The following is a 230,686-nucleotide window of genomic DNA, read 5'->3' on the forward strand; positions in this document are numbered from 1 at the left end:
GGCCTGCATGGGCGGCTGGGGATCGATCTTCATGACCGTGGCCCCCGACGGCGCGGTGCTGCCGTGCCACAGTGCCCGGCTCCTGCCGATGGCCTTCCCCAACGTGCGCGAGCAGCCGCTGCGCGAGATCTGGTACGACAGCGCCGCCTTCAACCGCTACCGCGGCGAGGCCTGGATGGTCGAGCCGTGCCGCAGCTGCGACGAGCGCCACCGGGACCACGGCGGCTGCCGCTGCCAGGCCTACCTGCTGACCGGCGATCCCGCCGCCGCCGACCCGGTGTGCGACCTGTCGCCGGAGCACCACCGGATCGAGGCCGCGCGTGCCGAGGCCGCCGACGACAGCCGCCCGCTGACAGCGCTGACGCCGCGCAACGCGCGCGAGTCGCGGGTGTTCTGTCGCGGCTGACCGCGCCGGGGTGAACGCAGCAATGTTGCTGGACGGCAACGCACTTGTGTCGCTGCGACACAATCCCCCCCTTGTGGCTCACCTAGACTGACATCACCGCCAGCATGATCGTGACGACACCCGACAACGGATAGTCACAACAACACCCCGGGGGGAGTCCATATGAAATCACGCGCCGCCGTCGCCCTGGCCGCGGGCCAGCCGCTGGAGCTGACCGAGATCGACGTCGAGGGGCCCAAGGCCGGCGAGGTGCTGGTGCGCATCGCGGCCACCAGCGTCTGCCACACCGACGCCTTCACCCTCTCCGGGGCCGACCCGGAGGGCAACTTCCCGGCGGTGCTGGGCCACGAGGGGGCCGGCATCGTCGAGGAGGTGGGGCCCGGCGTCACCAGCCTGCGCCCCGGCGACCACGTCATCCCGCTGTATACCGCCGAGTGCGGCCAGTGCAAGTTCTGCCTCTCCGGCAAGACCAACCTCTGCGGCAGCGTGCGCGCCACCCAGGGCAAGGGGGTGATGCCCGACGGCACTTCGCGCTTCTCGCTCGACGGCCAGATGCTGCACCACTACATGGGCACCTCCACCTTCTCGGAGTACACCGTGCTGCCCGAGGTGTCGCTGGCGGTGGTCTCGAAGGAGGCGCCGCTGGACAAGATCTGCCTGCTCGGCTGCGGGGTGACCACCGGCATCGGCGCGGTGATGAACACCGCCAAGGTCGAGCCGGGCTCGACCGTCGCCGTGTTCGGCCTGGGCGCCATCGGGCTGGCGGTGATCCAGGGGGCGGTGATGGCCAAGGCCTCGCGGATCATCGCCATCGACGTCAACCCCGACAAGTTCGCACTGGCCAAGCAGTTCGGCGCCACCGAGTTCGTCAATCCCAAGGACCATGGCGACCCGATCCAGCAGGTGATCGTCGACCTGACCGACGGCGGGGTCGACTACTCCTTCGAGTGCATCGGCAACGTCAACGTGATGCGCTCGGCGCTGGAGTGCTGCCACAAGGGCTGGGGCGAGTCGGTGATCATCGGCGTGGCCGGGGCCGGCGAGGAGATCTGCACGCGGCCGTTCCAGCTGGTGACGGGGCGGGTGTGGAAGGGGTCGGCGTTCGGCGGGGTCAAGGGCCGCACCGAGCTGCCGGGCTACGTGGAGCGCTACATGAACGGCGAGATCAACATCGACGACTTCATCACCCACGACCTGCCCTTCGAGCAGATCAACGAGGCCTTCGAGCTGCTGCACGCGGGCAAGAGTATCCGGACGGTGCTTCACTACTGAGGGCTGCATGACTGACTGATACCGCCTGATCACAACGACGCAGGTGATCACCATGCTGACAAGACTACAAGAGGAGCGGAAGCCCATGAGCCTGATGGATACCCTGAAGCGCTGGTTCGGCGGCCAGGGGGCGACACCCTCCACCACTCATCAGCAGAGCCGTGACCGGCCGGCGAATCCCCCACCGGCATCTTCCGCAGCAGCCACCCCCCAGGGAGCAACGACCATGAGCGACATCAGGATCCATCCCGCCGTGGACAACGGCGTGCGTGCCGGTAGCGACAGCTTCAATGGCGGCACCCTGCGCTGCCATTGCCCCGACAACAAGGTCGAAGTGACCGTCGACGCCCAGTGCGCCCACAACCATGTCTGTGGTTGCACCAAGTGCTGGAAACCCGAGGGTGCCTTGTTCTCGATGGTCGCCGTGGTGCCGCGCGACAAGCTCAGAGTGACCGCCAACGAGGACAAGCTCGAGGTCGTCGACCCCTCCGCCGCCATCCAGCGCCACGCCTGCAAGGGCTGCGGGGTTCACATGTTCGGCCGCATCGAGAACACCGACCACCCCTTCCACGGCCTGGACTTCATCCACACCGAGCTCTCGGACGACAGCGGCTGGGCGGCACCGGAGTTCGCCGCCTTCGTCTCCTCGATCATCGAATCCGGCGCCAACCCCGACAACATGGACAAGGTCCGCGGCCGGCTCAAGGAGCTGGGGCTGGAGCCCTACGACTGCCTCTCACCGCCGCTGATGGACGCCATCGCCACCCATACCGCCAAGGCCAAGGGGGTGCTCTGAGCGAGCGAGACGCCACGAGATGCCCGGGCCCGCCGAGGTGCGGGCCCGGGCGTGTCACGTCCGGTGCCAGCCACCAGCCCATCCCGGCCTCAACACGCCAGGTAGGCCAGGGCACCGGTGGCCATGGCCTCGATGCCGGTGCGCAGGGTCACCTCGTTGCCCGGGAAATAATAGGGGGAGTGCGGCATCTCCAGGTGGCGCATCTTCTGTACCACGTCGGCACCCGGGGTCTCGGCCCAGCGTGTCTCCGGTGTCGCACCGATGAACCAGTAGACATAGGGAATATCCTCGCCGCCGAAACCGCCTGCCTCGGCATTGCCGAAGAAGGGGAAGTCCTCGCTGCCGTTGAGCCGCGGCATGGCGTAGAGGCTGGCCTCACCGAAGTGCGCGGCATGGGCGCGACGCACATGCTCGACCGCCACGGGATCGTTGTGCAGGGCGATGGTCTCGTTGAGCACCCGGAACACCGGGGGCTTCGGTGAGCGCCCGGCCTCGCACTCGGCGCGGATGATGCGCTCGATGGAGGCCACCACCTGGCGGTGCAGGGCGTTGTCGAAGCTGCGGATATTGATCTCCAACTCGGCGGTGTGGGGAATGATGTTGGCCTGGGTGCCGGCGTGCAGCTTGCCGACGGTGACCACCACGGTCTCCTCCGGCGGCACCTCACGGGAGACGATGGCCTGCAGGCGGGTCACCACATGGGCGGCGATCACCACCGGGTCCACCGTCTGGGCGGGCATGGAGCCGTGCCCGCCCGCCCCGTGAAGGGTCACCGCCAGGTTGGTGCAGGCGGCCATGGCGCGGCCGGCGATATGCCCGACGGTGCCCGCCAGCGCCGGCATGTTGTGCTGGCCGAGCACAACGTCGGGCCGGACGAAGCGTTCGTAGAGACCATCGTCGAGCATCGCCTTCGCCCCGCCGAAGACCTCCTCGGCCGGCTGGCAGACCAGCATCAGGGTGCCGCTCCAGCGTTCCCGGAGCGCCGCCATCACGCCGGCGGCGCCGACCACGCAGCTGCTGTGCAAGTCATGGCCACAGGCGTGCATCAGCGGCACCTCGTTCCCCTCTTCCGTCGTCGCGGTTTCCCGGCTGGCGAACGCGAGCCCGGTCTCCTCCTCGATGGGCAGCGCATCCATGTCGCCACGCAGCATCACGGTGGGCCCCTCGCCGTTGCGCAGCAGCGCCACCACGCCGGTGCCGCCCACGCCACGGGTCACCTCATAGCCCAACGCCTCGAGGGCCTCGGCGAGTCGCGCACTGGTCCGGTGCTCCTGGAAGGGCAGCTCGGGAGTCCGGTGGAGCTGGCGATAGAGCGCCTGGACCTCCTCGAGGGTCGCCTCCACCCGGGCGCGAATCGCGCCCTTGATATCCAGTGTGGGAGATTGCGTTGTCATCATGGCCTCCATGGCGGCTTAGTGACTTGGGGTGCTGGACACAGGGTGGCCATTGCGCGAGGCGTGGCCGAGCCACTGCCAGGCCGCCACGACGCCGACATTGAGCAGCATGGCCCAGACGCCGGCGTGCCAGCCGAGTGGAGAACTCCAGACGAAATCCATCAGCAGGTAGGCCACGCTTCCCGCCAGGGCGCCGGCCATCACGCTGGCGCGACGCAGCCGCGGCATGAACAGCGCGCCGATGACCATCGGGAAGAGCTGGACGATCAGCCCGTAGGCGCCGAGCAGCAGCAGCACCAGCGATGAGGGATTGGCCAGGGCGAACAGGTAGGCGATCAGCGACAGGCCGAGCACGCTCCAGCGCGTCGCGCTCACCGTGGTCCTCTCGCTGGCGCGCTTCATCAGGGTGGGCCCCATCACATCGCGCACCAGCACGATGGCCGCGGTATGCGCGAGGTTGGCGCCGGTGGACATGGCCGCGGCCAGCGCACCGGAGAGCATCAGGCCGATGACCCAGGGGGAGAAGTCGGCCACGTCCATGACCATGCGCAGCAGCACGGTGTCCGAGCGCACCAGGGGGTCGTCGGCAAACACCAGGATGCCGGCGAAGCCGATGAACAGCAGCGGCACCAGCAGGTAGGCGTAGAGCGGATAGAAGACGCTGACCTTGCGCAGGGTCTTGCCGCTGTCGGCGGAGTAGAACTTCATGAACAGGTGCGGCCACATGGCGCCGCCGAAGGCGCTCACCAGCACCGCGGTGCTGAAGTAGCCCCAGTTCATGCCGGTGGCCCCGGGCATGGTCAGGTACTCGGGCATGGTCAGCTGGATCTGGCTGAACATCTCGCCCACCCCGCCGTAGAGGCGCTCGGAGATCGACAGGCCGAGGAACCAGGCGATGGCGATCATCATGATGCCCTGGATCAGGTTGGTCCAGCCGATGCCGTTCAGGCCGCTGCAGAAGACGTAGGCGGCGACCACCATGAAGGCCAGCAGGGCGCCGAGCCAGAAGGGAATCAGGCCGTCGGTGGCGGCCTGGAACAGCAGGCCGGCCCCGGCGATCTGGATGGTCAGGTAGGGCACCAGCGCCAGCACCCCGATCACCCCGGCGAGGATGCCCAGCGGCCGGCTCTGGTAGTGGTCGGCGATCATGTCGCCTTGGGTCAGGTAGCCCTTCTGGCGCCCCAGCGCCGCGACCCGGGGACCCATGGCCCAGATGGTGATCGGCACCAGCGACAGGTAGGCGAGGATGTAGAAGGCCGGTGCCCCATGCTGGTAGGCCCAGCCCGGCGCTCCCAGGAAGGCGAAGGCGGAGAAGATCTCGGCGCCGAGGATGAAGAAGAGGATCACCACGCCCACATGGCGGCCGCCGGCCACGTAGCCCTCCAGGCTGGCGCTCTGCTGGCCGCGGGCGCGCAGGCCCACCCAGAGCACCAGGGCGAGGTAGGTCAGGGTGATGCCGACAACGATCAGGGAATCATTCATGGCGGTCACCCCCGTGACGAACCACGAAGGCCACCCACATGCCGGCGAACAGCACCAGCATCCACAGGGCGTACCAGAAGAACAGAAAGGGAAGCCCGAGCACGGTGGGCTCGATGCGATTGGCGATCAGGGCGCCGGGCCAGATCATGGCCAGGGTGCACACCGCGAAGTGCAGCCCCGTCAGGAGATGGTAGGTCTTGGTCATGGGTCGTCCAGCTCGCCGCAGCGAGTCTTGTTATGGGTTGTGCCTTGACTATGGCCCAGGCCAAGGGATAGAAAAAATATCCATTTTGAATCCCATCCATATCAGTTTGATATGGACAAAGCCGGAGCCCGTCCATGGAATTTCGTCAGCTCCACTACTTCGTCGCCGTGGTGGAAGAAGGTTCGATCTCGGCGGCGAGCCGCCGGGTGCATGTGGCCCAGCCCGCCCTCACCCGCCAGATCCGCCTGCTGGAGGAGGATCTCGAGACGCGGCTGTTCGACCGTCATGCCCGGGGCATGCGGCTCACGGTGGCGGGCCAGGCCCTCTACGAGGAGGCCCAGGAGCTGCTCGACCGGCGCACTCGGCTCAAGGCGCGCCTCTCGGCGCTGGGTCAGGGGGTGATCGGCAAGGTCAGCCTGGGAGTGACGGTGACCCACCTCTGGGTCCCGGAAGTGGCAGGGCTACTGAGGCGTTATCGCGACCGCTATCCCCGGGTCGCCTTCGAGGTCTTCCCGCTGCTGTCGGGGCCCCAGCTGGAGCGGCTGCGGGACGGCAGCCTGGACGCCGGCATCCTCTACCTCGACGATGGCGGCCACCCCGGGCTCGAGGCGCGCCCGCTGCGGCCGGACCACCTGCTGCTCGCCGTGCCGGAGGCCTCCCCCTGGGCCAGCGCCCCGCCGACGACCCTCACCGAACTGGCCGACGCCGACTTCGTCTGGGGCTTCCGCAGCGCCTCGCCGGTCTACTACGACCGCGTGCAGGCCCACTTCCAGCGCCTCGACTTCCACCCCCGGGTGGTGCAGTACGGCGCCGATAACATCGCCATCCTCAGCATGGTAGCCGCGGGCCTGGGCATCGCCATCCTGCCCGCCGCCAGCAGCTGCCACCCCATGCCGGGGATCCGCTTCCTGCGCCTGCCGGAGCTGGACGAGTGCGACATGCCGCTGTGGTTCGCCTGGCGCCCGGACAACGACTCGCCGGCGCTGCGCAACCTGATCGCGCTGGTGGGGTTGCGCGCCTAGCGCTCGGGCACCCCCAGGACGGCGAACAGCGCCGCGAGGTTCGGGTCCTCCCGCCTGGCCCGCAGGAGCGTGGCATCCTCCACCGAGAAGCGGCCTGCGGTAGCTCGCAGGTACACCTGTCCGGTCGCCTCGTCGACGAAGCGCACCTCCGGCACTTTCGCGATGCAGCGCTTGAGAAACGCGCAGTTCCTGCTGACCGCCAGGGTGTCGTCGCCGGGATAGACCTCCGCCGGGCATGTCGCCGCGGTGTTGATCCTCTTGTAGCGGTCGACGTTGACCAGGCCCAGGGGATCCAGAATGTGAAGCGCTTCGCGGCTGCCGTAGGCGATGGCCGTCGGTGGGGTGTGCTTGGGGACGCTGTTGTCCAGGAACACATACTTGAACCGGGGATAGGGGCTACCCAGCCACTTGAAGAACAGCTTGGGTATGCCGTCGTAGGCCTCCACGCAGTGTCCCAGGAAGTCCGACACCGCCTTGTAGCGTCCCCGCTCCAGTCCCCGCTGCCAGCCCCGCTCCACCGTGGCCTCCGGCGGGGTGACGATGAAGTAGATGTGCATGGTGGAGACATATTTCGCATAGGTGTCATCCAGGAGCCGCGACACGGTTTCCGAGGAGAAACTGTCGAAACGAAACCGATCGATCAGCAGGTTCGGAATGGTGCGGTCCCGCTGCGCCTTGTCGCGGATGTAGCGGTCCAGCTTGGCATCGATCAGCTTGACCTCCTTGCTGGCCAGGCGGCCCGCATACTTGTAGGCCTCGCCCAGGGCGTCATAGTCGAGCAGTAGGCGGCGCCAGATGTCGGGAGTAATGGTGCCGTACTGCTCCGGCTGGATGCCCAGGTCCCGCAGGCTGTCTTTCAAAATGTGCCGCAGGGAACTCTTGCCCGCCGCCGAGGCCCCCTTGAGGCTGATCAGGATCGGCTCCCTGGCGCAGGGGATCCGGCCGTACCCCTCGTGTTGCATGGCCCGTTCGACATGGGGCGCCACCAGGCGGCCGATCAGGCGACTGCCGAAGTCGTTACAGGCATGCCGGGTGATCAACCTCGCCAACACCCCTCGGTCCACCCCGATATGGCCCTGAACGCCAGCGATCGAATTCAGGACACGGTAAGCGCTCTTGTAGATGGCCTGCTCCCGTTCGTCCTGGGCCGCCAACCCCTGCTGCTTGATGTCCTGGATCGCATCATGATGCCGTTCCTGGAGGGAGCGGCGATCCGTCTGCTGTCGCGGGGCAGGACGGTTGCCGAACCATCGGGCCAGGAAGGAGACGGGCTCGGGATCGGCCGCCACCGGTTCGGGGGCGAAGGCCGCGGCGAGGATGTCGCCCACCTTGCCGTGTATCGCCTCAGACAGTCGGTCATACTCCTCCTGGAACGCCGGCAGATGGGGAGTCAGGTAGTCGGTCAGGATCTTGAGCGTGATGCGGCGAAAGTCCTGTCCCAGGGCCTCTTCCTCTTCGCCCTCGGATACCATGATATCGGCCGTCACCTGCACGATCAGCTCGTGCAGCATCAAGCGCTCCGGGCGGAACGCGACCAGCTCCTCCTCCTCGAGCCCGGTGAGGGCTCTCAGCTCAGGCATGTCGGCGAGGCAGGAATAGACGTTGGCCGCGTGATGAATGGTCTCCAGGGCGTGGTAGCGCCTGGGCAGGTCGGCCTCCAGGCCGGGGTTCCACGCCGAAAACTCGGCACCATCTCGATCGGGCATAGCGGGAGCCAGGTGCGTGTTGTGGAGTGGGGCATGAAGGCCCGCGGTCATGGAACGACATTGACCGACTTTGCCTCGTGGAGCAATCCCCGCAGGAGCTTGACCGCCGGCACAGTGGCCCTCGTGAGTCACCACGATCGCCGGTCAGTGCCAGAGACGGGTACAGGGTAGTCGCCCCTGAGACCTGGCACCCCGCAGGCGGGACAACGGACGAGAATAAAAAAACAGTGTTTTGCAACTTCCGTGCGGGCCGGTTATGCTCCAGGGGTCAACCTCGAACAGGGATCCCTCGATGAACGGAAGCCATATGCGAATGCTGTCTATCGGTCTGCTGGCCAGCTTGCTGGCCCTGGGACTCACCGGCTGCGGCACCACCACCGGAGAACGCGCGCTGAGTGGCGCCGGCGTGGGAGCGGCCATCGGCGGCGGCGCCGCGGCCATGACCGGCGGCAGCATCACACGGGGAGCGGTGATCGGCGGTGGCCTGGGCGCCGCCGCCGGGGCGGCCACCGACCGTGACGACATCGACCTGAGCCGTCGTCATCGTTACTGACCTCGCCTTCCCTGCCGACGATGCCAGGCCCAATCGGGCCTGGCATCGTCGTTTCCGGTCCGTATCCAGCCATCCACTCGCCAGTCTTACATCGCCACTTCCACCGGTTTCACGAGCCGGTCGAACACACTGTAGGCGAGCTGCATGACCTCACGGTGGCTGCCGGCATTGAAGGAGATGAGATCGGCCGCGGCCAGGTGTGGCGAGACGAACACCTCCAGCTCGAAGAGGTTGCCGAAGGGCGGCATCGCGCCTGGCTCGCATTCGGGGAAACGGTCCTCGAAGTCCGCCTCCTTGGCCAGCTCGACGGACTGGGCACCGACGGACCGAGCCAGCCGCTGAAGGTCGACGCGATCGGTGGCCGGCAGAACCGCCAGGGCGAGACGGCCATCGATCTCGACCATGACGCACTTGGCGAAATGGCGACCGGGCACATGGGCCGCCTCGGCGACCTCCTGGGCGGTATAGGCCGGAGAGTGCTGCTGGATGACGTACTTCACGCCGTTGTCATCGAGAAAACGTGTGACGCGCTCCATGGACATGGCAATCCCCCTCCCGAGGGGCATTCAAGGGGCCTATCGATAGCCTAGTCAGCCTCGCCGATGATTGGGAGGGCGACGTTATCCAGCTGCCCGGCAACGGGGGGGGGGGGGGGTGACCCAGGCACCCTGCCCTGGCATTACACTACCTGCGGCCGCCACACCGCCACCGGGCAGGGCGCCTCGTGGACCACCTCATGGGTGACGCTGCCGGCCACCACCTGGGAGAGGCCGCTGCGCCCGTGGGTGGTCATGGCCAGCAGGGTGTTCTCGCCGTCATGGAGGTAGCTGACGATGGCGTCCGCCGGATCGCCGTGCAGTACCTCCCAGTCCGCCTGGATGCCGTGATCCCGAGCCAGGCGCCGCGCCAGACCGTGCAGGTAGCTGGACTCCATGACGTCGCCATGCTGGCTCCCCTCGGGGAGATCGCCGATCGCCTCGATCACCTGCAGCAGCTGCAGGCGCGCCGCGAAGCGCTCGGCCAGGGCCACCGCATGGGGCAGGATCGCCTCGGAGAGGGCGGAGCCGTCGACACACACCATGAGCGTCTCCACCCGGGTATGACGCTCGGGGGCGTAGCGCGGCCCACACAGGAAGACCGGCCGGTTCGCGCGCCGCACGACGCCAGCGGTGACGCTGCCGATCAGCATCTCCGGTACTGGACGGCGGCCGTGGGCCATCATGCACAGCCCCACGTCGTCGCGGCCGGCCAGCTGGCCCAGGTAGGCCTTGGCGCTCTCGTGGACCGCCACCTCGATAGTGACATCCCCCGCCTGCTGGTCCGCCAGGCGCGACTGCAGGGCCGCGCGCCGGGCCTCGGCCCGCTCCTCGCCGGCCACCACGGAGGTCACGCAGAGCGGCACCGCCAGCTGCCGGGCCAGGTGCTGGCCGAGCGCCATGGCCCGCAGCGAGGCGTCGCTCTCATCCATCGCCACATGCATCTTGTCCATCGTCGGACTCCTCTGGATCGCGTTGTTGTTGAAATGTCGGTCGTGGAGGTCAGGATGACCTGCGGGCCGGTTCCCGCCCGGCCCGGCGCCCCAGTCCGGGCAGTGGCCTGTGCAGCAGGGCATAGGCCAGCGCGCCGACCACCACTCCCCAGAAGGCCGACCCCAGCCCCAGGAAGCTGATGCCCGATGCCGTGGCGATGAAGGTGATCACCGAGGCCTCCAGGTGGTCCTTGTGGGCGGCGAAGGCGCTGACGTTGCTGGTGATGGCGCCGATCAGCGCCAGCCCGGCGAGGATCGCCACGAACTCGCCGGGCAGCGAGGTAAAAAGCAGCACGATGGTGCCGGCGAAGGTGCCCCCGATCAGGTAGAAGACGCCGTTGGCCACCCCGGCCACGTAGCGCTTGCCGGGGTCCTCGTGGGCCTCCTTGCTGGTGCAGATGGCGGCGGTGATGGCCGCCACCACCGTGGTGATGCCGCCGAAGAAGGCGGTCACGAAGGAGGTCAGGCTGGTCACGGTGACGATCGGCCTGGCCGGGGTGTTGTAGCCCGAGGTACGCAGGATCGCCATGCCGGGCAGGAACTGCCCGGTCAGGCTGACCAGCACCAGCGGGATGGCCAGGCTCAGGGTGGCGTTCCAGGTCCACTCGGGACGGATGAACGCCGGCTCGGCCAACTGGAGCGAGACGCCGCGCAGGCTCGCCCCCTCCAGCACCACCGCCAGCACCACGCCGACGATCAGCAGCAGGATCAGGCTGTAGCGCGGGTTGAGGCGCTTGAAGGCCAGGTAGGCGAGGATCATGCCGATGGCCAGCGCCGGCACCGACTCCAGGGAGACGAAGACCCCGACCCCGAACTGGAAGAGGATGCCGGCCATCATGGCGCTGGCGATGCCGGGCGGGATGGCCTGGACGATGCGGTCGAAGGAGCCGGTCACGCCTACCACGAAGAGCAGCGCCGCCGCCGTGAGGTAGGCCCCTACCGCCTCGTTGAGCGACAGCCCCGGAAAGAGGGTGACCAGCAGCGCCGTACCCGGCGCCGACCAGGCGGTGACCACCGGGACCTTGAGCCACAGGCTGAGCAGGATGCCCGAGACGGCGGCACCGATGGAGATCGCCCACACCCAGGAGGTCATCATGGCCGCCGAGATCTCGGCGCTCTGGGCCGCCTGGAAGAAGATCGCCAGGGGGCCGGAGTAGGAGACCAGCACCGCCACGAAGCCGGCGGTGATCGCGGGTATCGACCAATCCTTGTGAAGTCGCATGCAACGTCTCTCCGTCACACCTCAGGCGACGCCGAGGTGGGTGTCGAGGATGGTGGGATCGGCCTTCAGGCCCTGAGAGTCACCGCTGTAGACCACCTCACCCTTGACCAGCAGGATGTGCTTCTCGGCCACCTCCAGCAGGTTGTCGATGTTCTTGTCGACGATGATGGTGGCGATGCCGGAGGCCTTGATCTCGTGGATGATCTTCCAGATCTCGTCGCGGATCAGCGGCGCCAGTCCCTCGGTGGCCTCGTCGAGGATCATCAGGTCGGGGTTGAGGGTCAGCGCCCGCCCGATGGAGAGCATCTGCTGCTCGCCCCCGGAGAGGAAGGAGCCGTCGTGGTTGATGCGCTGGCCGAGCCTCGGGAAGGTGTCCAGCACGCGCTCCAGCGTCCAGGGCGACTCACCCCGCTCGTTGGGCCGGGCGGCCATGATCAAGTGCTCGCGCACGCTGATGCCCGGGAAGATACCGCGCCCTTCGGGCACGTAGCCGATGCCCTGGCGGATCAGCTGCCAGGGGCGTCGCTTCGACGCCGGGACGCCCTTGATGCGCACCTCGCCGCGGCGCGGCGGCACGAAGCCCAGGATCGACTTCAGCGTGGTGGACTTGCCCATGCCGTTGCGCCCCAGCAGGCTCAGCGTCTCGCCGGGCATCAGGGTGAGGTCGACTCCGTGCAGGATGTGGCTCTCGCCATAGTAGGTATGCAGCCCGCGGGCATCGATCAGCGGGGTGATCTGCTGTTGTGCCGTCATGCCGTAGCCTCCTCGTGGTGGCGCCCGAGATAGACGTCGCGCACCTTCTCGCTGGCGCGGATCTGCTCGGTGGGCCCGCTCTCCAGCACGCAGCCGTCCACCATCACGGTGATGCGGTCGGCTAGGCGGAAGACGCTGTCCATGTCGTGCTCGATCAGCACCAGGGTGTAGCGGTCGGTGAGGCTCTCGAGCAGTTCCGTGACCTGCACGGTCTCCTCGCGGCCCATGCCGGCCATGGGTTCATCGAGCAGCATCAGGGTGGGGGCCGTGGCCAGCACCATGGCGATCTGCAGCTGGCGCTGCTCGCCATAGCTCATGTCAGCGGCCGGGGTATAGGCGCGATGGACCAGATGGCAGGTCTCGAGCACCTCGAGGGCCCGTTCGCTGACCTGGCGTGCCCGCTGGCGGGAACGCCAGCTGCCGAACACGCCGCCCAGGTGGATGCGGGCGGCCAGTTCGCAGTTCTGCAGGCAGTTGAGGCGCGGGAAGATGTTGGTCTTCTGGTGGCTGCGGCCGATGCCCATGCGGGCGATCTGGCGCACGCTCCTGCCCTGGATCGGCTTGCCGTGGAAGAGCACCTCGCCCGCCGAGGGCGGGATCTCCCCCGACAGCAGGTTGATCAGGGTGCTCTTGCCGGCGCCGTTGGGCCCGAGGATGGCGTGGATCTCGCCTGGCCTGACGTCGAAGTCGACGCCGTTGACCGCCACTAGGCCGCCGAAGCGGCGGGTCAGGCCATGGGTGGCCAGGATCGGTTCTTGGCGCATGGCTTATCCCTCCTTCTGCGGGATGCTGGTGGGCTGGAGGAGCGGGACGGCGGCCTCTTCCTCGACGACCGGTGCCTTCCTGCGCCTCCAGGGCGGCGCGATGATCAGCCCGGCGATGCCCCGCGGCAGCACCAGCACGGCGGCGATGATGGTCAAGCCCATCAGGATCGGCCAGTGCACCGTCAGGTGCTCGTAAATATAGAGCAGGATCTCGTAGGCGAAGGCGCCGAGGATCGGGCCGAAGATGGTGCCCATGCCGCCGAGGATCAGCATCATCAGCACCTCGCCGGAGGTGTGCCAGCCGAGCTGTGCCGGGTTGGCGAAGCCGTACTGCATGGCGGCCAGCATGCCGGCGATGGCGGCGAGGACCCCGGCGATGACGAAGGCGACCAGCTTGTAGCCGCCGGTGGCATAGCCCAGCGCCTGCATGCGGTGCTCGTTGTCGTGGATGCCGTCGAGCACCTGGCCGAAGTAGGAGCGGGTCAGCCAGCGCAGGAACAGGAAGCCGACGACCAGCACCCCCAGGCAGAAGTAGAAGAAGGTCAGCGGATTATCCAGGTTCAGCAGCACCGTATCGCCGACCTCCACGCTGGGCCGGAACATGATGAAGACCCCGTCGGTGCCGCCGGCGAACGGCGCGGTACTGATCAGGTAGAAGAGCATCTGACCGAAGGCCAGGGTGGTCATGATGAAGAAGATGCCCTTGGTGCGGATCACCAGCAGGCCCACCACCAGGGCGGCGACGGCGGCCACCAGCATGACCAGCGGCAGCATCCACCACAGCGAGGCCGCATCGAAGTCGGGGCTGGCCAGCGCCAGGGTATAGGCGCCGAGGCCGAAGAACAGCGCGTGGCCCAGGCTGACCAGGCCGACGATGCCCACCAGCAGATCCAGGCTCATGGCGAACAGCGCCAGGATCACCATCAGGGTCAGCTTCTCCAGGATGAAGTCCGACTGGCTGCCGAACAGCGCCGGCCCCCAGAGCGGGAAGGTCGCGACGATGGCCAGCAGGGCCAGCATGATGACGGCGACGCGCTTGGGATATCTATGCAACATGTCTCGTCCTCCTCAAGCGAACAGGCCACGGGGCTTGACCAGCAGCACGGCAGCCATGATCAGGTAGATCACCATGCTGGCGATGCTGGGAATCAGCACCGAGCCGAAGGTCTCGGCCATGCCGATCAGGATGGCACCCCAGAAGGCGCCCTTGATCGAGCCGATCCCGCCGATGACCACGACGACGAAACAGGTGATCAGGATGCTGTCGCCCATGCCCGGGGTGATGGAAGTCAGCGGGGCGGCGATCATGCCGGCGAAGGCGGTCAGCGCCACGCCGACGCTGAAGATCAGCGTGAAGAGGGTGCGCACGTTGATGCCCAGGCCCTCCACCATGTCACGGTTCACGGCCCCCGCGCGGATGATGATACCCAGCCGGGTATGGCGGATCACCCAGTAGATGACCCCGGCCAGGGCCAGGCAGACGCCCATCACGAACAGCCGGTAGACCGAGTACTGCAGGTTGTCGGTGAGTTGCAGGCGCCCGTCGAACGGCGCCGGGATCGCCACGCTGTGGACGTCGCCGCCCCAGATGATGCGCTGCGCCTCGTTGATCACCAGGATCAGGCCGAAGGTCAGCAGCACCTGGTAGAGATGGTCGCGCTTGTAGAGCGTATCCAGGAACAGCCGCTCGATGATCAGGCCCAGGGCGACGGCGATGGGAATGGCGATGATGATCGCCAGCCAGAAGTTGCCCAGCCGCAGGGTCAGGTCCCAGACCAGATAGGCCCCGATCATGTACATGGCCCCGTGGGCCAGGTTGATGATGCCCATGATGCCGAAGATCAGGGTCAGGCCGCTGGCGATCAGGAACAGCAGCAGCCCGTACTGCAGCCCGTTGAGGAGCTGCACACCAAAGAATGCGAGATCCATGACGATCTCCTCCGCGATGGAAGGGGCGAGCCAGGCTCGCCCCGGGAAGTCAGACGTTCACCGGTTCACATCTGGCAGGCGTCGTCCGGCACCTCGAGCTGTTCGAAGGCGACGTCGACGACCTCGTGCTTGCCATCGCGAATCTCGCGCAGGTAGACGTTCTGGATCGGGTGGTGGGAGTCGGAGAAGCTCATCAGGCCCCGCGGGCTCTCGAGCTCCACCTTGGACAGGGCCTCGATCAGGGCATCACGGTCCTCGGTGTTGCCGCCGACCGCGTCGAGCGCCTGGACCAGCATGGCGCCGGAGTCATAGCCCTGCACCGAGTAGGTGTCCGGGGTCACGCCGTAGGCGTCCTCGTAGGCCGACATGAAGGCGCGGTTCGCCTCGCTGTCCAGGGTCTCGGCATAGTGCATGGTGGTCAGCACGCCTTCGCCGGCACCATCGAGTGCGGCGATGTTGCCCTCGGTGAGGAAGCCCGAGCCCATCAGCGGGATGCTCTCCTTGAGGCCGGCGGCGGCATAGTCGCGCACGAAGCTGACCCCGCCGCCGCCGGCGAAGAAGGTGTAGACGGCATCCGGGGCGATGCTGGCGATCTGGGTGAGGTAGCTCTGGAACTCGGTGCTCGGGAAGGGGACGAAGATCTCCTCGACGATCTCGCCGCCCTCCGCCTCGAAGGCCTCCTTGAAGCCGGCCACGTCCTCCTTGCCACCGGCGTAGTCCCAGGTGATGGTCACCACCTCGCGGTGCCCCCGATCATGGGCGACCTTGCCCATCGGGAAGCTGTTCTGCCACATGCTGAACGAGGTGCGGAAGACATTGGGCATGCACAGCTGGTTGGTGGCGGCCTCCAGGCCGGCATTGGGGATGATGGTGATGGCGCCGCTCTGCTTGGCCACCCGCAACATGCCCATGGCCACGCCGGAGTGGACCGGGCCGATGACGACGTCGACGTTATCGCCCTTGACCAGCCGGCTCATGTTCTGGGGCGCCTTGGAGGGATTGGCCTCGGAGTCGAGCTGCACATACTCGACATCACGGCCACCGAGCTGGCCGCCGTTCTGCTCGATGGCGAGCTTGAGGCCGTTGGTGATGGCCTCGCCCAGGGCCGTGTAGGTGCCGGAGTAGGGCAGCATCAGGCCGAGCTTGACCGGGTGGTTGTCGGCCATGGCGGCGGATGCAGACATGAGGGTAACGGTGCCCAGCACGGTGGCGAGGGCGGTCTTCTTGAGATTCTTCATGGTGATTCCCAGGGGTCAGTTGTTGTTGGAGCTCGGTGCTCTGCTGGGGACGTCCCTGTCCCGCTCATGCTGATACGTCGTCGTCAGACGTGATAGACGTCGATGACCTGATGGATGTAGTCGTTGTTCAGCACCACCTTCTTGTTGGCGATCAGTGGCGTCTCGCCCGACACGTCCAGGGTGTAGAAGGACGTACCGAAGAACGCGCTGGTCTCCTTGTAGCGGTGGCTCAGCGTCTGCCAGTTGAAGCGCAGCTCCACTGTGTCGCCCGCCTCCTTGAGCACCTCGAGGTTGGTGATCTGGTGGGTGGTGCGCGGCTCCGGCGTGCTCGCCCCGCTGCGCTCGGTCTTGATCCGGTAGACCCGGTCCTCGAGCCCCTCGCGGTTCGGGTAGTAGATCAGCGAGATCTCGGCCTCGGGGTCGCGGGTCAGCTGGTCGTCGTCGTCCCAGGCCGGCATCCAGAACTCGGCGTCCTGGCGGTAGCACGCCAGCCACTCGTCCCACTGGCGGTCGTCGAGCAGGCGTGCCTCGCGGTACAGGAAGGCCTGGATGTCGTGGTAGCTAAGGCTCATGTCATGTCCTCCTTCAGGCCGATTCGGTGGCGATAAACTGGCGGCGTTCCTTGTCGATGGCGCGCAGCATCTCCTCGACCCAGTGCTTGTGGTGCAGCACGTAGAGGCCCTCGTCCTCGGGGGCGGCCCCGCTGAGCAGCGGCTTCATGTCGATCGCCTGGGCGTTCTCGTCGGCCCCCTCGATCCACTGCTTGGCCCCGCGCGACAGGTCGCTCCACTCGGCCAGGGCGCCGTTGTAGCCGTCCTGGCAGGCGCGGAACTCCTCGAGATCGTCCGGCGTGCCCATGCCCGAGACGTTGAAGAAGTCCTCGTACTGGCGGATGCGCACCCGGCGGTTCTCCGCGGACTCGCCCTTGGGCGCGAAGCAGTAGATGGTGACCTCGGTCTTGTCCACGGCCAGCGGACGCAGCACGCGGATCTGCGTGGAGAACTGGTCCATCAGGTAGACGTTGGGGTAGAGGCAGAGGTTGCGGGTCTGGTTGACGATGGAGTCGGCCCGCGCCGCGCCGAGCTGGGCCTCGATCTCGTCCTTGCGGGTGTAGACCGGGCGCACCTCGGGGTTGAGCAGCCGGGTCCACAGCATCATGTGGCCGTTCTCGTAGGAGTAGAAACCGCCCTGACTCTTCGACCAGCCGTCGGCGTCCACCGCCTGGGTACCGCCGGCGTCGTAGTTGCGACGCTGCATGGTCGAGGCGTAGTTCCAGTGCACCGAGCTGACGTGGTAGCCGTCGGCGCCGTTCTCGGCCTGCAGCTTCCAGTTGCCGTGGTAGGTGTACGACGAGGTGCCACGCAGGATCTCCAGGCCCTCCGGCGCCTGGTCGACGATGTTGTCGATGACCTTCATCGTCTCGCCCAGGTACGCCTCGAGCGGGGCGACGTCATCGCTCAGGCTACCGAACAGGAAGCCCTTGTAGTTGGCGAAGCGCGGCAGGTGCTTGAGGTCGTGGGAACCCTCCTGCTTGAAGCCGTCCGGGTAGGCGCCGGTCTTCTCGTTCTTGGCCTTGAGCAGCGTGCCGTCGTTCTTGAAGGTCCAGCCGTGGAAGGGGCAGGTGAAGGTGCCCTTGTTGCCCTGCTTGCGGCGGCACAGGGTGGCGCCCCGGTGGGCACAGGCGTTGATCAGGCCGTGCAGCTCGCCCTGCTTGTCGCGGGTGATGACCACCGGCTGGCGGCCCATGGTCACGGTGAAGTAGTCGCCCGGCTCGGCGATCTGGCTCTCGTGGGCCAGAAACAGCCAGTTGCCCTCGAAGATGTGCTTCATCTCCAGGTCGAAGAAGGCCGGGTCGGTGAACATGCTGCGGTGGCAGCGGAAGATGCCGGCCTCGGCGTCGTCGACGACGGCGCCGCTGACACGTTCCTCGAGTTGGTCAAGCTTGTTGGTCATGATCCAGATCCTCGGTGTCTTGTCGTGATCGCTCGGAGCGGAGCCGGCGGCAGGCCTGCTTCCTCATTCGACCTGCCCCCGGCGCTCCTCGCTGGAGGTCAATGGCAGGGGTCGATCAGACCTTGGCGGTGCCGGCCAGCTGGCTGTGCTGGTCCTGCTCGTCTTCCTTGGCCCGCGGGCGGGCGTGGCGCACCTGCAGCTCGGGGGCGTCGGTCTTCGCCAGCTCGATGTCGAACACCACCTCGGTGAAGGGGCCGTCCAGCGCGCGCTTCTCGGCCTCGGCCGGATCCTCGATGCGCTTGCCTTCCACCACCAGCTCCTCGCGGGTGGCGAAGGCGAAGTCGTCGAAGGTGTAGGGGTCGCCGGCCAGGTTGATCTGGGTGGTCAGGTGCTTGTGGCCCGGGGCGGAGATGAAGTAGTGGATATGCGCCGGGCGCTGGCCGTGACGGCCGAGCAGGTCGAGCACCTGCTGGGTCGGGCTGTCCGGCGGGCAGCCGTAGCCGGAGGGGATGATGCTGCGCGCGGTGTAGCGGCCGTCGCTGTCGGTGAGGATGCTGCGGCGCAGGTTATACTCGGACTGGGTCGGGTCGAAGAAGGAGTAGCCGCCCTTGGAGTTGGCGTGCCAGATCTCGACCTTGGCGCCGGCGACGGGGTGGCCGTCGGTGTCGCGCACCTGGCCGGTCAGCCACATGGTCTCGCCATCCTGGTCGGTGCCGTCGTCCATGCGCGCGAAGCCCTCGGCCTCGGGGGCGCCGGCCACGTAGAGCGGGCCCTCGATGGTGCGCGGGGTGCCACCCAGCAGGCCGCGCTCGGCGTCGGCGGCGTCCATGCGCATGTCCAGGTAGTGGTCGAAGCCCAGGCCCGGTGCCAGCAGGCCGAACTGGGTGCCGTTGCCCAGCGCGTTGAGCACGCTGACGGCGGACCAGAACTCCTCGGCGCTGACGTCATAGTCGTCCATCAGCCGGTAGAGGTCGGAGAGCAGGCGGTGCATGATCTGCTTGGCGCGCTCGTTGCCGCCGGCCTGGTCGAAGCCGCTGACGGCCTTCAGGAAGTCCTGCACGTCGGGAGTATCGAAAATCTTCACGGTCATGGTCATGCTCTCGTCGTTGTCGTTGTGCCCTGCGGTCTCGTCAGGGATGCAAGGCCAGTGGTCGGGGGCCTCCGGTGCCTGACAGGCCACATCTCGACGGAGGCGTTCTTGTTGTGGTGAGTGGATTCTGGCCAGGCAGCGGGGGTGTCACCAATATCGTTTGAGTTCCCTCCCATACCCCAGGGGTATCGCCGAAAGTGCTTTCTTGAGCTCTTCTCCTCTCGCAAAAAGACAATCTCATCCCCATGGAATCAACAAGTTGAGAAATCCCCTCTGATCCGGACAGCAATTCCCAGTCATTTCGTCTGCAATGCCTTCGACCTCCCTACTGGGCCAGGGGCCCTGCCGACCCTCTTCGGTCGGCCCGGCAGGCATCAGGGTGGGACCATGGACGCGAATTCAACCCTCGGGGCGGTGCAGATTGCGACAAAAGGATAAGAGGCCGACACGGCGGGCTCGGAAAGCCGCCATGAAAAAAGGCCCGCGCTGCTATCGCAGCCACGGGCCAAGGAGGATCTCGGTGTCCCAGGCCGCCATCCGGCGGCCTGGGATCAGTGGGAAGCCTGTTCCTCGCCGATCTGCTTGATGAACTCGAAGTCCTTGGTCTCGAAGATCAGCGAGATGAAGACCCCCAGCACCAGCGCCCAGAAGGAGGAGCCGATGCCCAGGATCTGCAGGCCGGAAGCGGCAATCAGGAAGGAGAACAGCCCGCCCATCTCGTGCTTGCCCGAGAATGCCATGTGCATCGCCGAGGTGATCACCCGCAGCAGGGCCAGACCGGCGATGATGGCGATGAAGTAGCCCGGCATGGCCTCGATCAGGCTGACCACGAAGCCATAGAAGGGGGCGGCCACCACGAAGATGGCCCCGGCGATCACCGCCGCGACCCAGCGCTTGTCCGACTTGCCGGCCTCCGGCGAGGAACAGATGCCGGTCATGGGGGCGGCGATGCAGGTGCTGTGCAGGTTGAAGAAGGCCGAGATCATGGTGCCGACGCCGCCCACGGCGGTAATGGCGTTGGCCGGCACCTGCTTGTAGCCCATGCCCTTGACCAGGCCCACCCCGGCCGGCGTCTCCATCCCCACCAGGATAAGGGCCAGCGGCAGGCCGTAGGCCAGGAAGGCCCCCAGGGTGAACTCGGGCACGATGAACTCGGGGAAGGTCACCGAGAACGCCACGCCGGAGAAGTCGACGCCGGAGTAAGCCATGTAGGCGACACCGGCCAGCATGGCGACGATCAGCGGCGGTATCTTGCGCAGCAGGCGCGCCGAGAGGAAGAAGGCCAGGATCATGATGGCCGCCGGCAGCATGGCATTCTCCAGCGGCGCCACCATGTTGAGGCCGAACTTGAGCAGGATGCCGCCGACCATGCCCATCACGATCGGCATCGGGATCAGCTTCATCACGATGCCCATCACCCCGGCCAGGCCGGCCACCAGGGAGATGGCGCCGGCGATCAGGGTCGCGCCCAGGGCCGCCTCGAGCCCCACCACGGGGATGATGGCCGCGAACAGCAGCGCGCCGGGAATGGAGTTGGCCATCGGCAACGGCAGCCGGTAGTAGGCGGGCATGAGGAGGCCGAAGAGGCCATTGATCATCAAGTAGCTGATGACCCAGATCATGATGAAGTGGGAATCGAGCCCCGCAGCGGTCCCGGCACTGATATGGATGATGCCGGCGCTGAGGCCGAAGATGCCTGCGACGAGACCCGCGCTGACATTATCGACGTTGAGGTCTCGAATGAAATCGCGGGGCGCGTGCCTGAGGCTCACGCCCTTTTCGATGTGTTTCACGGTGTGCTCCAGGGGATTGTTGTATTGATAGGTGGGGCTGCCAACACTCTCTTAATGCCGTGTGATACAGACCAGAGCCATCGAAGCTTAGCCGAGGTCCCCTCCGGCCACCGGCACGATGGTGCCGGTAATGTAGTTGGCATCCTCGGAGGCCAAGAACAGGATCGGGCCGGCCTGCTCGTCCAGGGTGCCGTAGCGGCCCATGAAGCTGGTGGCCTTGGTCTGGTTGATCAGGGTCTGGTACCAGACTTTCTCCTGCTCGCTCTGCTCGGCGGTGTTGCGCGGGACCTTGCGCGGCGGCGCCTCGGTGCCCCCAGGCGCCGTGGCGTTCACGCGAATGCCATGCTCGGCGTACTCGAAGGCCAGGGCCACGGTCATGGCATTCACGCCACCCTTGGCCGCCGCATAGGGCACCCGCATCAGGCCACGCGTGGCCACCGAAGAGACGTTGACGATATTGCCCTTCGATTCCAGCAGGTACGGCAGCGCCGCCCGACAGCACCACAGGGTCGGGAACAGCGAGCGACGCACCTCGGCCTCGATTTGCTCAGGCTGATAGTACTCGTAGGGCTGGGCCCAGATGGTCCCGCCGACATTGTTGATCAGGATATCGAGACGGCCGAAATGCTCGTGGGTCTTGGCCATCACGCTCTCGGCCCCTTCCCAGGTCTCCAGATCGGCCTGCAGGGCGATGGCTTCCACGCCCTGCGCCTTGAGCTCGGCGGCCACATCCTGGACATAGTCGGCGCGATCCACCAAGGCCAGGCGCGCGCCTTCCGCGGCGGCGCGCTCGGCGACCCGCTGCCCGATGCCCTGGGCGGCACCGGTTACCACCATCACCCGGTCCTGGAAACGAGAGTTGCTGAAGCGTGCTAGGCTCATGCGGCTTCTCCCGGTGCCTTGTTGGGGGTGAACTTCTCGTAGTGGAAGCTCTGCGGCACGATGCCCTCGTTATCGAAGTGCTTGAGCACGGCGTCGACCATGGGGGGCGGCCCGCACAGGTAGACGTCGATGTCGCCGTCGTGCATCACCTCGGCATCCATGTGATGGGTCACATAGCCCTTGCGCGGATGCTCGCTGGTCTCATCCACCACCACGGTGGAGTAGGTGAAGGTCGGCAGCTCCGCGGCGAAATGCTCCAGGGCATCGACCTTGACCAGGTGGTCGTCCTTGTTGACGCCGTAGATCAGATGCATCGGCTGCTCGATCGTCTTTCCTTCCGCCCGCTTCTGGACCAGCAGTTCGAGCATGGAAAGGAAGGGGGCGAGGCCAGTGCCACCGGCCAGCATCAGCACCGGGCGCGTGATCTCGCGCAGGTAGAAGCTACCCATGGGCCCGGTCAGGGCCAGCCGGTCGCCGACCTTGGCCCGCTCAGTCAGGTAGCCGCTCATCACCCCGTTCGGGATGTTGCGGATCAGGAAGGTGGCGCGTCGATCGCCAGGCTTCGAGCTGAAGGAGTAGGAGCGGTGCTCCTCGGTGCCCGGCACGTCGATGTGGATGTACTGGCCCGGCAGGAAGGCGAGCGCAGCCTCGTCGTCCAGGTCCACGCCCAGTTCGATGCTGTCCTCGGAGAGTTGCTCGACCACGGCCACTGTGCCCTCTAGCTTGCCTACCTGGGTCTTGCACAGGGTGGACGCCACCGGGACCTGGATAACGCAGTCCGAGGACGGCACCATCTGGCAGGTCAGTACCTGGCCCTCGGCGGCCTCCTCATCGGAGAGGGCCTCTTCCAGGTACTCGTCACCCATGTCGAACTCGCCCTGTTCGCAGTGGCCCTTGCAGGTGCCGCAGACGCCATCGGAGCAGTCCATCGGCAGGTTGACCTTCTGCCGATAGGCAGCGTCGAGGACCGTTTCCCCTTCCTTGCAGCCGATGAAGCGGGTAACGCCATCCTCGAAATTGAGGGCAATGGTGTAGCTCATGGTTGAATCTCCTCCCGCACCGGGTCAGATGTGATAGACGTCGATGACCTGATGGATGTAGTCGTTGTTCAGCACCACCTTCTTGTTGGCGATCAGCGGCGTCTCGCCCGACACGTCCAAGGTGTAGAAGGAGCTGCCAAAGAACACCTGGGTCTCCTTGTAGCGATGGCTCAGCGTCTGCCAGTTGAAGCGCAGCGCCACCTCGTCGCCCGCCTCCTTGAGCACCTCGAGGTTCGTGATCTGGTGGGTGGTCCGCGGCTCCGGCGTGCTCGCCCCGCTGCGCTCGGTCTTGATCCGGTAGACCCGGTCCTCGAGCCCCTCGCGGTTCGGGTAGTAGATCAGCGAGATCTCGGCCTCGGGGTCGCGGGTCAGCTGGTCGTCGTCGTCCCAGGCCGGCATCCAGAAAACCGCGTCCTGGCGGTAGCATTCCAGCCACTCGTCCCACTGGCGGTCGTCGAGCAGGCGCGCCTCGCGGTACAGGAAGGCCTGGATGTCGTGGTAGCTGATGCTCATGGTCTCTCTCCCCTTCTCGGTTCGGGCGCGCTTACGCACTTTCGGTCGCACGTTCGGTGGCGATGAACTGGCGGCGTTCCTTGTCGATGGCGCGCAGCATCTCCTCGACCCAGTGCTTGTGGTGCAGCACGTAGAGGCCCTCGTCCTCGGGGGCGGCCCCGCTGAGCAGCGGCTTCATGTCGATCGCCTGGGCATTCTCGTCGGCCCCCTCGATCCACTGCTTGGCCCCGCGCGACAGGTCGCTCCACTCGGCCAGGGCGCCGTTGTAGCCGTCCTGGCAGGCGCGGAACTCCTCGAGGTCGTCCGGCGTGCCCATGCCCGAGACGTTGAAGAAGTCCTCGTACTGGCGGATGCGCACCCGGCGGTTCTCCGCGGACTCGCCCTTGGGCGCGAAGCAGTAGATGGTGACCTCGGTCTTGTCCACGGCCAGCGGACGCAGCACGCGGATCTGCGTGGAGAACTGGTCCATCAGGTAGACGTTGGGGTAGAGGCAGAGGTTGCGGGTCTGGTTGACGATGGAGTCGGCCCGCGCCGCGCCGAGCTGCTCCTCGATCTCGTCCTTGCGGGTGTAGACCGGGCGCACCTCGGGGTTGAGCAGCCGGGTCCACAGCATCATGTGGCCGTTCTCGTAGGAGTAGAAACCGCCCTGACTCTTCGACCAGCCGTCGGCGTCCACCGCCTGGGTACCGCCGGCATCGTAGTTGCGACGCTGCATGGTCGAGGCGTAGTTCCAGTGCACCGAGCTCACGTGGTAGCCGTCGGCGCCGTTCTCGGCCTGCAGCTTCCAGTTGCCGTGGTAGGTGTACGACGAGGTGCCGCGCAGGATCTCCAGGCCCTCCGGCGCCTGGTCGACGATGTTGTCGATGATCTTGGTGGTCTCGCCCAGGTACGCCTCGAGCGGCTGGACGTCATCGCTCAGGCTGCCGAACAGGAAGCCCTTGTAGTTGGCGAAGCGCGGCAGGCGCTTGAGGTCGTGGGAGCCCTCCTGCTTGAAGCCGTCCGGGTAGGCGCCGGTCTTCTCGTTCTTGGCCTTGAGCAGCGTGCCGTCGTTCTTGAAGGTCCAGCCGTGGAAGGGGCAGGTGAAGGTGCCCTTGTTGCCCTGCTTGCGGCGGCACAGGGTGGCGCCGCGGTGGGCACAGGCGTTGATCAGGCCGTGCAGCTCGCCCTGCTTGTCGCGGGTGATGACCACCGGCTGGCGCCCCAGGGTCACGGTGAAGTAGTCGCCCGGCTCACTGATCTGGCTCTCGTGGGCCAAAAACAGCCAGTTGCCCTCGAAGATGTGCTTCATCTCCAGGTCGAAGAAGGCCGGGTCGGTGAACATGCTGCGGTGGCAGCGGAAGATGCCGGCCTCGGCGTCGTCGACGACGGCGCCGCGGACACGCTGTTCGAGTTGGTCAAGCTGAGTGGTCATGATCCAGATCCTCGGTATCTTGTCGTGATGGCTCGGAGCTGATCCGGCGGCAGGCCTGCTTCCTCATTCGGCCTGCCCCCGGCGCTCCTGGCTGGAGGTCAGCGGCAGCTGCCGATCAGACCTTGGCGCTACCGGCCAGCTGGCTGTGCTTGTCCTGCTCGTCTTCCTTGGCCCGCGGGCGGGCGTGGCGCACCTGCAGCTCGGGGGCGTCGGTCTTCGCCAGCTCGATGTCGAACACCACCTCGGTGAAGGGGCCGTCCAGCGCGCGCTTCTCGGCCTCGGCCGGATCCTCGATGCGCTTGCCTTCCACCACCAGCTCCTCGCGGGTGGCGAAGGCGAAGTCGTCGAAGGTGTAGGGGTCGCCGGCCAGGTTGATCTGGGTGGTCAGGTGCTTGTGGCCCGGGGCGGAGATGAAGTAGTGGATATGCGCCGGGCGCTGGCCGTGGCGGCCGAGCAGGTCGAGCACCTGCTGGGTCGGGCTGTCCGGCGGGCAGCCGTAGCCGGAGGGGATGATGCTGCGCGCGGTGTAGCGGCCTTCGCTGTCGGTGAGGATGCTGCGGCGCAGGTTGTACTCGGACTGGGTCGGATCGAAGAAGGAGTAGCCGCCCTTGGAGTTGGCGTGCCAGATCTCGACCTTGGCGCCGGCGACGGGGTGGCCGTCGACGTCACGCACCTGGCCGGTCAGCCACATGGTCTCGCCGTCCTGGTCGGTGCCGTCATCCAGGCGCGCGAAGCCCTCGGCCTCCGGAGCGCCGGCCACGTAAAGCGGGCCCTCGATGGTGCGCGGGGTGCCGCCCAGCAGGCCGCGCTCGGCGTCGGCGGCGTCCATGCGCATGTCCAGGTAGTGGTCGAAGCCCAGCCCCGGTGCCAGCAGGCCGAACTGGGTGCCGTTGCCCAGCGCGTTGAGTACGCTGACGGCGGACCAGAACTCCTCGGCGCTGACGTCGTAGTCGTCCATCAGGCGGTAGAGGTCGGAGAGCAGGCGGTGCATGATCTGCTTGGCGCGCTCGTTGCCACCGGCCTGGTCGAAGCCGCTGACGGCCTTCAGGAAGTCCTGCACTTCGGGAGTATCGAAAATCTTCACGGTCATGGTCATCTATCCTCGGTAATGTTCTGCGCGTTCTTGTGATCGACTCAGGAGTCGTCCTCGCGGATGGAAGACGGGTGGCGACACAGCGGCTTGACGCTGATCGCCATGTACGGAAACAGCGGCAGGTTCGAGACGATCTCCTGCAGCTCGGCGTTGTCCTCGACGTCGAAGATGCTGACGTTCGAGTAGCTGCCGGCGACCCGCCACAGGTGGCGCCACTTGCCGGTGCGCTGCAGCTCCTGGGAGTACGCCTTCTCGGTCGCCTTGATCTCGGCGGCCCGCTCGGCCGGCATGTCCGGCGGCAGCTTGACGGTCATTTCCACTTGAAACAGCATGACGCTCTCCTCCAATTGTCGTATCGATTCTTGTGGCCTGCCCGCTCATGGGCGGGCGTTGGCTTGCACGGCACTCACTGGCGGGCCATTACGTGCGCGACTCTTAGTGACGGGCGTAGTGCGCCAGCTTGTCTTCATCCAGGGTGATGCCGAGACCCGGCCCCTTGGGCAGGTCGACACCGAACGTGTGGTAGCTGAGGGGCGTCTCGACGATGTCGTCCTTGAGTAGCAGCGGGCCGAACATCTCGGTGCCCCAAGCCAACTCGTCCAGCGTCGCCCAGGCGTGCAGCGACGCCGCGGTGCCGATGGTGCCCTCGAGCAGGGTGCCGCCGTAGAGGCCGATGCCGGCGGCCTGGGCCACATGGGCCAGCTCCAGCGCCCCGTAGAGCCCCCCGGACTTGGCGATCTTCAGGGCGTAGGCGCCGCTGAAGCCGCCGGCCGCCAGGTCGAGGCCGTCGCGGGCGTCGGCCACCGCCTCGTCGGCGAGCATCGGCACGCGGAAGCGGTTGGCCAGGCGGATCAGGCCGGCGTGCTCGCGGGCGGGAATGGCCTGCTCGATCAGCTCGATCCCGGCGTCCTGCAGGGCCTGGATGCCGCGCACCGCGGTGGACTCGTTCCACGCCTGGTTGACGTCGACGCGCACGCTGGCCCGCTCGCCCAGGGCCTCCTTGATGGCGGCCACGTGGCGTACGTCCTGGTCCACGGGGTTGGCGCCGATCTTCAGCTTGAAGTCGCAGTGGCGGCGGTCTTCGAGGCGCTGGAAGGCCTCATCGATGTCCTTGCGGGTATCGCCGCTGGCCAGGGTCCAGAGCACCGGCAGGTGATCGTGGCGGGCGCCACCGAGCAGTTCGGCCACGGAGAGGCCCAGCCGCTTGCCCTGGGCATCTAGCAGCGCGGTCTCGAGCGCCGACTTGGCGATGCTGTTGCCGCGGGCATGGCGGTTCAGGCGGGCGCGCAGGGCATTGACGTTGCCGGAGGGCTGACCAACCAGCAGCGGCGCCAGGTAGGTGTCGATGTTGCGCTTGATGCTCTCGGGACTCTCGGGGCCGTAGGCCAGGCCACCGATGGTGGTGCCCTCGCCCAGGCCCTCGATACCGTCACTGTGGCGCATGCGCACGATGACCAGGGTCTGGCAGGCCATGGTGGTCATGGAGAGCTTGTGGGGGCGGATGGTCGGCAGGTCGACCAGCAGCGTCTCGATGGTGTCGATCACGGATGTCATAAGGGCTCCGAAGTCCGGCAATCTGGTAATTGCGTGGCAGTTTGATTGCAGCGTGAAGATCGAACCAATATTGTTTGGGTGCCCTGCCATACCCAGGAGGTATCATGGAACTGCGCCATCTCAGGTACTTCTGCGTGGTCGCCGAGGAGCTGAACCTGACCTGCGCCGCCGAACGGCTGCACATGTCACAGCCGCCGTTATCCAGACAGATCAAGCAGTTGGAGCATGAAGTCGGGGCCGAGCTGTTCGAGCGCGGGCCGCGCGGACTGCGCCTGACCACCACAGGGCAGTTCTTCCGTCAGCACGCCATCCAGATCCTCGAAAAGGTCGATGCCACCCTGGAGGCGACGCGGCGCATGGCCCGCAGCAAGCGCGTGATGTTCGGCATCGGCTTCGTGCCGTCGGTGTTCTATGGACAGTTGCCGCTGCTGGTACGCGGGTTACGACAAAAGGATAATGTCGAGCTGACCCTGGCGGAGCTGACCACGGTGCAGCAGATCCAGGCCCTCAAGGCCGGGCGCATCGACATCGGGTTCGGCCGCCTCAAGATCGACGACCCGGACGTGGAGCAGGAGGTGCTGTTCGACGAGCCGCTGATGGCCGCCCTGCCCGAGGGCCATCCCCTGGCAGGCACCACCCCCAGCCTGGCGGAACTGGCCCGCTATCCCTTGATCCTCTTCCCTGCCAAGCCACGCCCCAGCCTGGCCGATACGGTCCTCGGCCTGTTTCGCCGTCATGGCCTCAAGGTGGAGGTGGTGCAGGAGGCCAACGAACTGCAGACCGCGCTGGGCCTGGTGGCCTCGGAGATCGGCATCACCCTGGTCCCCGAACAGGTCAAGCGGGTACGCCGGGATGACATCGTCTTCGCCTACCTGGCCGACAAGAGCCTCACCTCGCCGGTACTGTGCAGCCGCCGGCGCGGCGAGAAGCCCTCGCCGGTCATGCAAGAGGCCAACGCCATTCTCGAGGTGCTGGTGGAGAACCGGCGCAGCGGGCGCTATCCCTGAGCCCCCGAAGGCCACGCTCGACAATCACGCCACGATTGCCAGAGGGATGAACCCACCTTAAGTCGTACCCCACAGACATGGCATTCGACTGCCTCCTCCCTTAGCCTCCTAATGATCAATAACCACATCGCTCGGGAGACGCCATGAAGGCCATGAAGGTGCCGCCGCCCGGCGTCCTGGTGGTGCTGGCCGGCATCACCGCCGCCCTGCACGTCGGCAAGCTGCCACCCGCCATCCCGGTCCTGCAGGACGCCCTGGCGATCAGCCTGGTCCAGGCCGGCTTCCTGGTCTCGCTGGTGCAGCTGGCCGGCATGTCGCTGGGGCTGGTGATCGGCCTCTCCGCCGATGCCCTGGGGCTGCGCCGCAGCATGGTCACCGGCCTCGGCCTGCTGATGCTGGCCAGCCTGCTGGGCGGGCTGGCCGAGACGGCCACCTCCCTGCTGCTGTGTCGCGCCCTGGAGGGCCTGGGCTTCCTGCTGACGGTGCTGCCTGCCCCGGGGCTGCTGCGCCAGCTGGTGCCGGTCGAACGGCTGAACCGCGCGCTGGGCCTGTGGAGCTGCTACATGGGCATCGGCATCGGCCTCTCCCTGCTGATCGGCCCCTGGGTCATCGAGGGGCTGGGCTGGCAGGGCTGGTGGTGGTGCCTGGCCCTGTGGACCGCCCTGATGCTGCCGTGCCTGCTGAGCGGTATCCCCGCCGACCACCAGCGCCAGGCCGCCCGGGCCCTGGCCCCCGCCCTCGGCGAAGGCTGGGGCCAGCGGCTGCGCGTGACGCTGCGCGCCCCCGGCCCCTGGCTGGTCGCCATCTGCTTCGGGCTCTACTCCAGCCAGTGGCTGTCGGTGATCGGTTTCCTGCCGTCGATCTATCACCAGGCCGGTTTCAGTGGCGGCCAGGTCGGCGCCCTGACCGCCCTGGTGGCCGCCATCAACGTGATCGGCAACCTCGGGTCCGGCCAGCTCATGCATCGCGGCATCGCCCCCAGGCGGCTGCTCCAGGTGGGCTTCCTGGCCACCGGGCTCTTCACCTTCCTCGCCTACAGCGTCCTGACCGAGGCCCTGCCGCTGCTACGCTTCGCCGCCGTGCTGCTGTTCTCGGCAGTGGGCGGCTTGATCCCCGGCGCCCTCTTCGCCCTGGCGGTGCAGCTGGCGCCCAGCGAACGCACCATCTCCACCACCGTGGGCTGGATGCAGCAGTGGTCGGCCTTCGGCCAATTCGCCGGCCCACCCGGGGTGGCGCTGATGGCCTCCCTGGCGGGGGGCTGGCACTGGACCTGGAGCCTCACCGGCGCCTGCTCCCTGCTCGGCGTCCTGCTCGCCCTGCGGATCGCCCGCCTGCCCGGCCAGGCCGCGGTCAGGCCCCCAGCCGGCGCACCAGCCGATCGAGCGGCCCCATCGTCGGCAGACGGCTGACGAAGGCGGCCGCCAATGACAAAAAGTCCCGCACCCCCACAAGGCCCGGGACAAGGAGGAAATCGTGTTGGGCTCCGGGCTACGAGCCGCTCGAAGCCCGAAGCCGAGCAGGCTATTCCAGGGACTCGTAGGGCAGGCCCACGTAATTCTCGGCGATGGTTTTCAGGCCCGCTTCGGATGAGGTGAGGTAGTCGAGCTCCGCCTGCTGCATGCGGGTCTCGAAGTCGGCTTCGTCGGAGAACTTGTGCAGCAGGGAAGTCATCCACCAGGAGAAGCGCTCAGCCTTCCAGATCCGCTTGAGACAGGTCTCGGAGTAGCGCGGGATCAGGTCGGTGCGGCCCTCCTGGTACACCTTGACCATCAGCCGGTAGAGGGTGTTGACGTCGCTGGCGGCCAGGTTGAGCCCCTTGGCCCCGGTCGGCGGCACGATATGGGCGGCGTCGCCCACCAGGAAGAGGCGACCGTACTGCATCGGCTCCACCACGAAGCTGCGCAGCGGCGCGATGCTCTTCTCCAGCGACGGCCCGGTGACCAGCTGCCTGGCGGTCTCTTCCGGCAGGCGGCGCTTGAGCTCCTCCCAGAAGCGCTCGTCGGACCAGTCTTCGACCTTCTCGTCCAGGGGCACCTGGAGGTAGTAGCGGCTGCGGGTCTCGGAGCGCATGCTGCACAGCGCGAAGCCGCGCTCGTGGCGGGCGTAGATCAGCTCGTCGGCGACCGGTGGGGTGTCGGCGAGCAGCCCCAGCCAGCCGAAGGGATAGACCTTCTCGAAGGTCTTGATGCGCCCCTCGGGAATCGACCGGCGCGACACGCCGTGGAAGCCGTCGCAGCCGGCCACGTAGTCGCAGTCGAGACGCACCGTCTCGCCATCCTTCTCGAAGGTCACCCAGGGCGCCTCGCTCTCCAGGTCGTGGAGCTGGACATTGTCGGCCTCGTAGAGGGTCTTGCCGCCGATGGTCGCACGAGCTTCCATCAGGTCGCGGGTCACCTCGGTCTGGCCGTAGACCATCACCTTGCTGCCGCCGGTCAAACCGGCGAGGTCGACGCGCACCCGGCGGTTGTCGAAGGCCAGCTCGACGCCGTCGTGGGGCAGGCCCTCGGCGTCCATACGCTCATCGACCCCGGCCTCGCGCAGCAGGTCGACCATGCCCTGCTCCAGGACCCCGGCGCGGATGCGGCTCAGCACGTACTCGCCGCTCTTGCGCTCGAGGATGACGTTGTCGATGCCCTGGCGGCTCAGCAGCTGGCCGAGCAGCAGGCCGGAGGGCCCGGCACCGATGATGGCGACTTGAGTTCTCATGGGGATGCCCCTATCGAATTCGTTGATGATGCGGTGACTTGTATTTTTCAATGAATCCAACGCAAAAATAAGGCATCATCGGCATCAATACTTGGACATTACGTGGATATCGCATCGACTTTGGTCGAACCCCAGGAGGTGTCATGCCCACCGCTCCTGCCCCCCAGGTGCCGGTCTTCAAGCTCTACGGCGAGACTCGCCACTGGCCGACACCGGACCTGCTGCACTGCGAGTCGATTCCCGAACGCAGCCAATTGCACGACTGGCACATCCGCCCCCACCGCCATGCCGACCTGGTGCACGTGCTGCACGTGGCCAGCGGCAGCGTGGCCCTGGAGCTGGAGGGCACCCCCCATCGCCTGACGGGCCCGCTGGTCATCGTGGTACCCGCCATGGCCATCCACGGCTTCCGCTTCTCCGAGGATATCGAGGGGCATATCGTCACCCTGGCCCAGCCCCTGGCCGAGCACCTCGCCCACAGCCTGGCCGAACAGGGCAAGGCACTCGGTCGCGCCGACTTCCACCGTCTCGACCAGCCGCGGGAGGCACGGCGCATCGCCACCCTGATCGCGCAGATCGACGAGGAGTACCGCCGGCCGGCACCGGGGCGCACCAGCCTGCTGGAGGCACTGACCCAGGCCCTGGTGGTGGAGCTGTCGCGGCTCGACACCTCGCGAGACGAGCGCACACCACGTACTGGCCGACAGCAGCGACACAAGGGCTACGAGCACCTGGCCAGCCTCCAGGCGTTGATCGAGGCCCAGTACCGCCAGCAGCCCAGCGTCGAGTCGCTGGCCAGTCAGCTCGGCATGACCAGCGCCCACCTCAACACCCTGTGCCGCCGCCTGGCCGGCCGCAGCGCCCTGCAGCTGCTCCACGAGCGCCTGCTGCTGGAGGCCAAGCGCCAGCTCACCTACACCAACATGACCATCGGTCAGGTGGCCGACGCCCTGGGCTTCTCGGAACCGGCCTACTTCACCCGCTTCTTCAAGCGCCATACCGGCCACTCGCCGCGGGATTTCCGGCTGCGTCAGCATGCCAGCGAGGCCCAGAAACGCGACGCCCCCGGCCAGGCGAGCTGAACCGGGGGCGTCGTGGATGGGGCAGAGCCCGTCAGAGTATCCACAGGGTCAGGATGGGGAAGGCGATCAGCAGCACCAGGCGCAGCAGGTCGGCGACGATGAAGGGCGCCACGCCTCGGTAGATCTCGCCCAGCGTCACGTGGGGCGCCATGGCCTTGATCACGAAGACGTTCATGCCCACCGGTGGCGTCACCAGCCCCAGCTCCACGGTCAAGACGGTGAGGATGCCGAACCACACCGGATCGATGCCCAGCATGGTGATGATCGGGAACACCACCGGCACCGTGATCACCAGCATGGCGATGGAGTCCATGAACATGCCGAGCACGAAGTAGAGCAGCAGGATCAGCAGCAGCACCACGATGCTCGGCACGTCCAGGCCACCGAGGAAGGTGCTGATGGTGAAGGAGATCCGCGACACCGAGATGAAGTAGCCCAGGGTCTCGGCCCCCACCAGCATGAAGAACACCACCGCCGAGAGCGCCAGGGTCTCCCGCACGCTGTGCCACAGCCCGGCCAGGCGCATGCCCTTGTAGAAGGCATACAGCAGGGTGGCGAAGGCACCGACGCTGGCGCCCTCGGTGGGGGTGAACATGCCCCGGTAGATGCCGGCGATGATGATCACGAAGACCGTGAAGAAGGGCAGCAGCCCCGCCAGGGAGCCCACCTTCTCGGCCAGGCTGGTCGGCTCGCCGGGTACCGCCATGTCCGGCCACAGGCGCATCACCACGCTTACCGTCAGGGCGTAGAAGACGAGCCCCATCAGGCCGGGGAGGATCCCCGCGGCGAACATGTCGCCCACCGACTGCTCGGTGATCACCGCATAGATCAACAGGGCGATGCTGGGCGGGATCATGATCCCCAGGGTGCCGCCAGCCGCCAGGGTTCCGGTGGCCAGCGAACGCTTGTAGCCATGTTTCTCCATCTCCGGCAGGGCCACCCGGGTCATGGTGCTGGCGGTGGCCAGCGAGGAACCGGAGATCGCCGAGAAGACCCCGCAGGAGCCCACGGTGGCGATCGCCATGCCACCCTTCCAGCCACCGCAGATGGTGCGGGTGGAGTTGAACAGCATGCCGGCCATGCCCGAGTGGGCCGCCAGCACCCCCATCAGGATGAACATGGGAATGGCGCTGAAGTTGTAGTTGGAGAGCACGTCCACCGGCACCGACTTGACCATGGAGAGCGCCGCCGGCCAGGAGATCACCTGGGCGAAGCCCACCACCCCGACGGTCAGCATGGTCAGGGCCACCGGCACACGCAGCACCAGCAGCAGCAACAGCCCGATCAAGCCGATGCCGCCGATCATCTCGCTACTCATGGTGCACCCCTCCCCCTTCGGTGGCGAACAGCAGGCCCAGCAAGGCGTGGATCAGGCTGCGCAGCGCCAGCAGGGCACAGAGCAGCGCACCGAACTGGTAGATGGGGCCCATGGGCAGGCGCAGGTCCTGGGTCACCTGGCCGCGCAGGCTGGCGACCTGCGCCTCCTGCCAGAGGCCGATCGCCATCACCGTGCCCAGCACCACGAAGCCGGCCAGGAACAGCCCCCCCAGGCGCTCCTTGAGGGTCGGGGAGAGGCCATGACTGAAGGCCTCCACCACGACCTGGGAGCGCTCGACGCTGGCCGCCATGGCGGCCAGCAGAGAGAACATCAGCAGGTAGCTCACCAGCTCGACGCTGCCCACCACGCTCCAGTTGAGGGCCCCACCGGAGAGGCGGAACACCAGACGCAGCAGCACATCGACGATGGTCACCCCCATCAGGCCGAGCAGCGCCAGGCCGGCCACCAGCAGGCTCAGGCGTGCCAGCTGGCGACTCACGAACGACAAGGCTTGCATGGAATGCCCCCCGCTCAGCTCTGCTCGACCGGGCAGGCATCCCGTGCGGCCACGGCCGCCTCATAGACCTCGCGGGCGTTGTCCAGGCCGCGGCCTTCCAGCTCGCTCAGGTAGTTCTCGATGCCTGCCTCGAGCGGGCCGGCCCAGTCGTCATGCTCGAGCGGGTTGTCGATGACGCGGATGGTGTGGCCTGCCTCCTCGGCCTCCTGCTTGCCGGCCTCGTCCAGGCCGTCGAAGACCCGGCCCGCTACCTCGCTCCATTGCATGCCGCTGTTGTCCTCGATGACCGCCTGCTGCTCGGGGCTCAGGCGATCGAAGCTGCGCTGGTTCATGGTGGCGACGAAGATCAGCGAGTAGAACGGCACCTGGGTGTGGTAGTTGGCCAACTCATTGAGACGGAACACCTTCATGCCCTCCCAGGGAAAGCTCAGGCCGTCGATCACGCCGCGCTGCAGGGAGGTGTAGATGTCCGGGGCCGGCATGCCCACCGGCTGGGCGCCGAGACGCTCGAGCATCTCGCCGGCCACCGCGGTGGGACGGCGGATGCGCAGGCCAGAGAGATCGGCCGGCGACTGGATGTCGTCATCCACGGTGTGCAGGTAGCCGGGGCCGGTGGTGAACATGAACAGCACCTTGGTGTCGTCGTACTCACCGGCGATATGGCCGTCGTCGTAGAGGCTCTGCAGGATGCAGGCGCCCTGGCTGGCGGTGTCGGAGACCCCCGGCAGCTCGACGATCTGCGACAGCGGGAAGCGACCGGCGGTGTAGCCCTGGGCGGTGATGGCGATGTCGGAGATGCCGTTGACCACGCCCTGGTAGGACTGGTCGGCCCGGGTCAGGGTCTGGGAGGGGTAGTTCTCGACGCGCAGCTCGCCGCCGGACTGCTCCTCGAGAGCATCGGCCCAGGCCTGGAAGATCTCCTGGTTGATACCGGAGCCGTCGGGCCAGAAGTGGGACATGCGCAGGGTGGTGGAGGCCTGGGCGGTGGACGCCGCAGTGAGAGTAGCGATGGAAGCCGCCAACAGGCAGCGGGTCAGGACACGGTTCATCAGGGCATTCCTCATCGGCGCCCTCATCGGGGCGCTTTGGCTGTCATTATGGATCCAGTTTACGTTCGCATTGCGAACCTCTGTTCGCTTCCCTGCTCAACTTACACCAAGCACCAAAGCCGCGTTATCTCGACCTTGGTAGGAGGGCAAGCCGCAGGGCGGATGACCGCCTGCGTCTTGGCATGACATGACATTTTCCCAGAGCCAGCACGACGAATAAGGCATTATCAGCACTATCATTTGGACTTTTCCAAGATACCCGGGCGACTTTAGTCGTATCACCCTTCACGGACGGGGCCAGGCTCGAGGCCCAGCAGCTCGGCGTAGCGCAGCCCGATGAAGGCGTGCTCGCGCATCAGCATCTCGGCCCTCGCCCCCTCGCCGTGGCGCAGCGCCTGGACCACCAGCTCGTGCTGCATCTGCGCCAGCTGCAGCTTGCGGTACTCCCGGTCCAGGGCCTCGCTGTCGATGACGATGGAGTCGGCAGCGGCGAAGGGCAGATGGTTATTGCGGGCGATGGCGTCGCCGATCACCGGGCTGCCGGCCGAGCCGACGATGGTCTCGTGGAAGTGGCGGTTGAGCTCACTCCAGGCGTCGATATCACGCTCCTCCAGATAGCCCTTGGCCAGCAGCTCACGCCCTCTCTGGATCCAAACCTGCAACTCATCGTCCAGGCTCGCCGACACCCCCTGCTCGGCCAGGCGACGCGCCGCCAATCCCTCCAGCACCCCGCGCACCTCCACGGCGCAGAGCACATCGGCCTCGGTGAACTCCCGCACCATGAAGCCGCGCTTGCCGGCCCGCTGCAGCAGTCCCTCCTGCTCCAGGGTGCGGAAGGCCAGGCGCACCGGGGTGCGCGAGACCCCCAACTGCTCCGCCACCGCCACCTCGCCGAGGCGCTCGCCCGGCCGGTAGGCCCCCTCGCCGATCAGCTTTCGCAGTCGGCTCACCACACTCTTGTCGCTGTTACTCACCGGATTGTCCTGTTGTCCTTGCCTGTTGTGCTTTCGATCTCTAATGGATCCAACTAAAGCATAAATTGACCTCCCGCGCGACCATGGGCTCTACTTTGGATCCAAACATAACATCCCCGACCGATGACAGCAGCGCTGGCGAATATGCCCGGCACCACCGAGGAGAGAGCCGTGACACTCCAAGCCCCCTATTCCAATGCCCCCTATCCCAAGAATACCTGGTACGTCGCCTGCACCCCGGACGAGCTCGAGGACAAGCCGCTGGGGCGCACCATCTGCAACGAGCCGATCGTCTTCTTCCGCGGCGACGAGGGCCGCGTGGCCGCCGTGGAGGACTACTGCCCCCATCGCGGCGCCCCGCTCTCGCTGGGCTTCGTGCGCGACGGCAAGCTGGTCTGCGGCTACCACGGCCTGGAGATGGGCTGCAACGGCAAGTGCGCCAGCATGCCGGGCCAGCGGGTCCGCGGCTTCCCGAGCATCCGCGCCTACCCGGTGGAGGAGCGCCACGGTTTCGTGTGGATCTGGCCCGGCGACCCGGACCAGGCCGACCCGAGCCTGATCCCCGAGCTGCACTGGGCCAATAACCCGGACTGGGCCTATGGCGGTGGCCTCTACCACGTCAAGTGCGAGTACCGGCTGATGATCGACAACCTCATGGACCTGACCCATGAGACCTATGTGCACGCCTCCAGCATCGGCCAGCCGGAGATCGAGGAGGCCGCCCCCGAGACCACCGTCAACGGCGACGAGGTGATCACCAGCCGGCACATGGAGAGCATTCCGGCGCCGCCCTTCTGGCAGGCGGCCCTGCGCGGCTGCGGCCTGGCCGACGACGTGCCGGTGGACCGCTGGCAGGTCTGCCGCTTCACTCCGCCAAGCCACGTGCTGATCGAGGTGGGCGTGGCCCATGCCGGCCACGGCGGCTACGAGGCCCCGGCGGAAGTCAAGGCTTCGAGCATCGTGGTGGACTTCATCACCCCCGAGACCGACACCTCGATCTGGTACTTCTGGGGCATGGCGCGCAACTTCAAGCCCGAGGACGGCGAGCTCACCGAACGGATCCGCGAGGGCCAGGGGCAGATCTTCGCCGAGGACCTGGAGATGCTCGAGGCCCAGCAGCGCAACCTGCTGCGCTACCCCGACCGCCAGCTGCTCAAGCTCAACATCGACGGCGGCGGCGTCCAGGCGCGGCGCATCATCGACCGGATCCTGGCGGAGGAAGCCGACGCGCAGACGGCATCACAGGAGGCTGCAAAATGAGCGTTCCCAGCTCCCTCTCGTTGATCGTTGAGGTCCAGCATAAGCGCCAGGAGGCTGACGATATCGTCACCTTCGAGCTGGCCGATCCCCACGGCCGGCCGCTGCCGGCGTTCAGCGCCGGTGCGCATATCGATGTGCAGGTCAAGCAAGGGGTCGTTCGGCAGTATTCGCTGTGCAATCACCCCGAGGAGCGCGACCGCTACCTGATCGGGGTGCTGCGCGACCCGGCCTCCCGGGGTGGCTCGGTGGCCATGCACGACGAGATCCGCGAGGGCGACCTGCTCCAGATCAGCGCCCCCAAGAACCACTTCCCGCTGGAGCACGCCAAGCGCACCCTGCTGCTGGCCGGCGGCATCGGCGTGACGCCGCTGCTGTGCATGGCCGAGCGCCTGGCCCACACCGATGCCGACTTCGAGATGCACTACTGCACCCGCTCCCCGGAACGCACCGCCTTTCGCCGGCGCATCGCTGACTCCGGCTTCGCCGAGCGCGTGCACTTCCACTTCGATGACGGCGAGCCCGAGCAGAAGCTCGACCTGGAGCCGCTGGTCGGCACCCCCGACCCCGGGACCCGGGTCTATATCTGCGGCCCGAAGGGCTTTATCGATTTCGTGCTGTCGACCTGCAAGGCCCATGGCTGGGACAGCCACCAGCTGCACACCGAATACTTCGCCGGCGCCGCGGCCGACACCCGCGACGACGACAGCTTCGAGGTGAAGATCGCCAGCAGCGGCGCCAGCTTCACCGTGCCCGCCGACAAGACGGTGCACCAGGTCCTCGCCGAGAACGGCATCGAGATCATGGTCTCCTGCGAGCAGGGTGTGTGCGGTACCTGTTTGACCCGGGTGCTGGAGGGCGAACCGGAGCATCGCGACCTCTACCTGGACGACGCCGAGCACGCCGCCAACGACCAGTTCACCCCCTGCTGCTCGCGCGCCAAGAGCCGGGTCCTGGTACTGGATCTCTAAGCATCGCCTCGACACAACGACAAGAGGAATCCCCATGACACCCCACAAGATCGTGACCGCTTTCACCTCGAAGAGCGCCCTCGGCAGCGCCCTGGCCGCCGTCCTCCTGGCCTCACCGGCCCTGGCCGAGGCCACCACCCTGCGCATCGCCCATGTCTGGCCCGGCGGTTCGCTGATCGACCGCGAGCTCTTCCAGGCCTGGGCGGAGAGCGTCGAGGAGGCCTCCGAGGGCCGCCTGCAGGTGCAGGTCTTCCCCGGTGCCACCCTGACCGGCGCCGACAACGCCTACCAGGGCGTGGTCAACGGCATCGCCGATATCGGCGCCACCGCCCAGGGTTACAACGCCGGGCGCTTCCCCCTGACCCAGGTGGTCGAGCTACCCGGCGTCTCGGCCAGCAGCCGCCAGGGCTCCTGCATCCTGCAGTCCCTCTACGAAGAGGGGCATTTCGATGCCGAGTATTCCGATACCCGCCCGCTGTTCATGTTCACCACCGGCCCCGGCTACCTGCACACCAAGGAGCGTCTGATCGAGACGCCCCGGGACCTGGAGGGGCTGCGCCTGCGTCGCCCCACGCCGCTGGTCGGCGACATGTTCACCCGCCTCGGCGCCCAGGCCGTGGGCATGCCGGCACCGGATGTCTTCACCGCCATGCAGCGCGGCGTGGTGGATGGCCTGAGCTTCAACTGGGAGGCCATGAAGACCTTCCGCCTCAACGAGCTGGCCGGCTACCATACCGAGGTGCCCCTCTACGACCTGTCGCTGTTTGCCACCATGAACCAGCGCACCTATGAAAGCCTGCCCGAGGACCTGCAGCGGGTCATCGACGACCACAGCGGCATGGAGTGGTCGCTGCGCGCCGCCGCCGTCTATGACGAGCTGATCCGCCAGGGCCGCCAGGACGCCGAGGAGGCCGGCCACGAGTTCCTGGTCATCGAGGACGCCCTCGACCACCCGGACTGGGGCCCCGTGCTGCAGGAGACCATCGACCGCTACCTGGAGGAGACCGGCGACGAGGCCGGCGAGATCTACGAGGCCGCCCTGCGGCTCCAGGAGGGCTGCGAGGCCTGAGGACGGGAATCCAGCAAGCAAGGCAACCAGCAGACGACGGCGGGCCCAGTGGCCCGCCATCGGCGTTATCGGCGAAGCCTCAGCCTGCCTTCTTGCTCAATGACGGCTTGCGGGTCACCGGCCGGGCCGTGGCGAACTCGAAATCCCTGGCCTCGAAGATCAGCGACACCAGCACGCCCAGCACCAGGGCCCAGAAGGAGGAGCCGATACCCAGGATCTGCAGGCCGGAGGCGGCGATCAGGAAGGCGAACAGCCCCCCCATCTCGTGCTTGCCCGAGAAGGTCATCTGCATCGCCGAGGTGATCACGCGAACCAGGGCCAGGCCGGCGATGATGGCGATGAAATAGCCCGGCATGGACTGGATCAGGCTGACCACGAAACCGTAGAAGGGGGCGCCCAGCATGAAGATGGCACCGGTGATCACCGCGGCCACCCAGCGTTTGTCGCGATCGCCGGCCTCCGGCGAGGCGCAGATACCCGTTGCCGGGGCGGCGATACAGGTGCTGTGCAGGTTGAAGAAGGCCGAGATCATGGTGCCGACGCCGCCCACGGCGGTGATGGCGTTGGCCGGCACCTCCTTGTAGCCCATGCCCTTGACCAGGCCCACCCCGGCCGGGGTCTCCATGCCCACCAGGATCAGCGCCAGCGGCAGGCCGTAAGCCAGGAAGGCCCCCAGGGTGAACTCGGGCACGATGAACTCGGGGAAGGTCACCGAGAACGCCACGCCGGAGAAGTCGACGCCGCTATAGGCCATGTAGGCGATACCGGCCAGCATGGCGACGATCAGCGGCGGTATCTTGCGTAGCAGGCGCGCCGAGAGGAAGAAGGCCAGGATCATGATGGCCGCCGGCAGCATGGCGTTCTCCAGCGGGGCCACCATGTTGAGACCGAACTTGAGCAGGATGCCGGCGACCATGCCCATCACGATCGGCATCGGGATCAGCTTCATCACGAGGCCCATCACCCCGGCCAGGCCAGCCACCAGGGAGATGGCCCCGGCGATCAGGGTGGCGCCCAGGGCCGCCTCGAGCCCGACCACGGGAATGATGGCCGCGAACAGCAGCGCGCCGGGAATGGAGTTGGCCATGGGCAGGGGCAGCCGGTAGTAGGCCGGCACGAACAGCCCGAACAGGCCGTTGATCAACAGGTAGCTGACGACCCAGATCATGATGAAGTGGGAATCGAGCCCCGCGGCGGTGCCGGCACTGATATGGATGATGCCGGCACTGAGGCCGAAGATGCCGGCGACGATGCCCGCGCTGAGGTTATCGCCGTTGAGGTCGCGGAGGAAGTCGCGGGGCGCGGATCGGAGGCCGACGCCCTTCTCGATATGTTTCATGTGTGCTCCAGGGGTTGTTGTCATTGGTATCAGGGGCTCGTCCCGGAGGCATTCGTCGCCGGCCGGGTAGATCCCGGTGGCCGCTTTGAGGCGGCCCAGCGCCGGGACGAGTCTCAGGCAGTTTCGAGGGACGGAATCGATTCCCAGCCCAGACGCTCCCTGGCGGCGAGCACGTCGTCCCGGGGATCGTGGGTCCAGAGCCAGTCGAAACGCGTCTCCAGCTCGGAAGAGATCTTCGCTTCGTCATCGCCGATCCCTGGGGCGCTGTACTCGTAGAGGTCCCCCGCTTCATGGGAGGTGCGCTGCACCTGGCAGGTGCGCCCGTGGCGTACCGCCTCGAAGGCCGCCAGGGCTTGCTGGGCGTTGTGCTGATCGCAGGCCGGGTCGGTGAGCAGGCTGGCCAGCACATAGGCATCCTCCAGCGCCTGGCCGGCCCCGGCGCCCTGGTGAGGCACCATGGCATGGGCCGCATCCCCCACGATCAGCACCCGATCGCGGTGATAGAAGCGCAGCTCCGGCAGCTCATGCAGGGCCCAGCGCGTCGGCTCGGGAATGCAGGCCAGGATGGCCTGGGATGCCACGCCCCAGCCCTCGAACACGCTGAGCATCTCCTCCTGGCTCACGGCAGTGACCCAGGCTTCGCCCTCGGGCAGCCGGGGATTGGGAGTGGAGCGGTCGGTGATGAAGGCCACCACGTTGATCAGTTCGGACTGCTTGACCGGGAAGGTCAGGATGTGGCGATCGGGGCCGAGGTACATCTGCGGCACCAGCGCCAGCCGCCTGTCGGCACCCCTGGCTTCCATGGCCGCCTCCAGCTGCGTGGTGGGAATCATCCCGCGATAGGCATGGGTGCCGCTCCAGAACGGGCCGAGGTCGCCGTACTGGGCCGGCGGCAGCACATGCTCACGCACCGCCGACTTGATGCCGTCGTAGCCGATCAGGATATCGGCAGTGAAGGAGGTACCGTCGTCAAAGCGTGCGGTGGCACCCTCACCGTTCTGCTGCACCTCGACACAGCGCTTGCCGAAATGGGCGATCCCCTCGGGCAGGTTGGCGACGATGGCGTCCAGGAAGTCGGCCCGATGCACCGAGGACTGGCCGCAGCCGGGTGCCAGGGAAGCGGTCAGGTAGGCGTCGTCGCGGCCGCGCCGCCACTCGAACCAGACGTCCTCATAGGGCGCCGGGGAGGCGTCGGCGATGCGACGATAGGAGGCTTCCAGGCCGAGCAGCTGGATGGCCCGCACGGCGTTGGGGCCGAAGGAGACACCGGCGCCGATCTCGGAGAACTGCGGTGCGGCCTCGAAGAGCTGGACGTCGAGGCCGGGATCCCGCGAGAGGGCCACGGCGAAGGCCACGCCGCCGATGCCGCCGCCGATGATGCCGATGGAAAGGCGTTTTGGTTGGGGGTTGGATACCATGGTCGTATCTCCTGTCAGGGGTTGTTGTCGTCCTCACCACGCTATTCCCCAGCCCCGACAGCAGCCACACAGCCCCCTGCATTCACCGCATAAGCACGACTAATAAGCCGATGAAACAATGACCTGGATCATTTTTCGCCCGCCCGAACTCGACCTTTGTCCAATGCCACCGCCCAGGCGAAAATCGCCCCTGACGACGAGTACGCCATGATCAAACTGTCGGAGATCGACGTGAACCTGCTGGTGGTGTTCGACCTCCTCTACCAGGAGCAGAACACCCAGCGCGTGGCCCTGCGCCTCGGTCTCACCCAGCCCGCGGTCAGCCACGCCCTGAAGCGGCTGCGCACCCTGCTCGGCGACGAGCTCTTCGAGCGCACCTCCAAGGGCCTGATGCCGACACCACTGGCCACCCGCCTGCATCCACCGATCGCCCAGGCCCTGGCCCAGCTGCAGGAGACCCTCAACCGGCCGGAGGACTTCGACCCGGCGGTGAGCGAGCGTACCTTCAACATCGCCATGACCGATATCGGCGAGATCGTCTTCCTGCCTCGCCTGCTCGAACGCCTGACCCGGGAGGCGCCGGGCATCGCCCTGAGCACGGTGCGCAGCCAGCACGAGGACCTGAAGCGGGAGATGGAGGAGGGACGGATCGACCTGGCCATCGGCCTGATTCCCCAGCTCGGCGCCGGCTTCTACCAGCAGGGGCTCTTCGTGCAGCGCTATGTCTGCCTGATGCGGGCCGACCACCCCCTGGCCGCGGGCGAATTCGACCTGGACGCCTTCGTCGCCGCCCAGCATGCCGTGGTGGTGGCCCGCGGCACCGGCCATGGCATCGTGGAGGAACAGCTGGCCCGGTCGGGGGTCAGCCGGCCGGTCAGGCTCGAGCTACCCCACTTCGCGGCGGTGCCCTATATCGTCAGCAGCACCGACCTGGTGGTGACCGTCACCGACAAGCTGGCCGAGGTGACCCGGGAGCGCTTCCGGCTGGCGATGCGCGAGCATCCCGTGCCCTTCCCCGAGATCCCGATCAACCTCTTCTGGCACCGGCGCTTCCACCAGGATGCCGGCAACCGCTGGCTGCGCGGGCTGATCTTCGAGATGTTCGCCGAATGACCATGAACACTTACCTTACCCCTCTCTACCAGCTTTATGTATAATTTTACGCATACCTGGGTAAAGAGGCGTATTCCATGGTTCCCGGATCCTTTGTCTTCCATCGTCCAGCGCTGACCGAATCGATCGTGGCCGGCCTCGCTGGCGAGAGCCTGGTCGACTACAGCGGCGGGTTGTTCCTCGCCGCGCCACGCCGTACCGGCAAGAGCACCTTCCTGCGCCAGGATCTGATGCCTGCCTGCGAGCATCGGGGCTGGGAGGTGGTCTACGTTGATCTCTGGACGAACCGGCATCTTGACCCCGGTTTACTGATCGAGCGCGCCATCATGGCCAAGCTGCAGTCCTATGCGCCGGGCATCAAGAGGCTGTTGAGCGCGGCGGGTGTCGATTCCGTCAGTCTGCATCGGACGCTGACCTGGGACCTCTCACAGCCGGCGCTGCCCGACGAAGCCACGCTGACTGAGGCCCTCCAGGCGCTGCATGAGGCATCGGGGCGCTTGGTGATCCTGTTCGTCGACGAGGCGCAGCATGCACTGAACAGCGAGCTGGGCATGAACACCATGTTCGCGCTCAAGGCTGCCCGAGATGCGCTGACCCTGGGCACCAAGCAACCAGGCCTGCGACTGGTCTTCACCGGAAGCAGCCGGGACAAGCTGGCGCAGCTCGTGCTGAGCCGGGACCAACCCTTCTTCGGCAACACCGTCACCCCCTTTCCACTGCTGAGCAGCGACTTCGTCGAGGCGTTCACCCAGCACGTCAACGCGAAGCTTGCGCCGGGTAACACCTTCCAGGTGGCCGATGTCGCGCAGGCCTTCGAGCGCATGGGGCATCGACCCGAGCTGCTTTGGGAAGTCGTCAAGCGAGTCGCGTTGGAGCTTGGGCGTGCTTCTGATCTGGGCACGCTGTTGCAGCAGGGAGCCGAAGCGGTCCAGGCGGACTACTTGGCTATTTTCCAGTCCGATTTCGACCAGCTGACGGGGCTTCAGCAGGCGATCCTGTTCGTTCTGTCCCGGGCATCAGCCGAAAAACGCCCCTTTACGCCATTCACCCGGAGCACGCTGCAAGAGATCCAAGCCCGCGCTGGGCGCAAGACCCGACCGGCACCGTCAACGATCCAGCGCGGATTGGAGTCACTGCGTGAGAAGGGGTTGGTGTGGCGCTCGGGCCGCGGGGTGTACGCCCTGGAGGATAGCGGCATGGGAGCATGGCTGCTGTCTGGCGATAGGGGATAGATATGACCATGAGCTCGGCAGGAGGAAGCGCCATGCAATATCCCATCGCCATCGAATGGGGTGACGAAAATACCGCCACCGGCATCGTATTTCCGGATATCCCCGGCGCCATCACCGCCGGTGACACCATCGAACAGGCCTATGAGATGGCCGTCGAGGTCGCACACATCCAGCTCGAAGAACTCGCGGCCGCCGGGCAGCCGATCCCCATGCCGGGCAGTATCGCCGAGCATCGTAAAAACCCCGACTTCGCCGGCTGGGGTTGGGGGCTGGTCGAGATCGATGTCTCCCCCTACCTGGGCAAGACCGAAAAGGTCAACGTCACCCTGCCCGGGCGCGTGGTCAAACAGATCGACGATTACGTCACCCTGCACGGCATCAAGAGCCGGTCGGCCTTTCTCACTCGCGCCGCGATTCACGAGCTTGAGCGCCACGCCTCGTAAGACCTCCGTTCGGCGACAGACGCGAGCCGACAAGGGCTGCACCCGACGGATGTTGAACCCTCCTCCCCCACGGCGGCCTCCGGGCCGCCGTTTTCGTTCTCCCCCTCCCCGCCCGAGAGCTCACACTCATCCCAGGCCCATACTCGACCAAAGATGTAGACGCCTGTGAATGACCTGTCCGGGGAGCTGTTGTAGTCTCTATATTGTTTATAGACACAACAGTATTTTCTAACAACATACAGCTCAACCCGGGACCCTGCCGGCAGACAGCAAGGAGCCGATAATGACAGCCTCCACGCTCGACCAACCCCAAGCCCCTGCCTTCACCGCGCCCCAGGTGCGCCTGGAGCGCCGGGAGGACGGCACCCAGCTGCTCGACTCCGCCATCCCGCTGGGCGACGACTACGCCCGCTGCAGCGGCAAGTGGCTGGAGCACTGGGCCCGCGAGGCACCAGACCGCGTCTGGCTGGCCGAGCGCGACGCCCACGACGCCTGGCACAAGCTCACCTACGGCGAGGCGCGCCGGCGGGTGATCGCCATCGCCAGCTGGCTACTGACCCAGGGCCTCAGTGCCGAGCGCCCGCTGGTGATCCTCTCGGACAACAGCATCGAGCATGCCCTCTTGATGACGGCGGCCATGCACATCGGCGTGCCCTCCTGTTCGATCTCGCCGGGCAGCTCGCTGATGTCCCGGGATCACGCCAAGCTCAAGAGCCAGATCGAGCTGCTCCAGCCCGGGGTGGTCTACGCCGATCCCATCGAGCCCTTTGCACCGGCGCTGGCGGCCATCGCCGAGCACCACGACGGTGTGGTGGTTGCCGGTAGCCGCAGCGCCGCCACCGAAGGGGCCACCCCCTTCGCCGCGCTGGAGCAGCATAGCGATGAGCCCGCGGTGATGGCCGCCTTCGCTGCCATTACTCCGGAGACCATCGCCAAGTTCCTCTTCACCTCGGGCTCGGTGGGCACCCCCAAGGCGGTGCCCAACACCCAGCGCATGCTCTGCTCCAACCAGCAGGCCAAGGCCCTGCTCTGGCCGACCCTGGCCGAGCGCCCGCCGGTACTGCTCGATTGGCTGCCCTGGAGCCACACCTTCGGCGGCAACCACAACTTCAACATCATCCTGCGCTGGGGCGGCACCCTCTATCTGGACGACGGCAAGCCGACCCCGCAGCTGATCGAGAAGACCGCCCGCAATCTGCGCGACGTCTCGCCGACCCACTACTTCAGCGTGCCGCGTGCCTACGACATGCTGGTGCCCCTGCTGCGCGACGACACCGAGCTGCGCCGGGCCTTCTTCCAGCGCCTGGAGCTGATCTTCTACGCCGCCGCGGCCCTGCCCGACCACCTGTGGAAGGAACTCGAGGAGATGGCCCGGGAGACCACCGGCCGCGAGGTGCTGATCGCCTCCTCCTGGGGCGCCACCGAGACCGCTCCCATCTGCACCGACTGTCACTTCCCGGCGGTGCGCTCCGGGGTGATCGGCGTGCCGGTGCCGGGCACCACCCTCAAGCTGGTGCCCACGGCGGGCAAGCTCGAGGTGCGGGTCAAGGGTCCCAACATCTTCAGCGGCTACTGGAAGCAGCCCGAGCTGTCGGCCAAGGCCTTCGACGACGAGGGCTTCTACCGGATCGGTGACGCCGTGCGCTTCGTGGATCCCGAGCGCCCCGAGCTGGGCCTGCTCTTCGATGGTCGCGTCAGCGAGGACTTCAAGCTGCTCACCGGCACCTGGGTGCATGTGGGTGCCCTGCGCATGGCCGGCCTGGATGCCCTCAAGCCCATCGCCCAGGACATCGTGGTCGCCGGCCACGATCGTGACGAGATCGGCTTCCTGATCTTCCCCCACCTGGCCGAGTGCCGCCGCCTCTGCGCGGGGCTGCCCGAGGACGCCCCGGTGGAGGCGGTGCTGTCGCATCCGGCGGTGGTCGAACGGGTGCGCGAGGCCATGCGCACCCTCAAGGCGGGCGGCGGCGGCAGTTCCACCTACCCGACCCGCGCCCTGCTGCTCGCGGAGTCCCCCTCGGTGGAGGCCGGAGAGATCACCGACAAGGGCTACATCAACCAGCGCAAGGTGCTGGAGCGCCGCGCCGACCTGGTGCGCGCCCTTTACGACGACACGGGCGATCCCCGTGTCATCACCCTGAATACCGAGCATTGATGCCGAGGAACACCATGAGCGACACCCTGGTCAAGACATCGCTGGACGACAGCATCTACACCATCACCCTGGCGCGACCGGAGAAGCGCAACGCGGTCAGTGACCGCCTGCTCGGCGCCCTGGAGGAGGCCCTGATCGCCACCCCGGAGGATACCCGGGTGATCATCCTCGCCGCCGAGGGCAAGCACTTCTGCGCCGGCCTGGATCTCGCCGAGCACCAGCACCGCGACCCCTTCGGCGTGATGCAGCACTCCCGCGGCTGGCACCGCATCTTCGATCGCCTGCAGAACGGCGGCATCCCGGTGGTCAGCGCCATGCAGGGCGCGGTGATCGGCGGCGGCCTGGAGCTGGCCACCGCCACCCATGTGCGGGTGGCCGAATCCAGCACCCTCTACCAGCTGCCCGAGGGGCGCCACGGCATCTTCGTCGGCGGCGGCGCCTCGGTGCGGGTGGCCAACATCATCGGCCCCGGACGCATGTGCGAGATGATGCTCACCGGCCGCATCCTGGAGGCCGAGGAGGGCCAGCGCCTGGGGCTCTCCCACTACGTGGTCGGCGAGGGCGAGAGCCTCGACAAGGCCCGCCAGCTGGCCGCCCGCATCGCCGAAAACGCGCCCATGGCCAACTGGGCCATGGTGTCGGCCATCTCGCGCATCGACAACATGTCCAGCGACGACGGCCTCTTCGTCGAGTCGCTGACCGCCGCCCTGACCCAGACCAGCCCCGAGGTCACCGAGCGCATCGGCAGCTTCTTCAAGAGCAAGGGCCAGGGGCCCCGCAGCTGATTCCGCCAGGAGATAGCCAGATGAAATTCCAGGACAACAGCTTTATCGTCACCGGCGGCGCCTCGGGGCTCGGCGAGGCCACCGTGCGCGCCCTCCATGGCGCGGGCGGCAAGGTCGTGATCGCCGACCTCAACGTCGAACGCGGCGAGGCCCTGGCCAGCGAACTGAACGCCCAGGGCGAACGCGTGCGCTTCCGGCGCACCGACGTCACCGATGAGCAGGACGCCCAGGCGACGGTCGACCTGGCCGTGGAGGCCTTTGGCGGCCTGCACGGGCTGGTCAACTGCGCCGGGGTCGGCAACCCGGCCAAGGTACTCGATCGCGAAGGCAACCCTCAGCCCCTCGACACCTTCTCGCGCATCGTCAACATCAACCTCAACGGCAGCTTCAACATGGCGCGCGTGGCGGCCGCCGCCATGGCCAGGGGCGAGGCCCAGCAGGACGGCGAAAGGGGCGTGATCATCAACACCGCCTCGGTGGCGGCCTTCGACGGCCAGATCGGCCAGGCCGGTTATGCGGCCTCCAAGGGCGGTATCGTCGCCATGACGCTGCCCATGGCCCGCGAGCTGGCCCGTCACGGCATCCGGGTGATGACCATCGCCCCGGGGCTCTTCATGACCCCGCTGATGAAGACTCTCCCGGAGGAGGTGCAGCAGTCCCTGGCCGCCGCCATCCCCTTCCCCAAGCGCCTGGGCGAGCCCGACGAGTTCGCGCGTCTGGCCTGCCATATCGTCGACAACGCCATGCTCAATGGCGAGACCATCCGCCTGGATGGGGCCATTCGCATGGCACCGCGTTAAGAGTTTTTTCACGGCTCGGTGAAAGCGATGAGCTTTTCCGGCGCCAAGCCAACGCGAGGGCGCTGTGAACCCATCCCTGGGCGCTACTTTTGCCATCCATGGCAAAAGACCCTCGCTTCGGCTTGTCCCCGGCGCTCATCTCGCTAGGCCTGCTGAAAACAGCTCCATGCCTCGGTTGGACTGGGTCAGCCCCCTTTCCGCCCACGATCCGGTCACTGTCAGTTTGAGGACGCCATCACCATGATCGACTATCAAGCGCCGCTGCGTGATATGCAGTTCATTCTCGACGAGCTGGCCGGTCTCGAGCGGATCGCCGAGCTGCCCGGCTGCGAGGACGCCTCGCCGGACCTGGTGGGCGCCGTGCTGGAGGAGGCCGGCAAGTTCGCCGCCGGCGTGCTCGCCCCCCTCAACCCGGTCGGTGACCAGCAGGGCTGCCGCCTGGAGGGCGAGCGGGTGATCACCCCCGACGGCTGGCAGGCGGCCTACGATCAGTTCCGCGACGCCGGCTGGATCGGCCTCTCCCTGCCCCCGGCGCATGGCGGCCAGGGACTGCCCAAGCTGGTCTCCACCCCGGTGTGGGAGATGTGGTTCTCCACCAACATGGCCTTCGCCATGCTGCCCCAGCTCAACGTGGGCCAGACCGAGGCGCTGATGATCGCCGCCAGCGAGGCGCAGAAGGCCACCTGGCTCGAGAAGATCGTCAGCGGCGAGTGGGCCGCCACCATGAACCTCACCGAGCCCCAGGCCGGCTCGGACCTGGCCGCCACCCGCATGCGCGCCGAGCCCACGGACGACGGGGCCTACCGCCTGTTCGGGCAAAAGATCTTCATCTCCTACGGCGAGCACGAGCTGACGTCCAACATCGTGCACCTGGTGCTCGCCCGGCTGCCCGACGCCCCGCCCGGGGTCAAGGGTCTGTCGCTGTTCCTGGTGCCCAAGTACCTGCTCGACGAACAGGGCGAGCCGGGGGAGAAGAACGACATCCGCTGCATCGCCATCGAGCACAAGATGGGCATCCACGGCAGCCCCACCTGCACCCTGAGCTATGGCGACCAGGGCGGCGCCCTGGGCCATCTGGTCGGCGACCCGCACCAGGGCCTGGCCACCATGTTCGTGATGATGAACGACGCCCGCTTCAATGTGGGGGTGCAGGGCGTGGCCCTCGGCGAGCGCGCCTACCAGGCGGCCCTCGCCTACGCCCGGGAGCGGGTCCAGGGCCGCGATATCGTCACCGGCGGGGCCGGCAAGCCGATCCTCGCCCACCCCGACGTGAAGCGCATGCTGGTGTCGATGCGCGCCCGGCTGATGGCCATGCGCGGCCTGCTCTACACCGCCGCCAGCTGGTTCGACCTCGCCCGCCACCACCCGGAGGCCGAGGTCGCCGACAAGCATCGCCGCTACGTCGACCTCCTGATGCCGGTCGCCAAGGGCTGGTGCACCGAGGTGGGCAACGACCTCTGCGACGAGGCGATCCAGGTATTCGGCGGCATGGGCTTCGTGGAGGAGACCGGAGTTGCCCAGCTGTTCCGCGATGCCCGCATCATCACCATCTACGAGGGCACCACCGGCATCCAGGCCAACGACCTGCTGGGCCGCAAGATCCTGCGCGAAGAGGGCGCCACCCTGCGCGAGCTGATCGCCGATATTCGTGAGACCGCCTCACCACTCGACGGCCATGCACGGCTCGGCGACCTGGCGGAGGCGCTGCGCGACCAGGCGGCCTTGCTCGAGGAGACCACCGACTGGCTGCTCGCCCACCGGGCCGACACCGCCGACCTCTATGCCGGTGCCGTACCCCTGCTGCACCTGCTGGGCATCGCCTGCGGCGCCTGGCAGATGTCGCGCCTGGCGCTCGCCGCCGACACCCGCCGCCAAAACGACGACGGCGACGCCGACTACCTGGCGGGACTGGTGGAACTGGCGCGCTTCTATATGGCTACCCAGGCCCCCCAGGCCCGGGCCCACGGTCATACCCTGCGCCAGGCCGGGGCGGTATTGACCCGGTTTCCCGAAGGCGGGCTCTAAGAGCTCCCCCCACACTCCCGGGTGATGGGCGCTGGGGGCAGGCCGAAGAGGAGGGTCCGATTCCAGGGAAGGAATCGGTAGCGCCCAGGGAGGGGTTCACAGCGCCCCCGCGTAGGCCTGCCCCCGGAAAAGCCCACACCGGCTCCACTGAGCTGCTTAACAGGAGAAACGCCATGAAAGTCCTCGTCGCGGTCAAACGCGTCATCGACTACAACGTCAAGATCCGGGTCAAGCCGGACCACTCCGACGTCGACCTCACCAACGTCAAGATGGCCCTGAACCCCTTCTGCGAGATCGCCGTGGAAGAGGCGGTGCGCCTGAAGGAAAGGGGTGTGGCCACCGAAGTGGTTGCCGTGACCATCGGTCCCAAGGCCGCCCAGGAGCAGTTGCGCACCGCCCTGGCGCTGGGCGCCGATCGCGCCGTGCATGTCGAGACCGACGAACGCGTCGAGTCCCTGGCCGCCGCCAAGGCGCTGGCCAAGGTGGTGGAGGCCGAGCAACCGGGGCTGGTCATCCTCGGCAAGCAGGCCATCGACAGCGACAACAACCAGGTCGGCCAGATGCTCGCCGCCCTGACCGGCCTGCCCCAGGGCACCTTCGCCTCCGAGGTGGTCATCGAGAACGACAAGGCGCGGGTGACCCGCGAGATCGACGGCGGCCTGCAGACCGTGGAGCTCACCCTGCCGGCCATTGTGACGACGGATTTGCGCCTTAACGAGCCGCGCTACGCCAAGCTGCCCGACATCATGAAGGCCAAGAAGAAGCCGCTCGACGTCAAGACCCCGGCCGAGCTCGGCGTCGAGGTGGCCGCGAAGGTCACGCTGCTCAAGGTCGAGCCGCCCCCCGAGCGCCAGGGCGGCATCAAGGTGGGCTCGGTGGACGAGCTCGTGGACAAACTCAAGAACGAAGCCAAAGTTATTTGAAAACAGCGCTTTGAAAGGAGCTGATCGCATGAGCATTCTGGTCCTCGCCGAACATCACGACGGGCAGCTGAGTGCCGCCACCGCCCATGTGGTGGCCGCGGCCCAGCAGATTGCCAAACACGGCGGCGGCAATATCGACCTGCTGGTGGTGGGTGAGGGCATCGGCGCCGTGGCCGAGGCCGCCGCCCGGCTCGACGGCGTGAGTCGCGTCCGGGTGGCCAACCACGCCGTCTACGCCCACCAACTGGCCGAGCCCACCGCGGCGCTGCTGGCCGAGCTGGCCTCCGACTACACTCACGCCCTGGCAGCGGCCTCCACCACCGGCAAGAACGTGCTGCCGCGCGTCGCCGCGCTCAAGGACGTGGCGCAGCTCTCCGAGATCATCGCCGTGGAGAGCGCCGACACCTTCCAGCGCCCCATCTACGCCGGCAACGCGATTGCCACCGTGCAGAGCGGCGATCCGCTCAAGGTGATCACCGTGCGCGCCACCGCCTTCGACGCGGTCGGCGAAGGTGGCAGCGCCGCCATCGAAGCGGTGGACCTGTCCTTCACGAATGGGGCCGACAACGCCCAGTCCATCTTCATCAAGGAGGAGCTGGCCAAGTCCGACCGCCCCGAGCTGGGCAGTGCCAAGGTCGTGATCTCCGGCGGCCGCGGCATGGGCAGCGGCGAGAATTTTCAACTGCTCGAGGGCATCGCCGACAAGCTCGGCGCGGCCATCGGCGCCTCGCGGGCCGCGGTCGACGCCGGCTTCGTGCCCAATGACATGCAGGTCGGCCAGACCGGCAAGATCGTTGCGCCCGAGCTCTACATTGCCGTGGGCATCTCGGGGGCGATCCAGCACCTGGCGGGGATGAAGGACGCCAAGGTGATCGTGGCGATCAACAAGGACGAGGAGGCGCCGATCTTCCAGGTGGCGGACTATGGCCTGGTCGCGGATCTGTTCCAGGCGCTGCCGGAGCTCGAGCAGAAGCTGTAAGTCTCTCTCCGTACCGACGATAACGCGGGCCGGTCCTTTCGGGGCCGGCCCGCTGTCTGCCTGGATGGTTCATGACGGACGGGCAGCACGGTGCGCGGCTGTGGTCACAGGCGTCTCGCTGTGATGCCAATGCTGATGCATACTGGCATCAAGACAGATGCAGAGTCTTCACCATGCGCACTACCATCACCATTGATGACGCCCTGTACGAACAGGCGGTGAGCCTCGCCGAGTCGGGCATGGACAAGCCAGCCGATATCGTCCGGGAGGCCATCAAGACCTATGTGCGGGTGCAAGCGGGCCGGCGCCTGGCGGCCTTGGGGGACGGCACCGGAAATGCAGGATATCCCCCGGCGTCGCGGGGATCCGGCGGAGTCATGAGCGTACTCGTCGACACTTCGGTATGGGTGGATCACTTCAGGCACCGGAATGCTGCCTTGGTCGACTTGCTCGAGAGCGACCTGGCGATGACGCAGTACAGGGTAGGAGACTCCATGGCGACATTGACCCAAAAAACTTAAATACAGATATTTTTTGGTGATGCCGTTAATATCACAACTTTCGTCATAAATTAGTGGATTTTTGGATACCTTTGCCACGAGTTGCATACTACTTCTACGCGCAACCATGTGTGTGCAATCTATCGACCACCTCATTTACTCAACCTGAGCACATCATATCATCCCGAACTGCAACCAACGGAAAAACTGCAAACCTTAGATCAATGATGGACTTGATAAATAACCATAAAAACCAAGACTTCATCAATCACCCGTGTTCCGACATGCACTGGGCATACGGATCAGTTTTGCAGCCACTTTCTGAATCCGAGGTGCGCCGAGAAGAATTAGCAAGAAGGCAATTGGCCAAGAGATATAGAAGGCTCGCCACCATCGGCTTAAGAACCCTTCGTCGAGACCGGTATTAACCCATGTAATCAAACATGTCATCAATGTCACCATATAGATTGACATCAGCACTGAAAACACCAAGGGCATTAGCCTAGGTGGAAATATCATAACCCCTCCGCGCTAAAAATATTCATATAACAACAGCCTAAAGCAAAGCCCCATCTTCTGGACAACCTAACAGGTTATCTATGCTCTGATCGGTTGATCATAGGCTTCAGGCGAACCTAGACTGGTGGGGATCCCAAGTATCGACATCCTCCGACTGGGCAGCGATGCCCTAGAGCAGCACATCTCCAACCATGTCGCCGATTTCGGCCAGCGAGATGATCAGTGGCGAGTAGGTGGATGCCTTGACATGCCCGTTGTACGACGAACCTATCTTAGTGTCTGCAGACTTCCTGGGCAAGCCATCGATATCTAGTGTCACATCCCGTGGCCGGAGTACGGGGTGCAGGAAGCCGCCTGGATCCTGCTCGACTATGGCTCAGCTCAACGGCAGTTACCGCCTCAGCAACCGGAACTGCGCGCCGCTACACCTCGCCATCCGAACGCGCCGGCACGAATGGCGCGTTCTTATTTTCACGCGGGCATGGTGGCCGGCACAATGCATCGATACGCCCTGTGGCTCCCTGATAGAACTCGAGGCCGCGACTCGATGGGACGACTACTACTCGGCCATAGAGCTCCGCCCAAGGGAACACATGTCATAGGCTATATCGTCACTGTACAACCTTACCCAACCTTTCAAAAATTTTCGCACTGGGACAGAAATTTCGAGCCTCCGCGACAGAAGCTCCTGAGCGCATGGACTTCCAGCAGACACCAACTACCGGACAATTATTGCAAGCCTCCTCCAAGGCTTCAAGCTGAGACGACTCTGTAGTTGAAAAGTCACTCCTTGACACTCCAAACCGACTCATCATCACCGGCATCAGCGTTTCGGCAGGTATCAAGCCCCAGCGGGCACCATTACTCAGCTGCCTCGCCACCTCTCTCTCAAAATCGACTTCTAGTTTGAAATCGGCATCCTGGATCAGCTTCCGATAGGTTTCAGTAGATCCCTCCTGTATATCGAGAACCACTTTCGAGAGAGAACGTTTATAGAAAAAATCCGAAACCCTGTGCATGCCAGCCACCAAACAATCAATGCGTATATTCATAACGACTCATCCTCCAGGCAGGTAAATCAGTGCAAAGAACGCACCCCTCAAAATACTTCCATGCCTAACTATAATAGGACGGAATGTAATATTTTCTTTGACACAGGTCATTTTTCTCTCATAAGGAATAACCGACGACTTCACCCCAGTGACCTCTCCTCTGATGGCCATTGACAGGAGCCCACGCTCAATACGGGTTTCGCTCCCTGGCTGTACTTCGTTGACATACTGCACCGGCGGCGCATAGCCCAACGGACCTGAGCGCCCCTCGCACCCATCTCTTCAGGGTCATGCCAGCACTCTCCGCAGTCAGGACGGAAGCGTGTCGAGCCACTACAGGCAACACCCGACGCATGCGACCAAAGTCGCAGCGCCATGCCTTGCATTGTCGCCGAAAAAATACTTAGATATAGAAGTATATTCAGCCACACGACAAGAAAGGTTGGTATCCTATGGCTAGCCCCTCCGACGAACTCCCCATGAGTGAACTGGTCGTCACCGCACTGGACGCGATCGCCGATGGCATCTACCGCATAGAGCTCGCTGATCCCGATGGCGACGACCTTCCCGAATTCACACCCGGCGCTCATGTGCGCCTCGAGACTCCCAGCGGCCAGGTGCGGCACTACTCGCTGTGCAATGATCCCGACGAGCAGGATCGGTATGTCATTGCGGTCAAGCGCGAGGAGGAAGGCACCGGCGGATCGAAGAGCCTGGTTGACGAAACCCGGGTGGGCGATCGCCTCAAGGTATCGGCGCCGCACAACGACTTCGAGCTGACAGGCAACCCCGCTCGCTACATCTTCATCGCCGGCGGAATCGGCATCACCCCGATTCTCTCGATGATTCACCACCTGCGGGCCACCGGAGGCAAACCCTTCAAGCTCTACTACCTGACGCGCGAGCCGTCGCAAGCCGCCTTTCTCGAGGAACTCAGCGCTCCCGAGTATCGAGGAAAGGTGGTGATCCATCATGACCATGGCGATCCCGACAACGCCTATGACCTATGGCCGGTCCTCGAGCAGCCCAAGGGGGCCCACATCTACTGTTGCGGCCCCCGGGGGCTGATGGAAGCGGTTCGCGACATGACCGGCCATTGGACACCCTCCAGTGTGCACTTCGAGGACTTCGGCGCGAACCAGTCGGCCAGCGCGGCAGAGGACACGCCCTTCACCGTACGCCTCCACAAGACCGGCGAGGCGATTCCGGTACCGGCAGGCGTCTCGATCCTCGAGGCATTGAGAGTGAACGGCCACCATGTGCCCTACTCCTGCGAAAGCGGCACCTGTGGCTCCTGTCGGACGCGGCTTCTGGAGGGAGAGGCGGAGCACCGTGACCTGGTACTGTCGGAGGCCGAGCGAGAGGACCACATCATGGTCTGCGTCTCGCGCGCGTGTTCGAAGGAACTGGTGATCGATCTGCCCGAATGATCCATTGCTTCACCACGGAGTCCGCACCATGACAGTGCCACGCTTGAAACTCGGCATCGCGGGGTTGGGCCGCGGCTTCATGCTGCTGTTGCCCACCCTCGCGGCCCACCCCGGTATCCGCCTGGTGGCGGCTGCCGATCCACGCTCGGAGGCCCGCCGGCAGTTCCGTGCCGATTTCGCCGCCACCACCTACGCCGAAGTCGCCGATCTGTGCGCCGATCCCGACGTGGAAGCGGTATATGTCGCCACTCCCCACCAGTTTCATCGCGAGCATGTCGAACTGGCGGCGGCACATGGCAAGCATGTACTGGTCGAGAAGCCGATGGCACTCTCCCTCGGGGATTGCCAGGCCATGATCGATGCCATGCACCGCGCCGGTCGCTGGCTGGTCGTCGGACACAGCCATAGCTTCGATGCGCCCTATCTGCGCACCCGCGAGATGATCGACCGCCAGGACTTCGGGGCGGTGCGCATGATCAGTGCCCTCAACTACACCGACTTTCTCTACCGCCCCCGCCGTCCGGAAGAGCTGGACACGTCGCAGGGTGGCGGTGTGGTGTTCAGCCAGGCCGCTCATCAGGTCGATATCGTTCGTCTGCTCGGCGGAGGGCACGTCAAGAGCGTGCGGGCCGCCACTGGAAGCTGGGATCCTGCCCGCCCCACGGAAGGCGCCTACAGTGCGCTGCTCACCTTTGACAATGGTGTCTTTGCCAACATGACCTACAGTGGCTTCGCGCATTTCGACAGCGATGAACTCTGCGGATGGTCAGGCGAACTGGGGCAGCCTCGAGATCCCGACCAGTATGGCGGTGCCAGGGCGAAGCTGGCGGAGATTCAAGGACCCGAAGAGGAAGCCGCCCTCAAGAATACCCGCACCTATGGCGCCGGCCTGTCCCTGGCCAATAGCCAACCACAGGACACCGCACACAATCATTTCGGCTTCGTCCTCGTTTCCTGCGATGACGCCGACCTTCGTCCTATGCCGAACGGGGTGCAGGTCTATGCCCATACTCACCGCCATCTGGAACCCTTGCCGCCACCGGAGATCCCGAGGCGTGAAGTCCTGGATGAACTGATAGGTGCCATACGCCATGACCGTCGCCCCATTCACACCGGCGAATGGGGCATGGCAACGATGGAAGTCTGCCTGGCGCTGCTGGAATCCGCCCGGCATGACCATGAAGTCATGCTATCCCACCAGGCAAGTGTGCCGGAACCGGTGTGTTATAATGGAACTTTGGATTAGGGCAATATTGCATTCTTGGAGGACGCCACGATGCCTCGTACTACCAACCAGGAAACCAAAACGGTTCTTCGTCATTGGCAAGAGGATGTGCCGGACGATCGCCTGGCTCACTTGATACGTGATGCTGGACGAGTTCTGACAAAAAGCCTGCAGACACGCTTGGCGGAGCACTCAGTCAGCTTTGGTCACTGGTCGTTCCTGCGTATCCTCTGGGTAACGGAAGGATTGACCCAACGCGAGCTCAGCGAACAGGCTGGCCTGATGGAGCCCACGACCTTTACCGCCCTGAAGGCGATGGAAGCCAACGGCCTGATCGAACGCCGACAACTGAATGGTAACCGCAAGAACATCCATATCTACCTGACAAAGAAGGGACGCGATCTCAAGGAAACCCTGATCCCCCTGGCGGAAGAAGTCAACGATATTGCCGTGCAGGGTGTCGAATGTGAAGATCTCCGCGTGACACGACGCACCTTGCTCAAGATCATCAGCAACCTGGCTGCGGCCAACGAATAATTCCTGACCACCATCACCCTCATACTCACCATCCTATGGGATAGCGATGAATACCAATGTTTCGACCTCGGTTACGGCCACCCAAAGTAAAGAAGAACTATTGGGGGACCTGGTAGATGCCAACCATATCCTTTTCAATGAAGGCGTACTCGATGCCTTCGGCCATGTCAGCATCCGGCACCCGGAACATTCCGAACGGTTTCTGCTGGCGCGCAACATGGCTCCCGGGCTCGTCACGTTGGATGATATCCTGACGTTCGATCTCGATGGCAACCCCATCGATGCCGATGGCCGCTCCGTCTATCTTGAGCGCTTCATTCATGGCGAGATCTACCGTGCGCGACCGGATGTCATGGCGGTTGTGCATAGTCACTCCCCTTCCGTCGTCCCCTTCAGTGCCGTCAAGTCGACTCCCTTGCGGCCGATGTGCCACATGAGCGGCTTCCTGGGTGCAGGCGCGCCGATCTTCGAGATCCGGGACACGGCAGGCACAGCGACTGACCTGTTGATCCGGGATCGTTCGCTGGGGGCTTCGCTTGCCGACTCCCTGGGAAACAACAATGTCGTGTTGATGCGCGGGCATGGCGCGACGGTCACCGGGCCAACCTTGAAGCACGCGGTCTACCGAGCCATCTATGTCGAAGTGAATGCGCAGCTTCAAGCTGATGCGCTACGACTTGGCCCCATCGAGTACCTGACTCCCGAGGAGGCCAACGCAGCCAGGGAGACGACCGAGGGGCAGGTGGAGAGGCCCTGGCAACTATGGAAAATGCGGGCACGCCAGGCGCAAGCCCATCTCGGAATTTGAGGCCTTGGCACATCGGAGACACCACCAGCTGTCGACTCCACGCTTGATATTTAAGTGAAGTCGGCAGCCCCAAGGGTATCTTGTCTTTTCACATCGATAGACGCATCGAAAGATCGATAGCCTTTAGGTCCTTAGTCAGGGTGCCAAGGGAGATGTAATCCACCCCCGTCCTTGCTATATCGATCAAGGTGGCCTCCGTTACGCCTCCCGAGGCCTCGAGCATCACGCGTCCTGTCGCCACACGCACCGCCGTGCGCATGTCCTCGACACCGAAGTTGTCCAGCATGATCATGTCGGGCCTCGCCTCGAGAGCTTGCTCGAACTCCTCGAAGTCTTCGACTTCCACTTCGATAGGCTTCTGGGGTGCCAGACGCCTTGCTTCGTCTATCGCCATGGCGATACCCCCACAAGCCGCAATATGATTCTCCTTGATGAGATAGCCATCATACAGGCCCATACGGTGACTGAGACAACCACCGCAGGTTACCGCATATTTCTGAGCTAGGCGCAAGCCGGGTAAGGTCTTGCGAGTATCCAGCAATTTCACCAACGTTCCTTCGATTAACCGGGAAAAATAGCGACTTCGGGTCGCAGTACCCGAGAGAACCTGGAGAAAATTGAGCGCGCTTCGCTCTCCGCTGAGCAGTGATCTGGCATTTCCTGAAATGTTACAGATTGTCTGACCGGCCGTGACGCAATCACCATCGGCGACTTTCCACTCAACATCGACTCGAGGATCGAGCTGCTTGAAGGTCTCGTCAACCCAAGTAGTGCCACAAACAATGGCATCTTCCTTCGCGATGATGCAAGCTTCTGCCTCACACACATCGGACACCAGTCGCGCTGTAATATCGCCACTTCCGAGGTCTTCTTCAAGTGCAGAAGCTACGTTTCTTTTTACCTCTTTGTTGAGCACATGCTTATCAAGCTTATACATTAAAAATCCACCGTTTCATACTTTCTATACAATTCCAAAATACACAATTGAACTAATGCCCGCCACCATAGCAATGGTGCCTAGCACAACCCATCGATTCACCACATCTTCTCCATTCCTAAAAAACACGGACATCAGCAATACAAAAAAGGGAGTCGTTGAAGCCAATGGAGCAACAACGGAAAGCCTTCCATCCTGAAGGGCCATATAAAGAAATACAGGACCGAGACTTGAGAAAAGACCAGAAACTACAAAAATGAAAAACTCACCACGACCACAAACAGCAACATTGACATGCCTGGAAATACCACGAATAGCCTTGGAAAATATCAGATAGCTTGCCAATATAACCCAGGAAGCTGTCGTGGTGACTGCGGCTGCAATTACTGGATCTGTTCCATTATCAATGCCTATTTTCCTGAATACTATTGACACACCATAAAAAAGCGATGCAGCCAAAGGAAGGAAAAGATACCATCTGGAAGTGTCAACTGATGAATGCACAGTCTGTTGTCCACTCTGTGAACCAAGAAAAGCAGTACCTAACAGAACAAGCCCGATCCCCGGGAGCACTGCAAGATCAACGCCTTCACCAAGAAAAATGATGGCCAGTAGCACGGTAAACAATGGATGCGTCAATGTGATCGGAGTAGTGATATTCGCACCCAAGCTTGCCATACCAAGAATCTGGAACAACCGACCAAGAAGGGGAGCAAAAATTCCAGCCAAGACAAAGTGACGCCATTCCCACCACTCCGTGAGCTGCCAGTCATCCCTGAGAAGACTCCAGCCCCACAGAAAAACCACGTTAGTCGACAGGGTCACCCATAGTGCCGTAAGGGATGATGAGGTCTTGACACCAATCTTCACAAGAACAAAAGTAGCGGCGAACATCAGCGAAGACAACAGGGAAAGCAGGATGGGCATTATCACCGAGTTCAACACCACGGCCTTAAAATAATAAATCACTCATAGAGACCAAGTTAACGCCGATAACTCATGGCGTGTAGCCTGGCCTCTATGAGAATAGGTTATTATAAACAAGCAACTACTTTTTATATCATACCATCGCCTTATGCCGATGCAGCCGCAAATGAGGTGTGGCGATAATCGCTATGGCGACCACGATCATCGCCAAGGCAACCGCCCACCAGCTTGGAGTGATGAAGAGCAGTCCTGCCAAGCCAAAGCCAAGCCTCGGAAGCATGATGACTCGTCCGCGCCAGTACCCTTCCACCGCGATACTCAGCAGCAGGACACCGATCACCGCGGTAATACAGGTAACGGCGATCTCCATCCAGTCGCCGACCATCAGCAGTCCCTCACCATACACGAAGGCAAAGGGCACGATGAAAGCCGTAATGGCCAACCTTACGGCCCCGGTGGCAATCTCCAGGGGCTTGGCATCCGCGATGGCCGAAGCGGCGAAGGCGGCCACCGCCACCGGGGGTGTCATGGCCGAGAGCACGGCGAAGTAGAGGATAAACATGTTGGTCTGAAGGACGCTGAAGTCCAGGCCCAGCAAGGTGGGCCCCACTAGCACGGCCGCCAGGATGAAGGCCGAGGGAGTCGGCATGCCCATGCCCAGGATGATCGCCAGTATGGCGGAGATGATCAGTGCCAAGAAGGCAGTATCACCGGCCAGCAAGTAGACGAGATCGGCAAACTTGCCGCCTAGACCCGTCATGGAGATCCCCCCGATCACCAGCCCAGCCGCCGCACAGGCCGCCACGACGGAGACCATGCGTAGCGTGGTGACGGCCAGGGCATCCCAGATCGCCTTGGGTCCCATCCGGGTCGAACTACGGACCGCCGAGACGATCAACACCACCGCCGTGGCAAGCGCCGCGACAAAGGTCGGGGAATACCCCATCAGCAGAGCCGCCGACAACGCAACCAACGGGAGGATGAACAGGCCACCGTTCTTGAGAGTCCCCTTCAGCGGTGGGGTTTCCTCCTTCGACAATCCTCTCAGCCCCAGTTTCTGGGAGCGCAAGTGTACCTGCGCGTAAACGCACAGGAAATAGAGCAGCGCGGGAATGATACCGGCAATGGCGATATCGCGATACTCGATGCCCGTATACTCCGCCATGATGAAAGCGGCGGACCCCATGACCGGGGGCAGCAGACTTCCGCCGGTGGAGGCGGCCACTTCGACGCTACCCGATAGTGGCTTGCTATACCCGAGGCGCTGCATGATCGGGATAGTAACGGAGCCCGTCGTGACGACGTCGGAGGTCGGGCTCCCCGACATGGTACCGTAGAGTGCCGAGGAAATGACGGCGATCTTGGCCGGCCCGCCGGTTCTACGGCCGGCAACCGCGGAAGCCAGATTATAGAAGAACTCGGCACCGCCCGCCTTGGACAGGAAGGTTCCGAACATCACGAACAGGAAGGCATAGGTCGCCGCGACGCGAAGCGGCACCCCGAACAGGCCATCCGAGGTGAACATCATGATATCGAGAAAGTGATTGTAGCTGACCTCCCGGAAACCAAGTGCTCCCGGTAAGCCGTGCCCCCAAAGGTTGTAGACGACAAAGACCAGGACGACACTGGTCAGGCCAAAGCCGACCGTACGTCTCGTCGCCTCGATGGTCAGTACTAGGAGCACGCTGGCCGCCAGCAAGTCAAATGTCTCTAGTGGGAATAGCAAGGTGATGCGCTCGACGATCCGCTGGCTTTCCACGAGAAAATAGAGACCAACAACGAGACTCGCCACGACAAGACACCAGTCGAACACGCTGGGGCGGTCCTGACGCCCCTTGGGCCCAGCGCTCACATTGAGGAACAGCAAGGCCAGCATGGCGGAAAGGAAAACGACCATCATGGCATACAGATCCACATACACGATCGTCGTTGTATAGATGACAGCCAGCGCCACGAGGGCAGCGCATCCATGCACTGCCATCCCCAGCTTGCCCGTGAGGGTTCGCTTGGCGCCGGTTCCCGTTACAATCGAGAAGAAGTGATTCATTGACAAACCTCTGAGCAGCAACACTCTTTTCCCTATTAGCGGAGGCCGACTTCCTTGAGGTAACGCTCGGCGCCATCGTGGTAGGGCACCACTTCGACATCCGCCATGATTTCCGGTGTCAGGCTTTCCATGGCCGGATGAACACCGGCGATCTTCTCATAGTTTTCGTAAAGCGCTTTGGTCAGGTTATAGGCCATGTCTTCATCCATATCGCTCCGCACGGCCAAGGTAGCGCTGATCGACACGGTTGGTGTTTCGTCCGGCGCCCAGTCGTAGGCTCCCCCAGGAATCGTGAAGGCGTTGGTTCCCGTCTTCTCCGAAACTTCCTGTATGGTGTCCTCGGACAGGGGCAACAGACTCACATCGACACTCGACGCCGCCTGCATGATCGAACTCTGTCCCACGAACAGGCTGTTCAGGAACATGTCGATGCGACGGTCCTGAATCAGGCTCGACTGCTCGCTGGAAGCGGCATAGATGATGTCGCCTCCCCAGCTCTTGATTTCATCGGGTCCCGCACCGATGGCCTCCAGCATGGCTTCCGCAACACTCGATGCGATATTACCGCGTTTGTTAATGGCAATGGTGATCGGTGGCTTGACCTCGGCGATATCCGCAAAGCTGGAGATGCCATGCTTTTCGGCAAACTCTTTCCTTATTACGGCCTGCATCGGCGCCCAGGTGTAGAGATAGGAAAGTACCCTGATATCGTCATTGGCAGGCTCGCGGAAGGGGGCTGCCCCATCGCGAGCCAGCTGCAGCACGGCATCCTCGACAATACCCAGGCTGGCATCACCGCGCTGCAGCACTGCCACATTGGCGATACCGCCCCCCGAGGTCTGATAGGTCACGGTCGAGCCGGGATATTCGGCTTTCACGGCACTGTCCAGGCCGGCGCCCAGCAGTGACCACAGCCCTCCTGGCGAGGCACCGGCAACGGTGAGATTATATTCTTGGGCCGATGCGACATTTATCATCAGCCCAGGAACGACAAGGGCCATGGCCATCACGGATTTCTTGATTGAGTTTTTCATTTGTTAACCTCTTTTCACTTACGTCGTCATTGGTTCTCTGGGGGTGCTTGTTGTTGTAAAGGTGTCACTGCGCGACGGATACAACCGTCCATCCCAAGGACAATCAGATCTTGAAGCTTTCCAGTGTGGCGGGATGAAACAGTTCCTCCGGCTTCAGGAGCCGCGGGGACAGCCCCTCCGCGTGGTGTTGCTCGAGAAACCGCTCCAGCGTGTGCCGGTTGGGAGCAAAGCCGTAGGACCAGAAATCCTCACCCATCAGGCGCCGGGCGGCTTGTAGCTGGTCCTCGACGAACGGAAGTGTCACCTTGGTTGCCGAGGTGTCACTGAGCTTCGCCAGTGCCTTGGCCTTGGATTGCTCGAAAGCCTTGTAGACGGAGAATGGCAGCCAGGGATGGCGCTCTACAAGCGTCTTGCGAATACCCAGCAGATGCATGATGGGGAAGATACCGGTTCGGCGGTACCAGTCCGAGGCTGCCCGTTGAGGATCACGGTAGAGGTAACCCACATGGGGATGCTCCTGCATGAAACAGGATGGAGCGCGCGGCCCCATTACCGCATCCAGCTCGCCAGAAGCCAGCATGCCGGAGAGTGTTTCTCCCTCGGGAATGTTCTCCACGCGGACTCCGTCGGGGAGATCGAGGTTGATCTTCTCGACCCGGCCCGGTTCCTCGTAACCACCACGCATCCAGGTCACATCACGGGGCTGGAGGCCATGATCCTCCTCGAGGAACAAGCGGGCCCAGACATTGGCGGTCAACTGATATTCGGGTACGCCAATGCGCTTGCCCCGCAGGTCGGCCGGCGATTCGATACCGCGATCGGTCCGAATATAGATGGAGGTATGCCGAAAGGCGCGCGAGGGAAAGACGGGCACCCCGATATAGGGACAATTACCCGCCGCTGTCTTCACGGTGTAGCTGCTCAACGAGAGCTCGGTGATATCGAAGTCGGCATGACGAAAGGCACGAAAGAATATCTCCTCCGGGTCATGCAGCATGAATACCGGATCTACACCATCGATCTGCACTTCCTCATCGATCAATGGCCTCACGCGGTCGTAATTACCGACGGCAACCGAAAGTTCCAGCTTGTTCATCAGGGTTCCTGCTTTGTTATCCGTGAATCGCGATGTTCAGCAACATGAGAGGGCTTGCTAATGGGCTCAGCGTCTCGACTCCCTAAGGTGTGGAGGGGTGCTGCTTGCCGTCATACAGCTCCGCCTCTTCCGGGGCGGTACCCAATTGACGCCAATCCTCCTCCTTGGGGACGATGCCCTGGAAGGAGTTGAGCTTGTAATGCGGGATCCGCGGCTCCTCGGTGCCGATAGCCGGCCCCCCTTGTTGCATGGTCTTGGCGGCCTGGACCATCTGGCGACGGAACTCGACGATCGCCAGGTCGCTCGCACCGAGACGATCATGGCTACGATCGGCAATCGGGCCCATGGTTTCCCACATCGCAATATCCTGGTTGGGGATGCCCTCGATCCCGGTGAAGCTGGTACCGAGTTGCATGATGCGACGATCCTGCCAGTAGTTGTTCTCGCGGGTGCGGAATTTGCGGAAGTGCTTGTCCACGTCGAGCCCGACCTGCGTGCGGAGAAACTTGCGCCAGGACTCGGTATCCGGCGTGGTGCTCGCATCGCCCCAGGCGATGAAATGGAACGCCGTATGGGTATCATCGATCGGCACATGCAGGATCGCGATCTCGTAGAGATTATTCGGGGGAATCTGCACGGTATAGGGCGCGATGAACAGCGTGGTGCGCACATAATGGTGCGTCTTGGCATCCTTGATCGGCCGCCGAAGCGCCGCGTACCGGAAGCCGAACGGCGTCTGCTGCACCTCCAGGCGCGGCGCCTTGTCCGTGGAGGGGCGCAGCCAGAGCTTGTCGGTAGCCTCGGCGCCTTCCTTGCGGGCCGGCACCATGTCGGTGGAATGCAGGCTCGAGGAGTGGGCCGAGTCGATGGCGCCCTCGAGGATCTGGGCCCAGTTGCAATCGACGATCACCTTGGAGATGGACACCTTGGTTTCAGGCGTCGGCTGGAACACCGGCGGCATGAACTCCGGCTGCTCCTCGGGCGGCCCCATGTAGACCCAGACAAATCCGGCCGCCTCATGGGTGGGGTACGCCTTGTGCTTGACCTTCTCGGTCATCTTCGATTCCGGTGGCTCGGAAGCCATCTCCAGGACATTGCCCTCGACATCCATCTTCCAGCCATGGTAAAGGCAGCGCAGTCCACACTCTTCGTTACGACCCAGCACCAGCGACGCGCGCCGATGCGGGCACATCTCGTCCAGCACCCCCACGCGCCCTTCGGTATCCCGGAAGGCCACCAGATCCTCACCGAGCAGCCGAACCCGCACCGGATCACCGTCCGGCTCCTCGACTTCCTCGGATAGGCAAGCGGGCAGCCAGTGTCGACGCATGATCTGCCCCATGGGGGCGTCACCTTCGACACGGCACAGTAGATCGTTCTCTTCTTGTGTCAGCATAAGGCACGGTCTCCGTTTCAAGGGATAGTGAGCTATACGAGTAGGTCTCGCCGATATACTTAGATATCTAACTTACATCTCTAACCATAGCGCCTCCAGCCGCCATGTCAAACAGACCAAAGTCGCATCCCCGTGTATCGGGCACCGCGATGCTGACGTGGCCCCTCCCTCCAGCTGCACCACCGTGAGCCTTCCGGGGCTTGGCTGCACGACACGAAGAAACTCTGAGGTGAAGCACAGATCACCCGTATTCTCCCGGCCAGAGCTGCCATCTAAAGTGTGATGGAGCAAGCCACGGGCAGGGGAGAGCCATCAGGATGCAGGCGTGATCAGCAAAGTGAGAGAGGACCACCCGGTCCAGAGGTAAGCTGGCCGAGGTTTGGCCCAACCACGAGGCCTTTGCCAAGCAGTTCCACGAGGCGCAAGTGATTGATGAGCTCTACGTGCTGCAGGCACGCACAGCCCATCATGGAGGGAAGAGGCCGCACCCGCGGCCAGGAGAACTGAGCGCCCATCGGCTCGACGCGGGCCTTCCTGGAGATGCTCGCCATGCTCAACAGCGCTGCACCCTCCGAGGAACTCCCCCTGCATGCTGCTAGGCGAGATTGTACCGGCAGGGAGTTCCTGGCACCGCGCCTGCACGACCAGAGCCACCGCGCCGAGAGGCCCTTCGTCGCCGTGGAGCGCTCTGGGCAGTCGCGCCACCTGGCGCCCGGGAAACGGATCCAGAAGAAACCGTGCATCATCTGGCGATCATAGCCACGGCGCTGCCCCGTAGATTGCGCCGGTGGCGCGATATCCTCAACGAGAACTCTGCCCTTGTCGCAGACCCCGTAACGACTTGCCATGGCGGACTCCTCCTTCTCAAAGGGTCGGGTGTCCACCGAACCGGGCCTACTTCAACCCCAACGTCCCGAACCACCACCTGCAGCGCTATCGGACAGTGGAAGGAACCTCCGAGTGACGGCCCGCAGGCACGCCCCCGATAGCGCTACGAAGAATTCCGACTCGACAGCCCCCACCGGCCTGCCGTAACCCACTTCGGCCTGCAGTCCGGGACTCGGGGTCACCCCATCATCTGCACCAGGACCAGAGAGATCGAGGGGAAGAGGACCAGCAGGGTCTGGTAGGGGCCCAGGCCATCGAACCCCCAAGCGGATGCCTTCGCCCGGCCCGGAGAAGGAGAAAACCGCCTTCGAGCCCCTGGCACAGATCTTGGCTGAGCCCGCGGCCCGCACGGGCCACCCCTGCTCACGGCGAAAGCCTGGTCACAGCTGGTCGAGGCACGCTGGGTGCTGAATCTGGCCGCCGGCAGCCTGGCCCAGCAACTGGTGGCCTGGCTGGAGGGGCAAGGGCTCGGCTTGTCGCGCCAGGCGGTCAGATGCGACTCGCCTACCCTCATGACCGAGATGATGCGTCGGACCGACCTGATCGGCTTCGGGCCGCGTATCCTGTTCCGGGATCCCCTGTCTGGCCAGGGGCTGGCCAGCTTCGACGCCCTGCCCCCCTTCCCGCCCATCACCCTCGGGCTGCTCAAGCTCAGGGGCGTTCCCCTGAACTCGGGCGCCCAGCCTTGGCCACCCTCTTCACCCGCTACATCACCCCGCTGTCGCTTTGAATAGATCGAACCCCGAGCTGGTCATAGCCGGCTAGAGGACCGGCACACCCGAAGCATTCAGACTCGTCCGATAATGAAAAAGCCCCGGCCAGGCCGGGGCAAGCAGATCGGAACAGCTCATGACAAGCGACTGTCGGGGAGCGATCGCTTCGGCGGCCGCTGCCACGGATTCAGAAGCGATACATCACCATGCCTTGCAGACGCACGGCATCGCCGTCTTCACCATTGGCAATCTCACGGGTCTGGCGACTCACTTCCACGCCATAACTGACATTGCGCGTCGCCGACCAGATGTAGTTCAAGTGGAGGTCCGTAAAGGTTTCATTGGCAATATCGGCGTTGGCGACCCCGGCATCGATGGCGTCATCCAGATCGGCGGTAGCATACCCATAGCCGAGGTTGATATGGCCTGGACCAGCCGCAACCCGTATGCCTACCGTGCCGCCCGTCAAGGTGATAGGTTCGACGTCTCCGGTGGCCGGATCCACATAGGCCGGTGCGCCGGGAGCTTCCTCCATATAACCGCCGATCCCCTTGCCATGAGTCACCCCACCGCGCAGCGTCACGGCCGGCGTGACATGGTATTCCGCCTCGACGTTTACCCCCCAGCCAACTGCGCTATCACTGTTCACCCCATCATCGACCTCCAATTGACGCAGCAGCCCAGAGGCGCCGTAGTTCAGACTGCCGACCCGTCCCATGTAGCGCAGGGTCAGGTCGGGCAGGGTGTTCTTGTGGGCGGCATGCTCGGCATAGCCTCCCCCCGGGGTGAAGCCACTGGCCACGGTACCGCCGAGGTTGCCCGGATCTTCCAGTGCTACCGAGAAGCCACCGGTGGAATAGCGCAACTGACCCTGGCGCGCCCCCTGCGGCAGACCCGGCTGGGGCTTGAAATCCACGATACGGTTCATGCCATGGATAAAGCCAAAGTTACTGGTGGTCTGACCGGCGGTAATGCCGTTCCATTCCCCATAGGCGTGGCGCAGTCGGAACTCCTCACGATCACCACTTCCGCCATAGAAATCCCCCTCGATGACGGTCTTCAGATCCCCGCTTTCCGTGGGGGTCGACGTCGCGAAGGCGATACGGCTCTGCTTGGCATGCAGTTGGGTATGCCCCGTGATCTCGGACCGCGGATCGCCATCCAGCGGAATGGCGGCATTGGCCCCCAGCGGCGGCAGCTCGGCATCGACGTCATAGATCATGTCCAGCTTCACATAACCGTAGATGCTGGCCGTGGTCTCTCCCACCTCGAACTCATAGGCGTGGGAAGCCAGTGAAACCACCATGGCCAGGGAGGAAACCGTGAGGATGGCGCCTTTCTTGAGGTTCTTGTAGTCAGTCATGTACCTACCTTGAACGTATCGCATTATGATTATTTGCATTCACGGATGAACGCCTGGGCACAACACAGCAAACCTTATATAAGGTTTGCTTATTGTTTAGTAAAAAAATAGTCACATGTCAAGCACAAGCTTGGCGCTCTTGCAGCCGGAACAACACACCATGATGCTCTTGTTGGCGGCACGCTGCTGCGCAGAGAGCACCAGGTCCCGATGATCCGGCTCCCCGTCCAGGACAGGAACCTCGCAGGTCCCGCAGATACCTTCCTGGCAGGAGTAGAGTGGCTGATGGCCTTCATCGATCAGCACATCGAGAATGGTCTTGCCCGCCGGCACATAGTAACTTGCCCCCGATCGAGCCAGCTCCACCGTGAATCCGCCGGAGGTATCCGCCGCCTCCTTGGCCGCAAAATACTCGACGTGCACGCAGTCATCGGACAGGGCCTTCGTGGCTGACTCGAAGGCCTCCAGCATGGGCAGGGGACCGCAGCAGTAGAAGTGAGTACTGCTCGGCGCGGAGGCCACGATGTCAGGAAAGTTCAGAAAGCCACCCGAACTCTCCTGATCGAAATGAAACACAACGCTACCATGTTGACTGCTGGAGCTCAGCGCCTCGATATCCTCGATAAAGGCCGTATTCTTCCTTGATCTTGTCGAGTAGTAGAGCGTCCACTTCTTCCCCAGCTCATCCAGGCGACGCACCATGGCATAGAGGGGGGTGATACCGATACCACCGGCAATCAGTACACTGCTCTCCGCCTCTTCGTTCAGCAGAAAGTTGTTTCTCGGCGCCCCTATGGTCAGGATATCGCCGGCATGGACGCTGCCATGCATGAAGCGTGATCCGCCTCGGCTATTGGCGTCGAGGTTGACGGCCACCCGATAACGATCGCTCTCTGCCTGGGAGTTGAAAATCGAATAACTTCGAATCAGCCCGTTGCTCAGGTGCAGGTCGATATGGGCCCCGGGGCTGAAGGCGGGCAACTCTCGACGCGGTGCCACGGGACGGAGATCATAACTGAGAATACCCTCCGCCTCGAAGGTAATTGACTTGACCCTGACTTGCAGGATTTCTTCCACCTGACTCATGGAGATACCTCGCTGGAATGAATGGAACGGCTACAGGTCGATGAGTTCATCGCTCTTCATCGACACTCCGGTAGCCGCCTCGCAGGCAGCCTTGACATCATCGGGTTGCCCGACATGGAAAATGAACTGAGTCAGTAGGCGACCCCACTTGGGATGGCGACGGTACTCCTCCAGCGGTAGCCCTTCGAGAAAGAAATCGCGGTGATCGCTGGGGAGACGAATACCCTCGGCGGGGGGCGGCTCTCTCAGCACTCCTTTCGGGTCCCTGCCACTTTCGACCGCATCGATATCGTCAAGCAACCGACGCCGCAGGAGAGCAATCCCTCGATCGCTCGTCCCTAGTGTTTCTCGCGACCTATCCGTGATTCGCCCCTGACCAACCCAGGCCACGATATCCTGATTGAGCACATGACTGGTGATCCATCGTCCATTGTCATCCCGAATCGGAGAATACCAGCTTGGAATATGCTTCTGCTCGTAAGGCTCACTCTCCCTTGGCACACGAATGAACGACCAGGTTACGCTCAGCATGTTCTCATCATCCATGGGAACCCGCCATTCGAAGTGGTCGCCAAGGAAGAAGCCATTCGGCCAAAGGCATACTCGACCAATCGTCCAGAGCGGATCCTCTTCGGAAGTGTCCTCACAGACTCGCTTATAGAGGAAGCCATGATCGAACTCCTCGAAACCCAGCTTCGTATGTGTGGGAGCATAACGGGCATCCGCATCTCGTTGCCGACGACTCCAGTTCGCATGCGTCCATTCGAAGTGAACCGGATCGATGGAGTTCTCCTGGGCCTGAAGCCAGTTGCAGGGCACTTCGGAGAAGACGACCTGGACGAAGCCATTGGCCCAGTGAAATGCCTCCCAGTCCGGCAGTTCAGGGGCAGGAGATGGCCCCAGGTAGGCCCAGAGCATGCCGCCGGCAGGCTTGATAGAATAGGCTGCGATACGGGTTCGGGCGCACAGCGAGGCCGTTGGATCCACCTGCTCCTCGAAGGGCTGATGAATGCACTGCCCGGCCCCATCGTACTGCCAGCCATGGTAGAAGCAACGAATCCCATGCTGCTCCACGATACCCTGGCTCAGATCGGCTCGCCGATGGGCACAATGGCGATCGAGCAAGCCATAATCACCACTCTTGTCCCGGTACAGCACCAGGTCCTCACCGAGCAGCCTCAGGGGCTTGGTCGGGGAGCGCTCCAACTCGTCGATAGCGGCAACAGGATGCCAGTAGCGACGCAGCACCTCCCCCATGGGCGTGTCAGGACCGACACGAGTCAAACGTTCATTGATTTCTCTCGATAACATCGATCACCCCTCCGCGACTTGTTGTTGTCCTTTCGAGGGTGTCAACCATCTCAGACCAAGATTTCCGACGATGGCGACTCCCAGCATCATCAGCGCCATGGGCCAGATGCTATCCACTTCGAAGAAGGTCACCAGGAATCCCACGGCTCCGGCACAGATGAACTTGATCCCCCCCATCAGCGCCGCCGCAGTCGCACTGATATGAGGGAAATTTTCAAGTACCGATGCGATGGCATTGGGCGTTACCAGGCCGATGGCACCCACAAACAGCATGACAAGCGGAACCACAGTGTAGATGGTCACCGCCCCGGAGAGTGAGACCATCACCAGCGCCGTGGCCGAGGCCAGCTGAACACCAATGCCCAGCAGGAGGTTCTGTCTCGGGCTTCGGTGGCGAAGCAATCGCACATTGATCCTGCTACACGCCGCCACAAATATCACGTTCGCCCCGAAGACAAAGGGATACGCTGAGGGCGAAATGCCGAGCAGGGCCATATAGACAAAGGGAGAGGCCGTAACAAAGGCCATTAGACCGGAAAATGACATGGCAACTGCGCAGATATATCCCAGGGACTCGCGGTGCACAAGAACCGAGGAATAGTTTCGTATCACTCCAGCAAGCGTAATCTCCTTTCCCCTTTCCGATGACGTTTCCGGCAACCTTGTGCCTACGATCACCAGCACCACGCAAGCATATGCGGCCAGAAAAAGAAACACCGCCTGCCATCCAGAAACATGAAGAAGAAGGCTACCGATTGCCGGCGCTGCCAGCGGTGCTACCATCATGATCATTGCCATGGTGGACATCACCTTTGCCGCCTCCCTCCCCTTGAAGCAGTCACGCACAATGGCGGAGGAGTTGACAACGCTGGCTCCCCCTCCAAGAGCCTGAAGAAAACGCCACAGGAAGAGCTCGCCCAGCGATTCCGAGAGGGCCAGCATGACACTGGCAATCACGAACAGCAGCAGCCCGGTCAAGAGCACCGGTTTACGGCCCAGGCGATCGGACAGAGGACCGCATACCAGCTGCCCGATGGCAAACCCTGCCAGGAAGATACTGATGGAAAGCTCGGCACGATGAATGCTTGTGCCCAGCTCATTGGCGATCTGTGGCAAGGCAGGAAGGTAGGCATCGATGGCCAGAGGCGCCAGCGCCGTGTTTGCAGCCACCAACAACGACAACCTTCCTGTGTGCATCATCACCTCCCTCGCCTGGGGTGGAGCCCGAGCGACATCAACTGGCCGTCATGCCTTGTCGGCGTGACAGCAGGCAGAGCATGGTGGCCACTACCAGGCAACCCAGCGCCAGGCCCAGCATGCCCAGCTCGGGAACGCTGATCAGCGGATTGTGAGGCATCGCCACCAGTAGCCCTCCGGCGATGAACAACCCCCTGACCGGCCACTGCAGATAGCCCGCGCACGCCAGGGAACCGAGTTTGGGGAGGTACCCCTGCAACCCGCCGGCCACCAGGGCAATCCCGATGACTGCCGAAATGATCGCCTTGAGGATCTCACCGGCCGACCCCTGTAACAGCAGCGCCGGTTCCAGCACGAAGAAGAAGGGAATGAAATAGATGATGCTGCCCAGCTGCATCGACATGAAGCCCGTCTTCATGGGATGGCTACCCGCCACCTTGGCTGCGGTGAAGGCCCCGGTCGCCACCGGAGGCGTAATGAAGCTCAGCATCCCCCAGTAGAGGATGAACATGTGCACGGCGAGCGGATTCAGGCCGGCATCGACCAGGGCCGGTGCCAGGGCGATGGCCAGAAAGATATAGGCGGCGGTGATCGGCATGCCGACCCCCAGGATGAAGCTGGTCAGGGCGCCCATGAACAGCAGGATCATGGGGTTGCCACCGGCGATGAACAGCAGGTCCGTGGCGATGGTGCCGGACATGCCGGTGACGGTCAGGCCGCCCATGATCATGCCGATGCCCGCCATCAGCCCCAGCAGTTCCACGAGGCGCATTCCGCTGACCTCGATGAACTCCCGGAGGTCGGCCAGCGACCAGCGGTTGGCGGCTCGCATCTGGTTGACGACGATCAGCAGGGCAGTGGCATAGAAGGGGGCGACGGCCTCACGATTCATCACCAGCAGCATCCAGATCAGCAAGGCGAACACGAAGAGGTAGTGCCAGCCAGCCCGGAAGGTCTCACCCAGCCTGGGCAGCTCCTTCTCATCCAGCCCCTTGAGATTCTGACGCGCGGCGAAGAAGTCGATCTGAATGAACAGGCCATAGAAATAGAGCGCCGAGGGAATGGCGGCAGCCAGGGCGATCTGCCCATAGGGAATGTCGAGGAACACCGCCATGATGAAGGCGGCCGCCCCCATCACCGGAGGCATCAGTACGCCGCCGGTCGACGCACAAGTTTCTACCCCAGCCGCATAGGTCTTGGAGAAGCCGACACGACGCATGGCCGGGATAGACAGCGGCCCCGTGGTCAGCACGTTGGTGATAACGCTCCCTGACATGGAGCCCATCAAGCCGCTGGAGAAGATCGATACCTTGGCGGGACCGCCCCGCACCTTGCCGAGCATGGCGAAGGCGAGGTCGAGAAAGAACTTTCCGCCCCCCGTACACTGTAGTGCCGTGCCGAAGAGCAGGAAACCGACCACCAGTTTCCCGTATGCCTGTACCGGAATCCCCAGGATACTCTCGGCACTGAGGGCATGGTAGATGGCGACTTGATGGACCGGCGTCGACACGCCAGCAAAGCTGTCCGGCAGCCAGCCGGCCATCAGCGGGAAGAGGGACATCAGCAAGACGACGCAGAAAATGGCCCAACCGCCGCTACGGCGTACCGCTTCCAGCACCAGGGCCCACATCAGGTAGCTCATGTAGACGACATGTTCAGGCGCGGCGAACTCCCATCCCCGGTAGATGGCATTGACCGCATTGGCGGCAAAGAACCCACAGCACAGAAGAGAGACAAGGGCCAACAGCCAGTCATACCAGGGTACCCTGTCCACTCGGGTCCCCAGGTTGATCGGCATTGAGATGAATACGACCGGCAGCAACATGGCCATCAGTACATAGATGTACTGCACGTCGAACATGGTAAAGCCGGTATAGAAACCCAGATTGAAGATCTGGTAGACGGCGGTCAAGGTCGCCAGGATAGCCACTACAACCAGAATGACGCTCACCACGACTGGACGACGCTGCAAGGGTTCCGACATGTCTCACACTCACTCGCAAGAGGAACGGGAGGTTGACCCGACAGAGCGGGTCAACCTTTCTCTTGATAGACGTTACAGCAGTCCCGGAATGAAACCGGCTTCCCTCAGCGCAGCCGCGCGATGCTCGCTCCACTCGTCCGAGCTGAAGCTGCTGCCATTGGCGCCCACATAGTCCGCCCAGGCGTCCGCCAGGACCTCCTGTCGACGCAGCAGATCATCGTTATGCGCCTGGTGTTCGTCGCTCCAGACGCCCTTCTCCTTGAAGTAACGCACGGCACCTTCGTGGTAAGGCATGATCCATTCGAAATTCTGACGCTCCACGGCCCACCCGGACGCCGCCGGTGCCTGGCGGTTGAAGGTCTCGAAGTGCTCGTCCATGAACTTGACCAGTGCATAGACCTCATCGGCATCCTGCTCGGCCATGGTGGCCAGGATCGGCAACGCATAGCCGCCGCTGTGCCAGGGCGCCTCCTCGGAAATGTTCACCCCTTCGGTAGCGGTGATCGGCTGGTAATAGGGCACCGTTTCGGCGATACGCTGCCAGGCCTCCTCCCCTTCCGGAGTATCAGCCGGCAGCTGTATCCAGGAGAGTCCACCGGGGCTACCGCTGAGTCGCTCGATCAGCGGGTTGCCCGTGGAGCCCGGCATGACGTCCGCCACGCCATTGAGCACGGAATCGATCGCCTCGAGCGGGCTGCCGATCCCCACCTTATTGACATCGTCCCAGGTGAGTCCGGCATAGGAGAGCACCGCGGCGGTGGTCATGTTCATGGCATCCCCACCCAGCACATAGACGACATTCTTGCCCTCCAGGTCGGCCGGAGTCTCGATACCGGAGGCCCCTGAAGCGGCCAGACCAATGGCCTGACCGCCGAAATTGGCCGACACCACGCGCAAGGGCTGGGGCCCCCACTCGTCGGAGTTGAAGAGCATCACCCCTTCCTGGGCGAAATAGGTAGCGATACCGCTCATGGTATAGCTGGCCTGACCGCTCTTCAGAGGCGTCATCCGGGCCACGTCATTACGGCCGGGAATGATGCGGATATTGCTGTTCTGATGCTCGCGCAGCAGGCCGCCCAGGGCCGACGCCTGGATGTAGTAGGTGGAACCAGTGTCGTAGGCGGTCCATACGGAGACGCGCGGGAAGGTTGGCTCGGCGGCGCCCACCAGGGGTATGGCCAGCCCCGCGGCCAGAGTGAGTAGCTGAACTCCAGATTTGATTGTCATCTTGCATTACTCCACTTATCGTTGTTGTGGATTGTTTGAGTGCAAAACGATAAGACAGCCTTATATAAGCCTGACTTACCTAAGCTTGCACCACATTCATGGATTATTCCATGGCCCATCGGTAGACTTTCGTCTTGTTCACAGAAGTTAAACCGCTTCTCCCTCAGCGACCTTCGAATATGGCAGGCCGTTTCTCCTTGATCGCCTGCAGGCCCTCGCGGAAATCACGAGAGGCCGTGCAGCGATCGATGTCCTCGCGCAGCCGGCGAGGATCGGGACAGCCATCGGCGATGGCGTTCAGGTGGCGCTTCATGCCCTGGAGCGCCAGGGGCGCCAGCTCCAGGAGATTGTCGATGATCGCCCGGCTGCTGGCGGCCAGCTCCTCCGGGGAGCATGGCGGATGCGTCAGCACCCCCAGCCGGTACAACTCCCGGGCGTCCAGCGGCTCGGTGTTGAGAATCATCCGTTTGGCGGTATTCAGTCCCAGGCGTGAGACATAGCGCTGCAGAATGCCGCCATACAGGTGCAGTCCGAAGCGTGCCGCCGGCATGCTGACCCTGGCGGCATCGCTGCCGAGCCTGAAATCACAGGCCAGCAGAAGATCGCTGGCGCCCCCGTAAGCGCCGCCCTGCACCTCGGCGACGGTGATCGGCCGCAGCGCGGCCAGGGCATTCATGGTGGCCTCGAAACGCTCACCCTCACCGCCGGATGCCAGATCCGAGAAATCGTAGCCGGCACAGAAGTGACGGCCCAGGGCACGCAGGCGCACCACGCGCACCGACGAGGCCTCGATCGTCGCGAAGTGCTCGACCAGCCGGTCGAGGTCCTCATCGCTCAGTCGATTGCCCTGCTCCGGACGGCTGAGGGTGATGGTGGCCAGACGCTCGTCCATTTCCAGGACCGGAGAAGCCGAGATCATGCTTGTCACTCCTCCTGGCTCAGTGCCAGCCGTAGATGCTCAGCGTGGACTCGCCCGCCTTGAGCCGCTCGAGGATGGCCGCCTCCTCGACCTCTCGCCGCTCGGCGGCCGTCAGCACCTCGGCGACCTCGGCCGCCGGAATGGCCACCACGCCATCGCCATCGCCCACGACCAGATCACCGGCGGCGATGATCACCTCACCGATCATGACCGGCTGGTTGATCCAGGCCACGGCATCGGGATCCTTGCCGGTGCCCTTGATGCACAGCCCCCGGGAGAACACCGGAAAGCCGAACTCGCCGAGAAGCGCGCCATCCCGGGCGCCTCCGTCGATGACCACCCCGGCCAGCCCGCGTTCCAGAGCGGCGGTGGACATGATCTCGCCCCAGTAGCCGTGTTCATAGGTGCCGTTGGTGCAGACCACCAGCACGTCGCCGGGCCGGGCCTCGTAGATGGCCCGGTGGATCCACAGGTTGTCGCCACCGGGACCATGCACCGTCACCGCTCGACCACAGACCTTGAAGTCGGGAGAAACCGGCTTGATGGCGGAGGGGAGATTGCCACGCTTGCCGAAAGCCTCGTGCAGGGTCGCCGTGGGCAGCTCGGCGGCCCGTTTCAACAGCTCAGCACTGATCGTCATGTCACGCTCTCCTATTTCTCCGCCGTCTGCAGCTGGTGGTAGCGAAACTGGCCGCGGGCCTCATCCAGGCGCATGCCACCACGTACCGCTTCACGAATGCCGTTCTCGGCGGCTTCGATGGCCTCGGCGGTGGCCAGCACGGCCTCTTCATGCTCCCGGGGAATCACCACCACGCCATCGGCGTCGCCACGCAGCAGGTCGCCGGGGGCGACCCGGGCCCGGCCGATATTGACCGGCACATTGGTGGCCTCGACCTGGACGCGATCCTTGCCGGTACGCATCCAGTGGCCACGGGAATAGACCGGGTAGCCCAGCTCGCGGCACAGGGCCACATCGCGGCTGACACCGTCGATCACGGTGCCGGCGATACCGCGGCGGTGAGCGATCTCGGTGAGGATATCGCCCCACACGGTGGCGTCGTCGCGCCCCTGATTGTCCAGCACCAGCACGCTGCCCGGCGGCACGTCATCGATGTAATCGCCCACGGTGCCGGGTGGGGTGCTGGCCGGCCCGTACTTGAGGGTATAGGCGCGACCGGCCAGACGGAAAGCGTTGTCCCGGGGAGCGATACCGTAGCACTGGCCATTGATGCCATGCCTGTCCAGGGCATCGCTCAGGGTCGCCGTGTCCAGCTTCGCCGCACGGGCCACGTTCTTGTCATCGCTCATCATCCGTTCTCCAGCATATGTTCGTAGTTGCCGCCCATGACCTCGCCGATGGGCTGGCCGGTGAGTATCGCCTTGGCCATGGCGGCTTCCTTGCGCACGATCATCTCGGCCACATCCAGGACGTCCTCGATATGCTCCGCGGGAATCAGGATCACCGCGCTGTTGTCGGCGGCCACATAGTCGCCCGCTTCCACCGATACCTCGCCGACCTGGATCGGCACATTGGTTCCGACCTCCATGACACGGCCACGGGCGGTCTTCGAGGTCAGGGTGCGGGCATAGACCGGAAAATCCATCTCGCGGGCCTCATCGATATCGCGCACCGGACCGTCGGCGACCACGCCGGCGATACCGCGCACCTTGGCCCCCAGGGAGAGCAGGCCTCCCCAGCTGCCCGCATCCCGGCCGGTACGCTGCTCGACCACGATGACGCTATCGCCGTCTCCCGCCTCGATGGCGGTGCAGCACAGGTGACGCGGCGGCCCAGCCTGCGGCTTGCCCTGCCCGGCATCCACGGCGTCGAGCTTGACGGTGATGACGCGGCCACAGATGCGCCGGGTGGCGGAGAACTGGTGCAGGTCGGTCACCGCCCCGGGAAGCCCCAGCTTGTCCAGGGCATCGGACAGTGCACAGCAGTCCAGGCGCCGAAGTCGAACCAGATAGTGATCTGACATATCAGTCTGCCTTATATTTAACTGACGGGTTTCCATGAGGCGAAGCACAGACCGGTCCCCGTGAGGGCCGGGGTACGATAGCCGGGCACGTACTCGGCCCAGTCCATTTCCAGGTCGGTGGCCGCGGCCGCCACCAGGATCCAGTTGCGGATCTCGGAGCTACCGGCCTTGAGGCGCTTGGGATCGATCGCGGCCAGATAGTCCAGATCACCGTCACGGAAGGCCTGAATCAACCGGTGGTCGAACTCCTCCTCGACCACGAAGTGAGACAGCCCGCCGGAGGCCAGGAGGCCGACCCGGAGGTCCTCGGGATATTCGGCGATCAACTCGCGCAGCGCGCGCCCCAGGGCCACGCAGCGCTTGGCGGTGGGCTGGTTGGGGGGATCGAAGGTGTTGACCATGATCGGCACGATGGGCAGCTGGGCATGGGACAGGTAGCGACGGTGGGGGAAGGAGAAGGCATGGCCCTCGAACTGTCCCTCGTCGAGCCCGGCCATGGCGGTGATGTCGAAATCCTTGTCGGACAGGCGACGGATCAGCCATTCGGCCAGCTCGCTGTCCACCGGATAGTGCACATCGCCATCCGGCTCCTGGCGCTGGGCGCGGGCGCGGCGATACCAGCTGTCGTCCTCACTGAGCGCTTCCCGCTTGGCGTTGCGGATGGTCTTGCCATAGTAGATGGCGATGGCGGGCATGTTGTTGAGCCCGAACAGCTCGGTCTGGTCATCGCCGGCCACGATCAGCACATCCAGGTCCGCCGCCGCGATACGCTCGCGCAGCTCGTCCATCGCCGCCTCGGCGGCATCGAAGCGTTCGGCCATGCGCTCCGGCGTCACCATCTCCTCCGCCCCTTCCGGCGCCACCGCCAGCAGTTCCTCATAGGTACGGTGATTCCCTTCACGGTCGAAGTAATGGGGATTGCGCGGATCCACCTCCTTGAAGCCGTACTGCCAGTCCTCCTTGCGACACACCAGCATGACGCTGTGGGAGGTGCCGAATGCCGCCGCTAATGTAGCCATGACGTTACTCCTGAATCGTTGTTCTGGTCGTGGGTGTCACATCACACCACGTGGCGCTGCTTCAGTTCGTCGATGCGCGCCTGGGAGAGGCCCAGCTCCGCCAGGATGCGATCGGTATGTTCGCCCTTCTCCGGTGCCGGCCGGGCCTTGTCGGGGCGCGGGAAGCGGGACATCCGGATGGGCGTGTTGATGACCTCAAGGGTGTCGCGCTCGGGATGGTCGATATCCCAGGTCACGTCCAGATGCTTGACCTGATCGTCCTCGAACATCCTGTCGATGGCATAGATGGGACCACAGGGCACGCCCGCCTCGTTGAGGGCATCGATCCACTCGGCGGTGGTGCGCTCACGGAACAGCTCGCCGATCGCCTGATTGACGCGGTCGCGGTTCTTGACCCGCATGGCGTCGGTCTCGAACCCTGGCTCCTCGACCAGCTCGGGCACGCCCAGCACGCCACACAAGCGCACCCACATGGTCTGCCCGATCGCGGCGAGGTTGAGGTAGCCGTCACGGGTGGCATAGACGCCGGTCGGCACGGTGATCGGATGCTCGTTGCCGTTCTGTCCGGAGACGTGGCCATCGATCAGCCACTTGGCGGCCTGGAAGTCGAGCATGGCGATCTGGGACTCGAGCAGGTTGGTATGCACCCACTGCCCCTCTCCGGAGACCTCGCGCTCGAGCAACGCCACCAGGATGCCCTGGGCACAGAAATGCCCGGCGCACAGGTCGGCCAGCGGAATCCCGACCCGCATGGGGCCGCGGCCCGGCTCGCCGGTGATCGACATCAGCCCGCCCATGCCCTGGGCAATGGAGTCGAAACCGGGGCGCTTGCTGTAGGGACCGTCCTGGCCGAAGCCGGAAATGCTGGCATAGACCAGGCGCGGGTTGATCGCCTTCAGGGCCTCGTAGTCGATACCCAGCTTGTACTTGACGTCGGGGCGATAGTTCTCGATGAACACGTCCGCCTCACGGATCAGGTCATGGAAGATCGCCCGGCCCTCCTCGGCCTTGAGGTTGAGGGTCAGGCTCTCCTTGTTGCGATGCAGGTTCTCGAAGTCCGCCCGATCGTGGTCCCTGGCGCCGATCATGTCGTCGCCGCCGGGCGCCCCGTCCGGGATCTCGATCTTGATCACCCGCGCCCCCATGTCCGCGAACGGGCGAATGGCCGTGGGGCCTGCCCGCACACGGCTGGCATCGATGATGGTGAAGCGCGAAAGAGGGCCCTTGGTTCTACTGGTCTGCAACATGATCTGGCTCCACAGGAAAACGGCTCTGGAATGGCCAAGCGCCTCTACCCGCGCCGCCTTTCCCTTGTCGTTACATGAACTCTGCTGTCGTCGTCATCCGAGAACAGCCCTCAGCGCGGCACGAACAGCGGCAGCTTGGGCCCGCCCTCCTTGAGCCGGCGGAAGACCGCCCGGACCGGCTGGCCGATGGCCAGGCCTTGCGGGTCGGCATCGATGATGTTGCTCATCAGGGTCACGCCCTCCTCGAGGCGCACGAAGGCAATGGTGTGGCCGGGCTCTCCCTTGCGCATCAGGGTGCTGTAGGAGTAGATCTCGCCGCGCCCGCTGACCGCCTTCCACTCGACGCGGTCGCTCAGGCAGTGCGGGCAGACCATGCGCGGATAGAAGTGCGGTTGGCCGCACTCCTGGCACTCCTTGATCAGCAGCTCGTCTCGCTCGGTGGCGGCCCAGAACGCCTCCACGTCCATCTGCGGCGAACGCGGTTCGGGTCTTGCTGACTGCTGTCCAGACGGTTTCTGCTCTGCCATTTTATTCCCTCCCCAGGATGACGGTGCCGGCGGTATGACGAGAGGCCAGGGCGCCGCCGATGCCGCTGGCAATGGCCAGGTCACAGTCGGGCACCTGCACGGCCGGGGTGGCTTCCCCACGCAGCTGGCGCACGGCCTCGATGATCTTGGTCATGCCGCCACGATTGGCCGGATGGTTGTTGCACAGGCCGCCACCGTCGGTATTGAAGGGCAGCCGGCCATGGCCGGCGATCAGGTTGCCGTCGGCCACGAAGGCCCCCCCCTCGCCCTTCCGGCAGAACCCCAGGTCCTCCAGCTGCATCAGCACGGTGATGGTGAAGCTGTCGTAGAGGGAGGCGTACTTGATGTCTGCGGGCGTGACGCCGGCCATCTCGAAGGCCGCCGGGCCGGACCAGACGGCGGCGGAATAGGTCAGGTCGATCTGCCCGGCCTGGCCGTCCTTCTGGGCCTCGCCGGCGCCGAGGATCTTCACCCTGGGACGCTTGAGCTGGGCGGCGATCTCGGGACGCGCCACGATCACCGCCCCCCCGCCATCGCTCATCACGCAGCAGTCCAGGCGATGCAGCGGATCGGAGATCATCGGCGAGTTGACCACCTCCTCCACGGTGACCGGCTTGCGCAGCATGGCATGGGGGTTGTGCTGGGCATGCTGGGAGGCCGCCACCTTGATGCAGGCCAGTTGCTCGCTGGTGGTACCGAACTCATGCATATGGCGGCGGGCCACCATGGCATAGAGGTTCTGGGTCGCCGGGCCGAACGGCAGCTCGAAGGGCAGGTCCGGCGCATCGGGATCCGGCGCCTTGAGCGCCAGGGACGCCCCCGCGGCCCGCGGCCGTCCGGCCAGGGTCACCAGGGCGATGTTGCAGCGCCCAGCGGCGATGGCCTCGGCGGCATGGGCCACATGCAGGATGGGCGCCGAGCCGCCGCACTCGGTGGTATCCACATGGCGCACCTTCAGGCCCAGGTACTCCACCATGCTGGTGGCACCCAGCCCGGGGGCATCGCCGGCACAGAAGTAACCGTCGATATCGGACTTGCTGAGTCCCGCATCCTCCAGCGCCCCCTTGGCCACCTCGGCATGCAGGCGCGCCACTGAGATATCGTCGGCGCGACGGGTGGGGTGCTCGTAGGCCCCCACGATGTAGGCCTTGCCGTTGATCGTCATGATTCCACCACCGCATAACCGTTGTTGAGGACCACCGCATCGCGCTCGGCGACCAGGGCGCGGAAGGAAACCTCGCTGCCGTGCTTCCAGGCCTCCACGGTGAGGGTCTCACCGGGGAAGAAGGGCGCCGAGAAGCGCGCGTTGAGCTCCTTGAGCGCCTCCGGGTTGCCGCCGGCGAATTCGTTGATCAGCAGATTGGCGGCCACGCCATAGGTGGCCAGTCCATGCAGGATCGGACGTGGGAACTTGGCACTTTCGGCGATCTTCGGTGAGGCGTGGATGGGGTTGCGGTCCCCATTGAGGCGATAGAGCAGCGCCATCTGCGGCGAGGTCGTGGCCTCGAGACGGTACTCGGGTGAACCTCCCGGCAGCTTGTGAGGCGCGATCATGGGGCCATCGGGGCCGCCGAAGCCGCCATCGGCACGGGCGAAGGCGGTCCCGCTGACGGTGGCCAGCAACTCGCCGCTCTCGTCGTCGTGGATGTCGCGGCTGAGATAGAGGATGGCGCCGCGTCCCTCCCCCTTGTCGATGACATCGTCGACCTGGGTCACCGCGCGCAGGGTGCCGGCCGGCGGCAGCGGCTTGTGGATCTTCAGGCGCTGCTCGCTGTGCACCATCATGCGGTAGTCGAGGCCCGCCTCGGGATGTACCGCCCAGCCCTGGGGGCTGCACAGCACCACCGGCATGGTGGGGAAGGCCTTGAGACCGTCCTCGTAGACGTACTGCAGCTGCTGCGGATCCAGGGGATCTTCGCCCAGCCCCAGGCTGAGGGCGAACAGCATGGTGTCCTTGTCGGTATAACGCTGAACGACGGGCGCCATCTGCCAGTTGATCAGGAATTCGCGATTGATCGGCATGGTGTTGTCCTTGAAATCAGGGGTTCCTTACAGGGAGTCCCAGGCGAAATACTCACCGCCATCGAGGGGGGTGAAGAAGCGCTTCATGGACGGCATGGCGCTGTCGTGGATGGCCTCCTGGGTCCAGCCATCGCCGTAGGCCACCGAGCGGATCGGGCGAATCTGGTTGAACAGCATCAGTTCGTTGCGGCGCACCCCGAAGATCTGGCCGGTGATGCTCTCGGCCAGGTCGGAGAGCAGATAGGCGATCAAGGGCGCGACCTTCTCGGGGGTGTTGAGCTTGGCCTTGGCCAGGCGTGCCTTCTGCTCGGGGGTCTCGGCGACGATGTTGTCGAGCATGCGGGTAAAGGCGGAGGGCGAGACGGTGTTGGAGCGCACACCCGCCCGCTTCATGTCCAGGGCGATGGCCTTGGACAGGCCGATGATGCCGGACTTGGCGGCGCCATAGTTGGCCTGGCCGAGCATGCCAACCACCCCGGTCGGCGAGGTCATGTGCACGAAGGCACCGGAGCCCTGGGCCTTGAAGTGCTGGGCCGCCGCGATGGAGGTGTAGAAGGAGCCGTTGAGATGGGTGTCGATCACCAGCTTCCAGTCGTCCAGGCCCATCTTGTGGAAGATCTTGTCACGCAGGACGCCGGCGTTGTTGACCACGCCATCGATGCGGCCCCAGGTCTCCACCCCCAGGTCGACCATGCGTTTGGCGCCATCGGGGGCGGACACGCTGTCCAGATTGGCCACGGCGCTGCCACCGGCGGCTTCGATCTCCTTGACCACCTGCTCGGCGGGGCTGGCGTCTTCCTTGTCGCCGGTCAGGCTGGTGCCGTAATCGTTGACCACCACCTTGGCGCCCTGGGCGGCACAGTAGTGGGCGATGGCACGGCCGATGCCGTTGCCGGCTCCGGTGACCAGGATGACCTTGTCCTGGAGGATGTTCTGCAGGTTGCCGTCGAGGGACTCGATGTTGAGATGGCTCATGTTCTGACTCCTTGCCTTGTTTTTGCGGGATGTCGTGATGATTACGCCGATGTGGCGACACTGTGTTCGAACGCTTCCAGGTGATGGGCGACATCGCCGTACAGGCGCTCTGCCACCATCAGCCGCTTGACGTAGTGGCCCACGCGGCATTCATCGGTCATGCCCATGGCGCCATGCATCTGGATCGCCTCCTTGCCGATCAGGCGGGCGGCCCTGGCCACCGTCACCCGGGCGGCAGCCACCAGCCGGTGGCGCTTGGTAGCGTCGGCCTCGTCCACCGCCATGGCCGCCACGGCCGCCATGGAGCGTGACTGCTCGAGGGCGACCACCATGTCCACGAAGCGGTGCTGCAGGGCCTGGAACTTGCCCAGGGAGGCACCGAACTGCTTGCGCACCTTGAGAAACTCCCGGGTCTGCTCGACCAGCTCGGTCATGGCACCCACCGACTCGGCACAGAGCGCCGCCGAGGCGCGGTCCAGCACCGCCTGCAGGGCCTGCTCGGCCGCCTCCCCCTCCGCCAGCAACTGATCGGAGGAGACCGTCACCTCATCGAAGCGCAGGGTGGCGAGTGCTCGGGCATCCAGGGTGGTGCCCTCGATCCGGGCCAGCCCCGCGGTATCGGCCGGCACCACCAGCAGCTGCAGGGCGCCCTCCCGCTCGGCGGCGACCACGAAGGCATCGGCCTCGGGACCATCCAGGACCAGGACCTTTTCACCGCTGAGGCGATATCCCTCACCGTCGCGGATCAGGCGGCAATCGAGTTCGCTGGCGCGGTAGTCATAGCGGCCTTCCGGCTCGTCCAGGGCCAGGGCCAGGCGCAACTCGCCTTCAACCAGGGGCTGGAGCCACTGGCGCTGCTGCTCGGGCGTTCCCAAGACGTCGATAAGGGAGGCTGATATAACCGCCGTGGAAAGATAGGGTTCCGGGCTCAGGGCGCGCCCCAGCTCCTCGATCACCCCCAGCTGCTCGACCATGCCCTGGGCGCTGCCGCCACTCGCTTCCGAGACACCCAGGCCGACCAGGCCCAGCTCGGCCATCGTCGCCCAGCGCTCGCGGCGCTTGTCGGCACTCACTCGCTCACCACGCGACTCCAACGGATACTCGCCGTCGCAGAAGCGCTTTACCGCCTCGCGCAGCTGCAGTTGTTCTTCGCTGATTGAAAAATCCATGTCCGTTCCTCAACCTCTCAGCAGCATCTGGGCAGTGACATTGCGCTGCACCTCATTGGTGCCGCCATAGATGGATAGTTTTCGTGAATCCAGGAAGTTGGCCGCCAGGGAGGCGCGCTCGTCGTCGCCGATCAGCGGATCCTCGCCCTCGAGGAACATGGCCTGCTCGGAGAAGGGAACGGCCGCGGGGCCGGCCACCTCATAGAGCAGCTCGAAGATGTCCTGGCGCAACTCGGTGCCGCGGATCTTCAACATGGAGGCCTCGGCGCCCGGGGCGCTGAAGGTCTGGTTCTCGCCGAGGATGCGCAGGCCGGTGGCTTCCAGGGCGATCAGTTCGATCTCGAGCTCGGTGACCCGCCGCCGGTAGTGGGGGTCGGCGACCATGCCCTGCTCGGCGAGCAGGCGCTTGACCCGCAGCAGCTGCTGCTTGGAAGCGCCGATGCCGGCGATGCCAGTGCGCTCGTGGCCGAGCAGGTACTTGGCATAGGTCCAGCCCTTGTTCTCCTCGCCGACCCGGTTCTCCACCGGCACCCGCACGTTATCCAGGTAGACCTCGTTGAGGTCGTTGCCGCCTTCATAGAGCTTGATCGGACGCACCTCGATGCCCGGGGTGTCCAGATCCATCAGCAGGAAGGAGATACCCTCCTGGGGCTTGGCCTCCTTGTCGGTCTTGACCAGGCAGAACAGCTTGTCGCAGAAGTGCGCGTAGGAGGTCCAGATCTTGTGACCATTGACGATGTAGTGATCGCCATCGCGCACGGCGGTGGTACGCATGGAGGCCAGGTCGGAGCCGGCTCCCGGCTCGGAGAAACCCTGGGCCCACCAGCTCTCGCTGCGCCGGATCGCCGGCAGGTATTTCGCCTTCTGCTCCGGGGTTCCAAAGGCGATCAGTACCGGCCCCAGCATGTTGATGCCGCTGGCGATGATCCGCGGCGCCCCGCCCAACAGGGTCTCCTCGTCGAACAGGTACTTCTGGATCGGGGTCCAGCCGGGCCCGCCGTGCTCCTCGGGCCAGCCCGGAGTGATCCAGCCTTTCTCGTAGAGCTTGGTGTACCAGGCGACATAGTCGGCCTTCTCCAGCCTCAGGCCGCGCTCCACCTTCGCCTTGATGGCCGGATCCAGTTCTTCCTTGACGAACTGCCGGACCTCCAGGCGGAAGGTCTCTTCTTGCTCGGTGAAATTGAGTCTCATGATCTGTCTCGCCTTGTCGTTATGCTGACCGGTCTAGCCTTGCGGGCCGGTGACCACCAGGGCATCCAGGGCCACGGCGCCGTCGGGATAGGCCACCAGCGGGTTGATATCGATCTCCTCGACTTCGGGGCAGCTCTGCATGGCCCGACCGATGCGGGAGACCACCTCCGCGATGGCGGGAATATCCACCGGCTCGCTGCCACGCAGGCCACGCAGCAGGGCCACGCCCTTCAGGGCATGAATCTCGCTTTCGATATCCTCGAGTCGCGCATCGGGGGGCAGCAAGCGCACATCCTTCAGGGCCTCGATCCACACGCCACCCAGGCCGACCATCACCACTGGGCCCCATTGCGGATCACGGCGGGCGCCGACGATCAGCTCGACACCGCGCTTGCCCATGGCCTCGATCAGCACCCCATCCAGGGTCAACTCGGGGCGCGCCGCCTTGACCGAGGCGTGCAGACGCTCCCAGCCCGCACGCAGCGCCTCGGCATCGGCCAGCCCCACCAGCACGCCACCGGCGTCGGACTTGTGGGGAAGCTCGGCGGACTGGGCCTTGATCACCACCGGGTAGCCCACCTCCTCGGCGATGCGCACCGCCTCGTCGGCGCTGGTGGCCAGCCGGCCGGCGGGGAAGGCGATGCCGGCATCGGCCAGCCACTGCTTGCAACGGTACTCGGCGTGGACGCCCTCTCCGGGCAGCACCGGCAAGTGGCGCGCCTGGGCCTCGATGCGCTGACGCCGGAGGGCGCGACCATAGGCCTCCACCTGGGCGAAGGCACGCACCGCACGATCCACCGAGCGGAAGAAGGGCACGCCGCTCTCTTCGATGGCCTGGCGAAATTCCGGAATCAGTTCCGACTGATCCCCCAGAATGATCAGCGCCGAGGGCTTGGTGCACTGGGCGATGGCCGGCACCAGGTGCCTGGCCTTGTCCAGCTGACCAACCCGGGGCCCGCCCATCATCGCCACCATGACACCACCGATGCCCGCATCGTCCACGACGACATTGCACAGCCTGGTGTAGGCTTCCGGGTCCTTGGCACTGATGGTGGTGAAGTCCAGCGGGTTCTCGGCCACGGCGTAGCTGGGCAGGATCGCCTCCAGCCCGGCGAGGGTGCCCGCAGAGAACGCCGGGAAGGTCAGGCCGATATCCTCGGCGAGATCCAGGGCGCAGTTCTTGACCGCCCCCGAGTTGGTGAGCAGCGCCGGCGCCGCCGCCGGAGGCTCGGGGAACTTGTGCAGGATGGCGGTGACATCGAACAGCTCGTCGAGGGTATCGACCAGCAGCACCCCTTCGGCCCGCAGCTTGACGCAGGCCGCCGCATGGTTGCCGGCCAACGCGCCGGTATGGGACTGCACCGCCTCCCGGGCCCGGGCGCTGCGTCCCGGCATCAGCATCACGACGGCCTTGCCCGCCGCCCGGGCCCTGGCCACCTGGGCGAGAAACAGCTCGGGATAGCGCACCTGCTCCACATAGAGGCTGATCACCCCGACCCGCGGCTCGTCGACCAGGTGCGCCAGGTGATCCTCGATACTCAGTACCGCCTCATTGCCGGTGGAGATGGCGTACATGACCGGCAGGCCGTTGGCGATCAGGGCATCGCGGAGGTTATTGGCCATGGCCCCGCTCTGGGCGACGACCGCCACCCCCGGCCGGCTCTCCTGACGCAGCCTGGCACTGTAGTCCGGGCCCAGCTCCTGGGGCTCGAAGGTCAGGGGAAAGCCATCCACCAGGTTGCTGAGTCCCATGCAGTTGGGCCCGACCACCATGATGCCGCTCTCCCGAGCGACCCGGGCCAGTTCGGCCTGCTGACGCTCCCCCTCCTCCCCGGCCTCGGAGAAGCCGGAAGCGAACACCACGGCGGCCGCGATTCCGCGGCGGCCACAGGCCCGTACCGACTCCACCACCGCCTTGCCCGGCACCGTCAGCACCGCCACGTCGAGGCCATAGGGCAGCGCATCGATGGAGGCCACGCAGGGGTGCCCCTTCACCGTATCGGCAGTACGACTGACCAGATGCAGGCTGCCGGCGAAGCGGAAGTCGTCCAGGTTGGAGAGCACGAAGTTGCCGAACGACCGCTCACTGTCGGAAACCCCCACCACGGCCACGGACTCCGGATAGAGCAATCGCCGGATATCGTGGGCTCGCCGCACGCCAGGGGGTGAAGGAGTTGTACTCATTATCGTCTCCTGTTTTAGGGGAATCAGCGCTTATCCACCAGGGTGCGCCAGTCCTCTTCCTCGGGAAGGATTCCGCCGATGGAGCGAATGTCTGCATACTTCAGCTCCTCGTCATCGAGAGGCGGCTTGCCACTCTCGAAGTCCTCGGCGGACCGCAACAGCAGGTTGCGGACGCGCAGCACGGCGCCGTCCGCCGAGCACAGTTGCTCGGTGGTGCGGTCCACGATGGGGCCCTGCCCCAGGAAGATGGCAAAATCCTCGGTGCCGAAATGCTGCGGGAAGCCGGTGAAGTGGCCACGCGCCATGACGCCACGATCCTGGCCCCAGTTAGTCTTCTCATCACCCGGCGGCAGCGGCGGGAAGTCCATCAGATCGGAGCCGATGGTGAAGGGCGTCACGCCCAGGGGACGCCCGGTATTGAAGTGTACGAACCAGGCACGATGGTGAGTGTCGTCCACCGGCACACTGAAGAAGACGGTGCCCGGCCCTCCCTCCTCCGGCGGGCAGATGATGCCGTACCAGGGCATCACGAAGTTGTTGACGCGCACATACTGCTCGCTTTCACTGATGGGCCGCAGTGCCGCGTAGCGGAAGCCATAGGGCATCTCCTCGAACTCCAGGCGCGGCGCACGCTCTCTGGTCATATGCATGCGCTGGGACTTACCGGAGGTGAGTTCCACCGAGGAGGCGTGCAACACGCCCACATGGGAAGTGTCCATGGAGGCCTCGACGCCCTGTACCCAGTTGGTGGGAATCAGCTGACAGGCCACGGCGCGCTGGTTCTCGGGAAGGGAAGTGAAAGGCAACTCGGGGAAGGCGGGCGCTTCGTCGCCCTCCCCCAGCCACACCCATACGATACCGCCTGCCTCCTGGGTCTTGTAGCTGTTGAAGGTGACGCGCTGACAGAAGCTGACCTGATCGCCGGTGTGGTTGGGCGCCTCGATCATCTCGCCGGTCACGCTGAACTTCCAGCCATGGTAAATACAGGTCAGGGCGTTGTCTTCGTTGCGCGCCAGGGCCAGGGAGGCCTTGCGATGGGGGCACTGCTCATCGAAACAGGCTACGCGACCGTCCTCGGAGCGAAAGACCACATAGTTGTCCCCGAGCAGCCGGACTCGGATCGGCGCCCCGCCGGCTTCCAGGGAGAGTGATGGCACCGCCGGAAGCCAGTGCCACTGGCGAATCATCTGCCCCATGGGGGCCCCGTTCTCGACCCTGCACAGGCGGTCATTTTCTTGAGCTGTCATTGGCATGATTGTTCTCCTGTCCTTTATAGGGCGGTGTCGGCTCCTCGACCGATTGCCTCGGCGCTCTCTTGCGCCTCCGGTTCCCGGTTGTCGGGTCGCTGGCTTTCGGCAGGATGTCAGGGTTGCTTTTCTTTTCTTTATCAGGGAACCTTACATACATCGTGTGGGCGGCGCCGGGTTTTGTCAAGTGCACAACGTCGAGCGACGGCACACCGGGCGAGACGCCCCCGAGAAGTGGCAACTCACTGAGAAGACTTGAAAAACCTGAGGAGCTTCACCACTGCCACCCCAGGTGATCGAGACCGAGCAACGATTACGACCTTGGTATGACGGCAAGGCCTCATCCACGACAACGCCACCATCAACAACAAGAGGAGTGTCCACCATGACCGGCAAACGCAGCATCTCGATACCCGGCTTTGGTCATCGCGCCCCCATTCCCGGCGCCGCCCGGGTCGGCAACCTGCTGTTCTCGTCTGCCATCTCGGGCATCGATCCCGAGACCGGCCAGCCCGCCGACGATCCGGCGCGACAGGTGGAGCTGGTCTTCACCTACCTGCAGTCGCTGATGGAGGCCGCCGGCACCAGCCTGGCCCATATCGGCAAGATGGCCGTCCATATCCGTGACAACGCGATGCGCGACCTGATCAACGAGGCCTGGCTCCAGCACTTTCCCGACCCGGAGGATCGGCCAGCCAGGCATATCCAGCTGGCCGATCTGCCCGGCCCCCTGCACCTGCAGATCGAAGTGATCGCCATCATTCCTGAAGGAGACTAACCATGATCATCGACTCTCACGCCCATATCGTCATGCCCCAGGAAAGCTACAAGTTCTTCACCGAGCTGGTCGGTGGCCGTGGCAATCCCGTGGGCAACCCCAAGATCCCCGACGCCTCGATCCGCGCCTCCGGGGAAGCATTGCTCAAGATCATGGACTCCGTCGGCACCGACATTCAGCTGATCTCGCCGCGCCCCTATCTGCAGCTGCACTCCCTGAAGCCGGCCATCGTCTCCGAGATCTGGAACAAGCACGTCAATGACGTCATCTATCGACTGGTCGAGATGTTCCCGGACCGTTTCCGCGGCGTGGCCGGCCTGCCCCAGCATCGCCACGAGTGCCCCTCCGTGCGGGTCGTGCCCGAACTGGAGCGCTGTGTCAAGGAGCTCGGCTTCGTCGGCTGCCTGATCAACCCCGATCCCACCGAAGGGGACGAGCTGCCGCCCCCGGGGCTCGGCGACGCCTTCTGGTATCCCCTGTACGAGAAGATGGTCGAGCTCGATGTCCCCGCCCTGATCCATTCGGCGGGCAGCTGCCAGCCCCGCGAGAGCTACACCCTGAAGTTCATCAACGAGGAGAGCACCGCGGTCATCTCCCTGCTGACCTCCGACACCTTCGAGCGCTTTCCGGCCCTCAAGATCGTCATTCCCCATGGCGGCGGCGCCATTCCCTACCAGATGGGGCGTTTCCGCGCCTGGAACGTCCGCAAGGGCGAGGAGCAGAGCTTCGACGACAAGCTCAAGAAGCTCCACTTCGATACTTGCAACTACTCCAGAGAAGCCCTGGAGTTCCTGTTCAAGGTGGTGGGGACCGACAATGTGCTGTTCGGCACCGAGAAGCCCGGCACCGGCAGCGCCCGAGACCCGATCAGCGGACGCGACTTCGATCACCTCAAGCCGGTGATCGAGGAGATCGACTGGCTGACCGAGGAGCAGCGGAAGAATCTGTTCGAGTGCAACTGCTGCAGCCTCTATAACCTGAACCTGAAGTAATGGTCAGGAAGGGGGAGCCTCTCCCCCTTCCAGGGGCTGCACCCTCGTGACCTGGGGCTGCGTGATTCCCCGTCCTGGGGTGGCTCCATTTCGACGGCCGCCATGCTAGTGTTATATGCAAGCCTTATATAGTCACGGCTCCGGATGACCGCAGGCGCACACGCCCGTGGTCCCCGTCCGCAAGCAAGGGAAGCGTCTCATGGACAATACCGCCGTCAAGCTGAAACATAGTCCGGCCAGGAATACCACCTATCTGCTGGCCCAGACCACCAACATCATTCGCAACTCCTGGATCGACCCGGCGCTCAAGCAGCATGGCCTGACCTCGTTGCAGTACACCGTGCTCTCGGTCATCAAGCGCTACAGTGGCCTGTCCTCCGCCGAGCTGTCACGCCACTTCTTCGTGACCCCCCAGACCATGGGCCCCATCCTCACCCAGTTGGATAACCGAGGGCTGATCCTGCGCGAGGCCAATGCGGAGAATCGCCGGCTCCTGGCCATCAGTCTCACGGACGAGGGGGGCCAGCTGCTGGAGATCTGCAACCATGTGATCGCCGACATCGAGCAGGAGATCTTCGGCGAACTTGACGACGCCACCCTGCAACACTTCCGGGAAACCCTGCAGCGCATCTATCGCCGCGCCCAGGATAACCACCGGCCAAGGTAGAGACTCCCTCCCTCCCCGGCCCAGAGAACACCGGTCGCTTACCCCACCTTGACGATCAGCGCCGCGGCGGAGTCGCCGGCGGCGCAGCCGGTGACCAGGGCATAGCCGCTGCCCTTGAGCGCGGTCTCCTCGATGGCCTCGATCAGCAGCCGCGCCAGGGTCGGGCCCTGGGGATGCCCGAACACCAGGGAGGTGCCGTAGTTGTTGAAGGCATTGGCGTCGAGGCCCAGCGCCTTGGCCAGGTGCAGGTCGTTGACGATGAACGGCGAGTGGTTCTTGATCGTGGCGATCTGGTCGAGGGTCAGGCCGGCCTGATCCAGGGCGCGCTGCACCGAGGTCGCCGGCGCCATGGGCATGTGCGCCGGCTTGGTGCGGGCATGGCCATAGGCCACCACCTGGACGACCAACCGGGGATCGGTGCTCAGCTCGGCGGCCCGCTCGCGGGTGGTAACGATGATGCCGGCGTTGCCGTCGGCCGGATGGGTCTGGGAGCCGAAGGTATGGATGCCGTCCGGCTGCACGGCGCGCAGCCTGGCGAGCCCCTCGGCGGTGGTCGGGGTCACCCCTTCGTCGAGCTCGACGAGCCGGGTCTCCTTGCGCGAGACCGTCACCTCCAGCGGGAACATGTAGCGCTTCTGGAAGGCACGCTCGTCGGCCAGGGCCTCTGCGTACTGTTCATAACGGCGCAGGGTCAGCTCGTCGGCCTGCTCGCGGGTGAAGCCATGCTCGCGGGCGACGTTCTCGGCGGTGGTCAGCATGTCCTTGCCGGTGACCGGGTCGGCGGCGATGTTGTCCATGTTCCAGTTCTCGGCGATCACCTCGCCGCCCGGCCCGATGGGGTTGGGCCAGATGGTATGGGGGGCGTTGGAGGTACGATCGGCGAGCAGGCAGTAGGTGGTGTCGAAGCTGCCGCTCTCCACCGCCAGGGCGGCATTGAACACCGAGGTGGTGGCGGTGGCACAGGCCTGGGTGATGTTCTGGCCCGGGGCCTGGCCGGCGCCCATCATGGCCGCGGCCCAGGGCGCGCCGTAGAAGATCGACTTCTGCCCCACCGAGACCCCCAGGTAGAGGTAGTCGATGATGGCGGGATCGATGTCGCGGCTGGCGAACCAGCGCTTGCTGGTGGCCGCGCCCAGCTCGATGGAGTTGAGGTTGGCCAGGCTGCCCATCCACTTGCAGAAGGGGGTGGAGTAGTAGCCGCCGTAGGGGATATAAGCGTTCTTGAACATGTGCGATTCCTCCAAGGGGTAAAAAGGGGGCCCCGACCCGATATCATGGGAACGGGCCCCAACCCTGATGCTCAGTCGTCGGTCAGGTGCGTGCGCAGGCCGCCCCACTGGGGCTGGAAGAGCTCGGCCGGCATCTCGCGCAGCTCGCTGGCGATGCGTGGCACGAAGTCCATGGCCGCCAGGATGTCGCGCTCGATATCGATGCCCGGCGCCACCTCGGTGAGGGTGATCTCGCCGTCGATCAGCTCGAAAACGCCGCGCTCGGTGACGAACAGTACCGGCTTGCCGGTCTCCCGGGCGTAGCGGCCGCTGAAGGTGATCTGGTCGACGCGCTGCACGAACTTGCGGCGCTGCCCCTCCCGGCGGATGTCGATGCGGCCGTCCTCCACCGCCACCTCGCCGCCGTTGGTGAAGGTGCCGCAGAACACCACCTTGCGGGCGTTCTGGCTGATGTTGATGAAGCCGCCCGGCCCCACCACCTTGTCGCCGAACTTGCTGACGTTGAGGTTGCCCTCGTGATCGGTCTGGGCCAGACCCAGGAAGCAGACGTCCAGGCCACCGCCGTCGTAGAAGTCGAACTGGTAGCCGTGGTCGATGATCGCCTCGGCGTTGTAGGCGGTGGCGAAGTCGCCGCCGCTGGCGGGTACGCCGCCGTAGGTACCAAGCTCGGTGGTCAGGGTCATCAGGTCGCTGACGCCCTCCTCGGCCGCCACGCTGGAGACCCCCTCGGGCATGCCGATGCCGAGGTTGACCACCCCGCCCGGCACCAGCTCCATGGCGGCACGCCGGGCGATCACCTTGCGCGGATCCAGGGGCAGCGGCTTGATGCCGCCCAGCGGCACCCTGAGGTCACCGGAGAGCGCCGGGTTGTAGCCGGTGGCCATGGTCTGCATATGCTGTTCGGGCTCGGCCACCACCACATAGTCCACCAGGTCGCCCGGCACCTTGACCCGCTGGGGGTGCAGGCTGCCCTGCTGGGCCAGGTACTCCACCTGGGCGATGACGATGCCGCCGCTGTTCCTGGCCGCCTGGGCCATGGAGAGCTGCTCGAGGAAGATCGCTTCGCGCTCCAGGCTCAGGTTGCCGCGCTCGTCGGCGGTGGTGGCGCGGATCACCGCCACGTCCACCGGGAAGGTGCGGTAGAGCAGCCACTCCTCGTCCTCGAGCTCGATCAGCTTGACCAGGTCCTCCTCGGCGGCTTCGTTGGCCTTGCCGCCCTCGAGGCGCGGGTCGACGAAGGTGCCGAGCCCCACCTTGCTGAGCACCCCGGGCTTCTTGCCGGCGATGTGTCGCCACAGGTGGGCCAGCACCCCCTGGGGCAGCAGATAGCCTTCGATACGGTTCTCGCGGATCAGCTCGCCCATGCGCGGCGCCTGGCCGGTGTGGCCGCTGATCAGCCGCTTGACCAGCCCGGCATGGCCGAGATGGTTCATGCCGCGGGTCTGGCCGTCGCCGCAGCCACAGCTGTGCGCCACGGTGAGGTCACGGGGCGAACCGGTCGCAAGGAAGCGCGTCTCCAGCGCCGTGGCCATGGCCTCGGCGAAGCCGCACAGGCCGGCGGTGGTCCAGATGACGGTATCGCCATCCTGGATCAGGCCCGCCGCGGTGGTGCTGTCGATGATCTTGTTCACTCTTGTGGCCCTCTTGCAAAAGCATCCAATATCAGGGGCTCAATATATTGTTTATTCAACAAACATTTGAGCGCATGAATCACCGGCGCGACGGGCCCCTTGTCGGGCCCGCCCGGTCAGCCGCCGGTCAGTACCAGCACGATCTGCGGATAGAAGATCACCAGGGCAACCACCAGGATGTCGGCGACCAGGAAGGTCGTCACGCCCCGGAAGATGTCCATCAGCGAGGCGTACTGGCTCGCCACGCCCTTGATCACGAAGATGTTCATGCCCACCGGCGGGGTGATCATGCCGATCTCCAGCAGCTTCACCAGCAGCACCCCGAACCAGATCAGGCTCACGTCGTAGAGCTCGAAGATCGGCAGCAGCACCGGCAGGGTCACCAGCATGGCGCCGAAGGGCTCCATGAACAGACCCAGGAAGAGGTAGATCAGCACCACCACCAGCATCAGCTCGAGATAGGAGGGATCCCAGCCGGTCACCGCCCCGGTGATGTAGCCGGCCAGCCCGCTCAGGCTCAGGAAGAGGGTGAACATGCTGGCACCGACGCCGATGATCAGCAGTGCCGAGGTGGTGGAGAGCGTCTCGAGCAGGGCGGCCTTCATCGCCTGGCGATCGAGGCGCCCCAACGCGACGGCGATCAGGATCGCTCCGGCGGCGCCCACAGCCCCGGCCTCGGTGGCGGTGAAGAACCCCGAGAACAGCCCGCCGAACACCAGCACCCCCAGCACCAGCACCGGCCAGATCTCGACCAGCGCCTGACGGGCGCCGATATCGCGCGCATCAGCCGCTTGACGAGGCACGATGTCCGGGCGCCGCCAGCTGACCAGCAGGATCACCAGGCTGTAGCTGACCGCGGTCAACAGCCCGATGGTGATGCCCCCCAGGAACACCTGGGTGATCGACACCTGGGCGAAGACGCCATAGACGATCATCAGGATGCTGGGCGGGATCAGCGCGCCGATGGTGCCCCCCGCCGCGATGGTGCCGCAGGCGAAACTCGGCTTGTAGCCGCCGCTGACCATCTCGGGAATGGCGATGCGCCCCATGGCGGCCGAGCAGGCCACGCTGGAGCCGCTCACCGCGGCGAAGCCGGAGCTGGCAAAGATGCTCGAGATCGCCACGCCACCCGGCAACCAGCGGAAGACCACCTTGGCGGCATTGAACAGACCGTTGGTGATTCCGGCGTGGTAGCAGACGAAGCCCATCAGCAGGAACATGGGCACCGCGCTCAGCGTCCACTTGGCGATGAACTCGTAGGGCGTCGAGGAGAGCATGCCGATGGCGGTGTTCCAGCCGAACATCACCGTCATGCCGCCCAGCGAGACGACGATCAGCGAGAGGGCCACCGGCACCCGCAGCGCCAGCAGCAGCATCAGGATGGCGAGGCCGTAGAAGCCGACTTCAACAGACATGGGGATCACCTTGCGTCTTGCGCGCTGGAGGGGTAGGTCGCGCCCCTGGCCAGGAAGGGCAGCCGCACGACACAGACCACCGCCGCCAGGGCGAAGGCGATGGGCAACGCGAAGTAGGTCGGCCAGACCGGCATGGGGAAGTTGAGCGACATCACGTAGGAGCCGATGGCGTACTGCTCCATGGCCTTGTCCCAGGTCGCCACGGTCAGGACGGCGTAGACCACCGCCGACAGCAGCGACACCAGCACGTCGGAGAGCCGCACCAGGAACTGGCCCATCATCCCCTCCAGGGCCTCCACGGCAATCATCTCGCGGCGCCACTCCACCCAGCCCAGCGGCAGCAGCGCCAGGGTGATCAGGTAGTAGCGGGTCACCAGTTCCACGGTGGCGGGAATCGAGACCGACAGGGTGGTGCGCAGCAGGACGTCCAGGGTGACGTGGACCACCATCAGCAGAATGCCGAGGGTGCCGAGCAGGGCCAGGCCGACGGCGGCCCGGTTGGTCAGGCGATACAGAGCGGCCATGTGCGAGCCTCCAGCATCGTGGTCGGACCGCCCGAGGGCCGGTGGCCCTCGGGCGGCGTGGCATCAGGTCCCGTAGGTGGCGAAGTCCACCCCGTCCCAGACCTCGCGGTTCACGGCATCGGCGACCGCCTCTGGCTCCTCGCCGACCTCCTCGACGATGGCATTCCACTTGTCGACCATGGCGACGAAGTGGTCGAGCTTGGTGCGGGCATCGCTCACCCCATAGCGCTCCTGCGCCTGCTGGGCGGCATACGCCAGGTCCTGCTCGCCGAAGGCCCGGCTGGCCTCAATCAGGTCGTCGCTGGGCTCGAGGAGTTCGATGTCGTGCTCACCGGCCAGCGCCTTCGCCTCGTCGATCATCTCGTAGCCCCAGCGCTGGATGGCCAGGGCGCTGGCCCGGGTCGAGGCACGTACCACCGCCTCGCGGTCCTCCGGCGAGAGCGACTGCCACACCGACTGCCCCACGGCGTGGGAGATGGTGCTGTGGAAGGTCCCCAGGTCGAGCAGGGTGACGTGATCGATCGCATCCTCGAGGCGGAAGGAGATGATGTCGGCGATGGAGCCCACGGTGCCGTCGATGACGCCCTGGGAGAGCGACTCGAAGGTGTCTCCCACCGGGATCGAGGCCGGGGTGGCGGACATGGCCTCGGCCCAGCGCGAGTACTGGGGCCCGCCGACGCGCAGGCGCAGGCCGCGCAGATCCTCGACCGAGCGGACCGGGCGGGTGGTCAGGATCTGGTAGGTGTCGGTGGAGTGGGAGCTGGTGTAGACGACGCCGAGGCGCTTGAGCTCCTCCTGGCAGGCCTCGCAGGTGGCGATGTACTCGGTCATGGCCGCGCCCATGGCATAGGGGTTGGTACCGAGCAGGGCCATGTCGCCGACCAGGTTGATCTCGGGCAGGTCGGCCGGGAAGTAGGCCGGCAGGAACAGGCCGGCCTCCACCAGGCCGCTGCGGATGGCGTTGCGCATGTTGCCGATCGAGGCGATCTCCGTGCCGAGGATCTGCCCCCCCAGCCGGCCATCGGACTCGGCCTGGAGCAGCTCCACGAACCCCGTGTAGAGCGGCGTGTGGGCAGGATGGGCCGGCGGCACCCCGGGGGCCATGCGCAGATCCCGGGCCTGGGCATGACCGGCCAGTGCCAGGCAGCCCAGGGTGGCGGCGATGGTAAGGGGCTTGATCAGGGAAGGGGTCATCATGTGTACCTCAGCGGTCGGGTTATATTTGTTTATCTTTAGAACAATGGTGCTTAACATCTATTTGCCTCCGGATTATAGTCCACCCAACAGCCCCGTCCGATACCCGACTTTGGTATGACGCCTGGTGAGTCTCCGGCGCGCTAAGCCGAGGCACCCTTCATCCCGCCGATCACACCAATGCTTGCTTCCCATTCCGACGTCAGCCAGATCGCCGACGAAAATCACGAAACAAGACGCCCCCGGCCAGGCGAGCTGACCGGGGGCGAGGCGAGAACGAGTCTGGTGAAGGGCGAGATGGCGTTCTCAGTCGGGCTCCACCATGAAACGGGAGAAGAACCTGGTGAGTTCGTCGAAGTCATCCAGCGGGAGCACGAGGGAGACGTACTGGTCCGGTCGCACCACCACCAGCGCACCGGCCCCACGATCGATGCCCCGCAGGTCGAAGATGTCCTGGTCGGTGCCCAGCACCGGCGCATGGGCCTTTTGGTAGTCCTGGAGCCCGAGGGGCCCCTTGTGCGGCTTGAGGACGTCGTGCATGTCGGCCCAGTCGACCTCGAGGTGCGACTGCTGGATGATGCCGTGGACGTCGAAGACCGCGTCCGGATCGGACCCTTGCGGGGTGAAGCGGCGGATCGGCGACGCCTCGCTGGCGAGGAAGTCCATCAGCTGGTTGAACCGGGAGCCCGGGCTTCGCGGGTCGACCATGTCGGCGAAGGCGTAGAGGCGCCAGCGGCCGTCAGCGCGATGGACGTGCCCGAGGTGGACCTGCTTGGCATCGCCGAGCCGGATCACCTCGGCCGAATGGAAGCGGCGGCCGGGCGGGAAGCCGGTGGCGAGCCCCAGGTGGCTGTCGTCGCCGGTGAGCAGGTCCGGCGTGTAGTGGGTGGCGAACCCCGCGGTGAACTCGCTGTTGGTGACGAACTGGCGCTGCACCTCGGCCAGGCCCTTCATCGCGCCCTGGGGGTCGTCGGCGTCCTGGGCGGCGCCGATCGCCCGCGACCAGCGGGTATCCATCTCGATCAGGTTCTCGGCGATCACGTGGCGCTCGGCGTTGTAGGTGTGCAGCAGGCTGGCGGGGCTGCGGCCCTCGAGCACCGAGATCAGCTTCCAGCCGAGGTTGAAGGTGTCCTGCATCGACACGTTCATGCCCTGGCCGGCCTTGGCGGTGTGGGTGTGGCAGGCATCGCCGGCGATGAAGACCCGCGGCGTGCGGCTCTCCATCTGGTCGTCGTCGACATCATCGAACTTGTCGGTGACCCGATGACCGACGCGGTAGACGGAGAACCAGGCGGTCTCCTTCACCTCGAAGGTGTAAGGCGCCAGCACCGCCTGGGCCTTGGCCAGGACCTGCTCCTTGGTCAGCCAGGCGTCCGGGGCGATGTTGCCCATGTCGACGTACATCCGAACCATGTAGCCCCCCTCGCGAGGGATCAGCAGGATGTTGCCCGCCTCGGCGGACTGGATCGTGCACTTGAAGCGGATGTCCGGGAAGTCGGTCACCGCCAGGACGTCCATCACGCCCCACGCCTTGTCCTCGCCGTGGCCCTGGGGCACGCGGCCGATGGAGTCGCGCACCACGCTGTGCGCACCGTCACAGCCGACCACGTACCGGGCGCGGACGCGCTTCTCGCCCTCCGGTGTCTTGAGCGTCACCGTGACACGCTCGTCGGGGTTCTCAGGCACCGCCACCTCGAGCGTCTCGTGGCGGTAATCGACCCGCAGGCGGCTGGGGGAGTTGTGCATGTACTCCAGCAGGAAGTCGAGCAGGCGGGCCTGGTTGACGATCACGTGGGGGAACTCGGAGAGGCCGTCGCGCACGTCCTGCACGCGGCCGAGCCGGGTGATCCGCGCCTTGTCACCGGGGCTCGGGCCCCAGAAGTGGGTCTCGTTGACCCAGTAGGCCTCGCTGGTCATCCGCTCGGCCAGGCCGAAGGCCTCGAACATCTCCACCGTGCGGCAGGCGATACCGTCGGCGCGTCCCACCTCGAGGGGCCCGTCGGCCTTCTCCACCACGCGGGTGACGATCTCCGGGGAGGTCGAGAGCTGGGCGGCCAGCAGCAGACCGGCCGGACCGGTGCCGACGATGAGCACGTCCACCTCTTCCGGCAGCGGCCCCTGCTCCTCGCTGCGTCCTTCGGCCAGGGGTTGAATTCGCGGGTCGCCGCTGCGGTAACCGTCGAGGAAGTACTGCATCTGTTCACTCCATCCCGTGCGCTACGGGTCGTCGTTGTTGAGGGTCAATCAGGGGGTTGGGATGTATCCGGTGTGGCAATTCGCCACGGCCATATTCGTCAGTATTGTGATCGATTTATCGTCGAGCAATACGACTTTCCTCCAAGACGCGACGTCCTGCGCCCCATCCTCAGGCGTCTTGGGTCCTTGTCGCGGTATCGACCTTCGAATGAATGATCATTACTGCGATGATCATAATACTGATGAATATCAAAGAATGCCCCCCCCTGACCACCGACAAGCGAGCCGACAATGATGACCACTGCACGCCACGCTATCCGAGCCCTGACGCTGCTCTCGGCCTCCCTACTGGCCACCAGCCCCCCGGTGCTGGCCAAGGAGCTGCGGCTGGGCATGATCACGCCGCCAAGGCCTTCGGCTGGGTGCTGGTCTACAACCAGGTTCCCCAGCAGGTGGCGGCGCTGATGCAGGGCGCCATCGTGAGCCCGCTGGTCAGCGTTTTCCGTTAGCACTCATCGCCCCGAACAACCGGCGGATGCCCGGGGCAGCGCACTCTGCTAAGTTAGCGACGGGGCCACCTGCCGGATACGGCGAGTGGCCGTCGATCGCTCCCCTTCCACCCTCGAATAGAACGCGACCATGACCGCAGCTCCCTTCTCAGAGGCCAGCCAGTTTCCCGGCAACCTGCTCCGGCGCTGCCACCAGATCAGCGTGGCGATCTTCCTGCGCAAGTGCGAGGCCCACCAGCTGACCCAGCTGCAGTACATCATCCTCTGCGCACTGGAGGAGCATGGGGCCATCGACCAGATCACCCTGGGCGGCCATACGGCCCTGGATCGCAACACCGTGGCCGTGGTGGTGCGCAAGCTGGAGGAGCGTGGCCTGGTGACCCGCCACCGCAACCCCGAGGATCGCCGCTCCATGCTGGTCACCCTCACGGAAGCGGGCCGGCAACTGCGCCGGGCCGCCGAGCCTTCCGTGGCCGAGGTGCAGGAGGAGATCCTCGCCCCCCTGGAAGAGAACGAGCGCGAGACCCTGTGCCGACTGCTCCAGACCCTGGCCGACGAGAACAACCACCTGAGCCGGGTGCCGATCCGCCGCGCCGGCTGAGGCCATGGAACGCCTGCCCAGCCTGCGCTGCCTGCGCGCCCTGGCCGCCGTTGCCGAACGGGGCAGCGTGCTCGGTGCCGCCGAGGCGCTCAATCTCTCCCAGCCGGCGGTCTCCCGGGCGATCCGCGACCTGGAGAAGGCCCTCGACCTGACGCTGTTCGAGCGCCACCATGGCGGCATGCTCGGTACCGAGGCGGGCGAGCTGGTGGCCCACCGCTGTCGCCGCGTCCTGCACCAGTTCGCCCGCGCCGAGCGCCAGTTGGCCCAGCTGCCGCTCGGGGGCCACTTCCAGCGCCTGGCCCAACGCCTCTCCCTGCGTCACCTGCGAGTGCTGGTGACCCTGGCCGAGACCCATAACGAGCGCCAGGCCGCGCGGCGCCTGGCGCTCACCCAGCCGACCGTCAGCGCCAGCCTGCGCGACCTGGAGGGACGCCTCGGAATCCCGCTGTTCCTGCGCACCCAGCGGGGACTGATCGCCACCCCCGGCGGTACCCTGCTGACCCGCCACGCCAAGGTGGCCCTGCGCGAGCTGGCGCTGCTCCAGGACGATATCGCTGATTGGCGGGGCGAGGCCCAGGGCCGGGTGGTGATCGGCGCCCTGCCGCTGACCAGCTCCCTGCTGGTGCCGCGCGCCGTGGACGCCCTGCTGCGCGAGCGCCCGGGATTCGCCGTCGTCGTCCACGAGGGCACCTATGACGTCCTCTTCGAGGCGCTGCGCAGCGGCGAGATCGACGTCCTGGTAGGGGTGCTGCACCGCATCGATCCCGAGGAGGAGATGACCCAGCAGGTGCTGCTGCATGATCGCCTGGTTGCCGTGGGGCGTCCCGGCCACCCGCTGATGGAGCGCGCCGACCTGACCCTGGAGACGCTGCTCGACTGGCCCTGGATCGCCCCGCCCAAGGGGACCCCCGCCCGCCACAGCTTCGACCAGCAGTTCAACACCCTGGGCATCACCCCGCCGACGCCCGCGGTGGAGGCCGGCAACCTGGGGGTCATCCGTGACCTGCTGCGGGACAGCGACCGCCTCGCCCTGGTCTCCCCCTACCAGGTCCACTACGAGGTGCAGGACGGGCGCCTCGTCTACCTGCCGCTGCGCCTGCAGGGCCCGCCCCGGGCCATCGGCCTCACCATGCGCGAGGACAGCGCCCCCAGCCGGGCCCTGAGCGCCCTGCGCGACACCCTGGTGGCGGTCAGCCGGTCGCTGCCACCCCACCCCCGATAGAAAAAACGCATACCCATGCCGGGCAATGGCATTGGCCCCCGGGCACCGCCCCAGCCCAGACTGGCACCAACCGTGACGCCGGCGGCTCACCCCGTCGCGGAGACGATAACAACCCCACAACGACACGCCCGGAGCCCACCCATGATGTTCAAGACCCTGCTCACCACCACCGCCCTGGCCGGTGCCCTGGCCGTCACCGCCACCCAGGCACAGGCCCAGACCCTGCGCGCCGAAAGCGGCAACCCCGCCACCTTCAACTCTCAGTTGGCCACCCTGATGAGCACCCTGGCCAGCCGCGACCACGACCTCAACATCCAGCTCAGCACCGGCCAGAACCTGGCCATGACCGGCGTCAAGCTGGGCACCGGGCGCATCGACATGACCATGATCCCTACCGAACTCTACGGCTACATGTCGGCGGGCGAGCGCATGTACGGCGAAATGGGCGACCAGGCCGTCCAGGCGTCCGGGAACCTGCGCTCGCTGTTCGGCTTCGTGCATGGTGCCTACCACGTCTTCACCTGGGCCGACAGCGGCATCGAGAGCTGGGACGACATCGCCGGCAAGAACGTCTACATCGGCCCCGCCGCCAGCGCCTCGAGTTCGGCCATCGAGCGGGTGATCGAGGCCAATACCGGCATGGCCCCGGGCGAGGGCTACAACGCCGTCACCATGGGCTGGGGCGGCTCCGGCCAGGCCTTTTCCGACGGTCAGGTGGACGTGCTGGTCAGCGCCCCGCGGATCGGCTCCGCCGCCATCGAGCAGTTCTCCCTGGTCAACCCGATCCGCTTCCTCGGCATGAGCGAGGAAGGCCTGGCGAGCGAGACCTGGCAGGAATTGATGGCCACGCCCGGCATGCTGCCGCTGACCATCACCCCGGACACCTACCCCAACACGGCCAATGCCGAGGAGGAGATCACCCTGCTCGGCTTCACCATGATGGCACTGGTCAACGAGAGCCTCGACGAGGAGACCGCCTATCGGCTGACCAGTACCGTGTGGGACAACATCGACGAGATCCGCGAGGCGGGCCCGGTCTTCGACGGGCTGCGCATCGAGGACGCCTTCATCGGCGTCGATGCCCCGCTGCACCCCGGCGCCTACCGCTACTACCAGGAGCGCGGTATCGAGGTCCCCGAGCCGTTGATCCCCTGAGTCACCGGCCCCGGCACCGCCGCCGGGGCCCCTCCCCCTGACCCGACGCGACAGGCTTCCCCATGATTCACGCGCTCTTCCCGTACTCCGAGGTCCGCCTCCGGGCGGTCCTGGCCTACGCGGTCGGCCTCGGCATCGCCCTGCTGGGCATCGTCAACAGCCTGCCGAGCTTCGGCCCCATCCCGCGCCTGGGGCCCTTCGGCTACGAATACATGCACCCACTGATGCTGGGCCTGGCGTGCCTGGCGGTGGTCGGCCGCCAGACGCTGCTGAAAACGCCAGACGGCGCCGGCCCTCTCTGGCGCCTGGCGGGCGGCCTGGTGGATGTCATCGTCCTGGCCGTGCTGATCTATGCCCTGTACGACTACTACGTCACCATGGAGCGCCTCAAGGGCGGCCTGTTCTTCTTCGATGCCGCCCACGCCTGGACGGCGCTGGCCGGCGTGGTGGCCCTGCTGCTGATCTGCCTGCGCCAGTGGGGGGTGGCGCTGACCGCCGTGGGGATGGTGGCGCTGCTCTACTTCTACACCGGCCACCACTGGCCGGGGCTGTTCCGCATGGCGCCGATCAATTTCATCGACGGTACCGCGGATACCCTCTGGTACAACAGCACCAACGGCGTACTGGGCTCGCTGCTGGCCATCGTCATCAACACCATCCTGCCCTTCATCCTGCTCGGCGCCCTGCTCGAGGGCAGCGGCGCCGGCGGCTCCCTGATCAAGGTCTCGCTGCACGCCTTCCGCCACGCCCGGGGCGGCCCGGCCCATGCCGCCATCCTCTCCTCCGGGCTGTTCGGCTCGGTCTCGGGCAGCGCCGTGGCCAACGTGGTGGGCACCGGGGTCATCACCATCCCGATGATCCGCCGGCGCGGCTTCAGCCCCGCCTTCGCCGGGGGCGTCGAGGCCACCGCCTCCAGCGGCGGCCAGATCATGCCGCCGATCATGGGCGCCGCGGCCCTGGTGATGGCCGACTTCATCGGTATCTCCTACCTGACCATCATCGTCGCCGCGCTGATTCCTGCGCTCTTCTACTACGGCTCGCTGTTCGCCGCCGTGGTCTACGAGGCGCGCCGCCTGGGCATCGAGAGCCGCCCGGTCGACATCGACCCGGCCGACCGCCCCGGGCGCCAGGACTACATCAACCTGATCATGGTCTTCGTGCCGCTGACGGTGGTGGTACTCACCCTGATCGCCGGCTTTTCCCCGGCCGGGGCCGGCATCCTGGCGCTCTTCTCGGTGGTGCCGCTGAGCCTGGTGCTCAATCCGGCGATCCGCCGCGCGCCCCTGACGCTGGTTCACGCCCTGTCCCGCGGCGGCAACAGCTTCGCCACCCTGCTGATCGCGGTGGGCGTGGTCGGCATCATCGTCGGCGTGCTCTCCGCCACCGGCCTGCCGATCAAGTTCGCCCAGGTGATCGGCGCTTCCACCGGGGGCAGCCTGCTGGTCTCGCTGCTGATGGCCATGATGGCGGCGCTGGTGCTGGGCATGGGCATGCCGACCCTGCCGGCCTACCTGACCATCATCCTGATCATGGGCCCGGCCATGCTGCGTCTGGGCCTGGAGCCGCTGGTCGCCCACATGTTCGTCTTCTACTTCGGGGTCGCCTCGGCGATCACCCCACCGGTGGCGGTGGCGGCCTTCGCGGCGGCCTCCATCAGCCAGGCCTCGCCGCTCAAGACCGCCCTGGAGGCGACCCGCATCGGCCTGGTGATCTTCCTGCTGCCCTTCACCTTCGCCTTCTACCCGGAGCTGCTGCTGGTACCCGAGGCCGGCGGTTCGGGCGCCTGGTACGACATGGCCTCGATCCTGCTGCGCCTCTCCCTGGCGGTGCTGCTCATCGCCTCGGGGCTGGCCTGCCACGACCGCTGCCGGCTGTCGCTGGTCGAGGCGCTGCTGCGGGTGGGCGTGGCCATCGCCATGCTGGTGACCCTGCCGCTGGTGCACTGGCCGGCCTTCTTCCTCGGTGTCGCCCTGCTGGTGCTGCACCGCCAAACCAGCCTCAAGAAGGGAGCCCTGGCATGACCCGCAGCCCCAACTTCCTGTTCATCATCACCGACCAGCAGCGCGCCGATTACCTCGGCTGCATGGGACATCCGCTGCTCAAGACGCCGCATATCGACGGCCTGGCGGCGCGGGGCACCCGCTTCGAGGAGTTCCACACCGCGAGCCCGGTGTGCATGCCCAACCGCGCCTCGCTGGTCACCGGCCGCTACCCCAGCGTGCACGGCCTGCGCAAGAACGGGCTGCACCTGCCGCTGCACAACAGCACCTTCGTCGAGGCACTGCGCCGGGAGGGCTACCATACGGCGCTGATCGGCAAGTCCCACCTGCAGCCCTTCACCGGCCGCAACGTCCCGCAGCAGAACCCGGCGGCCGGAGCCCGCGTGCCGGATGCCCTGCACGAGCCCGACGAAGACTGGCGCAACGAGGAGCCGGAGCGCTGGAGCGGCGAGGGGGAGTACCGCGTCGAGCTGCCCTACTACGGCTTCGCCCATGCCGATATCGTCACCAAGCACGGCGACCAGTGCGGTGGCCACTACGACCGGTGGCTGCGTCGCCAGGTCGAGGATCCGGCGCGCCTCCAGGGGCCAGCCCATCAGTTGCCCCATGACTACATCTGTCCCCAGGCCTATCGCACCGCCCTGCCGGAGGAACTGCACCCCACCCGCTACGTGGAACGTCAGGCCTGCGACTACCTGGCCTCGCGCCGGGGCGAGGAGGCGCCCTTCTTCGCCTTCGTCTCCTTCCCCGACCCTCACCATCCCTTCTGCCCGCCGGGGAAATACTGGGACCGCTACGATCCCGATGACTTCGAGGTGGCGGTGCCCTATGACACCCACCGCAACCCGCCCCCGCACCTGCGCTTCGTCGCCGACCAGTACGCCCGCGGGGAGCGCGTCGCAGGCACCGAGAAGGCCTTCTTGGCCAGTGACCGGGAGGTGCGCGAGGCCATGGCCCTGACCTGCGGCATGATCAGCATGATCGATGACGCTGTAGGCCAAATGCTGGCCACCCTGGAGGAGGCTGGGCTGGATGAGAATACCGTGGTGATCTTTACCAGCGATCATGGCGACTACATGGGCGACTTCAACCTGCTGCTGAAGGGCCCGGCCCCGCTGCGCAGCATCACCCGGGTGCCGCTGATCTGGGCCGAGCCCGGGGCGGGCGAGGCGCAGCGCACCGCGGCGCTGACCTCGGCCATCGACATGGCACCGACCATCCTCGAGCGTGCCGGCATCACCCCCTATCACGGCATCCAGGGCACCAGCCTGCTGCCGCTGCTGCACGGCGAGGCCTGGGAACGGCGCTCGCTGCTGATCGAACACGAGGACAACATCGCCCACTGGGGCTTCGAGCGGCCGGCCCACTCGCGCACCCTGCTCCGGGACGGCTACCGGCTGACGCTCTACCAGGACCAGGCGTGGGGCGAGCTCTACCACCTGGAGCGCGATCCCCACGAGACCCGCAACCTCTGGGACGATCCGGCCCATCGCGAGCAGCGTCACGCCCTGACCGAGGCGCTGCTGCGCCAGATGCTCGCCGCCAGCGAGCAGAGTCCCTGGCCCAAGCGCATCGCCTGAGCCAGCCCCCCCTCCCACAACGAGAAGAGCCAGCGCACTGCGCTGGCTCTTCTCGTTGTGTCATGTAGCCGGCCCACCTTGAGCCAGGCGCGGCCTCACCCGTCAGATATAAAAGTTGTTGCGCAGGCGGACCTGGTGCTGACGGTAGGCGCTCTCGGTCATCCGCTCGAGCAGCCGAAAGGCGGTCACGCCGATACGCTTGAACAGGGGGATCTCGGGCGCAGTGGCGGGCGCGCTATAGGAGAGCGTCTGGGTGGTCATGGCATGGGACCTCGGTCATTTCGTAAGGATGCTAACAGAATAGCCGATACTTAGACTTTAGTCCAACACACTCGCCGTTAGTCGCATGCGATCCGCCGGTCGCTCCGATGCGATGACAGCCGCAGGTCACCGAGGCGCTCTCGGTGCGCTTCCTCGCTCAGGGGATCTACCGATCACACCAGGAGGAGATCGTAGGTCATGTTGAGCAGCGAGACGCCGATCAGGGTGTAGACCAGGCCGCTGACGGCACGGCTCGACAGCCGGGCGACCAGGGGCCGGCCCAGCATCACTCCCACGGCGCCGCCCAGGGTCACCAGCAGGGCGAGCAGCGGCTCGAGATGGCCGCCGCCGCCGAACACCAGGCCGGTGCAGGCCGACAGCAGCAGGCCGATGACCGTCGAGGTGCCCACCACCACCTTGATGTCGGCGCCGCTCATGGCGCGCAGCGTCGGCACGATCAGCACGCCGCCCCCCACCCCGGTGGCACCCACCATGGCCCCGCAGGCCGAGGGCATCAGCCCGCCCAGCCACTGGCCGACGTGCTGCAGCACCTGGGGCCGGAAGCTGGCCAGCAGCGCGAAGCCGGCGGCGGCCAGCACCGCCAGCTTGAGCCCATGCTGCACGCTCCCCCCCCAGGAGGTGCGCAACAGCAGGGTGATGAGCAGGGCCAGCAGCAGGCAACTGGGCACCGCCCAGCGCGAGAAACGCTTGAACAGCGTCCAGTCGACGCGGCTGTCGCGCCCGTGGGCATAGGTCGCTACCACCTTGATCAGTACCGAGACCAGGCTGGCGGTGCCCACCGCCGTGGCCGGCGCCACGCCGAACAGCAGCAACAGGCCCGGCACCATGATCACCCCGGCGCCGACCCCGGACAGCAGGATCAACAGGCCACAGAGGACACCGAACAGCAGGGCCGTGACTTCGAACATCGACTACCTCCGTGGCAAGACTCGAGAGCAAAAGACGAAACGGCGCCGGGCCGCCTCGTCTCACGCTGGGTGTCCTATCCTGCCTCAGGCATTGCGATTCCAAAAATTCATTTTTAATATCCTTGGGGAAAATTTTTGAATACATATAGCGCGAGGACGCCGCCATGGAAGCCAAGCACCTGATGCAGCTGGCCATCATTCTCGACTGCGGCTCCATCAGCCAGGCCGCCGGCAAGCTGCACATCAGCCAGCCGACCCTGACCAAGAACATGCAGACGCTGGAGATGCAGGCCGGCGGCTCCCTCTTCACCCGCAGCCGTCACGGGGTGCGCCAGACGGCGTTGGGGGGCATGCTGGCCCGGGAGGGGCGCGCCATCGCCACGTCGGTGTGGGCGGCCGAGCAGTCCGCCACCCGCTTCGGCCTGGGCATGCAGACCGAGCTGCGCATCGGGGTCGGTCCCCTGATGGCCAGCCTGTTGATGCACACCGTCACCGAGGCGCTGCTGCGCGACTACCCGAGCCTGTCACTGCTGATCCAGGTGGATACCCCCTACCGGCTGTTCGAGAAGATCAACGATGACGAGCTGGATATCGCCGTGGCCCCCACGGTGATCTCGGCGAGCCAGGAACTCGACCGCATCACCCTCTTCGAGGATCGCCTGGCTATCTTCGCCTCCCGCCATCACCCGCTGGCCGGCAAGGAGCGCATCGAGATCGGCGACCTGGTCGGCTACCCCTGGGTCAATATCGCCACCTACGCCAAGTTCGAGGAGTCGCCGGTGGAACGCCTGCAGAAGGCGGGGCTCAAGCAGGTGAACACCCATATCGCCCTGGCCGGCGATGCCACGATCTGCCTGAATATCCTGCCCACCGGCGACTACCTGAGCATCATGCCCGAGCGCCTCACCAACATCGCCGCCCCACACTATGGCCTGCAGAGCCTGCCGGTGGCGGCCGACTTCGGCGAGCGCAACATGCACCTCTGGTACCCCCCCGCCCTGGCCGGCGATGCCATGCTGGACGCCGTCGCCCGCGCCTTCATGGAGACCCTGGAAACGGCCACTGCGGTACCGCCGGCATGAAACTCGGCAGGCGCCATGCCCTGTAGAGCGATCGCCTCTAGAGCAATGCGCCCCTCCCTCAGTGCCGAGACAAGGCCGCCCGCACCTCCTGCGGGACCGGCCTGCCCTGCATGCGCCGGGGATCCTCCGGGTGCCGCCCCGCCCAGACGCGGGTCACCCTGGCCTCCACGGCCACGGCGTCGCCGCGATGCAGCACATGCTGCACATCGAAGCTGCTGTGGCGGAACTCGGCGATGCGCGTCTCGATGCGCGCCTCGTCGCCGTAGCGGCAGGGGGCGAGGAAGCGGCTGCGCAGGTCCACCACCGGGTAGCCGATCACCTCGAAGCGCGTCTGTAGGGTCGCCAGGTCGAAACCCGCCTTGGCGAACAGCAGGTTGGTGCCGTGATCGAAGTAGGCCAGATAACGGGGATGGAAGACGATCCCCGCCGGATCGCAGTCGCCCCACTCGATCAGCCGGGTATGGGTATGGATCAGCATGGGTGATTCCCCGTGGGCACTCAGTCGAGCCGCAGCACGGCCGGCGGTGGCGCATCGCGGTAGAGGCCGACCACGACCGCGGCCCGGTTCTCGAGCACGGCACGCTGGTTGATCGAGCCCTTGTCGGTGACCTCATGGGCATCCAGGCGCGGCGGCGCGTCGAGCAGCACCAACCGACGCACCCGGGTCGAGCTGCCCGTGCTCTGGGCGTCCAGGTCGCGCAGCAGTTGCAGGAATCGCTCGCGCACCGGCTCGCTGGCCAGCACCACAGAGGCTTCTGCCGTGCCGTCCAGTCCCGCCAGTTCACGGCACTTCTCCAGGTCCGGGAAGACCATGGCCGAGACATAGGGCTTGTCGAGCCCGGCGATCACCGCATCCTTCACATGGGGCGCCCCGGCCTCGATGATGCGGGCGCGCAGCGGCCCGACGCTGACCCAGGTACCGGTATCGAGCTTGAAGTCCTCGCTGATGCGGCCATCGAAGCGCATGCCGCGCTGCGGCTCGGCCGGGTCGATGAACCTGACCGCATCGCCCAGGCAGTAGAAGCCCTCCTCGTCGAAGCTCCTGGCGGTGACCTCGGGCTGGCGCCAGTAGCCCGGCATCACGCTGGGACCCTTCACCCGGCACTCCAGCTTGCCACCATTGGGCACCAGCTTGACCGTCACCCCGCGGGCCGGCAGGCCCACCACGCCGGACTGCGACTCCTCCAGGGAAGCGAACATCGCCGAGGGGGCGGTTTCGGTGGCCCCCAGCCCGGTCAGCATCCCGACCTTGCAGCCGAGCGTCTGGACCGCCAGGCGGTCGAGCTCGTCCCAGATATGCTGCGAGAGCCCCGCCGCGGCGAAGAACATCAGGTTGAGGCGCGAGAAGAAGGTCTCACGCAGGGCATCGTCGCGCTTCAGGTAGTCGACCAGGATCTCGAAGCCCTTGGGCACGTTGAAGTAGACCGTCGGCGAGATCTCGCGGAGGTTGGCGATGGTCTTCTCGAACTCGCCGGGCACCGGACGGCCATCGTCGATGTAGAGGCTGCCGCCGTTGTAGAGCACGATGCCGATGTTGTGGTTGCCGCCGAAGGTGTGGTTCCAGGGCAACCAGTCCACCAGCACCGGGGGCTCGTCGCGCAGGAAGGGCATCTGTGCCGCCAGCATCTCCTGGTTGGCGCACAGCATGCGGTGGGTATTGATCACCCCCTTGGGCATGCCGGTGGAGCCGGAGGTGAACAGGAACTTGGCGATGGTATCGGGGGTGACGGCCGCATGGGCGGCATCGACCGCCTCGGTCACCGGCGTCGCCAGCAGCTCGGCGACGTCCTGCACGCCCGACACCCCGTCGGGGACCACCGCCAGGCAGGCGCAGTCGTCGGGGCGAACCGCGGCCAGGGCGGCGGCGAAGTCTTCCGCCCGATCGACCATCAGCAGGCCCGGGGTCAGCAGCTCGACGATATGGCGCAGCTTGCCGAAGTCCCGGCTGACCAGCGAGTAGGCCGGCGAGACGGGGGCAAAGGGGATGCCCACGTACATGGCCGCCAGCGCCAGCAGCAGGTGCTCGATGGAGTTGCCACCGAGGATGGCCAGGGGCCGCTCGGGGCTCAGGCCGTGATTCAACAGTCCTTGCGCCAGATGGCGTACCCGGGTCAGGGTCTCGGCATAGCTCAGGCGCTGCCACTCACCCCGGGCATCGCGCCGCGCCACGAAGGTCCGGTCCGGCGCCTCACGGGCCCAGCGATGCAGGCATTCGAGCAGGGTGGCGGGGTAGTCGCCCAGCGGTTCCTCGACATTGAGCAATTGGGTGCCGTCGGCGCGCGGGAGCAACTTGGCGGTAGCAGTGCCCAAACGGACATCGCGGAAGGGGTGGGACATGGGCGCTCCTGCGGGTTGTGATCGTTGTCAGGATCGGTGATGGCGTGCGCTACCCTAGACAGCGGCGCCTTGATAGCATGCACCTCAATACTTTCACAAACTGTTTAACCACAAAACATTGTGCACGTTAAACATTGGTCTATGAGGGGCAGGCAGACACATGAACAGCGACGACAGGAATGGAATCGACTACTCGATGCTGCAATCGCGCCTCGGCTACAAGCTGCGCCGGGCGCAGCTCGTCTATTTCGATGTCTTCTTCGAGGCCTGCGCCCAGGAAGGCATCACGCCAGGGCTGTTCAGCATCCTCGCCATCATCTACCACAACCCGGGGCTCACCCAGTCGGCGGTCTCCGCGGCCCTGGACGTGGATCGCTCGGCCATGGTGGCCGCCATCGACAAGCTGGAGAGCATGGAGGTGGTGGAGCGTCGCAAGTCGAAGAACGACCGTCGCTCCTACGCCCTCTATCTGACCAGCAAGGGCAAGACCTTCACCGAGCGCCTCAATCGCAAGGTCGTGGCGGGCGAGGAAGGCTTCGACACCTTCATGAAGGAGGGGGAGCGGGAGTGGCTGCTCGACATCCTCGACCGCATCATCGCGGCCCGTCAGAACAAATGAAAAAGGCCCCGCCGAGGCGGGACCGACGTCACCGTCGTGACGACCAATCAGACATCGAAGCGTTTAGAAATCGAAGAACACCGTCTCGCCTTCGCCCTGCAGGCGGATATCGAAGCGGTAGCGTACCTTGCCGTCGACCTCCTCGCGCTTGGCGATCAGGGTCTGGCGTCGGGCCGGCGACTCGATGGCATTGAGCACCGGGCAGGCGGCGTTGGTTTCGGCTTCGTCCTCGAAGTAGAGGCGAGTCTGCAGGTGGATGTTGATGCCCCGGGCGAAGACCGCCAGGTTGATGTGCGGTGCCATCACCTTGCCGTCGCCGCGCGTCACCGCGCCGGGCTTGATGGTGGTCAGCGACCACTCGCTGCCGCCCTCGGCGGTGGTGGCGGTGCGACCGAAGCCGTTGAAGGGCTTGTGTAGATCGAACTCGGGCCGGTACTGGCCCTGGGCGTCGGCCTGCCAGGCCTCGAGCAGGGCGTCGCGCACCAGGTCGCCGTTGCCGTCGATCACGGTGCCGACCACCTCGATGGGCTCGCCCTCGGCCTCGGGTCTGGCCATTTCACTCCAGATCTCCTCGTCGCGCTCGGGCAGGCCGGCCACGTGCAGGGCCAGGCCGATATGCACGTAGGGGCCGGCGGTCTGGGAGGCGGTCTCGCGCAGCATCAACTCGCTGCAGGGTCGGGAATTCGGCTGTTGCATGGTCTGGTTACCCCATCCTGTACTGGTTCTCGAAGCGATTACTGGTTGTCGAACCGGTTACTGGTTTTCGAAATAGGTCTGCAGTTCGCCGCGCACCACCAGGTCGAAGCGGTAAGCCAGGCAGTCCATGGGGCGGCTGCGCGCCATGTCGAGGCGCCCGATCATGGTCTCGACGGCCTCCTGGTCGTTGAGGGTCTGCACGATGGGGCAGATCGGGATCAGCGGGTCGCCCTCGAAGTACATCTGGGTCACCAGGCGGGTGGAGATCGCCGGCCCCATCACCGAGACGTGGATATGCGCCGGGCGCCAGGTGTTGATGCCGTTGCCCCAGGGGTAGGGACCGGGCTTGATGGTGCGGAAGCGATACCAGCCCTGGTCGTCGGTGAGGCAGCGCCCCACCCCGCCGAAGTTGGGATCCAGCGGTGCCAGGTAGGCGTCTTTCTTGTGGCGATAGCGACCGCCGGCATTGGCCTGCCACATCTCCACCAGGGTGTGCGGCACCGGCTTGCCGAACTGGTCGATGACCCGGCCGAACATGATGATCCGCTCGCCGACCGGCAGGCCAGCCGCCCCTGCCAACGCGGGGTCTTCACGATAGTTGAGCAGCAGGTCGTTGTCGTGGGGCCCCATGCGCAGCCGGCGGAAGTCCGGACCGGTCAGCTCGGAGACGCTGGGCGCCTGCAGGCTGACCAGCGCCTGGCTGGGCGAACGGGCCACGGAGGTCTTGTAGCCGGGCGTGTAGGCGGCGGGGTGCCAGTCACGGTCGCGCTCCACGTAGCGCTTGTTGTCGTGCTGCATGTCGAGTCATCTCTGGGCTGGGGTTGATCGGGCTCAGTGTGGCGCCTTGTCGCAGGGCTGCCAATTGACGTCTCGCCCCACCCCCATAACCCAGTGGTTATACCGCCGCCACCTGGCGCAGGATCTCGCAGAAGGCCTCCAGGGCCAGCGAAGGCTGCATGCTGGCGTTGGTGCACAGCCCCACCGAACCGCCGTGGGACTCGAGATCCAGGCTCAATCGGCACAGCCGGCCTGCGGCGAGATCCTCGGCGACGGCCTCCTCCGGGGCGACCCAGATCGCTTCGCTCTCGAGGGTATAGTGGCGGCTGAGCGGCAGCGAGAGGGTCTCCAGCAGGCGCGACGGCAGGCTCAGGGCGTGGCGCACGCAGAAGCTGTCCACCTGCTGGCGCAGGGTGGTCTGGGGCGGTGGCAACACCCAGGGGTGATCGGTCAGCGCCTCGGGCGGCAGGGGATCCACGCCGGCCAGGGGGTGGCCGGCCCGCACCACCAGCAGCAGTCGCTCGTAGTAGAGGTGTTCGAAGGCCAGGTCCTGGATCTCGCGGGCCTCGGTCATGCGCCCCACCACCAGGTCCAGCTCGCCGCGGCGCAACCGCGAGAGCAGGAAGGCGCTGGGGCCGGTGACCACGTTGACGCCCACCTCGCCGTGCGTCGCGCCTTCGGCGTGCCAGCGGTGCAGCGCCTCGGGCAGCAGCCGGCTCTCCACGGTGGAGAGCGCCCCCACCCGCAGCCAGCGCGTCCCCTGATGGGTATCCCCGATCGCCCCCACGCCCTCCTCCAGGGCGCGCAGTGCCGGCCCGGCGTGGCGCAGCAGGGTCAGCCCCGCCTGGGTCAGGGCCACGCCCTGGGGCGTGCGCTCGAACAGGCTGGTGTCGAGGAGCTCCTCGAGCTCGCGGATGGTCTTGGACATGCCCGGCTGGGTGATCGCCAGCCGCTCGGCGGCTCGGGCGAAGCTGCGCTGGCGGGCCACCTCGAGGAAGGCCTGCAGGTGGCGCAGCTTGATCCGGGCATTGAGCATTCAGGTCTCCTGCTGGCGGGAGGCGAGCAGTCGGCGGGTGCTCGCCATGGCCACCAGACTGATCAGCAGGGTCGGCAGGAAGGCCAGCGCCACGGTCCCCGAGAGGTCGTTGAGCCAGCCGCCGACCACGGTGATGGCGAAGACCAGAAGATAACCGAAGCAGAGCATGCCGGCCATCAGCCGCGGCAGCGCCTCGAGGCGCACCAGCCAGGCCGGCAGCGCCAGCACGAAGATGAACAGCGCACTGGTGAAGAAGCCGAACACCCCGGCGGCCCACACCACCCCGCGGCCGGGCAGCCAGAGCATCAGCGGCAGCGCCAGCAGGGCCAGGGCGGTGATGGCGATCAAGGGCCACGGCCGCCCCATCAGGCGATCGGCGTAGAGGATCAGCAGCGCCGAGGAGAGCATCTGGGCGCCGTTGAGCGCCGTCAGGCTGGGCGCCAGCAGCGCCAGGCGGTCGCTTTCCTCGAGCAGCGGCGGCAAAAAGACGTTGCCGGTGAAGTAGAGCGCCGCCGCCGCGCCGAGCAGCGCCACCAGGCGCCACATGCGACCGTCGCGGGCATCCAGCAGGATCAGCCCGGCGGCCCGGGCACCACTCGTCATGGCCGGCAGGCGTCGGCCGCCCACCACCAGGGCCAGCATCAGCAGCGGCACCGGCGCGACCCACAGGGCGAAGGCCCACTGCCACTGGGCGCCGAGCCAGGCGGCCACCAGGGGCCCGGTGGCCCCGGCGGCGAGCAGTTCGCCCACCAGCAGGCCGTTGGTGTAGACCGCCGAGGCGCGGCCGATGCGCTCGGGCGCCCACAGCTTGGCCAGCACCGGCATCGCCGCCTGCATCAGGGCGATGCCGGCGCCCATCAGCAGGGTGGCCAGCATAAAGGGCACGAAGGCGTCGGGAAGACTCCTCAGACCGCTCCCGATCGCCATCACTCCCAGACCGCCCAGCATGCAGTGGCGCACCCCGAGCCGGGCCAGCAGCCAGCCGGTCGCCAGGCCGCCTACCGCCAGGGTCACCAGCGGCAGGCTGGTGGCGATGGCCACCTCGCCGCCGGTGAAGCCCAGCACCGCCTTGAGCTGGGGGATCAGCGGCGGCACCACCAGCACCGTCAGGCGCAGATAGAGCCCCAGGCACCACAGCAGGCCATAGGCCAGCAGCGCCTGGCGCAGCCGGTCCGAGGATGCCATGGTCGCCGCGTCCTGGTTCATGCCCCTCTCCCCGTCTCCAGAAAGCCTAAACCGGCCCGCAGGCCGGTTCGGCATCATGCCATGGGGCACTCCTTATTAGCACCCTAACAAAAGGTCCTAGCAAACTTTCCACGGCCGGATGGCAGCCCGCTTCGCCACCACCGACCTTCCCCACAAGCATCTGATAAACAAAAACTTTATTAGCCAATCCAGAAGCAAGACTCGCCATTGGCACTACAGACAGCCCGATGACACTTTGTTACGCTAAGCTTCATTAGAGCACTTCATGCAAAAGTGCCAGGATGCCGCTGGGATGCGCGACTGGATGCCAGGACCGCGTCCCCCGAATCGAAAACGGGCGCGTGCAGTACGCCGGGGGAAGAATGGGCCAGCACCAGCAGTTTGCACCGGGCATGCGCCTGGAAATCCGCGATGCCGAGTGGCGCCTCACCCGCCTGGACCATTCGAGCGACGGCGGTTACCTGCTCGGCTGCACCGGGCTCTCCGAGCTGGTACGCGGTCGTGAGGCCCAGTTCCTCAGTCGGCTCGAGGACGACATTCGCATCCTCGACCCGGCCACCACCGAGCTGGTCGATGATCTCTCCCAGGGCTACCGTGCCGGCCTGCTCAACCTGGCCACCCAGCTGCGCGACACCGCCCCCACCGACGAGCGCATCCATCTCGGCCACCACGCCGCTATGGACGCCCTACCCTTCCAGCTCGAGCCCACCCGCCAGGCACTGGGCCAGCCACGGGCACGCATCCTGATCGCCGATGCGGTGGGCCTGGGCAAGACCCTGGAGGCCGGCATCCTCACCAGCGAGCTGATCCATCGCGGGCGCGGCAAGCGCATCCTGGTACTGGCGGTGAAATCCATGCTCGGCCAGTTCCAGCAGGAGTTCTGGAACCGTTTCACCATCCCGCTCACCCGGCTCGACTCCCAGGGGTTGGCAAGGGTACGGGGCCGCATCCCGGCCAACCACAACCCCTTCCACTACTTTGACCGGGCGATCATCTCCATCGATACCCTCAAGCAGGACATCGAGTATCGCCACTACCTGGAACAGGCCCACTGGGACATCATCATCATCGACGAGGCCCACAATGTGGCTGAGCGAGCCGGGGCCCACGGCGCCTCCCAGCGCGCCCGACTGGCCCGACTGCTGGCCACCCGCTCCGACACCCTGATCATGCTCTCGGCCACGCCCCACGACGGCAAGCCCGAGAGCTTCGCCAGCCTGATGAACATGCTGGACCCCACGGCCATCGCCAACCCCAGCGACTATGCCCACGAAGATTTCCGCGACAAGGGCATGGTGATCCGCCGCTTCAAGAAGGACGTGCGCGACCAGCTCGGCGACTTCCCCGACCGCGAGATCGCCCGCCACCGGGCCCCGGCCAGCCCCGAGGAAGAGCACGCCTTCGGTGAGTTGATGAACGTCAGCTTCCATACCCTGGACGGCAGACGCACCGCCGGCAGCGGCCTGTTTCGCACCCGCCTGGAGAAGACCCTGTTCTCCAGCCCCGCGGCCTGCCTCTCAACCATCGAGAACCGCCTGACTCGGCTGCAGAAGCAGGAGCGAAGCACCGAGCGCGACGTCGACATTTTAAGTCTCGAGGGCCTGGCCCTGGCGGTGCGAGCCGTCACCCCCGAATGCTTCGGCAAGTACCAGGCGCTTCTCGAGCTGCTGGGCCGCAAGGCCGGCCAGGGGGAACTGGGCTGGAGCCGCGACAGTGACGACCGTCTGGTGATCTTCACCGAGAGTCTGGTGACCTTAGCGTTTCTCGAGACGCATCTGCCCGCCGACGCCGGCTTCAAGGCCAACCAGATGGGCGTGCTGCGTGGCACCGATCGCGACCGCGACATCATGGCTACCGTGGAGGCCTTCAACCGCGGCGACAGCCCGCTGCGCCTGCTGCTCTGCTCCGATGTGGCCGCCGAAGGCATCAACCTCCACCACCGCGCCCATCGCCTGGTGCACTTCGATATTCCCTGGTCGCTGATGGTCTTCCAGCAGCGCAATGGCCGCATCGACCGCTACGGCCAGAGCCGCATGCCACAGATCCGCTACCTGCTCACCGAGTCGCAGCATCCCAAGGTGCGCGGCGACCAGCGTGTGCTCGAGGTGCTGATCGACAAGGACGACCAGGCCAGCCGCAACATCGGCGACCCCTCCGAGTTCAGCGCCGGCCGCACCCAGGAAGAGCAGGAGGCCCAGGTGGCCGAGGTGCTGGAGCGCGATGACGACCCCAACGACCTCTCCGCCATCTTCGCCGGCCTACTCGACGACCAGCTCGCGCACAGCGAGTCACCGCTGAAGGCCTTTATCCCCGAGGCTCCGCCCACCCGGGACCTGGCCTCGCTGACCGCCCAGCCACCGCGGCTCTACCCCAGCACCCTTGCCTGGGCCCGTGCGGCCATCGACTGGCTGCGCCAGGCCATGCGCGACCAGGGCCAGGAGCTGCAAGCCAGCGTGGACGAGCGCGCCCAGCGCCTGGAGCTCGTCGCCCCCGAGGACCTGCGCCAGCGGCTCGCCTACCTGCCTCGCGAGATCCGCCCCGAGCACGACCGCTTCATTCTCACCGCCGACATCACCCGCATGCAGCAGGCCCTCGTCCAGGCTCGCCAGGAGGACGATCCCTGGCCCACCGTGCAGTACCTCTGGCCACTGCACCCGGTACCGGAATGGCTGCGCGACCGCATCCTCAACGCCTTCGGCCGTCACACCGCCCCGGTGATCCGCGTGCCCGGCCACCTTCCCGCTGGCCAGGCCCGCTTCCTGCTCCAGGGTGGCTACCCCAACCGCCGCGGCCAGTCGCTGATCCAGGCCTGGTGCGCCGTGCCGGTGGAGACCACCAACGGCAGCGTCGGCGAGCCCATGCCCCTCGAGGAGGCCCTAGCCGAGCTGGCACTCGACCCCACCGCCCTGCCCAATCCCGGCATCCCCGGTGATACCACAGCCTTGCAAGACGCCCTGCCCGCCGCCGTGGCCGCCGCCGAGCGCTACCTCGAGGCCACCCGCCAGGTTCGCGAAGCCGAGCTCAACGAACGCCTCAACGCCCAGATGCAGGCCATGGACGCCCTCAAGGCCCACCATCAACGCCAGATCGAACTCGACCTCGCCGCCAGCCGCGAGCAGGAAGCCCGCAAGCAGCGCCGTCGAGAGGAGCGCACCGCCCAGCTCCAGCGCGTCTTCGACGACTACCTGGACTGGCTGGAAGCCACTCAACAGATCGAACGCCAGCCCTGGCTCCAGGTCGCTGCCGTCTTCACCGGCGACCCCGCCACACCAAGGGAGCAGCAACGGTGAGCATTGCACGACTCCCTGTGGGAGCCTGGCTCTGCCGGGCGAATGGCGCCGTCAGGCGCCTCGGCTCATGGTTTGTCGCAGCGGCTGGGGCCTTGCATCCCGATATCGGTGTGCATAGAGTTGTCACCAACACACCCGCCAAGCCTATGGCTGCTCCGGCAGTTACGCTTAAATCGTGCGGGTTTTCTTTTGCATACGCGCTTCCTGCCCCCTTGCGTCACACCCTCACCGCTACTAACATATGCATCAATACACCCGCCAAGCCTATGTGGACTTCGGTCCTCACGCTCAAATCGCGCGGGTTTTTTATTGCCCGCCGCAAAGCCAACGGCCACCCCGCACCGGAGGTGGCCCCATGACTCGCTTCACCAAGCCCGCCCTCACTACCCGCGAACAGCTCGAGCTGCTGATCGAGCGCGGCCTGCAGGTGCAGGATGCCGAACGAGCCCTCCGCCTGCTGGAAGTCACGACGCTGTTCAGGCTCAGCCCCTACATGCGCCCCTTCCAACACCCGGAGGATTGCGCCCACGCTTTCAGGCCTGGTAGCCAGCTCGCCGATATCGTTCAGGTTTACCGCTTCGACAGTGATCTGCGGCAGTTGATGATGGTTTCGCTGGAACGAGTCGAGGTCGCCGTCCGCGCCTGCATCAGCCACCATATGGCGCCGACCTACGGCCCCCACTGGTACCTGGACCGGAGCCTGTTCGGCTATCGCTACCGCTTCGGTCGCATGATCGGCGATATCGAGAACACCCTGGCGTCGGAGCGTGCGAAGTTCCAGCGCGAGCAGCAACAGATCCTCAAGAGTCACGTATCCGGCGAGGTGAAGGGTCAGCGCATCGAGAGCCGCAAGCGAGATAACTATCCCCGCTTCTACGCCGAAACCTACTCCGATCCCTGCCTGCCGCCATCCTGGGCGGTACTCGAGGAGATGAGCCTGGGCGCCATCTCCCACCTCTATCAGGGCCTGGCGAAAGACCGGGACAGGAAAGCGATCGCGACGCGTTTCGGCCTCCCGCAGAAGGTCCTCGGCAGCTGGCTCCACACCCTGAACTTCGTGCGCAATATCTGCGCGCACCACGCCAGGCTATGGAACCGAGAGCTCGGCATTCCCCCCAGTTGGCCGGCGAAGCTGCCATCACCGGATGGCGAAACCAGCCGGGATGCGCCTCGCCGCCTCTTCACCGTTCTGGCCATGCTGACCTATCTCACCACCCAGATCAGCCCAGACACCCGCTGGCCCGGTCGCCTGCATGCCCTGCTCGAGGAATACCCCGATATCCCCCGTCCTCCCATGGGCTTCCCGGACGACTGGCAAGCACGACTCGCATCGCTTCATCCGCAATCGTCGGCCGCGGCCGGCGGTGCGCAGACGCTTTAAGGCAAGGCACGCTATGGCATACGCAGGCATCGTCAACGACAACGAGTTCTACAGCGAGCACTACCTCGCCGACATCTTCGAGGGCGACATCCGCGGGGTGATCGAGTCTTGGCAGCAGCGCGCCACCGACACTGGTGAGGAGACTCCCTGGGCCACGCTGCGTCGCAACGCCTTCGAGCGACTGCGCGAGATCGAGGCCGTGCAGGCCCTGGCCCGGCGCGGCAGGGCCCGCGAGGCGGTGGACACCGCCAGGGCGCTGGCCCGCCCACTGCTCGAGGCCTTCGGCTACACGGCGCGTCCCGAGCGGCGCCTGCTTAGCGACGATTGCGAGATCCCGCTGCTGGCGGAGCTGGCCAGCCAGGACGGCACGCCCCTGCTGTGGGTCATCGAAGCGATACCACTCGAGGAGCCGGAAGGCGACCCTCTGGCCGCCGCGCCACTGCCTGCCCAGTACAAGGCGCTCTCCGAGACCCCGCTGCCCACCACCCTGCAGCGCGACCTCGACTCGGAGACGCCTCCCAGCTGGCAGAGCCTGCTCTCCCGCGAGGTGTTCGCCCGCGAGCGCCCGCCGCGCTGGGTACTGCTGGTGGCCCCGCACCAGTGGGTCCTGGTCGATCGCAGCCGCTTCGCCCGCGGCCAGCTGCTGCGATTCGACTGGGTGGAACTCCTGGCCCGCCGCGAGCTCGAGGCGCTGAAGGCGGCCAGCGTGCTGCTGGGGCGCGAATCGCTGCTCGAGGCCAACGGCCAGAGCCTGCTCGACAGCCTCGACGAGAACGCCCACAAGCACGCCTACGCGGTCAGCGAAGACCTTAAGTACGCTCTGCGCGAATGCATCGAGCTACTTGGCAACGAGGCTGCCCGCCAGCTGATAGAGCGCGCCCGCGCCCGCAAGGAGGGCATCTACTCCGGCCAACTCGACCCCGAACGACTCTCCCGCGAGTGCTTGCGCTATATGTACCGGCTGTTGTTCCTGTTCTATATCGAGGCCCGCCCCGAGCTCGGCTACGCCCCGGTGGACAGCGCCGTCTACCTCAGCGGCTACTCCCTGGAGGGCCTGCGCCAACTGGAGATGGTGCCGCTCACCAGCGAGCGCGAACGCCAGGGCAGCTTCATGCACCACTCCATCACCCGACTGTTCCGCCTGGTCCACGAGGGCGTAGAGCAACCCCGCACCGACAACCTCGACTTCGATGGCCCGAATGTCGATGGATCAGCCGCCCGCCAAGCCGGTCGTAGCGCCTTCACCCTGCCGGCCCTGAAGAGCCACCTCTTCGACCCCGAGCGCACCAAGCTGCTGGATGGCGTGGTCTTCCCCAACGCCGTCTGGCAGCAGGTGATCCAGATGATGTCGCTGTCACGGCCTGCCGGGGGCCGAGGCAGCCGCAACAACCGCCGCCGCGGGCGCATCAGCTATGCCCGGCTCGGCATCAACCAGCTCGGCGCCGTCTACGAGGCGCTGCTCAGTTACCGTGGCTTCTTCGCCGAGCAGGAACTCTTCGAGGTCAAGAAGGCCGGCGAGGCCAACCCCGACCCACTGGACACCGGCTACTTCGTCACCGCCGAGCAGCTGGAACAGTTCCGCGACGACGAGAAGGTCTACGACCGCGACGACGCCGGCCACGCGGTGCTGCGCCGACATCCCCGCGGCAGCTTCCTCTACCGCCTGGCCGGCCGCGACCGTGAGAAGTCCGCCTCCTACTACACCCCGGAGGTCCTCACACGCTCGCTGGTCAAGTACGCCCTGAAGGAGCTGTATGCCGAGCAGCTTGACCCGCTGCCCGATGACGGCGCCCGCGCCGAACGCCTGCTCAGCCTGACGATCTGCGAACCTGCCATGGGTAGCGCGGCCTTCCTGAACGAGGCCATCGACCAGCTCGCCGACAAATATCTGGCCCTGGCCCAGAGTGCCCGCCAGCAGGCAGACCCGGCCGCCGACAGGATCCCCCAGGCCGACTACGCCCATGAGAAACAGCGGGTGAAGATGTACCTGGCCGACCACTGCGTCTTCGGGGTCGACTTGAACCCCGTCGCCGTGGAGCTGGCCGAAGTCTCGTTGTGGCTGGGCGCGCTCTCTGCCGACCGCTTCGTGCCCTGGTTCGGCTTCCAGCTGCGCAGCGGCAACTCGCTGATCGGCGCCCGCCGCGAGGCCTACTCGCCCAGTGCACTGAAGCTCAAGGCCAAGGACCCGGCAGCCTGGCTCAACCGCGCCGGCGATCCCGAACGTCTCTCCCAGGAGGAGGCCGCAGCCTTTACCGGCGTTGATGATGCCACGCCCATCTGGCACTTCCTGCTGCCCTATCCCGGCATGGCCGACTATTCCGACAAGGTCGCCAAGCAGCTCTTCAAGGACGAACTGGCCACCATCAAGGCCTGGAAGAAGCCCTTCAATAAGCCCTTCGACGCCGGCGAGCTCAAGCGACTCCAGAAGCTCAGCCGCCAGGCGGAGGCGCTCTGGGCCGAGCACGCCCGGGAGCTGGCCCGGGTCCGCGAGAGCACCAGCGACCCCTACCCCATTTACGGACGTGAGGCAAAGGGCGAGGCCACCAGCCTGGCCTGGAAGGACGCCCTGGAAGCCTCACTCACCGAGCGCTACCAGCAGAGTGCTCCAGCCTACCGCCGCCTCAAGCTGGCCATGGACTACTGGTGCGCGCTCTGGTTCTGGCCCATCGACCGCGCCGAGGAACTGCCCAGCCGCGAGGAGTGGCTGTGGGACCTGGAGACCCTGCTGCTCGGCGACACCATCGGCGCCGGCCCCAGCCACGACACCCCGGACCTCTTCCAGCTGGAGCCGGACCGGGTGGAGGAAGGCCAGCGCTTCGTCGACCGCTTCGGCGTGGTCAAGCTCGACACCCTGTTCCGCGCCTGCCCGCGCCTCAAGCTCGCCGACGAGCTGGCAGAAAAGCGCCGATTCTTCCACTGGGAGCTGGAGTTCGCCGATATCTTCGCCGGCGCCGTCAGTGGCCGCCGCGGCTTCGACCTGGTGCTGGGGAATCCCCCCTGGCTCAAGGTGGAATGGCAGGAAGGCGGCATCATGGGCGACCATCAGCCGCTCTTCGCCCTGCGCAAGGTCTCCGCTTCGAAGCTGGCCGAGTTGCGCGAGCAGGCCTTCCACGACCACCCCGCCCTGCTTACCGCATGGCGCGAGGAGTACGAAGAAGCTGAGGCGACCCAAGCGTTTCTCAATGCCGACTGCAACTATCCGCTGCTGGCCGGCCAAAAAGCCAACCTCTACAAGTGCTTTTTGCCCACCGCCTGGCGGCTCAGCGGCGAACAGGGTGTGGCGGGCTTCCTGCATCCCGAGAGCATCTACGACGATCCCAAGGGTGGCACCTTCCGCGAGGCGGTCTATCCCCGGCTGCGGGCACATTTCCAGTTTATCAATGAGACCAAGCTATTTGCCGAGGTCGATAACCATACGCGATATAGCGCCAATATCTACGGACCAGCCAAGATATCACCTCGCTTCTGGCAGCTTGGCAATCTCTTTGTGCCCAATACTATCGATGCCTGCTTCACCCATAACGGCGAAGGCGAGGTGCCCGGCATCAAGGAGGAGTACGAGGGCGAAGACGGTCGCCCACGGGTGAAGTGGAACTTCACCGGCCATCGCGACCGTCTAATAGAAATCGACACCGACACCCTGGGCCTGTTCGCTTCGCTCTACGACGAGGCCGACACACCGCCGTTACAGGCGCGCCTGCCAGCCCTGCATGCCCGGCAATTGATGCATGTGCTGGAGCGTTTCGCCGCCCAGCCCACTCGCCTGGGCGACCTCAAGGGCGAGTACTATTCCACTCAGCACTGGAACCAGGTCAACGCCCAGCTCGACGGCACCTTGCGCGAGGAAACCGGGTTTCCAGATAATACCAGCGAATGGATCTTAAGCGGCCCACACTTCTTCGTCGGTAACTCGTTCTATAATACGCCGCGCCGTCTCTGCTCCAGCAACAAGGCCTACGATAGCCTCGACCTGGAAACCATACCCGACGACTACCTGCCGCGCACCAACTATGTGCCTGCCTGCGATGCGGACACCTACGCCGCCCGTACGCCGCGGGTCAGCTGGATCGAGGAAGGGGAAAGCCAGCCCAGAAAGGTGACAGAGTATTACAGGTTCAAGCATCGTCGCCAGTTAAGCCAATCTGGTGAACGAACTTTTATTTCAGGAATTTTCCCACCAGGTACTGCTTCGATTAACACTTGCGTTTCTACAGTTTTCAGAAACACTCAAAATCTCATCAACTTTTCTACTCTAGCAAACTCTACTGCTTATGATTTTTTCCTGAAAAGCACAGGAAAAAGTGATCTATATGGACAGGGGATTTCATCTTTTCCAGTAGTTCCTCTTACTTTCACAGTTACGGCTCGAATGCTGACTCTGGCTTGCCTGACCACGCACTACGCTGACCTATGGCAATCCTGTTGGCAGGATGACTTCAGGCAAACCAGCTGGGCCAGCGAGAGCCCGCTACTGGATCAGGACTTCTTCGCCAAGCTGACACCGGAATGGCAGCGCCACTGCGCCCTGCGCAGCGACTACGCCCGCCGCCAGGCCCTGGTCGAGATCGACGTGCTGGTCGCCCAGGCACTGGGCATGACCCTGGACGAACTCAAGACCATCTACCGCGTGCAGTTCTCGGTGATGCGCCAGTATGAAGCCGATACCTGGTACGACGCCCGCGGCCGCATCGTCTTCACCCCCAGCAAGGGCCTCGTCGGCGTCGGCCTGCCCCGCAAAGCCAATCGCCGCGACCTGGACAACGACATCCACTACTCCATCGAGGCGCCAGACGGGACAGAATATGGAATCGCATTGGGCTGGGAAGACATTCAGGACCTCCAGGAAGGCGTCGTCCGCAAGACCTACCTCGACGACACCCTCCCCGACGGCCCCTGGGAGAAAACGGTGGAATACCTCGCCCCCTTCACCCGCCCGGATCGGGAGAAGGATTATGAAGAGGCGTGGGCGTTTTTTGAGGAGGCACGATCATGAAAAACAAGACAAGTTTTCAAGCTGAAGTGCCAGCAAGCAATCTTGGAGTGTCAGGAAATCAAGAATTTATCCGCTGTCCAAAGTGCAGCACATTGGTAAAACCAAAGAACCTAAAAAAACATATTAATAAGTCACATGAATCACCCAAGAAAACCAAGAGCTTGGGAAAGATCAATGTTTCAAACAGGCCGGATTGGTGGATAGCTGAAAGGACAGGCAAAGTTCCTCCCCCTCCTGGAAAGGTGAAGGTAAGAAAAAAATACTACAAATGCTGGCAGTGCGGAAAGCTGATCACAAAATCTTCTACAGTTTCGCATCTGCTTAAGAGGCATGGGGTCAGAGCGAAGGACCCGAATACAGCACACTTCTGGTATTACGATGAAGTTGAAAAGGTCCAGTATCGTGAAAAATCGACACCGAACCCAGAGGGGGCCAAGAAGGCAGCCAAGACAAGGGCTCATAATAGGTTTCTAAAAGATATAGAAAAGCTCTCTAAAACCAAGACTCCTCAAGGAAAGCCTGCACTAATACGATGCCCGTGCTGCAACGTCAGCTTAAGTGCTAAAAATATAATTAAACATATGAAAAAACCCCACAAGAAAGAGCTTACCAAGTCTGTTACTCACACCACTTCAAAAGAAGTAGCTAGAGCCCCCAGCAAACCCTTAGATACAAAACCTGAATATGAGTATTCAGAAGACAATTTTGATCGGACCACAGTATACAACGGAGGCGCTTATGGCTTGGGAAAAAGCAGGAAACACTAAACCCCACATTATAACTTTCCACTCCTACAACTAGGAATTGATTGCAGAATAAACATAACGATAGTACACAAGGGAACAAAGATGAAAGTATACAAAGTTTTTAAGCACCACACTGGCAAGCAGGAAGCCGTTAAGCAAGGCTGGCCCTGGCCAGACATTGACTTTGGTCCCCTCAGGGCCTTGTTCAAGAAGTTGTGGGGCATTGGTGCCGGTCTGCTGATCGCCGTCATCCTTCTAAGCATCTTTCCTACCGATCCCACATCTCCCCTATACCTCCTCTCGCCTCTTTCCTTGTTGGTCCTTTACATTGTTTACGGCAACAACGGCAACAGGCTGATAGAAAATGGCGTTATTTCAAGGCGTTATGACTAAATGGCCGCCGTATCCGCCGCCAACCCGGAGGGAGCGGTAACATTATCAATGAAAGAAAAATCTACACAGCGATAGAATCGTTTATCGGGGAGGCTCACCATGAACAACAAGATCGTTATTACCCTAGCTCTCGCCATTGGCCTAGGTGCAGGCTATTTCGGTGGAAGAGAACACCTGAAATATGAGATTCGCCAGTCTTTCGCATCGATAGGAGAAGGCATCAAGAGCTCGTTCTCCGCCCCCTTATCTGACACCTCTACATCATCGGGGGTAAGAGCCGATCGGGATGGCAACACCGCCGGTCGAAACTCGTCTGATTCTGATAACGAGAGGAGACGGGAAGTTGATGAATACCTTTCTCAGATCGAGGTTTACGACTTCTCTGCCAAGTATTTCGAAAGCTACTCCGGCACCAAAGCCGGAACGAGATTCAAGATCAAGAATAACGGTGGCCGCAGCCTGGACAAAGTAAGAGTTACAGTCTACTTCCAGAATATAGATGGCCAAACCATCCATGAGAAGACCTTCAGCCCAGTGGTGGTCGGCGGCATCATGAGCGATGACAAGCCATTGAGACCCGGATACATCTGGCAAATGGAGGCTAATAAATTCTTTACTGCCGAGAATGTGCCCAGTGAATGGCAGGAAGGTGCTGCTACCATCGAGGTTTCCAGCATCGAATTTTCACAATAGATCAGGCTAGGCACAGGAAACGATTATGAAAATCTCCACCCTCCTCGACCAGATCGACAACGGGCAGACCGCCCTGCCCGAGTTCCAGCGTGGCTATGTCTGGAACCGAGACCAGGTTCGTGGCCTGATGACCTCGCTCTACAAGCGCTATCCGGTCGGCAGCCTGCTCTCCTGGGCCACCGATGCAAGCAACGTGGGTCACCGGGGCGACCAGCAGCTCAATGCCGGTACCGTGAACCTGCTGCTGGACGGTCAGCAGCGCGTCACCTCGCTATATGGCATCGTGCGCGGCAAGGCCCCTGCCTTCTTCGACGGCGACAAGCGCGCCTTCACGGATCTCTACTTCAACGTGGAATCCGAGGAGTTCTCGTTCTACATGTCCAGCCGCATGGCCAATGATCCAAAGTGGATCAGTGTCACTCGGCTGATGCGTGAAGGTTCGGAAGGACTGACCAAAGAGCTTCTTGGTTCTGGTGAGATCACGATTGATGATCTTCCCCATATCGTTACCCGGTTCGGCCGTCTCCGTGATGTGCGGGATATCGACGTGCACGTGGAGCAGATCTCCGGCGAGGACAAGACACTCGATGTGGTGGTGGATATCTTCAACAAGGTCAACAGCGGCGGCACCAAGCTCTCCAAGGGTGACTTGGCGCTGGCCAGGATCTGCTCCACCCAGCCGGATGCCCGCGCGCGCATGCGACAGGCACTGGAAGACTGGAAGACCCAAGGCTTTCACTTCTCGCTGGACTGGCTGCTCCGCTGTATCACGACGCTGACCACCAACGAAGCCAGGTTCGTGTTCATCCACGACCTGGACGGCCAGCAGTTCGTCAATGGGCTGAACAAGGCAATCAAGCACATCAGCTACCTGCTCGACGTAATTGGCGCACGGCTGGGACTCGACCACCAGCAGGTGCTGACTGGCCATTACGCTTTTCCGGTGCTGGTTCGCCATATCGAGGAACAGGGCGGCAAGATCGGTGACGAAACATCGCTCAACGTCATGCTCTACTGGTACATCCACTCGGCGATCTGGGGCCGCTACTCGGGTTCCACGGAGAGTGTGCTCTCCCGGGACCTAGATATCCTGCTCGACAACCAGCCCAACGGCATCCAGGCGCTGATCCAGGAGCTGCACCTGTGGCGCGGCAGCCTGAAGGTACGCGCCGACCACTTTTCCGGTCATACCCGCGGCAACCGCTTCTATTCCTTGCTTTATATGCTCACCCGGGTCGGCGAGGCCAAGGACTGGGGGCTCGGCATCGCCCTCAAGAAGAATATGCTCGGCAGCAACTCCAGCCTGGAACTTCACCACATCTTCCCCAAGCATCGGCTGCGCGAGTTCGGTTATGATCGCAAGCAGATCAACTCGCTTGCCAACTTCTGCTTCCTGACCAAGGGCTCGAACCTGAGCATCTCCAACCGTCTGCCTGTGGAATACTTCGAGAAGGTCCGTGGCAACTATCCCGATGCCCTGCAGAGCCAGTGGGTGCCGATGGACGAGTCGCTGTGGCGTATAGAGCGCTATCCAGATTTCCTAAAGTCCCGACGCGAGCTGCTGGCCCAGGCGACCAACTCCCTTCTCGAAGAGCTCTATCATTTTGATGAGAGCGCAGAAACCCTGACGGCCCCTGCTCCAGAGCAGGATATTCCGGGTGGAATCGACTCCGAGGAAGAGGAGCTGCTGCTGCACGAACTTCAGGCCTGGCTTCAGTCCCAGAAGCTGCCCGGCGGAGAGCTAGAATACGAACTGACCGACCAGCAGACCGGCGAACCACAGGCCATTCTCGATCTGGCCTGGCCGGAAGGCTTCCAGCCCGGCCTGGATGGCCCTGCCGTACTGCTGCTGAGCGAGGAGTCCAATGTGGTCCTGGCCGCCAACAAGGCCGGCTACCAGGTCTTCGAGGAGATCGACAAGCTCAAGCGCTATGTGGCCGAGCATATCCTCGATGACCCCTTTGCCGTGCTCCCGGACTGGGCTCAGCATCTAAGCAAGGAGGCCGTGCCCGTCGCGGAATGGATCATCGACCATGACTTGCCGGAGCCCGTCGTTGGCCATGATATCCAGGACGGCGCCGAAGAGGTCGTGGGCTTCTTCGAACTCGCCTGGCCAGAGCACAAGATTGGTATCTGGACCGAGCAGGGCCGCGCCAGCTCGCCCCCGGAAACCTTGGTCGGCTGGCACCTCTACAGCCTGGAGGAAGTTCGAAAGGCGCCATCCCTCTTGACCCACCAACTGAAGGAGGCCAGCACAGCATGAACGCCGGAATGCCTGACATCAACGAAGCACCAGCTGATTCCATCGAGGTGACACGATGAACCCTGCAGCAGCTCTCGAATCGTTCCTGAGAGGACAGGAGGCGGAAGGCGTCACTTTCCTCTTCTTCTGGCTTATCATCGGCGCTTTCGCTCTTGCCCTGATATGTTACAGAGCCGATAAGGCCAAGGGATTCACTCACTATGCCCCCAACCTGCTGACGTCACTTGGTATCCTGGGGACATTCATCGGCATCGTCATCGGGCTAATGCACTTCGACCCGACCGATATCGATAGCAGCATTGCCATGCTGTTAGCCGGGCTGGAAACGGCCTTCATGACCAGCCTCCTCGGCATGGCTGCTGCCATTATATATAAAGTTTTGACTGCAACTGTGAGCGCACTGGCCCCAAGCAATGCTGAAGGAATTGGCCCCGATGAAGTTGGCCCTGAGGATATCCACGCCAGCCTGCAAGCCCAGTCGGAAAGCCTGGAGAAACTCAGGCATGCTATCGCCGGCGACGAGGACAGCTCCCTGGTATCACAGCTGAAGCTGCTCCGTACGGATAATCGTGATATCGCCGACAAACTCGGACTACTCGACAAGACCGGCAAGCAGCAGCTGGAGGTGATGGTCGAGCTTCATAAACACTCGGAACAGCAGTCAGAGCGGTTCGATCGCTTCGCCGATGACCTCGAAAGGCAGCTCAAGGATTTCGCTGACATGCTGTCACGGTCTGCCACCGAGGCGGTCATCAATGCTCTGAAGGAGGTGATTGCCGACTTCAACAAGAACCTCACCGAGCAGTTCGGCGAGAACTTCAAGGCACTGGATGCCTCCGTGCAAAAGCTGGTGGAGTGGCAGGAGAACTATCGGCATCAGTTGAAGGACATGAAGGCTCAGTATGACCAAGGAGTCCAGGCTATCACCCAAACCGAGCAGTCCGTGGCCCATATCAGCGAGAAAGCCGGTGCCATCCCTGACACTATGGCGGGCCTGAAGACCCTACTGGAGACCACGCGACACCAGCTCAACGAGCTCAGCAACCACCTCGAGGCCTTCAAAGGAATGCGCGATGCGGCTGTCGAGGCCGTGCCGACTATTCGCGAACAGGTCGACAGCACCGTTCGAGACGTCAGTGGGGCCGCGCAGAGTGCCAGCGAACACTACAAGAAGCTTCTCGATGACTCCGACAAGTATATCGAGGCCCATGACTCGATGCTTCAGGAGTTTCTCAAGAAATTCCAGTCGACCACGCAGGAAGGGATAGAGCAGCTGCGTGAAGACCTGACCAATAGCGCCAAGGATGCTTCTGATCGCCTCATTGATGGCGCTGCCAAGGTCAACGAGTCCCTTATTCAAGGTTCTGAGTCAATCAATACGAACTTTGGCAACCTGAGCCGAAACCTGACCCAGACTTCCGATACCGTCGCGAGCAAGTCTGAGCAGATCGCCGAGCAGCTCGATGATGCCCTCAAGGACGTCAACAGCCATGTCCGCAACATGGGTGAAACCCTAACCAAGGAGAGCCAGACCCTCAGCCAGACTCTGGCCGATGCCGGAAAACAGACCGAGGAGCATATCCGCTCCGTGCAGTCCCAGGTCCAGGATAGCATCGGGCAGATGCAGCAGCGACTCACTCACTCGGTCGAGGAGATGACGAGCATACAGACACGCCAGATGAACGAAGCCTTCCAGCAGATGGAAGGTATCATGCGCCAGGCCGTTCAACGAACCGGCGAGAGCGTCAACTCCCAGCTCAAGGCCATCGACGAGAGCATGCAGCAGGAGCTCGATCGCGTCATGACAGAATTGGGACGTGCTCTGACCCAGATCTCCGGTCGCTTCACCCACGACTACCAGAAGCTGACTCAGCAGATGCAGCAAGTCGTCCAGACAGCCAATAGCGGACAATACTGATGAGCCAGTTGAGATCTCTTTTTGGCAAGGGACACTCAGGGGGAAGTGGTGATGAACATCACTGGCTATCCGTATCAGACTTGATGGCCGGGCTAATGATGGTCTTCCTGTTCATCTCCATTGCCTTGATGCGCCATGCTCTGCTCGAGCGTGATCGCATCAAGGAGGTTGCTGTGGCCTACCAGGAGAATCAGGTCGCCATCTATGACGCCTTGATGGAAGAGTTCGAGGATGACCTTGAAACATGGCAAGCCTCTGTCGATGATGACACCCTGGCCTTTACCTTCCAGTCCCCAGAGGTTCTCTTTGACTCTGGCTCCGAGGCGCTGCGGCCACGATTCCGGCAGATTCTCGATGACTTCTTCCCGCGGTACCTTGAAATCCTCCTGGATTTTTCCGACTCCATCAATGAGGTGAGGATCGAGGGGCATACCAGTAGCCGTTGGGCGCCAGGCTCGACTGACCAGGAAGCCTACTTCAACAATATGGAGCTCTCACAAGGTAGAACTCGATCAGTTTTGGGTTACCTCTATGAGCTTCCCGAGTTAGCCGAATACCAAGAGTGGATCAAGGCCAATATCGCCGCCGTCGGCTTTTCCTCTTCGCGTGTCGTGCTTGATCATGAAGGCCGTGAGGACCCGAACCAGTCTCGTCGGGTCAGCTTTCGCGTCATTACCAATGCCGAGACGCAGATTCGCCAGATACTGGATGGCAACTGATGAAACTCACTGTTGACTTCTCCGCCTTGTTTGCTGTGGCCAGAAAGATGGGAGCCCCCATCGAGGACGATTTTGTCCTCGATACCTATCGCGAACCCTGGGAAGACAAGCTCGGTGCAGAGGGCATCGAATTGGAGGATATCAACGAGCTGGAGAGCACCGATGGGCTGCTTTCCTATCGTGGCCGGCAGGTCCTCCTCTATATCCAGGATCATGGATCAAAAGCCCAAGAGGCCCTGTTGGACCCGGATGCGGGAAAGAAGTACCACGTTGCCGAGTGCCGAACAATACACAAGATGCGGAATGAAGGTCGCTTCGAGCGCTATGTCATTACCAACGACATATCCGGCAAATTCCATATCACTGGCTATGACTACATGACACGTCAACCCGTAGAGGGGAACTCCAGACTGCGTATCTGCAAGAATTGCCTGACCTACCTCAACTACAAGGGCTACAGCAAGCCAGGCAACTATTCGGCCTTCAAGAACTTCGACCTGGATGAGTTCTTCCAGACCTACAGCTCCTTCTTTACCTACCTACCTCAACGGAAGATGGGGGAAGGAGACGGCTATGCGGCGGACTGGCCGGAGATCTCACGTGCCTTTCGCCAGGAGAAGGAATACGCCTGCGAGAAGTGTGGTGTCCGCCTCTCGGACCACCCAAGACTACTACATGTACATCATATCAACGGCGTGAAGAGCGACAACAGGAAGGCCAATCTCAGGGCACTTTGTGCCGACTGCCACAGCAAGGAGGCCTTCCATGAGAGCATGTATGTCTCGCATGCCGACAGGCAGACGATCTCCCGCCTCCGGCATGAGCAACTGTTTCAGCAGCCCGACAACTGGCAGGAGGTCATCGATCTGGCCGACTCTGGGCTCCGGGGGTTCATCGAGCGCTGCCGAAGCGGACGCCTACAGGTACCTGAAGTCGGCCTCGATCTGCAGGATGACAGGGAGGAAGTAAAGGGCATGCTCGAGCTGGCGTGGCCACGGCAACGTCTGGGGATCGCCATCAATGAAAGGGACAGGATGCATGCCGAGCGCCTCGGCTGGAAGGTATTCAGCGTGCATGAGGCACTCGACAACTTCACGACCTTCGTGACGCGATTGTAGGACTATCCCTGTTCGTATCCTTAACCCCTTGCGATTCCTGTCGATCTCGGCCTGCAGCGCGCCTGCATCAGTTGCTCGATGCTACTGATGCCCTGCGGCAGCGGCACGCGTGCCGAGCACTGCGGTGCCAGGTGCGGAAGAGCCGCCATGGGCTCGGCGTACCAGGGCGTTTCTGTTAACTTGAGTTACTACCCAGCGCCTGCGCGAGGGAATGCCCAAGGAGCCCGCATGCTGCCGAGTATCGTCGCCCATGAACTGCAACTGAGTCTGCACGACTACCTGCGAGCGGCCTTCCCGATCTCCACGCCGCACTTCCGCGGCGGCGACACCCAGGGTGAGACGGCGCTGATCGACCGCTTCCTGACCACGCCGGGCAAGCTGCTCAAGGGGCCCTACCTGTCGCTGGGCCTGCCTTTCCGCCGCGACGAGCGTGCCCCGCCCTTCCGCTATGTGGACCCGGGCTTTCCGCCCTATCGCCACCAGCAGCAGGCTTTCCAGCGCCTGTGCGGGGAGGTGAAGCACTCCACCCTGGTGGCCACCGGCACCGGCTCGGGCAAGACCGAGTGCTTCCTGTTGCCGATCCTCGACCACTGCGCCAGCCGGCGTGCCGACCCGGCGATGACCGAGAAGCGCGGCATCAAGGCGCTGATCATCTACCCTATGAACGCCCTGGCCAGCGACCAGGCTCGCCGGGTGGCCCGGCTGGTCAACGGGCTCGGGACGAAACTCACGGTGGGGCTGTTCACCGGCGACCACCCCGAAGCACCGGCTAAGACGATGTCGCCGGACGGGGTGATCACCGACAAGCAGACCCTGCGCGAGCATCCGCCGGACATCCTGCTCACCAACTACAAGATGCTCGACTTCCTGCTGATGCGGCCCAAGGATCAGCCGCTGTGGCGCTACAACGCGCCCGGCACCCTGCGCTACCTGGTGGTGGACGAGCTGCACACCTTCGACGGCGCCCAGGGCACCGACCTGGCCTGCCTGATCCGACGGCTGCGAGAGCGACTGCAGGCGAGCGACGAGCTGGCCTGCGTGGGCACCTCCGCCACCATCGGCGATGCCTCGGCCTCGCAGCGGCTGCGCGAGTACGCGGCGTCGATCTTCGCCACCGAGTTCGATGACGACAGCCTGGTGTTGGAGGATCGCCTCTCCGCCGACGAATATCTGGCCGCCGCCGCGGACGAGCACGGCGAGGTGGCCTTCCACGCCTGGCCGGAGAGCCTCGCCGAGCGTCGCCAGCTCGACCCGCAACGCTTCGAACGATCCGAGGCTTACCTGGCCGCCGCCTTCCAACGCTGGTTTGTCGACGGCAGCATCGCCCCGGCCACCGAGGTGACGGCGCTGGGCGATGCCGGCCATCCCGGGCACTCGGCGGCGCGGGTGGCCTTGGGCCGCGACCTCAAGCGGCACGACGCCTTCCACCGCCTGCTGCGGGACAGCGAAGGGGTCACCGACCTGGAGGCGCTGCTGGAACGCTGGAAGCGCGAGCGCCAATGGGCCGGCGAGCCGGAGGTGCTGCTGCACAGCCTGCTGGCGCTTATTTCGGCGGCCCGCGAGGCGATCCCCCGCGACGACGGCGAACTGCTACTGGCGCCACTACTCACCGTGCGCCTGCAGCTATGGCTGCGGGAGCTATCGCGCATGGTGGCCAGCGTCGACGGTACCCCCGAACTGGTGCACGCCGACGACGATCCCCAGGGGCGCCCGCGTCCCGGCCAGGCCGTCGACGAGGAAGCGCCGCTGCGGCTGCCGCTGATTCACTGCCGCGACTGCCACGCCGCGGCTTGGGGCACGCTGAAGGCCGAGGATGCGCGCCATGTCTCACGCGACCTCGCCGCCTTCTATCGCGGCTACTTCCAGCAGTCGGCGGACGTCTGCCTGCTCTATCCCCTGGGAGACCAGGCACCGCCCGGGGATCGCGTCGGCCAAGTCAAGCAGCTATGCCCCACCTGCGCGGCCCTGACCCATGGCGATGCCAGCGGCCCGTGCCCGGCCTGCGGCGCTCAGGGACAGCTGCGCGTCTGGCAGCCGGCGCTGCAGGAGCGGCGCCGCGAACGGCTAGTCACGGCCACCGACCACTGCCCCTGGTGCCGCTCCCGCGGCGGGCTGTCGATCCTCGGCTTCCGCGCCGCCTCGCTCTCCAGCACCCTGCTGGCGCGCCTCTACCAGTCGCCCTATAACGATGACCACAAGGCCATCGCCTTCTCCGACAGCGTGCAGGACGCCGCCCACCGCGCCGGCTTCTTCGAGGCCCGCACTTGGCGCCAGGCCCTGCGCCAGGCGCTGGACGGCTGGCTGACCGGCCAGGGGCAGGCGCTGTCGCTGGATCGTCTGGGCAGCGCCTTCGCCTCGGCCATGCGTCGACAGGCCGGCAGTGACGCCGACTTCGTGGGTCGCTGGCTGGCCCCCAACATGGCCTGGCTGAAGGATGCCGACAGCCTGCAGCAGCAGGGCAGCCTGCCGGCAGGCAGCGACCTCCCCGAACTGGTCACCAAGCGGCTGGACTGGGAGGTGCATAGCGAGCTGGGCCTGCGCAGCCAGATCGGCCGTACCCTGGAGCGTCAGGGGCGGGTGACCCTGGCGGTGGATACGACCCTGCTCGAGGCCGCCGCCGAGCGCCTGGCGGGCGACTGGATCCAGGAACTGCCCGGCATCGGTGAGGTGACACCGGAGCAGGCCGCCCGCTTCCTGCTCGGCGTGCTGCATCGCCTGCGCACCCGAGGGGCCTTCGACCATCCCGAGGTGGAGGGCTATGCCCGCGACGGCGGCGAGACCTGGTTCTTCCGCCGTAGCCTGTTCCTGCCCAACTACGGACCACGCGCCGCCCCGCCGGCCTTCCTGACCCTGGAGCCGGTGTCACGCAACTTCGACAGCATCACCGGCGCGCGGCAGACCGGGGGAGGAGGCAACTGGTATGCCGGCTGGTTCCTCAAGCAACTGGAAGCCGATCAGGTGCTGGCCAGCGATCTCGGCCAGGCCTATCGCCTGGCGCTGCGCGCCCTGGAACGCGAGGGGCTGGTGCGTGCCGTGGTCCAGCTGCGCGGTCGCGAGGTGTGGGTGCTGACCCGCCCCCACTGGCGCGCGGTGACCCAGCCGCTGCCACTGCGCTGCTCGGCCTGCGGCCAGCGCCATCAGGCCCCGCCGGACCAGCTGATGCGCTGGCAGGGGCTGGCGTGCCTGCAGCCCCAGTGTCGCGGCCGGCTCGAGACGGCCGCGCCCTTCCGCTGGGAACTGACACCCTCGCCCACGCCGCCCACCCGGCTGGTCAGTCATGAACACACCGGCCTGCTGGACGCCGACACCCGCGCCCGGGTGGAGCGCTCCTTCATCGAGGGCGACCGGCCCTGGGACATCAACCTGCTCTCGGCCACGCCGACACTGGAGATGGGCATCGACATCGGCGACCTCTCCTCGGTGCTGCTGTGCTCCACGCCACCGGCCCAGGCCAACTATCTGCAGCGCATCGGCCGCGCCGGGCGTCGCGACGGCAATGCCCTGAACGTCACCATCGCCAACGCCGCGCCCCACGACCTCTACTTCTACGCCGAGCCACTCGAGATGATGGCCGGCAGCGTGCAGCCGCCAGGCGTCTTCCTGCAGGCCACCGCCGTGCTGGAGCGCCAGCTGCTGGCCTACGCCTTCGACCACTGGGTGGCCGAGGCGGCCCGCGACGGGACCCTGGACGAACAGATGCTGCCGGGAAGGCTCTCGTCGGTTCTGGACAATATTACCCGCGACGACCAGCAGGGCTTTCCTTATCCGTTGCTGGCCTATGTGCGCGAACACCGCCAGACGCTGTTCGAGGGCTTCTGTGCCCTCTTCCCCTCACTGGACAGCGAGGCGCGTGGGCACCTGCACGCCTACCTGATTGGCGGCGAGGCCGACCCGAGCAGCCTGGAGCACCGCATCGTCAACCGGCTACGGCACAAGGCCAAGCAGCGCCAGAGTTGGCGGGATACCATCCGCGACTACAAGAACCAGCTGGAGCGCCGTCGCAAGCAGCCCCATGACGAGGCCAACGAAGAGGCCATGGACGCCATCGATACCGAGCGTCGCGCCCTGATGGACCTGGCCCGGCGGCTCGATGCCCAGCACACGCTCAACTTCTTCACCGACGAGGGGCTGCTGCCCAACTACGCCTTCCCCGAGGAGGGCGTGACCCTCAATGGTGTGGTGATCCGCTCGGTGAGCCGTGCCCAGCGCGAGGCTGCGGGCGAAGAGAAGTCGCGTCCCTACGAGGTGGTGAGCTATGACTTCCAGCGCCCCGCCCAGAGTGCTCTGGTGGAACTGGCCCCCGAGAACACCTTCTACGCCGTGGGACGGGCGCTGAAGATCGACCAGGTCAATCTGCGGCTGAGCGACGTCGAGGCGTGGCGGCTGTGCAACCATTGCCACTACAGCGAGAACCTGGCAAAGGGCGATATCCACGGCGCCTGCCCGCGCTGCGGCAGCCCCCAGTGGGGCGACGGTGCCCAGAAACGCCAGCTACTGCGGCTGCGTGAAGTGACCGCCAACGTGCGCGACCGCGACAGTCGCATCGGTGATGACAGCGAGCATCGCGAGCCCTCCTTCTACACCCGCCAGCTGCTCACCGACATCGCCCCGGGCAGCGCCCGCTTCGCCTACCGCATCGACGATCCTCAATGCCCCTTCGGCTTCGAGTATGTCCCGAAGGCGCGCTTCCTGGAGATCAACTTCGGTCGTCACGACGACCAGGCGCCCTCGCTGGCGGTGGCCGGCGAGGAGCGACCACGCAGCGGCTTCCGGGTGTGCAAGCACTGCGGCAAGGTGCAGCGGCCCGGCATGAAGGCCCAGGAGCGCCACCAGCGTTTCTGCCAACTGACCCGGCCCGGTGCCGTCGAGCAGGAGGGCGACTTCATCGACAGCCTGTTCCTTTACCGCGAGCTGTCATCAGAGGCGCTGCGCCTGCTGCTGCCGCTCTCCGATGTAGCGATCTCCGATACCGCCCGCCACTCGCTGATCGCCGCTCTGCACCTGGGGCTCAAGGCCCACTTCCATGGCAACGTGGACCACCTGCGCATCACCGAGCAGCAGACGCCGGGCCAGGCCGGTGGCCCCGCGCGCCACTACCTGGTGTTGCACGACAGTGTGCCCGGTGGTACCGGCTACCTGAAGGAGCTGATGCAGTCGCCGGAGACGCTGCTGGCGATGCTCGACACCGCCCGCCACCAACTGGCGGCTTGCAGCTGCCAGCAGGACCCGACGCTGGATGGCTGCTACCGCTGCCTGCTGGCCTACCGTGAGAGCCGGCACATGGCCAAGATCTCGCGGCGACTGGCCCTGGAGCTGCTGGACCGGATCCTGAGTCGTCGCGGGGCCCTCGTCGCCATCGACGGCCTGGAAGAGGTCGACCTCAATGCCCTGGTGGAGAGCGAGCTGGAGCAGCGCTTCATCGACCTGCTGCCCAACCTGGATGCCGGTATCCGTCTGGTACCGGAACTGGTCGAGGGCAACCCGGGCTGGCGACTCACCCTGGAGACCGGTCGCGAGGCCGATGGTAGCCCGCAGCTGACCAGCTGGCGCATCGAGCCCCAGCGCAACCTGGGCCCGGGTGACGATGTGGCATTGCCTACCCGTCCCGACTTCGTGCTCTGGCCCGGCGGCGAGGCCAACCGCGGCGCGCGCCCCCTGGCGCTCTACCTGGACGGCTTCCAGTTCCACCACGACCGGCTGGACGATGACACCGCCAAGCGCCAGGCGGTGCTGGCCTCCCACCGCTTCCAGGTCTGGACCCTGGGCTGGCGCGATCTGGACGGGGCGGCACCGGAGATTCCGCTGTGGCAGCGCCAGCCCGATAGCCATCTCGGGCAGCTCTATGCTCAGCTGGCCGACAGGCTGGGCTTGGCCAGCCGACATGACGGCGCGAAGGCGTTGAACGAGAGTTCGCTGGCCTGGCTGCTGGCCTACCTGCGCGACCCCGCCGACACGGCTCGGCGACTGGCCGAGGCGGCGTTGGGCCAGGCCTTTCACTGGCTGAACCCACGCACCCTTAAGGACCCGGCCCTGCGCCATGCCCTGGACCTGGAGCTGGCCGAGAATGCCCCGCCGGGAATCCGCCGCGCGCTGCTGCCCGAGGGGAACGCTGAAGGCCGGTTGCTGGGCGGCGCCCTGGATGCCCTGGGCAGCGGGGCCTCGCGGGATGGCCCGGCGGGAAGCGAGGTGGCAGTGAGCATCTCCGCGACCGCTCTCCAGGACGCCAAGCGCCTGACCCGGGAACTGCATCTCCACCTGAGCCTGGACGACCGCCACTTGCCCGTTAGCCCGGAGGGCGAGAGTCGCTGGCGGGCCTTCTGGCACGCCACCAACCTGCTGCAGTTTCTGCCGCGCTTCTCGCTCTGCTCGGTGCGCGGCGTGGCCAGCGGTGTGGTCACCGATGCCGTGGCGAAGTGTCCGGCCCTGGCAGTGGAACCCAGCGAGAGCACTGGACCGGAAGCGGCCACTACCGCCGGCTGGCAGGCGTTGATCGACGACGAGCTGACACTGCTGCCGCCCGACTGGATCGCTGCCCTGGCCGAGCGCGGCCTGCCGCTGCCCACTCCGGGCCTGGACGTGCTGGACGCCTTCGGAGAGGCCTCCATCACCCTTGAGCTGGCCTGGGAAGGCCTACGGGTGGCGGTAGCCATCGAGGAGGAACTGCCCACCGGCTGGCAGCAGGTGCTGGCCGACTGGCGAGTGGTCACCACCCTGGATGATGCCGCCATCGACCTGTTGGCAGAGTCGCTGAACATTGATGAAAGGAGTGACCCATGAGCGAGATCACCGTCGCGCTGTCCCAGGAGTTCCTGGAAGCCTATGCCCGTATTCCCCGCCGCAAGCAAGGCAAGGTGATGGCCATGGTCACCAAGTTCCGCGAGAACCCTCGCTCGCCGGGGCTCAACTACGAGACCCTGGCCACGCCCGATCCCAACCTGCGCTCGATCCGCGTGGACGACGACTACCGCGCCATCGTGCTCAAGCCCGAGCGCGGCAACGTCTATGTGCTGCTATGGGTGGACAAGCACGACGACGCCTACGCCTGGGCCAGCCGCCACCGGGTGGATATCCATCCTCAGACCGGCAGCCTGCAGATTCTCGCCTCCACCACCGAGGAGGTGCCCGCCGATCGGGTGGAGGCGACTCCAGAGGCACCGACCAGCACACTAACCGAACCGCTGTTCCAGGCTCGCGACCGCGAGCTGCTGCGGCTGGGTGTGCCGGAGATGCTGCTGGAGCCAGTCAAGTCGCTGACCAGCGAGGCCGAACTGGAAGCGCTGGCGTCTCGCCTCCCCGAGGAAGCCTTCGAGGCGCTCACCTTCCTGGCCCAGGGCGAGCGGCTGGACGAAGTACTGGAGACCTACGGGGTACCTGATGCCGTCCCACAGGTGGACCGCGAGGACTTCGCCGCCGCGCTGCGCCGGCCCGATAGCCAACGCCGCTTCCGCGTGGTGGAGGAAGAGCAGGAGCTGGAGCGCATGCTGCAGGCGCCGCTCGCCCACTGGCGGGTCTTCCTGCACCCGAGCCAACGCCAGCTGGTGGAACGCCACTGGAACGGCCCGGTGCGGGTACTGGGTGGTGCCGGCACCGGCAAGACGGTGGTGGTCATGCACCGCGCCCGTTGGCTGTCTCGACGCCTGCAGGAGGACCTGGCCAGAGACAGCCAGCATCGGGTGCTGGTTACCACCTTCACCCGCAACCTGGCCATCGATATCGAGCAGCACCTGCGCCAGTTATGCCGTGACGACGAGCTGGCGCGCATCGAAGTGGTCAACATCGACCGCCTGGTGGCGCGCCTGGTCAACCGACGCGGCGCTCCGAGGCTGGTCTACCCCAACGACAAGGGTTACCAGAAGGCATGGGACTCGGCCATGCAGATGAAGCCCGCCGATCCCGATCTGCCCGAGACCTTCTACCGCGAGGAGTGGCAGCAAGTGATCTTGCCCCAGCATGTGCTGACCCGCCAGGACTACTTTCGTGCCTCCCGGGCCGGGCGGGGCGTGGCCCTCAACCGCCGCCAACGCGCCGCCCTCTGGCCGGTCTTCGAGGAGATGCGTGCCCAGCTCAGCCACGCCCGCCTGCGCCCCTTCGAGGACGGTGTGTTCGAGGCCATCGCCATGATGGAGCGCGGTGAGCTGACCGCGCCCTGGGCACACATTATCGTCGACGAAGCCCAAGACTTCGGCGCCGAAACCCTGACCCTGCTGCGCCACCTAGTGCCGGAGGGCCAGGACGACCTGCTGATCGTCGGCGACGGTCACCAGCGCATCTACGGTCGCCGGGCGGCGCTGTCACGCTGCGGCATCAACATTCGCGGGCGCGGCAAGAAGTTGCGTATCAACTACCGCACCACCGAACAGACCCGGCGCTTCGCCGTGGCCCTGCTCGAGGGCCAGTCCATCGACGACCTGGACGAGGGCAGCGACGGCCAGCAGGACTACCGCTCCCTGTTGCAAGGCGAGGCCCCTGAGGTATATCACTACCCGGATTTCGACGCCGAGATGGACGCCTTGGCCGAGAGGCTAAATACCCACCTGACGGACCACGATGCCGAGGACCCGGAAGGCCTCGGCGCCGACTGCTGTGTGGCCGCCCGTACCCAGCGGCTGCTGGACCAGATCGCCGCCGCCCTCGCGACCCGCGGTGTAGACACCCGCCCCATTTCGCGCAATGCACCCGACACCCCCGAACAGCCCGGCGTGCGCCTGGCCACCCTGCACCGGGTCAAGGGTCTGGAGTTCCGCCAGATGCATATCGCCTGTGTGAACGACGGCGTGATCCCGGCGAAGCACACCGGGTGGACGGAGGACCCGGTGGAAAAGCGTCATCGCGAACTCAACGAGCGCGCCCTGCTGCATGTGGCCGCGACTCGGGCCATCGAGCGGCTACATGTCTCCAGCCACGGCGAGCCAAGTCCCTTCCTGGGAGTGTGACATTCACGTACCACTCCCTGTTAGAGTTCTTCCAGACTAGGTGAGATACGGCGAGTTAGTCTTTCTCCCCGCCCCAGCCCAGCTGCTTGGCCAGGGTAAAGGCATGGTTGGCCGCCGGTACGCCGCCGTAGATGGCCACGTGCATCAGCACCTGGCGCAGCTCCGCCTCGGTGAGGCCGATACGCTTCGCCGTCTTGAGGTGCAGTTCGAGCTCCTCGCGGCCCAGGGCGGCCAGGATGCCGGTGGTGATCATGCTGCGCTCGCGACGGGTCAGGTCGTCGTTGCTCCACAGCTCGCCCCAGGCCAGGCGGGTGATCATCTGCTGGAAGGGCGCGTCCAGGCGGGTGGCGTTCTCGGTGGAGCGGGCCACGTGCTCCTCGCCCAGCACCTGCTTGCGGGTCGTCAGGCCGGTGGCGTAGTCCACGCCCTTGTCGCCTACGTCGCCCAGGTCCACCGCCAGCACCGCCAGCAGCTTCTCGGCGAACAGGGCCGGCACCTCCACGGAGGGCACATGGCCGACGGCGTCGAGGATCTCGAGCGGCGCGCCGTCGCACTCGGCCGCCAGGGCCTCCAGCGTCGCCGGCGGGGTTGCCAGGTCCTCGCTGCCGCCCAGCAACTGCACCTTCACTCCCTTCCTGGTCAGCTTGCCGGTAAAGGCGTGGCTGCCCAGCATCTCGCACAGGCGCGCATAGGACTCGTCGTCGCCACGCCCCATCTGGGTCATCCAGCCGTGCTTGAGCGCCGGACTGGCCTCGATGCGACCGGCGGAGAACCAGCGCGGCACGATCTCGCCGCTGATCGCTCCCAGGCCCTCGTCGCGCACGCGGCCGGCGCGGGTGGTCCAGAGCTCGCTGGTGCCGATCACCGCCCCGGTGTTGGTCAGGGTGACGGAGTAGAGCCGCTCGGCGTGCTCGGCCAGCAGTTGCTGGCCCACCACGCCGCCGATGGAGGTGCCGGCGAAGTGGAAGCGGCCGGCGCCGGCGTGGTCCGCCAGGGCCAGGGCCTCGCTTGCCAGGTCGGCCGGGGTGATCGCTCCCTCGCCCCAGGCCTGGCTGGCGCCATGGCCGGGCAGGTCCCAGGTCAGCACGCGGTAGCGTGGCAGCAGCGCCGGCAGCACGTCGTCCCACACCGCCTGGCTCATGCCCAGCGGATGGGCCAGCACCACCAGCGGCAGCGCCTCGGCTCCGAGCAGGCGATAGGCCACGCTGCGGCCGTTGATGTTCAGAAATGCCATGGAAGTCTCTCCTGACGCCTAACGTCAAAATTCAATGTTGTCCCCCTCGACGGCGGTCCGTACCGTCCGTCAGTGGCCCCCGAAATGGACCCGATGGAGAGTCGTTAAGCCGCCTTGAGTCCCAGGATCTCGCGAGCCTGTTGCCAGGTAGCCACCGGACGCTCGTATTTCTCGCAAAGCTCCGCCACCCGCTCGACCAAGGCGGCATTCGAGGGTGCCAAGCGCTCCTTGTCCCAGCGGACATTGTCCTCGAGGCCAGTGCGAGTGTGGCCTCCGGCGGCGATCGACCATTCGTTGAGCACTAACTGGTTGGCGCCGACACCGGCCCCGCACCACTGGGAACCCGGCGCCAGTCGCTCGAGGGTCTCGATGTAGAAGTCGAAGGTCGGCTTGTCGACCGGCATGGCGTTCTTCACGCCCATCACGAACTGGACGTACAGCGGCGCCTTGATCTTGCCCTGCTTCATCAGGTTCACCGCCTGATGGATATGCGACAGGTCAAAGGCCTCGATCTCGGGCTTGATGTCATAGGTCAGCATCTCGGAGGCGAGCCAGTCCACCAGGTCGGGGGAATTCTCGTAGACGCGCGTAGGGAAGTTGTTGGACCCCACCGACAGACTGGCCATGTCGGGCTGCAGCGGTAGCATGCCGCCGCGCTCACGATCGGCACCAGAGCGGCCGCCGGTGGACAGCTGGACGATCATGCCCGGGCAGTGCTTGCGCAGTCCTTCCAGCAAATGGGCAAACTTCTCGGGATCCGAGGTCGGGGTCTGATCCTCGTTGCGGACATGGCAGTGCGCAATGGTCGCCCCGGCCTCGAAGGCCGCCTGGGTGCTCTCGATCTGCTCCTCGATGGTGATCGGAACCGCCGGGTTGTTCTCTTTGCGTGGCAGGCTGCCGGTGATGGCAACGCAGATAATGCAGGGATTTGACATGGGAACCTCGCGTAATGCCTACGCTTTGTCTGAAAACTGCCTGCGCTTGGTCATACGGCGTTAAAAATCGGCTCAAAGTGCTCATTTACACCGCGTAAACTCCGTCTTTTCGCCGATTTTTGCCTTGTCTGACCATCGCTCGACGACTTTTCGGACAAAGCTTAAGGACTCGTTCGGCGGTCATGGATGCGTCACGAGGCCGGTACCGCGGGCGCTTACGCCCGCTCGATCAGGGTCGCGATGCCCTGCCCCACGCCCACGCACATGGTGCACAAAGCATAGCGCTTGCCGCTCTTCTGCAGCTCGTAGGCGGCGGTCATCAGCAGGCGCGCGCCGGACATGCCCAGCGGATGCCCCAGGGCGATGGCGCCGCCGTTGGGGTTGACCCGCGGGTCGTCGTCCTCGAGGCCCAGGTCCCGCATACAGGCGAGCGCCTGGGCGGCGAAGGCCTCGTTGAGCTCGATCACGTCGATCTCGTCGAGGGACACCCCGGTGCGCTCGAGCAGCTTGTTCACCGCCGGCACCGGGCCGTAGCCCATGAGGCGCGGCTCGACGCCGGCGGTGGCCATGCCGAGGATCCTGGCCATGGGCGTGAGGCCGTGCTTGTCGACGGCGGCCTGGCTGGCCACCAGCATGGCGGCGGCGCCGTCGTTGACCCCGGAGGCGTTGCCGGCGGTGACGCTGCCGCCCTCGCGGAACGGCGTCGGCAGGCCGGCGAGCTTCTCGAGCGTGGTCTCGCGCGGGTGCTCGTCCCGGTCGAAGAGCAGCGGTGCCTGCTTGCGCCGGGGAATCTCGATCGGGGTGATCTCGATGGCGAAGCGGCCCGCCTTCTGCGCGGCGGCGGCCTTCTGCTGGGAGCGCAGGGCGAAGGCGTCCTGGTCCTCCCGGGAGATCGCGAACTGCTCGGCCACGTTCTCGGCGGTCTCCGGCATGGCGTCGACGCCATAGGCCTTCTTCATCAGCGGGTTGACGAAGCGCCAGCCGATGGTGGTGTCCTCGATCTTCTGGGTGCGGGAGAAGGCGCTCTCGGCCTTGCCCAGCACGAAGGGGGCGCGGGACATGGACTCCACGCCGCCGGCCAGGGCCAGGTCCATCTCGCCGGCCTTGATGGCACGGAAGGCGGTGCCCACCGCGTCCATGCCGGAGCCGCACAGGCGGTTCAGGGTGGTGCCGGGCACCGAGGTGGGCAGGCCGGCGAGCAGCGCCGACATGCGCGCCACGTTGCGGTTGTCCTCGCCGGCCTGGTTGGCGCAGCCCATGAATACTTCCTCGATGGCCGCCGGATCGAGATCCGGGGCGTCGGCCAGCACCGCCTTGAAGATGGTGGCGGCGAAGTCGTCGGGGCGCACGCTGGACAGGGTGCCGCCGAAGCGGCCCACGGCGGTGCGCCGCGGATGACAAAGGTAGACGTCGGTCATAACAACTCCTGGTTCATTCACCCGCGTGCTTGCGATCGGTACGCGCTTTCAAATCGCGCAGGATCTCGAGCTCATGGGTCGAGGGCTCCGGGGTGGACTCGAGGTGCCCGGCGAAGCGGATCTCCCAGCCGGTGGCCTCGACCACATCCTCGCGGGTCACCCCCGGGTGCAGCGAGACCACGGTGAGTTCCTTGGTCTCGGGATCGGGCTTCATCACGCACAGGTCGGTGATCACCCGGGTCGGGCCGCGGCCGATATTGGGCACGCCGTCGCGGCCCTTGCCGTCGCGGCCGAAGCCCAGGGTGGTGACGAAGTCCACGTCCTTGACGAAGGCGCGCCTGGAGTGCTTGAGGGTGATGAACACCTCACCGGCATTGGTGGCGATCTCGGGGGCACCGCCGCCGCCCGGCAGGCGCACCTTGGGGTCATGGTAGTCGCCGATGAGGGTGGTGTTGAGGTTGGCGAAGCGGTCGATCTGGGCGGTGCCCAGGAAGCCGACGCTGACCTTGCCGCCCTGCAGCCAGTAGCGAAACATCTCCGGCACCGAGACGGTGGTCAGCGCCGACTCGCACAGCTCGCCGTCGCCGATGGAGAGCGGCAGCACGTCCGGCTTGGTCTGCAGGGTGCCGGATTCGTAGATCAGCACCACGTCCGGGGCATGGGTCAGGCGCGCCAGGTTGGCCGCCTCGCTGGGCAGGCCGATGCCGACGAAGCAGGTCATGCCGTTCTCCAGCGCCCGGGCGGCGGTCACGGTCATCATCTCCGCGGAGGTGTAGTCGAGGCTCATCAGGATGCTCCTCCTGCCGGGTTGGTCACTTGCTGGTAGACGTTCTCGTCGAGCCATTGGCTGAAGGCGTCGCGGTCACGGGCGATGGTGTCCCACTCCTTGTAGAAGCGGTTGTCGCGCGGGTAGTAGCCGTGGGTGTAGGAGGGATAGGAGCCCTTCTCGGCCACGGCCACGGCGCTGATCGCCCAGCCGGGGATCACGCAGGCGTTGGGGTGATAGTCCGGCTCGGCGGTCAGGTCGTCGACGATCTCCTCGACGGTGACGATGCTGTGCTTCGCCGCCAGCACCGCTTCCTTCTGCACGCCGACGATGCCCTCCACCAGCACGTTGCCCTTCCGGTCGGCCTTCTGGGCGTGAACGATGGAGACGTCCGGACGCACCGCGGGCACCGCCGCCAGGCGCTCGCCGGTGAAGGGGCACTCGATGAACTTGATCTGGTCGTTGACGTTGGGCAGCTCGCTGCCCACATAGCCCCGCAGCACGGCCAGCGGCAGGCCGGCGGCACCGGCCTCGAAGGCACAGGCCATGGCGGCGTGGCTGTGCTCGAGGATCTCGACCCGGTGCGGCCAGCCCTTCTCCACGGCATCGCGCAGGCGATGCAGCGAGCCCACGCCGGGGTTGCCGCCCCAGGAGAAGATCACCTTCTTCGCGCAGCCCGCACCGATCAACTGGTCGTAGACCAGGTCGGGGGTCATGCGAATCAGGGTCAGGTCGCGTTTGCCCTGGCGGATCACCTCGTGACCCGCGGCAAAGGGGATCAGGTGGGTAAAGCCTTCCATGGCCACGGTGGCGCCGTCCTCGACGTAGCGCGCGACCGCATCATGCAGGCTGAGAAACTCGGCCATCTTGGTTCGCCTCCTGGGGATTCAAGCCGATGCCGGTAGAGCCGATCATCGTAGTTCGCTATGTGAACATAGGTTTGTGATACGAACAAGCTAATCCCTTAGCGCGCTACCGTCAAATCCACGAAAAAGGGAAGGCTGAGCCTTCCCTTTCATGCATCGCGGAGCGATGTATCAGTCAAATCAATTGATTAACATCGGCTGAGCCACTCGGTCGCGCGTTTCACCTGGGCCCTGCTACTACCAAGGTATAAGGCCGGGTCCGTGGCGCGGTGCACGGCGGCGGGATCGAGGCGCCCCTGCACCTCGGCATGCTCGTTCAATACCTCGGCATAGCCGCGGCCACTGCGGCGGGCCGTCTCCGCGGCCTCGGCGCTGATGCGCTTGGCCGCGTCCTGGCCGACCACCGGCGCCAGCAGCCGCGACACCGGCTCGGCCATGATGCCGCCACCGGTCGCCGCCAGGTTGCGCCGCATCGCCTCGGGGTGCACCTCCAGCCCCTCGAGCAGCACCGCCGCCTGCTCCAGTGCCCCCTCGAGCAGCAGGGCGCTGTCGATCAGTGGCGCCCACTCGGCGTGCCACTCGCCGAGCCCCCGCTCCAGCGGCTGGGCGGCGGCGTTGAGCAGTACCGTGGTGTGGCCATGGACCTGACGGGCCGCGCCGCGGATCAGCGCACAGCGCACCGGGTTGCGCTTGTGGGGCATCGACGAGGACTCGCCCATGCCGGGAGCCGCCGGCTCGGCCACCTCGCCCAGCTCGGTCTGGGTCAGCAGGGCGACATCCAGGGCCAGCTTCTCGGCGGCACCGGCCACCGCATCCAGGGCGGTGCCCAGGGCGTGAATCGGCTGGCGATCGGTATGCCAGGGCAGCACTGGACGACCCAAGCCGAGCCGTTCGGCCAACGCGTCCATGAAGTCGAGCCCCAGGTCGTCCCAGCCGGAGTGCACCCCCACGGCGCCGCCGAACTGCACCGGCAGGCCGGTCTCGGCCAGCGCCGCCAGCCGTCGGCGCGCCTGCTCCAGGCCCAGCGCCCAGTGGGCGACCTTGACGCCGAAGGTGATCGGCAGCGCCTGCTGCATCAGGGTGCGGCCCACCATCACGGTACCCTCATGGGCGGCCATCAGGTCGATCGCCGCGGCCCGGCAGCGCACCAGCAGGGCGTCGAGGGAGGCCAGCCGCGGCCCCAGCAGCAGCATCAGGGCACTATCGACCACGTCCTGGCTGGTGGCGCCCTGGTGCCAGTAGCGCTTCAATGCCTCCGGCAGGGCGGCCCGCCCCTGCTTGACGAAGGGAATGGCGGCGTTGCCGCCGCTGGCGATACCGGCGGCGATGGCGTCACAATCGAAGGCGTAGGCTTCCAGGGTCGCGCGCATGGTGCGGCTGGCCCCCTCGGGCACCGCCCCCCTTGCCTCCTGGACCTCGGCGAGGGACAGTTCGAAGGCGAGCATGGCCTCGACCATGGCCTCGGCATTGCACTCGGCCAGCGCCGATTGGCTCATGAAGGGGTGCTGCAGCAGGGCGGCGGGCATGGGTCTCTCCTGATGGGGCAACGGGAGACGGTCGCAACGCCTCCCCCAATGGTCGTACAAGTGTTCGCGATTCGAACACTATGCTAGATTGTAGGCCAGATCACGAGCAACTCGAGCAAGGACGAGATGGGATGGACATGGCAGCACAGGAAGAGGTTCTCAGCCCCGACGATCGCGACTTCGTCACCGCCCTGGCCAGCGGTCTCGAGGTGATCCTGGCCTTCGACGAGGCCCACCCGCGCATGACGCTGAGCGAGGTGGCCAGCCGCACCGGCATGAACCGCGCCCGGGCCCGGCGTTTCCTGTTGACCCTGCATGCGCTCGGCTACGTTCGCAAGCAGGGGCGCTCGTTCGAGCTGGCGCCCAAGGTACTCCAGCTCGGCTACGCCTTCCTGTCGGCCAACAACTATCGCTCGGTGATCCAGCAGGTGCTGGAGGAGATCACCGCCGAGAGCGGCGAGTCCTCGTCGCTGGGGGTGCTGGACGGCGACGACGTCACCTACGTCGCCCGCTCCTCCTCGCGCCACCGGCTGATGGCTATCACCCTGTCCGTGGGCACCCGCCTGCCCGCCGCCCACACCTCCATGGGCCGGGTGCTGCTGGCCCAGTTGCCCGACGCCGAGCTCGACGCCTACCTGGCGCGGGTGGTGCTGGAGCGGTACACCGACAAGACCGTGACCGACAAGGCCGAGCTGAAGAAGTGTATCCTCAAGGTACGGCAGCAAGGCTACGCCATCGCCGACCAGGAGCTCGACTCCGGGCTGCGCTCCCTGGCCGTTCCCGCCTTCGACGCCAACGGCAAGTTGCTCGGCGCCATCAACATCAGCACCAATGCGGCGCGCGTCGACTTCGACACCCTGATGCGGCAGTACCTGCCACTGCTGCAGGAGAAGGCCCGGCAGCTCCGCGCCCATGTCAGTTGAGTGGCACGGGTGTATTTTTCCGAACAAGATTCTAGAATCAAGCTTTCCCACGACGAGAGTTCACCATGGCGGGCAGCCTGATCGAACGCACCCTGGGGGTGCTGGAAGCCCTCTCCGAAGACGCCAACGGCCTGCCTCTGCTGGTCGTCGCCGAGCGCCTGGGCATTCCCAAGAGCGCGGCACACCGCATCTGCAATGAGCTGATTCGCCTGGGCCATGTGCGCCAGGACCCGGCCAGCCAGCGCTACCAGTTGACCACGCGCCTGGTGGCCCTGGGCTTCCGCTACCTCTCCAGCACCGGCGCCAGCGACATCGTCCAGCCGATTCTCGATCGCCTGGCCGAAGAGAGCGGCGAGCTGGTGCGCCTCTCGGTGATCGAGGGCAACCGACTGACCTGGATCGCCAAGGCCCAGGGGGCGCGCAGCGGCCTGCGCTACGACCCCGACATGGGCAAGGAGGCGCCGCTGTTCTGCACCGCCAGCGGCCACGCCTGGCTGGCCGCGCTGAGCGACGAGGAGGCCCTGTCCCTGGTAGACGCCCAGGGCATGGAGACCGACCACCCACTCGGCCCCAATGCCCCGCGCAGCAAGGAATCACTTCTCGAACACCTGCGCCAGGCCCGCGAACGCGGCTACAGCTGGACCCACGACAGCATGGGCCCGGGCACCGCCGCCATGGCGGCCCTGGTGCGCCACCCCCTGGATGGCCATCCCCAGGGGGTGCTGAGCATCGCTGGCCCCAGCGTGCGCCTCGACGCCGAGCGGGTGAAGGCATTGGGCCCGGCGCTGGTGACCGCCGCCGAGGAGCTCTCCCAGGCCACGCCCACCTCACAGCTCTTCACCTGACCCGTCACACTCGCTGAACGCGGCCGGGCCGGGGCACAGTCTCGGTCCGGCGTGGCGCTCATGGCACGGAGGCCCGCATGCTCGAGATACTCGCCATCACCACGCCGATCTTCCTGCTGATCGGGGCCGGCTACCTGGCCATGGGCACCCGGCTGGTGAATCGGGAACAGATGCAGGGTGTGGCCACCTTCGTGCTCTACTTCGCCCTGCCGGCCCTGGTGATCCGGGCCCTGACCCAGAACCCCCTCGACGAGGTCCTCCAGCCCCACTACCTGCTGGCCTATGGGCTGGGCTCGGTGGCGGTGTTCGCCTTCGCCCTGTTGCTGACCCTGGGCTTGCAAGGGAAATCACTCAGCGAGGGCGCCATGCACGCCCTGGGCATGGCCGCCTCGAACAGTGGCTTCATCGGCTATCCCGTGGCCGCCATGGTGCTCGGCGCCTCGCCGGCGGCGGTCCTGCTGGCCCTCAACATGGTGATCGAGAACCTGTTGATCATCCCGGCGGCACTGATCCTCGCCGAAGCAGGCCGCCAGAGCGGCACCGGTATCGTCACGGTGGCCCGCAAGACCTTCGTGCGCCTGGTGCGCAACCCCATCCTGATCGGCCTGGCACTGGGCCTGCTGCTGGCGGTGACCGAGACCACCCTGCCGCGCCCCCTGGCCGAGGTCGTCGACATGCTGGCCAATGCCGCCGGCCCAGCCGCGCTGTTCGTGATCGGCGGTACCCTGTTCGGCCTCCAGGTGCGCGGCATGGTGAACGACGTCGGCCAGATCGTCATCGGCAAGCTGGTTCTGCATCCCCTGGCGGTGCTTGGCCTCTTCCTGCTGATGCCGCCAATGGACCCAATGTGGCTATCCGGTGCTCTGCTGTTCGCCTGCGCCCCCATGATCAGCATCTATCCACTGCTCGGCCAGCGCTACGGCATGGCCGGGGTCAGCGCCGCCGCCTTGATGGCCGGCACATTAACGGCTTTTTTTACCCTGAGCCTGAGCATCTGGCTGATGAAGGGCTATGGTCTGCTGCCGACCAGCTAGCTCGCCGATGTAGGGCCATGACCGCGGATCTCTCGGGCGCGCCCCCTCAGCGACGTGCCGAGATATCCGTCTGGCCATTGCAAAAACTGGAATGATGTTCTAGATTGTTTTGGAACACGGTTCCAGTGAGGGTCCGGCATGGCCGACACGCAGCACGACTACGACCTGGTGGTGGTGGGCTCCGGTGCCGCCGGCCTCTCCGCCGCCGTCACCGCCGCCTACCAGGGCCTCGAGGTGGCGATGGTGGAGAAGGCCGACACCCTGGGCGGCGCCACCGCCTGGTCCGGCGGCTGGATGTGGGCCCCGCTCAACCCGCTCGCCAAGGCGGCCGGCATCGACGAGGCCCCGGAGACGGTGCGTACCTACCTGCGTCACGAGCTGGGCGAGCGGTACGACGCGGCGAAGATCGACGCCTTCCTCGACGCCGCGCCGCGGATGGTCGCCTTCTTCCACGACAAGACCGCCCTGCAGTTCGCCGACGGCAACGCCATCGCCGATATCCACGGCGACACCCCCGGGGCCGGCACCGGCGGTCGCTCGGTGATCGCCGCGCCCTTCGACGCCCGTGAGCTGGATCGCCACACCCTGAAGAAGCTGCGCACGACCATGCCCGAGACCGCCTTCCTGGGCATGCCGATCCAGGCCGGGCCGGACCTGATGGCCTTCCTGACCGTCACCCGTTCCTTCACGTCTTTCCTCCATGTGATGAAACGCGTCACCCGGCACCTCTATGACCTGGCCCGTTACGGCCGTGCCATGCAGCTGGTCAACGGCGTGGCCCTGACCGGCCGGCTGGCCAAGTCCGCCGACGAGCTGAGCGTCGAGACCTGGGTCTCCTCACCGGCCAGACGCCTGATCCAGGGAGACGAGCGGGTCTCCGGCGTGGTGGTGGAAACCCGGGACGGCGAGGTGACCCTCAACGCGCGGCGCGGCGTGGTGCTGGCCGCCGGCGGCTTCCCCTGGGACATCGAACGCCGCCGGGAGCTCTTCCCGCGCACCCCCACCGGCCAGGAGCACTGGCCGCTGCCGCCGCCCTCGGCCAGCGGCGACGGCCTGCGCCTCGGCGAGTCGGCGGGCGGCGTGGTGGACACCAGCCTCCACTCGCCGGTGGCCTGGGCGCCGGTGTCGCTGGTGCCCTACCGGGACGGCCGGGTTGGCCACTTCCCGCATATCATCGACCGCGCCAAGCCCGGCCTCATCGGCGTGCTGAAGAGTGGCAGGCGCTTCGTCAACGAGGCCGGCGGCTACTACGACTACGTGGACGCCATGGTCAAGGCGGTACCGGAGGGCGAGGAGGTCTGCTCCTGGCTGGTCTGCACTCACCGCTTCCAACGCCGCTACGGCCTCGGTATCACCCGCCCGGCGCCGGTGCCCTTCAAGCACTGGATCCGTAAGGGCTATCTCAAGCGCGGCAGGACGCTCGCCGAGCTGGCGCGAGCGTGCGGTATCGATGCGGACGGCCTCGCGGCCGCCGTGGCCGACTACAACCGCCACGCAGCCCAGGGCGAGGATCCCGAGTTCGGCCGCGGCGCCACTCCCTACAACCGCAAGAACGGCGACCCGGCCCATGGCCCCAACCCCTGTGTGGCCCCCCTGGACCAGGGCCCCTTCTACGCGGTGAAGGTGGTCCCCGGCTGCTTCGGCACCTTCGCCGGCCTCAAGACCAACGCCCACGCCCAGGTGCTCGATGCCCGGGACCGGCCCATCGCCGGCCTCTACGCCGCCGGCACCGACATGGCCAGCATCATGGGCGGCTACTACCCGGCCGGCGGCATCAACCTCGGCCCGGCCATGACCTTCGGCCATATCGCCGGCCTGCACGCCGCCGGCCAGCGCGATACCGGCTCACCCGAGACAACCAGCGAGAACGCCAATGCATGACCGCACCTTCTCCCTGGCCGCTCTGACCGTACTCGAGCTGTCGCCCCCCGAGCTGGTCGAGGTGGCGGCCCGTGCCGGCTATGACGGTGTCGGCCTGCGCGTGATTCCCGCCACGCCGGAGGAAAATCACTTCCCCCTGGCAACCGACCGCGGCCTGCTCGCACGCACCCGACGGCGACTCGCGGACACCGGCCTGCGTGTCCTGGATATCGAGATCCTCAGGCTCAAGCCCGAGACCGAGGTGGCCAGGGACTTCCAGCGGGTACTCGAGGTGGGGGCCGAGCTGGGTGCCAGTGAGGTGCTGGTGGCCGGCAACGACGACGACGAAGCGCGCACCGTCGACAATTTCGCCGCCCTGTGCGAGCTGGCCAGGCCACTCGGCCTGCATCCTCACCTGGAGTTCATGCCCTGGACCGGAGTCAAGAACCTGTCCCAGGCGCACCGCATCGTCTCCGCCGCCCGCGTGGCCGGTCATGATAACGCCTGCCTGCTGGTGGATGCCTTCCACTTCAACCGCTCGGGGAGCCACCTGGAGGACCTGGCCAGGGTGCCGCGGGAGTGGATGCGCTACGCGCAGCTATGCGATGTAGCCGGCCCGATCCCCGATACCATGGCGGAGATCCTTCGCGAGGCGCGTCAGGAGCGCTGCTTCCCTGGCGACGGCGACACCGACCTGCCGGCCCTGCTGGCGGTCCTGCCCGGTGATGTCCCGTTGAGCCTGGAGGTCCCCACCGAAGGGCTGCGTCGGCAGGGCGTCAGTGCCCTGCAGCGAGCCCGCCAGGCCCTCGCGAAGGCACGGCGGGTACTGGGAGCCGACCACACCCCTTAACAGAAAGATAATTAGCCTGCTAGTATCAATCCCACTCTCCACCGTTCGGGAACTCCATGGCCACGTCCCCGCCGCTGGCACCCGCTATGCCCGCCGATCGCCCCCTGCTCGGCATCGCCTTCATGCTGGCTGCCGGTTTGCTGTTCACCCTGCTCGATACCGGGGTCAAGTGGCTCACCCAGAGCTACTCGCCCGTACAGGTGGTCTGGGCCCGCTATGCCGGTCACATGCTGGTACTGGGCGCCTACCTGCTGATGCTCGGCTGGCCCCGCTGTCGGGCGGTCATGGCCTCCGTCGAGTCGCTTCCCGGGCAGTTCGTGCGCGGCCTGCTGCTGCTCGCCGCCAGCACCTTCGCCTTCCTGGCCTTCCGCGAACTCCCCCTGCTCCAGGTCTATGTGATCAACTTCAGCGCCCCGCTGCTGGTGACCCTGCTGGCCATCCCGCTGCTCAAGGAGAAGGTGACCCCGGCCCGTGGCGCGGCGGTCGCTGTCGGCTTCATCGGCGTGGTGATCGCCGTCGGCCCCGTGGACTGGCGCGCCCAGCCGGCGGCGCTGCTGCCGTTCGGCATGGCCTTCTGCTTCGCGCTCTACCAGCTCGCCACGCGCCGCTTCGGACGCAACGACCACCCGCTGGCGTCGCTGTTCCATGCCGGCCTGGTCGGCGCCCTGGTCAGCTCCCTGGCCGTGCCCTTCTTCTGGTCGCCCATCGCCCTCGGCGACATCCCCCTGTTCCTGGTGGTCGGCACCCTGGGCGCCGTCAGCCAGCTCGGCCTGATCCTGGCCATGCGCTGCGCCCCGGCCTCGCTGGTCTCGCCCTTCCTCTACCTGCAGATCGTCTGGGCCACCCTGTCGGGCCACCTCGTCTTCGGCGACGTGCCGCTGCTCGAGACCTACCTCGGCGCCGTGCTGATCATCGGCGCAGGACTCTTCCTCGCCACCCGACGCGGCTAACGACGGTTCCAGCCCGCCTCGTCAATCGCGCTCGAGGTGAGCCACCCAGGAGTCGACCCCCGGCAGCCCCGGGCTGCCGGCCTGGAAGTCCGGCCCCATGTCGGGCAGCTCGTGGGCGATGCCCTTGTGGCAGTCGATGCAGGTCGCCTCGCCGCTGGCCAGGCTGGTGGAATGGGCCCTGGAGGCCCGCGAGCTCTGCTGGGTGAAGTCCATGTGCTCGAACTCGTGACAGTTGCGGCACTCCAGGGAGTCGTTGGCCTTGAGCCGCGCCCACTCCCGCTCGGCCAGCACGCGGCGCTTGGCCTCGAACTGCTCCTCGGTGCGGATCGAGCCGAAGACCCAGCCCCACACCTCCTTGGAGGCCTCCATCTTGCGCGCCATCTTGTGGGTCCAGTCGTGGGGCACGTGGCAGTCGGCGCACTGGGCCCGCACCCCGGAGCGGTTGCTGTAGTGGATGGTGTCCTGCATCTCCTGCAGCGGGTTGCGCTCCATCTCGTGACAGGAGACGCAGAACTGCTGGGTGTTGGTGGCCTCCAGCGCGGTGTTGAAGCCGCCCCAGAACAGCACCCCGGCGATGAAGCCGCCCAGGGTCAGAAACCCCAGGCTGAAGTGCAGGCTGGGGCGGGTCAGGAGCCTCCAGTAGCGCCAGAGCCAACGTCTCATTGCCCACCTCCCTCACGCTCCAGCGCCTCGGTGAGCACCTCGTCCACCGTGCGGAAGGTGTTGCCCACGATCGGTGAGGCGTCGGTCTGGGGCACATGGCACTGGGTGCAGAAGTAGCGATCCGGCGAGACCGCCGCCAGCACCTGCTTGTCGCGGTCCATGAAGTGGGTGATGCTGACCATGGGCGCCCCGGCGTCCACGGCGTTCTCGCGACTGTGGCAGGTCAGGCAGCGGTTGCTGCGCAGGTCCACCTGGTAGTCGCGGATGTTGTGCGGAATCACCGGCGGCTGCTCGGGGTAGTTGAGCACCTCGCGCCCGGATTCCCGGGACTGCCCGGCCATGGGCGGCGCCGGCAGGCTCTGGCCGACGGTGCCCCCCGGGCGCAGGCCGTCCGGCGCCGAGGCATCGCGCCCCTCGTCGGCCACCCCCATGCCGAGCATGGCCAGGGCGACCATCGCGCTTGCGATTGCGAGCCATTTCATCGTCACTCTCCTTGCCGGGTGCCGTCAGGCGAGGCTGACCAGTTCGAGGCGGACCGCGCACTTCTTGAAGTCCGTCTGCTTGGAGATGGGATCGGTGGCATCCAGCACCAGGTTGTTGATCAGCCGGTTGGCGTCGAAGAAGGGCACGTAGACCAACCCCCGAGGCGGCCTGACACGCCCCCGCGTCTCGGCACGCAGGCGCACCTCGCCGCGCCGGCTCACCACCCGCACCTCGCTGCCACGCCGGATTCCCTGCTCCCGAGCGTCCTCGGGGTGAAGGTAGAGCAGTGCCTCGGGCACCGCCCGGTGCAGCTCCGGCACCCGACGCGTCATGGAGCCGGTGTGCCAGTGCTCCAGCACCCGCCCGGTGCAGAGCCAGAACGGATAGTCGTCATCGGGCCGCTCGGGGGCGGGCTCGTCCGGCACGGCGAAGATCAGGGCCCGATCGTCGGGCTTGGCATAGAACTGCACCCCGGTGCCGGGCTGGACATAGGGATCGAACCCCTCGCGGTAGCGCCACAGGGTCTCCTCGCCGTTGACCACCGGCCAGCGCTTGCCGCGCACCCGGTGGTAGACATCGAAATCATCCAGGTCCTTGCCCTTGCCGCGGCCGAAGCGGGCGTACTCCTCGAACAGCCCCTTCTGGATATAGAAACCGAAGTCCTCCGCCTCCCGGTTGGCATAGCCCTCCTCCATGTCGGCGAGCGGGAAGCGGTCCACCTGACCGTTGGCGTAGAGCAGCTCGAACAGGGTCTTGTCGCGATACTCCGGGGCTCGCTCCAGCAGCGCCTCGGGCCACACCTCATCGACGCGGATGCGCTTGGAGAACTCCACCAGTTGCCAGAGGTCGGAGCGCGCCTCGCCGGGGGCCTCGACCAGTTGATGGAAGAACTGGGTGCGGCGCTCGGAGTTGCCGAAGGCCCCCTCCTTCTCCACCCAGCCCGCCGCCGGCAGGATGAGGTCGGCGGACTGGGCCGATACCGTGGGATAGATGTCCGAGACGATCACGAAGGCCTCGGGGTTACGCCAGCCCGGCAGAGTCTCCTGCTGGGTGTTGGGGCCCGCCTGCATGTTGTTGCAGACCTGGGTCCAGTAGACCTTGATGTCGCCATCCTTGAGCCGCCGGCTCTGCTCGACCGCATGGAAGCCGACCTTCTCGGGAATGGTGCCTTCGGGCAGCTTCCAGACCTCCTCGGCGAAGCGGCGATGCTCGGGATTGGTGACCACCCGGTCGGCGGGCAAGCGGTGGGAGAAGGTGCCCACCTCACGGGCGGTGCCGCAGGCCGAGGGCTGGCCAGTCAGCGAGAAGGGGCTGTTGCCGGGCTCGGAGATCTTGCCGGTGAGCAGGTGCAGATTGTAGATCAGGTTGTTCACCCAGACCCCGCGGGTGTGCTGGTTGACCCCCATGGTCCAGAAACTCATCACCTTGACGTCGGGATCAGCGTAGAGCTCGGCGAGCTGCTCCAGCCGGCTCTCCGAGACCCCGGACTCCCGGGCGGCGCGCGCCAGGGTGAAGTCGGCGACGTGCTCGGCGAACTCGTCGAAGCTCATCTCCGTCCAGCGGTTGGGATCACCGGCATTGGCGGCCGCCTGCTGCCGCGGATCCTCGTCGCGCAGGCCGTAGCCGATATCGTCCACGGCGCGCACGCAGTTGGTGTGGCGGTCGACGAAGTCCCGGTCGACCCGGCCGGACTGGATGATGTGGTTGGCGATGTAGTTGAGGATCACCACGTCGGCGTTGGGATGCATCACCATGGGGATGTCGGCCAGGTCGAAGCTGCGGTGCTCATAGGTGGAGAGCACCGCCACCCGGGTGTCCGGACGGGAGAGCCGCCGGTCGGTGACCCGCGTCCAGAGCACCGGGTGCATCTCGGCCATGTTGGAGCCCCACAGCACGAAGGCGTTGGCATGCTCGATGTCGTCATAGACACCCATGGGCTCGTCGGAGCCGAAGGCGCGCATGAAGGCGAACACCGCCGAGGCCATGCAGTGGCGGGCATTGGGGTCGATGTTGTTGGAGCGCAGGCCGGCCTTGAACAGCTTGCTCGCCGCATAGCCCTCCCAGATGGTCCACTGGCCCGAGCCGAACATCGCCACGCTCTCCGGGCCATGCTCGCGAATGGCGGCCTTGAACTTGTCGGCCATCAGGTCCAGCGCCTCGTCCCAGGAAACCGGCTCGAAGTCACCGTCCTTGTCGTAGACGCCGTTGCGCTTGCGCAGCAGCGGCTGGCGCAGGCGATCCTCGCCGTAGAGGATCTTCGACAGGAAGTAGCCCTTGACGCAGTTCAGCCCGCGGTTGACCTCGGCCTGATTGTCGCCGTGGGTGGCGACGATGCGGCCGTCATAGGTGCCGACCATCACGCTGCACCCCACCCCGCAGAAGCGGCACGGCGCCTTGTTCCAGGCGATCCGGGTCAGCTCGGCGTTGGTGATCAGGTTGCTCGCGCCGGCGGGTACGGTCATGCCGGCGGTGGCCGCGGCAACGGCGAGGGCATTGGCCTTGGCGAACTCACGACGCGTCAGTTTCATGACATGGTCTCCTGGGAATCGTCGGCGGTCTGCGGGTCGAGCAGTTGGTGATAGACCAGCGCCGCCCCGAGCACGCCGGGGCGCTGCTGTACCGCATCGATCAGGGCGAGGATGCGCCCCTCCTCGCGGCTCTCCATCACCACCACCAGCTTGCCGGCAGGATCCTCGCCGCCGAGCTCGGCATCGGGCTGGCGGGACAGCCAGCCGGCCACCGCGGCCAGCCTGTCCGGGCGCACATGCACCAGGAAGCTGGCGATATGCAAATGCTCACTGGACATGGCGCACCTCCGGCGAGGACATGACGATGGCATCAGTGGGGCACAGCGCCTGGCAGGCTCCGCAGCCGGTGCAGGCGTCGCTGTCGATTCGTGGCCGCGGGGGGCGGCCGAGCTCGGGGAGAAAGCGGATGGCACGCCACTCGCAGGCATCCTGGCAGCTCTGGCAGTGGATGTTCGCGAGGGCCAGGCAGTGCGACTGGAGCTCGGCCCGCCAGGGGAAGGGCGGGCGCGCGGTATCGAAGACGGACGCCTCGCAGGCCTCGATGCAGGCGCCACACAGGGAGCAACCCTCATGCTCGAAGCGAATCTCCGGGTAGCCGCCGCCACCGCGATACAGCACGCTTTCCGGGCAGGCGTCGATGCAGGCAGCGCAGCCCGTGCAGCGCGCGAGAAAGTCGTCGCCGGTCCAGGGCGGGCGGCGCACGGGGCCGCGTCCGCTCAGCGAACGGAAGAACTGGCGACGGGTGCTGTCATTGCCGCGATGGTTGTTATTGTCCGGCTTGTGCATGCCATGGCCCCCGGTTCAGGCCGGCGGCCCGGGCGGTCCGACGAAGAGCTGGTACATCCAGACGGCGAAACCGTAGCCCCCGACCACGGCGATCGCCAGGATCGGAAACAACAGGATGGCGATGAACAGGAACAGCCTGAGCTCCTGTCTCCTGCGCACCTCCGGTGCGGCGGTATCCGGCTCCTCCATGGCGACTCCCCCTCACGATGGCGGCTATTGCCTCCCGTTGTCCTTCAGGGTAGCCAACATTAGCGGTTTGTCAGCTCACGACGAGCGCACACGCAACGGGCCCACCGATCGCTCGGTGGGCCCGGAAGGAGCAGCAGGCAGAGGTCGCTCAGGCCGGCTGCGCGGCCGCGATCACCGCGTCCAGCGCCGCCTGGTAACCCCGGGTGCCGAGCCCGGCGATCACGCCGTCGGCGCGCAGCGAGACATAGGAGTGATGGCGGAAACTCTCGCGCTGGTGCACGTTGGAGATGTGCACCTCGAAGACCTTGCCCTCGAAGGCATTGAGCGCATCGAGAATCGCCACCGAGGTGTGGGTGTAGGCCGCCGGGTTGATGATGATCGCCCGGGTGCCGTCGAGGCGCGCGGCGTGGATGGCGTCGATCAGTTCGCCCTCGTGGTTGCTCTGGAAGCTCTTCAGCTCCCAGTCAGCGAGCACCGCCTTCTCGCGCAGAGCGTTGTTCACATCGTCCAGGGTCTCGTGGCCGTAGATCTCCGGTTGGCGGGTCCCCAGCAGGTTGAGGTTGGGGCCGTGCAGGACCAGTATCTTGCCCTGGCTCATGAGTCGGTCTCCTTCAGCAGTTCGCGGCGGTAGTGGGCGAAGAGGGTGGCGGCCTGCTCGTCGGCGGCGGCGCGCTTGGCCTCATCCTCGCAGAACAGCTTGAAGGCGTCGACGCCCTGGAAGACGAACAGGCTGACGCCGCTCATCACCGCCGCGCCGGCGGCCTTGGCCGCGGCGACGAACTCGGTGACCGCCGGCACGTAGACCGCATCGAAAATCCAGTGGTGGGCCGCCACCAGCTCCTTGGGCAGCGGCCAGCCGGGGCTCTTCTCGTGGCCGATCGGAGTGCAGTTGACCAGGCCATCGCAACGCGGCACCGTCTCGGCGAGCCGCTCGGGCGTGATGGTGGAGGCCATGAAGCCCTGGGCTTGGAGTTCGCCGGCCAGCTGGTGCGACTTGGCCGGATCGAGGTCCATCAGGATCACCTCCGTGGCGCCGAGCTTGCCGAGGCCGAAGGCCACCGCCTTGCCCACCCCACCAGTGCCGATCAGGAGCACCCGGCCCGGCTCGCGTTCGCCGAGGGTCGCCCGGAAGCCGCTCATGAAGCCGGTGAAGTCGGTGTTCTCGGCGATGATCTCGCCGCCCTCGAACACCAGGGTATTGGCCGCGCCGACCATCCGCGCCCCCTCGCTGGGTCGAGTCGCGAGCCTCACCGCCTCCTCCTTCCAGGGATAGGTGACATTGACGCCACGATAGCCCGCGTCGATCACCTTCTTCACCTGGCTCGCGAGCGACACGATGGGCTGTTCGTTGGCGTCGAAGAGGTCATAGGTGGTGGGGATGCCGGTCAGCTGGCCGAGCCGCACGTGCAGGTCCGGGGAGCTGGAGTTCATGATGGCCTTGCCGATAAGACCGAGCTGCATGGTTATCTCCTGATTCAAGGGCTAGCGCTGGGCGGCCTGGGCGGCGAGACGGATACCGGCGTTGGCCGCACCGAACTGCTGGTAGCCACCACGGCGTTCGACGATCTCGAAGAAGAAGCGGCCCGAGAAGGTCTCGGTGTAGGCGTGGAAGAATTCACCCTCGTCGTTGCGATCGTAGAGGATGTTGCGCGTCCGCATCGCCTCCAGCAGGGACTCGTCGAGGCCATAGCGGGCCTCCAGGTCGTCGTAGTAGTTGCGGGGAATCCGCAGCAATGGCAGGCCCCGGGCCTGCAGCTCGTCCACGGTGGCGAAGATATCGCGGCTCTCGAAGGCGAGCTGCTGCACGCCGCCACGGAACTCGCTGAGGAAGCGCCCCGGCTGGGTCTCCTGGGCCTGGGAGACGGTCAGCGGCAGGCGGATACTGCGATCGGGGCTGTTGACCGCCTGGCTGATCATCATGCCGCGGGGGTCGACGATCTCGTGCTCGGCCTCGGCCTCGAAGCCGAACACGGTGCGGTAGAAGAGCTGCCAGCCGAGCAACTGGGTGGCCGGCAGCACGTAGGAGAGGTGATCGACCCGGGTCAGGCCGGCCTCGTTGCGGCTCTCCTGGTCGAAGAGCTCGAAGTCGGTGCGCCACTGCAGATCCGCGGCGGCCTCGTCGTCCACCAGGTAGATCAGGCTGCCCTCGATGCCGCGCAGCGCCGGGATCTCCATCTCGCCCTCGCCCACCTGGCCGCGGAAGGTCCGGGCCTTGAAGGCACGGGCGCGATCCTGCGCCCGCTCCACGTCGTCGACGCGGAAGCCCACGGCGCACACCGAGGTGCCGTGCAGCAGGCGGAAGGTGTGGGCGAAGCTGTCGGTCTCGAAGTTGAGCACCAGGTGGATCTCGCCCTGCTTCCACAGCTCCACGTCCTTGGAGCGATGGCGCCCCACGTGGCGAAAGCCCAGGGCGTCGATGAACTCGCCCAGGGGCGCGGCGCTCTCCTCGTCGAGGGTGAATTCGATGAAATGGATGCCGTTGTAGCGGGGTGCCGGGGGAATATGGCTGGCCCAGGGCCCGTCCTCGATCAGGTTCTCGAGCAGGATCAGCGAACGCAGGCCGTCCAGCGCGGTGACCTCGGTGGGGGCGGCGCGGAAGGCATCGCTGAAGATCTCCAGCGACAGCGGACCGTCATAGCCGGACTTCGCCAGCGCCGCCATGAACGCCTCGAGCGGCAGGCGCCCCTGCCCCGGGAAGCAGCGGAAATGGCGGCTCCACTGCAGGATGTCCATGTCCAGCAGCGGGGCATCGGCGACCTGGACGAAGAAGATCTTCTCCCTGGGAATCTTGCCGATGGCGGAAAGGTCGTGGCGCCGCGAGAGGATATGAAAGCTGTCGAGCACCACGCCCAGGCTGGGGTGATCGGCGCGCCGCACCACCTCCCAGGCATCGCGATAATCGGAGATGTGCCGCCCCCAGGCCAGTGCCTCGAAGCCGACGCGAATGCCCCGCCTGGCGGCACGCTCGGCCAGTTCCCGCAGGTCCGCCGCGGCCAGATCCATGTCGTCGACGGCCTGGGGCGAGACGTTGCTGCACACCAGCAGGAAATCGGTGCCGAGCTGTGCCATGAGATCGAACTTGCGCTCGGCACGTTGCAGGTTACGGCTGCGCTGGGGCTCGGGCATGGCCTCGAAGTCGCGGAACGGTTGGAAGGCGACGACCTTCAGCTGCAACCGTTCGCACAGCTCACGCACCTCCTCCGGGGAGCCGTCGAAGGAGAGCAGGTCATTCTCGAAGATCTCCACGCCATCGAAGCCGGCACGGGCGATGGCTTCCAGCTTGGTCCTGAGGTCGCCGCTCAGGCAGACCGTCGCAATGGCACGCATCCTCATTCTCCCAAGGTACCGCGGGACCGGTCAGCCAACCTGGCCGACCCGGGTCTCCTCTTGTGACGTGGCGACCGGCATCCGGACCTGGGCCACATTATCTAGAACTCGGTTTCGATGTTCGCATAGCGACCGCTAGTTCGCAAGATGCACGATGACGGCCATCACGGTCACTGACGACTACTATAGAAGGACACGCTGGTCCTGCCCCGCCCGGAAGGCCGCCGCGCCCGCCGGTACCCGGTCTCGCCCCTTCCAGGCCTTCAACCTTCGTCGTAGATGGCCACATCCCCATTGACACTACTGGAAGGGAGTTCTAGTGTTCGCTACTAGCACTTACGTTCGACAAGCGAACATCGTTTGCCCAACAGCCCCTCCACCAGAGAGGGGCCGCTGCCCGACCCGGGCAGCGATCACAACAAACACACCCCGGAGGATCCAGTATGTTCAAACCGCTTCTCACCAGTCTCGCCGTGGCCATCGGCTCACTGGCTATCGCCGGTAGCGCTGTCGCCGACTATCCGGAGCGCAACATCCAGGGCACCATCCAGTGGGGGGCCGGCGGCGCCACCGACAACGTCGCCCGCAGCCTGACCCCCCATGTCGAGGAGATCCTCGACACCACCATCGTGCTGACCAACCGCCCCGGCGGCACCGGCGTGATCGGCATGAACCACGTGATGCGCCAGCGTGCCGACGGCTACAACCTGCTCTACGGTGCCGAGAACCCGCAGCTCTACCCGCTGATGGGCCTGGCCGACTTCACCTATGACGACATGCATGCCGTCAACATCATCGGCCAGGGCCTGGTGGTGATCGCCGCCCATCCGAACAGCCCCTTCGACACCTTCGCCGAACTGATGGAGTACGCCAGGGAGAATCCGGGCGAGCTGCGCATGGGCGGCACCGGCGCCGGCGGCCTGCCCAGCACCGTGCATGCCATGATCAATGCCGTGGACGAGCTCGAGGTGCGCGACGTGACCTTCGGTGGCGATGGCCCCGGCGTGACGGCGCTGCTCGGCGAGCACATCGACTTCATGCCGCTGAGCCTCTCGGCCGTCGCCGAGCAGATCCGTGGCGGCCGTCTCAAGGGCCTGGCCGTGCTGACCGACGCGGAACTCGAGTCACTGCCGGGGGTGCCGCCCATCACCGAGGCACTCCCGGATATCGAGGCCTTCCTGCCGTGGGGCCCGTTCTGGGGGGTCTTCGTCCATCAGGACACTCCGGACGACATCAAGGCCACCCTGGAAGACGCCTATGAACAGGCCGTGGCCAGCGACGAGTTCCAGGAATTCCTCGAGAACTTCGGCGGCCAGCCGCTCAACCTGAACGGCGAGGAAGCCCAGGCGTACCTGGACAACTGGCAGTCCATCACCGCCTGGTCCATGCACGAAGCCGAAGCAGAAACGGTCAAGGTGTCGCCGGAAGAGCTCGGTATTCCGCGCCCCTGATCGCCGTCAATATCCACCCGTAACAAGGGGAGAGGGGCACTGCTGCCTCTCGCCCCTTGGAGTCTGGTCATGAGCAAGAAAATCGAGAGAGTCCAGGCCGGCGAGAAGGCCTTCGACTGGCTGCTGATGCTGTTCAGCATCGGCGTGCTGATCGAGGCCTTCCGGATCGATGGCGAACTGCGGCTCAATGCGGCCGGTTCCTTCCCGGTCGGGCTGGCCATGGTGATGCTGGCCTCTTCCGTGGCCATCCTCGTCAGCCACCGCCGCAAGCGGCGCGACCCGCGCATCCGCAGCGCCCGACACGAGGCCGAGGTGTTCCTGCACGAACACTTCCAGCCGCATATCGTGATCTTCTCGGTCGTCGCCGTGCTCTACCTGGCCGCCATCGTCTGGGCGAGCTTCTACGTCAGCACCTTCGTCTTCCTCGCGGCACTGTTCATCTACTTCCGCCAGGGCAAGATCATCAGCTCGCTGATCATCACCTCCGCGGCCATTGCCGTGATCTATGGGCTGTTCACCCTGGTCTTCCGCGTCTACCTCCCCTGATCCTCGAGGCTCCCGATGAGTGATACGTTTTCCTTTCTGCTCATGGCCTGGCTGGACCCGGGCCTGCTGAGCCTGACCGCCCTGGGCGTACTGGCCGGCATCTATATCGGCGCCATCCCCGGTCTCTCCGTGACCATGGCGGTGTCGATCCTGATCTCCTTCACCTTCTCCTGGGACATCAACAATGCCCTGGCGCTGATGGTGGGCATCTACGTCGGCGGCGTCTACGGTGGCTCGCGCACGGCCATCCTGCTCAACATTCCCGGGGCGCCCTCGGCGGTGGTCACCGCCTTCGACGGCTATCCCCTTGCCCAGCGCGGCGAGGCCGGTCGCGCCATCGGCCTGAGCACCGTGATGTCGGTGATCGGTGGCTTCATCGGTGTGGCCGTGCTGGCCGGCACCGCCCCCTATCTCTCCGATCTGGCCTTGCAGTTCGCCCCCCGCGATTATTTCCTGATCGCCATCATGGGCCTGCTGCTGGTCAGCACGCTCTCCGGCAAGTCGTTGGCGCGGGGCATCTTCTCCGTGGCGCTGGGGTCCACCATCGGCCTGGTAGGCATGGACATGGTCACCGCCCAGCCGCGCCTGACCCTGGGCAGCATGGAGCTGCTCGGCGGCATCCACTATGTAGTGGTGATGATCGGCCTGTTCGGCGTGGCCGAGGCCTTCTATCAGCTGCACAACATGGCCAAGGTGCCGGTCAAGCAGAACGTCGACAAGATCATTCCGCCGCTGAACATGGTGCTGAAGTTCCTGCCACTGTCGATCCGCACCTCCATCATCGGCGTCGTGGTCGGCGCCCTGCCCGGCACCGGCGGCGACATCGCCTCGCTGTTCGCCTATGATCACGCCAAGCGCACCGTCAAGCATCCCTCGAGCCCGTTCGGCGAGGGTGCCTACGAGGGGCTGGTGGCGCCGGAGACCGCCAACAACGCCGCCGTGGGTGGCGCCTACGTGCCCATGCTGACGCTGGGCATGCCGGGCGATGCCGTGACCGCGGTGATCATCGGCGCCCTGGTCATCCACGGCCTCAATCCAGGGCCGATGTTGATGATCGAGACCCCCCATATCTTCTGGTTCACTGTCGGTAACCTCGCGCTGGCCAACATCTTCCTGCTGATCTTCGGCATGACCGGCATCAAGGTCTTCTCCAAGGTGGTCGAAATCCCCAAGGCCATCCTGATTCCCCTGATCCTGGTGCTCTGCGTGGTCGGCACCTACTCGATCAACAGCAACATGATGGAGGTCTACTGGATGCTCGGCTTCGGCATCCTGGGCTACTGGCTCAAGGTGTACGGCTTCCAGATGGGACCAATCATCCTCGGCGTGATCCTCGGTCCGCTGCTCGACGAGACCTATCGCCAAGCGATGTCCTCGGTGGGCGACAGCAGTAGCGACTTCCTGCTGGCGCTGGTGGCCAATCCGCTGTCGCTCGTGCTGACCACGGTGATCGTCCTGGTGCTGCTCGGCAACACCCCGCTCAAGGGTTGGCTCACGGCCAGGTTCGCGCGAAACTGAATACCGAGCCGACAGGCAACGACGCGGCCCGGCGGGCCGCGTTCTCGTTTTCAGGCAGGATGTGGAGAATGCCCTTGAGTGCCCCCTGTGCCCGGTACGACCGGGCCCTGGTCTTCGACTTCGACGGGGTCATCCTCGATTCGGCCAGCCTCAAGCGCCAGGCCTTCGCCGACCTCTATGCCGACGAACCGGAGGAGAGCCGCCGCGCCGTGGTCGCCTACCTCAACCGCCGCGGCGGCCAGCCGCGGGAGGTCAAGTTCCGCCACATCGAGGGCCACATCCTCGGCCGCCAGGCCGGCGAGGCCCGCATCCAGGCGCTCTGCGCCCACTTCAAGGCGAGCGTGGAGCAGCGCCTGCTGGACGCCCCGGCGATTCCCGGCGCGCTCGAGTTCCTGGCACGCTGGCAGGGCCACCTGCCGCTCTACCTGCTCTCCGCCACCCCCGAGCCCGAGCTCCGGACGATCGTCGCGCGCCGCGGCCTGGCCGGCTATTTCCGCGAGGTGATCGGGGCGCCGCCGGACAAGGTCACCGCTCTGCGCAACCTGCTGGCCCGCCACCGGCATGCCGCCCGCGACGCGGTGATGATCGGCGACTCCTACAACGACTACCGGGCGGCCCGCTCCAATGCCACGCTCTTCGTCGGCGTGACCGCCGACCCGACCACCTCCCCCTTTCCCGATGACACGGTCACCACGGAGGACCTGCGCGGTCTGGAAGACGCGCTGGCGAGGCTCTGAGCCACCGTTCTGGATCACCTGCTTCGGGTACGTCATTGCCGACAAGGTCCGGTACGCCGGCAATCGCTCGATGGAAGCCTCCTCATCAAAACATCCAATCTGGCCAGAATGGCTGACATGCCAACTGTCACTTCCCCACGCCCATGCAGACAATGTGGTTCTGCAAGGCAGAGACAACCGATTCGTTGCCTGACTGTTCCCGCAGTAGCACAGCACGGGAGCACTGCCTTTCAGGTTCGATGCCTGACAAACAGAACCCGGAAACCACACGGCCTTCTTGCCGTTGACTCTTCCACAACAACACCAGGGGGTGACACCATGGACCAGACTCGTCTCGAGGGAAAGAACTGCCTGATCACCGGCGCCGCACGTGGCATGGGTGCCGCTGTCGCCGAGCATTATGCCGCGCAGGGTGCCAATGTCTGCGTGGCCGACCTGAACATCGAGGGCTGCGAGGAAGTGGCCAAGCGCATCAACGCAAGGGACGGCGGCAAGGCCATCGCGGTCAAGCTCAACGTCACGGAGCGTGAGCAGATGAAGGCGGCAATTCAGGCCACCGTCGAGGCCTTCGGCAGCCTCAATGTCATGGTCAACAACGCCGGCATCAACAAGCCGCTGATGTTCCTCGATATCACCGAGGAGAACTGGCACCAGATCATGGATGTGAATGCACTGGGGTGTCTGATCGGCATGCAGGAAGCCGCCAGGCAGATGATCGAGCAGGGCAAGGAGAACGGTCCCTACAAGATCCTCAATGTCGGCTCCATCCTGTCCCGTCAGGCCTTCGATGACGTGGTGCCCTACGCCTGCAGCAAGCACGCCGTCCTGGCCATGATCAACGGTGGCGCTAAGGCGCTGGTCGATCACAACATCACCGTCAACGGCTACGGCCCCGGTGTGGTGCGCACCGAGCTGTGGGAACAGCTCGACAAGGATCTGGTCAGCATCGGCAAGTTCGACAAGCAGGGCCAGTCCATGGATGAGCTCGCCGAGAAGATGATCCTGATGAAGCGCTACTCCTACCCGGAAGATGTGGTCGGCACGGCCTCCTTCCTGGCCAGCCCCGAGTCGGACTACATGACCGGCCAGCTGCTGATGATCGACGGCGGCATGATCATGCAGTGATGCCACCGGCAACTCGGCGGGTGGCTCAGTAGAACCCCCTGTCGCGCATCACCCGGTCGGCCCTGTCCTGCGCCAAGGACAGGGCCTTCTTGATGGAGCGCCGCCCGTCCAGCACCTCGAAGATCTCGTGTCCGGCGATGCTGATCAGGTCCGTGATACCCGGAACGGGAGGCCGCGGCCAGGCCTGCAGGATGTCCTGTCTCGCCATGTCATCCACGATCTCGATCAATGGCGACAATGCCGAGACCTCCGGGTCCTGGCTGACGCTGAAGCGTGGGGTCACCAGGGTACCGTTCAGGATATAGAGCTTGGACATGTTGGGCGAGGTCAGGTGGCGAAGGGCCGTCCAGGCGTCCTCGATCCGCTCCTCCGAGAGATTTGACGGAATGGCCAGCGCATAGCCCCCGATCGGGGTGATCGGACGGCCATGGTTGCCGATCGGATGCGGCAGGTAACCCGTCTTTCCCCAGGCCGGTGACTGGCGATCGAACTCGATGAGCGGCGCCAGCAGCGTATAGCAGTAGGCCATGCAGGATTCGCCGGCGGCATAGGACTGGGCACGCTCGTACCACGCCATGTTGAGGATATTGGGTGGCGAGTATTTCAGGATATCCAGCATATACTCGCAGGCCCGGAAGGCGGCATCCGACAGGAACATCGGCCGCAGCTCCTCCCCGGACGCCTGCTGGAAGTCATAGCCACCCTCACAGGGGCGCAGGTTGATGATCGGCTGGCCGAACTTGGCCATCAGGAAACTGAAGGTATGGCCCAGCGGCGTGCCGCGCGCGGCGTTCCAGGCGATGCCGTATTGCCCCCTGGCGGGGTCATGGAGTCGCCTGGCCACCTTGACCAGTTCCTCGGTCGTCGTCGGAGGCGCCAGCTGTGCTCGCTCGAGGATATCCTTCCGGTAACAGAGCAGTTCCGGTGTCGTCTGGACCGGAATGCCGTACTGGTTGCCCGCATAGCGGGAACTCTGGATGGCGACGGCATGGAAATCGGACAGGTCGTAAGCGTCCCGTTCTATCAGCGAATCGAGCGGCATCAGCATCCCCTTCGACGCCAGCTCCCCGAACCAGGGAAGGTCACAGGCCACGAGGTCATAACGCGACTTCGCCAGCCGGGCATTGTCGAGGATCTCCTCGAGCAGGCCGTCGATCGACCTGGCCTTGTTCCTGATCTCCAGGCCGAAGATCGATTCCAGTTGCCGCTTCAGGTTGTGCATCGCCATGAAGGTGGGGTCGGCATGGACCAGTGCACGCAGTCCCCCCTTCAGTTCGAGTCGCGCCGAGAGTACCGCCGGCGTCGAGATCACGCGGCCCGTCGAGGCCGCGCCGAGGAAGATGCGGCGACCGGAATCCGACGCCGGATCCACCCCGAACAGGGGCCCCAGGAGGCCCTTGATCCGGTGCGCATAGGCCTCCCACTCCTCGATCATCATGGGCGAGGGGTGCAGCGAGACGGTCTTGCCCGATTTCGTCCTGGGGCGTGTCAGGATCAGCCCGCGCTTGACAACGCTCTCGATCCCGCGCTTGGCGGTACCGTAGGAGAGCCCCGAGGCATCCGCGAGGGAGGTGGGCGTCGTCAATCGGCCGGCCAGGTGGTTGCGCATGAGGTGGAGCATCATGCGCATCTCCCGGTAGCCGTTGGCCATGGAGAGCGCGTGTTCGGTCTCGTCCTCGAACTTCTCGATGAAGTCGAGGAAGCGGGCGAACTCGGTATTGGAGAGCTTCGGCATCGGTCTCGGCGACAGCCTGTCATAGGGGCCCTCCGGATGGCTCTCGTCGGGGAGGTCGCTCATGTTCGCCTCGGGCAGGGACAAGGTGATGCACCAAGATAGCGCCGCCTCACGCCCGGCGGCAAACGCGACGCCAACGCGGCTATCCCCAGCCGTCGGCGATCAGCCGAACACCCAGCAGGATCAGCAAGCTCAGGATGATCCGGAAGAAGAGCTCGCCGCTCAGCCGCTTCTGTATGACCAGCCCCAGGCGCACCCCCAGCCAGGCCACCGGGATCAGCAGCAGCGCGATGGTGAGGTTCTCGACATTCAGCAGGCCGAGCATGCCGTAGGGCACCAGCTTGACCAGGTTGGTGGCGGCCAGGAAGACCACCGCGGTGGCGAGGAACTGCTCCCGGGTGAGCCGGCGCTGCAGCAGGTAGAAGTTGAGCGGCGGCCCCCCGGCATGGGCGATGAAGCTGGTAAAGCCGGCGATGCCGCCACTCAGTCCGCCGACCCAGGTGGGCAGGACCCGGCCGCGGAAGGGCTTGAGCAGTCCCCACAGGCCGAAGAGGATCGAGAACACCCCCAGCAGCACCTTCAGCAGGGCCTCATCGAAGCGGCCATAGGTCAGGTAGCCGACCGCCACCCCCAGCACCGCCGGGGGAAACATCAGCCACAGCAGCGAACCGACGTGGTGGCGCCACCAGGCCTTGAGGCTGAACAGATCCATCACGATCAGCAGCGGCAGCATGACGGCCACGGCGAAGGCCGGGCTGGCCTTCAGTGAGATCAGCGGCACCGCCACCACCCCGACGCCGCCGGCGAAGCCCGATTTCGAGATGCCGGTAATCAGCACGGCGGTGATCATCAACACGATGAACTGCCAGTCGTACACCATGCAGGCCCCTGCTCTTTGACCAGATACAAAAAGGGGCCGTGGCGATCACGGCCCAACCGGAGGATGGCATTGCCTCCCATGAGTGGAATGCCTCATGGGGCATCCGGGAGTCGCCCCCCGGGAGACGGGATCACAGGACTTCGCAAACTTCCTCGAACGTGAAGCGATCCTGGCGCGGGAAGAGTGCCGAGGCATCGCCGTACCCCAGATTGCAGAGGAAGTTGCTCTTTACCTGGCCATCGGGGAAGAACTCCTCATCCACCGCCGCATTGTTGAAGCCGGACATCGGCCCGGCATTCAGCCCTACCGCACGGGCGGCAAGAATGAAGTAGCCACCCTGGATGGAGCTGTTGCGGAAGGCCGTGGTATTGATGAAATCCGTCTTGCCCTCGAACAGCGACTTGGCATCCTTGTTGTGTGAAAACATTCGGGGAAGGTGCTGGTAGAATTCGGTGTCGTAGCCCAGTAAGGCCACCACGGGCGCCTTCATGGTCTTCTCCTGGTTACCGGGAAGCAGGGCCGGCTTGAGCCGCTCCTTGGCCGCCTCGCTCTTCAGGAACAGCACGCGAAGGGGCTGGCAGTTCATGGAGGTAGGACCGAAATGCAGCAGGTGATACAACTCGCGCAGCTTCGCCTCGCTGACATCCTGATCCTTCCACACGTTGTGGGTACGTGCCTCGGTGAACAGGCTCTCGACCGCAGTGTTGTCGATGACCGTCATGTCGCTTTCCTCTTGCTGGATGGTTTCGTCTTGCTGGATGGTTTCGTCTTGCTGAATGGTTTCGTCTTGCGATGCGTCTAGCGGCCCGCCTTCAGGCCGAAGTCGTATGTCAGATGGCGGAAGGGGACTTCCATCGACCGTCCATCCGGTGCCTGCCCCGGTGGCAGCAGCTCGTATTCCCTGACCAGAGAGTCCTTGACACCGAAGACGGCGTCGGAGTCGAGATAGGGGTCGTCCTCGGCGAAGACCTGGGTCACCAGGGTCTCGTAGCCCTCGGCCATCAGCATGAAGTGCACATGGGCGGGCCGATAAGGGTGCCGGCCGGTGACTTCCAGCATCTTGCCGACCGGGCCGTCGGTGGGGATCGGGTAGGGCGAGGGGGTCACCGTCCAGAAGGCGTAGCGCCCCTGGTCATCGGTGGTGAACCTGGCCCGCAGCGAGGCCCCCTCGAGCTCCTTCTGGACGTCGTAGAACCCTTCGCTGTCCGATTGCCAGACATCGACGACGACATTGGCCAGTGGCTCACCGCGCTCGTCGTGCACCCGCCCCTCCACGAAGAAGGGCTCCCCCTCGACGTTCCAGTCGATCGCATCGCCCCGGGCGGCCTGGGGCGGGTCGGCCACATAGAAGGGTCCCAGCACCGTGCTCTCCGAGACCATGGGGTCCGAGGTGTGGTGATTGATGGCGTCGACCAGCATGGTGACGCCCAGGGTGTCGGAGAGCAGGATGAACTCCTGGCGCGTGTCGTCGCACATCTGGCCGGTGCGGGTCAGGAAGTCGATGGCCTGGGTCCACTCCTGCTCGGTGGGCTCCACGTCACGGATGAAGGCGTGCAGGTGGGTGACCAGGCTGTTGAGCACCTGCTTCAGGCGCTCGTCACGACAGCCGGCGAACTGCTCGATCACGGCATCCGTGATGTTCACGGCATTCAGGTTTCGCATCTCGTCATCCCCTGGCGCCGGAGGCGCTCTCGATGGCCGGCAGCCCGGAGAGGCGCTCGGTGTGGTGGATCGTGGCGATATAGTCGTCCTCGCCGTGGCCCGTGCCGATCAGCGAGCTGTAGGCCTCGCGCATCTGGGCGGCCAGGGGCACGGCGACACCGTCGCCGTGGGCACAGTCGAGGATCAGGTCCAGGTCCTTGGCCATCTGGGCGGCCGAGAAGGTGGAGGTGAAGTCGCGATCCTTCAGCGGCTGGGTCTTGTACTTGACCATCGGCGAGCCGACGGCGCTGTCGGCCATCAGGTCCAGCATCGCCTCCCAGCCGATGTTGCCCTTGCGGGCCATCGCCAGGGCCTCGCCCATCATTCCCGCGCTCACCGCGATCATCAGGTTGATCGCCAGCTTGGCGTAGCGCGCCTGCTCCTCGTCACCGAGCCAGTACTGGGCCTTGGTGAAGGTGGCCATCACCGGCACGGCCTCCTCCAGCGCCTCGCGCGGGCCGGAGACCATGGCCGACAGGGTGCCGGACTCGGCGGCGACGGGGTTTCCCGACACCGGGCTGCGCAGATAGGCGATGCCCCGCCCCTCGGCGGCCTCGGCCACCCTGGCGGAGGCCTCGATGCTGACGGTGCTGGTCTCGATCAGCACGCTGCCCGGGGCCATCGCCTCGATCAGCCCATCCGCCCCCAGGGTCAGGCTCAGCAGCGCCCGGTCATCGGGAATCGAGACGAAGACCAGGCGGCACGCCTCGACGGCGGCGGCCAGGGCCGGATGAGGGGTGATGCCGGCCTGCTCGGCGAGCGCCATCCGCTCGGCGCTGAGGTCGAACCCCTGGACGGGATACCCTGCCGCGGCGATCCGCGCGGCCATGGGCAGGCCCAGCTTGCCGAGGCCGATCCAGGCCACCCGGCTTGCCGTGTTCGTTGGGCTTGTCGTACTCATTGGACTGTCTCCCCTTGTGCGCGGGATGCCTGTTCCCGTGACATCAGTTCGCCATGGATACGCTGTCCGGAGGCGTCGAGATGCCTGACGCCCTCCGCCACGTCCGCCAGCAACCTGCCGTTTCGCTTGTGGAACTCCCCCGCCACCATGACGCTGTCGACGTTGGCGAGACTCGCCTGCATGACCACGGTCGAGACCGGGTCGCTGACCGGCTGCATGTTCAGCAGGCCGCTATCCAGCAGCACGATGTCGGCCTGCTTGCCCGGCGTCAGGCTGCCGATGCGCGCCTCCAGGCCCAGGGCGCGGGCACCGTCGACGGTGATCCACTGCAACGCCTCGCGGGTGCGGATGGTCGAGGTGTCGGGAATGCTGCCCCGCTCGCGCCGCGAGGCATCGTTGTCCAGCGAGCGCTGCATGCCCAGCGCCATGCGGGCCACCGTGAACATGTCGCCGGAGATGACCGACTCCAGATCCACCCCCAGGGAGACCACGCCGCCGTGGCGGCGAACGTGGCCGGTGATCGGAAAGCCATGCCCCTGGGTCATCTCGTTCTCCGGGGCGATGGAGAAGGTCACCCCCTGCGCGCAGAAGCGCGCCAGCTGCCCGTCGGTGAGGCTCTGCCCATGCACGATGTTGATGTCCGGCCCCAGCAGCCCCCGCGCCTCGATCACGTCCCAGCCGCCGGGGCTGACGGCCTCGCCGCCGCCCTGGTGCATGGAGGCGACCAGGCCGAACTCCTTGGCCAGGGCGAAGTCCTGCAGGCTGACCTCGAGGGTCGAATAGTGGGGACCCAGGATGGCCAGCCCCAGGGTGACGCGCCCCTCGGGGTCAGCGAGTTCTCCCTCGAGCAGCCGCTCGACCTCGCCACGGGGGTGGGGGATCTCGCTGAAGTGGGGCTGCCCCGGCTTGGGATCCGGCTTGGGCGAGCCGTGGAAGAACAGCGCCCGGATACCGGACTCCTTGAGCCCGCGCACCGCCGCATCGGTATGCTCGGGGGTGGGGTTGTTGTGGCACCAGTCACCCAGGGTGGTGGTGCCGCAGTTGAGCTGATTGAGCGCCCCCATGCGGGTGGCGATATGGATATCGTCGGGGGTGAAGAGCGTCGCCAGGCCGCGGTGGACATGGCGAAAGTACTCGAGCAGCGTCCAGTTGGCGGCCACCCCGCGCAGGGCGGTCTGCCAGGTATGCATGTGCGCGTTGACCAGCCCGGGGATCAGGATGCCGCCGCGGCAGTCGATGACCTCGGCTCCCTCGGAAGCCAGGTCATGGCCCACGGCCAGGATCCGGTCGCCCTCGACCAGCACCTGGCCATCGTGCAGGTCGCCGAGCTCGGGATCCATGGTGATCGCGGTGGCATGGGTCAGCAGTCTCTTCATGAGATGACTCCCTCCTCGCTCGCCGGCCGTTGGCCGACCAGGGCATGGCTCAGCAGGCGATGGATGCCCTCGGCCTCGACCTCACGGGGGTTCCAGTAGGGATTCCGGGTGGCGATCTCGGTGGCGCGCTCGACGTCCCCCGGCTTGAGGCCGATCTCCTCCAGTGCCGTGGGCGCGCCTACCGCCCGGGCCAGGTCGAAGAGGCCGGCGGCGGGATCCTCACAGCCCAGCGCCCGGGCGATGCGCGACATCGCCTCGGGGGCCGCCGGGGCGTTGTAGGCCACCGCATGGGGCAACACGATGGTGTGGGTCTCGGCATGGGGCAGGTCGAAGGAACCGCCCAGGGTGTGGCAGAGCTTGTGGTGCAGCGCCATGCCCACCGACCCCAGGCAGGTACCGCACAGCCAGGCGCCATAGAGGGCATCGGCGCGCGCTTCGGCGTTGCCAGGATCGGCGGCGATCACCGGCAGGCTGCGGGCCAGCGCGGCGATGCCCTCCTCGGCCTTCAGCGAGATCACCGGGTTGCGGTCGCGGGCGTAGAGCGCCTCCACCGCATGGGCAATCGCATTGATGCCGCTGGTGCCGGACATCCCCGCGGGCAGCGAGAGAGTCAGGTCGACGTCGTAGATCACCGTCTCGGGCAGCACCTCCAGGGTGCGCTGGGTGGTCTTGATGCCGTCGCGGGTCTCGCCGAGGATCGGCGTCATCTCGGAGCCGGCATAGGTGGTGGGGATGGCCACCTGGGGCAGCCCGGTGCGCAACGCAATGGCCTTGCCCAGGCCAATGGTCGAACCGCCACCGATGGCCACGGTGCAATCGACCCCCAGTTCCTCGACCACCCGCATGGCACGCTCGGTGACCTCCACCGGCGTGTGCATGGCCGCCTCGGCATACAGGCCAGCTCCGCGCTCCCCGAGCTGCCCCAGCACCGCGCGTGCCTGTTCCTGCTGATGGGGGGTGGCCAGCACCAAAGCTCGACGGCAACCGAGTTGCTCGATCTCCTCGGCGAGGCGCGACAGGGTCCCCTGGCCGAATACCACCCGGGATGGCAGGCCATGATAGACAAAGGATTGCATGGGTCTTTCCTCAGACGTTGAAGATGCATGTCGACGCCCCACCGGGCGCCGGGGTGGCGGCGGATCCGCCTAGGCGGTCGCGACCTCGGGCGTGGCTGGCTTGCCCATTCCGGTGATCGCCTGCACCAGCTCGTCCTCGCTGACGCTGTCACCATCGAACTCGGCGGTGATCCGGCCGTCGTACATGGCGATGATGCGGTTGCTCAGGCCGAGCACTTCCGGCATCTCCGAGGAGATCACCAGCACCGCATAGCCCGACTTGGCGAGATCCTTGACCAGGGCGTGAATCTCCGCCTTGGAGCCCACATCGATCCCGCGGGTCGGCTCGTCGAGGATCAGCAGCTTGGGGTGGGTGTGCAGCCACTTGCCGATGACGATCTTCTGCTGGTTGCCGCCGCTCAGGTTGCCGACCTTCTGGCGCCAGCTGGGCGTCTTGATCTTCATTGCCTGGTGGTACTTGTCGTAGACGCTGTGCTCCTCCGAGCCCTGCATGAAGCCCATGGAAGAGACGCTGGAGAGGCTCGCCAGGGTCATGTTGTCCCGGCAATTCATGCCCAGGATCAGGCCCTGATCCTTGCGATCCTCCGGTACCAGGGCGATACCCGCGGCGACGGCATCGTGGGTGTTGCGAAAGCTCACCACCTCGCCATCCAGCACCACCTCACCCGCCACGGGCGTACGCAGCCCGAAGATGGTCTCGGCGACCTCCGAGCGTCCCGCCCCGACCAGGCCGTACATGCCGACGATCTCGCCCTTGCGAACGTCGAAGCTGACATCCTCGAAGACCCGCTTCACCGTGAGGTTGCGGACCTCGAGCATGTTGTCGCCGAACTCGGCGGGCTTGCTGGCATGGTCGAGTTCCAGGCTGCGGCCGATCATCATCTGCGTGACCTCGTCCTCGTTGGTATCGCAGGTATTCACCGTGCCGGTGTACTCGCCATCGCGCAGCACCGAGACGCGATGGGACAGGTGGAAGATCTCGTCCATGCGGTGCGAGATGTAGACGATCCCCACGCCCTGCTCGCAGAGCGAGTGGATCACGTCGTAGAGCACCGGCTTCTCGTGGTCGGTCAGCGAGGCGGTCGGCTCATCGAACACCACCACGCGGGGGGTGAAGACCAGCGCCCGCGCGATCTCGACCATCTGCTTCTTGGCGATGGACAGCGACCCCACCAGCTCGTCATGCTGGAAGCTGCACTTGAGGGTCTCGAGAATCCGGTTGGTGTCCTCGCGCAGCTTGCGCCAGTCGACCCGGTTGCCCCACTTCTTCGGCAGGCTGCCGAGGTAGATGTTCTCGGCCACGGTCATCCCCGGTACCAGCGACTGCTCCTGGTGGATCAGCACGACCCCGGCCTTCTTGGCATGCTTGGGGTTCTCGAAGGCCACCTCCTCGCCACCGAGAATGATCGTGCCCTCGTTGGCCTGGTGCTTGCCGGCCAGCACCTTCATCAGGGTCGACTTGCCGGCACCGTTCTCGCCAAGCAGGGCATGGACCTCTCCGGGGCGTACATCGAAGTCGACCTTGTTGAGCGCCACCACCCCGGGGAAACGCTTGGTGATGCCCGAGAGCCGGAGTACCGGTTCGGCGTCGATCGGGGATCGCTGCACGGCATTACCTTGGGAGGGATTCATATCCGCACCTCCTTGGTCGAGGCCACATTGAGTTTCTTGTCGATGATCAGCACCGAGATCAGGATCACCCCGAGCACGACCAGCACATAGAAGGCCGGCACCTGCATCAGGTTCATGCCGTTGCGCAGGATGCCGATGGCCAGGACGCCACCCAGGGTGCCGGTGATGCTGCCGTAGCCGCCGGTGAGCCTGGTGCCACCGAGCACTACCGCGGTGATGGTCCAGAGCTCGTAGTCACGGCCGAGGTTGGGGGTGGCCGCGCCCATCTGGCTGGCCAGCAGCACCCCGGCCAGGGCCGCGAAGAAGCCGACGATGATGAAGTTGATCATCATGTGGCGGCCGATCCGGATGCCGGCGTCGATGGAGGCCTCCGGGTTGCCGCCCACGGCGAAGGTGTTACGGCCGTGGCCGGTGCGGGTCAGCACCAGGTGCATCACCAGGGTGCAGACCAGGAAGATGATCGCCAACACCGGAATCGGCCCGATGGTGCTGGCACCGAAGTCGGCGAAGGCGAAGTTCATCGAGTAGAAGGACTGCTCGCCGGTATAGAGGAAGATCAACCCGCGGATACCCAGCATGGCACCCAGGGTGACGATGAAAGCATTGACCCCGGTCTTCCACACCACCAGGCCGTTGATCGCCCCGAGCAGCATGCCTGAGGCCAGCGCGGCGATGATCGCGATGGTCAGCCCATGATCCTGAAGCCCCACCGCCAGCGAGGCGGCAAGACCCAGTATCGCGCCCACCGACAGGTCGATATTGCCGTTGATCATCACGTAGGTCATGCCCAGGGCGATCAGGCCGATGGTCGAGGTCTGGACCAGGATATTGGTGATGTTACCCAGCGACAGGAAGTACTCCGACATGAAGCTGAAGAAGCTGAAGATGGCGATAACGAAGATCCAGATCGGCTGGATGGCCGTCTTGCCACGGAAGAAACCTTTCAGTGAAATCATGCGTGATACCTCCGCGTCATGAGTGGGTCGTCAACAGGCGCTTGCGCTTGTTGGCGAGGTCCAGCCAGACGGCCAGGATGATGATCACCCAGGTCACGATCCACTGGGTGTAGTAGGGATAGCCCATCAGCAGCAGGCCGTTCTGGATGAAGCCGAGGATCAACACCCCGATCACCGTCTTCCAGATGCTGCCGGCGCCGCCGAGCAGGCTGGTACCGCCCAGGATGATGCCGGCCAGCACCAGCAGCTCGTAGCCCTGCCCCACATTGTTCTGTGAGCCCATGACGCGAGAGCCGAGCACCAGGGCGGCGCAGGCCACGCAGAAGGCCGAGATCAGGTAGGTGCTGAACACGCACCAGTTCTTGCGAATGCCGGAGTAGACGGCCGCCATGGGGTTGCCACCGACGGCGAAGATGCGTCGCCCGTAACCAGTCCGGGACATGACGATCTGCATCAGGATGGCCAGCAGTCCGAACAGCAGGATCGGTACGGCGATACCCAGCACATACCCGCGGCCGAAGAAGGCGAACCAGGTGCCGCCCTGATTGGCGATATCCACGTTCTGGCCGCCGCTGTAGATCAGCACCAGTCCCTGAATGATCGAGAGCATGGCCAGCGTCACGATCAAGGAGTTGAGCCGCATGAAGCCGATCAGGACGCCATTCACGGCGCCGAGGAGCAGGGTCAGGGCGAACATCAGCAGGATGGCGTTCGTCGGCCCGATCTTGTCGTGAAGATCTACCACCAGCACGGTGGCGAACGACAGCATCGATCCCACGGAAAGATCCAGGTTACCGCCGATGATCACTACCGTGACGCCCACCGCGATGATGCCGATGATCGAGGCCTGTCGAACCACTGTCATGATGTTCGACTGGGAGAGGAATTGCTCGGAAAATAACGAGAAAACGACCATACCAAGCAAGAAAAAGATAAGGATACCCTGAGCCGATAGAAAGCTCATCAATCCCGACTTGCTGATATTTATCGCGAAGAGTCGTGACTTGGTTTGTTCTGCAGAAGCCATGCTAATCACCTGTTTGGGTATGACCTTGCGCAAGGAGTGACCGCGCCCCAGTCAGTTCTGTCGCCCGGGGCAGCCGTCGCTCATGCGACCCCTGCCCCGGGCGGCACAGCGTGCCGTCAGAAGACCGGACGGTCGAACTCTGCCAGGTTCTCGGCAGTGATCTTCGGCGTCTCGAAGAAGTTGAGCTTGGGGACTTCCTCGCCGGCCAGGACATCCAATGCTGTCTGCAGCGCCGCTTCGGCATCATCCACCGGGGACTGGTAGATGGAGCCGTAGTATTCGCCACGCCCGATGGCGTCGTAGCCCACGGCGAAGTTGGTGGCGCCGATGAAGATGATCTCGCCTTCCCGGCCGGCGCCCTTGGCGGCATTCAGGGCGCCAACGCCCATGTTGTCGTCACCGGAGTAGACGCCATCGATCCGATCGTACTTGGTCAGGAAGTCCTCCATGACCCGCTGGGCGCGCTCACGATTCCAGTTGCCCGGCTGGGTTTCCATCAGCTCGACACCGGGGCAGAGTTCGGCCAGGCGCTCCTCGAACCCGATAGAACGCTCCATGGCAGTGGTGTAGCCCGGCTGACCGGAGATCTGCACGATCTGGCCTTCTCCACCCAGGGCATCACACATCATCTCGGCAGACGATATGCCTTGCTGGACGTTGTCGGGCCCGGAAAAGGCGGAAATGAAATCGAGTCCCGCCTCGGCGATCTTGGAGTTGGTCACCACCACCGGGATGCCCGCATTGTGGGCCTGGCGAATGGCGGGAATCACCGCCTGGCCATTGGTCGGCCAGATGATGATGGCATCCACACGTTGCTGGACGAGGTCCTGCATCTGGCCGATCTGGCGAGCGACATCGCCCCCGGCGTCCAACACCACGATATCGACATTTCCGGCAGCCTCCGCGGCTTCCACGAAGGATCTTTCATAGGTCGTCTGGTAGCTGTCGACACCGACGTTGTTCTGGGTGATACCGATCCGATAGGGACCCTCGGCATGAACGGTCGCGGTCGACATCATGACGATGGAAGCGGCGAGTGCGGTTTTCTTGAACATGGGGATTCTCCTGGCGTTTTCTAATATTTGTTCGTCAACCTGCGGGCTGTGCAAGTCGGTTGATGGAGCTTACGGCTGGGCCTGGATTCGGCACAACGCGACCATCCCGGAGAAATGACCAATCTGGTTATTTTTGTCCGTTACCCGCCGTGGGGCGAGCAGGCTTGCCGGACCACCTACGCAAGGCGCCCCGCCTGTCGACGACAGGCGGGGCGCCTTGATCACGCTCCCGGGCGAGCCGGACTGAGACGTCAGGCCACCGGCGTCAGCCACTCGGCGTCGAGCGTCTGCTTGCCGCGCACCAGGTCGAAGTAGAGCGACTGGATCTTCTCGGTGATCGGGCCACGGCGGCCCGCCCCGATGGCGCGGCCGTCGAGTTCGCGGATCGGCAGCACCTCGGCGGCGGTGCCGGTGAAGAAGGCCTCGTCGGCGATGTAGATCTCGTCGCGGGTAATCAGCTTCTCGCGCAGCTCATAGCCCAGGTGCTCGGCCATGTGCAGCACGGTATTGCGGGTGATGCCGTTGAGGCAGGAGGTCAGCATCGGCGTGTAGATGATGCCGTTCTTGACCACGAAGAGGTTCTCGCCGGACCCTTCGGCGGCATAGCCTTGGGGGTCGAGCAGCAGCGCCTCGTCGTAGCCGCCGCGCTGCGCCTCGGCCAGCGCCATCATCGAGTTGATGTACTGGCCATTGGCCTTGGCTCGGGTCACGGAGATGTTGACGTGATGGCGGGTGAAGGAGGAGGTCTGCACCTTGATGCCCAGCTCGCGGGCCTCCGGCGACATGTACGAGGGCCACTCCCAGGCGGCCACGATCACGTGGGTCCTGAGGTTGTCGGCGCGCAGGCCCATCCCCTCGCTGCCGAAGAACACCATGGGGCGCAGGTAGGCCTCCTCGAGGCCGTTCTCGCGCACGGCGGCGCGCTGGGCCTCGTTGATCGTCGCCTTGTCGAACGGCATCTCCATGCCGAGGATCTTGGCGGAGTCGAACAGGCGGTCGGTGTGCTCCTTGAGGCGGAAGATGGCGGTGCCCTTGTCGGTGGCGTAGGCGCGCACCCCCTCGAAGCAACCCATGCCGTAGTGCAGGGTATGGGTCAGCACGTGCACCTGGGCATCGCGCCAGGGAACCAACTCGCCGTCGAACCAGATGAGACCGTCACGGTCAGCCATCGACATAATCTACGTCCTTTCGTCTTCTAGTCATGTTGTGTCAGAGAGCCTGCCGCGACACGGCACCCGGCGGTGCCGCCTTCGGGACGGGGTCATTGCGGGTCGTCCTGCGGCTCGAGCAGCCGCTGCCAGAGCTCGATGACGGCCTGACGGTGCGCATGGAAATCCGCATTCCGGCCGCGCCCCCCCTCGCGGGTCAGCGAGGCCCGGTGAGCCGCACTGCGATAGGCGAGATAGGCGTCTCGCAGGCGCTGGGCGTCGTGCCCCGGCAGGCGACCGGTCGCTTCCAAGGTCTCCAGAATACGAATATTGTCGCTCCACGCCAATAGATCCGGCGTCTCGTGGCCCATGGAGAGCACCGCGTACTGGCAGAGAAACTCGATATCGACCATGCCGCCGGGGTCGTGCTTGAGGTCGAAGTCCTCGCCCTCGCTCTTGCTGGCCAGGTGCTCGCGCATCTTGTGGCGCATCTTCACCACCTCGTCGCGCAGGGCCTCCCGGTCGCGCGAGCGTCCGAGGATCTCGCGGCGGATCGCCGCGAATCGCTCGGCCAGCCGTTCATGCCCGGCCACCACCCGGGCCCGGACCAGCGCCTGGTGCTCCCAGGTCCAGGCCTGCTCGCGCTGATAGTCGGCGAAGGCGTCGAGCGAGCTGACCAGCAGCCCCGAGTTGCCCGAGGGGCGCAGGCGCATGTCCACTTCGTAGAGCGAACCGGCCGGCGTCACCGCGGTGAGCAGGTGGATGATCCGCTGGCCGAGGCGGGTGAAGAAGACGGCATTGTCCAGCGGTCGTTCGCCGTCGGTGCTGCCCTGGGCGGCACCGTCGTGGACGAACACCAGGTCGAGGTCGGAGCCGTAGCCGAGCTCGATGCCGCCGAGCTTGCCGTAGCCGACGATCAGGAACTCGGGATCGACGCCGGCTCGCTCGCCGTCGCGGCGCTGCGGGAAACCGTGCTTGCGGACGAGGTGCTTCCAGGCCATGGCCAGCACCGCCTCGAGGATCACCTCGGCGATGTAGGTGAGGTAGTCGCTGACCTTCATCAGGTGCCGGGTCCCGACGATGTCCGAGGCCGCCACGTGCAGCACCTGAGCATGCTTGAACACCCGCAGCGCCTCGAGCTGGGCCTCCTCGTCGTCCTCTGGCAGCCGCCCCAGCGCCTGGCGCAGCTCGTCGGCGAGCCGCCCCTTGTCGGCCGGCGTATAGAGGGTGTCGGGGGTCAACAGCTCGTCGAGCAGGATCGGGTAGCGGGCGAGCTGTGCGGCGATCCAGGGACTCGCGCCACACAACCGCATCAGGTGCCCCAGCGCCTCGGGGTTCTCGCGCAGCAGTGCCAGGTAGGCGGTACGCCGCAACACCGCCTCGATCAGCGGCAGCACCCGCTCCAGGGCGATATCCGGTAGCTCGCTGGCGGCCACGGCATCGAGCAGCAACGGCATCAGCGCCTCGAGGCGCTCGTAACCGATGCGCTGCATCGCCTGGACCTGACGGGAGTGGCGGAGCGAATGCAGCCGCCGGGCGGCGGTGACCGGGTCACCGAACCCGGCTTCGCTCAGCAGTTCCCGGACCTCGTCCTCCTCCAGCTCGCCGCGCCAGAGCGCACGCCACCCCTCCAGGCTGACCACCGCCTCGTGGCCCGCCTCGGCCTCTTCCACCTCCTCTTCCGGGTCGGCGATCACTGCATCGAAGTGCTGGCGGACCCGCCCCCGCACCTCCTCGAGTCGCGCCACCACCGCCGGCCAGTCCGCCATGTCCAGCGCCAGCGCCACGCGCTCCCGGTCCAGGTCGTCGTCGGGCAGGCTCTGGGTCTGGCGATCCTCCAGCGCCTGGAGGACGTGCTCCAGGTCGCGCAGGAAGGCGTAGTCGGGCAACAGCTCGTCGACCACCTCCGGCGGCAGCAGCCCAAGCTCGGGCAGGCGCTCCAGGGCGGTCTTCAGCGAGGTCACCTGCAGTTCGGTGTCGCGCCCGCCGCGGATCAACTGGAAGGCCTGCACCACGAACTCCACCTCGCGGATACCGCCGGGGCCCAGCTTGATGTTGCTCTGCATGCCACGGCGCCTCACCTCGCGATTGATCAGCGCCTTCAGCTCACGGAGCGACTCGATGGCGCCGAAGTCCAGGTAGCGGCGATAGACGAAAGGACGCAGGCCGGCCAGCAGCTCGGCCCCGGCCTCCCGGTCACCGGCGACGGGGCGCGCCTTGAGCATGGCATACCGCTCCCACTCGCGTCCCTGGTCCTGGTAGTAGCCGGACAGCGACGAGAAGCTGCCGACCAGGGGGCCGCCATCGCCCAACGGGCGCAGGCGCATGTCGACGCGGAAGGCGAAACCGTCGGCGGTCACCGGGTCGAGGGCGGCGATCAGCTTCTGGCCCAGCTTGGTGAAGTACTCCTGGTGCTCGAGGGACTTGCGGCCCCCCTCGGTCTCGCCCTTCTCGGGAAAGGCGAAGATCAGGTCGATATCGGAAGAGAGGTTGAGCTCGCCGGCCCCCAGCTTGCCCATGCCGAGCACCACCAGACGCTGCTCGCTGCCGTCGCGACGCCGCGCGGGGCGACCCCAGCGCGGCTCGAAATGGCGCTCGAGCCAGCCCAGGGCGCCTTCCAGGCAGGTCTCGGCGAGTCGCGACACGGCCTCGGCGGTGGCCCACATGTCGATGCCCGGCGGGCGGGTCAGGTCGCGCCACACGATGCCCAGCATCCGCGCCCGCCGGAAGCGGCGCAGGGTGGCCTGCAGGGTCGGCTCGTCCTCGGCGGTCTCGAGCCGTTCGTCGAGCCACTCGCTCAGGGTCTCGGGGTCGGGGGCAGTCTCCAGCTCGCCACTGGCGTCCAGGTGCAGCAGCCATTCGGGGTGACGCACCAGGGTCTCGGTGACGAAGCCGGAGATGGCCAGTACCCGGGCCAGCTGTGCGCGCCGGGACGTCGAGAGCGCCAGCCAGTCCTCCAGGGGGGAGTCGCCTTCGCTCATGCCGGCCAGGTGATCGGCCTGCTCGAGCGACGCCGCCAGTCGCTGCCGGGCACGTTGCAGCGGCCCCCTGAGCGGGTCGGGGATGTCGGTCTGCGGCAGGAAGTCGTCGGGAAGGGCCATGGGCAGCTCGCTTGCGGATACACGGATGCCTCCAGCATAGCGAAGCCGGCCCGCCCCCGGCACCCGGGGGTGGTGAAAGAGTGGTGAAAGAGTCGCGAATCAGCCGAGGAATTTCTGCCAGGCGAGCAGCCCCCAGGCCAGCCCCGCGATGACCAGCGACAGCATCACCGCCGCCGAGCCGATGTCCTTGGCGCGGCCGGAGAGCTCGTGGTGCTCGGTGCCGATGCGATCCACCACGTTCTCGATGGCGCTGTTGAGCAGCTCCACGACCAGCACCAGCAGGCAACTGCCCACCAGCAGGATCCACTCCACCGGCCCCTGGCCGATCCACACGGCCAGCGGCAGCAGCAGCACGCCGACGAGCAGCTCCTGGCGGAAGGCGGTCTCGTGGCGGAAGGCGGCACGCAGCCCCCGGAGCGAATAGTCGGTGGCGCTGATGAGATGGCGCCAGCCGGTGTGTCCAGGTTTCATGACGACATCCCTGTCAGTTCTCGTTGATCATGCGCTCGAGGTCCTCGGCCAGCGGGTCGAGCACCTGGGCCCAGTTGAGCCAAGGAGTGCCCGAGGTGCCGTTGACCATCACGCTGAACACGCCCCAGCGGCCGCTCCGGGTACGGAAGTAGCCCCCCAGGGAGCGCACCGCCACCGGTTGGTTGAGGGTGCCGGTCTTGAGCATGACGTGGTGCTGGAAGGTCGTCGAGCCACGACGGAGGAAGCGCATCACCCCGTTGCCCGGCGACTGGAAGCTGGCCACGAAGCTGGGGAACAGCGCCGGACGGTGGAACATGCTCTCCAGCAGCGCATTCACGCCCCGTGCCGAGGTCCGGTTCTCGGGGGTCAGCCCGCTGCCGCTGCGCAGGATGAGCGGGCCATGGTCGGGAATGCCGGCCACGAAGCGCTCGATGGCCTGCCCTCCCAGGACCAGGTCGGCCCGGGGCGTCTCGACCAGGTTGAGGGCAATCAGGTCGGCCATGAAATTGTTGGAGTGGTTCATGGTACGCAGCAGCAGCTCCTGCAGCGCCACCCCCTCCACCTCGGCGAGACGCCGTGCCGTGGCGGGCGGCTCGGCGATACTGGTGGTGACACCCTCGCGCACCTCGATTCCGGCCTGTTCGAGCATCGCCCGCAGGGTGCGGGCGGTCTGCAGCGCCGGGTCCGAACTGGCGCGATAGATGTCCCGCGGGGTGGCGTTGCGCGAGATCTGGCCGCTGATCACCACGACATCGCCTTCGCTGCGCAGGATACGCTCGGCATTGAGCTCGGTGCCACTGTCGTCGTGTCGGGTCTCGACCCGGTTGTCGATGCCAACGATCGGCGACTGGCTGTCGCAACTGGTGATCCATGCCGGCTCACCGGGCGCGGCACCCGGCGCCACGGTGACACACCAGCTGCCGTGGTTGACCCCCGCCGAGGAGAGCAAGGCGCTGTAGGCATTGGCGACCCGGGAGTGGGCCTGGCAACGGTCGGTGGTGATGCACTCCACCGGGCCGAAGCGCCACTGGCTGACCACCAGTTGGCCGTCGACGGCGCGCACCCCCTGCTGGTGCAGCCGCTGGGAGAGCCGCCACAGATCCTCGCTGGAGAGCGCCGGATCGCCGCCCCCGTCCAGCAGCAGATCACCGCGCAGGACACCATTCGCGTCGAGCTCGGCATCACTGACCAGACGCGTGGCGAAACGGTGCTGGGGGCCCCAGCGATCGAGTGCCGCCGCCGCCAGGTAGGCCTTGGTCACCGAGGCCGGCGAGAGCTGGCGCTCCGGCTCGATGGCGCCGAGGATTTCACGGCTGTCGAGCAGTCGGGCCTCGGCCCCGATCAGGAAGCCCCGCTCGCCCAGCTCGGCCAGGCGCGCGAAGCCGTTGGCCTGCACCAGCGGCGAGACGAGCAGGCACAGCAGTAGCGTCGGGATCAGTCGTTGGAACATGGTGGCCGGAGCATCATCGAGTCGAGCGAGTGGAGCGGCGACGAGCGCCGAGCGAGATAAAGGGTCAGCTTAATGGGCCGAGACCGTGGAGAAAACCTGGATCACCACCACGCCGCCAACGATCATGGCGAGCCCCAGCAGGGCCGGTGGATCCGGCCGCTCGCCGTAGACAATCAGCCCCACCAGGGTGACCAGCACGATACCCAGCCCCGCCCAGAAGGCATAGGCGATCCCCACCGGGATGCTGCGCAGCACCAGGGAGAGCAGGTAGAAGGCGAGGCCGTAACCGACCGCCACGGTGACGCTGGGCCACAGCCGGGTGAAGCCGTCCGATGCCTTGAGCGCACTGGTGGCGACCACCTCGGCGACGATGGCCAGGGCCAGATAGATGAACGGCATGGGCGACTCCTTGCGGCTCCGTGATAAAACCCCGCCATTCTAGCCCTCTGCGGTCTTCCCGTCAGGCCGAGGGCACGAGCTCCGGCGCATAGGGCAATTCGCCCACCAGCCGCCAGAGGCTCTGGCCACTGGCGTGGTACTTCTCCTCGAAGGGCGTGAGGTACCCGGTGGGCGAGGGTACGGCACCGGGTGCATAGGGCTCCACCGCGGCCGTCACGCCGACCGCCAGTTCCAGGGCCAGCGCGAACTCCTCCACGTAGAGCCGCCAGTTGGAGCGCAGCTCGAGTCGTCCGCCCAGCGCCAGGATCACCGGAAACACCGCGTGCCCGTGCCAGCGCATCTTGAGATGGGCCGCCTTGGGGTAGGGATTGGGGTAGAGCAGGTAATGGCGCACCGGCTGCCAGCCGGCGGCCAGTGCCAGGCGCCAGAAATCCACCAGGTCGGCACGCACCAGCAGGGCGTTGTCGGGCAGCGGGCCATGGTCCCGGGAGAGTCGGTCGGCACTGCGGTCGACCCCGATCACCGCATGGCCGGCAAAGCGCTCGGCCAGCCGTCGGGTCGAGAGACCGACGCCGCAGCCGGCGTCCAGGATCAGCGGCATATCGCCGCGGGCGTCATGCCAGCGACGGGCCACCGTGAAGGCCTCGCGGGTATGCTCGGCCACCGGCTTGCGCAGTGGATGACGAAGCGCCCGCGCCACGCGCCGCGCCAGGCCCTCGTGAGGGCCGGGCTGGTTGGAAACGATCGCGCGGGAGGGGGCCTGCATGACGGATAACCCGAAACGGCTAGGAGAGGCCATTCTAGCCTGCCGAAAGCGGCGCTGATACCGGGGAGCCGAAAGTATGGCCGCGCCTCGCTGCGAGGCGCGGCCATGGCCACCCACATGACTCAAACACTCGTTTTATGCCAGACGAGACAGCGGCCATCATCAAACACTCGTTTCACACCCTCCCTCGCCTACCCCCGGCCTGGGGGGGGGGGGGGGGGGGGGGGGGGGGGGGGGGGGGGGGGGGGGGGGGGTAGNCCCCCCCCCCCCCCCCCCCCCCCCCCCCCTGCCCCCCCCCCCCCCCCCCCCAGGCCGGGTGCTATGATCCATGGCCTGATACCCACAACCGACTCGCAACATCAACAGCACAAACGAGGAACCCGGCTTGCCACATTTACCGGTGATTGTCGGCATGGGCGGTGTGAATCCCGCCGGCAGGACCTCGGGCCACCAGGCGTTTCGCCGCACCGTGCTCGACGCCCTGCCCGATGACGACCAGGCCCAGACCCTGCTGGGCCTGGCGGCGATGATGCGTCTGGCCAGTTGCCAGAACGATGGCGGTTGGCAGGACGCCGAGGGCCATCCCCTCGAGGCCGCCGCCGTCGTCGAGCAGATGCGCCAGCGGGTGCTCGACCATACGCTGATCCGGCGCATCGAGGATCCCCGCTTCAACGACGCGGGCCTGCCTGCCAACCGCAAGGCGAGCCTCGTCCTGGAGTCGCCGTTGGTCTTCCGGATTCGCCGTCGCCAGTTACCGGATGACCCGCCGCCCACCTGGCAGGTACGCGAGATCGACCGTCACACCCTCGAGGTCACCGTCCCCCCCGGGCAGATGGACGTGATGCTGCCCGAGACCCGCCCGGCCCAGGTGCGCACCGCCGGCCAGCTGCCTACCGGCTTCGAGCCCAGCCTCTTCTACCGCAGCGTGCACCATCCCCGCGGGCTCTCCATGACGATCTTCGCCGCCAGCGACTGCCTCGGTGACAGCGGCCTCGAGTGGGACACCCTGCGTGACCGGCTCGACCCCGACGAGGTGGCGGTCTACGCCGGCAACTCCATCGGCCAGCTCGACGACGAGGGGTGGGGCGGACTGCTCAAGAGCTTCGTCTCCGGCAGCCGCGCCACGTCCAAGCAGATGCCGCTGGGCTACGGCCAGATGCCCGCCGACTTCCTCAATGCCTACGTGCTGGGCAGCGTGGGCGGTACCGGGGCGGTACTCGGCGCCTGCGCCAGCTTTCTCTACAACCTGCGGCTCGGCGTGGAGGATATCCGTGCCGGGCGACGCCGGGTGGTACTGGTCGGCACCTCCGACGCCCCCGTCACCCCCGAGATCATCGAGGGCTTCCGCGCCATGGGCGCCCTGGCCGACGACGAAAGCCTCAAGGCGCTGGACGCCCTGGAGCTGCTCACCGACGTCGACTACCAGAAGGCCTGCCGCCCCTTCGCCCGCAACTGCGGCTTCACCATCGCCGAATCCAGCCAGTTCATCATGCTGATGGACGACGCCCTGGCGCTGGAGGCAGGGGCCGAGATCCTCGGCAGCGTGCCGGCGGTGTTCGTCAATGCCGATGGCTGGAAGCGCTCCATCTCGGCCCCCGGCATCGGCAACTACATCACCCTGGGCAAGGCCGCGGCGCTGGTGCGCGACATGCTCGGTGACAGGGCGCTGCGCGAGCGCAGCTTCCTCCACGCCCATGGCACCAGCACGCCCAAGAACCGGGTGACCGAATCCCATGTCTTCGACCTGGTTGCCCGTGCCCACGGCATCGAGGCCTGGCCGGTGGTGGCCGTCAAGGCCTTCGTCGGCCACTCCCAGGGCAGTGCCGCCGGCGACCAGCTCGCCAGTGCCCTGGGCAGCTTCGCCCATGCCTTGCTGCCGGGCATCCCGACCCTGGACCGGGTGGCCGACGACGTCTACGCCGAACTGTTGCGCTTCTCGAGCACGCCGGTCCCCTTCGCTGCCGACACCGCCTTCATCAACGCCAAGGGCTTTGGTGGCAACAACGCCACCGGCGTGGTGCTCTCGCCCGGGGTCACCGAGCGACTGCTGGTACAGCGTCACGGGGAGACAGCCATGGCGTCCTGGCGGGCGCGCCGCGACGCCACCCGCGAGGCGGCCGCCGCCTACCGGCAACAGGCCGACCGCGGCCACTTCCAGGCCCGCTACCGCTTCGGCGAGGGCGTGCTGGAGGGGCCGGAGCTCGAGGTCAGCGACCGGAGCATCCGCATCCCGGGCTATGCCCGGCCAGTCTCGCTTGACGTGGACAACCCCTTTGGACGACTCGAGGAGGGAGAACGCGGATGAATATCGCGGTCTACCCCGGCACCTTCGACCCCATCACCAACGGCCACTTCGACCTGATCGAGCGCGCCTCGCGGCTGTTCGACAAGGTGGTGGTGGCCATCGCCACGAGCCCGGGCAAGGGGCCCGCGCTGGACCTCGATACCCGCCTCGCCCTGACCCGGGAAGTGGTGGCGGGCCTCGACAACGTTGAGGTGGTAGGCTTCTCGGGGCTGATGACCGAGTTCATGAAGCAGCAGCATGCGCGCGTACTGCTGCGCGGCCTGAGGGCGGTGTCCGACTTCGAGTACGAGCTGCAGCTGGCCAACATGAACCGCGCCCAGATGCCGGAGCTGGAGACGGTCTTCCTGACCCCGGAGGTGGAGAACTCCTATATTTCCTCGACTCTGGTGCGCGAGATCGCCCGGCTCGGTGGCGATGTCTCGAAGCACGTGCATCCCAGGGTCGCCCAGACGCTGAAGAGCCATTACAATACCTGATCGGGAAACTCGGGATTAGCCCGCTCCCGGGACCGCTTGCCGGCCAGCGACATCCGTGAGGTACCCCATGGCCCTGATGATCACCGACGAGTGCATCAACTGCGACGTCTGCGAGCCTGAGTGCCCCAATGGTGCCATCTCGCCGGGCGAGGAGATCTACGTCATCGACCCCAACCTGTGCACCGAGTGCGTCGGCCACTATGACGAGCCTCAGTGCCAGCAGGTCTGCCCGGTGGACTGCATCCCCCTCGACCCGAACCGCCAGGAGAGCCGCGACGAGCTGATGGAGAAGTACCACATCATCACCGCGGCTTGACCCGGCACACGCCCATGCACGACACCGGGCTCCGCTCATCGAGCGGGGCCCCGTGCCTCCCGCCTGGTCGGCTACAGCTCGTCCGCCCGTCGACTCACCGTACACCCCAGGCAACGGCGGAAGGTCGCCTCCGCCGGCGTCTTGACCAGTGCCTCCGCCGCGGGGCCCACGTTACCGCCCAGCGCGGAGAAGGGCAGCGAGACCAGGAACACCGCCGTGCCCCCCAGAGTCGCCACGAGCAGCAACGGCCGGGCGATCAGCGCGTCCGCCACCATGGCACCGCCGCTGGGTTGCGCCTCCAGCCGCTGCTGCTGCGCCTGGGACAGCGCCGGCGTGCTGCCCAGGAGGGTGACCAGCGCGAGCGCCGCGGCCACCAGAATCTTGTGTGTCATGATCATTCCCCCGCTCTGTTCTGCATGACCCATGTCATACCATGGTACGAATTCCGCTTAACTTCCAGACGCAACGAGGCTACAGTCTGTCACATGAAATTACATCAAGGGTAGCCGTCTTTCCGCCGGCACCCAGCCCCGCGGGTCACCGCCCCGCCCCTGCATGCAAAGGAGCGCATGATGAAGCGTCTGATCGCCACCGCCGCCCTGGCCACCCTGGTCGCCAGCCCCGTCTTCGCCCAGAGTTACCCCGGCGTGCCCGACGAGGGTCCCTACCTGGGGGCCGGAATCGGGCATGCGAAGCTAGATTTCGACATTGAGGGCTACTACCGAGACTTGGGTTTTCCCAATGTCAGCTCTGATGATACCGATGTCAGCTACAAGCTGTTTGCCGGCTACCAGTTCAACCCCTACTTCGCCGTCGAGGCAGGATATGTCGACTTCGGGAGTTTCACTGCCAGTTCGACAGCTGCAGGCTTTTCTGGGAATGCCAAGTTGAGTGTCGATGGTTTTACTGCAGCACTAGTGGGCAAGCTGCCGATCCAGAGCGGCTTCAGTGTCTATGGCAAGCTCGGTATGGTTGCTTGGGATGCAGACCTAAAGGAAAGCGCCAGCTTCATGGGAATGTCTGCTTCGGCCAGCTATGGCGAGGACGGCACCGATCCGTTCTATGGTATCGGCGCCGAGTATGTGATCGATCAGATCGTGATGCGCGCCGAGCTCGAGCGCTACGATATCAGCGAAAGCGGCGAGGACTTCACGATCGACATGATCTCCGGCAGCATCGGCTACCGCTTCTGATTGCCCCACTCGGATTCCCAACAGCCCCGCTTCGGCGGGGCTGTTGCGTTGTGGGGTCTCTCCCGCCATGCTGCACGGTTTGACCGACAGCGGAAGTCGCCGTGTCATCACTCCCCACCGCCTCCCCACCGCGCATCTGGGCGTTGGCCTGGCCGATCATCCTCTCGAACGTCACCGTGCCGCTGCTGGGGCTGGTGGACACCGCCGTGGTGGGTCACCTGCCGGACTCGCGCTACCTGGCCGCGGTGACCCTTGGCGCCACCCTGTTCAGCTTCCTCTACTGGGGGTTCGGCTTCCTGCGCATGGGCACCACCGGCCTCACCTCCCAGGCGGTGGGCCGCGAAAGCGACTCCGAGGTGCGCAACCTGCTGGGCCAGTCGCTGCTGCTGGCCGCGGGCATCGGGGCGCTGCTGATACTCCTGTCGCGGCCACTGATCGCCCTCGGCCTGTGGCTGCTCGACGGCAGCGCGATCGCCACCGAACTGGCCGCGGAGTACGCCCGGATCCGTATCCTCTCGGCGCCGGCGGTACTGGCCAACTACGCCATCCTCGGCTGGTTCCTGGGGCAGCAGAACTCACGGATCACGCTGGCCATCCTGGTGCTGACCAACGGCGTCAACATTGCGCTGGACCTGCTGTTCGTGGTGGGGCTCGGCATGACCAGCGACGGCGTGGCCTGGGCCACGGTGATCGCCGACTACACGGCGCTGGCCTTCGGCCTGTGGCTGGTGAGCCGCCAGCTAAGGCTGCTGGAGGGGCGCTTCCTGCGCGAGCGATTGCTGAGGTTCAGCGCCTACGCCGAGCTCTTCCAGGTCAACGCCAACCTCTTCGTGCGCACCCTGGGCCTGCTGTTCGCCATGGCCTTCTTCACCTCGCGCGGCGCCGTGCAGGGCGATACCGTGCTGGCCGCCAATGCGGTGCTGCTGCAGTTCACCATGCTCACCAGCTATGCCCTGGACGGCTTCGCCCACGCTACCGAGGCCCTCACCGGCCGCTCGGTGGGACGCCGGCGCTGGGACGAGTTCGCCGATGCCGTGAAGGGCGCCGCCTGGTTCTCGCTGCTCACCGCCGGTATCGCCGCCCTGGCCTTCGCCCTGGGCGGTCAGCTATTGATCGGTCTGCTCACGGGACTCCCCGAGGTACGCGCCACCGCCACCACCTACCTGCCCTGGGTGGTGCTGATGCCGCTGATCGCGGTGTGGAGTTACCTGCTCGACGGCGTCTTCATCGGCGCCACGGCGATCCGCGAGATGCGCAACAGCATCTTCATCGCCCTGGCCGCCTACCTGCCCACCTGGTGGCTCGCCCAGGCCCTCGCCCCGTCCGACCTCACGAACCACGGCCTGTGGTTCGCCTTCACGGTCTTCACCCTGGTGCGCTCGACGGTGCTGGTGGCCTATTACTGTCACTACCGCCGCACCCACTGGTGCCACCGACCCGACCAAGGTCGCCTTTGACAATCGCCGCCCACGAGCGGCACCGTTGAGGGCTATATAGTGCAATTCTCTGAATCTGCGCTACTTTTTCCAGACGACCCTGGATAACCAGAAGAAACGGATATCGTCATGCTCAAGTTCCTGTCGAGGCCTGCCGTCAAGCTGGTCGAGCGCTACCTGCCCGATCCCTACATCTTCGTCCTGCTGCTGACCATCATCGCCGCCGCCGCCGCCATCGCCGTGGAGCGCCAGACCCCGCTGGCGGTGATGCGCATGTGGGGCGACGGCTTCTGGAACCTGCTGACCTTCTCCATGCAGATGCTGCTGGTGCTGGTCACCGGCTTCATGCTGGCCAGCTCGCCGCCGGTGAAGCGGCTGCTGCAGCGGCTGGCCTCCCTGGCCAAGGGCCCCGGCGCGGCCATCCTGCTGGTCACCTATGTGTCCCTGGTGGCCAGCTGGATCAACTGGGGCTTCGGCCTGGTAGTGGGTGCCCTGTTCGCCAAGGAGCTGGCGCGCCTGGTGCGGGTCGACTATCGCCTGCTGGTGGCCAGCGCCTACTCCGGCTTCGTGGTCTGGCACGGTGGGCTGGCCGGCTCGGTGCCCCTGACCATTGCCACCGAGGGCCACTTCACCGTCGAGCAGATCGGGGTGATCGGCACCGGCTCGACCATCTTCGCCTTCTTCAACCTGGCCCTGGTGGCCTGCCTGTTCGTGGTCATCCCACTGGTCAACCGCCTGATGCTTCCCGACGACAAGGAGAGCGTCTACGTGGACCCGAAACTACTGGGCGAGGACGAGGAGACTCGGGTGCGCATCACCCGGCCGGCCGAACACCTGGAGAACAGCGTGGTACTGGCCTGGCTGGTGGGCATCCCGGGGGTGCTCTTCCTGGCCGACCACTTCCTGCTGCGCGGCGGCGGCCTCAACCTCAACGTGGTCAACTTCACCTTCCTCTCCCTGGCCATCGTGCTGCACCGTACGCCGCGCAGCCTGCTCACTGCCCTTCACGAGGGGATAAAAGGCGGCGCCGGTATCGTCATCCAGTTCCCCTTCTATGCCGGGATCATGGCGATCATGGTGCAGTCGGGGCTGGCAGCGTCCCTGTCCGAGGGGCTGATCTCGTTTGCCACCGAGACCTCGCTGCCCTTCTGGACCTTCCTCAGCGCCGGCCTGGTCAATATCTTCGTGCCCTCCGGCGGCGGCCAGTGGGCCGTACAGGCCCCGGTCATCCTCCCCGCCGCCGAAGCGCTGGGCGTAGATATCCCCCGCGCCGCCATGGCGGTGGCCTGGGGCGATGCCTGGACCAACCTGCTGCAGCCTTTCTGGGCCCTGCCAATGCTCGGCATCGCCGGGCTCAAGGCCAAGGACATCATGGGCTTCTGCCTGATCCAGCTGTTCATCACCGGGGTGGTGATCGCAGCAGGCCTGACCTGGTTCTGATCTCGATCCACTACCGCCGGGCAATCCGGCGGTAGCGCCCGATCGCTGCTAGGCCATCGCCGATCGTGTCGTCCCCCGCCCCACTCGGGCGCTCCACGCCAGGGTGCACAGAAACAGTACCAGCCCCAGCACGTCCAGCGTCAGCTGGCCATGGGGCCAGAGCATCAGCGCCCCGATGGGGAACATCGCCAGTCGCAGCCACCAGGGCAGCTCGTGCTCCAGGAAACCCTCCAGCCCGGCGATGATGGCGTAGATGCCGAACAGGGCGAAGGCGAACACCGTGACCATCTCCAGCGGCGTGCCGGTGATCAGCGGCGACCACACGAACAGCAGGGGGATGATGTAGAGCCCCTTGGCGATCTTCCAGGCGGTGAAGCCGGTGCGCATCGGCGGCGTCCTGGCGATGGCCGCGGCGGCGAAGGCGGTCAGGCACACCGGCGGGGTGACGTTGGAGTCCTGGGAGAGCCAGAAGATCACCATGTGCGCCGCCACCAGCAGCAGGGTCAGGGTATGGGACGACAGCGCCTGCTCGTAGAGCTGGGAGCGGAAGTCGTCGGGCACCAGGGCCAGCAGCTCGCGGGCGCTGGCGACGTCCATGGGCGCGTTCAGGGCCTCCAGGCTATCCGGGGCGGCGAGCATGAAGATCGCCCGGGCCTGCTCGGGCAGGTCACCGGCCACGATCAACTCCAGCAACTGGCCATGGGCCATCAGGCCATAGAGGGCCGGCGCCGAGAGGGTACCGAGCACGATGTAGGCGGCGGTGACCGGCAGCCCCATGCCCAATACCAGGGAGGCGATGGCGATCAGTACCAGGGTGATCAGCAGGCTACCGCCGGCCCAGTCGGCGATCATCAGCGAGAAGGTGTTGCCGATACCGGTGGTGGAGACCACGTTGACGATCAGCCCCACGGTGAGCAGCAGGATCGCCGTGGTCACCATATTGCGGGTGCCGAGCACCAGGGCCTCCAGGACCGCCCTGGGGGTCATGGGTGTCTTGGAGAGCCAGGAGGCCACCACCACCGAGAGGATGGCGATGCCGGCGGCATAGGTGGGGGTGAAGCCGTGGATCAGCGCCGCCACCAGCACCACCAGCGGCAGCAGGAAGTGCCAGCCACCCTTGAGCACCTCGACAAACCGCGGCGCCTCCTCGGTCTCGATATGCTGGGCGTTGCTGCGCTTGGCCTCGATGCGCACGAACATCGCCACCGACAGGAAGTAGAGCAGCGCCGGCAGGGCCGCCACGCCGATGATGGTGAGGTAGGAGACCTGGGTGTAGGAGGCCATGATGAAGGCTCCGGCGCCCATCACCGGCGGCATCAGCTGGCCACCGGTGGAGGCTGCGGCCTCGACCCCGGCGGCGAAGCGCGGCGGGAAGCCGGCCTTGCGCATCAGCGGGATGGTGATGACCCCGGTGGAGACGGTGTTGGCGACGCTGGAGCCGGAGACCGAGCCCATCAACCCCGAGGAGAAGACCGCCACGAAGCCGGGGCCGCCGATGAAACGACCGGCGGCGCAGCGGGCCAGCTCGATGATGAAGTCGCCGGCACCGGAGCGGACCAGGAAGGCGCCGAACAGGATGAACATGAACACATAGGACCAGGAGATGCGGGCGATGGAGCCGAGCATGCCGTCGCCGCCCAGGTAGCTGCGGAAGAGCACCGTCTCCCAGGTCAGCCCCGGAAAGCCGAACACCCCGCTCACGTAGCGGCCCCACCAGGCCACGTAGGTGAGCGCCACCAGGCACAGCAGCGGGATGAACCAGCCGGTGGTGCGGCGGGCGAACTCGAGCACCAGGGCCAGGGCGACGATGGAGACGATCCAGTCGGCGGCGGAGAAGCGCACCCCGCGGGCGTAGAGGGCGTCCTCGAAACCGATCAGGTAGAAGGCGCAGCCCAGCGCGGCCAGGCCGAGCAGGATATCGACCGCCAGCACCAGCCGTGCCCCGCCGGCGGAACGTGCCTTGAGCATCGGCACCGAGAGGGCGCAGAGCAGGCCGAACATGCCGAAGTGCAGGGCGCTGACCCACACCTCGGAGAGGGTACCCAGGGTGTTGAAGTAGAGATGCGACAGGGCCACGACGATGGCCAGGGCGAACAGCACCCGGCCGAGCCAGGGGTGCTCGAGGCGTTCGGGCGCCTCGCTGGCGGCCTCGTCGCGCGCCTCGGGGGGTGACGTAGTATTCATGGGCGTTCTCACGGAGCTGGCGTGGATGGGGGAGGCGGAAGTTGGCGCAACGGTGGTCTCGGGCGAAACGGGGCTGTTGCCGGAGACAAGCCTCCGAGAAGGCGCTGTGAACCCCTCCCTGGGCGCTACATCCTTCCTGCGGCGCTCTCGCATCCTGCTCCGCTTGCAGGGCCTGGGTTGGCCATCCTTGGCCAACCCGTTCGGCGGGAAGAACATCCAGCTGGTGTTCTTCTCCTTCCGCCTCACCCCTGAAGGATGACCTTCTCTTCGGCTTGTCCCCGGCCGCCCCTTCGAAGACTCAATTCACCGTTTTTCTTACCCCTCGAGCAGATGCTCGGGGATTTCCAGCCCCTGCTCCTGGAAGTAGCGGGCCGCACCCGGATGCAGCGGCATGGGCAGGCCGTCGAGCGCCTTCTCCAGCGCCATGTCGCGGGTCGCCGGGTGGATGTTGTTGAGGAAGGGCAGGTTCTCGAACATCGCCTTGGTGATCTGGTAGACGTGCGCCTCCGGCACGTCGGCGTTGACCACCAGGATGTTGGGTTGGGCGATGGTGTGCACCGCCTCGTCCTGACCGGGATAGGTGCCGGCAGGGATCTCGTAGGGGCTCCACACCGGGTAGTCGCGGTTGATGCGCTCGAGCTGCGCCTCGGTGACATTCAGAATAGCGATGTCACCACCCATGTTGGCGAAGGCGCTGGTCACCGCCGAGGCGGGCACACCGGCGGGAATGTTCATGCCGTCGATGTTGCCGTTCTGCATGGAGTCGGCACTGGGGCCGTAGCCGAGGTAGGCCAGGTTCATCTGCTCCGGGTCGATGTCGAGACCGGCAAGAATCTGCCGACCGGAGCCCTCGGTGCCGGAGTTGCGGGCGCCGATGGAGAAGCCGCGGCCGTAGAGCTGGGCCAGGTCGTCGATGGTGCCGCTCTCGACTCGGTCGCTGCGCATCACGAAGTGCTCGACGTTCTGCCACAGCATGGAGACCGAGCGGATGTTGTCGTAGGCCTGGGGCACCGGGCCGCTGCCGTTCCAGGCCCAGGCGCCGTAGAGGGCCTGGAGAATACCGAACTGGGCCTGGCCGTCGTCCATCAGGCGCAGGTTTTCGGCGGAACCCGCGGAGCTGATGGCCGAGACGGTGAGATCGTGGGTTGGCTCGAGCTTGACCCGCACCAGGGTGGAGAGGGCCACGCCCACCGGGTAGAAGGTGCCGCCGGTGGTGGCGGTGCCCATGATGTACTGGCCGCCCGCGCTGCCATTCTCCTGGGCGATGGCGCCGCTGGCGGGAATGCCGAGCAGGCCGGCGGTGGCGAGACACAGGGCGGACTTGAGGAACTGGCGCTTGTGCATGGAGCTTCTCCTGTCGATGGGAGCCTGTTGTGGTTATGCCCCGAGTCGATAGCGAGAAACCTGCCAGTTGAGACGGATCGCTTTTTGCGTCAATGGATTGCATGGCATTCAGGCAGGCAGGGAGCCCGCCCCGTCGCGGCCATCGGCACGTTCTTGCCGATGGCAACGGCCTGCATCGGCAAGAACGTGCCGATCAGGCGTCACGACGGCTGCGCCGGTTCGGGCCTGCCGGTAAAGGCCTCGCGACGCAGCCCGTGCTTCTGCATCTTCTGGTTGAGGGTGCGGCGGGGCAGGTCGAGTTCCTCCAGGACCGCCTGGATGTTGCCGCCATGGCGGCTCAACGCCTCCCGCAGCAGCGCCGCCTCGAAGGCCGCCAGCTGCGCCGCCAGGGAATCCTCCTCGACGGAGGCGTCCCGAGCGTGCCACGGCAGCTCAAGCCCGAGGATGAAGCGGGTCGCCACATTGCGTAGCTCGCGCAGGTTGCCCGGCCAAGGCTGCCGCCCCAGGGTCGCCAGGAGGTCGCCATCCGGCTCGCGCAGCGGGCGCTGGTGCACCTCGGCGGCCTGACGGCAGAAGTGCTGGAACAGTAACGGGATGTCTTCGCGACGCTCGCGCAGTGGCGGGATGGTCAGCTCGGCGATGGCCAGCCGGTAGTAGAGGTCTTCGCGGAAGGCACCGTCGGCGGCCTGAGCCAGCAGGTCCACCTTGGTCGCCGCCACCACCCTCAGGTCGACGTGAAGCAGCGCATTGCTGCCCAGCCGGGTGATCTCGCCCTCCTGCAGGGCGCGCAACAGCTTGACCTGGGCCGCCAGCGGCAACGACTCCACCTCGTCGAGGAACAGGGTGCCGCCGCTGGCGTGCTCCAGGATGCCGATACGTCGTTCGCTGGCGCCGGTAAAGGCGCCCTTCTCGTGGCCGAACAGCTCCGACTCGATCAGCTCCGAGGCGATGGCACCGCAATTGAGGGCGACGAAGGGGCCGCTCGCCTCACCGGCCTCATGCAGGCAGCGCGCCACCACCTCCTTGCCGCTGCCGGTCTCCCCCAGCACCAGGACATTGGCGCGGGTCGTCGCCAGGTTGGCGAGCTGCTGGCGCAATCGCACCATGCCCGGCGCCTGGCCGAGCAGCCGGGCGGCGAGGCTCCCCTCGCGCAGGGCCCGGCGCAGGCGGCGATTCTCCAGCGCCAGGCGGCGGCGCTCCAGGGCGCGGCGCACGCACTCCTCCAGACGCTCGGGCGCAAAGGGCTTCTCGACGAAGTCCCAGGCCCCGGCGCGCATCGCCTCTACCGCCATGGGCACGTCGCCATGCCCGGTGATCAGCACCACCGGAGGCGGGTCCTCCAGGGCCAGCACCGCCTCCAGCAGCGCCCGGCCGTCCATCCCCGGCATCTTGACGTCGCTGACCAGCACACCGCAGGGCGCGTCGCCCTCGAGCGCCTCCAGCACCGGCTGGGCCCGGTCGAAAGTGCGTACCGCCAGGTCCGAGACCTCGAGCCACTGGCTCAGGGATTCACGCACGTCGGGGTCGTCGTCGACCAGCCAGATCGGCAGGGCGCCGGAAAACGTCTCATTGCTCATCCTGTCTCTCCCGGAGCGAAGACGGGGACGCGAGGCGCGGCGACCGGGGCAGCTCGACACGGAACCAGGCGCCTCCCGACGGGCGATTGCCGGCCTGGATACGCCCGCCGAGGTCCTGGACGATGCCATAGCTGATGAACAGCCCCAGCCCCAGACCATCTCCTACCGCCTTGGTGGTGAAGAACGGATCGAAGAGCTGTTCCAGGAGTTCGTCGGGAATACCGGCGCCGTTGTCGGCCACCGTCACCACCAGGCGCTCGGCCTCGGCCTCGATGGCGACCTCCAGCCACGGCTCGGCCACCCCGCGCAGGGCGTCCAGGGCATTGCGCAGCAGGTTGGTCAACAGCTGCTCGACGCGCACCTCATCGCCCAGCACCCACAGCCCCGTCTCTCCCTCGGGCAGGCGGCGCCGGGGCTGCACGCCCTGCTGTCGGCAGCGCTCCGCCAGCAGCTCGAGGACGAAGTCGAGCCGTGCCGCCACATCCACCGGCTCCCGCGCACCACCCTTGCGGGCAAACAGCTTGAGTTGGCGGATCAGGGCGCCGAGCCGCTCGCAGAGCGCCTGGATGCGCTGGAAATTGTCGTCGGCGGCCTCGGAGCGCCCCCGGGTCAGCAACCGCTGGCCATTGGCCGCATAGGTACGAATCCCAGCGAGGGGCTGGTTGAGCTCATGGGCGATGCCGGCGGCCATGGTGCCCAGGGCCGCCAGCTTGCCGGCCTGCACCAGCTCCGCCTGGGCCTCCTGCAGTTCGCGGGTCCGTTCGACCACCCGCGCCTCGAGGCGCTCGTTGGCCTCGCGGACGATCACCGCCTCACGATCCCGCAACCGCTGGCGCTTCTGTCGCTCGCGCAGCCACAGCGCCAGCAGCAGCAGCGCCAGCCATACCGCCACGCCTCCCATCAGGGCATTGCGGGCGCTGACATAGAGCGGCCGCACCGGCATCAGGTAGTGCATCGTCCAGCCCAGGGTCTCCAGCGCCAGGGTAGTGTCGACGTAGCGCTCGCCGAGCCCCGGCCCTCCCACCAGCAGCGAGGCGTCCGGCAGGCGTCGCCCCAGCGGCTCGAGCGCCTCGCCCATGAACTGGCGCTGGCGACGGATCTCCTCGCGGGCCTGCGGGGTCAGCTCGCCCAGGCGACGATAGCGCCACTCCGGGCGGCTGGAGAGGATCACCACCCCGTTGGCATCGGTGAGCAGTACCTTCTCGCCGGCCCGGCGCCAGTCCGCCTGCAGCGCCTCCAGCGAGACCTTGATCACCAGAACGCCCCGGGGCTCTCCCGGGTCACCGGGGCCCACCGCGGCGGAGACGAAATAGCCGGGGCGCCCCGTGGTGCTTCCCACGGCGAAGAACTCCCCCTGCCCCGTAGCCATGGCCTCGTAGAAGTAGGGGCGGAAGCGATAGTCATGACCCACGAAGCTGTCGGGCTCGGCATGGTTGCTGCTGGCCAGGGTCCGGCCCTCGGTGTCCAGCAGGAAGATCACCTCGGCGCCGGAACGCTCGGCCACCAGCGCCAGGAAGGCGTTGACCTGAGGCACGAAGAGCCCGGCGGACTCGAGCAGCGCCGCCTGTATCTGGGGCTGGTAGGCGAGCAGCCCCGGGAGATAAGCGAACCGCTCGAGGGCACCCTGCAGGCTGCTGCCGTAGAGCGACAGGCGGTTGTCGGCATGGCGGCGCGCCTCCGCCTGCGACTGGTCGTACTGCCAATGCCACAGCCACCAGAGGCTGGCCAGCGCCACTCCGATCAGGCCCAGGACCAGCAGGCGTCGCCATCGGCTCAAGACAGTGACCCCGGCCGAGGTGGCGGCCCCAGTCGAGGCAGAGGCAGAGTCGGCATCGGGTGCGGCAACCTCATGGGATCTCCTCCTTTCCGGTCGACGCCGCGGCGCCGGTATCCTCGATGACCGGATCATAGCACCCCGGCAGGGAGCCGGCGTTGAGCCGATGATGCCCACCCCCTCTCGCGGACAAGGCGTTATGCTGTCGGGAAACCCGTCAAAGGAAGCACCTCAATGGACGAACACGCCCTGCCCGGCCAGCACGAATTGACCATGACCGTGCTGATGACCCCCGACATGGCCAACTTCAGCGGCAAGGTGCATGGTGGCGCCATCCTCAAGAAGCTCGACGAGGTGGCCTACGCCTGCGCCAGCCGCTACTCCGGCCACTACGTGGTGACGCTCTCGGTGGACCAGGTACGCTTCAAGCAGCCGATTCACGTCGGTGAACTGGTCACCTTCCTGGCCAGCGTCAACCATGTGGGGCGCTCCTCCATGGAAGTCGGCATCAAGGTGGTGGCCGAGGACATCCAGCAGAAGATGATTCGCCACACCAACAGCTGCTACCTGACCATGGTGGCGGTGGACGCCGACGGCAGGCCGGCGCGGGTGCCACCGCTGACGCTCGCGACGCCACAGCAGAAGCTGCGCTTCGAGAAGGCCGCGCTGCGCAAGAAGCTGCGCAAGCAGGCCGAGGAGGAGGAGCGCCGCGCCCAGCAGCACCACGATGACGGCCAGGCCCGGGCCGCCGACCACCCTGGCGCTGAGGCGGGGCCACGCTGATCGGGCTGCTCGAAGGCGACAACCCGGGCAAGCGGGTCGTCGCCCTGTGTTCACCCGCAACCGATAGCGGTGATCATGCCGTCCTCGTCCAGCCGCACGTTGAGGCGGTCGGCACGATACTCGAGGGTATGCGCCTCACCGGGACGCATCACGCGGAACGCCCCGGCGCCGCTCTCCTCATGGATGGAGTGGCCCAACGTCTCGTCGTAGTGGCGCCCTACCCGATCCTGGACATGCCTGGCACCGCAGGCATCCCCCCCTCCGGTGACCCGGGGAGGCTCCGGCGCCGGTTCGCGCGGTGCGTTCGACTGCGCCATGGCGGTACAACCTGCCAGCAGCAGCAGGCCGGCAATCGACAAGAGGGGTTTCAAGGGAAGGATCATCGGGGCGCCTCCATGGCGGATGATGCGGGAAGGATGGGCACAAGCGAGCGGGCATACCGGTCGGCATGCCCGCTCGATGCGTAAGTGACGCCAACGACTGATCAGCTGGCGGCATCCTGAACGGCTTCCCCACCACGCTCGACTTCCTGGCCGGCGCCCTCGAGGGTATTGCAGCCCGCCAGTACGCCGGCGATCCGCAGCAGGGTGAAGCTCATGGCAATGGCATTCTTCATGGCATGTTCTCCTTAACACATTCGTCGTCGTCCATTCCTTGCCGCCACTATCAGCCTAGTAGCCACCCCATCGCCGTGTGTAACATCAGCGGAATCATTCCGCCTGCCGCTGGATCGCCTCGCCTCCTCGTTCGATATCCTCCCCCGCCCCACGCATGGTGTTGCAGCCGGAAAGTAGCGACAGCGTGAACAGAGACAACATGATGACGGCCAGCATGCGTTTCATATCGGACTCCTTGCTCCATGAGGGGCCTGCCATACGACCCCGTACGCTTTCACTCTAGCACCGTCTGGCAGGAAGAAAAGGTGCCCTCAGCCGAGCAACAGACGCAGGATGATGGCGGCGATCACGGCGATGGTCAGCCACTTGACCCACAGGGCCCCGCGTGGGCTGACGTTCACCTTCACCGCCAGCCAGGCGCCACACATGCTCCCCGCTGCCAGCACCAGGCCGTAGCCCCAGCGTACCTGGTCGTGATAGAGGAACACCGCCAGCGCCGGCAGGGTATAGACCAGGATGATCATCACCTTGAAGGCATTCACCTGGCCCAGGTCGATCCGGAGCATGCGGTAGAGCACCACGATGAAGAGGATGCCCACGCCCACCTGGATGAAGCCCCCATAGAGCCCGATGGCGAACATCGCCAGATAGACCGCCGGGGTGAGGCGGTCGGCGGTCAGCGGACGGGTCTCCAGGCGCGGCTGGGGCAGCAGCATCAACACCGCCGAGCCGGCCATCACCGCGATCAGGAGCGCCTCGAACAGGGCATCGCTGACCCTCAGCGCCAGCCAGGCGCCAAGCAACGAGCCGGCCACCGCCGGCACCGACAGCCGCAGGCTCAGGCCCACATGGCGAGCCCCGGCACGCAGGAAGCTGACCACCGCCGAGACGCTCTGCAGCACGATGGAGACCCGGTTGGTCCCGTTGGCGACCTGGGGCGAGAGGCCGAGGAACATCAGCAGCGGGAGGGTCAGCATCGAGCCCCCCGCCGAGAGCACATTGATGAAGCCGGCCACCATACCGATGACCAGCAGCGCCAGCACCTCGAAAAGCGTCATGCAGGATTCCTTTCCGTGGCGATCCAAAGGGCTGCCCAGCATAGCCGGTGCGCCCGGCAGGGGGAAATCGGGGCGTCGAGAACCGGAGCTTCTGTGTCATGATGCTCATCAGGCAAGTGATGAGGAGACCCGCAGTGTCAGACTTCGTGCCGGATGAGCGCCTGGTGGAAGACACCTACCCCGTGACCGAGCTGCCGCTGTGCCAGCTGCGGCTGATGAACGATGCCCGCTATCCCTGGCTGGTCCTGGTGCCGCGTCGCCACGGCGTCAGCGAGGTGTACCAGCTCGACGACGTCGAGCAGCAGCAGCTGTGGCGGGAAGCCACCCGGGTAGGCCAGGCGCTCCAGGAGCGTCTCGGGGGCGACAAGCTCAACATCGCCAGTCTCGGCAACGTGGTCGCCCAGCTGCATGTCCATGTGGTCGTCCGGCGCCATGGCGATGCCGCCTGGCCGGGGCCGGTGTGGGGACGGGGCGAGCCCGAGCCCTACGACCTGGATGCCCTGGCCGCCATGCGCGATCAACTGCTGGCGCAGATCGAGGGGCTGGCGCTCGAGTAGTCACCCGCCGAGGGGGTGGCGAGGCGCCCCTTCGGCGGTCCCGCGAGCGGGCGGCTCGCCCAGCAGGGGGACGGTCGTCGGCTGGCTGACACCGGTGATCGACAGCGACACGCCGAGCACCACGATGGCCAGTCCGCCGCCCAGGGCCGCCCAGCTCAGCAGGCGCCCGGCACGCTGGACGCTGCTCTGGCGGGCCAGGCGGCGCTCTGCCCAGCCCCGTGCCACGACGCTGGCCAGCGCCAGCCCCGAGACCGTCAGCGCCGTGCCCAGCGACATCACCAGCACCGCCGCCACCCCGACCGGGAACTGCCCCAGCAGGGTCGCGGCCCCCAGCAGCAGCACGCCACCGCTGCAGGGACGGATGCCGATGGCCACCACCGTGACCAGGGCGGTGCGCCAGTCGCCCGCCTGACGGGGATCCACATGGTGGTGCCCGCCGCAGCAGTGGTGGCCATGGTCAAGTCCGTGCTGGTGATCGTGCGCCGGGCCCACGTCGTCGGCCACCAGCGGCAACGGACGGCGCAGCTGGCGAATGGCGCGCAGGCAGAGCCAGGCCCCCAGCAGCGCCACCATGATGAAGCTCGCCTGCTCCACCCAGGCCACGCTGCCCATCGCCTGGCGGGTCAACCAGCCCAGGCCGTGCACCAGCACCACGATCAGGGTGATGGCCACCAGCCCCTGCAGCAGGGAAGCGGCGAAGGAGAGCGCCAGCGCACGCCGCACGGCACCGCCCTGGGAGAGCAGGTAGGTGGTCAGCACCGCCTTGCCGTGACCGGGACCGGCGGCATGGAAGACCCCGTAGCCGAAGCTGATCCCGAGCAGGGTCACCCAGGTGGCCGGCGAGGGGGTGCCGGAGAGCTCGGAGATGGCCAGGGTCAAGGCGCGGTGGAAGTCGCGCTGCCAGGCCACCAGTTGCAGGGTCAGCGACTGGAAACCACCCAGAACGACCAGCTGATAGCCCAGGGCCGTCAGCAGTATCGCTCCAGCCACCAGCAGCAGCGTTCTTCCCGTCAGCCGCATGTCACCTCCCCGGTCTCGGCGAAGTGACGACCGAGCCCCGGCTCGGCCTCATCGGTGATATCCAGCATGGAGGCCTCCATCACCCGCTCCGGATCCGGATCGGCGGGAGCGATGCGCGTGGCACACGCCTTCCCGCTCACCACCAGCGCATCATCGAGGGGCGCGCCATCCTCCTCCTCGTGCACCACTTCGATGTAGTAGCTCGGATCGAACACCTGGTAGCGCAGCGTCTTGTCGTCCAGCGACAGCGGCTCGGCCAGCGGCAGCAGGAACACGAACTCGACCCGGCCACCGCGCTCCATGACGGTGTACTCGCTGACCTCACCGAGGGCCACCCTGTCTCCGTCCAGGTGCAGTTCGGTGAAATAGCCCTGGGGCGCCAGGTTGTCGCGGATCTCCACGCCGAGCTGGTCGAGCCCCGCCTCGAGCCCCCCCTCGCCTGCCGCCCGGCCGAGCTCCTCGAGGACCACCAGGCTGTAGAAGGGATCCATGCGCCAGGACTGATGAAGCGCCTCCAGGCGCCCGTCGTCGTCGAACATGAGGCGCATGCGCAGGTCGATCCAGCCATGGGGATGAGCCTGTGCCGAGGCCGCGAGGGACAGACCGAGCGCCAGCAGGATCAGGCCGGCGAGGTGACGGCGGAGAGAGTCAGGTGTCATTGACGAGCATGCCTTCATGGTGAGTCGAGAGAGATCCGTGACACATCAGGGCAAGAGCCCCAGCCGCTCCTGGAGCTCCACGAGCAGGGGATCGAGGGTGTAGGGAGGCATCGGTCGGCCCCCACGGCTGGCCGTGACGCTGACCCGGCTGTCGTTCCCCTGCGAGCTGACCCGCAGTTGTACCCGATAACCCGGCCAGCGGGCCAGCACCGCCTCCACCCGCGCCAGGTCGGCGTCGGCATGCCGAATCACGTAGCCACGATCCAGCAGGACCGCCATGGCGGCCTCCAGGGTGACCTCCGGGGGCGTCGCGAAATTCAGCTCCCGAGGCTCGGGAGCCGGCGTCGGCGTGGCACAGCCCGCCAGCGAGAGCGTGGCCAGCACCGCGAGCAGCCGCCACCTCATGGCGCCTCTCCTGTCGGCATGGCCTCGAGGGCGCTGTGCAGGTGGCCACAGAAGTCGGCGTCGCTGGCGCTGCGCGACCGACGCAGCTCGCCCCGCCAGTCGAACAGCTGGATGTCCCGGGTGACGCGGACCTCCTCGGTGCCCGCCACCAGCGAGACCCGTTCCAGCTCGGTGGCATCATAGGTGATGCTGCCGCCAACGAAGCCGATCATCACACCACTGGAAAATCCACCACGATGCCGACCGCCCAGGCCATAGTGACCGAAGAAACCGCCGCGCTCCCAGGGATCGTAGAAATCGCCATAGCCGGGCAGCGTCCGGGCTCGCTCGGCACTGACCAGCCCCAGTGACAGGTCGGTATGACGGACCAGGAAACCCTCGGCCTCCAGCGCCGACACGGCCCGGCGCAGCAGGGACTCGGGCGAATCGTCCCCGATCGGCCAGCGGCACTCGGCGGCCGGCAGGGGCTCGGCCACCGGCAGGGCGGAAGGCGCGGTCTGGCAGCCGACCAGCACCAGCAGCAGGGGCAACGGCCAGAGGCGCATGGGCAGTCTCCCGATCATGGATGCAGGGCAGTGTACGCACGGAACCGGCCGAGTGGAAACGCTCCGGGGCTTCAGCACACCGCCGGCGCCCGCTAAGCTGGAGCAAGATTCCGTGACACGAGCGCTCCCCATGAAGATTCTCATCTGCCCGGATAGTTTCAAGGACGCCTTGCCGGCGGCAGAGGCCGCCCGGGCCATCGCCTGTGGCATCGCTCGCACCGGCGACGACCTCGCGACCCTCGAGTGCCCGCTGGCCGACGGTGGCGAAGGCAGCCTGGATGCCCTGATCGCCGCCACCGGCGCCGAGCGGCGCACGGCCGAGGTCCACGACGCCCTGGGCCGCCCGACTCGGGCGGACTGGGGCTGGCACCCGGGCAGCCGCACCGCCTACGTGGAGCTGGCCGAGGCCAGTGGCCTGCAGCAGTTGGCCCCGAGCGAGCGTACCGCCCTGCACAGCACCACCTTCGGCGTCGGCGAGCTGATCCGCGCCGCGCTCGACGCCGGCGCCGAGCGCCTGCTGCTGACCCTGGGCGGCAGCGCCACCAACGATGGCGGTGCCGGGATGCTCGGCGCCCTGGGGGCCCGACTGCGGGACGCCGAGGGCAACGAGCTCGCCCCCGGCGGCGCGGCACTCGAGCGGCTCGCCGAGTTCGACCTCTCCGGGCTCGACCCGCGCCTGGGCGGGCTGCGCGTGGAAGCCGCGGTGGATGTCGACAACCCGCTGCTGGGCGGCCGAGGCGCCAGTGCGGTGTTCGGCCCGCAGAAGGGCGCCAGCCCGGCCGACGTCGAGCGGCTCGATGCCGCCCTGGCCCGCTTCGCCGATCTCGCCGCCGAGGCGCTGGGCGAGGATCACCGTGACCTGGCCGGTGCCGGTGCCGCCGGCGGCATGGGCTTCGCCGCCCGGGCCTTCCTCGCGGCCGAGCTGCGCCCCGGCATCGAGCTGGTGATGGCCCAGGCCGGCTTCGATGCCCTCCTCGAGGAGGCCGATCTGGTGATCACCGGCGAGGGCCAGCTCGACGGCCAGAGCCTGGCCGGCAAGACCCCGGTGGGGATATCACGAGCGGCGCGGCGCAAGGGGGTGCCGGTGGTGGTGCTCGCCGGGCGTCTGGCGCCGGGCTGGCAGGCGGCCTTCGACGAGGGGGTCACCGCCGCCTTCGCCCTGGCCGATGGCCCCATGGGCCTCGACGAGGCCCTCGCGCGCTGCGCCGAGCTGCTGGCCGACCGGGCCGAGAGCCTGGCGCGGCTGCTGCTGTCGGTCCCCCACCGGGCGTGACGCCGCCCATCCGGGCGGCGTCATCGTGTCCGCGTCATGCCTCGTCGTCAGTGCCCTCCGCCGTCTCTTCGGCGGCGGCTCGGCGCAGATGAGCCGGCAGCGGCTTTTTCATACGCACCCCCAGGCGCTGCAGCTCGCCGGCCTGGGCCACCAGGCTGCCCTGACCGGTGGCGAGCCGCCCCATCGCCTGGCGATGACTCTCCCGCGCCCGCTCGAGGTGGCGCCCGATCTCCTCGAGGCTCTCGACGAAGCCACTGAACTTGGTCAGCAGCCGCTCGGCCCGCTCGCCGATCAGCCGCGCATTGTCGTTCTGGCGCTCCAGGCTCCACAGGCCGGCCACGGTGCGCAGGCTGGCCAGCAGGGTAGTGGGGGTGACCAGCACCACCTGGCGGGAGAAGGCATCCTGGAAGAGCTCGGGGTCGCGCTCGAAGGCGGCGGCGAAGGCCGGCTCCACCGGCACGAAGAGGAACACGAAGTCCGGGGAGTTGAGCCCCGGCAGGTCGGGGTAGGCCTTGGCCGCCAGGCCGCTGACATGGTCGCGCAGCGACTGCAGGTGCGCCTTCAGCGCCGCTTCGCGCTCGGCCTCGTCGTCGGCATTGACCACCCGGGTCCAGGCGGTCAACGAGACCTTGGCGTCGATGATCAGGTGGCGCTCCTCGGGCAGGTAGATCACCGCATCGGGGCGCTGGCGACCCTGCTCGCCGTGCAGCGAGACCTCGCGGCGATACTCGATGTCGCGGCGCAGGCCGCTGCGCTCGAGCACCGTCTCGAGCATCAACTCGCCCCAGTTGCCCTGCACCTTGCGATCGCCCTTGAGGGCCCGGGCCAGCTCACCGGCCTCGTCGCCCAGGCGGGCGTTGAGCCCGGCCAGCTGCTCGAGCTGGGCCTTGAGCGAGCCGCGCTCACGCTGCTCCTGGCCGTGCAGCTCCTCGACCCGGCGACGAAACTGGTCGACCTGTTCGCGGAAAGGCCTCAGCAGTGCCTCCAGGCTGTCGCGGCTCTGCGCGCTGAAGGCGCGCTGGCGATCCTCGAAGATGCGCCCGGCGAGCTGGTGGAACTCCTCCTTGAGCCCCGCCCGCGCCTCCTCCAGCAGGGCCAGTTGCTCGCGGTGTCGGCTCGCCAGCTGTTCCCGTTCGGCCTCGAGCCACGCGCAGCGCTCGCGGCGCTCGGCGAGCTGCTCCCGGGCCGCGGCCAGCGCCGCCTCGGTGGCCTCGAGTCGCTCACGGCTGGCATCGAGCTGGGCATCGCTGTGGACCAGCTCCTGCTCGAGGCGCCGGGCATCGGCGTCTGCCGCCGTCCGCGCCGTCTCCAGCTCGGTCAGCCGCGCCACAGCCCTGGCCAGACGCCGGCGCCAGGCCAGCGCCAGCCCGCCCGCGGTCACCAGCGTGGCGGCCAGCGCCGCCAACACGGCCCCCGGCAGGCCGGTTCCTTGCAGCGATTCGATCATCGTGTCCTCGAATGTGGAGAGAATCGGGAAAAGCCTGCCATATCAGCGAACACTGTTCGAGAGGCGCTCGGCGAAGGCTATACTCCAGCCAGGGAACGCAGGGGTGAATCATCAACGTCCCAAGAACGTCCACGGAGGATACCCCGATGAACAGACTCTTGATGGCCGCCGCGATCGCGGTCCTGACGGTCGCCATGAGCCTGCCGGCGATGGCCGATCACCGCCGTCACGGCGGCTACGGCCCGCAGGTGCACCACCACTATCACCAGCACGACTATCGCGCCGATCGGGGCCGGCACCACCACAAGCATCGGCACAAGGCGTATCGCAAGCACCGTGCCGCTCCCCCGCGCCGCGTGGTCGAGCACCACTACTACTCGGAGCGGCCGCGCCGTCACCATCATCGCGGCTACCGCGGCCATACCGATATCCCGCTGGTCACGGTGGGCGGTTATCCGGCGGTGCGTATCCAGGTCAACCACTGACCCTGCGCCAACATCGGCGCCGCGCCCCGCGAGGGCCGGCGCCGATCTTCCCGGGGAGAGGGCCCACTACTGAGCGAGCTCCTCGATCAGGCCCCTGAGCAGCCCCCAGAATTCCTCCACCGAAGCCAGTTCCGCCCGCTCGTCGGGGGAATGGGCGCCGCGGATCAGCGGGCCGAAGGAGATCATCTCCAGGTGCGGGTACTTGCCGCCGAGGATGCCGCACTCGAGCCCGGCATGGATCACCAGCACCTCGGGATCGCTGCCCAGGCACGCCCGGTGCAGGCGGCAAAAGCGCTCCAGCAGGGCGCTATCGGGGGCCGGGGTCCAGCCGGGATAGGCGTTCTCGACCCGGGTGTGGGCGCCGATCAGGTCGAACAGCGCCCGGAAGCGGTCGGTCAGGTCGGCGGTGGCACTGTCACGCAGGGAACGCACCAGGGCGCAGAGGTGGAAGCGCCCGTCCTCGAGGCTGACCACGCCCAGGTTGTTGGACGTCTCCACCACCCCGGGCACCTCGGCGCTCATGCGCTCGACGCCGCAGGGCGCCACGTGCACCGCGCCGATCAGCATACGACTGGCATGGGGAGTGAGGGCCTCGGCGGGCCGCGCGTCCGGTGACTCGAGCGTCAGCGACAGCCCCTCGTCCACCCCGGCCAGCTCGTCACGCAGCTCGGCCTCGAGCGCCGCCACGCGCTCGCGGGCATGAGCGAGCTCATCGGCCGGCAACGCCAGGGTGGCGAAGGCCTCCCGCGGCAGGGCATTGCGCAGGGTACCGCCGTGGTAGTCGATCAGGCGCGCATCGAAGGCCTCGAGCGCCCGCAGTACCCGTACCAGCAGGCGGTTGGCGTTGCCGCGGCCCTTGTGGATGTCGATCCCCGAGTGACCGCCTCTCAGGCCGGTCAGCGACAGCCGCAGGGCGACCTCGTCGTCGGCCAGGGCAGCGGTGGGCAACTGGGCCTCGACCACCACATCGGCGCCACCGGCACAGCCGATGAACACCTGGCCGCGGTCCTCGGAGTCCAGGTTCAGCAGCACCCGTCCCTCCAGCCAGTCCTCGGCCAGGTTCAGGGCGCCCCCCATGCCGGACTCCTCCTCCAGGGTGAACAGCGCCTCCAGCGGGCCGTGCACCAGGGCCTCGTCCTCGAGAATCGCCAGCGCCGCCGCCACGCCCAGGCCGTTGTCGGCGCCCAGGGTGGTATGGCGGGCATGCAGCCAGCCGTCGACCACGTAGGTGTCGATGGGATCACGGGTGAAATCGTGAGGGTGGTCGGCGTTGGCCTGGGCCACCATGTCCAGGTGGCCCTGCAGGATCACGCCGGGGGCCTGCTCGTGGCCGGGAGTGGCGGCCTTGCGGATGCGCAGGTTGCCGAAGGCGTCGCGGTCGTGGGCGAGGCCGCGTGTCTCGGCCCACTGCTCGAGGCGGGCGACCAGGGCCGCCTCGTGGCCGGAGGGCCGCGGCGTGTTGCACAGGGTGCGGAAGTGACGCCATAGCGGCTGCGGCGAGAGTTGCTCGAGATGTGCGTTCATGACGGTTCTTCATCGATGTTAACCGGCCTACCTTACCCACGCGCCCGTGGCATGGAAAGTCTCAGTCGACCCGTGCGCGCAGGGCCGCCACCGCCCGGCGCAGCCGAGTGGTGACCTCCCGCTGCCCCGACACCCCCAGCCGGGCCGGCTCGCTCCCCTGGAAGGCCCAGGCCACCAGCAGGCAGAGGTCCGGATCATCGGGGGACGTGCCGGTGGCCAGGGCCCGGCAGGCCAGCGCCTGCAGCGCCGGCCGCGCCAGGGCCGGCGCGCGCTGGCCGAAGGCCACATCGTCGATATCGCGCAGATCGCCCGGGGACGGTACCGGGCCCTCGCCCTCGGCCAGCAGGGCCGCCGCCACCTCAGGCTCGAGCCCCGCGAGCTCGAAGGCCAGTAGCCCCGGCAGCTGGCGGCGAAAGCGGGCCTCGAGCTCGTCGCCCAGCCGCTCGCCGCGGGCACTGATCGGCAGCGCCACCATCAGGGCATGCTCACCGGTGGCCGTCTCGCGGGTCAGCCCCAGGCGCACGGCGCGAAAGCCCAGCGCCTGCCAGAAGGCGATCAACCCCGGCTCGGCGCCGAAGCTCGCCCCCAGCAGGTCGATCGAATCGCGGCGGGCTCGCTCCCGTTCGGCCTCGAGCAGGCGTCGGCCGAGGCCATGACGGCGCCGGTTCGGGTGCACGGCGATCCGCAGCACCCGTCGCAGCCGCCCCTCCAGGGCCTCGCGGCAACCGGCGTGGGCGGCCAGCGACTGGGCCATCAGGTGGCCGCGCGGCCGCCGCTCCCCCCGCGCCACCCGCTCGGCCAGTGCGGTATCGAAGCCGCCCTCGTCGGTGGTGACCAGCACCGCCAGGGGGCGAGCCCCCGACTCGAGACAGGCGATGCCCACGCCGGGCCCATCCAGCAGCCGCCGCAGGTCGCTCGGGGTGGTGCGGTAGTGCGCCTGAACCAGCAGGCCGAACAGCTCGTTCAGGCGCGGCTCGTCGTCGGCCAGTTCGTCACGCCGAACGCGCCGCAGCGTCGGTGAGGCGTCCGGGACGTCGCCGGGTTCGGCATCGAGCAGCAGCAGGCGGGTGACCAGGGCCTCCAGCGGATCCCCGGCGGCCCAGCGGATGGGTTCGCCCAGGTGACACTCCTGCCACTCGGGGGTGCGGCGCTCGAGGCGCCGGCGGAAGCGCAGGGCGAAACCACGCCCCGAGCCCTCGTAGCCATGCACCGTGGTGGCGAAGGCGATGCGCGGGAAGGCCTCGAGCCAATCACCGAGCAGGGTCGCGGGAATCGCCGCCGCCTCGTCCACCAGCAGCCACTGGCCGGGCCCGCCCACCTCTCCCCGCCGGGCCAGTGCGGTGAGCTCGTCAGGAGGCAGGAAGTCGACCCGGCCCGCGCCGAGCGCGAAGGCATGGCCTTGGCGACGGCCCTCGGGACAGAGCGCCTCGAGGCGCTCGAACAGCGCCGCCACGGCCGCCGGGCGCGGTGCCGTCACCAGGAGCCGGGGCTCGCCCGCGGCCAAGCGCCGGGCACAGGCGATGCCCAGCGCCGCGCTCTTGCCACGGCCGCGGTCGGCAGTGAGCACCAGCGGGCGGCGGCGGCGCAGGCGGGCGAGCCGCGCCACGGCGTCGGCCTGGTCGCGGGTCAGGCAATCGGCGTCTGGCGAAGGCGGGGCGGCGGGCGCCGAGGGCGGCAGCGGCGGCAATTGCGGGTCGCCATCGGCGGGCCACGCCACGACGCCGGGGGAAACGGCGAGCAGCCGCGCCAGGCGCTGCAGGTAGTGGGCGGTGAGGTGCTCGGCCCGATGGGGGTGCTCTGCCAGGCGAGTGTAGTCGGCATCGGGGCGCGCCCCCCAGTCGGGAGGCGTCATCAGCACCAGCAGGCTCCCTGCCTGCAGGGTACCGGACAGCGCCCCGAAGGCGTCGGGATCGAAGCCGGCATCGTCGGACACCGCATCGATCACCAGCAGCCCCTGCTCGCCGCCCAGCCGGGTGCGGGCCTTGGCCGGCGCCAGCCAGTCCCGGGCCTCGAGCCCATCGGGCGCCTGAGGCGAGACCCAGAGCGGCGAGCGCCAGCGACGGGCCCGCCAGAGCGCCAGGGCCCGGGAGCGACACGCCTCGGGCTCGCCGGTCAGCCAGACCAGGCCACGCCAGCGTCGCTCGGCCAGGGCGTCGGCATGTTCGACCAACGCCTCGATGGCCGCCGTCGAGCGCTCGTCATGCATGGAAGGGGATCTCCTTCGAGGCTGAACTTTAGTCTTATCTTTGCACGGTATTCAACGCAGCGGGTGACATCCGCCATGCTAATTGAGGGTGCACTGAACCATTCAAACCCTTGATTGAAAACTCTTTCAGCCGAGCGCCCGGGCCGTCCTCGCCCTCTCACGGCCATGCGGCCACCCCCGTCGAGCCCTCTCGATTGTGCTAGCTTGTCTTGCATGCCGACCTGCCCACCCGGTCAAGCCCGCCGGGACAGGCGGTGCCGCCATCGACCGGCAGACTACAACGGATGCGGCCTCGGCGTTTCTGCTTCTGCTCGACAACAGAAAAACCCATCAGGGAGCGCACCATGAAGAAGATGACCACGTTTGCCCTCACCGGCCTGGCGGCCGGTGTTGCCCTAGCGGCCCTCTCCTTTACCGCCCAGGCCCAGGAGCGGTGGACCATGACCACCACCTGGCCGGACAGTCTGGATCTGATCGAGATCGACCGTCACTGGGTGGAGCTGGTCAACAAGCTGGCCGGCGACGAACTGGAGATCGAATTCCGTGCCGGCGGCACCCTGATGCCCGGCACCGAAGTGTTCGACGCCACCGAGACCGGCAGCATCGAGGCCGCCGGCGACTGGCCCGGGTACTGGGCCGGCCGCAGTTCGGCGTTCTCGCCCCTGGCCGCCACGCCCAGCCTGTTCAATGGCTTCGACTACCTGAACTGGATCCAGCAGTGGGGTGGCTTCGAGCTCTATCAGGAGGTCTATGGCCAGTACAACATGGTCTACCTGCCCTACGGTATCACCAACAACGAGTCGGGCTTCATGGGGCGCACCCCCATCGAGAGCCTGGCCGACCTGGACGGCAAGCGCCTGCGTCTCTCGGGCCGCGACCAGGGCCGGGTGCTGGAGCGCCTGGGCGGCTCCCAGGTCACCCTGTCCGGCGGCGAGATCTACCAGGCGGTGGAACGCGGCGTGGTGGACGGGGCCGAGTTCTCCACCCCCGGGGTCGACTATAACGCCGGCTTCGCCGAGGTGGTGGAATACTGGGCGACGCCCGGCTGGCACCAGTCGGCCAGCGTGTTCGGGGTGATGATCAACAAGGACGCCTGGGACGCCCTCTCCGAGGAGACCCAGGAGAAGCTGAAGATCGCCGCCGATGCCACCCTGGCCTGGTCGCTGGCCTGGTCCGAGCGCGAGTCGACCGAGGGTACCATCAAGTTCCAGGAAGCCGGTGTGGAGATCTCCACCTATGACGCCGAGGACATGGCCCGCATCCAGGAAGTGACCAACGAAGTGATCGTGGAAGGTGCCTGCGAGGACCCCATGCATGCCAAGGTGTATCACTCCATGGTCAGCTACCTGCAGCACTATGCCAACTGGCGCGATGTCTCGGTTCCCTACAACATGAGCCGCAGCTTCGACAACCTGCCCGACCTCGAGGCCATCGAAGCCTGTCTGTAAGACGCTCCTTGGTCGCCCCGGCTCTCACGCCGGGGCGTTTCAGTCCTGAGGTCGGAGACCGTACGCCATGAATGCGATTGCCAAGGCGATCGATGCCCTCAATGAAGTGTTCGGACGGGTCATCGCGCCGCTGATCGCCGTCATCACCCTGATAGTGCTCTACGACATCGCCCTGCGCCTGTTCACCGGGCGCCCCAGCGACTGGGCCTTCGACATCACCAAGATGCTGTTCGGCGCCCATTTCATGCTGATGGCCGCCTATGGCCTGCGCCATCACGCCCACGTCGAGGTCGACGTGCTCAAGCGCCTGCTCTCGCGCAGGAAACAGGCTGCGCTCGAACTGCTCGGCTACCTGATCTTCTTCGTGCCCTTCATCTGGATGCTGGTGACGCTGGGCTGGAGCTTCTTCATGCGTTCCTTCAGCCGCGGCGAGACCACCTATGGCATCGTCTCGATTCCGGTCTATCCAGTGAAGGGCGTCATCGTCATCGCCGCCGTGCTGATCCTGCTCCAGGCCATCGCCATCGTCATCCGTGCCATCAAGGAATTGCGCCAGGAGGCCTCGGCATGAGTGCGGAACTGCTCACCCTGTTCATGTTCGGCGGTCTGCTGGTGGGCCTGTTCATGGGCCATCCGCTGGCCTTCGTGCTGGGCGGCGTGGCGGTCATCGGCGCCTGGCTCGGCCCCGGCCCCCGCGTCCTCGGCACCATCATCAACAACATCTATGGCAATGCCATGGACAACTACGTGCTGGTGGCCATTCCGCTGTTCGTGCTGATGGCGCGCTTCCTCAACGACTCGGGGGTCACCGAGAAGATGTTCGAGGCGATGCGCCTGCTGCTGGCCAACCTGCGCGGTGGCCTGGCGTTGACCGTGGTCATCGTCTCGGTGCTGCTCGCCGCCACCACCGGTATCGTCGGTGCCTCCATCGCGGTGATGGGCATGATCGCCCTGGCCCCGATGCTCAAGTACGGCTACAACAAGGAGCTCAGCAGCGGTGTGATCATGGCCAGCGGCTGCCTGGGGATCCTGATCCCGCCCAGCATCATGCTGATCCTGATGGCCAGCTACTCGCCGGTCTCGGTGGGCGCGCTGTTCGCTGGGGCCCTGGTGCCGGGGCTGCTGCTGGGCGCGATGTACGCCCTCTACGTGCTGCTGATCTGCCTGGTGAAGCCCAGCTACGGCCCGCCGGTGCCCGCCGAGGAGCGCGCCGAGACCTCGACCGGACAGCTGCTGATCATGCTGGCCAAATACGTGCTGCCGCCCATGACCCTGATCCTCGGCGTGCTGGGCGCGCTGTTCACCGGTATCGCCACCGCCACCGAGGCCTCGGCCATCGGCGTGGGCATCGCCTTCCTGCTGTTCCTGATCTTCGGCGACCGCAAGCTCACCACCTGCTTCAGGACGCTGATCGATGCCAGCAAGACCACCACCATGGTGATGCTGGTGCTGGTCGGGGCGACCGCCTTCACCGGCGTGTTCTCGCGTGGCGGCGGCATGACGGTGATCAGCGAACTCGTCATGGCCATGCCCGGCGGTACCACCGGTGCGCTGATCCTGATGCTGTTCCTGGTCTTCATCCTGGGGATGTTCCTCGACTGGACCGGCATCGTGCTGCTCAGCTTCCCGATCATGCTGCCCATCGTCGCCGACATGGGCGTGGACGTGCTGTGGTTCGTGGTGATGGTGGCCGTGGTCTTGCAGACGTCCTTCCTGACGCCGCCGTTCGGCTATGCGCTGTTCTACCTCAAGGGCGTGGCCCCCAAGGGCGTCGAGATCGTCGACCTGTACAAGGCGGTGATACCCTTCTGTGCGCTGATCGTGCTGGCCTGCCTGTTGATGGCCTTCTTCCCGGCGCTGGTCACCGGCCTGCCATCGGTCCTGCTCGGCTACTGAAGCGAGCCGGCATTGCGACCCCGGGTGCCCGTATCGCGAGATACGGGCGCCTTGTCTTGCTCCAGGTCAGCAGGAGCGGGCTGCAGAGCCATGCGCCAACTGATATCATTTGCAGCCGCCATCGCCTCGCATTCCGCCCCTCGCTCGTGCGCCGGGCAATGAAGGAGCTCTCGCTTGTTCCGATCCACCACTACCGGGCTGTCCGGCGTGACGCGCCGACTCACGAACCGCATGACTCCCTGGCCCCTGCTGATTCTCGCCGTGGCCTCGTTCGTGGCGCTCCCGGTCATCGTGGTACTCGCCCATATCGTCATGCCTACCGAGGGCATCTGGCAGCACCTCGCCAGCACGGTGCTGGGACGCTACCTGAGCAATACGCTCTACCTGGTGGTCACGGTGGGCCTGGGCACCGCGATAATCGGCACCGGCACGGCCTGGCTGGTGGTGATGTGCCGCTTCCCGGGAAAGCGCGTCTTCGAGTGGGCGCTGCTGCTGCCGCTGGCGGTCCCCACCTATGTGATCGCCTACGCCTACACCGATTTCCTGCAGTACGCAGGCCCCTTGCAGACCTGGCTACGGGAGATCTTCGACTGGGGCCGCGGCGACTACTACTTTCCCAATATCCGCTCGTTGGGCGGTGCCGCCACGCTGATCACCCTGGTGCTCTACCCCTACGTCTATCTGCTGTCACGGGCAGCCTTCCTCGAACAGTCGGTGTGCGTGCTCGATGTGGGGCGCACGCTGGGCCGCGGGCCCTGGCGCCTGTTCGCCACCGTCGCCGTACCGTTGGCCCGCCCGGCCATCGTCGGGGGCGTCTCGCTGGTGCTGATGGAGACGCTCAACGAGTTCGGTGCGGTGCAGTTCTTCGGCGTCGACACCTTCACCACGGGCATCTATCGCACCTGGTTCGGGCTCGGCGAGCAGGTCGCTGCCGCCCAGCTCGCCGCCTGCCTGCTGGTCTTCGTCATCGCGCTGGTGCTGCTCGAGCGCTGGTCGCGCGGCAAACGCAAGTATTTCCATACCACCAACCGCTATCAGCAGTTGCCCGAGTATCGCCTCCACGGCTGGTGTGCGGCCGGCGCGTTCACCGCCTGCGCCCTGCCGGTGCTGATCGGCTTCCTGATTCCCAGCGGCCTGCTGGCCCAGCTTGCCATCGTCAAGGGCGACGCCCTGCTGGGCACGCGCTTTCTCGACTTCGCCTGGAACAGCCTGCTATTGGCGGCGATCGCGGCAGCGATCGCGGTGGGGCTGGCGATATTCCTCAGCTACGGAGTGCGTCTCCACGACAGCCCCCTGACCCGGTTCGCCACGCGGATCGCCTCCATGGGCTATGCCATCCCCGGCTCGGTGATCGCCGTCGGCATTCTGATTCCCTTCGCCTGGCTCGACAACACCATCAACACCTGGCTGCATGTCCACTACGGCATGATCGTCGGCCTGATCTTCAGCGGCTCGGCCTTCATCCTGGTCTATGCCTACGTGGTGCGCTTCCTGGCGGTCTCGTTCAATACCGTGGAGGCCAGCCTCGGCAAGGTGACACCGAGCATGGATGCCGCCTCACGCACCCTGGGCCAGACCGCCGGCGGCACGCTGCGCCACGTGCATACGCCGATCATGCGCGGCAGCCTGCTGGCGGCGGGAATCCTGGTGTTCGTCGACGTGATGAAGGAACTGCCGGCGACCATCATCCTGCGCCCCTTCAACTTCGACACCCTGGCGGTCCGGGCCTACAGCCTGGCCTCCGACGAGCGGCTCGCCGAGGCCTCGACGGCGTCGCTGGCCATCGTGGCCGTCGGCATCATTCCCGTGATTCTGCTCAGCGTGGCCATGCGCCGTTCGCGCCCCGGCTCAGACAGCGCCTGAGGGAAAGACGAATACCTGGGACAGGTCGAGGTGGATATCCACCCGCTGTCCCTCGGCCGGCAGGAAGACCCCCGGGACCCGGGCGTGCAGGTGGGCTTCGCTGCCGTCTTCGCCGTGGGCGCAGATGTGCAGCAGGCTGCTGCGTCCCAGCAGCTTGGCCATGATCACGTGGCTGTAGCGATGCGCCGGTGCCGGTTCGAAGTGCTCGGTGATGCGCAGCGCCTCGGGGCGGATCATGATCTGGGCCCGGCTTCCCTCGGACAACCAGCCGGCCTCGACCGCTCCCACCGGGGTCTGCACACGCCCCCCCCGCACCACGCCCGAAAGCTCGTTCACCTCCCCGAAGAAGGCCACCACGAAGGGGTCGCAGGGAGCGCAGTAGAGCTCGCGCGGCGTGCCCATCTGCACGATGCGCCCGTCGCGCATCAGGGCGATGCGGTCGGCCATGAACATGGCCTCTTCGGGGTCGTGCGTCACCAGCAGGGTGGCCGCGCCGACCTTCTTCAGTACGTGCAGGGTGTCGTCGCGGATGCGATCGCGCAGGCGCGCATCGAGGCTGGAAAACGGCTCGTCGAGCAGCATCAGCTGGGGGGCAGGCGCCAGCGCCCGGGCCAGCGCCACGCGCTGCTGCTGCCCCCCCGAGAGCATGTGCGGGTAGCTGTCGACATAGTCCGCCATGCCCAGCTGCTCGAGCAGCGCCAGCGCGCGCTGGCGACGCTGACGGGAGGGCTCTCCCTTGAGCCCGAAGGTGACGTTCTCGAGTACCGTGAGGTGGGGAAACAACGCCGAGTCCTGGAAGGCCAGGCCGACGTTGCGCTTCTCCGGCGGCACGTGCCGGCCCTTGGGCACGGCGATCTCGCCACCGTTGAGGGTCACGCGCCCCTGCTGGAGCACCTCGAGCCCGGCCGCGATGCGCAGCAGGGTGGTCTTGCCACAGCCAGACGGTCCCAGCAGGCAGACGACCTCGCCGGGCGACACGTCCAGGTTCACGCCCCGAACGGCGGCGAGCGTGTCGAAGGTGTGATGCACCCCTTCCATCGTCAGCGCGCTGGCCTGCCGGTGCGGGGCGTGTCTGGCTTGCATAGGGGTCGATTGGCTAGTCATGGCATCAGGACGACGTGGGCAAATGGAACAAACGCTGCCCTCATCCTACCCGAAATGTCCAGCAAATACGTTTGGAATTTACTCTCATTTGACATCTTTTCCGCAACGCCTTGCCTCGGGTCACCGTCGCGCGTCTCCATTCGTCAGGACGTGTCGCCGGCCGCTTGACGACGCACTTGCAAAACGCTTCAATAGCGCTTGACGAAATGTAACGTATTCTCATTCAAGAATCGCCTTTACTCCGCAAGGCTAACAACGAGGTGCCTACCATGTCCCACCGCTATCGTCTCGTCGTTCCATTCGCCACCGCGCTGGCCGGTTCGGCGTTTGCCGCGACGGCAGCCGCCGACGAGGTGAATCTCTACTCGGCACGCCACTACGATTCCGACGAGAAGCTCTATGCGGCCTTCACCGAGCAGACCGGGATCAAGGTCAACCTGCTGGAAGGCGACTCCGACCAGTTGATCGAGCGCATCCAGCGCGAGGGAGTGGCCAGCCCCGCCGACGTAATGATCACCGTCGACGCCGGTCGCCTGTGGCGTGCCGAGCAGGAAGGCATCTTCCAGGGCATCGAGTCCGACGTGCTCGCCGAGCGCCTACCGGAGGCCATGCGTCACCCCGAGGGCAAGTGGTTCGGTTTCAGCCAGCGGGTGAGGGCGATCTTCTACAATCCCGAGAACATCGACCCCAGCGAGGTCACCTCCTACGAGGACCTGACCGACCCGCGCTTCGAGGGTGAGGTCTGCATCCGCTCGTCGAACAACATCTACAACCAGTCGCTGCTGGCCTCGATGATCGAGCACCACGGCGCGGAAGGCGCCGAAGCGTGGGCCCAGGGCATGGTCGACAACTTTGCCCGCCAGCCCGAGGGCGGCGACACCGACCAGATCCGCGCCGTCGCCAGCGGCGAGTGCGACCTGGCCGTGGCCAACCACTACTACTACGTGCGCCTGCTCAACTCCGACGACGCCGCCGATCGCGAAGTGGCCGAGAAGGTCGGCATCCTCTTCCCCAACCAGGAGGATCGCGGCATCCACGTCAACATCGGCGGCGCCGGCGTGGTCGAGGGCGCCCCCAACCGCGAGAACGCCATCCGCTTCCTCGAGTACCTCGCCTCCGACCAGGCGCAGGAGATCTTCGCGGCCGGCAACTACGAGTACCCGGTGGTGGAAGGCGTGACGATGGACGCCGCCCTCGAATCCTGGGGCGAATTCAAGAAGGATGACCTCAACGTCAGCATCCTGGGCGAGAACAACCCCGAGGCGATTCGTATCTTCGATCGCGTCGGCTGGCGCTGAAGCTCCCTTCTTGAAGGTTGCATAGCTATAGGCCCGCGGCATCCGCCGCGGGCCTTGTCGTTACCGGCCGGCTCAGAGGGCTCAATGGGCCTCGTCCCAGTTCGCCCCGCTCTCGGCCTCGACGATCAGCGGCACGCTGAGCTCGGCGGCGGCCTGCATGCGGCCCTTCACCTCCGCGATGAAGTCGTCGACCTGCGCCGCCTTGACCTCGAAGACCAGTTCGTCGTGGACCTGCATCACCATCACGGCGTCGAAAGCCTCGCCGGCGAGCCAGGCATCGACGTCGATCATGGCGCGCTTGATGATGTCCGCCGCGGTGCCCTGCATGGGGGCGTTGATGGCGGTGCGCTCGGCGCCCTGGCGCCGGGCGCGGTTCTGGGAGCGGATCTCCGGCAGGTGGAGGCGCCGGCCGAAGACGGTCTCCACGTAGCCGTCGTCGGCGGCCTGGGAGCGGATGCGCTCCATGTAGCGGGCCACCCCCGGATAGCGGTCGAAGTAGCGGTCGATGTAGGTCTGGGCCTGGTTGCGCTCGATGTGCAGCTGGCGGCCCAGCCCCCAGGCGCTCATGCCGTAGATCAGCCCGAAGTTGATCGCCTTGGCGCTGCGCCGCTGGTCGCCCGAGACCCTGTCGAGCGGCACGCCGAACACCTCGGCGGCGGTGGCGGCGTGGATATCGCGCCCCTCGGCGAAGGCCTCGAGCAGCCCCTTGTCCCCGGAGAGGTGCGCCATGATGCGCAGCTCGATCTGGGAGTAGTCGGCGGCGACGATGCGGTAGCCCGGCCGGGCGATAAAGGCCTGGCGGATGCGCCGCCCCTCCTCGGTACGAATGGGAATGTTCTGCAGGTTGGGATCGCTGGAGGAGAGCCGCCCGGTGGCGGTGACCGCCTGGTGGTAACTGGTGTGCAACCGCCCGGTCGCCTTGTTGACCAGCTTCGGCAGCTTGTCGGTGTAGGTCGACTTGAGCTTGGCCAGGCCGCGGTGCTCCATGATCACCTTGGGCAGCGGGTAGTCCAGTGCCAGTTCCTCGAGCACGGCCTCCGCGGTAGAGGGCGCCCCCTTGGGGGTCTTCTTGATCACCGGGATCTGCTGCTCCTCGAACAGGATCTGGCCGAGTTGCTTGGGCGAACCGAGGTTGAACTCGCGCCCGGCGAGCTCGAACGCCTTGGCCTCGAGCTCGCGGATGCGGGTCTCGAGCTCCCGACTCTGGACATGCAGCCGCTCGGGGTCCAGCGCCACCCCGGTACGCTCCATGCGCGAGAGCACCGGGATCAGTGGCAGCTCGATCTCCTCGAGCACACTGCCCAGCCGCCCTTCGGCCTCGACACGAGGGCGCAGCTCGCGGTGCAGGCGCAGGGTGATGTCGACGTCCTCGCAGGCGTAGGGCGCGGCCTGTTCCAGGGCGACCTGGTTGAAGGTGAGCTGCTTGGCCCCCTTGCCGGCGACCTCCTCGAAGGAGATGGTCTTCTCGCCCAGGTACTTGAGCGCCAGTGAATCCATGTCATGGCGGGTCGCCGTGGAGTCGAGCACATAGGACTCGAGCATGGTGTCCTCGAACGGCCCGGCGACACGGATGCCGTAGTTGGCCAGCACCGAGATATCGTATTTGAGGTTCTGGCCGATCTTGGTCTTGTTCTCGTCCTGCCACAGCGGCGTCAGGGCCTCGAGCACGGCCCGGCGGTCGAGCTGCGCGGGGGCATCGAGATAGTCGTGGGCCAGCGGGATATAGGCCGCCTCGCCCGGTGTGAGCGAGAGCCCCACGCCGACGATCTGGGCCTCCATGTAGTCGAGGCTGGTGGTCTCCAGGTCGAAGCAGAAGGCGTCGGCCTCCTTCAGGCGCTCGAGCCAGGCGTCGAAGTCGGCCTGCGCGAGGATGAGGTGATCCTCGCGCTCGCCGCTGCCGGCGAATTCCCTCTCGGTGCCGACGACAGGCGTCGGTTTCCCCCCCGCGACGTCGTCGACGCCCTCGTCCTCGCCCTCCAGCAGTTCGGAGAGCCAGGCCTTGAACTCGAGCTCGCGGTAGAGCTCGAGCAGTGCCTCGCGATCGGGATGGGCGATGTCCAGGTCGTCGAGCCCCACCGGCAGGTCGCAGTCGGTCTTGATGGTGGCGAGCCGGTAGGAGAGAAACGCCTGGTCGCGGTGTTCGTCGAGCTTCTTCGGCAGGGTCTTGGCGCCGCGGAAGTCGAGGCCCTTGATCCGCTCCAGGTCGGCATAGATGGCATCCAGCCCGCCGCCGACGCCCTGCAGCAGGCCAAGGGCGGTCTTCTCGCCGATCCCCGGCACCCCGGGAATGTTGTCGACCTTGTCGCCCATCAGCGCCAGGAAGTCGATGATCAACTCCGGCGGCAGGCCGAATTTCTCGTTCACGCCCGCGACATCCAGGGTCTCGTCCTTCATGGTGTTGACCAGGGTGATGTGGTCGTTGACCAGCTGGGCCATGTCCTTGTCGCCGGTGGAGATCACCGCGTCACGGCCGGCCTCGGTGGCCTGGCGTGCCAGGGTGCCGATGACGTCGTCGGCCTCGACCCCCTCGATGCACAGCAGCGGCAAGCCAAGTGCCCGCACGCAGGCGTACAGCGGCTCCACCTGGGAGCGCAGCTCATCGGGCATCGGGGGCCGGTGGGCCTTGTACCGTTCGAACAGCTCGTCGCGGAAGGTCTTGCCCTTGGCATCGAAGACCACCGCCATGGGGCTGTCCGGATAGTCCTTGATCAGCCGCTTGAGCATGTTGAGCACGCCCTTGATGGCACCGGTGGGCTGGCCGTGGGACGTGGCCAGCGGCGGCAGGGCGTGGAAGGCACGGTAGAGATAGGAAGAACCGTCGACGAGAACGATGGGCGTGTCGGCCATGTATCGGCATCCATTGAGTCTGGGCAAGAAAGCGTGATCGTGATCATCCATGATACGCATTGCGCGCCCCTTTTGCCGCGACCCTTAGGCTGGTGGGCGGCAACGTCTTACACTGGGGGTATCGTCACTCCCTGCCGTACGCGGCCCAGGAGGTCATCATGAAGCGACTGCAACGTTCATCCGCCACCCGGCTGCTGGCACTCGGCCTCTCGCTGGCTCTCACGGGCCCGGCCCTGGCCCAGACCGCCGCCGATGTGGAGCCGGACATCACCATCCGTCAGGAGGAGGAGCGCACCATCCGCGAATACCGGGTCAACGGCGAACTCTACGCCATCGAGATCCGCCCCGCCCGTGGTCCCTCCTACTACCTGGTGGATCACGACGGCGACGGCAACTTCGAACGCCAGGAGGGCGACCGGATCGCCGTCCCCCAGTGGATACTGCGCACCTTCTGACCGGTCTTTGCCGGCGGTGAGGAGCGTCCGGCGGGGGCCGGCGAGAACGACCACGATCTGCTACCTTCGGGGCGTGCATCGCACTGCCAAGTCGCTACAATAGGCGGCTTGGCAACCCGGGTGAGAGAGACATGGCCGTATTCACACCACTTGGCGACGCACAGGTCGCGGAATTCCTGAACCGCTTCGATGCCGGGTCGCTGGTCTCCCTGGAGGGCGTACCTGCCGGTACCGAGAACACCACCTTCTTCGTCACCACCGACCGTCGCGAGCTGGTCCTGACCCTGTTCGAGCAGGGCGAGCACGAGGAGTTGCCATTCTTCGTCGAGCTGCTCGACTATCTGGACGAACACCGCCTGCCGGTCCCCGGCCCACTGCACGATCGCGACGGCATCGCCCTGCACAGCCTGGCCGGCAAGCCGGCGCTGCTGTTTCCGCGCCTGCCCGGGAAGCACCCCAAGGCCCCCAATCTGGCCCAGTGCCGGGCCCTGGGTGACGCCCTGGGCCGCATGCATCTGGTTTCCCAGCACTTCCCCGGTCACCGCCCCAACCCGCGCGACCTGCACTGGCTGCTGCCGATACACCATCGCGTGCTGGTCTACCTGTCGCCGGAAGACCAGACCCTGATGAAGGACGAGGTGGAGATCTACCAGGGCTTCTTCGGCAGTGCCCCGGAGCTGCCCCAGGGGGCCCTGCACGGCGACCTGTTCCGCGACAACACCCTGTTCGAGGGCGACCGCCTGGGTGGCATCATCGACTTCTACAACGGCTGCACCGGCGACCTGCTGTTCGACCTGGCCATCGTCATCAACGATTGGGCCACCGGGGCGGACGGCCGACTGGATGGCGAGCGCCATGACGCCATCATGCGCGCCTACCAGGCACGCCGCCCGCTCACCGCCGTGGAGCGTGATGCCTGGCCGATGATGCTGCGCCTGACCGCCCTGCGCTACTGGCTCTCGCGGCTGCTGGTGGTCTATGTGGATCCCCCGGCCCATGATCTCACGCCCCACGACCCGGAGCAGTTCCGTACCATCCTGCTGGCGCGCCTCGAGCATGGCGCCCTGCCGCTTCCGGAGGTGAATGCATGAGCCTGTCCATTGGTACCACCAGCGGCCCGGCACTGCGCGCCCGGCGCGTCTGGAACATCGATCAGTGGGGCAGCGGCTACTTCGACGTCGACGACACCGGCCACGCCCTGGTGCGTCCGCTGGGCAGCGAGGCCGAGGGGCCGGCCCTGCCGCTGGACGAGCTGGTCACGGAGCTCAAGCGGGCCGGCCTGCGACTGCCGGTGCTGGTGCGCTTCACCGACATCCTCCACGACCGGGTCGAGCAGCTCTGCGCCGCCTTCGATACCGCCATGGGAGAGGAAGCCTTCGAAGGCGGCTATACCGCCGTCTACCCGATCAAGGTCAACCAGCAGCGCCGGGTGGTCGAGGAGATACTCGCCACTCAGGAGCGCGGCCATGGTCGGGTGGGACTCGAGGCCGGGAGCAAGCCGGAGCTGCTCGCCGTCCTGGCACTCTCCGGCGACGGCCCCTCGCTGATCGTCTGCAACGGCTACAAGGATCGCGAATACGTGCGCCTGGCGCTGATGGGTGAAAAGCTCGGCCACCGGGTCTACCTGGTGGTGGAGAAGCTCTCGGAGCTGCCGCTGATCCTCGAGGAGGCCGCGGACCTCGGCGTCACGCCGCGTATCGGCCTGCGCGCCCGCCTCGCCTCGGTGGGCCGGGGACGGTGGCAGAACACCGGGGGCGAGAAGTCCAAGTTCGGCCTCACCGCCAGCCAGATCCTCGCCGTGGTCGAGCAGTTGCGCGTGGCCGACGCCCTGGGCAGCCTGCAGCTGGTGCACTTCCACCTGGGCTCGCAGATTGCCAACATCCGTGATATCCAGCGCGGCCTGCGCGAATGCGCGCGCTTCTACCAGAGCCTGGTGGCGCTGGGCGCCCCGGTGGACACCGTGGACGTGGGGGGCGGGCTGGGCATCGACTACGAGGGCACCCGCTCGCGCAGCTTCTGTTCGGCCAACTACTCCATGCTCGAGTATGCCCGTAACGTGGTCTACGCCTTCAACCAGGCCTGCCAGGAGCAGGACCTGCCGCCACCACACCTGATCAGCGAATCGGGGCGGGCGCTCACCGCTCACCACGCGGTGCTGATCAGCAACGTGATCGGCGAGGAGCGGGTCAGCGACCGGGCCCCCGAACGACGCGTCGAGGGCGATCCCCAGGTCGACGAGCTATGGCGGGTCCATAGCCTGCTGAAGGCCTCGCCGGAACCCCGGGGGCTGGTCGAGGCGTGGCACGACCTGGTGCACGCCATGGGCGAGCTGCACGAGCGCTTCGTCATCGGCATGGCCGACATCGAGGCCCGCGCCGAGGGCGAGGGCGCCTACTTCGCCGCCTGCGCCCTGCTGCGCGAACGGCTCGACACCCGCAATCGCGTGCACCGCGAGATCGCCGACGAGCTGGCCGAGAAGCTCGCCGACAAGCTGTTCGTCAACTTCTCGCTCTTCCAGTCGGTGCCCGACGTCTGGGGCATACAGCAGATCTTCCCGGTGCTGCCGCTGACCGGCCTCGACCGCGAACCCGAGCGGCGCGGGGTGATCCAGGACATCACCTGCGACAGCGACGGGCGCATCGACGGCTATGTCGACGGCCAGGGCGTCGAGACCACCCTGCCGCTGCCGGAGTGGCGCGAGGGCGAGGAGAAGCTGCTGGGCTTCTTCCTCGTCGGCGCCTACCAGGAAATCCTCGGCGACCTGCACAACCTGTTCGGTGACACCGACTCGGCAGATGCCGCCCTGGACGCCGACGGTCGCTGGGTGCTCTCCGAGGTGCTGCAGGGCGACACCGTGGCCCAGGTGCTCGGCTACGTGAACTTCGACGCCGCTGTCCTGCGCGACCGTCTGGCCGAGCAACTCGCGTCCAGCGGACTGAACGAGACCGAGCAGCAGCAGTTCCTCGACGATCTCTCCGCCGGGCTCGAGGGCTATACCTACCTGGAGTAGGCAGGACGGCCCTGGCACGAAGACGCCCCCATGGTCTCGGCCAAGGGGGCGTCTTCGTGTGCACGCCAAGCCTGCTCAGTCGACCACGCGCGTGGTCACCTCCAGACCGCCGGTGAGAGTAAAGCGCAGCTCGGAACCACGGAGCAGCGGCCCCACGCCGGCCGGGGTACCGGTCAGCACCACGTCGCCCGGCTGCAGGGTGAAGTGGCGGCTCATCTCCGCCACCAGGGTCGCTACCGGGAAGAGCATGTCCGCCCCCTCGCCATGCTGGCGCGGCTCCCCGTCGACCTCCAGGGTGAAGGTC

At 65.9% G+C, this 230,686-nt stretch carries 201 protein-coding genes (1 of these 201 cut by a window edge); 78 read left to right on the top strand and 123 right to left on the bottom strand.

The features are described from left to right. From AC5W54_RS07260 to gfa, 3 genes are all read left to right on the top strand, one after another. The coding region (locus tag AC5W54_RS07260; RefSeq protein WP_495961403.1) for an SPASM domain-containing protein at nt 1-406 on the top strand (406 nt) is incomplete at its 5' end. A gap of 162 nt (nt 407-568) precedes the next feature. Further along, entirely contained in the window at nt 569-1,678 is a 1,110-nt protein-coding gene (locus AC5W54_RS07265; RefSeq protein WP_495961404.1) for an S-(hydroxymethyl)glutathione dehydrogenase/class III alcohol dehydrogenase, read from the top strand. A gap of 85 nt (nt 1,679-1,763) precedes the next feature. Continuing rightward, a complete protein-coding gene (gene gfa, locus AC5W54_RS07270) occupies nt 1,764-2,474 on the top strand; it encodes an S-(hydroxymethyl)glutathione synthase (RefSeq protein WP_495961405.1) in 711 nt (236 codons plus the stop codon). Nucleotides 2,475-2,563: 89 nt separating this feature from the next. Here the strand turns inward: gfa and AC5W54_RS07275 are convergent, their stop codons facing one another. Genes AC5W54_RS07275 through AC5W54_RS07285 form a run of 3 tightly spaced genes read right to left on the bottom strand, consistent with a single transcriptional unit; the run spans nt 2,564 to nt 5,555 of the window. Further along, the gene (locus AC5W54_RS07275) at nt 2,564-3,868 is read right to left on the bottom strand and encodes an amidohydrolase (protein ID WP_495961406.1); all 1,305 of its coding nucleotides are present in this window, start codon (nt 3,866-3,868) and stop codon (nt 2,564-2,566) included. Nucleotides 3,869-3,886: 18 nt separating this feature from the next. Beyond that, nucleotides 3,887-5,350 (bottom strand): sodium:solute symporter family protein, encoded by a 1,464-nt coding sequence (locus tag AC5W54_RS07280; protein WP_495961407.1) that lies wholly within the window; start codon nt 5,348-5,350, stop codon nt 3,887-3,889. Then, entirely contained in the window at nt 5,343-5,555 is a 213-nt protein-coding gene (locus AC5W54_RS07285) for a hypothetical protein (RefSeq protein WP_495961408.1), read from the bottom strand. The genes AC5W54_RS07280 and AC5W54_RS07285 overlap by 8 nt, the downstream gene beginning before the upstream one ends. A 134-nt stretch (nt 5,556-5,689) precedes the next feature. On the opposite strand from AC5W54_RS07285, the gene AC5W54_RS07290 reads away from it, so the two are divergent. Beyond that, nucleotides 5,690-6,577 carry a LysR family transcriptional regulator gene (locus AC5W54_RS07290; RefSeq protein ID WP_495961409.1) on the top strand — a complete coding sequence of 296 codons (888 nt, stop codon included), beginning with the start codon at nt 5,690-5,692 and terminating at the stop codon, nt 6,575-6,577. Here the strand turns inward: AC5W54_RS07290 and AC5W54_RS07295 are convergent. Then, on the bottom strand, nt 6,574-8,283 hold the full coding sequence (locus AC5W54_RS07295) for a DEAD/DEAH box helicase family protein (protein WP_495961410.1): 1,710 nt from the start codon (nt 8,281-8,283) through the stop codon (nt 6,574-6,576). The genes AC5W54_RS07290 and AC5W54_RS07295 overlap by 4 nt on opposite strands. Before the next feature lie 313 nt (nt 8,284-8,596). Between AC5W54_RS07295 and AC5W54_RS07300 the strand changes: the two genes are divergently transcribed. Continuing rightward, nucleotides 8,597-8,836: a YMGG-like glycine zipper-containing protein gene (locus tag AC5W54_RS07300; protein ID WP_495961613.1), complete on the top strand. Its 240-nt coding sequence runs from the start codon at nt 8,597-8,599 to the stop codon at nt 8,834-8,836. An 86-nt stretch (nt 8,837-8,922) separates the two neighbouring features. Here the strand turns inward: AC5W54_RS07300 and AC5W54_RS07305 are convergent, their stop codons facing one another. The 19 genes from AC5W54_RS07305 to AC5W54_RS07395 all read right to left on the bottom strand — a co-directional run bounded on the left by AC5W54_RS07305 (nt 8,923) and on the right by AC5W54_RS07395 (nt 27,599). Next, nucleotides 8,923-9,378 (bottom strand): aminoacyl-tRNA deacylase, encoded by a 456-nt coding sequence (locus AC5W54_RS07305; protein WP_495961411.1) that lies wholly within the window; start codon nt 9,376-9,378, stop codon nt 8,923-8,925. 137 nt (nt 9,379-9,515) lie between these two features. Beyond that, nucleotides 9,516-10,325 (bottom strand): universal stress protein, encoded by an 810-nt coding sequence (locus tag AC5W54_RS07310; protein ID WP_495961412.1) that lies wholly within the window; start codon nt 10,323-10,325, stop codon nt 9,516-9,518. A 49-nt stretch (nt 10,326-10,374) separates the two neighbouring features. Then, nucleotides 10,375-11,586: a benzoate/H(+) symporter BenE family transporter gene (locus AC5W54_RS07315; protein ID WP_495961413.1), complete on the bottom strand. Its 1,212-nt coding sequence runs from the start codon at nt 11,584-11,586 to the stop codon at nt 10,375-10,377. 21 nt (nt 11,587-11,607) lie between these two features. Further along, entirely contained in the window at nt 11,608-12,339 is a 732-nt protein-coding gene (locus tag AC5W54_RS07320; protein WP_495961414.1) for an ABC transporter ATP-binding protein, read from the bottom strand. Then, nucleotides 12,336-13,103, bottom strand: coding sequence for an ABC transporter ATP-binding protein (locus tag AC5W54_RS07325; protein ID WP_495961415.1), 768 nt, complete (start codon nt 13,101-13,103; stop codon nt 12,336-12,338). The genes AC5W54_RS07320 and AC5W54_RS07325 overlap by 4 nt, the downstream gene beginning before the upstream one ends. 3 nt (nt 13,104-13,106) lie before the next feature. After that, on the bottom strand, nt 13,107-14,159 hold the full coding sequence (locus AC5W54_RS07330) for a branched-chain amino acid ABC transporter permease (protein ID WP_495961416.1): 1,053 nt from the start codon (nt 14,157-14,159) through the stop codon (nt 13,107-13,109). Nucleotides 14,160-14,171: 12 nt separating this feature from the next. Further along, nucleotides 14,172-15,032 carry a branched-chain amino acid ABC transporter permease gene (locus AC5W54_RS07335; protein ID WP_495961417.1) on the bottom strand — a complete coding sequence of 287 codons (861 nt, stop codon included), beginning with the start codon at nt 15,030-15,032 and terminating at the stop codon, nt 14,172-14,174. A gap of 65 nt (nt 15,033-15,097) precedes the next feature. Further along, nucleotides 15,098-16,270, bottom strand: a complete 1,173-nt coding sequence (locus AC5W54_RS07340; RefSeq protein ID WP_495961418.1) for an ABC transporter substrate-binding protein — start codon at nt 16,268-16,270, stop codon at nt 15,098-15,100. An 83-nt stretch (nt 16,271-16,353) separates the two neighbouring features. Continuing rightward, complete coding sequence (gene benB, locus AC5W54_RS07345; protein ID WP_495961419.1) at nt 16,354-16,842, bottom strand: benzoate 1,2-dioxygenase small subunit; 489 nt, start codon at nt 16,840-16,842, stop codon at nt 16,354-16,356. 13 nt (nt 16,843-16,855) lie between these two features. After that, nucleotides 16,856-18,223, bottom strand: a complete 1,368-nt coding sequence (locus AC5W54_RS07350; protein ID WP_495961420.1) for a Rieske 2Fe-2S domain-containing protein — start codon at nt 18,221-18,223, stop codon at nt 16,856-16,858. A 115-nt stretch (nt 18,224-18,338) separates the two neighbouring features. Then, entirely contained in the window at nt 18,339-19,313 is a 975-nt protein-coding gene (catA, locus tag AC5W54_RS07355; RefSeq protein WP_495961421.1) for a catechol 1,2-dioxygenase, read from the bottom strand. 551 nt (nt 19,314-19,864) lie between these two features. Beyond that, nucleotides 19,865-21,106 carry a benzoate/H(+) symporter BenE family transporter gene (locus AC5W54_RS07360; protein WP_495961422.1) on the bottom strand — a complete coding sequence of 414 codons (1,242 nt, stop codon included), beginning with the start codon at nt 21,104-21,106 and terminating at the stop codon, nt 19,865-19,867. Between the two features lie 87 nt (nt 21,107-21,193). Next, nucleotides 21,194-21,988, bottom strand: coding sequence for a benzoate diol dehydrogenase BenD (gene benD / locus AC5W54_RS07365; protein ID WP_495961423.1), 795 nt, complete (start codon nt 21,986-21,988; stop codon nt 21,194-21,196). Further along, complete coding sequence (gene benC / locus AC5W54_RS07370; protein WP_495961424.1) at nt 21,985-23,028, bottom strand: benzoate 1,2-dioxygenase electron transfer component BenC; 1,044 nt, start codon at nt 23,026-23,028, stop codon at nt 21,985-21,987. Before benC ends, benD begins: the two co-directional genes overlap by 4 nt. A gap of 24 nt (nt 23,029-23,052) precedes the next feature. Next, a complete protein-coding gene (gene benB / locus AC5W54_RS07375) occupies nt 23,053-23,541 on the bottom strand; it encodes a benzoate 1,2-dioxygenase small subunit (protein ID WP_495961425.1) in 489 nt (162 codons plus the stop codon). A 31-nt stretch (nt 23,542-23,572) separates the two neighbouring features. Next, nucleotides 23,573-24,952, bottom strand: coding sequence for a Rieske 2Fe-2S domain-containing protein (locus AC5W54_RS07380; RefSeq protein ID WP_495961426.1), 1,380 nt, complete (start codon nt 24,950-24,952; stop codon nt 23,573-23,575). A gap of 115 nt (nt 24,953-25,067) precedes the next feature. Further along, on the bottom strand, nt 25,068-26,042 hold the full coding sequence (gene catA / locus AC5W54_RS07385; protein WP_495961427.1) for a catechol 1,2-dioxygenase: 975 nt from the start codon (nt 26,040-26,042) through the stop codon (nt 25,068-25,070). Between the two features lie 44 nt (nt 26,043-26,086). Further along, complete coding sequence (gene catC, locus AC5W54_RS07390) at nt 26,087-26,377, bottom strand: muconolactone Delta-isomerase (protein WP_495961428.1); 291 nt, start codon at nt 26,375-26,377, stop codon at nt 26,087-26,089. 103 nt (nt 26,378-26,480) lie between these two features. Next, entirely contained in the window at nt 26,481-27,599 is a 1,119-nt protein-coding gene (locus AC5W54_RS07395; RefSeq protein WP_495961429.1) for a muconate/chloromuconate family cycloisomerase, read from the bottom strand. 104 nt (nt 27,600-27,703) lie between these two features. Between AC5W54_RS07395 and AC5W54_RS07400 the strand changes: the two genes are divergently transcribed. Together AC5W54_RS07400 and AC5W54_RS07405 are read left to right on the top strand one after the other, a co-directional pair. Then, on the top strand, nt 27,704-28,606 hold the full coding sequence (locus tag AC5W54_RS07400; RefSeq protein ID WP_495961430.1) for a LysR family transcriptional regulator: 903 nt from the start codon (nt 27,704-27,706) through the stop codon (nt 28,604-28,606). Between the two features lie 143 nt (nt 28,607-28,749). Further along, nucleotides 28,750-30,015, top strand: coding sequence for an MFS transporter (locus AC5W54_RS07405; RefSeq protein WP_495961431.1), 1,266 nt, complete (start codon nt 28,750-28,752; stop codon nt 30,013-30,015). Nucleotides 30,016-30,127: 112 nt separating this feature from the next. Here the strand turns inward: AC5W54_RS07405 and pobA are convergent, their stop codons facing one another. Beyond that, a complete protein-coding gene (gene pobA, locus AC5W54_RS07410; protein WP_495961432.1) occupies nt 30,128-31,312 on the bottom strand; it encodes a 4-hydroxybenzoate 3-monooxygenase in 1,185 nt (394 codons plus the stop codon). A gap of 143 nt (nt 31,313-31,455) precedes the next feature. On the opposite strand from pobA, the gene AC5W54_RS07415 reads away from it, so the two are divergent. Next, nucleotides 31,456-32,394 (top strand): helix-turn-helix domain-containing protein, encoded by a 939-nt coding sequence (locus tag AC5W54_RS07415; protein ID WP_495961433.1) that lies wholly within the window; start codon nt 31,456-31,458, stop codon nt 32,392-32,394. A 31-nt stretch (nt 32,395-32,425) separates the two neighbouring features. Here the strand turns inward: AC5W54_RS07415 and AC5W54_RS07420 are convergent, their stop codons facing one another. From AC5W54_RS07420 to AC5W54_RS07435, 4 genes are all read right to left on the bottom strand, one after another. Then, the gene (locus tag AC5W54_RS07420; RefSeq protein WP_495961434.1) at nt 32,426-33,712 is read right to left on the bottom strand and encodes a TRAP transporter large permease; all 1,287 of its coding nucleotides are present in this window, start codon (nt 33,710-33,712) and stop codon (nt 32,426-32,428) included. Continuing rightward, complete coding sequence (locus AC5W54_RS07425; protein ID WP_495961435.1) at nt 33,705-34,229, bottom strand: TRAP transporter small permease; 525 nt, start codon at nt 34,227-34,229, stop codon at nt 33,705-33,707. The genes AC5W54_RS07420 and AC5W54_RS07425 overlap by 8 nt, the downstream gene beginning before the upstream one ends. A 14-nt stretch (nt 34,230-34,243) precedes the next feature. After that, entirely contained in the window at nt 34,244-35,278 is a 1,035-nt protein-coding gene (locus tag AC5W54_RS07430) for a TRAP transporter substrate-binding protein (protein WP_495961436.1), read from the bottom strand. 278 nt (nt 35,279-35,556) lie between these two features. Further along, a complete protein-coding gene (locus tag AC5W54_RS07435) occupies nt 35,557-36,252 on the bottom strand; it encodes a GntR family transcriptional regulator (RefSeq protein WP_495961437.1) in 696 nt (231 codons plus the stop codon). 171 nt (nt 36,253-36,423) lie between these two features. Here AC5W54_RS07435 and AC5W54_RS07440 point away from each other — a divergent pair, with 171 nt between their 5' ends. From AC5W54_RS07440 to AC5W54_RS07450, 3 genes are read left to right on the top strand one after another with little or no spacing between them, the layout of a single operon-like run. Next, nucleotides 36,424-37,512, top strand: coding sequence for an aromatic ring-hydroxylating dioxygenase subunit alpha (locus AC5W54_RS07440; protein WP_495961438.1), 1,089 nt, complete (start codon nt 36,424-36,426; stop codon nt 37,510-37,512). Continuing rightward, nucleotides 37,509-38,480, top strand: a complete 972-nt coding sequence (locus AC5W54_RS07445) for a PDR/VanB family oxidoreductase (RefSeq protein ID WP_495961439.1) — start codon at nt 37,509-37,511, stop codon at nt 38,478-38,480. Before AC5W54_RS07440 ends, AC5W54_RS07445 begins: the two co-directional genes overlap by 4 nt. Nucleotides 38,481-38,514: 34 nt before the next feature. After that, entirely contained in the window at nt 38,515-39,549 is a 1,035-nt protein-coding gene (locus AC5W54_RS07450; protein ID WP_495961440.1) for a TRAP transporter substrate-binding protein, read from the top strand. Between the two features lie 79 nt (nt 39,550-39,628). Here AC5W54_RS07450 and AC5W54_RS07455 read toward each other — a convergent pair whose 3' ends face one another. Both AC5W54_RS07455 and salA read right to left on the bottom strand, forming a co-directional pair. Next, complete coding sequence (locus AC5W54_RS07455; protein ID WP_495961441.1) at nt 39,629-40,888, bottom strand: benzoate/H(+) symporter BenE family transporter; 1,260 nt, start codon at nt 40,886-40,888, stop codon at nt 39,629-39,631. Nucleotides 40,889-41,001: 113 nt separating this feature from the next. After that, nucleotides 41,002-42,306, bottom strand: a complete 1,305-nt coding sequence (salA, locus tag AC5W54_RS07460; RefSeq protein ID WP_495961442.1) for a salicylate 1-monooxygenase — start codon at nt 42,304-42,306, stop codon at nt 41,002-41,004. Between the two features lie 207 nt (nt 42,307-42,513). Here salA and AC5W54_RS07465 point away from each other — a divergent pair, with 207 nt between their 5' ends. From AC5W54_RS07465 to AC5W54_RS07510, 10 genes are all read left to right on the top strand, one after another. Further along, entirely contained in the window at nt 42,514-43,419 is a 906-nt protein-coding gene (locus tag AC5W54_RS07465) for a LysR substrate-binding domain-containing protein (protein ID WP_495961443.1), read from the top strand. Between the two features lie 77 nt (nt 43,420-43,496). Continuing rightward, on the top strand, nt 43,497-44,651 hold the full coding sequence (locus AC5W54_RS07470; protein ID WP_495961444.1) for an ATP-binding protein: 1,155 nt from the start codon (nt 43,497-43,499) through the stop codon (nt 44,649-44,651). Nucleotides 44,652-44,653: 2 nt separating this feature from the next. Beyond that, entirely contained in the window at nt 44,654-45,094 is a 441-nt protein-coding gene (locus AC5W54_RS07475; protein WP_495961445.1) for a type II toxin-antitoxin system HicB family antitoxin, read from the top strand. 283 nt (nt 45,095-45,377) lie between these two features. Then, nucleotides 45,378-47,249, top strand: a complete 1,872-nt coding sequence (locus tag AC5W54_RS07480; RefSeq protein ID WP_495961446.1) for a feruloyl-CoA synthase — start codon at nt 45,378-45,380, stop codon at nt 47,247-47,249. 14 nt (nt 47,250-47,263) lie between these two features. After that, entirely contained in the window at nt 47,264-48,034 is a 771-nt protein-coding gene (locus tag AC5W54_RS07485; protein ID WP_495961447.1) for a crotonase/enoyl-CoA hydratase family protein, read from the top strand. Between the two features lie 20 nt (nt 48,035-48,054). Continuing rightward, complete coding sequence (locus AC5W54_RS07490; RefSeq protein ID WP_495961448.1) at nt 48,055-48,834, top strand: 3-hydroxyacyl-CoA dehydrogenase; 780 nt, start codon at nt 48,055-48,057, stop codon at nt 48,832-48,834. A 240-nt stretch (nt 48,835-49,074) separates the two neighbouring features. Then, nucleotides 49,075-50,859, top strand: a complete 1,785-nt coding sequence (locus AC5W54_RS07495; RefSeq protein WP_495961449.1) for an acyl-CoA dehydrogenase — start codon at nt 49,075-49,077, stop codon at nt 50,857-50,859. Between the two features lie 173 nt (nt 50,860-51,032). Next, nucleotides 51,033-51,782 carry an electron transfer flavoprotein subunit beta/FixA family protein gene (locus tag AC5W54_RS07500; RefSeq protein ID WP_495961450.1) on the top strand — a complete coding sequence of 250 codons (750 nt, stop codon included), beginning with the start codon at nt 51,033-51,035 and terminating at the stop codon, nt 51,780-51,782. Nucleotides 51,783-51,810: 28 nt separating this feature from the next. Next, on the top strand, nt 51,811-52,761 hold the full coding sequence (locus AC5W54_RS07505) for an electron transfer flavoprotein subunit alpha/FixB family protein (protein ID WP_495961451.1): 951 nt from the start codon (nt 51,811-51,813) through the stop codon (nt 52,759-52,761). 173 nt (nt 52,762-52,934) lie between these two features. Continuing rightward, nucleotides 52,935-53,282, top strand: coding sequence for a type II toxin-antitoxin system VapB family antitoxin (locus AC5W54_RS07510; RefSeq protein ID WP_495961452.1), 348 nt, complete (start codon nt 52,935-52,937; stop codon nt 53,280-53,282). 243 nt (nt 53,283-53,525) lie between these two features. Here AC5W54_RS07510 and AC5W54_RS07515 read toward each other — a convergent pair whose 3' ends face one another. Together AC5W54_RS07515 and AC5W54_RS07520 are read right to left on the bottom strand one after the other, a co-directional pair. Then, nucleotides 53,526-53,780, bottom strand: a complete 255-nt coding sequence (locus AC5W54_RS07515; RefSeq protein ID WP_495961453.1) for a DUF2798 domain-containing protein — start codon at nt 53,778-53,780, stop codon at nt 53,526-53,528. 611 nt (nt 53,781-54,391) lie between these two features. Further along, complete coding sequence (locus AC5W54_RS07520) at nt 54,392-54,832, bottom strand: hypothetical protein (protein WP_495961454.1); 441 nt, start codon at nt 54,830-54,832, stop codon at nt 54,392-54,394. Between the two features lie 479 nt (nt 54,833-55,311). On the opposite strand from AC5W54_RS07520, the gene AC5W54_RS07525 reads away from it, so the two are divergent. Genes AC5W54_RS07525 through AC5W54_RS07540 form a run of 4 tightly spaced genes read left to right on the top strand, consistent with a single transcriptional unit; the run spans nt 55,312 to nt 58,832 of the window. Then, nucleotides 55,312-56,262, top strand: a complete 951-nt coding sequence (locus AC5W54_RS07525; protein ID WP_495961455.1) for a PDR/VanB family oxidoreductase — start codon at nt 55,312-55,314, stop codon at nt 56,260-56,262. 28 nt (nt 56,263-56,290) lie between these two features. Beyond that, complete coding sequence (locus AC5W54_RS07530) at nt 56,291-57,508, top strand: Gfo/Idh/MocA family oxidoreductase (RefSeq protein WP_495961456.1); 1,218 nt, start codon at nt 56,291-56,293, stop codon at nt 57,506-57,508. A 30-nt stretch (nt 57,509-57,538) separates the two neighbouring features. Next, nucleotides 57,539-58,024 (top strand): MarR family winged helix-turn-helix transcriptional regulator, encoded by a 486-nt coding sequence (locus AC5W54_RS07535; RefSeq protein WP_495961457.1) that lies wholly within the window; start codon nt 57,539-57,541, stop codon nt 58,022-58,024. A 46-nt stretch (nt 58,025-58,070) separates the two neighbouring features. After that, on the top strand, nt 58,071-58,832 hold the full coding sequence (locus AC5W54_RS07540; RefSeq protein WP_495961458.1) for a class II aldolase/adducin family protein: 762 nt from the start codon (nt 58,071-58,073) through the stop codon (nt 58,830-58,832). 88 nt (nt 58,833-58,920) lie between these two features. Here the strand turns inward: AC5W54_RS07540 and nadC are convergent, their stop codons facing one another. From nadC to AC5W54_RS07570, 6 genes are all read right to left on the bottom strand, one after another. Continuing rightward, nucleotides 58,921-59,769 (bottom strand): carboxylating nicotinate-nucleotide diphosphorylase, encoded by an 849-nt coding sequence (gene nadC / locus AC5W54_RS07545; RefSeq protein WP_495961459.1) that lies wholly within the window; start codon nt 59,767-59,769, stop codon nt 58,921-58,923. A 24-nt stretch (nt 59,770-59,793) separates the two neighbouring features. After that, nucleotides 59,794-60,696, bottom strand: coding sequence for a DMT family transporter (locus tag AC5W54_RS07550; RefSeq protein ID WP_495961460.1), 903 nt, complete (start codon nt 60,694-60,696; stop codon nt 59,794-59,796). A gap of 133 nt (nt 60,697-60,829) precedes the next feature. Next, nucleotides 60,830-62,743 carry a TRAP transporter permease gene (locus AC5W54_RS07555; RefSeq protein ID WP_495961461.1) on the bottom strand — a complete coding sequence of 638 codons (1,914 nt, stop codon included), beginning with the start codon at nt 62,741-62,743 and terminating at the stop codon, nt 60,830-60,832. A 35-nt stretch (nt 62,744-62,778) separates the two neighbouring features. Next, a complete protein-coding gene (locus tag AC5W54_RS07560; RefSeq protein ID WP_495961462.1) occupies nt 62,779-63,777 on the bottom strand; it encodes a TAXI family TRAP transporter solute-binding subunit in 999 nt (332 codons plus the stop codon). A gap of 103 nt (nt 63,778-63,880) precedes the next feature. Continuing rightward, nucleotides 63,881-64,873 carry an ABC transporter substrate-binding protein gene (locus AC5W54_RS07565; RefSeq protein ID WP_495961463.1) on the bottom strand — a complete coding sequence of 331 codons (993 nt, stop codon included), beginning with the start codon at nt 64,871-64,873 and terminating at the stop codon, nt 63,881-63,883. Between the two features lie 82 nt (nt 64,874-64,955). Beyond that, complete coding sequence (locus AC5W54_RS07570) at nt 64,956-66,269, bottom strand: Rieske 2Fe-2S domain-containing protein (RefSeq protein ID WP_495961464.1); 1,314 nt, start codon at nt 66,267-66,269, stop codon at nt 64,956-64,958. 1,274 nt (nt 66,270-67,543) lie between these two features. On the opposite strand from AC5W54_RS07570, the gene AC5W54_RS07575 reads away from it, so the two are divergent. Further along, on the top strand, nt 67,544-67,891 hold the full coding sequence (locus AC5W54_RS07575) for a type 2 periplasmic-binding domain-containing protein (RefSeq protein ID WP_495961614.1): 348 nt from the start codon (nt 67,544-67,546) through the stop codon (nt 67,889-67,891). 166 nt (nt 67,892-68,057) lie between these two features. Here AC5W54_RS07575 and AC5W54_RS07580 read toward each other — a convergent pair whose 3' ends face one another. The 20 genes from AC5W54_RS07580 to AC5W54_RS07675 form a co-directional block, all read right to left on the bottom strand. Next, nucleotides 68,058-69,233, bottom strand: coding sequence for a DcaP family trimeric outer membrane transporter (locus AC5W54_RS07580; RefSeq protein ID WP_495961465.1), 1,176 nt, complete (start codon nt 69,231-69,233; stop codon nt 68,058-68,060). A gap of 111 nt (nt 69,234-69,344) precedes the next feature. Continuing rightward, nucleotides 69,345-70,319: a PDR/VanB family oxidoreductase gene (locus tag AC5W54_RS07585; protein ID WP_495961466.1), complete on the bottom strand. Its 975-nt coding sequence runs from the start codon at nt 70,317-70,319 to the stop codon at nt 69,345-69,347. Between the two features lie 30 nt (nt 70,320-70,349). Continuing rightward, entirely contained in the window at nt 70,350-71,630 is a 1,281-nt protein-coding gene (locus tag AC5W54_RS07590; protein ID WP_495961467.1) for a Rieske 2Fe-2S domain-containing protein, read from the bottom strand. A 3-nt stretch (nt 71,631-71,633) separates the two neighbouring features. Beyond that, on the bottom strand, nt 71,634-72,830 hold the full coding sequence (locus tag AC5W54_RS07595; RefSeq protein ID WP_495961468.1) for a Bcr/CflA family multidrug efflux MFS transporter: 1,197 nt from the start codon (nt 72,828-72,830) through the stop codon (nt 71,634-71,636). Between the two features lie 34 nt (nt 72,831-72,864). Next, complete coding sequence (locus AC5W54_RS07600) at nt 72,865-74,811, bottom strand: TRAP transporter permease (protein ID WP_495961469.1); 1,947 nt, start codon at nt 74,809-74,811, stop codon at nt 72,865-72,867. Between the two features lie 72 nt (nt 74,812-74,883). After that, nucleotides 74,884-76,038, bottom strand: a complete 1,155-nt coding sequence (locus AC5W54_RS07605; RefSeq protein WP_495961470.1) for a TAXI family TRAP transporter solute-binding subunit — start codon at nt 76,036-76,038, stop codon at nt 74,884-74,886. 163 nt (nt 76,039-76,201) lie between these two features. Further along, on the bottom strand, nt 76,202-76,957 hold the full coding sequence (locus AC5W54_RS07610) for an enoyl-CoA hydratase/isomerase family protein (protein ID WP_495961471.1): 756 nt from the start codon (nt 76,955-76,957) through the stop codon (nt 76,202-76,204). A 19-nt stretch (nt 76,958-76,976) separates the two neighbouring features. Continuing rightward, the gene (locus AC5W54_RS07615; RefSeq protein ID WP_495961472.1) at nt 76,977-77,597 is read right to left on the bottom strand and encodes a 4-carboxy-4-hydroxy-2-oxoadipate aldolase/oxaloacetate decarboxylase; all 621 of its coding nucleotides are present in this window, start codon (nt 77,595-77,597) and stop codon (nt 76,977-76,979) included. Nucleotides 77,598-77,608: 11 nt separating this feature from the next. Beyond that, nucleotides 77,609-78,265, bottom strand: a complete 657-nt coding sequence (locus AC5W54_RS07620) for an RraA family protein (RefSeq protein WP_495961473.1) — start codon at nt 78,263-78,265, stop codon at nt 77,609-77,611. Next, entirely contained in the window at nt 78,265-78,939 is a 675-nt protein-coding gene (locus tag AC5W54_RS07625) for an RraA family protein (protein WP_495961474.1), read from the bottom strand. The genes AC5W54_RS07620 and AC5W54_RS07625 overlap by 1 nt, the downstream gene beginning before the upstream one ends. A gap of 17 nt (nt 78,940-78,956) precedes the next feature. Beyond that, entirely contained in the window at nt 78,957-79,958 is a 1,002-nt protein-coding gene (locus tag AC5W54_RS07630) for a DODA-type extradiol aromatic ring-opening family dioxygenase (protein WP_495961475.1), read from the bottom strand. A gap of 41 nt (nt 79,959-79,999) precedes the next feature. Continuing rightward, nucleotides 80,000-81,205 (bottom strand): CaiB/BaiF CoA transferase family protein, encoded by a 1,206-nt coding sequence (locus AC5W54_RS07635; RefSeq protein ID WP_495961476.1) that lies wholly within the window; start codon nt 81,203-81,205, stop codon nt 80,000-80,002. A gap of 110 nt (nt 81,206-81,315) precedes the next feature. Then, nucleotides 81,316-81,732, bottom strand: a complete 417-nt coding sequence (locus AC5W54_RS07640; RefSeq protein ID WP_495961477.1) for a Zn-ribbon domain-containing OB-fold protein — start codon at nt 81,730-81,732, stop codon at nt 81,316-81,318. A gap of 1 nt (nt 81,733) precedes the next feature. Then, nucleotides 81,734-82,897 (bottom strand): thiolase family protein, encoded by a 1,164-nt coding sequence (locus tag AC5W54_RS07645; RefSeq protein ID WP_495961478.1) that lies wholly within the window; start codon nt 82,895-82,897, stop codon nt 81,734-81,736. Then, complete coding sequence (locus AC5W54_RS07650; RefSeq protein WP_495961479.1) at nt 82,894-83,754, bottom strand: MaoC/PaaZ C-terminal domain-containing protein; 861 nt, start codon at nt 83,752-83,754, stop codon at nt 82,894-82,896. The genes AC5W54_RS07645 and AC5W54_RS07650 overlap by 4 nt, the downstream gene beginning before the upstream one ends. Before the next feature lie 27 nt (nt 83,755-83,781). Continuing rightward, nucleotides 83,782-84,729 carry an SDR family oxidoreductase gene (locus AC5W54_RS07655; RefSeq protein WP_495961480.1) on the bottom strand — a complete coding sequence of 316 codons (948 nt, stop codon included), beginning with the start codon at nt 84,727-84,729 and terminating at the stop codon, nt 83,782-83,784. Between the two features lie 41 nt (nt 84,730-84,770). Further along, nucleotides 84,771-85,898 (bottom strand): acyl-CoA dehydrogenase family protein, encoded by a 1,128-nt coding sequence (locus AC5W54_RS07660; protein WP_495961481.1) that lies wholly within the window; start codon nt 85,896-85,898, stop codon nt 84,771-84,773. A gap of 9 nt (nt 85,899-85,907) precedes the next feature. After that, nucleotides 85,908-87,089 carry an acyl-CoA dehydrogenase family protein gene (locus AC5W54_RS07665; protein WP_495961482.1) on the bottom strand — a complete coding sequence of 394 codons (1,182 nt, stop codon included), beginning with the start codon at nt 87,087-87,089 and terminating at the stop codon, nt 85,908-85,910. A gap of 33 nt (nt 87,090-87,122) precedes the next feature. Further along, the gene (locus tag AC5W54_RS07670; protein WP_495961483.1) at nt 87,123-89,273 is read right to left on the bottom strand and encodes an acetate--CoA ligase family protein; all 2,151 of its coding nucleotides are present in this window, start codon (nt 89,271-89,273) and stop codon (nt 87,123-87,125) included. Between the two features lie 23 nt (nt 89,274-89,296). Next, entirely contained in the window at nt 89,297-90,520 is a 1,224-nt protein-coding gene (locus tag AC5W54_RS07675; RefSeq protein WP_495961484.1) for a Rieske 2Fe-2S domain-containing protein, read from the bottom strand. Between the two features lie 385 nt (nt 90,521-90,905). Between AC5W54_RS07675 and AC5W54_RS07680 the strand changes: the two genes are divergently transcribed. The 3 genes from AC5W54_RS07680 (at nt 90,906) to AC5W54_RS07690 (ending at nt 92,957) form a co-directional block, all read left to right on the top strand. After that, on the top strand, nt 90,906-91,298 hold the full coding sequence (locus AC5W54_RS07680; protein ID WP_495961485.1) for a RidA family protein: 393 nt from the start codon (nt 90,906-90,908) through the stop codon (nt 91,296-91,298). A gap of 2 nt (nt 91,299-91,300) precedes the next feature. Next, nucleotides 91,301-92,290: an amidohydrolase family protein gene (locus tag AC5W54_RS07685; RefSeq protein WP_495961486.1), complete on the top strand. Its 990-nt coding sequence runs from the start codon at nt 91,301-91,303 to the stop codon at nt 92,288-92,290. Nucleotides 92,291-92,489: 199 nt separating this feature from the next. Then, complete coding sequence (locus AC5W54_RS07690; RefSeq protein WP_495961487.1) at nt 92,490-92,957, top strand: MarR family winged helix-turn-helix transcriptional regulator; 468 nt, start codon at nt 92,490-92,492, stop codon at nt 92,955-92,957. Between the two features lie 38 nt (nt 92,958-92,995). Here the strand turns inward: AC5W54_RS07690 and AC5W54_RS07695 are convergent, their stop codons facing one another. From AC5W54_RS07695 to AC5W54_RS07720, 6 genes are all read right to left on the bottom strand, one after another. Continuing rightward, a complete protein-coding gene (locus AC5W54_RS07695; RefSeq protein WP_495961488.1) occupies nt 92,996-94,186 on the bottom strand; it encodes a thiolase family protein in 1,191 nt (396 codons plus the stop codon). A 71-nt stretch (nt 94,187-94,257) separates the two neighbouring features. Then, entirely contained in the window at nt 94,258-95,817 is a 1,560-nt protein-coding gene (locus AC5W54_RS07700; RefSeq protein ID WP_495961489.1) for an acyl CoA:acetate/3-ketoacid CoA transferase, read from the bottom strand. Nucleotides 95,818-95,933: 116 nt separating this feature from the next. Further along, nucleotides 95,934-97,232, bottom strand: a complete 1,299-nt coding sequence (locus AC5W54_RS07705; protein WP_495961490.1) for a TRAP transporter large permease — start codon at nt 97,230-97,232, stop codon at nt 95,934-95,936. A gap of 5 nt (nt 97,233-97,237) precedes the next feature. After that, nucleotides 97,238-97,756 carry a TRAP transporter small permease gene (locus AC5W54_RS07710; RefSeq protein WP_495961491.1) on the bottom strand — a complete coding sequence of 173 codons (519 nt, stop codon included), beginning with the start codon at nt 97,754-97,756 and terminating at the stop codon, nt 97,238-97,240. A 63-nt stretch (nt 97,757-97,819) separates the two neighbouring features. Beyond that, nucleotides 97,820-98,953, bottom strand: coding sequence for a C4-dicarboxylate TRAP transporter substrate-binding protein (locus AC5W54_RS07715; RefSeq protein ID WP_495961492.1), 1,134 nt, complete (start codon nt 98,951-98,953; stop codon nt 97,820-97,822). Nucleotides 98,954-99,256: 303 nt separating this feature from the next. Then, nucleotides 99,257-101,146, bottom strand: a complete 1,890-nt coding sequence (locus tag AC5W54_RS07720; RefSeq protein WP_495961493.1) for an FAD-dependent monooxygenase — start codon at nt 101,144-101,146, stop codon at nt 99,257-99,259. Nucleotides 101,147-101,388: 242 nt separating this feature from the next. On the opposite strand from AC5W54_RS07720, the gene AC5W54_RS07725 reads away from it, so the two are divergent. The 6 genes from AC5W54_RS07725 to AC5W54_RS07750 all read left to right on the top strand — a co-directional run bounded on the left by AC5W54_RS07725 (nt 101,389) and on the right by AC5W54_RS07750 (nt 108,213). Beyond that, nucleotides 101,389-101,655: a hypothetical protein gene (locus tag AC5W54_RS07725; RefSeq protein WP_495961494.1), complete on the top strand. Its 267-nt coding sequence runs from the start codon at nt 101,389-101,391 to the stop codon at nt 101,653-101,655. Between the two features lie 130 nt (nt 101,656-101,785). Continuing rightward, the gene (locus tag AC5W54_RS07730) at nt 101,786-102,256 is read left to right on the top strand and encodes a MarR family winged helix-turn-helix transcriptional regulator (protein ID WP_495961495.1); all 471 of its coding nucleotides are present in this window, start codon (nt 101,786-101,788) and stop codon (nt 102,254-102,256) included. A gap of 4 nt (nt 102,257-102,260) precedes the next feature. Beyond that, on the top strand, nt 102,261-103,478 hold the full coding sequence (locus AC5W54_RS07735) for a LysR family transcriptional regulator (RefSeq protein WP_495961496.1): 1,218 nt from the start codon (nt 102,261-102,263) through the stop codon (nt 103,476-103,478). A gap of 141 nt (nt 103,479-103,619) precedes the next feature. Next, nucleotides 103,620-104,633 (top strand): TAXI family TRAP transporter solute-binding subunit, encoded by a 1,014-nt coding sequence (locus AC5W54_RS07740; protein ID WP_495961497.1) that lies wholly within the window; start codon nt 103,620-103,622, stop codon nt 104,631-104,633. Between the two features lie 62 nt (nt 104,634-104,695). Beyond that, entirely contained in the window at nt 104,696-106,654 is a 1,959-nt protein-coding gene (locus AC5W54_RS07745) for a TRAP transporter permease (RefSeq protein WP_495961498.1), read from the top strand. After that, nucleotides 106,651-108,213 carry a sulfatase family protein gene (locus AC5W54_RS07750; protein ID WP_495961499.1) on the top strand — a complete coding sequence of 521 codons (1,563 nt, stop codon included), beginning with the start codon at nt 106,651-106,653 and terminating at the stop codon, nt 108,211-108,213. Before AC5W54_RS07745 ends, AC5W54_RS07750 begins: the two co-directional genes overlap by 4 nt. A gap of 102 nt (nt 108,214-108,315) precedes the next feature. Here AC5W54_RS07750 and AC5W54_RS07755 read toward each other — a convergent pair whose 3' ends face one another. Together AC5W54_RS07755 and AC5W54_RS07760 are read right to left on the bottom strand one after the other, a co-directional pair. Continuing rightward, nucleotides 108,316-108,474: a hypothetical protein gene (locus AC5W54_RS07755; RefSeq protein WP_170064188.1), complete on the bottom strand. Its 159-nt coding sequence runs from the start codon at nt 108,472-108,474 to the stop codon at nt 108,316-108,318. Nucleotides 108,475-108,647: 173 nt separating this feature from the next. Further along, entirely contained in the window at nt 108,648-109,403 is a 756-nt protein-coding gene (locus AC5W54_RS07760; RefSeq protein ID WP_495961500.1) for a sulfite exporter TauE/SafE family protein, read from the bottom strand. A gap of 164 nt (nt 109,404-109,567) precedes the next feature. On the opposite strand from AC5W54_RS07760, the gene AC5W54_RS07765 reads away from it, so the two are divergent. Further along, complete coding sequence (locus AC5W54_RS07765; RefSeq protein WP_495961501.1) at nt 109,568-110,485, top strand: LysR family transcriptional regulator; 918 nt, start codon at nt 109,568-109,570, stop codon at nt 110,483-110,485. A gap of 58 nt (nt 110,486-110,543) precedes the next feature. Here the strand turns inward: AC5W54_RS07765 and AC5W54_RS07770 are convergent, their stop codons facing one another. Continuing rightward, nucleotides 110,544-110,963: an acyl-CoA thioesterase gene (locus tag AC5W54_RS07770; RefSeq protein ID WP_495961502.1), complete on the bottom strand. Its 420-nt coding sequence runs from the start codon at nt 110,961-110,963 to the stop codon at nt 110,544-110,546. Between the two features lie 20 nt (nt 110,964-110,983). Next, entirely contained in the window at nt 110,984-112,822 is a 1,839-nt protein-coding gene (locus AC5W54_RS07775; RefSeq protein ID WP_495961503.1) for a feruloyl-CoA synthase, read from the bottom strand. Nucleotides 112,823-112,982: 160 nt separating this feature from the next. On the opposite strand from AC5W54_RS07775, the gene AC5W54_RS07780 reads away from it, so the two are divergent. Further along, on the top strand, nt 112,983-113,441 hold the full coding sequence (locus tag AC5W54_RS07780) for a MarR family winged helix-turn-helix transcriptional regulator (RefSeq protein WP_102629491.1): 459 nt from the start codon (nt 112,983-112,985) through the stop codon (nt 113,439-113,441). Between the two features lie 63 nt (nt 113,442-113,504). Here AC5W54_RS07780 and pcaG read toward each other — a convergent pair whose 3' ends face one another. The 4 genes from pcaG to AC5W54_RS07800 all read right to left on the bottom strand — a co-directional run bounded on the left by pcaG (nt 113,505) and on the right by AC5W54_RS07800 (nt 117,156). Continuing rightward, on the bottom strand, nt 113,505-114,137 hold the full coding sequence (pcaG, locus tag AC5W54_RS07785) for a protocatechuate 3,4-dioxygenase subunit alpha (protein WP_495961504.1): 633 nt from the start codon (nt 114,135-114,137) through the stop codon (nt 113,505-113,507). Nucleotides 114,138-114,194: 57 nt separating this feature from the next. Then, nucleotides 114,195-114,935, bottom strand: coding sequence for a protocatechuate 3,4-dioxygenase subunit beta (gene pcaH / locus AC5W54_RS07790; protein WP_102629493.1), 741 nt, complete (start codon nt 114,933-114,935; stop codon nt 114,195-114,197). 97 nt (nt 114,936-115,032) lie between these two features. Beyond that, nucleotides 115,033-115,950, bottom strand: coding sequence for a pca operon transcription factor PcaQ (gene pcaQ / locus AC5W54_RS07795; RefSeq protein ID WP_495961505.1), 918 nt, complete (start codon nt 115,948-115,950; stop codon nt 115,033-115,035). Continuing rightward, nucleotides 115,951-117,156 (bottom strand): MFS transporter, encoded by a 1,206-nt coding sequence (locus AC5W54_RS07800; protein ID WP_495961506.1) that lies wholly within the window; start codon nt 117,154-117,156, stop codon nt 115,951-115,953. Between the two features lie 362 nt (nt 117,157-117,518). On the opposite strand from AC5W54_RS07800, the gene AC5W54_RS07805 reads away from it, so the two are divergent. From AC5W54_RS07805 to AC5W54_RS07860, 12 genes are all read left to right on the top strand, one after another. Then, nucleotides 117,519-120,446: a DEAD/DEAH box helicase gene (locus AC5W54_RS07805; protein WP_495961507.1), complete on the top strand. Its 2,928-nt coding sequence runs from the start codon at nt 117,519-117,521 to the stop codon at nt 120,444-120,446. A 355-nt stretch (nt 120,447-120,801) separates the two neighbouring features. Beyond that, the gene (locus AC5W54_RS07810) at nt 120,802-121,827 is read left to right on the top strand and encodes an Abi family protein (RefSeq protein ID WP_495961508.1); all 1,026 of its coding nucleotides are present in this window, start codon (nt 120,802-120,804) and stop codon (nt 121,825-121,827) included. A gap of 13 nt (nt 121,828-121,840) precedes the next feature. Then, nucleotides 121,841-126,820, top strand: a complete 4,980-nt coding sequence (locus AC5W54_RS07815) for a hypothetical protein (RefSeq protein WP_495961509.1) — start codon at nt 121,841-121,843, stop codon at nt 126,818-126,820. Then, nucleotides 126,817-127,587: a hypothetical protein gene (locus tag AC5W54_RS07820; protein WP_495961510.1), complete on the top strand. Its 771-nt coding sequence runs from the start codon at nt 126,817-126,819 to the stop codon at nt 127,585-127,587. Before AC5W54_RS07815 ends, AC5W54_RS07820 begins: the two co-directional genes overlap by 4 nt. A gap of 81 nt (nt 127,588-127,668) precedes the next feature. Next, entirely contained in the window at nt 127,669-127,959 is a 291-nt protein-coding gene (locus AC5W54_RS07825; RefSeq protein ID WP_495961511.1) for a hypothetical protein, read from the top strand. Nucleotides 127,960-128,058: 99 nt separating this feature from the next. Further along, the gene (locus tag AC5W54_RS07830) at nt 128,059-128,652 is read left to right on the top strand and encodes a hypothetical protein (protein ID WP_495961512.1); all 594 of its coding nucleotides are present in this window, start codon (nt 128,059-128,061) and stop codon (nt 128,650-128,652) included. Between the two features lie 25 nt (nt 128,653-128,677). Beyond that, nucleotides 128,678-130,915, top strand: a complete 2,238-nt coding sequence (locus tag AC5W54_RS07835; RefSeq protein ID WP_495961513.1) for a GmrSD restriction endonuclease domain-containing protein — start codon at nt 128,678-128,680, stop codon at nt 130,913-130,915. A gap of 55 nt (nt 130,916-130,970) precedes the next feature. Continuing rightward, nucleotides 130,971-132,833, top strand: coding sequence for a hypothetical protein (locus AC5W54_RS07840; RefSeq protein WP_495961514.1), 1,863 nt, complete (start codon nt 130,971-130,973; stop codon nt 132,831-132,833). Further along, nucleotides 132,833-133,552, top strand: a complete 720-nt coding sequence (locus AC5W54_RS07845) for an OmpA/MotB family protein (RefSeq protein ID WP_495961515.1) — start codon at nt 132,833-132,835, stop codon at nt 133,550-133,552. The genes AC5W54_RS07840 and AC5W54_RS07845 overlap by 1 nt, the downstream gene beginning before the upstream one ends. Beyond that, entirely contained in the window at nt 133,552-134,670 is a 1,119-nt protein-coding gene (locus tag AC5W54_RS07850) for an HNH endonuclease (protein ID WP_495961516.1), read from the top strand. The genes AC5W54_RS07845 and AC5W54_RS07850 overlap by 1 nt, the downstream gene beginning before the upstream one ends. Nucleotides 134,671-134,898: 228 nt before the next feature. Beyond that, nucleotides 134,899-141,447, top strand: coding sequence for a DEAD/DEAH box helicase (locus AC5W54_RS07855; RefSeq protein WP_495961517.1), 6,549 nt, complete (start codon nt 134,899-134,901; stop codon nt 141,445-141,447). After that, nucleotides 141,444-143,603, top strand: a complete 2,160-nt coding sequence (locus AC5W54_RS07860; RefSeq protein WP_495961518.1) for a UvrD-helicase domain-containing protein — start codon at nt 141,444-141,446, stop codon at nt 143,601-143,603. The genes AC5W54_RS07855 and AC5W54_RS07860 overlap by 4 nt, the downstream gene beginning before the upstream one ends. A 55-nt stretch (nt 143,604-143,658) precedes the next feature. Here AC5W54_RS07860 and AC5W54_RS07865 read toward each other — a convergent pair whose 3' ends face one another. From AC5W54_RS07865 to AC5W54_RS07890, 6 genes are all read right to left on the bottom strand, one after another. Beyond that, a complete protein-coding gene (locus AC5W54_RS07865) occupies nt 143,659-144,837 on the bottom strand; it encodes an alpha/beta fold hydrolase (RefSeq protein ID WP_495961519.1) in 1,179 nt (392 codons plus the stop codon). Nucleotides 144,838-144,941: 104 nt separating this feature from the next. Then, nucleotides 144,942-145,772, bottom strand: a complete 831-nt coding sequence (locus AC5W54_RS07870) for a 3-oxoadipate:acetyl-CoA acetyltransferase (protein ID WP_495961520.1) — start codon at nt 145,770-145,772, stop codon at nt 144,942-144,944. A 215-nt stretch (nt 145,773-145,987) separates the two neighbouring features. Beyond that, on the bottom strand, nt 145,988-147,190 hold the full coding sequence (pcaF, locus tag AC5W54_RS07875) for a 3-oxoadipyl-CoA thiolase (RefSeq protein WP_495961521.1): 1,203 nt from the start codon (nt 147,188-147,190) through the stop codon (nt 145,988-145,990). 13 nt (nt 147,191-147,203) lie between these two features. Continuing rightward, nucleotides 147,204-147,977: a CoA-transferase subunit beta gene (locus AC5W54_RS07880; RefSeq protein WP_495961522.1), complete on the bottom strand. Its 774-nt coding sequence runs from the start codon at nt 147,975-147,977 to the stop codon at nt 147,204-147,206. Beyond that, entirely contained in the window at nt 147,977-148,822 is an 846-nt protein-coding gene (locus tag AC5W54_RS07885; RefSeq protein WP_495961523.1) for a CoA transferase subunit A, read from the bottom strand. The genes AC5W54_RS07880 and AC5W54_RS07885 overlap by 1 nt, the downstream gene beginning before the upstream one ends. A 188-nt stretch (nt 148,823-149,010) precedes the next feature. Next, the gene (locus tag AC5W54_RS07890; protein WP_495961524.1) at nt 149,011-150,348 is read right to left on the bottom strand and encodes a class-II fumarase/aspartase family protein; all 1,338 of its coding nucleotides are present in this window, start codon (nt 150,346-150,348) and stop codon (nt 149,011-149,013) included. A gap of 137 nt (nt 150,349-150,485) precedes the next feature. Here AC5W54_RS07890 and AC5W54_RS07895 point away from each other — a divergent pair, with 137 nt between their 5' ends. From AC5W54_RS07895 to AC5W54_RS07920, 6 genes are all read left to right on the top strand, one after another. Next, the gene (locus tag AC5W54_RS07895) at nt 150,486-151,271 is read left to right on the top strand and encodes an IclR family transcriptional regulator domain-containing protein (protein WP_495961525.1); all 786 of its coding nucleotides are present in this window, start codon (nt 150,486-150,488) and stop codon (nt 151,269-151,271) included. 65 nt (nt 151,272-151,336) lie between these two features. After that, nucleotides 151,337-152,116, top strand: a complete 780-nt coding sequence (locus AC5W54_RS07900; protein WP_495961526.1) for an IclR family transcriptional regulator — start codon at nt 151,337-151,339, stop codon at nt 152,114-152,116. 77 nt (nt 152,117-152,193) lie between these two features. Further along, complete coding sequence (locus AC5W54_RS07905) at nt 152,194-153,150, top strand: AEC family transporter (protein WP_495961527.1); 957 nt, start codon at nt 152,194-152,196, stop codon at nt 153,148-153,150. Nucleotides 153,151-153,288: 138 nt separating this feature from the next. Continuing rightward, nucleotides 153,289-155,031 carry an FAD-dependent oxidoreductase gene (locus AC5W54_RS07910; protein WP_495961528.1) on the top strand — a complete coding sequence of 581 codons (1,743 nt, stop codon included), beginning with the start codon at nt 153,289-153,291 and terminating at the stop codon, nt 155,029-155,031. Next, nucleotides 155,024-155,860 carry a sugar phosphate isomerase/epimerase family protein gene (locus AC5W54_RS07915; RefSeq protein ID WP_495961529.1) on the top strand — a complete coding sequence of 279 codons (837 nt, stop codon included), beginning with the start codon at nt 155,024-155,026 and terminating at the stop codon, nt 155,858-155,860. Before AC5W54_RS07910 ends, AC5W54_RS07915 begins: the two co-directional genes overlap by 8 nt. Nucleotides 155,861-155,916: 56 nt before the next feature. Then, nucleotides 155,917-156,810 (top strand): DMT family transporter, encoded by an 894-nt coding sequence (locus tag AC5W54_RS07920; RefSeq protein ID WP_495961530.1) that lies wholly within the window; start codon nt 155,917-155,919, stop codon nt 156,808-156,810. 21 nt (nt 156,811-156,831) lie between these two features. On the opposite strand, the gene AC5W54_RS07925 is transcribed toward AC5W54_RS07920, so the two are convergent. The 9 genes from AC5W54_RS07925 to AC5W54_RS07965 form a co-directional block, all read right to left on the bottom strand. Next, nucleotides 156,832-157,473, bottom strand: a complete 642-nt coding sequence (locus AC5W54_RS07925) for a NapC/NirT family cytochrome c (protein ID WP_102629530.1) — start codon at nt 157,471-157,473, stop codon at nt 156,832-156,834. Beyond that, the gene (locus AC5W54_RS07930; RefSeq protein WP_102629531.1) at nt 157,470-157,955 is read right to left on the bottom strand and encodes a nitrate reductase cytochrome c-type subunit; all 486 of its coding nucleotides are present in this window, start codon (nt 157,953-157,955) and stop codon (nt 157,470-157,472) included. The genes AC5W54_RS07925 and AC5W54_RS07930 overlap by 4 nt, the downstream gene beginning before the upstream one ends. A 24-nt stretch (nt 157,956-157,979) precedes the next feature. Continuing rightward, on the bottom strand, nt 157,980-160,484 hold the full coding sequence (napA, locus tag AC5W54_RS07935; RefSeq protein ID WP_495961531.1) for a nitrate reductase catalytic subunit NapA: 2,505 nt from the start codon (nt 160,482-160,484) through the stop codon (nt 157,980-157,982). Further along, entirely contained in the window at nt 160,481-160,762 is a 282-nt protein-coding gene (locus tag AC5W54_RS07940; protein WP_495961532.1) for a chaperone NapD, read from the bottom strand. The genes napA and AC5W54_RS07940 overlap by 4 nt, the downstream gene beginning before the upstream one ends. Further along, complete coding sequence (napF, locus tag AC5W54_RS07945) at nt 160,752-161,270, bottom strand: ferredoxin-type protein NapF (protein WP_495961533.1); 519 nt, start codon at nt 161,268-161,270, stop codon at nt 160,752-160,754. The genes AC5W54_RS07940 and napF overlap by 11 nt, the downstream gene beginning before the upstream one ends. Nucleotides 161,271-161,285: 15 nt before the next feature. Further along, nucleotides 161,286-161,459 carry a periplasmic nitrate reductase, NapE protein gene (gene napE / locus AC5W54_RS07950; RefSeq protein ID WP_495961534.1) on the bottom strand — a complete coding sequence of 58 codons (174 nt, stop codon included), beginning with the start codon at nt 161,457-161,459 and terminating at the stop codon, nt 161,286-161,288. 148 nt (nt 161,460-161,607) lie between these two features. Further along, nucleotides 161,608-162,057 (bottom strand): type II 3-dehydroquinate dehydratase, encoded by a 450-nt coding sequence (gene aroQ / locus AC5W54_RS07955; RefSeq protein WP_495961535.1) that lies wholly within the window; start codon nt 162,055-162,057, stop codon nt 161,608-161,610. Next, nucleotides 162,054-162,920, bottom strand: a complete 867-nt coding sequence (locus AC5W54_RS07960; protein WP_495961536.1) for a shikimate dehydrogenase family protein — start codon at nt 162,918-162,920, stop codon at nt 162,054-162,056. Before AC5W54_RS07960 ends, aroQ begins: the two co-directional genes overlap by 4 nt. Before the next feature lie 21 nt (nt 162,921-162,941). Next, nucleotides 162,942-164,786, bottom strand: a complete 1,845-nt coding sequence (locus AC5W54_RS07965; RefSeq protein ID WP_495961537.1) for a bifunctional sugar phosphate isomerase/epimerase/4-hydroxyphenylpyruvate dioxygenase family protein — start codon at nt 164,784-164,786, stop codon at nt 162,942-162,944. Between the two features lie 443 nt (nt 164,787-165,229). Between AC5W54_RS07965 and AC5W54_RS07970 the strand changes: the two genes are divergently transcribed. The 5 genes from AC5W54_RS07970 to AC5W54_RS07990 all read left to right on the top strand — a co-directional run bounded on the left by AC5W54_RS07970 (nt 165,230) and on the right by AC5W54_RS07990 (nt 170,163). Further along, nucleotides 165,230-166,237: a tripartite tricarboxylate transporter substrate binding protein gene (locus AC5W54_RS07970; protein WP_495961538.1), complete on the top strand. Its 1,008-nt coding sequence runs from the start codon at nt 165,230-165,232 to the stop codon at nt 166,235-166,237. Nucleotides 166,238-166,306: 69 nt separating this feature from the next. Continuing rightward, entirely contained in the window at nt 166,307-166,783 is a 477-nt protein-coding gene (locus AC5W54_RS07975) for a tripartite tricarboxylate transporter TctB family protein (protein WP_495961539.1), read from the top strand. A 15-nt stretch (nt 166,784-166,798) separates the two neighbouring features. Next, complete coding sequence (locus AC5W54_RS07980; RefSeq protein WP_495961540.1) at nt 166,799-168,301, top strand: tripartite tricarboxylate transporter permease; 1,503 nt, start codon at nt 166,799-166,801, stop codon at nt 168,299-168,301. A 74-nt stretch (nt 168,302-168,375) separates the two neighbouring features. Next, nucleotides 168,376-169,038 (top strand): HAD family hydrolase, encoded by a 663-nt coding sequence (locus tag AC5W54_RS07985; RefSeq protein WP_495961541.1) that lies wholly within the window; start codon nt 168,376-168,378, stop codon nt 169,036-169,038. A 318-nt stretch (nt 169,039-169,356) separates the two neighbouring features. Beyond that, nucleotides 169,357-170,163 (top strand): SDR family NAD(P)-dependent oxidoreductase, encoded by an 807-nt coding sequence (locus AC5W54_RS07990; protein ID WP_495961542.1) that lies wholly within the window; start codon nt 169,357-169,359, stop codon nt 170,161-170,163. Between the two features lie 25 nt (nt 170,164-170,188). On the opposite strand, the gene AC5W54_RS07995 is transcribed toward AC5W54_RS07990, so the two are convergent. The 17 genes from AC5W54_RS07995 to trmB form a co-directional block, all read right to left on the bottom strand. After that, complete coding sequence (locus AC5W54_RS07995) at nt 170,189-171,961, bottom strand: ABC transporter substrate-binding protein (RefSeq protein WP_495961543.1); 1,773 nt, start codon at nt 171,959-171,961, stop codon at nt 170,189-170,191. A gap of 79 nt (nt 171,962-172,040) precedes the next feature. Continuing rightward, a complete protein-coding gene (locus AC5W54_RS08000; RefSeq protein WP_495961544.1) occupies nt 172,041-172,778 on the bottom strand; it encodes a sulfite exporter TauE/SafE family protein in 738 nt (245 codons plus the stop codon). Nucleotides 172,779-172,908: 130 nt separating this feature from the next. Beyond that, nucleotides 172,909-173,499, bottom strand: coding sequence for a malonic semialdehyde reductase (locus AC5W54_RS08005; protein WP_495961545.1), 591 nt, complete (start codon nt 173,497-173,499; stop codon nt 172,909-172,911). A 77-nt stretch (nt 173,500-173,576) separates the two neighbouring features. After that, nucleotides 173,577-174,440, bottom strand: a complete 864-nt coding sequence (locus tag AC5W54_RS08010) for an intradiol ring-cleavage dioxygenase (protein WP_495961546.1) — start codon at nt 174,438-174,440, stop codon at nt 173,577-173,579. A gap of 4 nt (nt 174,441-174,444) precedes the next feature. Next, nucleotides 174,445-175,380: an NAD(P)-dependent oxidoreductase gene (locus AC5W54_RS08015; RefSeq protein ID WP_495961547.1), complete on the bottom strand. Its 936-nt coding sequence runs from the start codon at nt 175,378-175,380 to the stop codon at nt 174,445-174,447. After that, a complete protein-coding gene (locus AC5W54_RS08020) occupies nt 175,377-176,756 on the bottom strand; it encodes an amidohydrolase family protein (protein ID WP_495961548.1) in 1,380 nt (459 codons plus the stop codon). Before AC5W54_RS08020 ends, AC5W54_RS08015 begins: the two co-directional genes overlap by 4 nt. Beyond that, nucleotides 176,753-177,832, bottom strand: coding sequence for a maleylacetate reductase (locus AC5W54_RS08025; RefSeq protein ID WP_495961549.1), 1,080 nt, complete (start codon nt 177,830-177,832; stop codon nt 176,753-176,755). The genes AC5W54_RS08020 and AC5W54_RS08025 overlap by 4 nt, the downstream gene beginning before the upstream one ends. Nucleotides 177,833-177,901: 69 nt before the next feature. Next, nucleotides 177,902-179,464: a sugar ABC transporter ATP-binding protein gene (locus AC5W54_RS08030; RefSeq protein ID WP_495961550.1), complete on the bottom strand. Its 1,563-nt coding sequence runs from the start codon at nt 179,462-179,464 to the stop codon at nt 177,902-177,904. Then, complete coding sequence (locus AC5W54_RS08035; protein WP_495961551.1) at nt 179,461-180,420, bottom strand: ABC transporter permease; 960 nt, start codon at nt 180,418-180,420, stop codon at nt 179,461-179,463. The genes AC5W54_RS08030 and AC5W54_RS08035 overlap by 4 nt, the downstream gene beginning before the upstream one ends. Before the next feature lie 16 nt (nt 180,421-180,436). Further along, nucleotides 180,437-181,285 carry an ABC transporter permease gene (locus AC5W54_RS08040; protein ID WP_495961552.1) on the bottom strand — a complete coding sequence of 283 codons (849 nt, stop codon included), beginning with the start codon at nt 181,283-181,285 and terminating at the stop codon, nt 180,437-180,439. A gap of 278 nt (nt 181,286-181,563) precedes the next feature. Further along, the gene (locus AC5W54_RS08045) at nt 181,564-182,502 is read right to left on the bottom strand and encodes a sugar ABC transporter substrate-binding protein (protein ID WP_495961553.1); all 939 of its coding nucleotides are present in this window, start codon (nt 182,500-182,502) and stop codon (nt 181,564-181,566) included. A gap of 251 nt (nt 182,503-182,753) precedes the next feature. Then, nucleotides 182,754-183,677: a branched-chain amino acid transaminase gene (locus AC5W54_RS08050; protein WP_495961554.1), complete on the bottom strand. Its 924-nt coding sequence runs from the start codon at nt 183,675-183,677 to the stop codon at nt 182,754-182,756. Between the two features lie 86 nt (nt 183,678-183,763). Beyond that, nucleotides 183,764-186,751, bottom strand: a complete 2,988-nt coding sequence (gene glnE / locus AC5W54_RS08055) for a bifunctional [glutamate--ammonia ligase]-adenylyl-L-tyrosine phosphorylase/[glutamate--ammonia-ligase] adenylyltransferase (protein ID WP_495961555.1) — start codon at nt 186,749-186,751, stop codon at nt 183,764-183,766. A 99-nt stretch (nt 186,752-186,850) separates the two neighbouring features. Next, entirely contained in the window at nt 186,851-187,222 is a 372-nt protein-coding gene (locus tag AC5W54_RS08060) for a diacylglycerol kinase (protein ID WP_495961556.1), read from the bottom strand. A 13-nt stretch (nt 187,223-187,235) separates the two neighbouring features. Continuing rightward, a complete protein-coding gene (gene dacB, locus AC5W54_RS08065) occupies nt 187,236-188,672 on the bottom strand; it encodes a D-alanyl-D-alanine carboxypeptidase/D-alanyl-D-alanine endopeptidase (RefSeq protein WP_495961557.1) in 1,437 nt (478 codons plus the stop codon). A 69-nt stretch (nt 188,673-188,741) separates the two neighbouring features. Further along, the gene (locus AC5W54_RS08070; RefSeq protein WP_495961558.1) at nt 188,742-189,071 is read right to left on the bottom strand and encodes a DMT family transporter; all 330 of its coding nucleotides are present in this window, start codon (nt 189,069-189,071) and stop codon (nt 188,742-188,744) included. A gap of 61 nt (nt 189,072-189,132) precedes the next feature. Next, on the bottom strand, nt 189,133-189,837 hold the full coding sequence (trmB, locus tag AC5W54_RS08075) for a tRNA (guanine(46)-N(7))-methyltransferase TrmB (RefSeq protein ID WP_495961559.1): 705 nt from the start codon (nt 189,835-189,837) through the stop codon (nt 189,133-189,135). Between the two features lie 412 nt (nt 189,838-190,249). Here trmB and AC5W54_RS08080 point away from each other — a divergent pair, with 412 nt between their 5' ends. From AC5W54_RS08080 to AC5W54_RS08090, 3 genes are all read left to right on the top strand, one after another. After that, nucleotides 190,250-192,142 (top strand): beta-ketoacyl synthase, encoded by a 1,893-nt coding sequence (locus tag AC5W54_RS08080; protein ID WP_495961615.1) that lies wholly within the window; start codon nt 190,250-190,252, stop codon nt 192,140-192,142. Next, nucleotides 192,139-192,618: a pantetheine-phosphate adenylyltransferase gene (coaD, locus tag AC5W54_RS08085; protein WP_495961560.1), complete on the top strand. Its 480-nt coding sequence runs from the start codon at nt 192,139-192,141 to the stop codon at nt 192,616-192,618. The genes AC5W54_RS08080 and coaD overlap by 4 nt, the downstream gene beginning before the upstream one ends. Nucleotides 192,619-192,685: 67 nt before the next feature. Then, the gene (locus tag AC5W54_RS08090) at nt 192,686-192,934 is read left to right on the top strand and encodes a YfhL family 4Fe-4S dicluster ferredoxin (RefSeq protein WP_495961561.1); all 249 of its coding nucleotides are present in this window, start codon (nt 192,686-192,688) and stop codon (nt 192,932-192,934) included. Nucleotides 192,935-193,005: 71 nt separating this feature from the next. On the opposite strand, the gene AC5W54_RS08095 is transcribed toward AC5W54_RS08090, so the two are convergent. Further along, a complete protein-coding gene (locus AC5W54_RS08095) occupies nt 193,006-193,326 on the bottom strand; it encodes a hypothetical protein (protein WP_495961562.1) in 321 nt (106 codons plus the stop codon). A 180-nt stretch (nt 193,327-193,506) separates the two neighbouring features. Between AC5W54_RS08095 and AC5W54_RS08100 the strand changes: the two genes are divergently transcribed. From AC5W54_RS08100 to AC5W54_RS08110, 3 genes are all read left to right on the top strand, one after another. After that, entirely contained in the window at nt 193,507-194,127 is a 621-nt protein-coding gene (locus tag AC5W54_RS08100; RefSeq protein ID WP_495961563.1) for an outer membrane beta-barrel protein, read from the top strand. 101 nt (nt 194,128-194,228) lie between these two features. After that, on the top strand, nt 194,229-195,584 hold the full coding sequence (locus AC5W54_RS08105) for an MATE family efflux transporter (protein WP_495961564.1): 1,356 nt from the start codon (nt 194,229-194,231) through the stop codon (nt 195,582-195,584). A 108-nt stretch (nt 195,585-195,692) separates the two neighbouring features. Beyond that, nucleotides 195,693-197,003: a short-chain fatty acid transporter gene (locus AC5W54_RS08110; RefSeq protein WP_495961565.1), complete on the top strand. Its 1,311-nt coding sequence runs from the start codon at nt 195,693-195,695 to the stop codon at nt 197,001-197,003. A 48-nt stretch (nt 197,004-197,051) separates the two neighbouring features. Here AC5W54_RS08110 and AC5W54_RS08115 read toward each other — a convergent pair whose 3' ends face one another. The 4 genes from AC5W54_RS08115 to AC5W54_RS08130 form a co-directional block, all read right to left on the bottom strand. Continuing rightward, nucleotides 197,052-199,187, bottom strand: coding sequence for a TRAP transporter permease (locus AC5W54_RS08115; RefSeq protein WP_495961566.1), 2,136 nt, complete (start codon nt 199,185-199,187; stop codon nt 197,052-197,054). 315 nt (nt 199,188-199,502) lie between these two features. After that, a complete protein-coding gene (locus AC5W54_RS08120; protein ID WP_495961567.1) occupies nt 199,503-200,531 on the bottom strand; it encodes a TAXI family TRAP transporter solute-binding subunit in 1,029 nt (342 codons plus the stop codon). Between the two features lie 200 nt (nt 200,532-200,731). Then, the gene (locus tag AC5W54_RS08125) at nt 200,732-202,108 is read right to left on the bottom strand and encodes a sigma-54-dependent transcriptional regulator (protein WP_495961568.1); all 1,377 of its coding nucleotides are present in this window, start codon (nt 202,106-202,108) and stop codon (nt 200,732-200,734) included. After that, nucleotides 202,098-203,885 (bottom strand): sensor histidine kinase, encoded by a 1,788-nt coding sequence (locus tag AC5W54_RS08130; protein WP_495961569.1) that lies wholly within the window; start codon nt 203,883-203,885, stop codon nt 202,098-202,100. The genes AC5W54_RS08125 and AC5W54_RS08130 overlap by 11 nt, the downstream gene beginning before the upstream one ends. Before the next feature lie 231 nt (nt 203,886-204,116). Here AC5W54_RS08130 and AC5W54_RS08135 point away from each other — a divergent pair, with 231 nt between their 5' ends. Further along, nucleotides 204,117-204,665, top strand: a complete 549-nt coding sequence (locus tag AC5W54_RS08135; RefSeq protein WP_495961570.1) for an acyl-CoA thioesterase — start codon at nt 204,117-204,119, stop codon at nt 204,663-204,665. 50 nt (nt 204,666-204,715) lie between these two features. Here AC5W54_RS08135 and AC5W54_RS08140 read toward each other — a convergent pair whose 3' ends face one another. From AC5W54_RS08140 to AC5W54_RS08155, 4 genes are all read right to left on the bottom strand, one after another. Further along, nucleotides 204,716-205,048: an I78 family peptidase inhibitor gene (locus tag AC5W54_RS08140; protein WP_495961571.1), complete on the bottom strand. Its 333-nt coding sequence runs from the start codon at nt 205,046-205,048 to the stop codon at nt 204,716-204,718. A gap of 101 nt (nt 205,049-205,149) precedes the next feature. Further along, the gene (locus AC5W54_RS08145; protein WP_495961572.1) at nt 205,150-205,281 is read right to left on the bottom strand and encodes an entericidin A/B family lipoprotein; all 132 of its coding nucleotides are present in this window, start codon (nt 205,279-205,281) and stop codon (nt 205,150-205,152) included. Between the two features lie 94 nt (nt 205,282-205,375). Further along, on the bottom strand, nt 205,376-205,507 hold the full coding sequence (locus AC5W54_RS08150; protein ID WP_495961573.1) for an entericidin A/B family lipoprotein: 132 nt from the start codon (nt 205,505-205,507) through the stop codon (nt 205,376-205,378). 86 nt (nt 205,508-205,593) lie between these two features. Next, entirely contained in the window at nt 205,594-206,340 is a 747-nt protein-coding gene (locus AC5W54_RS08155; protein WP_495961574.1) for a sulfite exporter TauE/SafE family protein, read from the bottom strand. A gap of 134 nt (nt 206,341-206,474) precedes the next feature. Here AC5W54_RS08155 and AC5W54_RS08160 point away from each other — a divergent pair, with 134 nt between their 5' ends. Beyond that, nucleotides 206,475-206,897, top strand: coding sequence for an HIT domain-containing protein (locus tag AC5W54_RS08160; RefSeq protein ID WP_495961575.1), 423 nt, complete (start codon nt 206,475-206,477; stop codon nt 206,895-206,897). On the opposite strand, the gene AC5W54_RS08165 is transcribed toward AC5W54_RS08160, so the two are convergent. From AC5W54_RS08165 to AC5W54_RS08180, 4 genes are read right to left on the bottom strand one after another with little or no spacing between them, the layout of a single operon-like run. Continuing rightward, nucleotides 206,898-207,917: a nickel/cobalt transporter gene (locus tag AC5W54_RS08165; RefSeq protein WP_495961576.1), complete on the bottom strand. Its 1,020-nt coding sequence runs from the start codon at nt 207,915-207,917 to the stop codon at nt 206,898-206,900. Continuing rightward, nucleotides 207,908-208,576, bottom strand: a complete 669-nt coding sequence (locus tag AC5W54_RS08170; protein WP_495961577.1) for a DUF1007 family protein — start codon at nt 208,574-208,576, stop codon at nt 207,908-207,910. Before AC5W54_RS08170 ends, AC5W54_RS08165 begins: the two co-directional genes overlap by 10 nt. 45 nt (nt 208,577-208,621) lie before the next feature. Then, complete coding sequence (locus tag AC5W54_RS08175; RefSeq protein ID WP_495961578.1) at nt 208,622-208,981, bottom strand: hypothetical protein; 360 nt, start codon at nt 208,979-208,981, stop codon at nt 208,622-208,624. Next, the gene (locus AC5W54_RS08180) at nt 208,978-209,526 is read right to left on the bottom strand and encodes a hypothetical protein (RefSeq protein ID WP_495961579.1); all 549 of its coding nucleotides are present in this window, start codon (nt 209,524-209,526) and stop codon (nt 208,978-208,980) included. Before AC5W54_RS08180 ends, AC5W54_RS08175 begins: the two co-directional genes overlap by 4 nt. Before the next feature lie 130 nt (nt 209,527-209,656). On the opposite strand from AC5W54_RS08180, the gene AC5W54_RS08185 reads away from it, so the two are divergent. Beyond that, nucleotides 209,657-210,799: a glycerate kinase gene (locus AC5W54_RS08185; protein ID WP_495961580.1), complete on the top strand. Its 1,143-nt coding sequence runs from the start codon at nt 209,657-209,659 to the stop codon at nt 210,797-210,799. Nucleotides 210,800-210,833: 34 nt separating this feature from the next. Here AC5W54_RS08185 and AC5W54_RS08190 read toward each other — a convergent pair whose 3' ends face one another. Continuing rightward, nucleotides 210,834-212,246: a DNA recombination protein RmuC gene (locus AC5W54_RS08190; RefSeq protein ID WP_495961581.1), complete on the bottom strand. Its 1,413-nt coding sequence runs from the start codon at nt 212,244-212,246 to the stop codon at nt 210,834-210,836. 146 nt (nt 212,247-212,392) lie between these two features. On the opposite strand from AC5W54_RS08190, the gene AC5W54_RS08195 reads away from it, so the two are divergent. Further along, a complete protein-coding gene (locus AC5W54_RS08195; RefSeq protein ID WP_495961582.1) occupies nt 212,393-212,731 on the top strand; it encodes a hypothetical protein in 339 nt (112 codons plus the stop codon). Nucleotides 212,732-212,797: 66 nt separating this feature from the next. Here the strand turns inward: AC5W54_RS08195 and AC5W54_RS08200 are convergent, their stop codons facing one another. Together AC5W54_RS08200 and AC5W54_RS08205 are read right to left on the bottom strand one after the other, a co-directional pair. Continuing rightward, nucleotides 212,798-214,255 carry an aminoacyl-histidine dipeptidase gene (locus AC5W54_RS08200; RefSeq protein ID WP_495961583.1) on the bottom strand — a complete coding sequence of 486 codons (1,458 nt, stop codon included), beginning with the start codon at nt 214,253-214,255 and terminating at the stop codon, nt 212,798-212,800. Between the two features lie 61 nt (nt 214,256-214,316). After that, on the bottom strand, nt 214,317-216,461 hold the full coding sequence (locus tag AC5W54_RS08205) for a tRNA(Met) cytidine acetyltransferase TmcA (RefSeq protein ID WP_495961584.1): 2,145 nt from the start codon (nt 216,459-216,461) through the stop codon (nt 214,317-214,319). Nucleotides 216,462-216,805: 344 nt separating this feature from the next. On the opposite strand from AC5W54_RS08205, the gene dctP reads away from it, so the two are divergent. The 4 genes from dctP (at nt 216,806) to AC5W54_RS08225 (ending at nt 221,668) form a co-directional block, all read left to right on the top strand. Next, nucleotides 216,806-217,909 (top strand): TRAP transporter substrate-binding protein DctP, encoded by a 1,104-nt coding sequence (gene dctP, locus AC5W54_RS08210; RefSeq protein WP_495961585.1) that lies wholly within the window; start codon nt 216,806-216,808, stop codon nt 217,907-217,909. 67 nt (nt 217,910-217,976) lie between these two features. After that, nucleotides 217,977-218,480, top strand: a complete 504-nt coding sequence (locus AC5W54_RS08215; RefSeq protein ID WP_495961586.1) for a TRAP transporter small permease subunit — start codon at nt 217,977-217,979, stop codon at nt 218,478-218,480. Further along, entirely contained in the window at nt 218,477-219,805 is a 1,329-nt protein-coding gene (locus AC5W54_RS08220; RefSeq protein ID WP_495961587.1) for a TRAP transporter large permease, read from the top strand. The genes AC5W54_RS08215 and AC5W54_RS08220 overlap by 4 nt, the downstream gene beginning before the upstream one ends. Before the next feature lie 231 nt (nt 219,806-220,036). Further along, entirely contained in the window at nt 220,037-221,668 is a 1,632-nt protein-coding gene (locus AC5W54_RS08225) for an ABC transporter permease (protein WP_495961616.1), read from the top strand. On the opposite strand, the gene AC5W54_RS08230 is transcribed toward AC5W54_RS08225, so the two are convergent. Next, a complete protein-coding gene (locus AC5W54_RS08230) occupies nt 221,654-222,751 on the bottom strand; it encodes an ABC transporter ATP-binding protein (RefSeq protein WP_495961588.1) in 1,098 nt (365 codons plus the stop codon). The genes AC5W54_RS08225 and AC5W54_RS08230 overlap by 15 nt on opposite strands. Before the next feature lie 290 nt (nt 222,752-223,041). Between AC5W54_RS08230 and AC5W54_RS08235 the strand changes: the two genes are divergently transcribed. Beyond that, nucleotides 223,042-224,070, top strand: coding sequence for a Fe(3+) ABC transporter substrate-binding protein (locus AC5W54_RS08235; protein WP_495961589.1), 1,029 nt, complete (start codon nt 223,042-223,044; stop codon nt 224,068-224,070). Between the two features lie 81 nt (nt 224,071-224,151). On the opposite strand, the gene polA is transcribed toward AC5W54_RS08235, so the two are convergent. Continuing rightward, nucleotides 224,152-226,917 carry a DNA polymerase I gene (gene polA, locus AC5W54_RS08240; RefSeq protein ID WP_495961590.1) on the bottom strand — a complete coding sequence of 922 codons (2,766 nt, stop codon included), beginning with the start codon at nt 226,915-226,917 and terminating at the stop codon, nt 224,152-224,154. Nucleotides 226,918-227,075: 158 nt separating this feature from the next. On the opposite strand from polA, the gene AC5W54_RS08245 reads away from it, so the two are divergent. The 3 genes from AC5W54_RS08245 (at nt 227,076) to speA (ending at nt 230,382) form a co-directional block, all read left to right on the top strand. Beyond that, nucleotides 227,076-227,372, top strand: a complete 297-nt coding sequence (locus AC5W54_RS08245) for a DUF2782 domain-containing protein (protein WP_495961591.1) — start codon at nt 227,076-227,078, stop codon at nt 227,370-227,372. A gap of 131 nt (nt 227,373-227,503) precedes the next feature. Beyond that, nucleotides 227,504-228,463 carry a homoserine kinase gene (locus AC5W54_RS08250; RefSeq protein ID WP_495961592.1) on the top strand — a complete coding sequence of 320 codons (960 nt, stop codon included), beginning with the start codon at nt 227,504-227,506 and terminating at the stop codon, nt 228,461-228,463. Further along, nucleotides 228,460-230,382 carry a biosynthetic arginine decarboxylase gene (gene speA, locus AC5W54_RS08255; protein ID WP_495961593.1) on the top strand — a complete coding sequence of 641 codons (1,923 nt, stop codon included), beginning with the start codon at nt 228,460-228,462 and terminating at the stop codon, nt 230,380-230,382. Before AC5W54_RS08250 ends, speA begins: the two co-directional genes overlap by 4 nt. Nucleotides 230,383-230,457: 75 nt before the next feature. Here the strand turns inward: speA and AC5W54_RS08260 are convergent, their stop codons facing one another. Beyond that, nucleotides 230,458-230,686 carry the end of a fumarylacetoacetate hydrolase family protein gene (locus tag AC5W54_RS08260; RefSeq protein ID WP_495961594.1) on the bottom strand. 437 nt of this gene lie beyond the right edge of the window, so only the last 229 of its 666 coding nucleotides appear in the window; its start codon lies off the right edge, out of view; it ends in the stop codon at nt 230,458-230,460.

This window comes from Halomonas sp. LMYGS-3, assembly GCF_059509875.1.

Coding starts and splice junctions, on each gene's coding strand:
- AC5W54_RS07265 (WP_495961404.1), top strand. CDS start 569: ATGAAATCACGCGCCGCCGTCGCCCTGGCCGCGGGCCAGCCGCTGGAG.
- gfa (WP_495961405.1), top strand. CDS start 1,764: ATGAGCCTGATGGATACCCTGAAGCGCTGGTTCGGCGGCCAGGGGGCG.
- AC5W54_RS07275 (WP_495961406.1), bottom strand. CDS start 3,868: ATGACAACGCAATCTCCCACACTGGATATCAAGGGCGCGATTCGCGCC.
- AC5W54_RS07280 (WP_495961407.1), bottom strand. CDS start 5,350: ATGAATGATTCCCTGATCGTTGTCGGCATCACCCTGACCTACCTCGCC.
- AC5W54_RS07285 (WP_495961408.1), bottom strand. CDS start 5,555: ATGACCAAGACCTACCATCTCCTGACGGGGCTGCACTTCGCGGTGTGC.
- AC5W54_RS07290 (WP_495961409.1), top strand. CDS start 5,690: ATGGAATTTCGTCAGCTCCACTACTTCGTCGCCGTGGTGGAAGAAGGT.
- AC5W54_RS07295 (WP_495961410.1), bottom strand. CDS start 8,283: ATGCCCGATCGAGATGGTGCCGAGTTTTCGGCGTGGAACCCCGGCCTG.
- AC5W54_RS07300 (WP_495961613.1), top strand. CDS start 8,597: ATGCTGTCTATCGGTCTGCTGGCCAGCTTGCTGGCCCTGGGACTCACC.
- AC5W54_RS07305 (WP_495961411.1), bottom strand. CDS start 9,378: ATGTCCATGGAGCGCGTCACACGTTTTCTCGATGACAACGGCGTGAAG.
- AC5W54_RS07310 (WP_495961412.1), bottom strand. CDS start 10,325: ATGGACAAGATGCATGTGGCGATGGATGAGAGCGACGCCTCGCTGCGG.
- AC5W54_RS07315 (WP_495961413.1), bottom strand. CDS start 11,586: ATGCGACTTCACAAGGATTGGTCGATACCCGCGATCACCGCCGGCTTC.
- AC5W54_RS07320 (WP_495961414.1), bottom strand. CDS start 12,339: ATGACGGCACAACAGCAGATCACCCCGCTGATCGATGCCCGCGGGCTG.
- AC5W54_RS07325 (WP_495961415.1), bottom strand. CDS start 13,103: ATGCGCCAAGAACCGATCCTGGCCACCCATGGCCTGACCCGCCGCTTC.
- AC5W54_RS07330 (WP_495961416.1), bottom strand. CDS start 14,159: ATGTTGCATAGATATCCCAAGCGCGTCGCCGTCATCATGCTGGCCCTG.
- AC5W54_RS07335 (WP_495961417.1), bottom strand. CDS start 15,032: ATGGATCTCGCATTCTTTGGTGTGCAGCTCCTCAACGGGCTGCAGTAC.
- AC5W54_RS07340 (WP_495961418.1), bottom strand. CDS start 16,270: ATGAAGAATCTCAAGAAGACCGCCCTCGCCACCGTGCTGGGCACCGTT.
- benB (WP_495961419.1), bottom strand. CDS start 16,842: ATGAGCCTTAGCTACCACGACATCCAGGCCTTCCTGTACCGCGAGGCA.
- AC5W54_RS07350 (WP_495961420.1), bottom strand. CDS start 18,223: ATGACCAACAAGCTTGACCAACTCGAGGAACGTGTCAGCGGCGCCGTC.
- catA (WP_495961421.1), bottom strand. CDS start 19,313: ATGACCGTGAAGATTTTCGATACTCCCGACGTGCAGGACTTCCTGAAG.
- benD (WP_495961423.1), bottom strand. CDS start 21,988: ATGAGCCTAGCACGCTTCAGCAACTCTCGTTTCCAGGACCGGGTGATG.
- benC (WP_495961424.1), bottom strand. CDS start 23,028: ATGAGCTACACCATTGCCCTCAATTTCGAGGATGGCGTTACCCGCTTC.
- benB (WP_495961425.1), bottom strand. CDS start 23,541: ATGAGCATCAGCTACCACGACATCCAGGCCTTCCTGTACCGCGAGGCG.
- AC5W54_RS07380 (WP_495961426.1), bottom strand. CDS start 24,952: ATGACCACTCAGCTTGACCAACTCGAACAGCGTGTCCGCGGCGCCGTC.
- catA (WP_495961427.1), bottom strand. CDS start 26,042: ATGACCGTGAAGATTTTCGATACTCCCGAAGTGCAGGACTTCCTGAAG.
- catC (WP_495961428.1), bottom strand. CDS start 26,377: ATGCTGTTTCAAGTGGAAATGACCGTCAAGCTGCCGCCGGACATGCCG.
- AC5W54_RS07395 (WP_495961429.1), bottom strand. CDS start 27,599: ATGACATCCGTGATCGACACCATCGAGACGCTGCTGGTCGACCTGCCG.
- AC5W54_RS07400 (WP_495961430.1), top strand. CDS start 27,704: ATGGAACTGCGCCATCTCAGGTACTTCTGCGTGGTCGCCGAGGAGCTG.
- AC5W54_RS07405 (WP_495961431.1), top strand. CDS start 28,750: ATGAAGGCCATGAAGGTGCCGCCGCCCGGCGTCCTGGTGGTGCTGGCC.
- pobA (WP_495961432.1), bottom strand. CDS start 31,312: ATGAGAACTCAAGTCGCCATCATCGGTGCCGGGCCCTCCGGCCTGCTG.
- AC5W54_RS07415 (WP_495961433.1), top strand. CDS start 31,456: ATGCCCACCGCTCCTGCCCCCCAGGTGCCGGTCTTCAAGCTCTACGGC.
- AC5W54_RS07420 (WP_495961434.1), bottom strand. CDS start 33,712: ATGAGTAGCGAGATGATCGGCGGCATCGGCTTGATCGGGCTGTTGCTG.
- AC5W54_RS07425 (WP_495961435.1), bottom strand. CDS start 34,229: ATGCAAGCCTTGTCGTTCGTGAGTCGCCAGCTGGCACGCCTGAGCCTG.
- AC5W54_RS07430 (WP_495961436.1), bottom strand. CDS start 35,278: ATGAACCGTGTCCTGACCCGCTGCCTGTTGGCGGCTTCCATCGCTACT.
- AC5W54_RS07445 (WP_495961439.1), top strand. CDS start 37,509: ATGAGCGTTCCCAGCTCCCTCTCGTTGATCGTTGAGGTCCAGCATAAG.
- AC5W54_RS07450 (WP_495961440.1), top strand. CDS start 38,515: ATGACACCCCACAAGATCGTGACCGCTTTCACCTCGAAGAGCGCCCTC.
- AC5W54_RS07455 (WP_495961441.1), bottom strand. CDS start 40,888: ATGAAACATATCGAGAAGGGCGTCGGCCTCCGATCCGCGCCCCGCGAC.
- salA (WP_495961442.1), bottom strand. CDS start 42,306: ATGGTATCCAACCCCCAACCAAAACGCCTTTCCATCGGCATCATCGGC.
- AC5W54_RS07465 (WP_495961443.1), top strand. CDS start 42,514: ATGATCAAACTGTCGGAGATCGACGTGAACCTGCTGGTGGTGTTCGAC.
- AC5W54_RS07470 (WP_495961444.1), top strand. CDS start 43,497: ATGGTTCCCGGATCCTTTGTCTTCCATCGTCCAGCGCTGACCGAATCG.
- AC5W54_RS07475 (WP_495961445.1), top strand. CDS start 44,654: ATGACCATGAGCTCGGCAGGAGGAAGCGCCATGCAATATCCCATCGCC.
- AC5W54_RS07480 (WP_495961446.1), top strand. CDS start 45,378: ATGACAGCCTCCACGCTCGACCAACCCCAAGCCCCTGCCTTCACCGCG.
- AC5W54_RS07485 (WP_495961447.1), top strand. CDS start 47,264: ATGAGCGACACCCTGGTCAAGACATCGCTGGACGACAGCATCTACACC.
- AC5W54_RS07490 (WP_495961448.1), top strand. CDS start 48,055: ATGAAATTCCAGGACAACAGCTTTATCGTCACCGGCGGCGCCTCGGGG.
- AC5W54_RS07495 (WP_495961449.1), top strand. CDS start 49,075: ATGATCGACTATCAAGCGCCGCTGCGTGATATGCAGTTCATTCTCGAC.
- AC5W54_RS07500 (WP_495961450.1), top strand. CDS start 51,033: ATGAAAGTCCTCGTCGCGGTCAAACGCGTCATCGACTACAACGTCAAG.
- AC5W54_RS07505 (WP_495961451.1), top strand. CDS start 51,811: ATGAGCATTCTGGTCCTCGCCGAACATCACGACGGGCAGCTGAGTGCC.
- AC5W54_RS07510 (WP_495961452.1), top strand. CDS start 52,935: ATGCGCACTACCATCACCATTGATGACGCCCTGTACGAACAGGCGGTG.
- AC5W54_RS07515 (WP_495961453.1), bottom strand. CDS start 53,780: ATGATATTTCCACCTAGGCTAATGCCCTTGGTGTTTTCAGTGCTGATG.
- AC5W54_RS07520 (WP_495961454.1), bottom strand. CDS start 54,832: ATGAATATACGCATTGATTGTTTGGTGGCTGGCATGCACAGGGTTTCG.
- AC5W54_RS07525 (WP_495961455.1), top strand. CDS start 55,312: ATGAGTGAACTGGTCGTCACCGCACTGGACGCGATCGCCGATGGCATC.
- AC5W54_RS07530 (WP_495961456.1), top strand. CDS start 56,291: ATGACAGTGCCACGCTTGAAACTCGGCATCGCGGGGTTGGGCCGCGGC.
- AC5W54_RS07535 (WP_495961457.1), top strand. CDS start 57,539: ATGCCTCGTACTACCAACCAGGAAACCAAAACGGTTCTTCGTCATTGG.
- AC5W54_RS07540 (WP_495961458.1), top strand. CDS start 58,071: ATGAATACCAATGTTTCGACCTCGGTTACGGCCACCCAAAGTAAAGAA.
- nadC (WP_495961459.1), bottom strand. CDS start 59,769: ATGTATAAGCTTGATAAGCATGTGCTCAACAAAGAGGTAAAAAGAAAC.
- AC5W54_RS07550 (WP_495961460.1), bottom strand. CDS start 60,696: ATGCCCATCCTGCTTTCCCTGTTGTCTTCGCTGATGTTCGCCGCTACT.
- AC5W54_RS07555 (WP_495961461.1), bottom strand. CDS start 62,743: ATGAATCACTTCTTCTCGATTGTAACGGGAACCGGCGCCAAGCGAACC.
- AC5W54_RS07560 (WP_495961462.1), bottom strand. CDS start 63,777: ATGAAAAACTCAATCAAGAAATCCGTGATGGCCATGGCCCTTGTCGTT.
- AC5W54_RS07565 (WP_495961463.1), bottom strand. CDS start 64,873: ATGAACAAGCTGGAACTTTCGGTTGCCGTCGGTAATTACGACCGCGTG.
- AC5W54_RS07570 (WP_495961464.1), bottom strand. CDS start 66,269: ATGCTGACACAAGAAGAGAACGATCTACTGTGCCGTGTCGAAGGTGAC.
- AC5W54_RS07580 (WP_495961465.1), bottom strand. CDS start 69,233: ATGACTGACTACAAGAACCTCAAGAAAGGCGCCATCCTCACGGTTTCC.
- AC5W54_RS07585 (WP_495961466.1), bottom strand. CDS start 70,319: ATGAGTCAGGTGGAAGAAATCCTGCAAGTCAGGGTCAAGTCAATTACC.
- AC5W54_RS07590 (WP_495961467.1), bottom strand. CDS start 71,630: ATGTTATCGAGAGAAATCAATGAACGTTTGACTCGTGTCGGTCCTGAC.
- AC5W54_RS07595 (WP_495961468.1), bottom strand. CDS start 72,830: ATGATGCACACAGGAAGGTTGTCGTTGTTGGTGGCTGCAAACACGGCG.
- AC5W54_RS07600 (WP_495961469.1), bottom strand. CDS start 74,811: ATGTCGGAACCCTTGCAGCGTCGTCCAGTCGTGGTGAGCGTCATTCTG.
- AC5W54_RS07605 (WP_495961470.1), bottom strand. CDS start 76,038: ATGACAATCAAATCTGGAGTTCAGCTACTCACTCTGGCCGCGGGGCTG.
- AC5W54_RS07610 (WP_495961471.1), bottom strand. CDS start 76,957: ATGATCTCGGCTTCTCCGGTCCTGGAAATGGACGAGCGTCTGGCCACC.
- AC5W54_RS07615 (WP_495961472.1), bottom strand. CDS start 77,597: ATGACGATCAGTGCTGAGCTGTTGAAACGGGCCGCCGAGCTGCCCACG.
- AC5W54_RS07620 (WP_495961473.1), bottom strand. CDS start 78,265: ATGAGCGATGACAAGAACGTGGCCCGTGCGGCGAAGCTGGACACGGCG.
- AC5W54_RS07625 (WP_495961474.1), bottom strand. CDS start 78,939: ATGTCAGATCACTATCTGGTTCGACTTCGGCGCCTGGACTGCTGTGCA.
- AC5W54_RS07630 (WP_495961475.1), bottom strand. CDS start 79,958: ATGGCTACATTAGCGGCGGCATTCGGCACCTCCCACAGCGTCATGCTG.
- AC5W54_RS07635 (WP_495961476.1), bottom strand. CDS start 81,205: ATGTTGCAGACCAGTAGAACCAAGGGCCCTCTTTCGCGCTTCACCATC.
- AC5W54_RS07640 (WP_495961477.1), bottom strand. CDS start 81,732: ATGGCAGAGCAGAAACCGTCTGGACAGCAGTCAGCAAGACCCGAACCG.
- AC5W54_RS07645 (WP_495961478.1), bottom strand. CDS start 82,897: ATGACGATCAACGGCAAGGCCTACATCGTGGGGGCCTACGAGCACCCC.
- AC5W54_RS07650 (WP_495961479.1), bottom strand. CDS start 83,754: ATGCCGATCAATCGCGAATTCCTGATCAACTGGCAGATGGCGCCCGTC.
- AC5W54_RS07655 (WP_495961480.1), bottom strand. CDS start 84,729: ATGAGCCATCTCAACATCGAGTCCCTCGACGGCAACCTGCAGAACATC.
- AC5W54_RS07660 (WP_495961481.1), bottom strand. CDS start 85,898: ATGGATTTTTCAATCAGCGAAGAACAACTGCAGCTGCGCGAGGCGGTA.
- AC5W54_RS07665 (WP_495961482.1), bottom strand. CDS start 87,089: ATGAGACTCAATTTCACCGAGCAAGAAGAGACCTTCCGCCTGGAGGTC.
- AC5W54_RS07670 (WP_495961483.1), bottom strand. CDS start 89,273: ATGAGTACAACTCCTTCACCCCCTGGCGTGCGGCGAGCCCACGATATC.
- AC5W54_RS07675 (WP_495961484.1), bottom strand. CDS start 90,520: ATGACAGCTCAAGAAAATGACCGCCTGTGCAGGGTCGAGAACGGGGCC.
- AC5W54_RS07680 (WP_495961485.1), top strand. CDS start 90,906: ATGACCGGCAAACGCAGCATCTCGATACCCGGCTTTGGTCATCGCGCC.
- AC5W54_RS07685 (WP_495961486.1), top strand. CDS start 91,301: ATGATCATCGACTCTCACGCCCATATCGTCATGCCCCAGGAAAGCTAC.
- AC5W54_RS07690 (WP_495961487.1), top strand. CDS start 92,490: ATGGACAATACCGCCGTCAAGCTGAAACATAGTCCGGCCAGGAATACC.
- AC5W54_RS07695 (WP_495961488.1), bottom strand. CDS start 94,186: ATGTTCAAGAACGCTTATATCCCCTACGGCGGCTACTACTCCACCCCC.
- AC5W54_RS07705 (WP_495961490.1), bottom strand. CDS start 97,232: ATGTCTGTTGAAGTCGGCTTCTACGGCCTCGCCATCCTGATGCTGCTG.
- AC5W54_RS07710 (WP_495961491.1), bottom strand. CDS start 97,756: ATGGCCGCTCTGTATCGCCTGACCAACCGGGCCGCCGTCGGCCTGGCC.
- AC5W54_RS07715 (WP_495961492.1), bottom strand. CDS start 98,953: ATGATGACCCCTTCCCTGATCAAGCCCCTTACCATCGCCGCCACCCTG.
- AC5W54_RS07720 (WP_495961493.1), bottom strand. CDS start 101,146: ATGCAGTACTTCCTCGACGGTTACCGCAGCGGCGACCCGCGAATTCAA.
- AC5W54_RS07725 (WP_495961494.1), top strand. CDS start 101,389: ATGAATATCAAAGAATGCCCCCCCCTGACCACCGACAAGCGAGCCGAC.
- AC5W54_RS07730 (WP_495961495.1), top strand. CDS start 101,786: ATGACCGCAGCTCCCTTCTCAGAGGCCAGCCAGTTTCCCGGCAACCTG.
- AC5W54_RS07735 (WP_495961496.1), top strand. CDS start 102,261: ATGGAACGCCTGCCCAGCCTGCGCTGCCTGCGCGCCCTGGCCGCCGTT.
- AC5W54_RS07740 (WP_495961497.1), top strand. CDS start 103,620: ATGATGTTCAAGACCCTGCTCACCACCACCGCCCTGGCCGGTGCCCTG.
- AC5W54_RS07745 (WP_495961498.1), top strand. CDS start 104,696: ATGATTCACGCGCTCTTCCCGTACTCCGAGGTCCGCCTCCGGGCGGTC.
- AC5W54_RS07750 (WP_495961499.1), top strand. CDS start 106,651: ATGACCCGCAGCCCCAACTTCCTGTTCATCATCACCGACCAGCAGCGC.
- AC5W54_RS07755 (WP_170064188.1), bottom strand. CDS start 108,474: ATGACCACCCAGACGCTCTCCTATAGCGCGCCCGCCACTGCGCCCGAG.
- AC5W54_RS07760 (WP_495961500.1), bottom strand. CDS start 109,403: ATGTTCGAAGTCACGGCCCTGCTGTTCGGTGTCCTCTGTGGCCTGTTG.
- AC5W54_RS07765 (WP_495961501.1), top strand. CDS start 109,568: ATGGAAGCCAAGCACCTGATGCAGCTGGCCATCATTCTCGACTGCGGC.
- AC5W54_RS07770 (WP_495961502.1), bottom strand. CDS start 110,963: ATGCTGATCCATACCCATACCCGGCTGATCGAGTGGGGCGACTGCGAT.
- AC5W54_RS07775 (WP_495961503.1), bottom strand. CDS start 112,822: ATGTCCCACCCCTTCCGCGATGTCCGTTTGGGCACTGCTACCGCCAAG.
- AC5W54_RS07780 (WP_102629491.1), top strand. CDS start 112,983: ATGAACAGCGACGACAGGAATGGAATCGACTACTCGATGCTGCAATCG.
- pcaG (WP_495961504.1), bottom strand. CDS start 114,137: ATGCAACAGCCGAATTCCCGACCCTGCAGCGAGTTGATGCTGCGCGAG.
- pcaH (WP_102629493.1), bottom strand. CDS start 114,935: ATGCAGCACGACAACAAGCGCTACGTGGAGCGCGACCGTGACTGGCAC.
- pcaQ (WP_495961505.1), bottom strand. CDS start 115,950: ATGCTCAATGCCCGGATCAAGCTGCGCCACCTGCAGGCCTTCCTCGAG.
- AC5W54_RS07800 (WP_495961506.1), bottom strand. CDS start 117,156: ATGAACCAGGACGCGGCGACCATGGCATCCTCGGACCGGCTGCGCCAG.
- AC5W54_RS07805 (WP_495961507.1), top strand. CDS start 117,519: ATGGGCCAGCACCAGCAGTTTGCACCGGGCATGCGCCTGGAAATCCGC.
- AC5W54_RS07810 (WP_495961508.1), top strand. CDS start 120,802: ATGACTCGCTTCACCAAGCCCGCCCTCACTACCCGCGAACAGCTCGAG.
- AC5W54_RS07815 (WP_495961509.1), top strand. CDS start 121,841: ATGGCATACGCAGGCATCGTCAACGACAACGAGTTCTACAGCGAGCAC.
- AC5W54_RS07820 (WP_495961510.1), top strand. CDS start 126,817: ATGAAAAACAAGACAAGTTTTCAAGCTGAAGTGCCAGCAAGCAATCTT.
- AC5W54_RS07825 (WP_495961511.1), top strand. CDS start 127,669: ATGAAAGTATACAAAGTTTTTAAGCACCACACTGGCAAGCAGGAAGCC.
- AC5W54_RS07830 (WP_495961512.1), top strand. CDS start 128,059: ATGAACAACAAGATCGTTATTACCCTAGCTCTCGCCATTGGCCTAGGT.
- AC5W54_RS07835 (WP_495961513.1), top strand. CDS start 128,678: ATGAAAATCTCCACCCTCCTCGACCAGATCGACAACGGGCAGACCGCC.
- AC5W54_RS07840 (WP_495961514.1), top strand. CDS start 130,971: ATGAACCCTGCAGCAGCTCTCGAATCGTTCCTGAGAGGACAGGAGGCG.
- AC5W54_RS07845 (WP_495961515.1), top strand. CDS start 132,833: ATGAGCCAGTTGAGATCTCTTTTTGGCAAGGGACACTCAGGGGGAAGT.
- AC5W54_RS07850 (WP_495961516.1), top strand. CDS start 133,552: ATGAAACTCACTGTTGACTTCTCCGCCTTGTTTGCTGTGGCCAGAAAG.
- AC5W54_RS07855 (WP_495961517.1), top strand. CDS start 134,899: ATGCTGCCGAGTATCGTCGCCCATGAACTGCAACTGAGTCTGCACGAC.
- AC5W54_RS07860 (WP_495961518.1), top strand. CDS start 141,444: ATGAGCGAGATCACCGTCGCGCTGTCCCAGGAGTTCCTGGAAGCCTAT.
- AC5W54_RS07865 (WP_495961519.1), bottom strand. CDS start 144,837: ATGGCATTTCTGAACATCAACGGCCGCAGCGTGGCCTATCGCCTGCTC.
- AC5W54_RS07870 (WP_495961520.1), bottom strand. CDS start 145,772: ATGTCAAATCCCTGCATTATCTGCGTTGCCATCACCGGCAGCCTGCCA.
- pcaF (WP_495961521.1), bottom strand. CDS start 147,190: ATGACCGACGTCTACCTTTGTCATCCGCGGCGCACCGCCGTGGGCCGC.
- AC5W54_RS07880 (WP_495961522.1), bottom strand. CDS start 147,977: ATGAGCCTCGACTACACCTCCGCGGAGATGATGACCGTGACCGCCGCC.
- AC5W54_RS07885 (WP_495961523.1), bottom strand. CDS start 148,822: ATGGCCGAGTTTCTCAGCCTGCATGATGCGGTCGCGCGCTACGTCGAG.
- AC5W54_RS07890 (WP_495961524.1), bottom strand. CDS start 150,348: ATGCCCGCCGCCCTGCTGCAGCACCCCTTCATGAGCCAATCGGCGCTG.
- AC5W54_RS07895 (WP_495961525.1), top strand. CDS start 150,486: ATGGCAGCACAGGAAGAGGTTCTCAGCCCCGACGATCGCGACTTCGTC.
- AC5W54_RS07900 (WP_495961526.1), top strand. CDS start 151,337: ATGGCGGGCAGCCTGATCGAACGCACCCTGGGGGTGCTGGAAGCCCTC.
- AC5W54_RS07905 (WP_495961527.1), top strand. CDS start 152,194: ATGCTCGAGATACTCGCCATCACCACGCCGATCTTCCTGCTGATCGGG.
- AC5W54_RS07910 (WP_495961528.1), top strand. CDS start 153,289: ATGGCCGACACGCAGCACGACTACGACCTGGTGGTGGTGGGCTCCGGT.
- AC5W54_RS07915 (WP_495961529.1), top strand. CDS start 155,024: ATGCATGACCGCACCTTCTCCCTGGCCGCTCTGACCGTACTCGAGCTG.
- AC5W54_RS07920 (WP_495961530.1), top strand. CDS start 155,917: ATGGCCACGTCCCCGCCGCTGGCACCCGCTATGCCCGCCGATCGCCCC.
- AC5W54_RS07925 (WP_102629530.1), bottom strand. CDS start 157,473: ATGAGACGTTGGCTCTGGCGCTACTGGAGGCTCCTGACCCGCCCCAGC.
- AC5W54_RS07930 (WP_102629531.1), bottom strand. CDS start 157,955: ATGAAATGGCTCGCAATCGCAAGCGCGATGGTCGCCCTGGCCATGCTC.
- napA (WP_495961531.1), bottom strand. CDS start 160,484: ATGAAACTGACGCGTCGTGAGTTCGCCAAGGCCAATGCCCTCGCCGTT.
- AC5W54_RS07940 (WP_495961532.1), bottom strand. CDS start 160,762: ATGTCCAGTGAGCATTTGCATATCGCCAGCTTCCTGGTGCATGTGCGC.
- napF (WP_495961533.1), bottom strand. CDS start 161,270: ATGCACAAGCCGGACAATAACAACCATCGCGGCAATGACAGCACCCGT.
- napE (WP_495961534.1), bottom strand. CDS start 161,459: ATGGAGGAGCCGGATACCGCCGCACCGGAGGTGCGCAGGAGACAGGAG.
- aroQ (WP_495961535.1), bottom strand. CDS start 162,057: ATGAGCCAGGGCAAGATACTGGTCCTGCACGGCCCCAACCTCAACCTG.
- AC5W54_RS07960 (WP_495961536.1), bottom strand. CDS start 162,920: ATGCAGCTCGGTCTTATCGGCAAGGCCATCATGAACTCCAGCTCCCCG.
- AC5W54_RS07965 (WP_495961537.1), bottom strand. CDS start 164,786: ATGCGTGCCATTGCGACGGTCTGCCTGAGCGGCGACCTCAGGACCAAG.
- AC5W54_RS07970 (WP_495961538.1), top strand. CDS start 165,230: ATGTTCAAACCGCTTCTCACCAGTCTCGCCGTGGCCATCGGCTCACTG.
- AC5W54_RS07975 (WP_495961539.1), top strand. CDS start 166,307: ATGAGCAAGAAAATCGAGAGAGTCCAGGCCGGCGAGAAGGCCTTCGAC.
- AC5W54_RS07980 (WP_495961540.1), top strand. CDS start 166,799: ATGAGTGATACGTTTTCCTTTCTGCTCATGGCCTGGCTGGACCCGGGC.
- AC5W54_RS07990 (WP_495961542.1), top strand. CDS start 169,357: ATGGACCAGACTCGTCTCGAGGGAAAGAACTGCCTGATCACCGGCGCC.
- AC5W54_RS07995 (WP_495961543.1), bottom strand. CDS start 171,961: ATGAGCGACCTCCCCGACGAGAGCCATCCGGAGGGCCCCTATGACAGG.
- AC5W54_RS08000 (WP_495961544.1), bottom strand. CDS start 172,778: ATGGTGTACGACTGGCAGTTCATCGTGTTGATGATCACCGCCGTGCTG.
- AC5W54_RS08005 (WP_495961545.1), bottom strand. CDS start 173,499: ATGACGGTCATCGACAACACTGCGGTCGAGAGCCTGTTCACCGAGGCA.
- AC5W54_RS08010 (WP_495961546.1), bottom strand. CDS start 174,440: ATGCGAAACCTGAATGCCGTGAACATCACGGATGCCGTGATCGAGCAG.
- AC5W54_RS08015 (WP_495961547.1), bottom strand. CDS start 175,380: ATGAGTACGACAAGCCCAACGAACACGGCAAGCCGGGTGGCCTGGATC.
- AC5W54_RS08020 (WP_495961548.1), bottom strand. CDS start 176,756: ATGAAGAGACTGCTGACCCATGCCACCGCGATCACCATGGATCCCGAG.
- AC5W54_RS08025 (WP_495961549.1), bottom strand. CDS start 177,832: ATGCAATCCTTTGTCTATCATGGCCTGCCATCCCGGGTGGTATTCGGC.
- AC5W54_RS08030 (WP_495961550.1), bottom strand. CDS start 179,464: ATGAATCCCTCCCAAGGTAATGCCGTGCAGCGATCCCCGATCGACGCC.
- AC5W54_RS08035 (WP_495961551.1), bottom strand. CDS start 180,420: ATGATTTCACTGAAAGGTTTCTTCCGTGGCAAGACGGCCATCCAGCCG.
- AC5W54_RS08040 (WP_495961552.1), bottom strand. CDS start 181,285: ATGACAGTGGTTCGACAGGCCTCGATCATCGGCATCATCGCGGTGGGC.
- AC5W54_RS08045 (WP_495961553.1), bottom strand. CDS start 182,502: ATGTTCAAGAAAACCGCACTCGCCGCTTCCATCGTCATGATGTCGACC.
- AC5W54_RS08050 (WP_495961554.1), bottom strand. CDS start 183,677: ATGTCGATGGCTGACCGTGACGGTCTCATCTGGTTCGACGGCGAGTTG.
- glnE (WP_495961555.1), bottom strand. CDS start 186,751: ATGGCCCTTCCCGACGACTTCCTGCCGCAGACCGACATCCCCGACCCG.
- AC5W54_RS08060 (WP_495961556.1), bottom strand. CDS start 187,222: ATGAAACCTGGACACACCGGCTGGCGCCATCTCATCAGCGCCACCGAC.
- dacB (WP_495961557.1), bottom strand. CDS start 188,672: ATGTTCCAACGACTGATCCCGACGCTACTGCTGTGCCTGCTCGTCTCG.
- AC5W54_RS08070 (WP_495961558.1), bottom strand. CDS start 189,071: ATGCCGTTCATCTATCTGGCCCTGGCCATCGTCGCCGAGGTGGTCGCC.
- trmB (WP_495961559.1), bottom strand. CDS start 189,837: ATGCAGGCCCCCTCCCGCGCGATCGTTTCCAACCAGCCCGGCCCTCAC.
- AC5W54_RS08080 (WP_495961615.1), top strand. CDS start 190,250: ATGGGCGGTGTGAATCCCGCCGGCAGGACCTCGGGCCACCAGGCGTTT.
- coaD (WP_495961560.1), top strand. CDS start 192,139: ATGAATATCGCGGTCTACCCCGGCACCTTCGACCCCATCACCAACGGC.
- AC5W54_RS08090 (WP_495961561.1), top strand. CDS start 192,686: ATGGCCCTGATGATCACCGACGAGTGCATCAACTGCGACGTCTGCGAG.
- AC5W54_RS08095 (WP_495961562.1), bottom strand. CDS start 193,326: ATGACACACAAGATTCTGGTGGCCGCGGCGCTCGCGCTGGTCACCCTC.
- AC5W54_RS08100 (WP_495961563.1), top strand. CDS start 193,507: ATGAAGCGTCTGATCGCCACCGCCGCCCTGGCCACCCTGGTCGCCAGC.
- AC5W54_RS08110 (WP_495961565.1), top strand. CDS start 195,693: ATGCTCAAGTTCCTGTCGAGGCCTGCCGTCAAGCTGGTCGAGCGCTAC.
- AC5W54_RS08115 (WP_495961566.1), bottom strand. CDS start 199,187: ATGAATACTACGTCACCCCCCGAGGCGCGCGACGAGGCCGCCAGCGAG.
- AC5W54_RS08120 (WP_495961567.1), bottom strand. CDS start 200,531: ATGCACAAGCGCCAGTTCCTCAAGTCCGCCCTGTGTCTCGCCACCGCC.
- AC5W54_RS08125 (WP_495961568.1), bottom strand. CDS start 202,108: ATGAGCAATGAGACGTTTTCCGGCGCCCTGCCGATCTGGCTGGTCGAC.
- AC5W54_RS08135 (WP_495961570.1), top strand. CDS start 204,117: ATGGACGAACACGCCCTGCCCGGCCAGCACGAATTGACCATGACCGTG.
- AC5W54_RS08140 (WP_495961571.1), bottom strand. CDS start 205,048: ATGATCCTTCCCTTGAAACCCCTCTTGTCGATTGCCGGCCTGCTGCTG.
- AC5W54_RS08145 (WP_495961572.1), bottom strand. CDS start 205,281: ATGAAGAATGCCATTGCCATGAGCTTCACCCTGCTGCGGATCGCCGGC.
- AC5W54_RS08150 (WP_495961573.1), bottom strand. CDS start 205,507: ATGAAACGCATGCTGGCCGTCATCATGTTGTCTCTGTTCACGCTGTCG.
- AC5W54_RS08155 (WP_495961574.1), bottom strand. CDS start 206,340: ATGACGCTTTTCGAGGTGCTGGCGCTGCTGGTCATCGGTATGGTGGCC.
- AC5W54_RS08165 (WP_495961576.1), bottom strand. CDS start 207,917: ATGCGGCTGACGGGAAGAACGCTGCTGCTGGTGGCTGGAGCGATACTG.
- AC5W54_RS08170 (WP_495961577.1), bottom strand. CDS start 208,576: ATGACACCTGACTCTCTCCGCCGTCACCTCGCCGGCCTGATCCTGCTG.
- AC5W54_RS08175 (WP_495961578.1), bottom strand. CDS start 208,981: ATGAGGTGGCGGCTGCTCGCGGTGCTGGCCACGCTCTCGCTGGCGGGC.
- AC5W54_RS08180 (WP_495961579.1), bottom strand. CDS start 209,526: ATGCGCCTCTGGCCGTTGCCCCTGCTGCTGGTGCTGGTCGGCTGCCAG.
- AC5W54_RS08185 (WP_495961580.1), top strand. CDS start 209,657: ATGAAGATTCTCATCTGCCCGGATAGTTTCAAGGACGCCTTGCCGGCG.
- AC5W54_RS08190 (WP_495961581.1), bottom strand. CDS start 212,246: ATGATCGAATCGCTGCAAGGAACCGGCCTGCCGGGGGCCGTGTTGGCG.
- AC5W54_RS08195 (WP_495961582.1), top strand. CDS start 212,393: ATGAACAGACTCTTGATGGCCGCCGCGATCGCGGTCCTGACGGTCGCC.
- AC5W54_RS08200 (WP_495961583.1), bottom strand. CDS start 214,255: ATGAACGCACATCTCGAGCAACTCTCGCCGCAGCCGCTATGGCGTCAC.
- AC5W54_RS08205 (WP_495961584.1), bottom strand. CDS start 216,461: ATGCATGACGAGCGCTCGACGGCGGCCATCGAGGCGTTGGTCGAACAT.
- dctP (WP_495961585.1), top strand. CDS start 216,806: ATGAAGAAGATGACCACGTTTGCCCTCACCGGCCTGGCGGCCGGTGTT.
- AC5W54_RS08215 (WP_495961586.1), top strand. CDS start 217,977: ATGAATGCGATTGCCAAGGCGATCGATGCCCTCAATGAAGTGTTCGGA.
- AC5W54_RS08220 (WP_495961587.1), top strand. CDS start 218,477: ATGAGTGCGGAACTGCTCACCCTGTTCATGTTCGGCGGTCTGCTGGTG.
- AC5W54_RS08225 (WP_495961616.1), top strand. CDS start 220,037: ATGACTCCCTGGCCCCTGCTGATTCTCGCCGTGGCCTCGTTCGTGGCG.
- AC5W54_RS08230 (WP_495961588.1), bottom strand. CDS start 222,751: ATGCAAGCCAGACACGCCCCGCACCGGCAGGCCAGCGCGCTGACGATG.
- AC5W54_RS08235 (WP_495961589.1), top strand. CDS start 223,042: ATGTCCCACCGCTATCGTCTCGTCGTTCCATTCGCCACCGCGCTGGCC.
- polA (WP_495961590.1), bottom strand. CDS start 226,917: ATGGCCGACACGCCCATCGTTCTCGTCGACGGTTCTTCCTATCTCTAC.
- AC5W54_RS08245 (WP_495961591.1), top strand. CDS start 227,076: ATGAAGCGACTGCAACGTTCATCCGCCACCCGGCTGCTGGCACTCGGC.
- AC5W54_RS08250 (WP_495961592.1), top strand. CDS start 227,504: ATGGCCGTATTCACACCACTTGGCGACGCACAGGTCGCGGAATTCCTG.
- speA (WP_495961593.1), top strand. CDS start 228,460: ATGAGCCTGTCCATTGGTACCACCAGCGGCCCGGCACTGCGCGCCCGG.